Origin of the sequence: Rhizobium sp. BK538 (assembly GCF_014197575.1) — a bacterium.
Classification (GTDB): domain Bacteria; phylum Pseudomonadota; class Alphaproteobacteria; order Rhizobiales; family Rhizobiaceae; genus Rhizobium.
The window spans coordinates 1-224967 of the sequence record NZ_JACIFT010000002.1 but is presented as its reverse complement, the minus strand read 5'-3'; the positions used below and the strand labels follow the sequence as shown (position 1 = coordinate 224967).

At 60.5% G+C, this 224967-nt stretch carries 227 protein-coding genes, 3 tRNA genes, 1 other RNA gene and 4 pseudogenes; 117 read left to right on the top strand and 118 right to left on the bottom strand.

The annotated features are described in order from the left end of the window. Positions 1-58: 58 nt before the first annotated feature. On the bottom strand, positions 59-1648 hold the full coding sequence (gene xseA, locus FHX09_RS03420) for an exodeoxyribonuclease VII large subunit (protein WP_132594118.1): 1590 nt from the start codon (positions 1646-1648) through the stop codon (positions 59-61). Positions 1649-2253: 605 nt separating this feature from the next. Between xseA and FHX09_RS03415 the strand changes: the two genes are divergently transcribed. Further along, positions 2254-2490 carry a hypothetical protein gene (locus FHX09_RS03415; protein WP_007790867.1) on the top strand — a complete coding sequence of 79 codons (237 nt, stop codon included), beginning with the start codon at positions 2254-2256 and terminating at the stop codon, positions 2488-2490. Between the two features lie 2 nt (positions 2491-2492). Here the strand turns inward: FHX09_RS03415 and FHX09_RS03410 are convergent, their stop codons facing one another. Further along, positions 2493-4334: a hypothetical protein gene (locus FHX09_RS03410; protein WP_132594116.1), complete on the bottom strand. Its 1842-nt coding sequence runs from the start codon at positions 4332-4334 to the stop codon at positions 2493-2495. A gap of 154 nt (positions 4335-4488) precedes the next feature. Between FHX09_RS03410 and FHX09_RS03405 the strand changes: the two genes are divergently transcribed. From FHX09_RS03405 to FHX09_RS03390, 4 genes are read left to right on the top strand one after another with little or no spacing between them, the layout of a single operon-like run. Beyond that, positions 4489-5487, top strand: a complete 999-nt coding sequence (locus tag FHX09_RS03405; RefSeq protein WP_081499035.1) for a glycosyltransferase — start codon at positions 4489-4491, stop codon at positions 5485-5487. Positions 5488-5515: 28 nt separating this feature from the next. Next, positions 5516-6220, top strand: coding sequence for a class I SAM-dependent methyltransferase (locus tag FHX09_RS03400; RefSeq protein WP_007790875.1), 705 nt, complete (start codon positions 5516-5518; stop codon positions 6218-6220). A gap of 11 nt (positions 6221-6231) precedes the next feature. Then, complete coding sequence (locus FHX09_RS03395) at positions 6232-6594, top strand: transporter (protein WP_132594114.1); 363 nt, start codon at positions 6232-6234, stop codon at positions 6592-6594. Further along, entirely contained in the window at positions 6587-6973 is a 387-nt protein-coding gene (locus FHX09_RS03390; protein WP_132594112.1) for a GtrA family protein, read from the top strand. Before FHX09_RS03395 ends, FHX09_RS03390 begins: the two co-directional genes overlap by 8 nt. 3 nt (positions 6974-6976) lie before the next feature. Here the strand turns inward: FHX09_RS03390 and FHX09_RS03385 are convergent, their stop codons facing one another. Continuing rightward, positions 6977-7963 carry a Gfo/Idh/MocA family oxidoreductase gene (locus FHX09_RS03385; protein ID WP_132594110.1) on the bottom strand — a complete coding sequence of 329 codons (987 nt, stop codon included), beginning with the start codon at positions 7961-7963 and terminating at the stop codon, positions 6977-6979. 178 nt (positions 7964-8141) lie between these two features. On the opposite strand from FHX09_RS03385, the gene FHX09_RS03380 reads away from it, so the two are divergent. Next, the gene (locus tag FHX09_RS03380; protein WP_132594108.1) at positions 8142-9089 is read left to right on the top strand and encodes an aldo/keto reductase; all 948 of its coding nucleotides are present in this window, start codon (positions 8142-8144) and stop codon (positions 9087-9089) included. Between the two features lie 12 nt (positions 9090-9101). After that, positions 9102-9545 (top strand): GNAT family N-acetyltransferase, encoded by a 444-nt coding sequence (locus tag FHX09_RS03375; protein ID WP_007790890.1) that lies wholly within the window; start codon positions 9102-9104, stop codon positions 9543-9545. Here FHX09_RS03375 and FHX09_RS03370 read toward each other — a convergent pair. After that, a complete protein-coding gene (locus tag FHX09_RS03370) occupies positions 9535-10152 on the bottom strand; it encodes a hypothetical protein (RefSeq protein ID WP_132594106.1) in 618 nt (205 codons plus the stop codon). The genes FHX09_RS03375 and FHX09_RS03370 overlap by 11 nt on opposite strands. A 61-nt stretch (positions 10153-10213) precedes the next feature. Next, positions 10214-11110, bottom strand: coding sequence for a LysR family transcriptional regulator (locus FHX09_RS03365; protein ID WP_037082257.1), 897 nt, complete (start codon positions 11108-11110; stop codon positions 10214-10216). Between the two features lie 128 nt (positions 11111-11238). Between FHX09_RS03365 and FHX09_RS03360 the strand changes: the two genes are divergently transcribed. Beyond that, the gene (locus FHX09_RS03360) at positions 11239-12234 is read left to right on the top strand and encodes an aldo/keto reductase (protein ID WP_132594104.1); all 996 of its coding nucleotides are present in this window, start codon (positions 11239-11241) and stop codon (positions 12232-12234) included. A gap of 94 nt (positions 12235-12328) precedes the next feature. After that, positions 12329-12688: a nuclear transport factor 2 family protein gene (locus tag FHX09_RS03355; RefSeq protein ID WP_007790898.1), complete on the top strand. Its 360-nt coding sequence runs from the start codon at positions 12329-12331 to the stop codon at positions 12686-12688. A 51-nt stretch (positions 12689-12739) separates the two neighbouring features. On the opposite strand, the gene pheT is transcribed toward FHX09_RS03355, so the two are convergent. From pheT to FHX09_RS03315, 8 genes are all read right to left on the bottom strand, one after another. Beyond that, the gene (gene pheT, locus FHX09_RS03350) at positions 12740-15163 is read right to left on the bottom strand and encodes a phenylalanine--tRNA ligase subunit beta (protein WP_132594102.1); all 2424 of its coding nucleotides are present in this window, start codon (positions 15161-15163) and stop codon (positions 12740-12742) included. Between the two features lie 144 nt (positions 15164-15307). Next, the gene (locus FHX09_RS03345; protein ID WP_132594100.1) at positions 15308-15682 is read right to left on the bottom strand and encodes a DUF4160 domain-containing protein; all 375 of its coding nucleotides are present in this window, start codon (positions 15680-15682) and stop codon (positions 15308-15310) included. Between the two features lie 4 nt (positions 15683-15686). Beyond that, positions 15687-16769, bottom strand: a complete 1083-nt coding sequence (pheS, locus tag FHX09_RS03340; RefSeq protein ID WP_132594098.1) for a phenylalanine--tRNA ligase subunit alpha — start codon at positions 16767-16769, stop codon at positions 15687-15689. Positions 16770-17041: 272 nt separating this feature from the next. After that, positions 17042-17446 (bottom strand): 50S ribosomal protein L20, encoded by a 405-nt coding sequence (rplT, locus tag FHX09_RS03335; RefSeq protein ID WP_007798644.1) that lies wholly within the window; start codon positions 17444-17446, stop codon positions 17042-17044. Between the two features lie 39 nt (positions 17447-17485). Then, positions 17486-17689, bottom strand: a complete 204-nt coding sequence (rpmI, locus tag FHX09_RS03330; protein WP_004108077.1) for a 50S ribosomal protein L35 — start codon at positions 17687-17689, stop codon at positions 17486-17488. Between the two features lie 232 nt (positions 17690-17921). Continuing rightward, a complete protein-coding gene (locus FHX09_RS03325) occupies positions 17922-19274 on the bottom strand; it encodes a HAMP domain-containing sensor histidine kinase (protein ID WP_132594096.1) in 1353 nt (450 codons plus the stop codon). Further along, positions 19271-19936 (bottom strand): response regulator transcription factor, encoded by a 666-nt coding sequence (locus FHX09_RS03320; RefSeq protein WP_132594094.1) that lies wholly within the window; start codon positions 19934-19936, stop codon positions 19271-19273. The genes FHX09_RS03325 and FHX09_RS03320 overlap by 4 nt, the downstream gene beginning before the upstream one ends. A 4-nt stretch (positions 19937-19940) precedes the next feature. Beyond that, the gene (locus FHX09_RS03315) at positions 19941-20480 is read right to left on the bottom strand and encodes a hypothetical protein (protein ID WP_165933191.1); all 540 of its coding nucleotides are present in this window, start codon (positions 20478-20480) and stop codon (positions 19941-19943) included. Between the two features lie 223 nt (positions 20481-20703). Here FHX09_RS03315 and FHX09_RS03310 point away from each other — a divergent pair, with 223 nt between their 5' ends. After that, positions 20704-21156, top strand: a complete 453-nt coding sequence (locus FHX09_RS03310; protein WP_165933192.1) for a hypothetical protein — start codon at positions 20704-20706, stop codon at positions 21154-21156. Between the two features lie 221 nt (positions 21157-21377). On the opposite strand, the gene infC is transcribed toward FHX09_RS03310, so the two are convergent. Then, the gene (gene infC, locus FHX09_RS03305) at positions 21378-21914 is read right to left on the bottom strand and encodes a translation initiation factor IF-3 (RefSeq protein WP_025658610.1); all 537 of its coding nucleotides are present in this window, start codon (positions 21912-21914) and stop codon (positions 21378-21380) included. Positions 21915-22093: 179 nt separating this feature from the next. Between infC and FHX09_RS03300 the strand changes: the two genes are divergently transcribed. Both FHX09_RS03300 and FHX09_RS03295 read left to right on the top strand, forming a co-directional pair. Then, entirely contained in the window at positions 22094-22894 is an 801-nt protein-coding gene (locus FHX09_RS03300; protein WP_132594088.1) for an alpha/beta hydrolase, read from the top strand. Between the two features lie 151 nt (positions 22895-23045). Continuing rightward, positions 23046-23645, top strand: coding sequence for a transglutaminase-like cysteine peptidase (locus FHX09_RS03295; RefSeq protein WP_007798618.1), 600 nt, complete (start codon positions 23046-23048; stop codon positions 23643-23645). Between the two features lie 87 nt (positions 23646-23732). Here FHX09_RS03295 and mbfA read toward each other — a convergent pair whose 3' ends face one another. Continuing rightward, complete coding sequence (gene mbfA, locus FHX09_RS03290; protein WP_132594086.1) at positions 23733-24716, bottom strand: iron exporter MbfA; 984 nt, start codon at positions 24714-24716, stop codon at positions 23733-23735. 314 nt (positions 24717-25030) lie between these two features. On the opposite strand from mbfA, the gene FHX09_RS03285 reads away from it, so the two are divergent. Then, positions 25031-25399, top strand: a complete 369-nt coding sequence (locus FHX09_RS03285) for a helix-turn-helix transcriptional regulator (protein ID WP_007798609.1) — start codon at positions 25031-25033, stop codon at positions 25397-25399. A gap of 15 nt (positions 25400-25414) precedes the next feature. Here the strand turns inward: FHX09_RS03285 and FHX09_RS03280 are convergent, their stop codons facing one another. From FHX09_RS03280 to FHX09_RS03260, 5 genes are all read right to left on the bottom strand, one after another. Beyond that, positions 25415-25624, bottom strand: a complete 210-nt coding sequence (locus tag FHX09_RS03280; RefSeq protein WP_132594084.1) for a hypothetical protein — start codon at positions 25622-25624, stop codon at positions 25415-25417. A gap of 148 nt (positions 25625-25772) precedes the next feature. Next, the gene (locus FHX09_RS03275) at positions 25773-27665 is read right to left on the bottom strand and encodes a tetratricopeptide repeat protein (protein ID WP_132594082.1); all 1893 of its coding nucleotides are present in this window, start codon (positions 27663-27665) and stop codon (positions 25773-25775) included. Between the two features lie 220 nt (positions 27666-27885). Continuing rightward, positions 27886-29013 carry a molecular chaperone DnaJ gene (gene dnaJ / locus FHX09_RS03270; protein WP_007798598.1) on the bottom strand — a complete coding sequence of 376 codons (1128 nt, stop codon included), beginning with the start codon at positions 29011-29013 and terminating at the stop codon, positions 27886-27888. An 84-nt stretch (positions 29014-29097) separates the two neighbouring features. Continuing rightward, positions 29098-31014 carry a molecular chaperone DnaK gene (gene dnaK, locus FHX09_RS03265; protein ID WP_132594080.1) on the bottom strand — a complete coding sequence of 639 codons (1917 nt, stop codon included), beginning with the start codon at positions 31012-31014 and terminating at the stop codon, positions 29098-29100. 235 nt (positions 31015-31249) lie between these two features. Then, the gene (locus tag FHX09_RS03260; RefSeq protein ID WP_132594078.1) at positions 31250-33598 is read right to left on the bottom strand and encodes a transglycosylase domain-containing protein; all 2349 of its coding nucleotides are present in this window, start codon (positions 33596-33598) and stop codon (positions 31250-31252) included. Positions 33599-33895: 297 nt separating this feature from the next. Between FHX09_RS03260 and FHX09_RS03255 the strand changes: the two genes are divergently transcribed. Together FHX09_RS03255 and FHX09_RS03250 are read left to right on the top strand one after the other, a co-directional pair. Continuing rightward, positions 33896-34156 (top strand): hypothetical protein, encoded by a 261-nt coding sequence (locus FHX09_RS03255; protein ID WP_244423788.1) that lies wholly within the window; start codon positions 33896-33898, stop codon positions 34154-34156. A 171-nt stretch (positions 34157-34327) separates the two neighbouring features. Next, complete coding sequence (locus FHX09_RS03250) at positions 34328-34510, top strand: hypothetical protein (protein ID WP_007798587.1); 183 nt, start codon at positions 34328-34330, stop codon at positions 34508-34510. Positions 34511-35022: 512 nt separating this feature from the next. Here the strand turns inward: FHX09_RS03250 and FHX09_RS03245 are convergent. Further along, a complete protein-coding gene (locus tag FHX09_RS03245; RefSeq protein ID WP_132594076.1) occupies positions 35023-36411 on the bottom strand; it encodes a M20/M25/M40 family metallo-hydrolase in 1389 nt (462 codons plus the stop codon). A 189-nt stretch (positions 36412-36600) separates the two neighbouring features. Here FHX09_RS03245 and FHX09_RS03240 point away from each other — a divergent pair, with 189 nt between their 5' ends. Further along, entirely contained in the window at positions 36601-38988 is a 2388-nt protein-coding gene (locus tag FHX09_RS03240; protein WP_132594074.1) for an EAL domain-containing protein, read from the top strand. 2 nt (positions 38989-38990) lie between these two features. Here the strand turns inward: FHX09_RS03240 and FHX09_RS03235 are convergent, their stop codons facing one another. Further along, the gene (locus FHX09_RS03235) at positions 38991-39407 is read right to left on the bottom strand and encodes a MarR family transcriptional regulator (protein WP_007798574.1); all 417 of its coding nucleotides are present in this window, start codon (positions 39405-39407) and stop codon (positions 38991-38993) included. A 423-nt stretch (positions 39408-39830) separates the two neighbouring features. Between FHX09_RS03235 and polA the strand changes: the two genes are divergently transcribed. Then, positions 39831-42830, top strand: coding sequence for a DNA polymerase I (polA, locus tag FHX09_RS03230; RefSeq protein WP_132594072.1), 3000 nt, complete (start codon positions 39831-39833; stop codon positions 42828-42830). 172 nt (positions 42831-43002) lie between these two features. Continuing rightward, positions 43003-45333 carry a DNA translocase FtsK gene (locus FHX09_RS03225; RefSeq protein ID WP_132594070.1) on the top strand — a complete coding sequence of 777 codons (2331 nt, stop codon included), beginning with the start codon at positions 43003-43005 and terminating at the stop codon, positions 45331-45333. A gap of 404 nt (positions 45334-45737) precedes the next feature. On the opposite strand, the gene FHX09_RS03220 is transcribed toward FHX09_RS03225, so the two are convergent. Genes FHX09_RS03220 through FHX09_RS03205 form a run of 4 tightly spaced genes read right to left on the bottom strand, consistent with a single transcriptional unit; the run spans position 45738 to position 48750 of the window. Continuing rightward, positions 45738-46283, bottom strand: a complete 546-nt coding sequence (locus tag FHX09_RS03220; RefSeq protein WP_132589487.1) for a GrpB family protein — start codon at positions 46281-46283, stop codon at positions 45738-45740. 22 nt (positions 46284-46305) lie between these two features. After that, a complete protein-coding gene (gene phnN, locus FHX09_RS03215) occupies positions 46306-46905 on the bottom strand; it encodes a phosphonate metabolism protein/1,5-bisphosphokinase (PRPP-forming) PhnN (protein WP_132589485.1) in 600 nt (199 codons plus the stop codon). Continuing rightward, a complete protein-coding gene (locus tag FHX09_RS03210; RefSeq protein ID WP_132589483.1) occupies positions 46902-48041 on the bottom strand; it encodes an alpha-D-ribose 1-methylphosphonate 5-triphosphate diphosphatase in 1140 nt (379 codons plus the stop codon). Before FHX09_RS03210 ends, phnN begins: the two co-directional genes overlap by 4 nt. 13 nt (positions 48042-48054) lie before the next feature. Then, on the bottom strand, positions 48055-48750 hold the full coding sequence (locus FHX09_RS03205) for a DUF1045 domain-containing protein (RefSeq protein WP_132589481.1): 696 nt from the start codon (positions 48748-48750) through the stop codon (positions 48055-48057). A gap of 215 nt (positions 48751-48965) precedes the next feature. On the opposite strand from FHX09_RS03205, the gene FHX09_RS03200 reads away from it, so the two are divergent. Further along, a complete protein-coding gene (locus FHX09_RS03200) occupies positions 48966-49415 on the top strand; it encodes a hypothetical protein (RefSeq protein WP_132589479.1) in 450 nt (149 codons plus the stop codon). Here the strand turns inward: FHX09_RS03200 and FHX09_RS03195 are convergent, their stop codons facing one another. Beyond that, positions 49416-50192: an IS1595 family transposase gene (locus FHX09_RS03195; RefSeq protein ID WP_132589477.1), complete on the bottom strand. Its 777-nt coding sequence runs from the start codon at positions 50190-50192 to the stop codon at positions 49416-49418. A gap of 338 nt (positions 50193-50530) precedes the next feature. Between FHX09_RS03195 and FHX09_RS03185 the strand changes: the two genes are divergently transcribed. From FHX09_RS03185 to FHX09_RS03175, 3 genes are all read left to right on the top strand, one after another. Continuing rightward, on the top strand, positions 50531-50776 hold the full coding sequence (locus FHX09_RS03185) for a hypothetical protein (protein ID WP_132589475.1): 246 nt from the start codon (positions 50531-50533) through the stop codon (positions 50774-50776). 86 nt (positions 50777-50862) lie between these two features. Continuing rightward, the gene (locus FHX09_RS03180) at positions 50863-51246 is read left to right on the top strand and encodes a type II toxin-antitoxin system RelE/ParE family toxin (RefSeq protein WP_281040952.1); all 384 of its coding nucleotides are present in this window, start codon (positions 50863-50865) and stop codon (positions 51244-51246) included. Beyond that, complete coding sequence (locus FHX09_RS03175; RefSeq protein WP_112507876.1) at positions 51230-51532, top strand: DNA-binding transcriptional regulator; 303 nt, start codon at positions 51230-51232, stop codon at positions 51530-51532. Before FHX09_RS03180 ends, FHX09_RS03175 begins: the two co-directional genes overlap by 17 nt. A 117-nt stretch (positions 51533-51649) precedes the next feature. On the opposite strand, the gene phnE (FHX09_RS03170) is transcribed toward FHX09_RS03175, so the two are convergent. The 4 genes from phnE (FHX09_RS03170) to phnC all read right to left on the bottom strand — a co-directional run bounded on the left by phnE (FHX09_RS03170) (position 51650) and on the right by phnC (position 55881). Beyond that, positions 51650-52990: a phosphonate ABC transporter, permease protein PhnE gene (gene phnE / locus FHX09_RS03170; RefSeq protein WP_132589471.1), complete on the bottom strand. Its 1341-nt coding sequence runs from the start codon at positions 52988-52990 to the stop codon at positions 51650-51652. Positions 52991-52998: 8 nt separating this feature from the next. Further along, positions 52999-53970, bottom strand: a complete 972-nt coding sequence (gene phnE, locus FHX09_RS03165; protein WP_132589469.1) for a phosphonate ABC transporter, permease protein PhnE — start codon at positions 53968-53970, stop codon at positions 52999-53001. A gap of 69 nt (positions 53971-54039) precedes the next feature. Beyond that, complete coding sequence (gene phnD / locus FHX09_RS03160) at positions 54040-54945, bottom strand: phosphonate ABC transporter substrate-binding protein (protein WP_007798548.1); 906 nt, start codon at positions 54943-54945, stop codon at positions 54040-54042. Positions 54946-55035: 90 nt separating this feature from the next. Further along, positions 55036-55881 (bottom strand): phosphonate ABC transporter ATP-binding protein, encoded by an 846-nt coding sequence (gene phnC, locus FHX09_RS03155; RefSeq protein ID WP_183722367.1) that lies wholly within the window; start codon positions 55879-55881, stop codon positions 55036-55038. 276 nt (positions 55882-56157) lie between these two features. Between phnC and FHX09_RS03150 the strand changes: the two genes are divergently transcribed. Continuing rightward, positions 56158-56370 (top strand): hypothetical protein, encoded by a 213-nt coding sequence (locus FHX09_RS03150; protein WP_132589465.1) that lies wholly within the window; start codon positions 56158-56160, stop codon positions 56368-56370. An 88-nt stretch (positions 56371-56458) separates the two neighbouring features. Here FHX09_RS03150 and FHX09_RS03145 read toward each other — a convergent pair whose 3' ends face one another. From FHX09_RS03145 to phnG, 7 genes are all read right to left on the bottom strand, one after another. Continuing rightward, positions 56459-57073: a DapH/DapD/GlmU-related protein gene (locus tag FHX09_RS03145; RefSeq protein WP_007798538.1), complete on the bottom strand. Its 615-nt coding sequence runs from the start codon at positions 57071-57073 to the stop codon at positions 56459-56461. Continuing rightward, positions 57070-57780 carry a phosphonate C-P lyase system protein PhnL gene (gene phnL / locus FHX09_RS03140; protein WP_132589463.1) on the bottom strand — a complete coding sequence of 237 codons (711 nt, stop codon included), beginning with the start codon at positions 57778-57780 and terminating at the stop codon, positions 57070-57072. Before phnL ends, FHX09_RS03145 begins: the two co-directional genes overlap by 4 nt. A gap of 64 nt (positions 57781-57844) precedes the next feature. Then, positions 57845-58621 carry a phosphonate C-P lyase system protein PhnK gene (gene phnK / locus FHX09_RS03135; protein ID WP_132589461.1) on the bottom strand — a complete coding sequence of 259 codons (777 nt, stop codon included), beginning with the start codon at positions 58619-58621 and terminating at the stop codon, positions 57845-57847. After that, positions 58618-59499, bottom strand: a complete 882-nt coding sequence (locus tag FHX09_RS03130; RefSeq protein WP_132589460.1) for an alpha-D-ribose 1-methylphosphonate 5-phosphate C-P-lyase PhnJ — start codon at positions 59497-59499, stop codon at positions 58618-58620. Before FHX09_RS03130 ends, phnK begins: the two co-directional genes overlap by 4 nt. Continuing rightward, positions 59496-60602, bottom strand: a complete 1107-nt coding sequence (locus FHX09_RS03125; RefSeq protein WP_132589458.1) for a carbon-phosphorus lyase complex subunit PhnI — start codon at positions 60600-60602, stop codon at positions 59496-59498. Before FHX09_RS03125 ends, FHX09_RS03130 begins: the two co-directional genes overlap by 4 nt. A 3-nt stretch (positions 60603-60605) precedes the next feature. Next, positions 60606-61229, bottom strand: a complete 624-nt coding sequence (phnH, locus tag FHX09_RS03120) for a phosphonate C-P lyase system protein PhnH (RefSeq protein ID WP_007798525.1) — start codon at positions 61227-61229, stop codon at positions 60606-60608. Further along, the gene (phnG, locus tag FHX09_RS03115; protein WP_132589456.1) at positions 61229-61696 is read right to left on the bottom strand and encodes a phosphonate C-P lyase system protein PhnG; all 468 of its coding nucleotides are present in this window, start codon (positions 61694-61696) and stop codon (positions 61229-61231) included. Before phnG ends, phnH begins: the two co-directional genes overlap by 1 nt. 98 nt (positions 61697-61794) lie before the next feature. Here phnG and phnF point away from each other — a divergent pair, with 98 nt between their 5' ends. After that, the gene (gene phnF / locus FHX09_RS03110) at positions 61795-62526 is read left to right on the top strand and encodes a phosphonate metabolism transcriptional regulator PhnF (RefSeq protein WP_132589454.1); all 732 of its coding nucleotides are present in this window, start codon (positions 61795-61797) and stop codon (positions 62524-62526) included. Positions 62527-62619: 93 nt separating this feature from the next. Here phnF and FHX09_RS03105 read toward each other — a convergent pair whose 3' ends face one another. Beyond that, complete coding sequence (locus FHX09_RS03105) at positions 62620-63126, bottom strand: DUF6428 family protein (RefSeq protein ID WP_132589452.1); 507 nt, start codon at positions 63124-63126, stop codon at positions 62620-62622. A gap of 42 nt (positions 63127-63168) precedes the next feature. On the opposite strand from FHX09_RS03105, the gene FHX09_RS03100 reads away from it, so the two are divergent. From FHX09_RS03100 to FHX09_RS03075, 6 genes and pseudogenes are all read left to right on the top strand, one after another. Continuing rightward, the gene (locus tag FHX09_RS03100; RefSeq protein WP_132589450.1) at positions 63169-63525 is read left to right on the top strand and encodes a metalloregulator ArsR/SmtB family transcription factor; all 357 of its coding nucleotides are present in this window, start codon (positions 63169-63171) and stop codon (positions 63523-63525) included. Next, on the top strand, positions 63522-64055 hold the full coding sequence (locus FHX09_RS03095) for an arsenate reductase ArsC (protein ID WP_132589448.1): 534 nt from the start codon (positions 63522-63524) through the stop codon (positions 64053-64055). The genes FHX09_RS03100 and FHX09_RS03095 overlap by 4 nt, the downstream gene beginning before the upstream one ends. Next, positions 64052-64747, top strand: coding sequence for an MIP/aquaporin family protein (locus tag FHX09_RS03090; RefSeq protein ID WP_007798503.1), 696 nt, complete (start codon positions 64052-64054; stop codon positions 64745-64747). The genes FHX09_RS03095 and FHX09_RS03090 overlap by 4 nt, the downstream gene beginning before the upstream one ends. Beyond that, entirely contained in the window at positions 64744-65166 is a 423-nt protein-coding gene (arsC, locus tag FHX09_RS03085) for an arsenate reductase (glutaredoxin) (protein ID WP_132589446.1), read from the top strand. The genes FHX09_RS03090 and arsC overlap by 4 nt, the downstream gene beginning before the upstream one ends. Beyond that, positions 65123-65867, top strand: a pseudogene (arsH, locus tag FHX09_RS03080) (arsenical resistance protein ArsH). The gene arsC and the pseudogene arsH overlap by 44 nt, the downstream one beginning before the upstream one ends. Then, positions 65864-67094, top strand: a pseudogene (locus tag FHX09_RS03075) (MFS transporter). The pseudogenes arsH and FHX09_RS03075 overlap by 4 nt, the downstream one beginning before the upstream one ends. A gap of 30 nt (positions 67095-67124) precedes the next feature. On the opposite strand, the gene FHX09_RS03070 reads toward FHX09_RS03075, so the two are convergent. Then, entirely contained in the window at positions 67125-67961 is an 837-nt protein-coding gene (locus FHX09_RS03070; protein WP_132589442.1) for an oxidoreductase, read from the bottom strand. A gap of 87 nt (positions 67962-68048) precedes the next feature. Between FHX09_RS03070 and FHX09_RS03065 the strand changes: the two genes are divergently transcribed. Continuing rightward, a complete protein-coding gene (locus tag FHX09_RS03065; RefSeq protein ID WP_132589440.1) occupies positions 68049-68462 on the top strand; it encodes a helix-turn-helix domain-containing protein in 414 nt (137 codons plus the stop codon). A gap of 43 nt (positions 68463-68505) precedes the next feature. Here the strand turns inward: FHX09_RS03065 and FHX09_RS03060 are convergent, their stop codons facing one another. From FHX09_RS03060 to mepA, 6 genes are all read right to left on the bottom strand, one after another. Continuing rightward, positions 68506-69141 carry a 2,3-bisphosphoglycerate-dependent phosphoglycerate mutase gene (locus FHX09_RS03060; protein ID WP_132589438.1) on the bottom strand — a complete coding sequence of 212 codons (636 nt, stop codon included), beginning with the start codon at positions 69139-69141 and terminating at the stop codon, positions 68506-68508. A gap of 21 nt (positions 69142-69162) precedes the next feature. After that, the gene (gene dapB / locus FHX09_RS03055) at positions 69163-69987 is read right to left on the bottom strand and encodes a 4-hydroxy-tetrahydrodipicolinate reductase (RefSeq protein WP_132589436.1); all 825 of its coding nucleotides are present in this window, start codon (positions 69985-69987) and stop codon (positions 69163-69165) included. A gap of 21 nt (positions 69988-70008) precedes the next feature. Continuing rightward, the gene (locus FHX09_RS03050; RefSeq protein ID WP_132589434.1) at positions 70009-71796 is read right to left on the bottom strand and encodes an ABC transporter ATP-binding protein; all 1788 of its coding nucleotides are present in this window, start codon (positions 71794-71796) and stop codon (positions 70009-70011) included. A gap of 96 nt (positions 71797-71892) precedes the next feature. Continuing rightward, entirely contained in the window at positions 71893-72918 is a 1026-nt protein-coding gene (locus FHX09_RS03045; protein WP_132589432.1) for a glucokinase, read from the bottom strand. Positions 72919-72955: 37 nt separating this feature from the next. Beyond that, positions 72956-73336: a methylglyoxal synthase gene (locus FHX09_RS03040; protein ID WP_007798474.1), complete on the bottom strand. Its 381-nt coding sequence runs from the start codon at positions 73334-73336 to the stop codon at positions 72956-72958. A gap of 88 nt (positions 73337-73424) precedes the next feature. After that, a complete protein-coding gene (mepA, locus tag FHX09_RS03035) occupies positions 73425-74495 on the bottom strand; it encodes a penicillin-insensitive murein endopeptidase (RefSeq protein WP_132589430.1) in 1071 nt (356 codons plus the stop codon). A 228-nt stretch (positions 74496-74723) separates the two neighbouring features. On the opposite strand from mepA, the gene FHX09_RS03030 reads away from it, so the two are divergent. The 8 genes from FHX09_RS03030 (at position 74724) to msrA (ending at position 84141) form a co-directional block, all read left to right on the top strand. Next, on the top strand, positions 74724-76562 hold the full coding sequence (locus tag FHX09_RS03030; RefSeq protein WP_132589428.1) for an extracellular solute-binding protein: 1839 nt from the start codon (positions 74724-74726) through the stop codon (positions 76560-76562). A gap of 157 nt (positions 76563-76719) precedes the next feature. Then, positions 76720-77814, top strand: a complete 1095-nt coding sequence (locus tag FHX09_RS03025) for a microcin C ABC transporter permease YejB (RefSeq protein WP_132589426.1) — start codon at positions 76720-76722, stop codon at positions 77812-77814. Continuing rightward, a complete protein-coding gene (locus FHX09_RS03020; RefSeq protein ID WP_132589424.1) occupies positions 77814-78962 on the top strand; it encodes an ABC transporter permease in 1149 nt (382 codons plus the stop codon). Before FHX09_RS03025 ends, FHX09_RS03020 begins: the two co-directional genes overlap by 1 nt. Then, entirely contained in the window at positions 78959-80596 is a 1638-nt protein-coding gene (locus FHX09_RS03015; protein ID WP_132589422.1) for an ABC transporter ATP-binding protein, read from the top strand. The genes FHX09_RS03020 and FHX09_RS03015 overlap by 4 nt, the downstream gene beginning before the upstream one ends. An 8-nt stretch (positions 80597-80604) precedes the next feature. Further along, entirely contained in the window at positions 80605-81564 is a 960-nt protein-coding gene (locus FHX09_RS03010; RefSeq protein ID WP_132589420.1) for a glyoxylate/hydroxypyruvate reductase A, read from the top strand. Positions 81565-81654: 90 nt separating this feature from the next. Beyond that, positions 81655-82005: a hypothetical protein gene (locus FHX09_RS03005; protein ID WP_132589418.1), complete on the top strand. Its 351-nt coding sequence runs from the start codon at positions 81655-81657 to the stop codon at positions 82003-82005. Between the two features lie 172 nt (positions 82006-82177). Continuing rightward, on the top strand, positions 82178-83482 hold the full coding sequence (gene pncB, locus FHX09_RS03000; RefSeq protein ID WP_132589416.1) for a nicotinate phosphoribosyltransferase: 1305 nt from the start codon (positions 82178-82180) through the stop codon (positions 83480-83482). Between the two features lie 137 nt (positions 83483-83619). Further along, a complete protein-coding gene (gene msrA / locus FHX09_RS02995; protein WP_132589414.1) occupies positions 83620-84141 on the top strand; it encodes a peptide-methionine (S)-S-oxide reductase MsrA in 522 nt (173 codons plus the stop codon). Positions 84142-84358: 217 nt separating this feature from the next. Here msrA and FHX09_RS02990 read toward each other — a convergent pair. Further along, positions 84359-84448 (bottom strand) — tRNA-Ser (locus tag FHX09_RS02990). A gap of 228 nt (positions 84449-84676) precedes the next feature. On the opposite strand from FHX09_RS02990, the gene FHX09_RS02985 reads away from it, so the two are divergent. The 12 genes from FHX09_RS02985 (at position 84677) to FHX09_RS02930 (ending at position 97809) form a co-directional block, all read left to right on the top strand. Next, positions 84677-84994 carry a hypothetical protein gene (locus FHX09_RS02985; protein ID WP_132589412.1) on the top strand — a complete coding sequence of 106 codons (318 nt, stop codon included), beginning with the start codon at positions 84677-84679 and terminating at the stop codon, positions 84992-84994. A 305-nt stretch (positions 84995-85299) separates the two neighbouring features. Next, a complete protein-coding gene (locus tag FHX09_RS02980; protein WP_007798443.1) occupies positions 85300-86292 on the top strand; it encodes a BMP family ABC transporter substrate-binding protein in 993 nt (330 codons plus the stop codon). Positions 86293-86360: 68 nt separating this feature from the next. Further along, complete coding sequence (locus tag FHX09_RS02975) at positions 86361-87872, top strand: ABC transporter ATP-binding protein (protein ID WP_183720782.1); 1512 nt, start codon at positions 86361-86363, stop codon at positions 87870-87872. A gap of 7 nt (positions 87873-87879) precedes the next feature. Further along, a complete protein-coding gene (locus FHX09_RS02970) occupies positions 87880-88983 on the top strand; it encodes an ABC transporter permease (RefSeq protein ID WP_132589408.1) in 1104 nt (367 codons plus the stop codon). A gap of 12 nt (positions 88984-88995) precedes the next feature. After that, a complete protein-coding gene (locus FHX09_RS02965) occupies positions 88996-89967 on the top strand; it encodes an ABC transporter permease (RefSeq protein ID WP_132589406.1) in 972 nt (323 codons plus the stop codon). A gap of 4 nt (positions 89968-89971) precedes the next feature. Next, a complete protein-coding gene (locus tag FHX09_RS02960) occupies positions 89972-90361 on the top strand; it encodes a cytidine deaminase (protein WP_007798431.1) in 390 nt (129 codons plus the stop codon). Further along, the gene (locus tag FHX09_RS02955) at positions 90358-91161 is read left to right on the top strand and encodes a purine-nucleoside phosphorylase (protein ID WP_007798429.1); all 804 of its coding nucleotides are present in this window, start codon (positions 90358-90360) and stop codon (positions 91159-91161) included. Before FHX09_RS02960 ends, FHX09_RS02955 begins: the two co-directional genes overlap by 4 nt. Further along, a complete protein-coding gene (gene deoC, locus FHX09_RS02950; RefSeq protein ID WP_132589404.1) occupies positions 91158-91934 on the top strand; it encodes a deoxyribose-phosphate aldolase in 777 nt (258 codons plus the stop codon). Before FHX09_RS02955 ends, deoC begins: the two co-directional genes overlap by 4 nt. A gap of 1 nt (position 91935) precedes the next feature. Next, on the top strand, positions 91936-93255 hold the full coding sequence (deoA, locus tag FHX09_RS02945) for a thymidine phosphorylase (RefSeq protein ID WP_132589402.1): 1320 nt from the start codon (positions 91936-91938) through the stop codon (positions 93253-93255). A 356-nt stretch (positions 93256-93611) separates the two neighbouring features. Further along, complete coding sequence (locus tag FHX09_RS02940) at positions 93612-94694, top strand: substrate-binding domain-containing protein (RefSeq protein WP_132589401.1); 1083 nt, start codon at positions 93612-93614, stop codon at positions 94692-94694. Between the two features lie 78 nt (positions 94695-94772). Beyond that, positions 94773-97025, top strand: coding sequence for an ABC transporter permease (locus FHX09_RS02935; RefSeq protein WP_132589399.1), 2253 nt, complete (start codon positions 94773-94775; stop codon positions 97023-97025). Beyond that, positions 97018-97809 carry an ATP-binding cassette domain-containing protein gene (locus FHX09_RS02930; protein WP_007798413.1) on the top strand — a complete coding sequence of 264 codons (792 nt, stop codon included), beginning with the start codon at positions 97018-97020 and terminating at the stop codon, positions 97807-97809. The genes FHX09_RS02935 and FHX09_RS02930 overlap by 8 nt, the downstream gene beginning before the upstream one ends. A 37-nt stretch (positions 97810-97846) precedes the next feature. Here FHX09_RS02930 and FHX09_RS02925 read toward each other — a convergent pair whose 3' ends face one another. The 7 genes from FHX09_RS02925 to FHX09_RS02895 form a co-directional block, all read right to left on the bottom strand. Further along, complete coding sequence (locus tag FHX09_RS02925; RefSeq protein ID WP_132589397.1) at positions 97847-98368, bottom strand: TIGR02281 family clan AA aspartic protease; 522 nt, start codon at positions 98366-98368, stop codon at positions 97847-97849. Positions 98369-98517: 149 nt separating this feature from the next. Next, positions 98518-99147 carry a uracil phosphoribosyltransferase gene (gene upp / locus FHX09_RS02920; RefSeq protein WP_024313419.1) on the bottom strand — a complete coding sequence of 210 codons (630 nt, stop codon included), beginning with the start codon at positions 99145-99147 and terminating at the stop codon, positions 98518-98520. A gap of 106 nt (positions 99148-99253) precedes the next feature. Next, entirely contained in the window at positions 99254-100222 is a 969-nt protein-coding gene (locus FHX09_RS02915) for an adenosine deaminase (protein WP_132589395.1), read from the bottom strand. Beyond that, positions 100219-101439 carry a phosphopentomutase gene (locus FHX09_RS02910; protein WP_132589393.1) on the bottom strand — a complete coding sequence of 407 codons (1221 nt, stop codon included), beginning with the start codon at positions 101437-101439 and terminating at the stop codon, positions 100219-100221. The genes FHX09_RS02915 and FHX09_RS02910 overlap by 4 nt, the downstream gene beginning before the upstream one ends. Positions 101440-101536: 97 nt before the next feature. Beyond that, the gene (locus FHX09_RS02905) at positions 101537-102112 is read right to left on the bottom strand and encodes a TadE/TadG family type IV pilus assembly protein (RefSeq protein WP_132589391.1); all 576 of its coding nucleotides are present in this window, start codon (positions 102110-102112) and stop codon (positions 101537-101539) included. Beyond that, positions 102112-102729: a TadE/TadG family type IV pilus assembly protein gene (locus FHX09_RS02900; RefSeq protein ID WP_132589389.1), complete on the bottom strand. Its 618-nt coding sequence runs from the start codon at positions 102727-102729 to the stop codon at positions 102112-102114. Before FHX09_RS02900 ends, FHX09_RS02905 begins: the two co-directional genes overlap by 1 nt. Positions 102730-102843: 114 nt before the next feature. Beyond that, positions 102844-103254 (bottom strand): pilus assembly protein N-terminal domain-containing protein, encoded by a 411-nt coding sequence (locus FHX09_RS02895; RefSeq protein ID WP_132589387.1) that lies wholly within the window; start codon positions 103252-103254, stop codon positions 102844-102846. 403 nt (positions 103255-103657) lie between these two features. Between FHX09_RS02895 and FHX09_RS02890 the strand changes: the two genes are divergently transcribed. The 10 genes from FHX09_RS02890 to FHX09_RS02845 all read left to right on the top strand — a co-directional run bounded on the left by FHX09_RS02890 (position 103658) and on the right by FHX09_RS02845 (position 113159). Next, a complete protein-coding gene (locus tag FHX09_RS02890; RefSeq protein ID WP_007798388.1) occupies positions 103658-103852 on the top strand; it encodes a Flp family type IVb pilin in 195 nt (64 codons plus the stop codon). Between the two features lie 84 nt (positions 103853-103936). Then, complete coding sequence (locus FHX09_RS02885; RefSeq protein WP_132589385.1) at positions 103937-104449, top strand: prepilin peptidase; 513 nt, start codon at positions 103937-103939, stop codon at positions 104447-104449. A gap of 110 nt (positions 104450-104559) precedes the next feature. Further along, positions 104560-105375 carry a Flp pilus assembly protein CpaB gene (gene cpaB / locus FHX09_RS02880; protein WP_132589383.1) on the top strand — a complete coding sequence of 272 codons (816 nt, stop codon included), beginning with the start codon at positions 104560-104562 and terminating at the stop codon, positions 105373-105375. 11 nt (positions 105376-105386) lie between these two features. Further along, complete coding sequence (locus FHX09_RS02875) at positions 105387-106892, top strand: type II and III secretion system protein family protein (RefSeq protein ID WP_132589381.1); 1506 nt, start codon at positions 105387-105389, stop codon at positions 106890-106892. Between the two features lie 17 nt (positions 106893-106909). After that, positions 106910-107641: a CpaD family pilus assembly protein gene (locus FHX09_RS02870; RefSeq protein ID WP_132589379.1), complete on the top strand. Its 732-nt coding sequence runs from the start codon at positions 106910-106912 to the stop codon at positions 107639-107641. 17 nt (positions 107642-107658) lie between these two features. Next, complete coding sequence (locus tag FHX09_RS02865; protein WP_132589377.1) at positions 107659-108936, top strand: CtpF protein; 1278 nt, start codon at positions 107659-107661, stop codon at positions 108934-108936. A 29-nt stretch (positions 108937-108965) separates the two neighbouring features. Further along, a complete protein-coding gene (locus FHX09_RS02860) occupies positions 108966-110435 on the top strand; it encodes a CpaF family protein (protein WP_132589375.1) in 1470 nt (489 codons plus the stop codon). 4 nt (positions 110436-110439) lie between these two features. Further along, positions 110440-111447 carry a type II secretion system F family protein gene (locus tag FHX09_RS02855; protein WP_007798366.1) on the top strand — a complete coding sequence of 336 codons (1008 nt, stop codon included), beginning with the start codon at positions 110440-110442 and terminating at the stop codon, positions 111445-111447. Positions 111448-111460: 13 nt separating this feature from the next. Continuing rightward, positions 111461-112444 (top strand): type II secretion system F family protein, encoded by a 984-nt coding sequence (locus tag FHX09_RS02850; RefSeq protein WP_007798363.1) that lies wholly within the window; start codon positions 111461-111463, stop codon positions 112442-112444. 82 nt (positions 112445-112526) lie between these two features. Then, on the top strand, positions 112527-113159 hold the full coding sequence (locus FHX09_RS02845) for a LysE family translocator (protein ID WP_007798360.1): 633 nt from the start codon (positions 112527-112529) through the stop codon (positions 113157-113159). 2 nt (positions 113160-113161) lie between these two features. Here the strand turns inward: FHX09_RS02845 and FHX09_RS02840 are convergent, their stop codons facing one another. Next, positions 113162-113992 carry a tetratricopeptide repeat protein gene (locus FHX09_RS02840; RefSeq protein WP_132589373.1) on the bottom strand — a complete coding sequence of 277 codons (831 nt, stop codon included), beginning with the start codon at positions 113990-113992 and terminating at the stop codon, positions 113162-113164. 141 nt (positions 113993-114133) lie between these two features. On the opposite strand from FHX09_RS02840, the gene FHX09_RS02835 reads away from it, so the two are divergent. The 3 genes from FHX09_RS02835 to FHX09_RS02825 all read left to right on the top strand — a co-directional run bounded on the left by FHX09_RS02835 (position 114134) and on the right by FHX09_RS02825 (position 116858). Beyond that, entirely contained in the window at positions 114134-115522 is a 1389-nt protein-coding gene (locus FHX09_RS02835) for a M17 family metallopeptidase (protein WP_132589372.1), read from the top strand. 117 nt (positions 115523-115639) lie between these two features. Further along, entirely contained in the window at positions 115640-115990 is a 351-nt protein-coding gene (locus FHX09_RS02830; RefSeq protein WP_132589370.1) for a MarR family winged helix-turn-helix transcriptional regulator, read from the top strand. A gap of 10 nt (positions 115991-116000) precedes the next feature. Then, the gene (locus FHX09_RS02825; RefSeq protein WP_132589368.1) at positions 116001-116858 is read left to right on the top strand and encodes an NlpC/P60 family protein; all 858 of its coding nucleotides are present in this window, start codon (positions 116001-116003) and stop codon (positions 116856-116858) included. Here the strand turns inward: FHX09_RS02825 and FHX09_RS02820 are convergent. The 9 genes from FHX09_RS02820 to purU form a co-directional block, all read right to left on the bottom strand. Further along, positions 116851-118242: an amidase gene (locus tag FHX09_RS02820; protein WP_132589366.1), complete on the bottom strand. Its 1392-nt coding sequence runs from the start codon at positions 118240-118242 to the stop codon at positions 116851-116853. The genes FHX09_RS02825 and FHX09_RS02820 overlap by 8 nt on opposite strands. A 32-nt stretch (positions 118243-118274) precedes the next feature. After that, positions 118275-119141, bottom strand: a complete 867-nt coding sequence (locus FHX09_RS02815; RefSeq protein ID WP_037083579.1) for an ABC transporter permease — start codon at positions 119139-119141, stop codon at positions 118275-118277. Position 119142: 1 nt separating this feature from the next. Next, positions 119143-120090 carry an ABC transporter permease gene (locus tag FHX09_RS02810; RefSeq protein WP_132589364.1) on the bottom strand — a complete coding sequence of 316 codons (948 nt, stop codon included), beginning with the start codon at positions 120088-120090 and terminating at the stop codon, positions 119143-119145. Between the two features lie 47 nt (positions 120091-120137). Further along, entirely contained in the window at positions 120138-121667 is a 1530-nt protein-coding gene (locus tag FHX09_RS02805) for an ABC transporter substrate-binding protein (protein WP_184449278.1), read from the bottom strand. Positions 121668-121816: 149 nt separating this feature from the next. After that, the gene (locus FHX09_RS02800; protein WP_132589362.1) at positions 121817-122737 is read right to left on the bottom strand and encodes a LysR family transcriptional regulator; all 921 of its coding nucleotides are present in this window, start codon (positions 122735-122737) and stop codon (positions 121817-121819) included. A gap of 18 nt (positions 122738-122755) precedes the next feature. Beyond that, positions 122756-123787, bottom strand: a complete 1032-nt coding sequence (locus FHX09_RS02795) for a P1 family peptidase (protein WP_132589360.1) — start codon at positions 123785-123787, stop codon at positions 122756-122758. Positions 123788-123907: 120 nt separating this feature from the next. Next, a complete protein-coding gene (locus FHX09_RS02790) occupies positions 123908-124102 on the bottom strand; it encodes a hypothetical protein (protein WP_007529092.1) in 195 nt (64 codons plus the stop codon). A gap of 519 nt (positions 124103-124621) precedes the next feature. After that, positions 124622-127549, bottom strand: a complete 2928-nt coding sequence (locus FHX09_RS02785) for an aminotransferase (protein ID WP_184449276.1) — start codon at positions 127547-127549, stop codon at positions 124622-124624. Between the two features lie 108 nt (positions 127550-127657). Beyond that, entirely contained in the window at positions 127658-128542 is an 885-nt protein-coding gene (purU, locus tag FHX09_RS02780) for a formyltetrahydrofolate deformylase (protein ID WP_007798326.1), read from the bottom strand. A gap of 354 nt (positions 128543-128896) precedes the next feature. Between purU and FHX09_RS02775 the strand changes: the two genes are divergently transcribed. Beyond that, complete coding sequence (locus tag FHX09_RS02775; RefSeq protein ID WP_132589356.1) at positions 128897-129229, top strand: hypothetical protein; 333 nt, start codon at positions 128897-128899, stop codon at positions 129227-129229. A gap of 1 nt (position 129230) precedes the next feature. On the opposite strand, the pseudogene FHX09_RS29610 reads toward FHX09_RS02775, so the two are convergent. Next, positions 129231-129566 (bottom strand): annotated as a pseudogene (locus FHX09_RS29610) (DoxX family protein); the annotation flags it as partial. A 50-nt stretch (positions 129567-129616) separates the two neighbouring features. On the opposite strand from FHX09_RS29610, the gene FHX09_RS02765 reads away from it, so the two are divergent. Together FHX09_RS02765 and FHX09_RS30270 are read left to right on the top strand one after the other, a co-directional pair. Further along, a complete protein-coding gene (locus tag FHX09_RS02765) occupies positions 129617-129793 on the top strand; it encodes a hypothetical protein (RefSeq protein WP_007798318.1) in 177 nt (58 codons plus the stop codon). A 21-nt stretch (positions 129794-129814) separates the two neighbouring features. Next, on the top strand, positions 129815-129943 hold the full coding sequence (locus FHX09_RS30270; RefSeq protein WP_281040951.1) for a hypothetical protein: 129 nt from the start codon (positions 129815-129817) through the stop codon (positions 129941-129943). Between the two features lie 264 nt (positions 129944-130207). On the opposite strand, the gene FHX09_RS02760 is transcribed toward FHX09_RS30270, so the two are convergent. After that, complete coding sequence (locus tag FHX09_RS02760) at positions 130208-131125, bottom strand: HEPN domain-containing protein (RefSeq protein WP_132589354.1); 918 nt, start codon at positions 131123-131125, stop codon at positions 130208-130210. A 1117-nt stretch (positions 131126-132242) separates the two neighbouring features. Next, positions 132243-132327, bottom strand: a tRNA-Leu gene (locus FHX09_RS02755). A gap of 242 nt (positions 132328-132569) precedes the next feature. Between FHX09_RS02755 and FHX09_RS02750 the strand changes: the two genes are divergently transcribed. Continuing rightward, a complete protein-coding gene (locus FHX09_RS02750; protein WP_244423786.1) occupies positions 132570-132932 on the top strand; it encodes a BA14K family protein in 363 nt (120 codons plus the stop codon). A 2-nt stretch (positions 132933-132934) separates the two neighbouring features. Here the strand turns inward: FHX09_RS02750 and FHX09_RS02745 are convergent, their stop codons facing one another. Then, entirely contained in the window at positions 132935-133231 is a 297-nt protein-coding gene (locus FHX09_RS02745; protein ID WP_132589350.1) for a SelT/SelW/SelH family protein, read from the bottom strand. 117 nt (positions 133232-133348) lie between these two features. Between FHX09_RS02745 and FHX09_RS02740 the strand changes: the two genes are divergently transcribed. Continuing rightward, the gene (locus tag FHX09_RS02740) at positions 133349-134089 is read left to right on the top strand and encodes a type 1 glutamine amidotransferase (protein WP_132589493.1); all 741 of its coding nucleotides are present in this window, start codon (positions 133349-133351) and stop codon (positions 134087-134089) included. 34 nt (positions 134090-134123) lie between these two features. Here FHX09_RS02740 and FHX09_RS02735 read toward each other — a convergent pair whose 3' ends face one another. The 6 genes from FHX09_RS02735 to FHX09_RS02710 all read right to left on the bottom strand — a co-directional run bounded on the left by FHX09_RS02735 (position 134124) and on the right by FHX09_RS02710 (position 141692). After that, positions 134124-136046, bottom strand: coding sequence for a glycoside hydrolase family 127 protein (locus FHX09_RS02735; RefSeq protein WP_132589348.1), 1923 nt, complete (start codon positions 136044-136046; stop codon positions 134124-134126). 24 nt (positions 136047-136070) lie between these two features. Further along, complete coding sequence (locus tag FHX09_RS02730; protein ID WP_132589346.1) at positions 136071-136934, bottom strand: carbohydrate ABC transporter permease; 864 nt, start codon at positions 136932-136934, stop codon at positions 136071-136073. Beyond that, a complete protein-coding gene (locus FHX09_RS02725; protein ID WP_132589344.1) occupies positions 136934-137848 on the bottom strand; it encodes a sugar ABC transporter permease in 915 nt (304 codons plus the stop codon). Before FHX09_RS02725 ends, FHX09_RS02730 begins: the two co-directional genes overlap by 1 nt. A gap of 75 nt (positions 137849-137923) precedes the next feature. Next, positions 137924-139162, bottom strand: a complete 1239-nt coding sequence (locus FHX09_RS02720; RefSeq protein WP_132589342.1) for a sugar ABC transporter substrate-binding protein — start codon at positions 139160-139162, stop codon at positions 137924-137926. A gap of 43 nt (positions 139163-139205) precedes the next feature. Beyond that, entirely contained in the window at positions 139206-140228 is a 1023-nt protein-coding gene (locus FHX09_RS02715) for a LacI family DNA-binding transcriptional regulator (protein WP_007798284.1), read from the bottom strand. A gap of 174 nt (positions 140229-140402) precedes the next feature. Continuing rightward, positions 140403-141692, bottom strand: coding sequence for an ABC transporter substrate-binding protein (locus FHX09_RS02710; protein ID WP_132589340.1), 1290 nt, complete (start codon positions 141690-141692; stop codon positions 140403-140405). A 139-nt stretch (positions 141693-141831) separates the two neighbouring features. Between FHX09_RS02710 and FHX09_RS02705 the strand changes: the two genes are divergently transcribed. Genes FHX09_RS02705 through FHX09_RS02695 form a run of 3 tightly spaced genes read left to right on the top strand, consistent with a single transcriptional unit; the run spans position 141832 to position 145728 of the window. Then, complete coding sequence (locus FHX09_RS02705; RefSeq protein WP_132589338.1) at positions 141832-142875, top strand: LacI family DNA-binding transcriptional regulator; 1044 nt, start codon at positions 141832-141834, stop codon at positions 142873-142875. Then, the gene (locus FHX09_RS02700) at positions 142865-144721 is read left to right on the top strand and encodes a DUF2264 domain-containing protein (RefSeq protein ID WP_132589336.1); all 1857 of its coding nucleotides are present in this window, start codon (positions 142865-142867) and stop codon (positions 144719-144721) included. Before FHX09_RS02705 ends, FHX09_RS02700 begins: the two co-directional genes overlap by 11 nt. Next, positions 144718-145728, top strand: coding sequence for a hydroxyacid dehydrogenase (locus FHX09_RS02695; protein WP_132589334.1), 1011 nt, complete (start codon positions 144718-144720; stop codon positions 145726-145728). The genes FHX09_RS02700 and FHX09_RS02695 overlap by 4 nt, the downstream gene beginning before the upstream one ends. Here the strand turns inward: FHX09_RS02695 and FHX09_RS02690 are convergent. After that, complete coding sequence (locus FHX09_RS02690; protein ID WP_007798271.1) at positions 145725-146999, bottom strand: Gfo/Idh/MocA family oxidoreductase; 1275 nt, start codon at positions 146997-146999, stop codon at positions 145725-145727. The genes FHX09_RS02695 and FHX09_RS02690 overlap by 4 nt on opposite strands. A 155-nt stretch (positions 147000-147154) precedes the next feature. Further along, positions 147155-147832, bottom strand: a complete 678-nt coding sequence (locus FHX09_RS02685; RefSeq protein WP_132589332.1) for a TetR/AcrR family transcriptional regulator — start codon at positions 147830-147832, stop codon at positions 147155-147157. A gap of 201 nt (positions 147833-148033) precedes the next feature. Here FHX09_RS02685 and FHX09_RS02680 point away from each other — a divergent pair, with 201 nt between their 5' ends. The 7 genes from FHX09_RS02680 (at position 148034) to FHX09_RS02650 (ending at position 156752) form a co-directional block, all read left to right on the top strand. Next, the gene (locus tag FHX09_RS02680) at positions 148034-149320 is read left to right on the top strand and encodes an ABC transporter substrate-binding protein (RefSeq protein WP_007798265.1); all 1287 of its coding nucleotides are present in this window, start codon (positions 148034-148036) and stop codon (positions 149318-149320) included. A gap of 5 nt (positions 149321-149325) precedes the next feature. Next, complete coding sequence (locus tag FHX09_RS02675; protein ID WP_007798261.1) at positions 149326-150282, top strand: sugar ABC transporter permease; 957 nt, start codon at positions 149326-149328, stop codon at positions 150280-150282. Then, positions 150275-151159 (top strand): carbohydrate ABC transporter permease, encoded by an 885-nt coding sequence (locus FHX09_RS02670; protein ID WP_132589330.1) that lies wholly within the window; start codon positions 150275-150277, stop codon positions 151157-151159. The genes FHX09_RS02675 and FHX09_RS02670 overlap by 8 nt, the downstream gene beginning before the upstream one ends. 21 nt (positions 151160-151180) lie before the next feature. Then, positions 151181-152254 (top strand): Gfo/Idh/MocA family oxidoreductase, encoded by a 1074-nt coding sequence (locus FHX09_RS02665; RefSeq protein WP_132589328.1) that lies wholly within the window; start codon positions 151181-151183, stop codon positions 152252-152254. Positions 152255-152278: 24 nt separating this feature from the next. Continuing rightward, positions 152279-153358 carry a sn-glycerol-3-phosphate ABC transporter ATP-binding protein UgpC gene (gene ugpC, locus FHX09_RS02660; protein WP_132589326.1) on the top strand — a complete coding sequence of 360 codons (1080 nt, stop codon included), beginning with the start codon at positions 152279-152281 and terminating at the stop codon, positions 153356-153358. A gap of 66 nt (positions 153359-153424) precedes the next feature. Continuing rightward, on the top strand, positions 153425-154300 hold the full coding sequence (locus FHX09_RS02655; protein ID WP_132589324.1) for a phosphotransferase: 876 nt from the start codon (positions 153425-153427) through the stop codon (positions 154298-154300). Between the two features lies 1 nt (position 154301). After that, a complete protein-coding gene (locus FHX09_RS02650; protein ID WP_184449272.1) occupies positions 154302-156752 on the top strand; it encodes an FAD-dependent oxidoreductase in 2451 nt (816 codons plus the stop codon). Positions 156753-157006: 254 nt separating this feature from the next. On the opposite strand, the gene FHX09_RS02645 is transcribed toward FHX09_RS02650, so the two are convergent. Both FHX09_RS02645 and uxaC read right to left on the bottom strand, forming a co-directional pair. After that, positions 157007-158461 carry a mannitol dehydrogenase family protein gene (locus tag FHX09_RS02645; RefSeq protein WP_132589320.1) on the bottom strand — a complete coding sequence of 485 codons (1455 nt, stop codon included), beginning with the start codon at positions 158459-158461 and terminating at the stop codon, positions 157007-157009. Beyond that, on the bottom strand, positions 158458-159873 hold the full coding sequence (gene uxaC, locus FHX09_RS02640) for a glucuronate isomerase (protein ID WP_184449270.1): 1416 nt from the start codon (positions 159871-159873) through the stop codon (positions 158458-158460). The genes FHX09_RS02645 and uxaC overlap by 4 nt, the downstream gene beginning before the upstream one ends. A gap of 183 nt (positions 159874-160056) precedes the next feature. Here uxaC and FHX09_RS02635 point away from each other — a divergent pair, with 183 nt between their 5' ends. Both FHX09_RS02635 and FHX09_RS02630 read left to right on the top strand, forming a co-directional pair. Continuing rightward, on the top strand, positions 160057-160266 hold the full coding sequence (locus tag FHX09_RS02635) for a SlyX family protein (protein ID WP_132589316.1): 210 nt from the start codon (positions 160057-160059) through the stop codon (positions 160264-160266). Between the two features lie 118 nt (positions 160267-160384). Then, positions 160385-160828 carry a PACE efflux transporter gene (locus FHX09_RS02630; RefSeq protein WP_132589314.1) on the top strand — a complete coding sequence of 148 codons (444 nt, stop codon included), beginning with the start codon at positions 160385-160387 and terminating at the stop codon, positions 160826-160828. A gap of 83 nt (positions 160829-160911) precedes the next feature. Here the strand turns inward: FHX09_RS02630 and FHX09_RS02625 are convergent, their stop codons facing one another. Both FHX09_RS02625 and FHX09_RS02620 read right to left on the bottom strand, forming a co-directional pair. Further along, on the bottom strand, positions 160912-162393 hold the full coding sequence (locus FHX09_RS02625; protein WP_183720867.1) for an NAD-dependent succinate-semialdehyde dehydrogenase: 1482 nt from the start codon (positions 162391-162393) through the stop codon (positions 160912-160914). A 32-nt stretch (positions 162394-162425) separates the two neighbouring features. Further along, entirely contained in the window at positions 162426-163703 is a 1278-nt protein-coding gene (locus FHX09_RS02620) for a 4-aminobutyrate--2-oxoglutarate transaminase (protein ID WP_007798927.1), read from the bottom strand. Between the two features lie 201 nt (positions 163704-163904). Between FHX09_RS02620 and FHX09_RS02615 the strand changes: the two genes are divergently transcribed. The 3 genes from FHX09_RS02615 to FHX09_RS02605 all read left to right on the top strand — a co-directional run bounded on the left by FHX09_RS02615 (position 163905) and on the right by FHX09_RS02605 (position 167191). Further along, complete coding sequence (locus FHX09_RS02615) at positions 163905-164711, top strand: MerR family transcriptional regulator (protein WP_132589310.1); 807 nt, start codon at positions 163905-163907, stop codon at positions 164709-164711. A gap of 74 nt (positions 164712-164785) precedes the next feature. Further along, the gene (locus FHX09_RS02610; protein ID WP_007798932.1) at positions 164786-165412 is read left to right on the top strand and encodes a ribonuclease D; all 627 of its coding nucleotides are present in this window, start codon (positions 164786-164788) and stop codon (positions 165410-165412) included. Between the two features lie 231 nt (positions 165413-165643). After that, positions 165644-167191, top strand: coding sequence for a hypothetical protein (locus FHX09_RS02605; RefSeq protein ID WP_184449268.1), 1548 nt, complete (start codon positions 165644-165646; stop codon positions 167189-167191). An 89-nt stretch (positions 167192-167280) separates the two neighbouring features. Here the strand turns inward: FHX09_RS02605 and rpsA are convergent, their stop codons facing one another. The 3 genes from rpsA to FHX09_RS02590 form a co-directional block, all read right to left on the bottom strand. After that, positions 167281-168984, bottom strand: a complete 1704-nt coding sequence (rpsA, locus tag FHX09_RS02600) for a 30S ribosomal protein S1 (protein ID WP_007798943.1) — start codon at positions 168982-168984, stop codon at positions 167281-167283. Positions 168985-169151: 167 nt separating this feature from the next. Then, positions 169152-169799 (bottom strand): (d)CMP kinase, encoded by a 648-nt coding sequence (gene cmk, locus FHX09_RS02595; RefSeq protein ID WP_132589306.1) that lies wholly within the window; start codon positions 169797-169799, stop codon positions 169152-169154. Between the two features lie 8 nt (positions 169800-169807). Further along, positions 169808-170449, bottom strand: coding sequence for an FMN-binding negative transcriptional regulator (locus FHX09_RS02590; protein ID WP_132589304.1), 642 nt, complete (start codon positions 170447-170449; stop codon positions 169808-169810). Between the two features lie 239 nt (positions 170450-170688). Between FHX09_RS02590 and FHX09_RS02585 the strand changes: the two genes are divergently transcribed. The 4 genes from FHX09_RS02585 (at position 170689) to FHX09_RS02570 (ending at position 172411) form a co-directional block, all read left to right on the top strand. Then, positions 170689-171075: a TIGR02300 family protein gene (locus FHX09_RS02585; protein WP_007798949.1), complete on the top strand. Its 387-nt coding sequence runs from the start codon at positions 170689-170691 to the stop codon at positions 171073-171075. Between the two features lie 148 nt (positions 171076-171223). Further along, a tRNA-Ala gene (locus FHX09_RS02580) sits at positions 171224-171299 on the top strand. Positions 171300-171619: 320 nt separating this feature from the next. Beyond that, on the top strand, positions 171620-171895 hold the full coding sequence (locus FHX09_RS02575; protein ID WP_183720875.1) for a DUF1778 domain-containing protein: 276 nt from the start codon (positions 171620-171622) through the stop codon (positions 171893-171895). 75 nt (positions 171896-171970) lie between these two features. Beyond that, positions 171971-172411, top strand: coding sequence for a GNAT family N-acetyltransferase (locus FHX09_RS02570; protein ID WP_245505432.1), 441 nt, complete (start codon positions 171971-171973; stop codon positions 172409-172411). Between the two features lie 78 nt (positions 172412-172489). Here FHX09_RS02570 and FHX09_RS02565 read toward each other — a convergent pair whose 3' ends face one another. The 3 genes from FHX09_RS02565 to FHX09_RS02555 form a co-directional block, all read right to left on the bottom strand. Next, positions 172490-173383 carry a hypothetical protein gene (locus tag FHX09_RS02565; RefSeq protein ID WP_132589300.1) on the bottom strand — a complete coding sequence of 298 codons (894 nt, stop codon included), beginning with the start codon at positions 173381-173383 and terminating at the stop codon, positions 172490-172492. Between the two features lie 105 nt (positions 173384-173488). After that, positions 173489-174460, bottom strand: coding sequence for a hypothetical protein (locus tag FHX09_RS02560; RefSeq protein ID WP_132589298.1), 972 nt, complete (start codon positions 174458-174460; stop codon positions 173489-173491). Positions 174461-174517: 57 nt separating this feature from the next. Continuing rightward, complete coding sequence (locus FHX09_RS02555) at positions 174518-175015, bottom strand: hypothetical protein (protein ID WP_183720884.1); 498 nt, start codon at positions 175013-175015, stop codon at positions 174518-174520. A 237-nt stretch (positions 175016-175252) separates the two neighbouring features. Between FHX09_RS02555 and FHX09_RS02550 the strand changes: the two genes are divergently transcribed. The 3 genes from FHX09_RS02550 to FHX09_RS02540 all read left to right on the top strand — a co-directional run bounded on the left by FHX09_RS02550 (position 175253) and on the right by FHX09_RS02540 (position 177214). After that, complete coding sequence (locus tag FHX09_RS02550; RefSeq protein ID WP_007798952.1) at positions 175253-175546, top strand: hypothetical protein; 294 nt, start codon at positions 175253-175255, stop codon at positions 175544-175546. Between the two features lie 106 nt (positions 175547-175652). After that, positions 175653-176375: a YoaK family protein gene (locus FHX09_RS02545; RefSeq protein WP_007798955.1), complete on the top strand. Its 723-nt coding sequence runs from the start codon at positions 175653-175655 to the stop codon at positions 176373-176375. 53 nt (positions 176376-176428) lie between these two features. Continuing rightward, the gene (locus tag FHX09_RS02540) at positions 176429-177214 is read left to right on the top strand and encodes a YdcF family protein (RefSeq protein ID WP_007798957.1); all 786 of its coding nucleotides are present in this window, start codon (positions 176429-176431) and stop codon (positions 177212-177214) included. A gap of 4 nt (positions 177215-177218) precedes the next feature. Here the strand turns inward: FHX09_RS02540 and FHX09_RS02535 are convergent, their stop codons facing one another. Next, entirely contained in the window at positions 177219-177701 is a 483-nt protein-coding gene (locus FHX09_RS02535; RefSeq protein ID WP_132589294.1) for a hypothetical protein, read from the bottom strand. Positions 177702-177824: 123 nt separating this feature from the next. Here FHX09_RS02535 and FHX09_RS02530 point away from each other — a divergent pair, with 123 nt between their 5' ends. Beyond that, the gene (locus tag FHX09_RS02530; RefSeq protein WP_132589292.1) at positions 177825-178460 is read left to right on the top strand and encodes a trimeric intracellular cation channel family protein; all 636 of its coding nucleotides are present in this window, start codon (positions 177825-177827) and stop codon (positions 178458-178460) included. A 1-nt stretch (position 178461) separates the two neighbouring features. On the opposite strand, the gene irrA is transcribed toward FHX09_RS02530, so the two are convergent. After that, on the bottom strand, positions 178462-178881 hold the full coding sequence (gene irrA / locus FHX09_RS02525) for an iron response transcriptional regulator IrrA (RefSeq protein ID WP_132589290.1): 420 nt from the start codon (positions 178879-178881) through the stop codon (positions 178462-178464). A gap of 303 nt (positions 178882-179184) precedes the next feature. On the opposite strand from irrA, the gene fabA reads away from it, so the two are divergent. Genes fabA through fabI form a run of 3 tightly spaced genes read left to right on the top strand, consistent with a single transcriptional unit; the run spans position 179185 to position 181793 of the window. Beyond that, positions 179185-179700 (top strand): 3-hydroxyacyl-[acyl-carrier-protein] dehydratase FabA, encoded by a 516-nt coding sequence (fabA, locus tag FHX09_RS02520; protein ID WP_007798967.1) that lies wholly within the window; start codon positions 179185-179187, stop codon positions 179698-179700. 58 nt (positions 179701-179758) lie between these two features. Then, entirely contained in the window at positions 179759-180982 is a 1224-nt protein-coding gene (gene fabB, locus FHX09_RS02515; protein WP_007798970.1) for a beta-ketoacyl-ACP synthase I, read from the top strand. A 4-nt stretch (positions 180983-180986) separates the two neighbouring features. Continuing rightward, entirely contained in the window at positions 180987-181793 is an 807-nt protein-coding gene (fabI, locus tag FHX09_RS02510) for an enoyl-ACP reductase FabI (RefSeq protein WP_132589288.1), read from the top strand. Between the two features lie 53 nt (positions 181794-181846). Here fabI and FHX09_RS29605 read toward each other — a convergent pair whose 3' ends face one another. The 12 genes from FHX09_RS29605 to rimP all read right to left on the bottom strand — a co-directional run bounded on the left by FHX09_RS29605 (position 181847) and on the right by rimP (position 194512). Continuing rightward, positions 181847-181939 (bottom strand): hypothetical protein, encoded by a 93-nt coding sequence (locus FHX09_RS29605; RefSeq protein ID WP_245505431.1) that lies wholly within the window; start codon positions 181937-181939, stop codon positions 181847-181849. 31 nt (positions 181940-181970) lie between these two features. Next, positions 181971-182249 (bottom strand): nuclear transport factor 2 family protein, encoded by a 279-nt coding sequence (locus FHX09_RS02505; RefSeq protein WP_245505430.1) that lies wholly within the window; start codon positions 182247-182249, stop codon positions 181971-181973. A 70-nt stretch (positions 182250-182319) separates the two neighbouring features. Next, positions 182320-183336: a class I SAM-dependent methyltransferase gene (locus FHX09_RS02500; RefSeq protein ID WP_132589286.1), complete on the bottom strand. Its 1017-nt coding sequence runs from the start codon at positions 183334-183336 to the stop codon at positions 182320-182322. Between the two features lie 75 nt (positions 183337-183411). After that, complete coding sequence (pnp, locus tag FHX09_RS02495; protein WP_132589284.1) at positions 183412-185553, bottom strand: polyribonucleotide nucleotidyltransferase; 2142 nt, start codon at positions 185551-185553, stop codon at positions 183412-183414. Positions 185554-185869: 316 nt separating this feature from the next. Continuing rightward, positions 185870-186139 carry a 30S ribosomal protein S15 gene (gene rpsO, locus FHX09_RS02490; RefSeq protein WP_007528962.1) on the bottom strand — a complete coding sequence of 90 codons (270 nt, stop codon included), beginning with the start codon at positions 186137-186139 and terminating at the stop codon, positions 185870-185872. 157 nt (positions 186140-186296) lie between these two features. Then, positions 186297-187148: an alpha/beta hydrolase gene (locus FHX09_RS02485; protein WP_184449266.1), complete on the bottom strand. Its 852-nt coding sequence runs from the start codon at positions 187146-187148 to the stop codon at positions 186297-186299. A 137-nt stretch (positions 187149-187285) separates the two neighbouring features. Then, positions 187286-188218, bottom strand: coding sequence for a tRNA pseudouridine(55) synthase TruB (gene truB, locus FHX09_RS02480; RefSeq protein WP_007798982.1), 933 nt, complete (start codon positions 188216-188218; stop codon positions 187286-187288). Between the two features lie 12 nt (positions 188219-188230). Beyond that, positions 188231-188638 (bottom strand): 30S ribosome-binding factor RbfA, encoded by a 408-nt coding sequence (gene rbfA, locus FHX09_RS02475; RefSeq protein WP_007798984.1) that lies wholly within the window; start codon positions 188636-188638, stop codon positions 188231-188233. A 75-nt stretch (positions 188639-188713) separates the two neighbouring features. Then, positions 188714-191449, bottom strand: coding sequence for a translation initiation factor IF-2 (gene infB / locus FHX09_RS02470; RefSeq protein ID WP_183720889.1), 2736 nt, complete (start codon positions 191447-191449; stop codon positions 188714-188716). Positions 191450-191551: 102 nt separating this feature from the next. Further along, complete coding sequence (locus tag FHX09_RS02465) at positions 191552-192241, bottom strand: RNA-binding protein (protein ID WP_007798986.1); 690 nt, start codon at positions 192239-192241, stop codon at positions 191552-191554. Then, positions 192241-193845 (bottom strand): transcription termination factor NusA, encoded by a 1605-nt coding sequence (gene nusA / locus FHX09_RS02460; RefSeq protein WP_007798988.1) that lies wholly within the window; start codon positions 193843-193845, stop codon positions 192241-192243. Before nusA ends, FHX09_RS02465 begins: the two co-directional genes overlap by 1 nt. 61 nt (positions 193846-193906) lie before the next feature. Further along, entirely contained in the window at positions 193907-194512 is a 606-nt protein-coding gene (gene rimP, locus FHX09_RS02455; RefSeq protein ID WP_132589278.1) for a ribosome maturation factor RimP, read from the bottom strand. Positions 194513-194738: 226 nt separating this feature from the next. Between rimP and FHX09_RS02450 the strand changes: the two genes are divergently transcribed. Beyond that, positions 194739-196370, top strand: coding sequence for an MFS transporter (locus FHX09_RS02450; RefSeq protein ID WP_132589276.1), 1632 nt, complete (start codon positions 194739-194741; stop codon positions 196368-196370). A gap of 8 nt (positions 196371-196378) precedes the next feature. After that, positions 196379-196834, top strand: a complete 456-nt coding sequence (locus tag FHX09_RS02445; RefSeq protein WP_132589274.1) for a GNAT family N-acetyltransferase — start codon at positions 196379-196381, stop codon at positions 196832-196834. A gap of 2 nt (positions 196835-196836) precedes the next feature. On the opposite strand, the gene FHX09_RS02440 is transcribed toward FHX09_RS02445, so the two are convergent. Together FHX09_RS02440 and recR are read right to left on the bottom strand one after the other, a co-directional pair. Beyond that, positions 196837-198090: a lytic murein transglycosylase gene (locus FHX09_RS02440; RefSeq protein WP_132589272.1), complete on the bottom strand. Its 1254-nt coding sequence runs from the start codon at positions 198088-198090 to the stop codon at positions 196837-196839. Positions 198091-198098: 8 nt separating this feature from the next. Beyond that, the gene (gene recR / locus FHX09_RS02435) at positions 198099-198704 is read right to left on the bottom strand and encodes a recombination mediator RecR (protein WP_007798999.1); all 606 of its coding nucleotides are present in this window, start codon (positions 198702-198704) and stop codon (positions 198099-198101) included. A gap of 56 nt (positions 198705-198760) precedes the next feature. Here recR and FHX09_RS02430 point away from each other — a divergent pair, with 56 nt between their 5' ends. Continuing rightward, the gene (locus FHX09_RS02430; protein ID WP_184449264.1) at positions 198761-199384 is read left to right on the top strand and encodes an MOSC domain-containing protein; all 624 of its coding nucleotides are present in this window, start codon (positions 198761-198763) and stop codon (positions 199382-199384) included. On the opposite strand, the gene FHX09_RS02425 is transcribed toward FHX09_RS02430, so the two are convergent. Next, complete coding sequence (locus FHX09_RS02425) at positions 199381-199917, bottom strand: alpha/beta hydrolase (RefSeq protein ID WP_184449262.1); 537 nt, start codon at positions 199915-199917, stop codon at positions 199381-199383. The genes FHX09_RS02430 and FHX09_RS02425 overlap by 4 nt on opposite strands. Positions 199918-200026: 109 nt before the next feature. On the opposite strand from FHX09_RS02425, the gene FHX09_RS02420 reads away from it, so the two are divergent. Both FHX09_RS02420 and FHX09_RS02415 read left to right on the top strand, forming a co-directional pair. Then, the gene (locus tag FHX09_RS02420; protein WP_132589267.1) at positions 200027-200509 is read left to right on the top strand and encodes an Lrp/AsnC family transcriptional regulator; all 483 of its coding nucleotides are present in this window, start codon (positions 200027-200029) and stop codon (positions 200507-200509) included. 83 nt (positions 200510-200592) lie between these two features. Next, entirely contained in the window at positions 200593-201120 is a 528-nt protein-coding gene (locus FHX09_RS02415) for a DUF992 domain-containing protein (RefSeq protein ID WP_132589266.1), read from the top strand. Position 201121: 1 nt separating this feature from the next. Here FHX09_RS02415 and FHX09_RS02410 read toward each other — a convergent pair whose 3' ends face one another. The 4 genes from FHX09_RS02410 to ffs all read right to left on the bottom strand — a co-directional run bounded on the left by FHX09_RS02410 (position 201122) and on the right by ffs (position 204167). Beyond that, positions 201122-201733, bottom strand: a complete 612-nt coding sequence (locus FHX09_RS02410; protein WP_132589265.1) for a LysE family translocator — start codon at positions 201731-201733, stop codon at positions 201122-201124. Positions 201734-201808: 75 nt separating this feature from the next. Further along, positions 201809-202132: a YbaB/EbfC family nucleoid-associated protein gene (locus FHX09_RS02405; RefSeq protein WP_132589264.1), complete on the bottom strand. Its 324-nt coding sequence runs from the start codon at positions 202130-202132 to the stop codon at positions 201809-201811. Between the two features lie 22 nt (positions 202133-202154). Next, positions 202155-204023 carry a DNA polymerase III subunit gamma/tau gene (locus FHX09_RS02400; RefSeq protein WP_132589263.1) on the bottom strand — a complete coding sequence of 623 codons (1869 nt, stop codon included), beginning with the start codon at positions 204021-204023 and terminating at the stop codon, positions 202155-202157. A 47-nt stretch (positions 204024-204070) separates the two neighbouring features. Further along, an RNA gene (gene ffs / locus FHX09_RS02395) (signal recognition particle sRNA small type) lies at positions 204071-204167 on the bottom strand. An 88-nt stretch (positions 204168-204255) separates the two neighbouring features. On the opposite strand from ffs, the gene FHX09_RS02390 reads away from it, so the two are divergent. The 5 genes from FHX09_RS02390 (at position 204256) to FHX09_RS02370 (ending at position 207103) form a co-directional block, all read left to right on the top strand. Next, positions 204256-204666 carry an HIT family protein gene (locus FHX09_RS02390; protein ID WP_007799015.1) on the top strand — a complete coding sequence of 137 codons (411 nt, stop codon included), beginning with the start codon at positions 204256-204258 and terminating at the stop codon, positions 204664-204666. Continuing rightward, positions 204663-205625, top strand: coding sequence for an NAD(+) diphosphatase (gene nudC / locus FHX09_RS02385; protein WP_132589262.1), 963 nt, complete (start codon positions 204663-204665; stop codon positions 205623-205625). Before FHX09_RS02390 ends, nudC begins: the two co-directional genes overlap by 4 nt. Positions 205626-205650: 25 nt before the next feature. After that, positions 205651-206334: a YafY family protein gene (locus FHX09_RS02380; protein WP_132589261.1), complete on the top strand. Its 684-nt coding sequence runs from the start codon at positions 205651-205653 to the stop codon at positions 206332-206334. Between the two features lie 72 nt (positions 206335-206406). After that, a complete protein-coding gene (locus FHX09_RS02375) occupies positions 206407-206631 on the top strand; it encodes a hypothetical protein (protein ID WP_244423796.1) in 225 nt (74 codons plus the stop codon). Positions 206632-206734: 103 nt separating this feature from the next. Next, positions 206735-207103 (top strand): VOC family protein, encoded by a 369-nt coding sequence (locus tag FHX09_RS02370; RefSeq protein WP_007799021.1) that lies wholly within the window; start codon positions 206735-206737, stop codon positions 207101-207103. 28 nt (positions 207104-207131) lie between these two features. Here FHX09_RS02370 and FHX09_RS02365 read toward each other — a convergent pair whose 3' ends face one another. Both FHX09_RS02365 and FHX09_RS02360 read right to left on the bottom strand, forming a co-directional pair. After that, entirely contained in the window at positions 207132-207992 is an 861-nt protein-coding gene (locus FHX09_RS02365; protein ID WP_007799024.1) for a prephenate dehydratase, read from the bottom strand. A 10-nt stretch (positions 207993-208002) separates the two neighbouring features. Then, positions 208003-208758 carry a 3-deoxy-manno-octulosonate cytidylyltransferase gene (locus tag FHX09_RS02360; RefSeq protein WP_132589260.1) on the bottom strand — a complete coding sequence of 252 codons (756 nt, stop codon included), beginning with the start codon at positions 208756-208758 and terminating at the stop codon, positions 208003-208005. 154 nt (positions 208759-208912) lie between these two features. On the opposite strand from FHX09_RS02360, the gene FHX09_RS02355 reads away from it, so the two are divergent. Further along, complete coding sequence (locus tag FHX09_RS02355; RefSeq protein WP_132589259.1) at positions 208913-209488, top strand: cytochrome c family protein; 576 nt, start codon at positions 208913-208915, stop codon at positions 209486-209488. 61 nt (positions 209489-209549) lie between these two features. On the opposite strand, the gene FHX09_RS02350 is transcribed toward FHX09_RS02355, so the two are convergent. Beyond that, complete coding sequence (locus tag FHX09_RS02350; protein WP_132589258.1) at positions 209550-210497, bottom strand: AEC family transporter; 948 nt, start codon at positions 210495-210497, stop codon at positions 209550-209552. Between the two features lie 474 nt (positions 210498-210971). On the opposite strand from FHX09_RS02350, the gene FHX09_RS02345 reads away from it, so the two are divergent. From FHX09_RS02345 to FHX09_RS02330, 4 genes are all read left to right on the top strand, one after another. Continuing rightward, positions 210972-211181 (top strand): cold-shock protein, encoded by a 210-nt coding sequence (locus FHX09_RS02345; protein WP_037083657.1) that lies wholly within the window; start codon positions 210972-210974, stop codon positions 211179-211181. A gap of 51 nt (positions 211182-211232) precedes the next feature. Further along, positions 211233-211772 carry a hypothetical protein gene (locus tag FHX09_RS02340; RefSeq protein WP_184449260.1) on the top strand — a complete coding sequence of 180 codons (540 nt, stop codon included), beginning with the start codon at positions 211233-211235 and terminating at the stop codon, positions 211770-211772. Positions 211773-212125: 353 nt separating this feature from the next. Further along, on the top strand, positions 212126-212365 hold the full coding sequence (locus FHX09_RS02335; protein ID WP_132589256.1) for a hypothetical protein: 240 nt from the start codon (positions 212126-212128) through the stop codon (positions 212363-212365). A 166-nt stretch (positions 212366-212531) separates the two neighbouring features. Further along, complete coding sequence (locus FHX09_RS02330) at positions 212532-213524, top strand: adenosine kinase (protein WP_007799030.1); 993 nt, start codon at positions 212532-212534, stop codon at positions 213522-213524. Here the strand turns inward: FHX09_RS02330 and FHX09_RS02325 are convergent. Further along, a complete protein-coding gene (locus FHX09_RS02325) occupies positions 213517-214056 on the bottom strand; it encodes an SH3 domain-containing protein (protein WP_007799031.1) in 540 nt (179 codons plus the stop codon). The genes FHX09_RS02330 and FHX09_RS02325 overlap by 8 nt on opposite strands. 181 nt (positions 214057-214237) lie before the next feature. On the opposite strand from FHX09_RS02325, the gene FHX09_RS02320 reads away from it, so the two are divergent. Then, entirely contained in the window at positions 214238-215239 is a 1002-nt protein-coding gene (locus tag FHX09_RS02320) for a D-glycerate dehydrogenase (RefSeq protein WP_132589255.1), read from the top strand. 96 nt (positions 215240-215335) lie between these two features. On the opposite strand, the gene FHX09_RS02315 is transcribed toward FHX09_RS02320, so the two are convergent. From FHX09_RS02315 to recF, 3 genes are read right to left on the bottom strand one after another with little or no spacing between them, the layout of a single operon-like run. Further along, positions 215336-215809, bottom strand: coding sequence for a GNAT family N-acetyltransferase (locus FHX09_RS02315; RefSeq protein ID WP_183720898.1), 474 nt, complete (start codon positions 215807-215809; stop codon positions 215336-215338). Then, complete coding sequence (locus FHX09_RS02310) at positions 215806-216630, bottom strand: molybdopterin-synthase adenylyltransferase MoeB (RefSeq protein ID WP_132589253.1); 825 nt, start codon at positions 216628-216630, stop codon at positions 215806-215808. The genes FHX09_RS02315 and FHX09_RS02310 overlap by 4 nt, the downstream gene beginning before the upstream one ends. After that, positions 216627-217751 (bottom strand): DNA replication/repair protein RecF, encoded by a 1125-nt coding sequence (gene recF, locus FHX09_RS02305; RefSeq protein ID WP_132589252.1) that lies wholly within the window; start codon positions 217749-217751, stop codon positions 216627-216629. Before recF ends, FHX09_RS02310 begins: the two co-directional genes overlap by 4 nt. Before the next feature lie 167 nt (positions 217752-217918). Between recF and FHX09_RS02300 the strand changes: the two genes are divergently transcribed. The 4 genes and pseudogenes from FHX09_RS02300 (at position 217919) to FHX09_RS02290 (ending at position 220090) form a co-directional block, all read left to right on the top strand. After that, the gene (locus FHX09_RS02300) at positions 217919-218632 is read left to right on the top strand and encodes an LssY C-terminal domain-containing protein (RefSeq protein WP_007799045.1); all 714 of its coding nucleotides are present in this window, start codon (positions 217919-217921) and stop codon (positions 218630-218632) included. A gap of 412 nt (positions 218633-219044) precedes the next feature. Next, positions 219045-219215, top strand: a pseudogene (locus FHX09_RS29600) (carbon-nitrogen hydrolase family protein); the annotation flags it as partial. Between the two features lie 128 nt (positions 219216-219343). After that, positions 219344-219529: a hypothetical protein gene (locus tag FHX09_RS29595; protein ID WP_245505429.1), complete on the top strand. Its 186-nt coding sequence runs from the start codon at positions 219344-219346 to the stop codon at positions 219527-219529. Between the two features lie 93 nt (positions 219530-219622). Then, complete coding sequence (locus FHX09_RS02290) at positions 219623-220090, top strand: truncated hemoglobin (protein WP_183720904.1); 468 nt, start codon at positions 219623-219625, stop codon at positions 220088-220090. 6 nt (positions 220091-220096) lie between these two features. Here FHX09_RS02290 and FHX09_RS02285 read toward each other — a convergent pair whose 3' ends face one another. Together FHX09_RS02285 and FHX09_RS02280 are read right to left on the bottom strand one after the other, a co-directional pair. Beyond that, positions 220097-220618: a GNAT family N-acetyltransferase gene (locus FHX09_RS02285; protein WP_132589489.1), complete on the bottom strand. Its 522-nt coding sequence runs from the start codon at positions 220616-220618 to the stop codon at positions 220097-220099. Positions 220619-220639: 21 nt separating this feature from the next. Next, positions 220640-221206 (bottom strand): XRE family transcriptional regulator, encoded by a 567-nt coding sequence (locus FHX09_RS02280; RefSeq protein ID WP_132589251.1) that lies wholly within the window; start codon positions 221204-221206, stop codon positions 220640-220642. Positions 221207-221347: 141 nt separating this feature from the next. Here FHX09_RS02280 and lepA point away from each other — a divergent pair, with 141 nt between their 5' ends. Beyond that, positions 221348-223180 carry a translation elongation factor 4 gene (gene lepA, locus FHX09_RS02275; protein WP_132589250.1) on the top strand — a complete coding sequence of 611 codons (1833 nt, stop codon included), beginning with the start codon at positions 221348-221350 and terminating at the stop codon, positions 223178-223180. A 63-nt stretch (positions 223181-223243) separates the two neighbouring features. On the opposite strand, the gene FHX09_RS02270 is transcribed toward lepA, so the two are convergent. Further along, entirely contained in the window at positions 223244-223699 is a 456-nt protein-coding gene (locus FHX09_RS02270; protein ID WP_132589249.1) for a GFA family protein, read from the bottom strand. Positions 223700-223796: 97 nt separating this feature from the next. Then, positions 223797-224327, bottom strand: coding sequence for a dTDP-4-dehydrorhamnose 3,5-epimerase (gene rfbC, locus FHX09_RS02265; protein ID WP_132589248.1), 531 nt, complete (start codon positions 224325-224327; stop codon positions 223797-223799). A 192-nt stretch (positions 224328-224519) separates the two neighbouring features. Between rfbC and FHX09_RS02260 the strand changes: the two genes are divergently transcribed. Continuing rightward, the gene (locus FHX09_RS02260) at positions 224520-224897 is read left to right on the top strand and encodes a DapH/DapD/GlmU-related protein (RefSeq protein WP_246699384.1); all 378 of its coding nucleotides are present in this window, start codon (positions 224520-224522) and stop codon (positions 224895-224897) included. Positions 224898-224967 lie beyond the last annotated feature (70 nt).

Below are 224967 nucleotides of genomic sequence, written 5' to 3'. Positions count from 1 at the left end.
GACACGTATATGTTGCATTTCAATGATGTCGGCGCTGCAATTGAGCCGACGACGTTACCTAGAATAGGCTTCCTTGCTTCGGCGGCGCCTGTTCATCCTGCGGCTTTGCGGCGCGCTTCTTCTGCGTGGCGGACGGCGGGCCTCCGTCGGTGGTTACCGCGCCGACGCGGCCGTCGGCGAACTCGATCGAGATGCCTGCGCCCGATGACAGCATTGCGGCTTGCGACACCGGCCTGTTCTCGTTGTCACGAATAACGGCATAGCCGCGCTTCAAGACATTCTTGTAAGACAAGGATTGCAGCACGCGATCCTGCGCCGTGAGCTCGCCGCGTGCCCGTGTCAGCTGATGCCTGACAGCCGTATCGGCGTGACGTGACAGATTGGCAAGGTGATCATGCAGCCGAGCGGTCTGCGTTTTCAGGCGCGCCGGGAGGATCGCGAAGATCGCATCTGCGCGGCCAACCCGCGATTTCGAGCGATCGATAAGGCGCTCGACCGTCCGCTCGGCGCGCGTCATCCGTTCGTTCAGGTATTGGCGACGCTCGGTGATACGGTTCGACAGGACATCGGGACGCAAATGCGCAGCAGTGCGCTCGAAGCTGCGGCGCTTGTTGATCGTATTCAGTTCAAGGCCGCGACCGAGACCGGCGGCGGCCTCATCGAACCGGCGTCGCGGCAGGGCCAGCAGTTGATCCAGCGACGGCAGCGCGCGGATCAACGCCCGCACCGACTGGCGATGATGATCCATGCGGCGGCTCATGCAGCCCTGCAGACGCGCAGCAAGCGCCGCCGTCTGCGCCTCCAGTTCCGCCTTCACGGGAATCGCCATCTCGGCCGCACCGGTCGGCGTCGGCGCACGCACGTCGGCAGCGTAGTCAATCAGCGTCCAGTCGGTTTCGTGGCCGACCGCAGAGATCAACGGGATCTGGCTCTCGGCGGCGGCGCGCACAACGATTTCGTCGTTGAAGCTCCAGAGATCCTCGAGGCTACCGCCGCCACGTGCAACGATCAGAACATCCGGGCGCGGCATCCCCCCGTGCGGCTCGAAGTTGTTGAAGCCTCTGATAGCGTTGGCGACTTCCTCGCCGGAGCCGTCACCCTGCACTTTTACCGGCCAGACAATGACGTGAACCGGGAAACGATCGGAGATACGGTGGAGAATATCGCGAATGACGGCGCCGGTCGGCGAGGTCACGACACCGATCACCCTTGGCATGAACGGCAGCCGCCGCTTCCGGGACGGGTCGAACAGGCCTTCGGCGCCAAGCCTGCGCTTGCGCTCCTCGATCAGCGCCATCAGCGCGCCAGCGCCGGCAGGCTCCAGCGTTTCGATGACAATCTGATACTTCGATGAGCCGGGAAATGTCGTCACCTTGCCGGTGGCGATCACCTCCATCCCCTCTTCGGGGCGGAATTTCAACCTGGAGAAGGTGCCCTTCCAGACGACAGCGTCGATGCGGGCGCGATCGTCCTTCAAGGCAAAATAGGCGTGCCCGGACGAGTGCGGGCCTCTGTATCCGGAAATTTCGCCGCGCACGCGCACCTGGTCGAAGGCAGTCTCGACCGTGCGCTTGATCGAGCCGGAAAGTTCCGAGACCGAGTACTCGGTAAGATTGCTCGGCGAATCATTCTCGAAGACGTTGCTCATAGTCCTGTTCTAGCCGATCGGGCAGCAAAGAGCAGCCGCCAAAAGGGGATGATTTTTATGTGCGGCTCAATGACGGTAACTGTTGGCGCAGTTCTTTTTTTAATTATGTCAAAGGCTTAGACCGAGCGAGCAGGAAAGTCGGCGATCGATTACCTCTCGGTTTCCCCGGCAATCCCTGTAAAGCGATGATCGGACAAACCACAACAGCAGTTTCCATGTCTGACCGCTTCGCCTCCCATGCGCCCTCGCTCAACTGGTCCTGCGAGCGCCGGCTTCGCCGTCCTCCCCAATGATAATCTCAACCTCGCCGAAATCACGAGGGCACTTTATGTCGGCATTGGAGGAGACCTGGTCGTCACCATGGCATCCGGGCAGACCCTTACCTTTGCCTGGTGTCCGACCGTTCGATACTGCCGCTGCGAATTTCTCGGGTCCATGCCACCGACACGTCAGCAGAGAGCATTCTCGGGCTGACTTACGTCGTCCGTTATGCCGTACATCGTCACTGTGCCGATTGGAAACACTGGGGAAAGCGGTAACAAACTGCTCGATTAATTGTTCGACAAGACAAAGCCGGCTATACTGAAGCGAAGCAGGAGACGCTGATGATCGCCCTGACGGCCACAGCACTGGGTTTCGTTACCGCACCAATGCGCTCGATCTTTTCGATGGTGTTGGTCGGCTTCCTTGTGTGCGCCGTCTATGCCTGCGCGGCCTGGGTCTCAACCACCTCGATTCTTGACCTTGCCGTCGCCATTGTCTGCTACGACAGCGGCCTTCTGATCTGCCTTCTCGGCCTCTACGCTCTCGATCGCATGCGGGATCGCCGGCGCTTCGTCTGAACCTACGAGCCGGCAGGCACGTAGCGAAAGAACCGAATAGGCGTGCCATCACGCGTCGGCATGGGCTTCAGATAAGCCGGAACGACGCCTTTCGCCAGTTGTGCGTATAGGCCATCCGGCTTCATTTCCGCAAGCTCCCTGGTCTGCGGATTATCGGCGCAAAAGGCGAGAACCGTGGCGCCTGCACCTTTCAGGAACGCCTCGGCTTCCCGTGGCTCTGCCAAGCCGATATGCAGTTCCGTGAGCATGCCACCCTGGTTTCGATGGTACGGCGCTGCCAATATCCGATTCTCGGTAAAGCGGAGAATCGAGACGCCCACGTCGGACGGCGCGACTACCAGGCCGATCGGCACTTCGGTCAATGGCGCCAGAGACGACTTCGATGAGCAGGATGGCTTTGCGGCCGCAGCCTGGAGGATGCTTTCGCCATTGCCCACCTGCATGCCGATAAGCCCGCCTGCCAGCCCCCAAACCGCCGCCACGCTCATGAGAACCGTGGAAAGGTAGCAGAAGGCGGCCGCGACATCGTCGCTGTCGCTGGCCGATATCCGGCGCATGTCGATGATCAACAATGTCAGCGGCAGGATTGCGAGCAGATTGGAAAACATCGTGCCGCGTACCTGAAAGGCGGCGATTGCCCAACTCACGCCGAGGAGAAAAAGCAAGACCAGATGCACCCGCACACGATCCCCGTAAACGAGGCGGAACACACAGACGGCAAGTGCGAAGACCCCGGTCGAGTAGTAGAAGCCCAACGTAAAAGGATCCTGCCTATCGAGTGCAAGCATCGATTGCGCCTCCTGCACGCGGTCCAGCCAGAGCTTGACAAGAAGCGGATCGAGATCAGCCAGCGGATTGCGGAGGCATTGTGGAGCTATCGTGATCGCAGAGGTGAGGACGACCGCGCCGATCCCGCCCAAAGCGACAAATCGCAGCAACCGGATTCCTCTACTTGCGAAAGTGGCGGCAATGAGCAACAGCCCGCCGCCGATCGTCGAAAGGCTGTAGTAGCTGAGCGACAGGTTATCGCAGGTGACCGCCGAATAGAGACGCGGCGGAACGGTACCGAAGAAAAACAGGCTGATGGACAGAGCCAATGTGAGCCCGAAAGCCTTGGCGGCGCGCGCAAACGGCTCGCCTTCCCACGCCCACGAAACGGCGACAACCACGCATACCGCCGCTACGAAGGGCGTCGTTTCGGCTCCGATCGCGATAGCTGTCGCGGCCGCCAATCCGGCGATGGCATAACTGAGCGGTCGATGGTCTTCGTCGAGCAGCATCGCGGTCATAATCGCGACAAGTGCGAACTGGACATTGTGATGATCGATGGCGCCCGGCAGGAAGCGGTTGCTAGGGACCAGCAGAAATGCCGTCAGTCCCAACGCAATGTGCATTCCAAACGTGCCGCCGATACGGCGCCCGGCAAGTCCCACGGCCCACAGACTGGGGATGGTCAGGGAAAGCGGCCAGACGGCGAGCGCAAGCGCTTCCGCGCGCTCCTGCGGGAAAAAGAAACCGAAAAGCCTGATCAGCGTAGCGATTGGAAGATCGATCAGCCGGGACCAGTGCATCAAGGTGCCCGCGCCCAGTCCCATGCGATATTGCATCACGTCGAACCAGCCCTGCCCGTTCAGGAAATCGCGTACTTCGACAAGCCGCATGCCGTCATCGTTATCGGCGCCGACATAGTCGGTTGCGCCAGGCAGCTTCAGAGCGAGGATCGCAGCAATCAGCAGTGCGCTGTAAAGAAGAACGCACGGCAGTAGCCCGCACATCAGGGCACGCAGCTTGGCGATCAACGACGCCGACGCGGTATCATCGATCATCTGGGCAACATTCGTCATGAGCGGATCTCACCGTTTGAGTGCCGAGATCCTACCCCTCGCCTATCAAGAAACCGTAAAAGTCCTGCTGACAAACGGTTTTCGCGGACTTCATAGCTACTTGTTAACGGCCGCCCTTTATTCTTGTGCGGATTTCTTCGCCACGGGTGTGATCATGAGTGGATCGCGTATCGACAATCTGAATATTGCCGTGCTCTTACCCTGCTACAACGAGGGCGCGACCATCGGCGCCGTTGTCCGGGGGTTCAAGGCCGCGCTGCCTGGTGCGCCAATCCACGTCTACGACAATAACTCAACGGATGGCACTGCGCTCCACGCAATGCTTGCCGGCGCTAACGTCGTGCGCGAACGGCGGCAGGGCAAGGGCCATGTTGTCCGGCGCATGTTCGCCGACATCGACGCCGACATCTATATCATGGCGGATGGCGACGGAACGTACTCGCCTGACGATTCCGAGGAACTGATCCGCACCCTGCTGACCGAGCGCGCCGACATGGTGGTGGGCACGCGGCGCGGCGTGCATGCCGACGCCGGCAGACAGGGGCATGCCTTCGGCAACAAGATCTTCAACATGCTGTACCGAACCATCTTCGGGACCGATTTTACCGACATCTTCTCGGGCTACCGCGTCTTCTCTCGGCGCTTCGTCAAGAGTTTCCCGGCCGTCTCGGCAGGCTTCGAGATCGAGACGGAAATGTCCGTTCATGCGTCGCGCCTGAAACTGCCCGTCAGCGAGCTGGAACTCGATTACGGCCGCCGGCCGGAAGGCTCTCACTCTAAGCTTTCGACCTTCAAGGATGGTGCCAAGATCCTCTGGATGTTCGCGATGCTGATGAAAGAGACACGTCCCTTCGCCTTCTTTGGCATCATCAGCGGTTTCTTCATGCTGGCAAGCATGGCTTTCATGGCACCCGTCCTGATGGAATATTTCGAAACCGGCCTGGTCAATCGAATGCCGACCTGGGTCTTGTCCATGGCGCTGATGATGATCTCGTTCATGGTCTTCACCGCAGGTCTCATTCTCGATTCCGTCGCGCGCTCGCGCTCCGAGCAGCTGCGCATTTTCTATTTGAACGTCGCGGCCAGAAGTAACGGATCGACGACGGCCGAGCGTACGACTGCCCCACCCAAAAAGACGACTCGCATCGCATGATTGCTCAGCGTGACACGGTACAATTTTCATGAACAGAGAAACCACGAACCGAATTCGCTTCGTTCTCGAAGACGTTCTGCCGCCATTTCTGCGGGACTCCGGCGTCTTTCGCTGGGCGGCGAAGCGCGTCTGGGGTGACCATATCAGTCAGCTTGCGAAGTTCCGCGAACGGGCGCCGTTCCTTTCCGCGGAGGAGTATGCCGAGCTCTACCGCAATCATCCGCGTGTCCATGAAGGTACCGACAACTCCGCAGCCTGCATCGCCCGGATTGTCGGATCGATCGAAGGCGGAAGCGTATGCGACGTCGGCTGCGGCACCGGCGCCTTGCTGAGCCGCATCCAGTCGGCCCATCCAAACCTTGCCCGCCTCGTCGGCGTGGATTTCGTGATTGATGACGCCTCGTCGCTTCCCCGCATCGAGTACGTAGCCGCCAAGGTGGAGAGATTGCCCTTCGCCGATGGCGAATTCGACACCGTGATCTGCACGCACGTCATCGAACATATTCTCGACTATCGGCAAGCCATCGCGGAACTGCGCCGCATCGCCAAGCGACAGCTCATCATCGTCGTGCCGCGGGAGCGCGAATATCGCTACACGTTCAATCCGCATTTCAACTTCTTCCCGTATACGCACTCGTTTCTGCGAGCCGTTCACCCGGTCCCCCCGACATTCGTCTGCGAAGATATCGGCCGCGACATCTTCTACATGGAAGACAGGCAAGCTGCGAATTGAAAGACGGCCTCATGCTCTCCAACCTTTCAATCAGCAACTGGGTCGGCCTTATCGGCACGCCGCTGCTCATCGCCTCTGGCCAGGTCCTGTTCAAAATGACGAGTGCGACAGCCGGCCAACTTAGCGTACGCAATCTGCTCGCGCTGTTTCTGAACCCTGTCCTGATTGCCGCGCTTCTGCTTTACGGTCTGGGCACTATCATCTGGATCTATGTCCTCAAGGCGGTGCCATTGACCATGGCCTACTCCTTCATGGGATTGACGTTCTGCTTCGTGCCCTTGCTGGCGCAGGTTTTTCTCGGCGAAGCCCTGACGCTGCGCTACGCGATAGGTGCAGTTTTTATCATCGCGGGTATGCTGGCGATCAATGGCTGAGCGCGGGCGCAATGCGTTGTTTTGGCGCTTCCTTGCACTGTCGATCGTCGGCGTGGCAGCGGATCTCCTACTCTATCTCTTGCTGCATACCGCAATGAGCCCCTTCATCGCACGCGCTCTCAGCCTGCTCGCCGCACTCATCGCAATGCGCACTCTGTTGCCTTGGAGCAAAGTGACCACCGGCGGCAAATTGGCCGTCAGCGACGCCGGTGTCGCAGCCATCCTGATGATCGCCGTCCTCTTGAACTACGGTCTGTTCGCCTCGCTGATCGCGATTTCGCCATCGCTGCAGCCGCTGGCGGCGATGGCATTTGCCTCGGTCACCTCGCTAGGCTTCGGCTGCTTCGGCTACCTGCGATTTGTGCTGCGCGGCGAATAAGCGTCAGACCGTTTCCCAGCCATCCTTCTCACTGGCGCGGTAGATCGCGTCGATGAATTTCTGGCTGAGCTTAGAGCTCTCCAGCGTCACGACCTCTTCCTTCTCGCCCTTGGCTGCACGCGCAAACGCTTCGGCTTCGCGCTTGTACTGCCGGCTATCCGGGAAGCGGAAAATCGTCGATTCATTGTGGCTGCGGTTGGTGAGCTCGATCTCCTCGGCGCCCCAGCGGTCGGCGTTGAACGGCGACTTGACCTCGATAAAGCCATCGGTGCCGTGAAACACCATGACCTGGCGATTGGCAAGCTGGGTGGCGATATAGAAGCTCAGCTCGAAGTCACCGAAGTCGGCCTTGACACTGGAATAGATGTCGGTGCCGAACTCCGGGTCGCGGCGGGTGACAGCCTGGACGCGCAGCGGCTCCTTACCCGTTGAAAAGCGCGTGCTGATCGTCGGGTAGACGCCAATATCGGGAAGCGCGCCGCCACCGAGCTCGGGAATGTTGCGCATATTGCCCGGGTCGCGGTTGAAATAGGTGAAGGCACCCTGGACGTGCTGGAGCGTGCCGATTGCACCATCGGCGATCAAAGAGCGCACCTTCCGCCAGACCGGCGTATAGGTGACCATGTAGGCTTCCGTGATGAGCACCTTGTTGCGATCGCGGGCGGCGATCAGGCTGTCGATCTCATCGGCCTTGAGCGCGATCGGCTTTTCACAGAGCACATGCTTGCCGGCATCGGCGGCCTTGATCGTCCACTCGACGTGCTGCGAGGTCGGCAGCGGGATATAGACGGCGTCGATCTTGTCGGAAGCCAGCATTTCCTCGTAGGAGCCGAAGGCGTGGAGAACGGAAAAGCGATCCGCCATCTCGCGCGCTCTCGCCAGATCGCGGCTGGCAATCGCCGTCACGACGCAGTTTTCCGCATCCTGGATGGCCGGGACGACGAGTTCGCGGCCGATCTTCGCGGTCGAGAGAATACCAAAACGCAGCATAGCCTGGGTCCTCCTGTTTGATTTTCGGGCACCTTAGTGAGGCGACGACCGCGGCGCAATGGCGCGATCACAATTCGCGGAGTTGGTTTCCATCTGGCCGTAGCCGCGCTAGGTTAATCCCCGGCGGCGTTCTGCTGCGTCAGCGATTTCAATCAATTCAGCACTTTAGGAGAGCGCCATGGATATGCGCCGTCTTGGAAAAACTGGGCTTTCGATCGCCCCGATCGTCTTCGGCGGCAACGTCTTCGGCTGGACCGCCGACGAGAAGACTTCCTTCGACATTCTCGACGCGTTCTTCGATGCGGGGTTCAACACGATCGACACGGCCGACGTCTATTCGGCCTGGGTGCCGGGCAACAAGGGCGGCGATTCCGAGGAGATCATCGGCAAGTGGCTGAAGCGCGGCAAGGTGTCGCGCGACAAGGCGGTCATCATCACCAAGGTCGGCTCCGACATGGGCCAGGGCAAGACGCTGAAGGAGAACTACATCCTGAAGGCGGTCGAGGATTCATTGCGCCGCCTGCAGACCAACTATATCGACCTATACCTCTCGCACTGGCCGGATGAGAACACGCCCTACGAGGAAACGCTCGGCGCGTTCACGAAACTGAAGCAGCAGGGCAAGATCCGCGCGATCGGCTGCTCTAACCTGGACGCTGCGCAACTCCAGGCCTCCTTCGATGCGGCCGAGAGGGCCGGCGTGCCGCGCTATGACGTCATCCAGCCGGAATACAATCTCTATGAACGCCGGAGCTTCGAGGGGCCGCTGGCCGATCTCTGTGTCAGGCAAGACATCGGCGTCATCACCTATTTCAGCCTTGCCGCCGGCTTTCTTTCCGGAAAATATCGCACGAAGGCCGACACGGAAGGCCGCGCCCGCGAAGGCCGGGTTGCGCAATATCTCGACGACAAGGGGTTGCGCATCCTCGCCGCCCTCGACAAGGTGGCTGCGGAAACGGGCGCCAAGCCGGCAGAGATCGCGCTGGCCTGGCTGCTCAGAAAGAAGGGCGTGACGGCGCCGATCGCCAGTGCCACCAGCCTGTCGCAGCTTGAGAGCCTGACCAAGTCAGCGACGCTTTCGCTCTCCGACGACGCGATGGCGCTGCTCGACAAGGCCGGCGCCTGACGGGAGGGAACGATGACCGTGACGATCCGCGATGCGAGACCCGAGGACGAAGCGCGCTGGCGCGAGCTTTGGGCCGACTATCTCGCCTTCTACGAAGTCACGGTCGACCCTGATATCACCGATGCAACGTGGCGCCGGGACTCCGATCCCGCGTCGGCGATCTTCATGCGTGTCGCCGAGGTGGACGGCAAGGTCATAGGCTTCACGCTCAGCCTGACGCATGAAGGCACCTGGATCCGTGGCAAGGACTGCTATCTCGAAGACCTCTTCGTCGATCCGGCCGCACGCGGAAAGGGTGTTGGCCGGGCCTTGATGGACGACCTCGTTTCGCTCTGCAGGAAGAACGGCTGGTCGCGGCTCTACTGGCACACCAGCGAGCAGAACAAGACGGCGCGGGCGCTCTACGACAGCTACGTCGAGAGCGACGGGCACATTCGCTACCGCATCAATTTCTGAGCGGCGGGAAGCCCTCGTAGAAGCCGGCGTGGCTGCCCCCCCAGTTTTCCATGCCTGGCTTCGTCAGGATGCCGCGTGGCCTCACATAGCTCTGGATCACGCGCCGCGGCCGCTCATGCCACTGGATGTTGAAAGCCCAGAGCTTGGGGAAGAAGCAGAGCGAGGCATAGGGCAGACAATCGTGGATCCACCAGGCAAGCCTCTGCCAGTCCTCCTCCTTGCTGTAGTTGTCGATCATCCACGGGACGACGACGCAGGCGGTTGCCCCCATGCAGCCGTCAAAATCGCGAAGGTCCCAGATGTGATCGGCTGCCGTCGCGGCGTTTGACGAGCAGTTGAGCTTGTTGCGGTTGCCGAACTGGTTGACCTCAGGCGAGCGATAGCCGGAGCGAATGTGCAGCCGGCCGAAGGTCGCCTGCAGCGGTTCCAGCAGTTCCTCGCAGAGCCGCTTCCCCGCTTCAATCGCCAGATCGGGATTTTCAGGGATGTTCGGGATGCGGTAGAAATCGGCAATTTCGGAATGCAGGAAATCGCGGAGGAAGAAATTCTTCGAAAGACGCGCGCGTCCGAGTTCCTCCAAGCCCTTCATAGAACCTGGCTTTTTCATACACCGCCTCCTGCTTCCATGCGACCCTCCCCTGTCGACGCGCTGCGGACCACCCGTTATCTTATGCCTGTGGGCTATATCTGAAGAAGTCGATGAAGGCGCGCAGGGCCGGCCGCATCTGGCGGCGGCTGGGATAGTAGATGAACGGCCCGGGATAGGGTGAGCACCAGTCCTCGAGCACGCGCACGAGCTTTCCGCTTGCCAGTTCATCCTCGACGCGCAGATCGAAGAGATAGGCAAGCCCGGCGCCGTTCAGCGCCGCCATCAGCGCCAGCCTGTCTTCGGCGACGATCAATGGCCCATCAACCGCGACGACGAGTTCCTGCCCGTCCTTCTCGAACTCCCAGCGGTAGATCGTACCGTTGGTGAAGCGCCGCTTGATGCAGCGATGGTGGACGAGATCGGAAGGATGCAGAGGTTTGGGGTGCCGCCCGAAGTATTCGGGAGAACCCGCAATCACCGTCGTCAGGCTGGGCGAGGCCCGCACTGCGATCATATCCGCCTCAAGGCTCTCCTCCAACCGGATGCCGGCGTCGAAACCTTCCCTGACAATATCGGTGAAGCCATCCTCATTGGCAATTTCGAGGGTGATGTCGGGATAGCGGTTCAGGAACTCGCCGAGCCGCGGCGCAAGCAGGATATCCGAGGCAAAGCGTGGGGCGGTGATGCGTAGATTGCCGGCCGGTCTTCCGCCGGCCTCGGTGACGGCTGCCAGCGCGATCCCGATCTCGTCCAGCGCCGGCTTCAGGCGCTGCAACAAAAGGCGGCCCTCCTCGGTCGGCGCCACGCTACGCGTTGTCCGCGCCAGAAGTCGAACGCCAAGGCTCTCCTCCAGGCTGGAGATCGCATGACTGACGGCAGAGGGCGCAATCTCCAACTCCTTGGCAGCCGCGCGAAAACTCCGCCGTTCGGAAACGGCGGCAAGAACGGCGAGTTGGGCAAGCTGTGTCCGGTTCATTGATCGAATCATTAGAACAGCCTGTTATGTATTGCACGTATTTTTTGATGATTGATCGGGCGCTACGTTACGTCGGTACCGCCGGTATCGACGGCGGTTTGAACTTCGCTCGACAAAGGAGCCTCCGCATGAAAACCCGCAAACTCGGAAACGATCTGACCGTCTCTGCCGTCGGCCTCGGCTGCATGGGCATGAGCTCCGCTTATGGCGCCGGCGATGAAAAGGAAGCAATCAAGACGCTGCACCGCGCCGTCGAACTCGGCGTCACCTTCTTCGACACCGCCGAAATGTACGGCCCCTACACCAATGAACAGCTTCTCGGCCGGGCGCTGAAGCCAGTGCGCGAGCGCGTCGTGATTGCCACCAAGTTCGGCTTCAAGCTCGATCCGGAAAAGTCAGGGCCGGCCGCAGTGACGGGTGTCGACAGCCGCCCGGAAAATGTGAAGCGGGTCGCCGAAGCCTCGCTGACGCGCCTTGGCGTCGAGACGATCGACCTCTTCTACCAGCATCGTGTCGATCCTGATGTGCCGATAGAGGAGACCGTCGGCGCCATGGCCGAGCTGGTGCGGGAAGGCAAGGTCCGCGCACTCGGGCTCTCCGAGGCCGGCAGCGCCACGATCCGCCGCGCCCATGCCGTCCATCCGATTGCGGCGCTGCAGAGCGAATATTCGCTTTGGTCCCGCGATCCCGAAGATGGCGTTCTCGATACCTGCCGCGAATTGGGCATCGGCTTTGTACCCTTCAGCCCGCTCGGACGCGGCTTTCTGACTGGGGCGATCCAGACGCTGGAAGACCTCGACGCAGATGATTACCGGCGCCAGCTGCCGCGCTTCCAGTCCGGCAATTTCGACGCGAACGCGGCACTCGTGGCCAAGCTCGAAGCGCTCGCGAAGGAACAGGGCGTGACCACCGCGCAGCTGGCCCTCGCCTGGGTCCTGCACCAGGGCGACGACATTGTGCCGATCCCTGGCGCGCGCAAGACCAACCATCTGGAGCAGAATGCCGCTGCGGCCGATATCGTGCTGAGCAAGGCGGAGTTGACCGAACTGACCGAGACCATTCGGCTCGATCAGATCGCCGGCAAGCGCTACTCGGATGCATCGCTGGCGATGACCAACCTCTAAAGGTTGAAGCTTCGAATGCATACCGCATCCTTCGGCGACCTTGCCGCAAGCAGTCCCTGCACTATGCTATGGACATGTTCTGGCGAGGTGAGACATGTCGGACCAGCAAGCAATCGAAGCAGTCGTTCATCTCTACGTCGAAGGCATGACCTTCGCGAACGAAGCTGCATTGCGGAAGGCCTTTCATCCGCGATGCGACATTATCGGGCACTACGAAAACGCCGTGGAGTGGCTGAACCGGGAAGAATTCATCGCTGCGATCGTCGCCGAGGGCTCGGCGCCGCCCACAACACAGCCCCATATGGACATCCAGATGCTTGACGTCGTCGGCGATGCGGCGTGCGTGAAGGTCAGCGACGATTTTGCTGGCATGCGCTTCACCGACTATCTGTCGATGCTGAAGATCGAGGGCCGCTGGATGATCGTCAACAAGCTCTATTATCTCCACACATAATAAGGCCGGCGAGACTATCGCCGGCCTTTGATCTCAAAAAACGCGATATCCTCAGGCCCTGAGGACGCCGCCGGTGAACTTCGTCACGCTGGCGACGATCTTCTCAGTCAGTGCCTCGAAATCCTCGTCGGTCAGGGTGCGCTCGACCGGCTGGATCTGCACCTCGATTGCCACCGACTTCTTGCCTTCGCCGAGCGACGCACCTTCAAAGATGTCGAAGACGTTGACACCGGTTACGAGTTTGCGGTCGACGCCCGATGCGGCCTTGATGATCGCGCCCGCTTCCACCGACTTGTCGACGACAAAGGCGAAGTCGCGCTTGACGGCCTGGAACGGTGAAAGCTCCAGTGCCGGCTTGGTGCGGGTCGCCTTCTTCTTCGGCTCGGCCATCGCATCGATATAGACTTCGAAGCCGCACAGCGCGCCGGACACATCCAGTGCTTCCAGCGTTAAAGGATGGAACTCGCCGAAATAGCCGAGAACGATTTTCGGCCCCATCTTGATCGTGCCGGAGCGGCCCGGGTGATACCATTCCGGTCCGCCCTGCTCGATCTGGATATTGCCCATCGGCAGACCGCAGGCTTCGATCACGGCGAGCGCATCGGCCTTGGCGTCGAAGATATCGACCGGCTTGCCGCCGCCCTTGGCATTGTTCGACCACATGCGGCCAGCGCCGGCCAGCGATGCTGTCCCGCGGCGGATGCCGCCGGCGACGCGGCGCTGGCCTTCCGGCCGGTCGTTCTCATAGGTGCCGGAGACTTCGAAAATGGCGACGTCGCCATAGCCCTTGTCGGCATTGCGCTGGGCGGCGCTGAGCAGGCCCGGCAGTAGGGACGGGCGCATGTCGGACATGTCTGATGCAATCGGATTGGCAAGCTTGAGCGCCGGCGAACCGCCGCCGAAGAGCTTCGCCTGATCTTCCGAAATGAAGGACCAGTTGACCGCTTCCAGCATGCCGCGCGAGGCCAGTGCGCGCTTGGCGATGCGGGTGCGGATCTGCAGCGTCGTCAGGATCTTGCCGTTGACGGCCGCATGGCTTTCCAGCGGCGCCGGCTTGATGTTGTCGACGCCATGGATGCGCATGACTTCCTCGACGAGATCGGCCTTGCCGTCGACATCGGGACGCCAGGAGGGAACGGCGACCGAAACCCGCTCGCCGGAGCCGAAGACTTTGAAGCCGAGGCGCGTCAGGATCTCGGTGCTTTCCGTGGTGGAGACCTCGAGACCTGTCAGACGCTTGACCTCCGAATAGGGGAAATCGACAATCTTCGGTTCATGGCCCTTGTAGCCGACGACGTCGGCCTTGGCCGCGATGCCGCCGCAGAGTTCGAGGACCAGTTCGGTGGTCCGCTCGAGGCCGGGCACCATGTATTCCGGATCGACACCACGCTCGAACCGGTAGCGGGCATCGGTGATGATACCGAGGCCGCGACCGGACTTCGCGATGTTCATCGGATCCCAGAGAGCGCTCTCGATGAGGACGTCGGTGGTGTTCTCGTCGCAGCCGGAATGCTCGCCGCCCATGATGCCGCCGATCGACTCGATGCCATCAGCGTCAGCGATCACGACATTGTTCGGGCCAAGCTTGTATTCGCGCTGATCGAGCGCAAGCACCGTCTCGCCGTCCTTGGCGCGACGGACGGTCAGGTTGCCCTTGACCTTGGCGGCGTCGAAGACGTGCATCGGGCGACCCTGGTCGAAGGTCATGTAGTTGGTGATATCGACCAGCGCGTTGATCGGACGAAGGCCGATCGCGAGCAGACGCTGCTGCATCCACTTCGGGCTCGGGCCGTTCTTGACGCCGCGCACGAGGCGCAGCGCAAAGCCGGGGCAAAGCTTCTCGTCATCGAGATCGAGCGTCACCTTGACGGTCGTTTCACCTTCGACGGCAAAGGACGGGGCGGCCCGCGCCTTCAGCGTGCCGAGGCCGGAGGCGGCCAGATCGCGGGCGATACCGTAGATCGACGTGCAATCCGGACGGTTGGGCGTCAGGTTGATCTCGATCATGGGATCGTCGAGATGAGCGTAGGCGGCGTAGCTCTGGCCGACCAGCGCATCTTCGGGAAGGTCGATGATGCCGTCGTGATTGTCGGAGATCATCAGCTCCTTCTCGGAGCACATCATGCCGTGGCTTTCGACGCCGCGGATGTTGCCGACGGCAAGTGTTACGTCAATGCCGGGAACATAGGTACCGGGCGCCGCAAAGGCGCCGATCAGCCCGGCGCGCGCATTCGGAGCACCGCAGACGACCTGGACCGGCGCGCCCTTGCCCGTGTCGACCGACAGCACCTTCAGGCGATCGGCCTGCGGGTGCTTTTCGGCCGAGAGGACCTTGGCGATGACGAAGGGCTTGAACGCCGCCTTGTCGTCGACATTCTCGACCTCGAGCCCGATCTCGGTCAGCCGCGTGCAGATTTCATCGAGGGTGGCGTCGGTCTCAAGATGATCCTTGAGCCAGGAAAGCGTGAATTTCATTGTCTTGTTCTCGTCTCAAAAATCATCAATCGGTCGGTCAGGCAGCCCTTTCCGGGGCCTTGGCGCCAGGGGCCTTTATGCCCAAGAACATGCATTTAACCGAAATACCCTCGTCGATGGCGGTCCACCAAATCCCTTCGTACATCAACTCGATGTCGTTAAGTTCGCCATCGTCGAGTTCCGACAGGAAGGGATACCACAAAGAGGCGTTGCGATGACACGCCCGTCCGCAAGCGCGGCGTAGACCTCACCACCGGCGCACCAAGCCCGAACTGGTTGCATTTCGTCGGTTTCAAAGGCCAAAGAAGTGTCATCCCAAGCGCCTATCCATTCGTCACGATGCTCGCAGGCCACCTTGAGCAGCTGATCACTATACCCTTTGTTCTGCGCGACTTCCAAACTCTTCAGCCAGACCTTCAGGGACTTTCCGTCCTTGACGATATGGACATGCGGTGGTTTGCCGACATCCAAAGCGTAGAACCTGAACTTGTACCCATGCCAGATCAGCAAGGTCGGCATTGGCTTACGCGCTCAATCCGCCGAACAGCGTCGGCATGTCGAGCGGGCGGAAGCCGTAATGGGTCATCCAGCGGACATCGGCGTTGAAGAAGTCGCGCAGGTCGGGCATGCCGTATTTCAGCATGGCGACGCGGTCGAGCCCCATGCCCCAGGCAAAGCCCTGATACTCATCCGGATCGAGGCCACCGGCGCGCAGCACGTTCGGATGCACCATGCCGCAGCCGAGGATTTCCATCCAGTCGGTGCCTTCGCCGAACTTGACGATCGGGCCTGAGCGGTCGCACTGGATGTCGACCTCGAAGGACGGTTCAGTGAAGGGGAAGAAGGACGGGCGGAAGCGCATCGTCACGCTATCAACCTCGAAGAAGGACTTGCAGAACTCTTCGAGCACCCAGCGGATGTTGGCGACGTTCGCCTTCTTGTCGACGACCAAGCCTTCGACCTGATGGAACATCGGCGAGTGCGTGGCATCCGAATCCTGGCGGTAGGTCTTGCCCGGGATGATAATGCGGATCGGCGGCTTCTGCGCTTCCATGGTGCGCACCTGCACCGGCGAGGTGTGGGTGCGCAGCACCTTGCGCTCGCCGTTCTCGTCCGGATTGAAGAAGAAGGTGTCGTGCATCTCGCGGGCCGGGTGACCTTCCGGGAAATTCAGCGCCGTGAAATTGTAGTAGTCGGTCTCGACATCGGGGCCCTCGGCGATCGAGAAGCCCATGTCACCGAAGATCGCGGTGATCTCGTCGATGATCTGGCTGATCGGATGGATGCGGCCACGCTCGACCGGAGAAGAGCGGACCGGCAGGCTGACGTCGACCGTCTCTGCCTTCAGGCGCGCATCGATCGCGGCCTTCTTGAGCTCCGCCTTGCGTTCCGTGATCGCGTCCGTGACGGCGTTCTTCAGCGCGTTGATGGCGGCGCCACGCGTCTGGCGCTCTTCCGGCGTCATCGCGCCCAGCGTCTTCAGGAGCTCGGATACCGAACCCTTCTTGCCGAGTGCGCCGACACGCACGGCTTCGATTGCCGGCTCGTCGACAGCGGCTGCCACATCAGACAGAAGTTGCTTTTCCAGGGTTTCGAGTTCGGTCATCTTTTCCTGCCTCACAGGGCGTCAGTCTTGTCGATAATTCACGAGAACATGCATCGGATAGCTGGTCGCCACGATGAAGCGTCGCAGATCACTACCCATGTGCACGCTGCCAATCAACCGGGCACACCACAAAAAGCCCGCGACGTCGAGAGAGGAGCCAGCCAATCACGGGCTGTGCCGCTCGATCGCATCGCGCCAAATGCAAAGAACCCGCGCAAGCCTGGCCAGCGCGGGTTCAAAATCATCGAAGCAAAAGTTCGAATAGCGCCGGCTTAGTTGACGGCTGCTTCAAACTCGTTCTTCGTACCGGCGTCCTTCAGGTACTCGAGAGCCTTCTTGGAGGCAGCAACGAGTGCACCGAATGCTTCCGGCTCATGGATTGCCATGTCGGAGAGAACCTTACGGTCAACTTCGATGCCAGCCTTGTTCAGGCCATCGATGAAGCGGCCGTAGGTCAGGCCGAATTCGCGGACGGCAGCGTTGATACGCTGGATCCAGAGGGCGCGGAAGTTGCGCTTGTTGATCTTGCGGTCGCGGTAAGCGTACTGCTTCGAACGATCGACAGCAGCCTTCGCGGCGCGGATGGTGTTCTTGCGACGGCCGTAGAAGCCCTTGGCGGCCTTCAGAACCTTCTTGTGCTTGGCGTGGGCGGTAACGCCTCTTTTTACACGTGCCATTTCATGATCTCCTTAATCTAAAGCGTTCGCGGAATAGTCTTAGAGACCGTTCGGCAGGTAGTTCTTCACGACCTTGCGGCCATCCGGTTCTGCGAGAACCATGGTGCCACGTGCATCGCGGATGAACTTGTTGGTACGCTTGATCATGCCATGGCGCTTGCCAGCAGCTGCAGCCTTGACCTTGCCGGTCGCGGTGATCTTGAACCGCTTCTTGGCGGAGGACTTCGTCTTCATCTTGGGCATTTTGCTACTCCGTTTCTGTACCCCCGGCTGCTTCATCAAAGAAGCCTTCTCGCGATGCCAAGTTTCCGGCCGTCGCAACAAGGTGCGGGAGCGTTTGTTGTTGATCTGCGGCTCCGGTGACGAACCGTTCCGCAAGCATTCGAAACTGCCACGGCATGCCCTGCCGGTCAGTTCGGACGCGCGCTTATAACCGCAGCGTCATAAAAGTGCAACGGGGCGGCAGATGAATCTTCTAGGCAATGGTGGAAGGCCGGCCGGCCATGGCCGGAAGCATCAATTTCACTTGAAGCCCGCCCCATCGAGAGGCGGAAAGATCGAGCCTGCCGCCGTAAGCCTCAAGGATATCGCCCGATATCGCGAGCCCGAGTCCAGTTCCTGCCGTACCATCGTCGATCCTCACCCCGCGCTTCAACATCAGATCGTAGCTGTCGGGATCCGCACCCGGGCCATCGTCGGAAACGCTGAGCACGACATCGTCCTGTGAGCGACCGGCAGAGAGCTCGATCCGAGTTCTGGCAAAGCGCACGGCATTGTCGAGCACATTGCCCAATGCCTCGGCGATGTCGGCGGGATCTGCCTGGACCGTCAGGGCCGGATCGATATCAAGATGCCAGTCGATCCCCTTCTCTTCGGTGAAAGGCGTCAAAACATTGACGAGCTTTCCCGAGATGCCGAGCAGCGATGTCGTGGCCATTTGCTCCACACCCATGCGGGCCGCCTGCAATTGACGGTCGGCGCGCTGCCGAACGAGTTCGATCTGCTGCAATGCCGTTTCGCGTTGGCCCTCGGGCAAGGCTTCAACCAGGTGCGACAACACCGTCAACGGCGTTTTCAAACCGTGGGCGAGGTCGCTCGCGCGAGCGCGCGCGCGCTCGATCGCCGTCTCCCGCTCGCTCAGCAGTAGGTTGATTTCGCGAACCAGCGGCTTGACTTCGCTGGGTCCCTCCGTGCCGATATGAGAGCTGCGCCCGGCCCTGATATCGGCGACGCGGTCGCGAAGCCGCACTAGCGGGCGCAAGCCGACCCACCCCTGCAGAAAAGCAGCCAGAAGCAGCATACCGCCGGTGGAAAGCAGCATCAGCCGCAACGGCCGATGATAGGTCTCAAGGGCTGCTTCCATCTCCGGCTTGGAGAAAGCGGCATAGACGGTAAAGTTCTTGCTTGCGGCGCCTTCGCCGAGCCTCATCGTCTTCATCGACACTAGCAGCGGCGAGCCATCGGGCCCGTCGGTTTCGCGGAACCCGCAGTACATGTCCTTGGATAGTGCATCCGCGGTGATCTCTTCGTCCCAGAGGGAGCGGGAGCGCAAAGGCTCCTCATTGCCATCAAGCGAGATTTGCCAGTAGCGGCCACCGGCCGGTATCTGGAATCGCGAGTCGGCAGGCTCGTTCTTCAATTCGAGAGCGCCATTCTCCACGGCGAGCTGCGCCGCCAGAGAGTCCATCACCGATGTCATTTCGTTGGAATACTGGTCGGCCAGATAGTCCGTGAACAGGTGGCTCAGCACCGCCCAGACGAGCGTCAACGCCAGTGCGATCGCGACGAGCGCTCCAGCAGCCAGGCGAAAATGCAGCGAGTGGATCACCGCGGCCGCTCCGGAAGCACATAGCCAAAGCCGCGCCGGGTCTCGATGGCGTCACTATCCGTCTTTTTTCGCAGCCGCGCCACCATGGCTTCCACGGCATTCTTGGCGGAATCGTCGTCGCGTCCCTGCACCTGGCTTGCCAGTTCGGTTGGGCTCAGCACTTCCCCGGGCTTGCCGATGAAAAGCGCGATCATGCGGTATTCCAGCGGGCTGAGGTCGAGTTCGCGTCCATCGAAGGTCACGCGTCTCGCGCTTTCATCCAACGTGAAGCGGTTGGCGGACTTCACGCGCGCGGCGACAGCGCCGGTGCGGCGCAGAAGCGCTCTCAGGCGAGCCAGCAGCTCCTCGGTGCGAAACGGCTTCGGCAGATAATCATCAGCTCCCGCGTCAAAACCGTCGACGCGCTCCATCCACGAGCCGCGGGCCGTGAGAACGAGAACCGGCGTGTTGATGCCTGCGCCGCGCCACCGCTTCAGGATGGAGAGACCGTCCATGCCGGGCAATCCAAGGTCGAGGATGATGGCGGAGTAATCGCCCGTTTCCCCTTCCTCCCATACATCGGGGCCGCTTGCAAACACCTCGACAAGGTAGCCTTCCCGCGCAAGCTTTTCGACCACGTGGCCGGAAATATTGGGATCGTCCTCCGCCAGCAATATTCGCATGCCCCTATCCCCCCAGCAGCACTCCGTTTCGAGCATTTACGCGCAACGTCCTGATCGCCCCTGCCCCGTCGCGCACTTTCACCTGATAGACGTCGCTGAACATGGATCGCCTGAGGTTGACGTCGATCACCCGCCCGTAGCGTTTTGCGTCAATGCGCTCCAGCACCGTCTTCAGTGGAAGAATCCGGCCTTCGCGGACGGCATCACGCGCCCGATCATAGTCCGAGGCGCGGCCACTTCGTCCGCTACCGCTGTCATCGCTGCCGCTGTGATCGTCACCATCATCATCGTTCCCGTGATCGTCGTGACCGTCGCCGCGACCGGAACCGGAACCGGAACCCGAGCCGGAACTGCCGCTGCCGGAGTTGGACCCGGAAGAACCAGAAGAGCCGGACGAGCCACTGCCACTTGAACCGCTCCCGCCGCCGCCATCATCGCTGCCGCCATCCTTGGCTTGCGCATGGGAAACGAGGATCGGACCGGCGGCGGCAAGCCCCACCGCCAGCATCAACATCGTCATCAAATCGCGACGGCTTGTGTTCATTGAACTTCTAAGTACCTCAATGCATCTGCAACCGCGGAGCCTACACTGAACGCATTGTCGCGACGAGACAAGGCTCCAAAAATCCAAGAACTCCGCCGGGGCGCGGCGGAGTTCTTTCTTCCGAAGGGGTGGCCGGAAGACCGCGCCGGGCAGATTATTGCGCCGAAGCGGGAACTATAGTGACGCTGGTGATTGCGCCAGGATTTCGGACAAAATCCCCTCTATGGGGATGCGCGACCACCACGCGCGTTCCATCTTCAAGCTCAATCTCGACCTCAAGCCGACGACCAAGCTGGTCCACGGCGGCAAGCGAGCCGTTCAACAGCCCCGCAAGGCTCGCCTCCGACACCGAGAGCGTTACTTCCGGGCGATTGTCGTTGCGGCCGCCATGGCGTTCACCGGGATTGTCGTCGTCGCGATCGTGCTCAGCGCCGTCATCACGGCCGCGGCCATGATGGTCATCCCCATCGTCATGACCGCCTCGACCGCTGTGATCGTCACCACCGCGTCCGCTACCGCTGTGGTCGTCGCTGCCGCCGCTGTGACCGGAACCACTGTTGCCGCCACCGCCGCTGCTGCCAGAACCGCTGCCGCCGCCGTCATCGCTGCCACCACGGGCAAACGCAGCCGACGAGAAATGGTCAGGGCCGAACGTCTGAATTGTTGGGAGAGATAGGGTCACTGCAAGTGCCGCGGCGGACGCCAGGAGCGTGCGTGAGATGTTCTTTTTCATGATCTTTGCTTTCTGCGCTCTTCTCTGTTGAGTGCAGAATGCCAAAGTCTCGCTGACAGACCGTTGAGCGCTTTTGTCAGCGTCCTGTCAGTTTGGGCAAACATCAGCCCAAAATACAAAAGCCGCCCTTACGGACGGCTTTGATACGAGAGTGGCGACGCGCCTCACTTCGGCGCGAGCACCATCATCATCTGGCGGCCTTCGAGCTTGGGCTCGGCTTCAACCTTGGCATATTCGGTCGTGTCGGCCTTCACCTGCTGCAGCAGCTTCATGCCAAGCTCCTGGTGCGCCATTTCGCGACCGCGGAACTTCAGCGTTACCTTCACCTTGTCGCCATCTTCAAAGAAACGGCCCATCGCCTTCATCTTCACCTCATAGTCATGGGTGTCGATGTTGGGGCGCATCTTGATTTCTTTGACTTCGACAATCTTCTGCTTCTTGCGCGCCTCGGCGGCCTTCTTCTGGTTGGCATATTTCAGCTTGCCCAGATCGAGGATCTTGCACACAGGCGGTTCGGCATTTGGGGAGATTTCCACCAGGTCGAGACCGGCTTCCTCAGCCATTTTCAAGGCCTGGTCGGTGGGCACGACGCCCAAGTTCTGTCCTTCAGCATCAATCAGCTGAACTCGGGGGATGCGAATTTCCCGGTTCGAGCGCGGCCCTTCCTTCACGGGCGCGTCGGCTTTAAAGGGTCTGCGAATGGTCGTATTCTCCTCGCGTTGTTTCGGATCGCTGCAGCCTCGGCACTCCCAATAACGGAAGCACAAACGTGGTTTCACCATTGCTGCAACGGAGTCGGTAACACTCTTTAGCGGAAAAAACACCTGCTGTCAGCCTGTCAAGAATCTGTTTTATAGGCCAAAACAACTGGAGTTCCGCGATGTTTGACGCAAATCTCATCCATGACCATCAATATCTGACCGTCGGAGAAGGCGAGGCCGCGCGCGAGATTGCCTACATCGCGCGAAGCCAATCCGGCCAGGCGGCCGGCCCAACCCTTGTCTGGTTATCCGGATACCGCTCCGACATGAGCGGCAGCAAGGCGATCGAACTGGACAGGTTTGCCACAGAAAACGGCCTTGCCTGCCTGCGCCTCGACTATTCCGGTCATGGCCTATCCGGCGGCAAGTTTACCGACGGGACGATCTCGCGCTGGCTGGAGGAAGCGCTTGCGGTTATCGTCCATACAGCACCCGAAAGCATCCTCGTCGTCGGCTCGTCGATGGGTGGATGGATAGCCTTGCGGCTCGCCCAGGAACTCGCCAAGCTGCAGGACGGGCCAAAGCTGGAGGGCATGGTTCTAATTGCGCCGGCTCCCGACTTCACCTCCGATCTCATCGAACCGAACCTCACGAAGAAAGAAAAAGCCTCCCTTGCCGAGCGCGGCTACTTCGAAGAGCGGTCGGCCTACAGCCCGGAGCCGAACATCTATACACGGGCGCTGATGGAGGATGGGCGCGACAACAGCGTGCTCAGGGGCATCATCGAGACCGGCTGCCCAGTGCATATCCTGCAAGGGATGAAGGATCCCGACGTTCCCTATCAACATGCTATGAAGCTCGTGGAACACCTCCCCGCCGACGACGTCGTTCTAACCTTCGTGCGTGACGGCGATCACCGGCTTTCGCGGCCCCAGGACATCGAGCGTATGCTTGCTGCAGTCAAAGGGCTGATCCGCTAAGCCAAACGATATCACCTGTGCCAAATCCTAACGAATTTTAACCATGTTGGTGGGTAGCAAGCCCCTCCCCAGAAGTAACGATTGACTCTTCGAGCCTCTGTCCGTTAACTTTTTGTTAACAATACATGGGCGATGCAAGGGAAAAGCGGGCGTGCGAATCAAGGGTTTCCTCGTGGCCATGATGGCCGTGTTTGCTATGTCTACAGCCGCGACGCCGGCTTCCACCAACAACCTCTCGATGGTCACCGGCGCGGCCACTTCCCAGCCGATCGGCCATTACGACTTCTGCCAGACGCATCGCAATGAGTGCGGCCCGAACCGCAATGTCTCGCCGGCTGAGATGTCGGATGCGAAATGGGGAATGGTGCGATCGGTCAACGCCACGGTCAACAACAGCATCACTCCGATGACCGACAAGGAAATCTACGGCAAGGATGAGGTCTGGGCCTATCCGACAACCGCCGGCGATTGCGAAGACTTCGCCTTGCTGAAGCGCCGTATCCTGATCCAGCGAGGCATTTCGCCGGCTAACCTTCTTCTCACCGTGGTTCGCAAGCCCGATGGCGAAGGCCACGCCGTGCTGACACTGCGCACCAGCCACGGGGACTTCGTGCTCGACAACCTGGCTTCCAACGTCAAGCCGTGGTTCGACACGCCCTATTCGTTCATCAAGCGACAGTCGAGCGCCAATGCCGGCCGCTGGGTCACCATCGAAAATGGCCGCGACGTTCTCGTCGGTGCTCTGAAGTAGACGATATCGGATGGAACAAAGAAGGCCGGCAAAAAATGCCGGCCTTCTTTGTTGGGACTGAGTTGATTACTGCTCGGGAACTGCGGCTCAGCCGTTGCCGATCAGGATGCCGGCACCGAGGACAAGACCGCCGCCGACGACCACCTGTAAAGCAGCACGTAAGAACGGCGTTTCCATAAATCTGTTCTGGATGAACGCGATTGCCCAAAGCTCGAAGATCGCAATGATCACCGCCATCGTCGTTGCCGTCCAGAAGTTTGTGATCAGATAAGGCAAGGTGTGGCCAAGACCACCAAGTGCGGTCATGACGCCGCAGGCGAGACCGCGCTTGATCGGCGAACCACGGCCCGAAATCTTGCCGTCATCGTGGGCCGCTTCCGTGAAGCCCATCGAGATGCCGGCGCCGACGGAGGCGGACATGCCAACCAGAAACGTCTGCCAAGTGTCCTGGGTCGCAAAGGCAGCGGCGAAGATCGGCGCCAGCGTTGACACCGAGCCATCCATCAGACCGGCAAGACCAGGCTGTACATAGGTCAAGACCAGTTGCCGGCGCGCAGCAAGGTCTTCCTCAGCCTTCACATTTTCAGGCGTGTGCTTGTCGCCCAACATATGGGTGATCTCTTCGTGGCCTTGCTCGGCCAGCGCCAAGTCCCCCAACAGTTGCCGGGTATTGGCATCGGTAACGCGGCCCGCCGCTTCGACATAGAAGCGATAGGCCTGCTGTTCCATGGCCACCGCTTCACCCCGGATTCTCTCCAATGAAAGGCTGCGCCGCAACCAATCGGGCTTCCGCTCATAAAACCCGCGAACATGTTCCCGACGAATGAGTGTAATGCGCTCGCCGAACCGCTGGCGATAGATTTCGATCAGGGACTTTCGATGCGTGTCCTCCACCTCAGCCATTTCCTCGAAGACCTTGGCGGATGCGGGGTACTCGCCCCGCAGCATGTCGGCGTAGGCGAGATAAATGCGCGCATCGTCCTCTTCGGAGCCGATAGCGAGCGCCAGTATTTCCTGCTCGGACAAAGAGTCAAAGGAACGCTTGGATGATCCAAAAAGCCTACGCAGCATAACAACCTCATTTTTAGAATTATTCTAAAATATGCGCTGCGCTGGCTCTGGTCAAGTTGCCCGCCACGGGCGACTGAGAATTCGGCGCGCGAGGACCACAAGTAAAATCAAGTGCCATCCAGGCTGATTTCCCGCCCTTAACTGGCATCCCAAATAATGTGCACGCCAGGGTCGGTACCTACGCCGAAAGTCTAGGCATACCACCGAAAAACCACAGAAAAAGCCGGTTGAATTTTCCAACTGAAGGGTTGAGATATTGCGAAACGCGGGCATAGTACTACGCAAATATAATTGCCTTATAAGGGAACAACACGGTGCCAGATCCGGTAGATATTATTGTCGGTAGAAATGTTCGGGCACTCAGGTCCAAAAGACGCATATCGCAGCTGGAACTGGGGGAGGCGCTCGGGCTGACTTTTCAGCAAATTCAGAAATATGAGAAGGGCACCAACCGCGTATCAGCAAGTAAACTGCACCAGATTGCGGTCTTTCTGGGTGTGGATATTTCCGAGTTGTTCGAAGGCGCCAATCCCAATGATGGCGCGGGAAAGCAGGGCCTCAGCCCCGAAGCCTATGAGTTGGCCATGCACTACGACAGGCTTCTCTCCACGGCTGGCAAGGAGGCCGTGAAGACGATTCTCTCGATTATGTCCGGTGAAACCTACGCCGAGGCCTTAGGCTAGAGCCTTCATTTCGCGTCAGTGCAACTCGCGTTCATGAAGCGCAACGAGCAGATCGTCCTGCGTATGATGACCTGCGTGATAGAGATCGATCGCGATGCTCGCTATTGAAAGTCCCTGTTGGCTGCGCATCTTGATATTGCGCTCGGCACACCACGCGTAGAGCGCACCGGCAAGCACGTCGACATCATCGGACTGCAAAGACAGAGTAGTGGCTGCTGCCGTCATGGAAGTTGCCCTTGTTCTTGGTTGATCCCCGGCAGAATACTGGCCGCTTTGCTTGTCTTTGCAAAGCGGCATTCACTGCCTGCGTTAACGCAAGACAGATGTGCATTTCCGCTTGTTTCAGAATGGAACAATTGGGCAGGCGCCGGCGCTATTCCGAAGCGACCCTAAAGTCGAGGGAGGCCGAACATGCCTCGATCGCATCCAGCATTTTCTCGAAGCGTGGATGATCGCGCACGGAATCGAGGTCCGAATCATGCTTGAACCATAGGATGTGATAACAGGATGACTGCGGCAACAGCTCCTCCAACAGGTCGAGCGCGGCGTCGCATTCGTTCAACAGCGCATAAACGCAAGCGATGTTGTATTGTGCAACGATGTCATCCGGATCGATCGTCTGCGCGCGCTTCACCCACTCTTTTGCTCGTTCCGCATCGCCCATGTGCGCCAATGCAAGCGCACCGCGATGGGCCGGCCCGGAGTTTTCCGGATGCCGCTCCAAGGCCTCTTCGGCACGCTCGATGCATACGCGCGCCCAATGTGCCCGTTCCTCCATCAGGCCGAGCGATCGACATGCACTCATCAGATGGATGGGCGAGAGATAGTCGTCGGGGCGTATCTCGGCCGCCCTTGTGAAGAAGGTGATCGCGCCCTCGAACTTGCCCTGCATGAAAAGGAAACGACCATAGTGGAAATTCGCCTCATAGAGATCGGGCTCCAGCGCAAGCGCCTTTTCGAATTCGACAAGCGCCTCCTCGTCTCGCCCGTCCTGGTGCAGCGCCAGCCCCCGCGAGGCATGCGCCTCCGCAAGATTTGGATCGAGCGCAAGCGCCTTGGCACTCAGACTGAGAATTCCCTGTAGCGTATACTCGCCCGCATGCCAGTCGCGAAGTGCCGACTCGCAATCGGCCATGCCGGCATAGGCACGCGCATATTCCGGATCCAGCGCGACAGCCGTTGCAAACATGCGCCGGGCCAAGACCAGATAAGGCCTCGTCCAGGTATGGGAAAGCTGCCGGCCGCGCAGATAGTAGGTGTAAGCCTCGACGTTGCTTGTCGGTTCCGCCTCGATTGCCCGCCGCTCCTCGGGCAGCAGCTTGATCTTGAGCTGATCAACGATCGCGTGGGTGATCTCGTCCTGGATCGCAAAAATATCGGTGAGGTCGCGGTCAAAGCGGTCCGCCCAAAGGTGCCCGCCATTCCTCGCATCAATCAGCTGCCCCGTAATGCGCACGCGCTGCGCCACCTTGCGGACGCTCCCCTCGAGAACGAAGTCGACACCGAGCTCGGCTGCGACCTGTTTCACCTGCACGGATTTGCCCTTGTAGGTGAAGGCGGTGTTGCGCGCGACAACGTAAAGGTTCGATATCTTCGAGAGATCGGTGATGATGTCTTCAGTGATACCGTCCGAAAAATACTCCTGCTCGGCGTCGCCGCTCATATTGGTGAACGGCAGCACGGCGACGAGCTGCTTGTGCTTTTCCCTGGCCGCGGTCAAAGCGGCCTTGTTGACCTTCAATGGCAGCGCCCGCCGTGGCGAGATCGCGTAGACCCTCACCGGCTCCTTGATGTTCTTGAGCCTGTGCTCGCCCCTGTCTTCAAAGGAAAGGTCGAGCCGGGTTCCGACATGGTCCCTGACGGAGGCGGAGACGGCAATGCCGCCAGGCTCGGCCAGTGTCTCAAGCCGCGCGGCAACATTCACACCATCTCCGAAGATGTCTCCATCCTCGACGATCACATCGCCCAGATGAATGCCAATCCGAAATTCAATTCGCTTGTCCTCCAGCACGGACAGATTTCGCTGAGCAGTCTCCCGCTGAATCTCATCAGCGCAGGCGACGGCGTTCACGATACTGGAGAATTCGACCAGCATGCCATCGCCGGTCAGCTTGACGATGCGGCCGCGATGCTGAGCAATCTTCGGATTGAGAAGCTCGGTGCGGCAATTTTTCACCGCACTCAGCGTCCCGGATTCGTCTGAGCCCATCAATCGGCTGTAGCCGACGATGTCTGCTGCAAGGATGGCTGCGAGACGGCGTTCCAAGTGTCCCCCGGCGCTGTAATGTTACTAGGCGCCTGCTAATTTAACCTTTTATTATCTTAATGTCCTGCCAATCATTTGGTTGATACAAGATTATAAAGCGATTTTTGAATATGAGAGTCGAGCCATTGCAGCAACCCTGCATAGGCAGAGTGGAACAACAAACAACAAAGGCCCGGTTGCAACAACAACCGGGCCTTTGTCGCATTTCATGCCTGATTGATCAGTTCTCGAAGAATTCCTTCATTCGCGCGAAGAACCCGGTCGATTCCGGATTGTTCTCCTTCGAGGAAAGCTGCTCGAACTCCTGAAGAAGTTCGCGCTGGCGCTTCGTCAGCTTCTGAGGAGTCTCGATCTGGATCTGAATGTAAAGATCGCCGGTCTGGGGCGAACGCAGCACTGGCATACCCTTGCCCTTCAGGCGGAATTGCTTGCCGGCCTGCGTGCCCTCCGGCACGGTCACGCGTGACTTCGTGCCGTCGAGCGTCGCAACGTCGAAGGTGCCGCCGAGAGCCGCCGTCGTCATCGAGATCGGGATGGTGCAGTAGAGGTCGGCGCCATCACGTTGATAGAATTCATGCGGCTTGACCGACAGGAAGATATAGAGATCGCCCGATGGACCGCCGCGCATACCGGCTTCGCCTTCGCCCTGCAGGCGAATGCGGGTGCCGTCTTCGATGCCGGCCGGAATGTTCACGGAGAGCGACCGCTCTTCGGTGACGCGACCCTGGCCATGGCACTTCGCGCAGGGATCGGGAATGATCGTGCCGCGACCATGACAGGTCGGGCAGGTACGCTCGATCGAGAAGAAGCCCTGGGCAGCGCGCACGCGGCCCGAACCCTGGCAGGTGCCGCAGGTCTTCGGCTGCGTACCGGGCTTGGCGCCCGAACCTGAGCAGACGTCGCAGGTAATCGAGGTCGGAACGCGAATTTGCGCCGTCTTGCCGGAGAAGGATTCCTCCAGCGAAATTTCCATGTTGTAACGAAGGTCGGCGCCACGCTCGCGGCCGCCGGACGAGCGCTGCCGCTGACGACCGCCGCCCATCATCTCGCCGAAGATATCCTCGAAAATGTCGGAGAATCCACCGCCGCCAAAACCGCCGCCGCCACCGCCCATGCCACCGTGTTCGAAGGCGGCGTGACCGTAACGGTCGTAAGCCGCGCGCTTCTGCGGATCCTTCAGCGTTTCGTAGGCTTCGTTGATTTCTTTGAATTTGCGCTCGGCGTCATGGTCGCCCGGATTCTTGTCCGGATGGAACTTCATGGCGAGTTTGCGGAAGGCGCTTTTCAGCTCTTTCTCGTCCGCCGTCTTGGCGACACCCAGCGTTTCGTAAAAATCGGCTTTTGCCATTAAGGATTAGACCCCGGAAATGGATTTCCGGCTGCCACGGAGGCAGCCGGAATGTCAGTTTCAAGCTTGACCGTTTCGTCCCGCTTAAGCGGACTTCTTGCGGTCGTCGTCCTTGACTTCTTCGTAGTCGGCATCGACGACATTGTCATCGCCTCCGGCTGCGGAGGCATCAGCCGTGCCGGCCTCTGCCTGCTGGGCTTCATAGATCGCCTGGCCCAGCTTCATGGAAACTTCCATGAGGGTTTGGGTCTTTGCCTTGATGTCTTCGGCATCCGGCTCACTTGCTTCGACCGCAGACTTCAGAGCAGCGATCGCATCGGAGATCGCGGTGCGGTCGGCCTCGGAGACCTTATCGCCGTAATCCTTCAGCGACTTTTCCGTGGAATGGATCAGGCTTTCGGCCTGGTTCTTGGCTTCCACGCCTTCGCGACGCTTCTTGTCGGCTTCGGCATTGGCTTCCGCGTCCTTGACCATCTTTTCGATGTCGGCGTCGGAGAGACCACCGGAGGCCTGGATGCGGATCTGCTGTTCCTTGCCGGTGCCCTTGTCCTTGGCCGAAACCTGAACGATGCCGTTGGCGTCGATATCGAAGGTGACTTCGATCTGCGGAACGCCACGCGGTGCCGGCGGCAGGCCAACGAGGTCGAACTGGCCGAGCAGCTTGTTGTCGGCAGCCATTTCGCGCTCACCCTGCGAAACGCGGATGGTGACCGCCTGCTGGTTGTCGTCAGCGGTCGAGAAGGTCTGCGACTTCTTCGTCGGGATCGTCGTGTTACGCTCGATCAGACGGGTAAAGACGCCGCCAAGGGTCTCGATGCCGAGGGACAGCGGGGTTACGTCAAGAAGCAGAACGTCCTTGACGTCGCCCTGCAGAACGCCGGCCTGGATAGCTGCGCCGAGTGCCACGACTTCATCAGGATTGACGCCCTTGTGCGGCTCCTTGCCGAACAACTGCTTGACGACTTCCTGGACCTTCGGCATGCGGCTCATGCCGCCGACGAGAACGACTTCGTCAATCTCGGCAGGCGTCACACCGGCGTCCTTAAGGGCTGCCTTGCACGGAGCGATCGTGCGCTGGACGAGATCGTCGACCAGGCTTTCGAGCTTGGCGCGCGTCAGCTTCAGCGTCAGGTGCTTCGGGCCGGTTGCATCGGCGGTGATGAACGGCAGGTTGATTTCCGTCTGCTGCGCGGACGAAAGTTCGATCTTCGCCTTTTCAGCAGCTTCCTTGAGGCGCTGCAGAGCAAGCTTGTCGCCCTTGAGGTCGATGCCGTTGTCTTTCTTGAACTCGGCAACGAGGTATTCGACGAGACGCATGTCGAAGTCTTCACCGCCGAGGAAGGTATCGCCGTTGGTGGACTTCACTTCGAAGACGCCGTCGCCGATTTCGAGGATCGAGATATCGAACGTACCGCCACCCAAGTCGTAAACGGCGATGGTCTTGCCGTCCTTCTTGTCAAGACCGTAGGCAAGTGCGGCTGCCGTCGGCTCGTTGATGATGCGGAGAACTTCGAGGCCAGCGATCTTGCCGGCATCCTTGGTTGCCTGGCGCTGTGCGTCGTTGAAGTATGCGGGAACGGTGATGACGGCCTTTTCGACCTTTTCGCCGAGATAGGACTCAGCGGTTTCCTTCATCTTCTGAAGGATCATCGCGGAGATCTGTGCCGGAGAATAGGACTTGCCCTGGGCTTCGACCCAGGCGTCGCCGTTGTCACCCTTGACGATGTGGAAGGGGACGAGGCTCTTGTCCTTCTCAACGGTCGGATCCTCGTAGCGGCGGCCAATCAGGCGCTTCACTGCGAAGAGGGTGTTCGTGGGGTTGGTGACCGCCTGGCGCTTGGCCGGCTGACCAACGAGGCGCTCGCCATCGTCAGAAAATGCCACCATGGAAGGGGTCGTACGCGCGCCTTCCGCATTCTCAATGACCTTTGCGTCTTTGCCGTCCATGACTGCGACGCAGGAATTTGTCGTTCCGAGGTCGATACCAATTACTTTTGCCATGTCATTCTCTCCTTGAAGCAAGCTGTCGGAACCCCGAGAAGGCATTTCCCTGACAGCCCCTTACGGGATGGGTCTTTAAGATTAACGCAATCGTGATTGCGGTGATGCGGCGTATATAAGGAGCGGTTTTCGGGACTGCAAGGCGAGAAATAGCCAGAAAACCAGCAAAACAGGCGCCTAGCAATTAATTTCGACAGGCGCAGGAAAATGGCATTTTTCCGGCCAAACGCTTTAGCTACTGCCCCATGATCAAGTCGAGCAAGGTCGTCCGTCTCGGCCTGCCCGTCGGCGACGGTTCAGGCTCGCCGATATCACCCGGCGGCAGCGCGTCGCCGTAGCCAACATCGCCGTCTTGAGCGATGTCGGCGGGAGGCACCGGACCGCCATTAACCGGAGCCATCGGCTGACGTCTTGGTCGCTCGGTCGCCTGTGGATAGCGCTCACGAACATCGGCCCCGCCCCCGAAGACACCGGAGAGGATGCTGCCGATTGTGGTCGGCTCCTCAAGCGGCGGCGCCATGCCAGGCTCGACAGAGGCCATCGGCTGATCGCCGAAACCGGGATTGACTGCGGGATCTGTCATAAACTGCCCATTGCCGAAGAGCGGTGCCGGCGACAGTCCCTTGTGTGCGGCGACCATGAACTCCTGCCATGCCCTGGCCGGCAGGCCGCCGCCCGTCACTTTCTTCATCGGCTTGCCGTCGTCGTTGCCGAACCAGACGCCGGTTGTAAGGTTACTGGTGAAGCCAACAAAGAGCGCGTCGCGCGAATTCTGGGTGGTGCCGGTTTTGCCAGCCGCCTGCCAACCGGAAAGCTTGGCGCTCTTGCCGGTCCCCTGGTTGATGACACCCATCATCATCGTGTTCATGTTGGCAGCAATCGCCTCCGACAGGACGCGGGGCGGATTGTCATAGGTGTTCTCGTAGAGCACCCTGCTGCCGTCGGCCGTCGTCACACGCCGAATCACGTGCGGCGTCGCCTTGTAGCCGCCATTCATGAAGGCGGCATAGGCGCCGGTGAGTTCTGTCAGCGACACTTCCGACGTGCCAAGAGCAATCGAGGCATTCGGCTGCAGTTCCGATTCGATGCCGAGGCGGTGCGCGAGCTTGATGACCTGGTCCGGTCCGTCATACATCACGAGCTGGGCGGCGACGGTGTTCAGCGACTTTGCAAGTGCCGTCGCGAGCGTCACTTCGCCATTGTACTTCTTCTCGTAGTTCTCCGGCGTCCAATCGCCGATCCGGATCGGTGCGTCATTGAATATCGAGAACGGCGTCAGACCCTTTTCCAGCGCCGCAGCGTAGACAAACGGCTTGAAGGAGGAGCCGGGCTGGCGCTTGGCGGTCACGGCGCGGTTGAACTGGCTGTCGGCATAGTCCCTGCCGCCAACGAGCGCACGGATTGCGCCCGTCCCGTCGAGCGAGACCAGTGCGGCCTGCGAGGCGTCGAGCTTGGCACCATCCTTGCTCAATACGTCGTTCAGCGACTGCTCGGCCCGCTTTTCCAGCGTCTTGTCGATCGTCGTGTCGACGACGATGTCTTCCTTGACGTCGCCGATCAGGCCGGGCAGCTGGTCCATCACCATATCCGCGACATAGTGCCCAGCGCCCGACCAGTAGCGCTTCGCCTTGGCCGGCGTCTGCGACATGGCGGTCTTTACTTCATCGTCTGTGATGTAGCCCTGATCGCGCATCGTCTGCAGAACCACCTGCGCGCGGGCATTGGCTGCCTCAGGATCGCGGGCCGGCGACAGACGCGACGGTGCCTTGACGAGACCGGCGAGAAGGGCTGCTTCACCAAGGTTCACGTCACGTGCGGACTTGTTGAAATAACGGCGCGAGGCAGCTTCGACGCCATAGGCGTTCGAGCCGAAAAACACGCGATTGAGATACATCGCAAGGATCTGGTCCTTGGTGTATTTTTGCTCCAGCCAAAGCGCAAGCAGGACTTCCTGCACCTTGCGCTCCAGCGTGCGGTCCGGCGACAGGAATAGGTTCTTTGCAAGCTGCTGCGTCAATGTCGAACCGCCCTGGACCATGTGTCCGGTCGTCAGGTTGGTGACGAAGGCACGTGTAAGGCCAAGGGGATCCACGCCGAAATGCGAGTAGAAGCGACGGTCTTCGATGGCGACGATCGCTTCCGGGATGTAGGGCGACATGTCTTCGAGCGCGAGCGCTTCGCCGCCCGTCGTGCCACGATTGGCGAGGACGCTGCCGTCAACAGCTGTGATCTTGACGTTCGGGGGGCGCTCGGGAATGGCCCAGGTGCTGGCGCTCGGCATGCGCGACCCGTAGTAGACGACGAGGCCGGCGACGCCGATGCCGGCCCAAATACCAAAAACAATGCACCAGTAGACGATACGGCGGATGAAGCCGAAGAAACTTCCGCCTTCACGCTCCCGGCGGTCGCGTTTGCGTCGCTCGGGCTGCCGTGCCCGAGACGATTTTGGAGCCACGCGCTTGCTTGAGCGTCCACGGACCACACGGTCGTCGGCATCGAGCGCGAAATCGTCATCATCGTCACGGTCATCGCGGCCGCTGAAAGTGGGTTCGATCCTGTCGCGTGATTTGCCTCTGCCCGCCATCTAGTACCCGGTACACCCCATCTTCGCTCTGAGCAACGACGCCGCAGAAGCCGTGCCTTGCCAAACGGTTCTCCGCCCGGTTGAACTTTAAATGCGGCGATTTAAGGGGTGGTTAAGAAGTGGTTAGAAGGGCCACCGCTGCCCCAATAATGTCAAATTTGGTTCAGCCCCTGTTCACCCAACCGGCTCTCTAATCCACGTGCAAGGGACTTGCATAACAGAGGTGCAGAGATGCGTATGAGAATGATTGCAGCCGCGATCGCCATTTGTGGGTTTGGCGTTTCCGCGGCTGAAGCGATGCCGATTGTGCCGGTGAACGGCGCTGCGGGCAAGAATACGGTACTTGTCGATTACGCTTGCGGCCGCGGCTATCATCTCACTCGGTGGGGAAATTGCCGACCGAATTGGAACCGCCCGCCACCGCCGCGCTACGGATGGCGCTCTGATCGTCGCTATGGATGGGGCGGCCCGCCGCCACGCTATGGCTGGCGTTATGAGCGGTCCTACGGATGGGATCGTCCGCCGCCATGGGCTCGCGATCGCTACGGCTGGCGCTGATCACGCAGTTCAAACCAGAGCCCGGCGCGCCAATCGGCCGGGCTTTGTTTCATTTACGAAGCCACGCTTTTTTGGCATGGCTGCCATTCGTTGCTACCGTCACAAATCTGACATATAGCATGCCGAATTGCGCCTAGGATTAGTGCAGCACGCGCAATATGTAGGCATTTCATGAGCATCGACATTAGCAACATCGAAGAATTCAAGCTGCGCGAAGTCTGGAGCGTGCATGAGTTTGCGCGCCGCTACCGGCTGACAAAGATGGAAGAAAGCCGCCTGAAGATGCTGCACGGCCCGTTCGCAGAGATGCGCGAGCTGCTCGTCTGTCGGCAGAACTCCGTTTCCCTCTGGTAGCAGGGAACCATCAGCGGCCTAATGAATTAAGTCCGTAGCGAAACACGCCCTATACGTTTCGCTGAAGGTCGGCCGTCTCCCCTCAAACGTGCCGATCGCGATCAGGCCCGGTGTCTCTCCCAGAGCGCCGGGCCTTCCCATGTCGCCGGTGGAAGCCTCCCCCCTCGGCAAGCGAGCAAAAGGGCGGCCGCTGCAGCGGCCTCGTCGAACTCCTGAAAGCCTCGAAACGCAGAAATGCGTTAGCCCTACTTGAAACGCGAGGCCGGCATTCCGACATAGGACCAACATATTGCAGCCGGTGGAAAGCTGTGCGCGCAAGCAAGGTTGCCGCTTCCATCGTTTTGATCGCGGCTCTCAAATTAACCATTGGTTGACCTTTCGCGATCACTCTGGCTGCAACATTCGCTTCCTCCTTGACCACGGATGTACTGGCATCGAAATGAAGCGGATGACGAAAGGCCGGCTTGTTCCGGCCTTTTTGTTTTTCAGGCTCTCAAGAGAGCAGGCTTTCCTTACTTGGCCAGCGCTTCCAGGATGCGAATCCAGGAGCGGATGCCCTTGTGATAGGAAGCAAGCTCGTACTTCTCGTTGGGCGAGTGAATGCGGTCGTCGCTGAGGCCGAAGCCGACCAGCAACGATTCCATGCCGAGCATCTTCTGGAAGTCGCCGACGATCGGGATCGATCCGCCCATGCCAATGACGACGGCAGGTTTCGGCCACTCGTCGGAAAGCGCATTCTTGGCCTTCGTCAGCACCGGCGAATCGTAAGAGAGATGGATGGCCGGCGAGCCGCCATGCGGGTGGAATTCGACAGAGCAATCCGCCGGGATTTTCGAACGGACATAACTGCGGAAGCTTTCCCGGACGGCATCGGGGTCCTGCGTCCCGACGAGGCGGAAGGAAACCTTGGCGGAGGCCTTGGCCGCGATCACTGTCTTGAAGCCTTCCCCGGTATAGCCACCCCAGATACCATTGATCTCAGCGGTCGGACGTGCCCACGTCAGTTCGAGGACCGAGCGGCCCTTTTCACCAGAGGGGATCGACAGACCAACCTCGCCCAGGAAGGTCTCCGCGGTCTTGCCGAGAGTTTCCCAGGACGCTTTGACATCGGCCGGGGTTTCCTCGACGCCATCATAGAAGCCTTCAAGGGTGATGCGGCCGGTTTCATCATGCAGGCCGGCAAGCGCAGCCGTCAGGATGTGGATCGGATTTGCGGCTGCACCGCCGAACAAGCCGGAGTGCAGATCGCGGTCGGCGGCCGTTATGACGACCTCCTCCCCGACAAGCCCCCGAAGTGCTGCGGCAATCGCCGGCGTATCGCGATCCCACATGCCGGTGTCACAGACGAGCGCGTAGTCGGCCTTCAATTCCGCGGCGTTAGCCTCAAGGAAAGGCTTCAGCGACGGTGAACCGGATTCTTCCTCGCCTTCGAAAAGAATGGTGATGCGGCAGGGCAAAGCGCCGTTCACTTCCTTGTAGGCACGGCAGGCTTCGACGAAGGTCATCAACTGGCCCTTGTCGTCGGCCGTGCCGCGACCCGTCAGGATCTTCCGACCATTGCCAACATCCTTGATCGACGGCTCGAACGGATCGTTTTCCCAAAGCTCGATGGGATCGACCGGCTGCACGTCGTAGTGGCCGTAGAAAAGGACATGCGGCGCATCGGCGCTCGCAGCGGCATGATGGGCGACAACCATGGGATGGCCGGGTGTGGAACGCACGGAAGCATCGAAACCCAGTGTCTTGAGATAGGAAACCAGCCAGTCGGCTGCCTTGCGGCACTCGGCCTTGAAGGCCGGGTCGGTAGAAATGGATTTGATCCTCAAGAGCTCAAACAGCTTGTCGAGGCTTGACGGCAAATTCTGGTCCGCGCGCGAAAGCACTGGCGTTACGTAGGTCATTTTCGACTCCTTTCGAAATTCGGCGGGACGATAGACCAAAGGTAAATCGCTTTCGAGTTGAAAAAAGATCGGAGGGGAAACGGATCGCCGGGAGACTCACCTGAAGACGAGGGCATGAAATCGCGGATACAATTTACAGTTATTTAGGGAAGGCTAAATAGCATGCCGACAATGTGTTCGAGGTGAGATATGTTCTCTGTAGTCACCTGCATTCGCGACAACCATGACTGGCGCCTAATTGTTGCTGCCGTCATCGTTTGCCTGATCGGCAACCTTGCCTCGACGCTGCTCTTGTTCCGCGCCCAGGAATGCGATCCCGGACAGCAACGAAACTGGATCATGGCATCGGCATTTGCCTGTGGCGTCGGCATCTGGGCGACGCACTTCATCTCAATGCTCGCCTATGATGGCGGCTTCACGATCACTTATGGTCTCGGCTTGACAACACTCTCCGTTGTGTTGGCGATATGCGTCTCCTGGCTGGCCATCCTGGTGTCCGCGGAAGGCACGAGCGCGTATTCCTTCGTGCCCGGTGGCATCTTGATGGCGCTCGGGATCGGTTCGATGCACCTGACGGGCATGCGGGCGATCGAAGCCCAGGTTGATATCGTCTACGATCTTTCAGCAACGCTGATCGCGCTGCTGATTGGCGCGACACTCGCGAGCATGGCCTTTCTCTCCTTCAAGAGGCTCAAGGGGGCAAAACGGCTGCTGGTGCCGGCGATCGCCATGGTGCTCGCCATCGCAGCGATGCATTTCATTTCGATGAGCAGCATAACGCTCATTCCCGAACCCGGACGAAGCGCAACCGCAACCGTTCTGGAGCCGAAAGCCCTGGCTGCGATCATCATGGCGGTGTCGACGGCCCTGATCCTCGTCGCTCTCGGCGCCGTATTTCTCGAAAGCCATCTGACCGATCTACGCGGCCTCGCAAACGCCTCGATGGAGGGGCTGCTCGTTCTGCGCGAAGGAAAGATCATCGACGCCAACGAACGCTTCCAGCAAATGTCGGGCTGGCACTTGGCCGAGCTGCTCGGGGCTGATCCGACCTCCGTTCTGATGAGCATGGATGGCAGCACGCCCGCCTCCCGCGAGGAGACGCTGTTGACCAGCAAAGACGACAACGAGATCCCGGTTGAGATCCTGTCCCGTCGCATGGTCTATCGCGGGCGCAACTGCGACGTCTTGGTGATTCGCGATCTCACCGAACGTAAGCGCGCCGAGAAAATGATCGAGCATCTGGCGCAGCACGACGTTTTGACCGGCTTGCCGAACCGCTCGCTGTTCGAGACGCGCATTCGCCACGCTCTTCAATTGGCCCAGCGCAAAGGCACGCAGATTGCCGTCTTCTGTCTGGACCTCGATCGTTTCAAGGCCGTCAACGACATTTTCGGACATGCGGAGGGCGACCGCATCCTCTGCAAGGTTTCGACAATCCTGCAGCGCGTGGCCGATGAGGGCGACACGGTCGCTCGACTTGGGGGCGATGAGTTCGCGATCATCCAGACGGGCAAGCAGCAGCCGGACGCAGCGCGCAAGCTTGCGGGGCTTATTCTTGACGGGCTCGCCGCTGAAATGGATATCGCCCGCGATCCGACCGCCGTCGGCATCAGCGTCGGCATCGCCGTCTATCCTACGGACGGACGCACGGCGGAAGAGCTGAGCGACAACGCCGACACGGCGCTTTACCGTGCCAAGCATGCCGGGCGCGGCAAGGCCTGCTTCTTCGACGCGGAAATGGACGAAACCGTGCGCGCCCGTCGCCAGATCGAGGCGGAGCTGCGCCATGCGATCACGCGCAGCCAGCTCTCCGTTAGCTACCAGCCGATCCTCGACAGCAGGACGGATACCGTCACCGGCTATGAAGCCCTGATGCGGTGGAATCGGCCCGGGCACGGCATGAGTGAACCGGAGGTCTTCATGGGCATCGCCGAGGAAAGCGGTGTGATCGTGCAGCTTGGAGAGTGGGTGATGCGCCAGGCCTGCACCGAAGCGGTGCGGTGGCCGCAGCCGCTGTCCATCGCCGTCAACGTCTCGCCGGTGCAGTTCATGCTCCCGAACCTTTGCGAGCGGGTTGCGGCGATCCTCGAAGAGACCGAGCTGGCCCCGGAGAGGCTGGAACTGGAGATTACCGAAGCTGCCTTCGTGCGTGACCGAAGCAATGTCATCGCAACGTTGATGCGTCTGCATGGACTTGGCGTGCGCATCGTCATGGACGACTTCGGAACGGGCTTCTCGTCGCTTTCGAACCTGCGCGCCTTGCCCTTCGACAAGATCAAGGTGGACCGCAGCTTCACCGGCATTCTCGAGCATGACGCAGCCGCCCGTTCCATCGTGCGCGCCATCATCGGCCTTGGCCACAGCCTGGGAATTCAGGTCGTGACCGAAGGCGTCGAAACGGAACTCCAGCGCCAGATCGTCATCGAAGAAGGCTGTGAGCAGATGCAGGGCCTGCTTCTCGGCAAGCCTGATATCGAACCGAGCGTCAAGCTGGCAGCACGTGAGAGCCTCCTTGCAACCCACGCCGACGAGTTGGATCGGCCGTATGCTCCCGCCACCATAACGGCGGCGGAATAGGCTTAAAGCTTTTTGGCGTTGTCGAGAAGACGACGGATATATTCGAGGGTCAGTTCGCGTTCGAAGCTCTTGAAGCCCCGAAAGAGCGCGAGATCCGCTTCGCGCGCCGCCTCGATCGCGTCGTCTTCCATGCCTTTGGCCTTGTCGGTCAGGAAGATCAGCTGGGCGCGCTTGTCGGACGGATGCGGACGACGATCGATCAGCCCGTCGCGCGCCATGCGTGCAAGCGTGTTTGCCATGGTCGCCTGTTCGATGTCGACGCGAGCCAGCAACTGCTTCTGGGTCAACCCGTCCTCGGCCCAGAGTTCGAGAAGAACCGGGAACTGCCCTGGCGAAAAGCCGAGCCTCGCCGCGCGCTGCTGCAGCGAACGAGCGAAGCCCTTGGCCAGCTGGCTGGCAAGATAGGCTCCCGAGTCCATACGATTAATTCCCATCTTCTCAGTTAGTCGCAAAATACTCGACAAAACGATTCAACAAAACGCCTGCGATGCACGACAAATACTTTCATCGCAGGCTGTCCTTTGAAAGATAGAGCAGAAAAACAAAGCCGCCATAGCCTGGAGGTGTGGCTATGGCGGCTCTAAAATGGGGACAAAGGCCCGGAGAGGGGATAAGGCCTTTGTCCAAGTCCGATGCGGCGGGGGACAAGCCAGCTATCAGACCCTCGACGCGATCAACACGATCAAACGTCGGTAGTAATCATTTGTGATCGGGAATGTGGCTTTTCAAGGGAAAGCCGAGGATTGACTATTACAAATTAGTAACAGTTTGGTGAGGCAGAATCTTTTCTCACTCCTAACTTTATATGGACCTTCCAAGGTGGCCGCGCTATCCATGACGCCATGAAAAAAGGCGATCATCTTTTCCTAGTCGACGGCTCCGGTTTCATCTTTCGAGCCTTTCACGCACTCCCTCCGCTAACGCGCAAATCCGATGGCCTGCCGGTGGGCGCGGTGTCCGGATTCTGCAACATGCTGTGGAAGCTCCTGACCGATGCACGCGACACGTCGGTCGGGGTGACCCCGACGCATCTTGCCGTCGTCTTCGACTATTCGGCAAAGACGTTCCGCAAGGATCTCTACGACGCCTACAAGGCGAACCGCTCGGCGCCGCCCGAGGAACTGATCCCGCAATTCGGGCTCATCCGCCATGCAACGCGGGCTTTCAATCTGCCGTGCATTGAGACGGAGGGTTTCGAGGCCGACGACATCATCGCAACTTATGCGCGTCAGGCCGAGGCGCTCGGCGCCGATGTTACGATCGTGTCCTCGGACAAGGATCTGATGCAGCTGGTGACGCCTGCTGTCCACATGTACGACAGCATGAAGGACAAGCAGATCGGCATTCCCGATGTCATCGAGAAATGGGGCGTGCCGCCCGAGAAGATGATCGATCTTCAGGCGATGACCGGCGACTCGGTCGACAACGTGCCTGGCATCCCCGGAATCGGCCCGAAGACAGCGGCGCAGCTGCTTGCCGAATACGGCGATCTCGACGCGCTCCTGGAACGCGCGACCGAGATCAAGCAGGAGAAGCGCCGGCAGACAATCATCGAGAATGCCGACAAGGCGCGCCTGTCGCGCGAACTGGTGCGGCTGCGCACCGACGTTCCGCTGGAACTCAGCGTCGAAGACCTGACCCTCGAGCCGCAGAATGGACCGAAGCTGATCGGCTTCCTGAAGGCAATGCAGTTCACGTCGCTGACGCGGCGCGTGGCCGATGCTTGCGATTGCGATGCCAGCGCGATCGATGCCGTCGATGTTCCGGTCGAGTGGGGCGCGGCGGCACGCGGCCCCGATCTCGACGTCGCCCAGCACGAGCCAGTTGCCGGTGGCATTCCCGATGTCGCCGGCGAGTCGGTGCCCGTTCCGGCGAAGGCGAACGGCGGGAATGGTCGTGAAGGCACGTTCCTGCCTGGCGATCTTGCCAAGGCGCGCGCCGAGGCGTTTGCCTCCCTGCCCTTCGACCACTCGCGCTATGTCACGATCCGCGATGTCGCGACGCTTGACAAATGGATTGCCGATGCGCGCGAGACGGGACTGATTGGCTTCGACACCGAGACGACGTCGCTCGATGCGATGCAGGCGGAGCTTGTTGGATTCTCTATGGCGATCGCCGACAACGACAAGAACGCCACCGGCACCAGCATCCGCGCCGCCTATGTTCCGATCGGCCACAAAACAGGTGTCGGCGATCTGCTCGGCGGCGGGCTCGCCGACAATCAGATTCCGATGCGCGATGCCCTGCCCCGGCTGAAGGCACTGCTGGAAGACGAGTCGATCCTGAAGGTCGCCCAGAACCTCAAATACGACTACCTGCTGATGAAGCGTTACGGCGTCGAAACGACGAACTTCGACGATACGATGCTGATCTCCTACGTTCTGGATGCCGGAACCGGCGCCCACGGCATGGATCCGCTCTCGGAGAAATTCCTCGGTCATACGCCAATTGCCTATAAGGACGTGGCCGGCAGCGGTAAGTCGAACATTACATTCGATCTCGTCGATATTGATCGCGCCACACATTATGCGGCCGAAGATGCCGACATCACATTGCGACTCTGGCTGGTCCTGAAGCCACGCCTTGCGGCTGAGAAGCTCACGACGGTTTACGAACGCCTCGAGCGACCCTTGCTTCCGGTTCTGGCGCATATGGAAGCACGCGGCATCACCGTTGACCGGCAGATCCTCTCGCGCCTGTCCGGCGATCTCGCACAGGGCGCCGCGGCGCTGGAGGATGAAATTTACAAGCTCGCCGGTGGGCGCTTTACCATCGGCTCGCCAAAGCAGCTGGGCGACATCCTGTTCGGCAAGATGGGACTTGCCGGCGGCACGAAGACGAAGACCGGGCAATGGTCGACATCGGCAAGCGTGCTCGAAGACCTCGCGGCCGCTGGCTTCGAACTGCCGCGCAAGATCGTCGACTGGCGCCAGCTGACCAAGCTGAAATCGACCTACACGGACGCGCTGCCGGGATACATCCATCCTCAGACGAAGCGGGTCCATACCTCGTATTCGCTGGCCTCGACGACGACCGGCCGCCTCTCGTCCTCGGAACCGAACCTGCAGAACATTCCGGTGCGCACGGCGGAAGGCCGCAAGATCCGCACGGCATTCATTTCGACGCCCGGCCACAAGCTGATCTCGGCCGACTACAGCCAGATCGAGCTGCGCGTGCTGGCGCATGTCGCCGAGATCCCGCAGTTGACGCAGGCGTTTGCCGATGGCGTCGACATTCATGCGATGACTGCGTCGGAGATGTTCAGCGTGCCCGTCGAGGGCATGCCGTCCGAGGTGCGGCGTCGCGCGAAGGCGATCAACTTCGGGATCATCTACGGCATTTCCGCCTTCGGTCTCGCCAATCAGCTTTCGATCGAGCGCTCGGAAGCGGGCGACTACATCAAGAAGTATTTCGAGCGTTTCCCCGGCATCCGCGACTACATGGACAGCCGCAAGCAGATGGCGCGCGACAAGGGCTACGTTGAGACGATCTTCGGGCGGCGAATCAACTACCCGGAGATTCGCTCCTCCAACCCGTCGGTTCGTGCGTTCAACGAGCGTGCGGCGATCAACGCCCCGATCCAGGGATCGGCGGCGGACATCATTCGCCGGGCAATGATCAAGATGGAACCGGCCCTTGCCGAGGCGGGGCTTGGAGATCGCGTGCGCATGCTCCTGCAGGTGCATGACGAACTGATCTTCGAGGTCGAGGACGCTGATGTCGAAAAGGCCACACCGATCATCGTTTCAGTCATGGAGAATGCCACCATGCCGGCGCTTGAAATGCGCGTGCCGCTGAAGGTCGATGCACGTTCAGCGACCAACTGGGACGAAGCGCACTAAGCGCTTCGTCGAAAATCCATTAAAATTTTCATCACCTTTCAAATTGTTGATATCAAATATTTTTCTTTAAATTTTTCGTCGAGTGACGGTGCGGATGGAAGGAACTTATTAACCTTCATTTCCTAATTCGAGAGCGGGTATTAGTTGCTAATCATGAGTGAGTAGCGGTCGTATGCGCTTTCCTAGAACCAATCTGACAGGGGCCGAGGAGATTTCCGCGGAAGTCGAAGGTGAACAGCTGCAGGAACACGCCGGCGAGAAGCCTACGGCACCGATCTGGCAGAGCAATTTTTCACTGGCTCCGAATGTGCGGTTTACCCGCACGCCCGAGAATCTGATCAATCCGAAACGCGTGCCGGCGCCACCTCTTGCGCTGCAGGAACGCGTTGCGGCAGAAATCGGCGTGAGCGTGGAGCCGCCGGCGTCTGTTGTCGCCAACGGTCCGCTCGAGGGCTATGAAGCCGAGATCCCGCCTGTGATCGAAGTGCAGCCGACCGCGGCCGTATCGCCGGTGAGTTCGGTCGAGCCTGAAACCCACACCATTGTCCGCGCATCCACTGAACTGGCGTCCATCTCGGACTTCGCGTTCTGGGAAGTCATGGCCTTCGAGGAAGCGGCCGCCGAACCGATCCTGCTGCCCCCGGTTGTTTCCCTGCCAAAGGCCGAGGTCAGCCCAGAATCGATCATCAGCCGGTTCCGTGTCATGGAGTGGCGGCCAGCTCGGCAACAGCCGGCAATTGCCGTTGCTCCCATGCCTGAGCCTGTCGCTCCGCCTCCCGTCGCACCGGCTCCTGGTTTGACGCTCACCCGCGCAACTCAAAGCCCGGCAGAGGCCGAGCAGAGTCGTATGGAAGAAGCGGTCGTCCAGCCGAAAACGCCGCCGATCGCCCCGTTGCCGGTCCGCACGCAGGCACCGCAACCGCTCGCGCCGGCACCGCGCTTTGCCGCGCCGAAGATCGTGCCCTCGAGGGTCGATGCCTCGGGCTACGAATTCCCGTCGCATTCGCTGCTGCAGGAGCCGCCGGAACGTGTTGGCGAGATCATGTCGCAGGAGACGCTGGAGCAGAATGCCGGCCTCCTCGAAAGCGTGCTCGAGGATTTTGGCATCAAGGGCGAGATCATCCATGTCCGCCCCGGCCCCGTCGTCACACTTTACGAGTTCGAACCGGCACCGGGCGTCAAGTCCTCGCGCGTCATCGGCCTGGCCGACGATATCGCCCGCTCGATGTCAGCGCTGTCGGCGCGTGTTGCCGTGGTTCCCGGCCGCAACGTCATCGGCATCGAACTGCCGAACGCGCTGCGCGAAACCGTCTACTTCCGCGAGATGATCGAAAGCCAAGACTTCGAGAAGAGCGGCTACAAGCTGGCGCTCGGCCTCGGCAAGACGATCGGCGGCGAGCCGGTCATCGCGGAGCTCGCGAAGATGCCACATTTGCTCGTCGCCGGCACCACCGGTTCGGGCAAGTCGGTTGCCATCAACACGATGATCCTGTCGCTGCTCTACCGGATGTCGCCGGAACAGTGCCGCCTGATCATGGTTGATCCCAAGATGCTGGAACTTTCCGTCTATGACGGCATTCCGCATCTTTTGACGCCCGTTGTCACCGACCCCAAGAAGGCCGTGATGGCTCTAAAGTGGGCGGTGCGCGAGATGGAGGATCGCTATCGCAAGATGTCGCGCCTCGGCGTGCGCAATATCGACGGCTACAACAACCGCGTGGCGCAGGCGCGCGACAAGGGCGAGATCATCCATGTCATGGTCCAGACCGGCTTCGACAGAAGCACCGGCGCGCCGATCGAAGAACAACAGGAAATGGACCTGACGCCGATGCCATACATCGTCGTCATCGTCGACGAGATGGCCGACCTTATGATGGTCGCCGGCAAGGACATCGAAGGGGCGATCCAGCGCCTCGCGCAAATGGCGCGTGCGGCTGGCATCCACCTGATCATGGCGACGCAGCGCCCTTCGGTCGACGTCATCACCGGGACCATCAAGGCAAACTTCCCGACCCGTATCTCCTTCCAAGTGACGTCGAAGATCGACAGCCGCACCATCCTTGGAGAGCAAGGCGCCGAACAACTGCTCGGCCAGGGCGACATGCTGCACATGCAGGGCGGCGGGCGGATCTCGCGCGTACACGGGCCGTTCGTTTCGGATGCCGAAGTGGAGAAGGTCGTCGCGCACCTGAAGACGCAGGGGCGGCCGGAATATCTCGACACCGTGACGGCCGACGAAGAGGAAGATGCCGAGGAAGAGGATAGCGCCGTCTTCGACAAGGGCGACATGGCCGCCGAGGACGGGAACGACCTCTACGACAAGGCCGTCAAGGTGGTGCTGCGCGACAAGAAGTGTTCGACCTCCTACATCCAGCGCCGTCTCGGCATCGGCTACAACCGTGCGGCTTCGCTCGTCGAGCGCATGGAGAAGGAAGGTCTCGTCGGCCCGGCAAACCATGTCGGCAAGCGCGAGATCGTGGCTGGACGCGGCGAGAGCGAATGATCGCTATATCTGCGGCGACCCGTAGACGGCTGCCGTAGACAACGCCCCTCCACGCGGAGGGGGCTTCGCGACGGAATAGCCTAGCTGGGAAATGGGCGGGCGGTGGTCTTGGTATTTGTGTATTGTCAGGCGCCACAGCCTGCCCGATCGCATCAAAGGGTTTCGAGATCTTCCAGGCCAACAGGAGCGTCTCTTGACCCTTCCGTTCCGGAGGAGCGGAGACCCTGACGGTCTCTGATCCACCTTTTGCAACCATTGCCGAACGCCGGACTTTCGACCAGTTTTGTCAGATCCGCTTCGCGACCAGGCTCCCTGTCCAATGACGCCATCCGTATACGGCGGGCCGTTGATGCGGGATCGGCGTAGAAGAACGGCTCGTTCAATTCGTTGAAAGTCCTCAGGAATTATTTCTCCGCGCACGAAAACGATCGGCGCGGAGACCGTTCAGCCTCAATGGCCGCGAGCCGTAGCGTCTCGGCGACGAAATCGCTCTTGCCGCCGGTGTAGATATCCCAATCGCCGTTGGCCTCGGCGGCAAGGTGACGCTTCAGCGCCTGATACTCGTTTGCTCTTTGCGGGTGAGCGCGCAGATAGTCGCGGAACAGGATGCGGTCGCGGTGGGCCGGATTTTCAGGTGTGCAGAGATAGAGGCGCAAGCCATAGCCGTCATGATCGCGCGTGAAAGGCCAGCGGCCTTCGCCGTAGGGATCGCCATGATCCTGAAAACCGGCGGAGGGAAGCAAGGCGCCGACGGCAGCCAACGCAGCTTCGTCCACGAGCACGGCATCAAGATCGATCTTGGGCTTAGCCGCTAGTCCGGCGACCGCCGTGCTGCCGATATGCTCGATTGCAAGAATGCGATCCGCCGCCAGCGCCAGCAGCTCACACCTTGCGGCGTCGAAGAGAGCGGGCCATGCCGGATCGTAGTCGAGAACCCTGATCGGCCGCATGCCCCCTCCGTGTCAGCCGATCCTAGGCCACTTCCGTGAGGAAGCCGTTCAGCGCATCCACGATCCTGCGCTCGCCTTCTTCCAGCGAGCCGCTGTTGTCGAGGTCGGTCACGTCGTAGTCGCCGCGCACGGTGAGTGAACCGCGAGCAAGACGCGCCATGATGTCTTCGTGCGTCTCGCGGCCGCGCGCTTCCAGACGGCTGGCCAGCACCTCGGCAGTCGCCGTTACATTGATGACCTTGAGCCGCGGGAAGACCGCCTTGAAATGGTGAAGCGCCGAACGGGAGCCATTGGCGATGACCAGATTCCCTTGTGCGAGCGAGACCGACACCTCGGCTGGAATGCCATATTTCAGGCCGTGTGCTTCCCACCAAACGGCAAAGCTTCCGGCCTGTTCCATCGACGCAAAGCCCTGGTCCGACACGGCGAGATGCTGCTCGCCGCCAGCATGGGTGTGGCGGGTGATGACGCGGCGGACGAAATGCACCTCAGGACGGCCCTGGAAGTGCTTGGCGGCCAGCGCCATCAGCGTGTCCTTGCCGGCGCCGCTCGGGCCGACGACCACGACCATGATGCCGCGTTCGGTGCCCGGAACGATGTGCGGTTCGTGCGACGGGTTCATGCGACACGGCGCCCTTCGCGCCAAACAGAGCGGCTAACCGGCACGCCGTGGTCGCGGAACACGCGGACGAGATCGGCGCGCAGGCCGGGAGCGATGCGACCGCGGTCATCGAGGCTGACGGTGCGGGCAGGCGTCGCGGTGACCATGGCGATCGCTTTCGGCAGCGAGATACTCTCGACTTCGTCGGCAATCAGGAAGGGAGCGTAGAGGAGGCTGAGCGGGACGTAATCGGAGGACAGTACATCGAGAACGCCGCGTTCGGCGAGATCGCGGGCAGCAATGTTGCCGGAATGCGACTTGCCGCGCACGATGTTCGGGGCGCCCATCAGCACGCTCATGCCATGCTCGTGCGACGCCTTGGCTGCGTCGAAGCTGGTCGGGAATTCGGCCAGGCGAACGCCATTTTCGATGGCTTCGTCGACATGGGCGAGCGTTGCGTCGTCATGACTGGCGACGGTAATGCCGCGCTCAGCGCAGACCTTGGAAATGGCCACGCGGTGCGGCGTCGAGTTGCGCTCGGATTCCGACACGCGGCGATCGATGAACTCGGCAAACTCGGCATCGGTCAGGCCGCGCTTCTTCTGGTAATAGAAGATGTACTGATCCATCGTCTGGAACTGGCGCTGGCCGGGAGCGTGATCCATCAGCGAGACGAGACGGACATAGGGATCGTTCTCGAAATCGGCGAAATGCTGCAGAACGTTGTCAGCAGAGACCTCGCAGCGCAGGTGTAGCAGGTGTTCGGCACGCAGGCGGCCTTCCTGCTCGGCCTTCTGGATGGCGTCGGCCATCTCGCGCATCTCGCCATGCTCGAAGCCGCCGTCTTCGTCGGCGCCCATACGGAGGCAATCGAAGACCGTGGTGATGCCTGATGTGACGATCTGTGCGTCATGCGCCTGGATCGCCGCCGTCTTGTGCCAGCGCAGGCCCGGGCGCGGCGAATAGTGGCCTTCGAGATGGTCGGTGTGGAGTTCGACGAGACCCGGGATCAAATAGTCGCCTTCGAAATCCTCGCCGACATGGGAGCTGCCTGTCGAGATATCGGCGATCTTGCCGTCGCGGACGAGGACCGATCCTTCGATGATTTCATCCTCGAGGACAATGCGGGCGTTGGAGAAGACGGTTTCTGTGGTCATCGACTATGGTCTCTCAGTTTTTCGCGCCGGCAAGCGGCCACCAGGAATGGGCTGTAAACGGCGCACCACGCGCCTCCTCAACGAAAACGGCAAGGCCGCCAATTGGGAGCGGCCGGCCGGTAAAAGCGGCGAAACGCTCCGCCAGAATGGCCTTCATTATGCCAGCACGCTCCTGCGGCACCTGGCCGGTCAGCGTCATGTGGAACTCGAAGTCATCCATCACATAGGGATAACCCCAGCGCAACAGATTGGCCCTCTGGCTCTCGCTCAGTTTCTCCGGATTTCGGCGTGCGATATCGGCATCCGACAACGCGGCGCGAAACGGTTCGAAGGATTTTACCACCGTGGCTGCGAAATCCTGAAGCGGCGGATGCAGAAAGGCGGGTACCAGCGCAAAGAATTTGCCCAGTTGTCCAAGCACCAGCTCGGGAATCTCGAAGGCGGGCGTACGGGCGGCGAAATCCTCGACAACCTGGAGGAGGTCCTTCTCAGTGACGGAGGCGGCCAGATGGAACGGTGCCTTGATCGTCGCGTGGAAGGCATAGCGGCGAGGCTCGGCGGTCAGCTCAAACTGCTCGGCGGCCGGCAGGTTCGGATGATCGGGAGCCAGATAGGTTTCGCCGGTGAAGGCATCGCGGCCGAGCCAGAGCGCGGCCGTGCCGTTCAAAGGGTCATCCTTCGGCGGCGTAAAATAGAGTGCGTAGCGCAAGGCTCGTATCCTGGGAATCGTTCGGAATGCGGATTGCAGTCTTCAGTGATTTGACCGCCGCCGCAAGCTGGCTTCCGGCTAAAAGATTTCCGTGACAGAATGATGATGATCCCGAACGATCCTGCGCTTTTTTGCGCAATTATGTAGGACTTGCCACCAGACTCTCATTCCATGACCAGATAGTCTGAAAGCGTAGCTTTTAGAGGGTGTTACGGATGCAGGTGGTAGAGGAGCTGAAGACGAAGCGGGAAGAGCTGGAGGCCAAGATCGATACCCTTCGCGGCGAGATCGCGGTCCTTGAGCAGCGAGCCGCGTTCGACACCGTGCTGAAGGTTTACGACGAGCGCTATCGTCCCGACGGCGCTGCTCGCATCCGTTCGAGAAAGCCTGCGAAGGTGCCTGCAAGCGCAGTGACACCATTGCTCAAGGATCTCGACAAGCGCGGAGCCCTTCTGCGCATCCTGAGGGATGCAGAGGCTCCGGTTTCGATGGCAGACTGCGCAAAGCAGGTGGCGCTGCAGATCGGCCTGACCGAAGATGATCCGCGGCTCGGCCAGATTGGCAACGTCCTGTCGCGAGACCTCGACAAGCTCGTCAAGGACGGCCGGGCGCGGTATGCGGGCGTCGCCGACGGCCAGCGTCGCCTTTGGGAGTGCGCCGCCTGATCATGCCCTGTCCGGACTGACACCGTGCTCCCAGACGAGATCGGGCGGTTTGTTGCCCTCCCAGTAGCCACACAGATTGCGCGATGTCTTCCTCGACAATGCGAAATGCCCCATGCTCCACATCTGCGTGCCGTTATCGACCCGGCGATTGTCCTCGCGCCAGGCGATTTCCGCCGCATACCAGTCGAGATACTTCACCGAGAAGCGGTGGTGGATGCCGACATAGGCCCGCTGGATGCGGGAGAAGAAGCTTTCGACGTGATTGGTGTTCACGCCGTCCTTGGTCTCGTATTCCCTGCTGTGGTTTACGCGCTTGAGTTCCTGCAGCCCCTGGAGGTCGTCATAGCTGAAGTGCTCGTCGGCATGGATCGTCGACCCCTTGCGGACGTGCTTCCTCGCGAACTCCCACGCCTCGTTGCTGTCCTCGGTTCGAATGACGCGAGTGAGGGTGCGTTCTCGCCCGAAGAGCGTCTTCTCGCGCATGGCAAGAATCGTCATCCGTTTGAGATTCTGATACTTTTTCCTTCGCCGATCGATCCGGTCCTCCTTCCGGTTTTTCTGCTTGATGTGCCCCCCAGCATACTTTCCGTCGATGTGGATCTCGCCTTCGAGAACGATGTCTTCGCGCCTGGTGGCGATCGCCTCGCGCATCTTCATCAGGAACACCCAGGCGGTCTTGTACTGGCAACCGAGTTCGCGGGAGAGCTGGAGGGCGCTCTTGCCCTTCACGCTGTTCACGGACAGCCACAGTCCCGTCAGAATGTCGCGAAAGGACATCTTCCGGAAGGCGAAGACTGTCTTCGAGGTGACCGAAAATTCGCGGCGGCACTTCTGGCATTTGAAGCACTGGCGACGGATCGGATAGCAGCGCTCGTGTCCGCAGTTGATGCAGATCGGACGGCCACCAGTCTCCGGCCAGCGGATCAGGCAGAACGTCTTGAAGGCGTCTTCCTCGGTGACGTTGCGGAGGGTCTTAAGCGTGAAGGTCCGGCAGTGTGGCGAAAGGAGGAAGTGCTGGTTGCCCCAATATTTCTACCCTCCGGAGGACCTCCAGGTCATCGGAGCTGAAGGAAATTCCGGATACGGCAGGCACGTTGATATTGTTGGGATCTTCCATGTTCAGAGCCTTCATCAAGGACAATACGAGAACGTTCGCCGATCAGGCGCTGGGTTGTCGCAGCTCTATTCGTATCAATCTGAACATGGCGCGTTCGTACCATATCGCGTTGTCAGAGTCGATCGGCTTCGGAGAGGGGGCGCGCGAGAACGACCCTGCTGTAATGGCCGTAATGCTTCAACCGTCGGCATGGATTGAAAATGTTCAAGGAATATTTATGTTTGGCGACAAATATCAACCATAGGTTGCGGTTGTCGATGCCGTTCCGGGTTCGAGATTTTTCAAAATCTCGCTTGCTCTCTGTATCACGGAGTAATATATAAATTGCCAGTGAGAGTTTTGAAGGATTTGGAGTTCGAGGACTGGGCCGGAGAGTACAACGTGACGGATGCCATGTTGTGTGATGCCGCGAAGGAGATCGAAGCTGGATTGGTCGATGCCAGATTGGGCGGCTTTCTTCTCAAGAAGCGAGTGGCAGCACCAGGGCGTGGCAAGCGTGGAAGCTATCGGACTATCGTTGGCCATCGTCAGGGCGACAGGCTTATTTTCGTCCACGGCTTCGCCAAGAACGAGACTGACAATATCACGAAGAAGGAAAAGGAAGCCCTTCGAAAGCTATGTGATGTCTACATGCTCGCTGACGACAAAAAGCTCGCTGAGATGATTGAAATGAAACAGATACTGGAGATTCAGTGCCATGAGCAGAATTCTTAAGAACGTTCATAAGTCTGCTGCGCGACTGCACGAAGCCGGCTTTGTGGATGATGTGACGATGCGGGAGTTCGACGCTCTCTGCCTTCCTCCTCTTCGTGACTATACGCCCGAGGAGATCAAGAAAATCCGGAACTCAAACAAGGTCAGCCAGGCCGTGTTTGCTCAGTTCATCAACGTTAAGAAGATCACGGTTGCCGCATGGGAGCAGGGAACGAAGAAACCCAGCAGCACGGCCATCAAGATCCTTGATATTGTTGAACGAAAGGGGCTGGAAGTGCTGCGATAGCAGCTTGCTTCCAGTAAGGAAGGATTTGCCCGCCCTGCGCGGGCATTTTCATTTCAAGCGACCTGATCTCAATGCCGCATTTGGCTTGGTGGTTGTTCCTACATAATTGCGCTTTTTTCAGTGTGCCTTGGTGCCCATCAACCGATGGCGCAGCGCGTTCGAGGCCATGTCGAACAGGAAAACGACGATGAGGATCAACAGCACCATATAGGCGACATTTTCCCAGTTGGCGTTGGTACGCATCGCCTCCCAAAGCTTGAGGCCGATACCGCCGGCGCCGACCGCGCCGATGATGGTGGCGCCACGGACGTTCGATTCCCACTGGTAGAGCGTCTGGCTGACGAAAACCGGAACGATCTGTGGGATGATGCCGTAGCGATGCGTGAGCACGGTGGAAGCACCGGTCGATTTGATGCCTTCGCGCGGCTTGTTGTCGACGTTCTCCAGGCCTTCGGAATACAGCTTGCCGAGCGTGCCGGTTTCCGTGAGGAAAATCGCGCCGGAGCCGGCCAGGGGACCCGGGCCGAAGGCGCGGGTCAGGAAGAGCGCCCAGATCAGCATGTCGACCGACCGCAGGAAGTCAAAGAAGCGCTTCAGGACCTGGTTCAGTACCTTGTTCGGGGTGATATTGCGCGCAGCCAGAAACGCTAGCGGGAAAGCGAGCAACGCGCCGAGCAGCGTTCCCAGGAAGGCCATCACGATGGTCTGGAACAGCTTGGTCCAGACGTCGCCGTGCTGCCAGGCGCTGTTATGCCAGATATTGTCGAAGGCAAGCGACAGGTTGGACTGGCCGGGCTTCAGTTCCGGTCCCGAAACGATCAGGCTCAGCACCTCGCCCACCGGCTTGTCAAAGAAGGGGGACTGGGTGTCGAAGACGAAATTCGCCCAGCCGAGGAATCGCTTGCGGACCTTCACGCGATCGACCGAGATACTGACGTCACCGGCAAAGCCGAGATCGGCCAGGACGTTGTCGTCATAGACCGTCATCCAGCTCGGCACAGGGCCGATGACCTTCGGCGCGCCGCTGGAGACTTCCACCGGGACGCTGATGCCGCGGGCGGTGACGACCGTCTCCGTCTTGGAGACCGTGACCGTGCGGCCCCTGTCACTGACCGACACGGTGACGCTGCCATCCGGATTGTTGATGACCCAGTCTGGATGCGGGTTGTCGCCAAGCGGCGAGAAGCGCGGATATTTGATCGTGATGCCGTCATCGCCGACGCGCAATTCGGGCTGTACATCATAGCTTACCCACTGGCTGAGATAGAGGCCGACGCGCTCCCAATGGGCATCGGCCAGCAGCTTCGGCAAGTCGAAGAACCAGGTTGCGTAAAGCGCATAGACAAGCGTCGCGATCACGATCATCAGGCCGCCGAAGCGCTGCTGGAAGGAACGTTTGAAATATTCCGGGTAGCGCTGCTCGATCTCGTGCATCCGGTTGGCGTCGATCACCGTCATGGCGGACCTCAATGCTGCAGAAGGAAGGCGTGCTCGCCGACGAGGCGGCGGCGCAGCCATGCGGAGAACTGGTCGACCGCAACGATGGTGATGAAAAGCAGGAGAACGAGCGCCATCGTCTTGGCGCCGAAACCGCGCGAGATGGAGAGCTTCAGCTCCTCGCCGATGCCGCCGCCGCCGACCGCACCGATGATGGTGGAGGCACGAACGTTGATCTCAAGGCGCAGCAGTGCGTAGGAGACGAAGTTCGGCATGACCTGCGGCATGGCGGCGAAACGCACGCGCTCCGACCAGCTGGCGCCCACGGCCTTCATGCCCTCGTCGGGCTTCATGTCGATGTTTTCGACGACTTCGTAGAAGAGTTTGCCGAGCGCACCGATGGTGTGCAGGCTGACGGCGATGATGGCGGCAACTGGACCGATCGACAGGATGGCTGAAAACAGGCCGGCGATGACGATCTCGGGGAAGGCGCGGAGGAGTTCGGTCAGACGCTTGGCGACGATGCGCGGCGGATTGGACGGCGCCAGATTGCGGGCCACGAGAAAGCTCAGCGGCACGGCGAAGATGAAGCCGATGATCGTCGAAACGAGCGCGACGTTGATCGTGATGATCATCAGCTCGAAATATTCGGGGATATAGAAGCCGGCCCAGACATAGACGCGACCCTCGGCGAAATTATACTCCTCACCGGTCTTCTGGGTCGGGTTTGCGATGTCGAACAGGGCGCGCCAGACGTCATTCCAATCCTTTGGAATGAGCCAGCTCAAAAAATCGAAGAGATGCGGCAGGCGCTCGAAGAAATGGCCGGCATTACTTTCATCGGCAAAACGCACCGAGGCAACGAAGGCGGCAAACAGGATCACCAGGCCGAGGCCGGTATAGAAGCGGCGGCGGGCCACCATCTTGCTCCAGGCGTCACCGATTTCACGGGCGCTTTGCGGCGTGGCCGGCGCGTGGGCGGTGGGATCGGCAAGAGTCATGAAGGTGTCCGCTTTCTTCGCAGGAAAAAGGGCGGCCTGCAACGGCCGCCCTCCAGCTATCAGGATCGATCAACCGCCGATGGCAGCCTTACGAGCGTCGATAATGGCGTTGTAGAAGTCAGGCTGAACCTTGGTGTAGCCCTGGTAGTCGCCGCCTTCGATGGCTGCAAAGCACTTGGCATCCTTTGCCGGGAGCTTCATGAAGAAGTCGGTGAGCTTTGCCTGCCAGTCAGCACCGAGTTCGTTGCGAACAACGAGCGGACCGTTCGGGATCAGCGGCGAACGCCAGACTTCGACGAGCTTGTTCGGGTCTACCGTGCCCTTGTCGACAGCCTTGCGGAAGGTGCCGGAGGTGTAGCCGTCCTTGAAATCGCCGATGCCGGAAGAGTCGTCAACAGCGATGTCGACCTTGCCGTCGTAGGCAGCGAGAAGGTTGTTCTCGTGACCGCCGTTGAACTGCGTGGACGCGAAGTACTGGTCATTCGGCATGCCAGTGTCCTTCGGGATCTGTGTCAGCGGAATGAGATAGCCCGAGGTGGAGTCCGGATCGGCGTAGCCGAGCTTCTTGCCCTTGGCGTCCTTGATGTCCTTGATGCCCGCGGACTTCAGAGCCAGGCCGATCGAGTGGTAGCCGGTCGAGCCGTCCTTCTGGACCGTCGTGAGGATCGGGGTAACAGCCTTGTCGTTCTTGATGGCAATTGCAGCGTAACCCGAAGCGCCGAGTTCTGCAAAGTCGAGCGTGCCGCCGAGCAGACCCTGGATAACGCCGTCATAATCAGCAGCCGGGAAGAGCGAAACCTTCTCGAAGCCGAACTCGGTCTTCAGGTGATCGGCCAGGCAAGCGTAGTTGCGCAGGCGGTCGGTTTCGTTCTCGCCACCGAGAATGCCCACGCGGAATTCCTTGAGGTCTGCAGCATGCGAGATGCCGGCAAGCGCAAACAGCGCCGTCGCGGCAAAGAGTGCTTTCTTCAACATGGTACTCTCCTGATTGACCGGCGTCCCCGGCGATCTCTGGTTAAGAAGAAATGTGCCCATAACGCGGGCTTACGATCGAGGCCGCCCCTCTCAGAGACCGGCCAGCGCCAGCGATTGCAAACCGGCGGATTGTTGGGCGGCTGCAGCCGCGGGAATGTTGATCGACGTCGAGGTCATCGTCTCGTCGATGCCGGCACCATCCTTGTCGGTGCCGTAGATCTGCTTGACGGCATCGGCCGTCAGCTCGGACGGCTTGCCGTCGAATACGACGCGGCCAGCGGCCATGCCGACGATACGTTCGCAGTAGTTGCGGGCGGTATCCAGCGTATGAAGGTTGGTGACGACGGTGATGCCTTCGCGCTCGTTGATGTCGCGTAGCGCGTCCATGACGATCTTGGCATTCAGCGGATCGAGCGAGGCGATCGGCTCGTCGGCAAGCACCATCTTCGGGTTCTGCATCAGGGCACGGGCAATCGCGACGCGCTGCTGCTGGCCGCCGGAAAGGGTGCCAGCCATTTGCAGTGCCGTCTGCTCGATACCGAGGCGCTCAAGAGCTGCGATCGCATGAATGCGCTCTTCGCGGGTGAAGATGCCAAGCAGGCTCATTGCGGTCGAGCGATGGTTCAGACGGCCGAGCATGACGTTGGTCAACACGTCGAGACGCGAAACGAGATTGAACTGCTGGAAGATCATGGCGCAATCACGCTGCCAGTTGCGCAGGGCCTGACCACGGAGGCTCGAGACCTCAACGCCGGCAAAATGGATCGAGCCTGACGTCGGTTCCTGCAGGCGGTTGATCATGCGCAGAAGCGTGGACTTGCCGGCGCCGGAACGGCCGATGATGCCGACCATCTGGCCCTGAGGAATGTCGAGCGTCACGGAATCGACGGCGGTCTTGTTTCCGAAACGGCGGGTGACATTCTTCAGCTCGAACATCATGCTCTTCCTCATAGTCCAAACGCGATATGAGGGAGTGCATTAGTCCCGGTTGATGAAGCTCCAATGTCAGTTTTGTGTAAGGACTGTCATAATCGAGGCTTTGGCGGCCCGCCGAAATCCGGCCAGGTCGTGTGCCGCGTAAACAACATGCAGAGAGGTCCTGCCAATCGCAGCCGGCTGGCGATTGCACACGAAGTCGGTCGTTGACAGTTGACCCGATCACCGGTCGATGGCAGGCAACTCAAGGGACATCGAGGATGCTGGAGTAAAGCGATGGATCAGACTCTCTTCAAAAGCCTGTGCAACGCCGGGAAGTTTAAGGAGGCACTCGGCCTCGCCATCCGAGGACACGAGGACGAAAAGTTCACGCCCAGCCGCTTCTCCATGGATAAAAAGACCGGATTGCCGATCTTCTACCGCGGCAACAAGCGTGTAGAGCCGGACGAGACCGGCGAATGGCAATTGGCGAAGAACCCAAATCCATAGGGTAAGGCGTGGCCTGCCGTAGGAGACCGGCCTTCGCTGACCAAAACGTCGAGGAATGGTCCCTGAGCAAACTCAGGGGCTTTTGTCACTATTCGTAGCGCGCGAGAAAATCTTCCGCGCTCAGGTTCCGGAAGTCCTGCAGGGCGATCCGCAGGCGGTCATGCTCCCAATCCCACCAGGCTAGCTTGTCCATTCGTTCGCCGACCTCTTTGGGAAAGCGTTCGCGGATCAGCTTGGTGGGGACGCCGCCGACGATTGTGTAGGGGGCGACATCCTTGGAGACGACCGCGCCGGCGCCGATGACGGCGCCGTTACCGACCTTGACGCCGGGTAGAATGGTGGCGCCGTGACCGATCCAGACGTCATGGCCGATAACGACGCGGTTGGAGCGGCGCCATTCGAAGAAATCGGTCTCCATATCGGCATCCGACCAATAGTCGGCGGCGCGATAGGTGAAGTGATGCAGCGTCGCGCGCCAGGTCGGGTGGTTGGTGGCATTGATGCGCACCGAAGCGGCGATGTTGACGAACTTGCCGATCGTCGCGCACCAGATCGCGCCATCCTGCATGACATAGGAGTAGTCGCCGAACTCGACCTCTTCGATGCGGCAGCGCTCCGAGACTTCCGTGAAGCGGCCAAAGGTGGCATTCTTCACGGAAGCGGTTTCATGAAAATAGGGCTCTAGGCCAATCTTGCGGCTCATGCGGCGATTGTCTTTCGCGGCGAGAATTTCTGGACGTCGAGAATGCGGTCGGCGACGGCCTCGCGCACTTCCTCATCGTGGAAGATGCCGAGGAGCGCGACACCCGCCTTCTTCTTTTCCTCGATCATGCCGACAACCACGGCGCGGTTTTTGGCATCGAGGGAGGCCGTCGGCTCGTCGAGCAGCAGCACCGTATGCTCGGTGATGAAGCCACGGGCGATGTTGACGCGCTGCTGCTCGCCGCCGGAGAAGGTGGCGGGCGGCAGCTGCCAGAGCGCTTCGGGCAAGTTCAGCTTCGAGAGAAGGGTTGCGGCCTTCTTCCGCGCCGTTTCCGCCTTCTCGCCGCGGGCGACCAGCGGCTCGGCGACCACGTCGATTGCCGCGACACGCGGGACGGTGCGCAGGAACTGGCTGACATAGCCGAGCGTGTGGCGGCGCACATCGATGATCGTGCGCGGGTCGGCCGTTGCCAGATCGACGATCTTGTCGTGATGCTTGATGAGGATCTGGCCGCTGTCGACGACATAGTTGCCGTAGATCATCTTGAGCAGCGAGCTCTTGCCGATGCCCGACGGGCCGCCAAGGACGACGCATTCGCCTGACGCAACGGAGAAGGACACGTCCGAAACGACCGGCAGCTTGATGCCGTCGCGCAGGTGCATGGTAAAGCTCTTGGCGACTTCAGAAACAACGAGTGGCGTTGCCATGATTTCTTTCCTTAGTTTCGCATGCCAAGGACCCCTGTAGCCGGAGTCCGAACGGCTCTCGCGATCAGACCTGCAGGATGGAGGAAACAAGGAGCTGTGTGTACGGCTCGCGCGGATCGTCCAGGACGCGATCGGTCAGCCCGTGCTCGATGACATGGCCATCCTTCATCACCACCATGCGGTGCGACAGCAGGCGTGCGACGGCGAGATCGTGGGTGACGATGATCGCCGCAAGGCCGAGATCGTTGACGAGTCCGCGGACGAGATCGAGTAGGCGGGCCTGCACCGACACGTCGAGGCCGCCCGTCGGCTCATCCATGAAGACCAGACGCGGGCCGGTGACCAGATTGCGGGCGATCTGCAGACGCTGGCGCATGCCGCCCGAAAAAGCACGCGGCTGATCGTCGATACGGCCTTCGTCGATCTCGACGCGCTGCAGCCAGTCGACGGCCGTGGAGCGAATGTTGCCGTAGTGGCGGTCGCCGATCGCCATCAGGCGCTCACCGACATTGGCACCGGCAGAGACCGTCATGCGCAGGCCGTCAGCCGGATTCTGATGCACGAAACCCCAGTCGGTGCGCATCAGGAAGCGGCGCTCGGCCTCGCTCATGCGGTAGAGATCGCGATAGGCGCCGTCACGCATATGGTACTCGACGCTGCCGGTCGTCGGCATCAGACGGGTCGAGATGCAGTTGAGCAACGTGGTCTTGCCCGAGCCAGATTCACCGACAATGGCGAGCACTTCGCCGGGCCAGAGCTCGAAGGAGACGTTCCGGCAGCCGATGCGGTTGCCGTAGAACTTCGAGACGTCATTGACTTTGAGAAGCGGGGTGTCGCTCATTGGGCAGCCTCCTGATTGGGTGCCAACATCTCGCCGACATGCCCGTGGGCGCGCCGGTCGTCGCAATGGTCGGTGTCGGAGCAGACGAACATGCGCCCGCCCTTGTCGTCGAGGATCACTTCGTCGAGATAAACCTCTTCAGCGCCGCAGAGTGCACAAGGCTTGCCGAAGCGCTGGATCTCGAAGGGGTAGTCCTCGAAATCGAGGCTGACGACTTCGGTGTAAGGCGGGACGGCGTAGATGCGCTTCTCGCGCCCTGCCCCGAAAAGCTGCAGCGCGTCCGACATGTGCATTTTCGGATTGTCGAACTTCGGCGTCGGGGACGGATCCATGACGTAGCGGCCGGCGACCTTGACCGGATAGGCGTAGGTTTTGGAAATGCGACCGTTGTGCGCGATGTCCTCGTAAAGCTTCACATGCATGAGGCCGTATTCCTCAAGCGCGTGCATCTTGCGTGTTTCGGTCTCGCGCGGCTCGAGGAAGCGCAGCGGCTCGGGGATCGGCACCTGGTAGACCAGCACCTGATTGGGGCCGAGCTTTTCTTCCGGGATGCGATGGCGCGTCTGAATGATCGTCGCATCCTTCGTGTGGGTCGTCACCGCGACGTTTGCGACCTTCTGGAAGAAGGCGCGGATCGAGACGGCATTGGTGGTGTCGTCGGCGCCCTGGTCGATGACCTTCAGTACGTCGTCCGGCCCTATGATCGAGGCCGTCACCTGCACGCCGCCGGTTCCCCAACCGTAGGGCATCGGCATTTCGCGCGAGGCAAAGGGCACCTGATAGCCGGGTATGGCGATCGCCTTCAGGATCGCGCGGCGGATCATGCGCTTCGTCTGTTCATCCAGATAGGCGAAGTTGTAGGTAGCTAGATCGGTCATTCGGCCTCCTTGATGGTGCCGTCGCCGCCGATGCGGCCGGCTTCGAATTCGCTGCGCATGCGGCGGACCAGATCGAGTTCCGCCTGGAAGTCGACATAGTGCGGCAGCTTCAGATGCTCGACGAAGCCAGTCGACTGAACGTTGTCTGAATGCGAGATAACGAATTCCTCGTCCTGCGCCGGAGCGGTGATGTCCTCGCCGAGCTCTTCGGCGCGTAGTGCGCGATCAACAAGCGACATGGACATTGCCTTACGCTCGCTCTGGCCGAACACAAGGCCATAGCCGCGGGTGAACTGCGGCGGTGCCTTGGACGAACCCTTGAACTGGTTGACCATCTGGCACTCCGTAACCTGGATCGTGCCGAACGAGACCGCGAAGCCGAGTTCAGGAACATCGAACTCCACTTCGACTTCACCGATGCGGATTTCGCCGGTGAAGGGATGGTTGCGGCCGTAGCCGCGCTGGGTCGAATAGCCGAGCGCCAGGAGGAAGCCTTCATCGCCGCGAGCCAGCGCCTGCAGGCGCAGATCGCGGGTCATTGGGAATTCCATCGGCTCGCGCGTCAGGTCGCCGATCTCGTGATCCTCGGGCATCTCGCCGTCGCCCTCGATCAGGCCTTCCTCACCGAGGATTTCCGAAACGCGCACGACACGGCCGGTTTCGGCATCGCGGAGTGTCGGCTCCCCGACGTCTTCGTCGGTCAACAGCGATGGGTCGAGAAGGCGATGCGTATAGTCGAAGGTCGGGCCGAGCAGCTGGCCGCCCGGAAGATCCTTGTAGGTGGCGGAGACACGGCGCTCGATCTTCATGCGGGCGGTGTCGATCGGCTTGCTATAGCCGAAGCGCGGCAGCGTCGTGCGGTAGGCGCGGAGAAGGAAGATCGCTTCGATCATATCACCCCGCGACTGGCGAACGGCGAGAGCCGCGAGCGTGCGATCGTAGAGCGAGGCTTCGGCCATAACGCGGTCGACGGCCAGCGCCAGCTGCGCGACGATCTGATCGATACCGATAGCCGGCAACGAACGGTCGCCGCGACGGCGATCCGCCAGCAGGCGATGGGCATTGGCAATGGCGGCCTCGCCCCCTTTGACAGCAACATACATGAGTCACATCTCCGTTGCGGTGATCTTGGTGGTGCGCGGCAGGCAGAGGAACCGGCTGCCGGAGGTCAGCACGATATCGATGCCGCGCGGGAACAGTGCGCGGTTCTCCGTCCAGAGCCGCAGGAAGGTATCGGGCAGACCGATGGGCGCGATATCGGTCACCGTCTTGATGCCCGGTCCCATCAACGCCAGCCTTCTGCCGCTTTCGAGATCCGCCAGTTCGATGACAAGGGTCGTGGAGCGGTCGGGATATTCCTGCGTGCCGGCGGCAAAGAGCCCGAAGGAGGACAGCGTCACACCGGCTTCGACGAAGGCAAAGCGGGCTTCGGCCTTCTCTGATGTGACCGGCGCGCCGGTGTGGAAGCCGAGCCATTGCGGCACGGCGGACCTTGCGAGCCCGGCAGACAGCCAGACCGGGGTGTCGTGATCGCAGAGGGTCAGCGCGATTGCGCCAGCCGCAACGCCGAGCGGCGCCGGAGGCGCGGCGCGGGGAGCGACCGTCTGGATCAGGCCCGGACGCGCCATCGCATCCATCATCAGCTTGAAGACGCTCTGTGCGTGGAAGACCGGCTCAGCAAAGCCGCCGGCCAACGCATCATTCTTTGGGGCTTCCGTCTTGAGGCTCATCAGTCGTCTCCGCGAACCATGGTGAAGAAATCGACACGGGTCGCGGCCGTCTCGTCGGCCCTGCGGCCCTCGGCCGCGGCCACGCGCGCTGCGATCGGCGCGAGAAGTGTCTGCTCGACGAAGTGCTGGGTGGCCGGCTGCTGCCAGAGCGCGTCGAAAATGGCGGAAAGCCGTGCCTTCTCGCGATCTGTGCCGAGTGCCTGTGCGTGGCCAACAGTGTCGGATGCAAGGCGCACGGTGGCACGCGTCACCGTCACCTCACCGAGATTGAAAGGTGCACCACCGCCGCCCATGCGGCCGCGGACCATGACGAGGCCCGTTTCCGGTCCGCGCACCGGCTGGACCGCAGGCTTTTCCGCCAGCTTGTCCCACGCCTCGAGCAGTTCCTGCCGTTCCGCACGCGCAAGCAGGTCGACGACGCGCTTGCGCCTACCTGCCGCCGGCTCATTCTTTTCCGCTAAGGTCATCGCCACATCCTTTAAATGTCTATTGATATAGACAACTATACAAGATATAGTTACGCTTAGATCGCCGACGTGACAAGCGTGTGACATCAAGGGGCAAGATGGCTGGGCAGGTACAAAGACAGACGGGCGTGGCGCTCTGGCGCCAGATCGCCGATCGCATTCGCCAGGCGATCAGCGCCGGCGCCTATGACGAGACCGGCATGGTGCCGCCGGAGACGGTGCTGGCCCTGCAGTTCGGCGTCAACAGACATACGGTGCGAAGCGCGATTGCCGCTCTTGCCCAGGAAGGCATTGTGCGCGCCGTGCAGGGACGCGGCACGCTGATCGAGCGCAAGGAACGGCTGAACTTTCCGATCACCAAGCGTACCCGGTTCACGGCCGGGATCGGCGGGCAGGCGCGCGAAATGCGCGGGCTGCTGCTTGGGCATAGCGAAGAGAGAGCGGACGAAGAGGTGGCCCGCTGGTTGAAACTGCGGCCGGGCGCGCCGGTGATCCGCATGGAGACGGTGCGCAAGGCCGACAATCGGCCGGTCTCCTGCGCAACGACCTGGTTTCCCGCAGACCGCTTTGCCGGCATGCCGGCGGCCTACGAGAAGACGGAATCGATCACCCGGGCCTTTGCCGAACTCGGCCTGTCCGACTACGTGCGCGCGACGACGGAGGTCACCGCCGCCCATGCCGACGCCGCCGATCTTGCCGCACTCGAGCTGACGCCGGGGGCGATCGTCTTGATCACCAAGGCGATGAACACGGATCTAGAGGGTGTGCCAGTGCAATATGCGATCAGTCGGTTTTCGGCGGATCGAGTGCAATTCACGATCGAGAACTGAGAAAGGCCAGGCGCGCCGGAGCACCCGGCCTTCCAAAACCAGCATTGGATTTATGCGCCTTGTCTGACAGTCATGCGAAATTGCTCTGCGGCGTCAGGCGCAACAGGCGTTCGTTCCCGCTGTAGATTGTGCCTGTTGTTCCGCAAGCCAGCGATCACGCGGCTTGCAGCTTGCGGGCCGCGGCGATAGCTCGACGTGCACAGTGCCGGCGCGCAGCGTTGGCATCGCGGCGCGGTAGAGCCGCATCGGTTGATGGCCGTCGCTGACTTCGAAGGTCAGTTTGGCTGAATCATCAAGCTTCACGTGCTCCGTGACCTTGCGGATGATCGCGTAGAATTTGCCGGCAGGCATATGGGTGCGGTCGCCCTCCTCGATATCCCAGAGCTGAATGAAAATCTCCGTCCATGCTTCCGGGTTGGCGCCGCAGTCCAGCGCCGAAAACTGACCGGCCTTGACCTCGGTAACGTGGTACCCAGGCTTCACCGGTCGCCCGTCGTAATAGAATATCAGCGGAGAATCCTTGGCACCGGCAAGTGTGCCGAGCAACAGGCCGAGGCTGATATCGTCTTCCTGAACTTTGCTATTGTCGATCGCGTTCATCTGCGTTATTCCTCATTTCAATCATTCAAGGATTGTTGAAATATGGATCAACGTCAAGCCCTCGTCGCGTTTGGCGCGCTGTCTCAGGAAACCCGTCTGCGCATCATCCGCATGCTTGTGGTCGCCGGCCCAAACGGCATGGCGGCAGGCGCGATCGCGGAAGAGGCAGATGTATCGCCGTCCAACGTCTCCTTCCATCTGAAGGAACTGGAACGCTCTGGCCTGATCGCGCAGCAACGCGAATCGCGATCGATCATCTACACCGCGAACTATGAGGCGCTCGGCGGCCTGGTTCGCTTCCTGATGGAAGACTGCTGCTCCGGACACCCGGAGATTTGCGCGCCCGCCGCAGAGGTCGCGGCCTGTTGCGCCCCTAAAATGGAGGAAAAATTACAATGACCGTTGACCGCGTCTACAACGTGCTCTTTCTCTGCACGGGCAATTCCGCTCGCTCGATCTTGGCAGAATCCATCCTCAACGCGGAAGGCAAAGGCCGGTTTAAGGCTTATTCGGCCGGCAGCCAGCCGAAGGGAGAGGTCAACCCGTACGCATTGAAGGAGCTGCAAGCGCAGGGCTATCCGTCGACCGGCTTCCGCTCGAAGGGCTGGGACGAGTTCGCCGAGCCGGGCGCGCCGGAGATGGACTTCATCTTCACGGTCTGCGACAGCGCCGCCGGCGAGGCCTGCCCGGTCTGGATCGGCCATCCGATGACCGCCCATTGGGGCGTCGAGGATCCCGCTGCCGTCGAAGGCAGCGAAGTCGACAAGGGCCGCGCCTTCGCGCAAGCCGCCCGCTTCCTGAAGAATCGCATCACGGCCTTTCTGAGCCTGCCGCTATCCTCGATCGACAAGCTTGCGCTGGAAACGCACCTGCATCAGATCGGTGCCATGGAAGGCGCGACCTTACAACCATCCAAGGCAAGCCGATGACTGGGTTCGATCTGCCGCGACGGCTTGTTGCCGAGGGGCTTGGGACAGCCATGCTTGTCGCAACGGTGGTCGGATCCGGCGTCATGGCGGCATCGCTGACCCGGGATGTCGGGCTTGCATTGTTAGGCAACACGCTGGCGACGGGCGCGATCCTTGTGGTGCTGATCACCATCCTCGGCCCGATCTCCGGAGCCCAATTCAATCCTGCGGTCTCGCTGATTTTTGCGATCTCACGCAAGTTGCCGAAGCGTGACTTTGGGGGATACATCCTGGCTCAGATCGCCGGCGGCGTGGCCGGCACAATCGCCGCTCACCTTATGTTCGGCCTGCCGTTGGTCGAAATGTCGAGCAAGGCTCGTACCGGCGGCGCGCAGTGGTTCTCCGAAGGCGTCGCGACATTCGGGCTGGTGGCGGTGATCCTCGCCGGCATCAAGTTCGAACAGAGGGCGGTGCCTTGGCTGGTCGGGCTCTACATCACGGCCGCCTACTGGTTCACCGCCTCGACCTCGTTCGCCAATCCCGCCGTCGCTTTGGCACGGTCGTTGACCGACACCTTCTCCGGGATCCGCCCGGTCGATTTACCGGGCTTCTGGGTTGCTGAGATCGCCGGCGCGGTCGTAGCTCTTCTCCTGTTTACCTGGCTCCTGCAGCCAGGTGCTTCGTCAACCGTATCGTCAAAGGCAACGCTATGAACGTCACCATCTATCACAACCCGCAATGTGGCACGTCGCGCAACACGCTGGCGATGATCCGCAGCGCTGGTATCGAACCCGATATCATCGAATACCTGAAGGACCCGCCGTCGCGTGCGCTGCTCGTGAAAATGATCGCCGACGCGGGATTGACCGTGCGCCAGGCGATCCGGGACAAGGGCACGCCCTATGCGAAGCTCGGTCTCGACAACCCTACCCTGACCGACGATCAACTGCTCGACGCGATGCTGAAAGACCCGATCCTGATCAACCGGCCGTTTGTCGTCACGCCGCTCGGCAGCAGGCTTGCGCGCCCGTCCGAAGTCGTTCTGGATATTCTGCCCGACACCCACAAAGGCGCCTTCACCAAAGAGGATGGTGAACAGGTGCTCGACGCCGAGGGCAAGCGCATTGTCTGATCTGCCTGCCGCATCCCCCGACATCTCTGCGCCAAGTGGATCTGGCGGCGCTGCGACCGCCCTTCTCGACCCACAAGCCGCGCATCCTGATCCTCTATGGCTCGCTGAGGACTGTATCCTACAGTCTCCTGCTTGCGCAGGAGACAGCACAGTTGCTCGAGGACTTTGGCTGCGATGTTAGGATCTTCAATCCGGAAGGCCTGCCGCTTCCCGACGGCACTCCGGTGACGCATCCCAAGGTGCAGGAGCTGCGCGCGCTGTCTGAATGGGCTGAAGGCCAGGTGTGGGTCAGCCCCGAACGCCATGGCGCGATGACCGGAATCATGAAGGCGCTGATCGACTGGATCCCGCTGTCGGTCGGATCGGTCCGGCCGACGCAGGGCAAGACGCTCGCCGTCATGCAGGTCTCCGGCGGCTCGCAATCCTTCAACGCGGTCGGGCAGATGCGCATCCTCGGCCGCTGGATGCGGATGATCACCATCCCCAACCAGTCCTCGGTGCCCAAAGCCTTCCAGGAGTTCGACGCCGACGGCCGCATGAAACCGTCATCCTATTACGACCGCGTGGTCGATGTGTGCGAGGAGCTCGTGAAGTTCACCTGGCTGACGCGCGATGCTTCTGCCTACCTCACCGATCGCTACAGCGAGCGGAAGGAGGAGGCCGAAACACTCAAACAGCGCGTGAGCCTCAAATCCCAATGACGACGACCGGCACCGAACGCTCCCCTGTCGCGGCAATCCTCGCCCTCGGTCTGACGCAGATCATCGGCTACGGAACGCTCTATTACAGCTTCAGCATCCTTGCGCCTGACATGGCGCGGGATCTCGATTGGTCGTCGGAATGGATTTTTGGTGCGCTGTCCGTAGCTCTCCTGATCGGCGGCCTGGCGGCGCCGACGATGGGCAGTTGGATTGACCGCTTTAGCGCCGGCCGAGTCATGACCGCGGGCTCGGCGATCGCCGCCGCAGCGCTTGCCGCCTGCGCGTTCGCTCCCGGCAAGGCTGCCTTCGTCGCCGCACTGATCGCGATCGAGACGGCGTCCAATCTGGTGCAATATGGGGCCGCCTTTGCTTTGTTCGTCCAGATCAGGCCGAAGGTTGCCCAGCGCAGCATCACCTATCTGACGCTGATCGCCGGCTTTGCTTCAACGATTTTCTGGCCGATCACCACGGCGCTCAACGCGCACATGCCCTGGCAGGACGTCTATCTGATCTTCGCGGCTATCAATCTTCTGGTTTGCCTATCCATTCATGCATGGTTGTTGCGCAGCGTCAGCGAAACGCGCAAACGGGAAAAGAACGAAGCGGCAAAGCACGTCGAACCGAGCCTTCCGCCATCCGTGCGAACGCCGGCCTTCATCCTGATGGTCATGGGGTTTGCAGGTGCTGAGCCGCTTCATCAACATGGTCTTCGGGAGCGGACTATCGCAGCTGACGCTCGCGTTCATCTCCGCCGTGTTGCTGCCGGCGGCCCTGATCATTCTGATCGTCACCGCCCCGTCGGTACCAGGCGCATTGGTCTTTGCCGTCGTCTTCGGCCTTGGCTCGGGGCTGAGCAGCATCGTGCAGGGAACCTTGCCGCTCGCACTGTTTGGCAGCGAAGGCTACGGGCGACGACAGGGGCAGGTGTTGTCCATCCGCCTGATGATCTCGTCGACTGCCCCATTTATCCTCGCGTTCATGATGGAGAACATCGGCGCATCGTGGTCGCTCGCGATTACCGCCGTCGTCGGTGCTATCGCCGTCCTGGCATTTGCCGCGATCGGCCGATTGGGGCAACTGCCTTACCGATCGCATCTTACGACGCTACCTGGCGACGAGCTTCCGGCGGAAGTCGTGACGCTCCGGCAGCGGATCGCCAATCGCCTGCCGGATATCGAGGCCACCCGCGCAAAAACCTCTCGCGTAACGGACGCGGCAGAGCGCTAGAAGAAACGCGCCCTCCCCGCTGACTGTTCGTCAGCCGCCGGGCTCGAAATCGGTGGAGACACTGAGGTCCCGCCAAGCCGCTTGCTCCTTGGCTCGTACGGCGTCGTTCTGCTCGACGCCACGCACAGCATCGCTGCCAAGCAGCAAGCGCAGCGGCGGTTCGGCAAGGCTGGCGAGATGGATGACGGCGGCGGCTGCCTTTGCCGGATCGCCCGGCTGGTTGCCGGTATAGTCGCGCTGATAGCGCGCCATCTTGCCGACAGTGTCGTCGTATTCCGGCCGGCCTTCCCGAAGTGTGGTCGACGAGCCGGCGAAATCGGTCCTGAAGCCGCCGGGCTCGATGATCGTCACCTTGACGCCAAGCGGGTCGACCTCCCGGGCGAGCACTTCCGAGAAACCCTCGACGCCCCATTTGGCCGCGGCATAGGGCGCGCGACCGGCTGGGCCGATGCGGCCGCCCACGGAGGAAAACTGGATGATGTGACCGGAGCCCTGCTCGCGCATCAGCGGCAGCGCCGCCTTGGTGACGATGATCGTTCCGAAGAGGTTGGTTTCGATCTGGGCGCGGAAGTCGGCTAGGCTTGTATCTTCAATCGAGCCGACATCGCCGTAACCCGCATTGTTGACGAGTACGTCCAGCCGGCCAAACCGATCGACCGCCGCCTTCACGGCCGCTGCGGCAGCCCGCTCATCGGTTACATCGAGGGCGGTTGTCAGGATGCTGGCGCCGAAGCGTTGCTTGAGATCGTCAAGCTGCGACGGATCGCGCGCCGTTGCGACCAATCTGTGCCCTGCCGCCAGCACCGCTTCAGCGAGCGCCCTGCCGAGCCCACGGGAACTGCCGGTAATCAACCAAATCTGCGACATCCGAAATCTCCTTGATCCGTCGGAAGGCCATATAGGCAAATCGGTTTCATCTTGAAAGAAGGCACCCACAGGAGCTATACATACCTAGTGGTAACTAAGATAAACGATGGTACATTCGATTTCTGCGAAACGCTGACGGACGCGCAGGACATGCTTGCTCGCGAGATGCTGGAACGCGCCAGCGCCAAATGGCCGCTGCGGGTCATGCACATATTGGCGGAGGCCAACGGGCCCTTACGCTTCTCGCGCGTTCTGGAACGGGTGGAGGGGATCAGCCAGAAGGTGCTGACGCAGACACTGCGGACGCTCGAGAGCGACGGGCTGGTGACGCGCACACTCTACCCGCAGGTGCCGCCACGCGTGGAATACGAACTGACGCCGCTTGGCGGCGAGCTTCTGGTGGAGGTCGTGACGCTCTGGCAGTGGATCGCCAATCGCCTGCCGGATTTCGAGGCCGCCCGCGCGAAGGCGTCACGGGCAACGGACACGGCAGAGCGCTAGAAGAACGCGCCGCGCCTCTCAAATGAAGCGCGGCGCTTTGATATCAATGCGCGCCGGACATGTCGCCGAGCACTTCCTTGGAAGCGACGGTGGAATCGGCGTTGAGCTTGTAGACCATGGGAACGCCGGTCGCGAGGTTGAGCGCCAGGATCTGTTCCTTGGTCAGGCGATCGAGCACCATCACCAGCGAGCGCAGCGAATTGCCGTGGGCGGCAACGAGCACCTTCTCGCCGCGCAGCACGCAGGGCAGGATTTCCGTCAGGTAATAAGGCCAGACGCGGGCGCCGGTGTCGCGCAGGCTTTCGCCGCCCGGAGGCGGAACGTCGTAAGAGCGGCGCCAGATGTGGACCTGCTCTTCGCCCCACTTGGCACGGGCGTCATCCTTGTTGAGGCCCGAGAGATCGCCGTAATCGCGTTCGTTGAGTGCCTGATCCTTGAACGTCTTGAGGTCCGGCTGGCCGACATTGTCGAGGATGATCTTCAGCGTGTCCTGAGCGCGCTTCAGGTCGGACGTGAAGGCGACATCGAACTTGATGCCGTAATCGACCAGCGCCTTGCCGCCGGTGTTGGCTTCCTGAATGCCGAGCTCGGTCAGATCAGGGTCCTTCCAGCCGGTGAAAAGGTTCTTGAGGTTCCAGTCGCTCTGGCCGTGGCGAACGAGGACGAGAGTGCCGCTCATGAAAAATGCCTCCGAAAAAGATTACTTTGAAGAAAGCCCGAGCACGTCGAGCATGGAATAGAGACCGGGCTTCTTGTCGCGCGCCCAGAGCGCTGCCTTGACGGCGCCGCGGCCGAAGATCGAGCGATCGGTGGCGCTGTGCGACATGGTCACGGTTTCGCCCTCGCCGGCAAAGATCACCGAATGCTCGCCGACAACCGAGCCGCCGCGCAGGGTTGCAAAGCCGATCGTGCCTTGCTCGCGTGGTCCGGTGTGGCCGTCGCGCACGCGCACCGACTTCGACGCGAGATCGATGCCCCTGCCCTTGGCCGCCGCTTCGCCAAGAAGCAGCGCCGTGCCCGAGGGCGCGTCGACCTTGCGCTTGTGATGCATTTCGAGGACTTCGATATCCCAGTCGGCCGGATCGAGCGCACGAGCGGCCTGCTCGACAAGGACGCTGAGCAGGTTGACGCCGAGGCCCATGTTGCCCGACTTCACCACCCGGGCGTGACGGGCGGCGGCCGCAATCTTCGCGTCGTCCTCCACCGAGCAGCCGGTTGTCCCGATCACATGGACAATGCGTGCCTGAGCGGCCAGAGCGGCGAACTCGACGGTGCCGGCAGGGGATGTGAAATCGAGAACGCCTTCGGCGTGGAGAAAGGCCGCCAGCGGATCATCACTGATGATGACGCCATTCGTCCCAAGGCCGGCAATTTCGCCGGCGTCCTTGCCGACGAAGGGAGAGCCGGCGCGTTCGACCGCGGCATGCAGTGTCACGCCGTCGAGCGCGTGAATGAGACGGATGAGCGTCTGCCCCATGCGCCCTGCCGCGCCAACCACTACCAGTTTCATCGCAGCATCGCTCATGTCAGTCGATCATCCTATTTGTCAGCGGGCATCGGAGGCTGCTGGCCTCTGCAGATTGTTGAGGCGAGCGTAGAGACCGTCGCTGCGCCGCGCAAGGCTCTCGTGATTGCCTTCCTCCATGATCCGGCCCTGCTGCATGACGACGATTTTGTCGGCGCGGACGACGGTCGAAAGGCGGTGGGCAATGACGACCACCGTGCGGCCGACCATGGCCTCATCGAGCGCCTTCTGAACGGCCGCTTCCGACTCCGTGTCGAGCGCCGAGGTCGCTTCGTCGAGGAGCAGGATCGGGGCGTTGCGCACCAGAGCACGGGCGATCGAAAGGCGTTGACGCTGACCGCCCGAGAGCGTCACGCCATTCTCGCCAACCGGCGTGTCGTAGCCTTGGGACTGCGCCAGGATGAAGTCGTGCGCATAGGCAAGGCGGGCGGCGCGTTCCACTTCCTCGTCGGTAGCCTCTTGGCGGCCATAGCGGATGTTGTCGCGGATCGTACCTTCGAAGAGATACGGCTGCTGGGAAACATAGGCCAGCTGCTCGCGTAGCGATTGTTTCGTCACATGCGCAATATCCTGGCCGTCGATGAGGATCTGCCCGGCCTTCGGATCGTAGAAGCGCGGAATGAGCGTGATGATCGTCGATTTGCCGGCGCCGGATGGCCCGACAAGCGCCGTTGTCTTTCCGCCGTCGGCGACAAGGCTGACATCCCGAAGGACTTCATCCTCACCATAAGCGAAAGAGACGTTGCGGAACTCTATGTTGGCTTCCGTAACGACGAGCGCCTTTGCACCGGGCACATCGCGCTGATGCGGCACCGTATCGAGGAATTCATAGATCATGCGGGCGTTGACGACGGCACGCTCCATCTGCACCTGAAGACGTGCGAGGCGGCGCGCGGGATCATAGGCCAGCAGCAACGCCGTTACGAAGGAGAAGAAAGCGCCTGGCGGAATATTGTTATAGATCGTGCCGTAGGCGGCATAGGCAAGGACGCTGGCCACCGCCAGGCCGGCGAAGCTTTCCGTCAGCGGCGCTGTCCGCTCAGACAGGCGGGCGATACGGTTTGCGCGCCGTTCGGCGCTTTCCACCAGCCTGTCAACCTTCTGCCCCAGCTGGCGCTCCATGGTGAAGGCCTTGACGATAGCGATGCCCTGGATGGTTTCCTGCATCGCACCGGCGACATGGCTGTTGACGTGGATTGCATCCTTGGTTGCCACACGAAGCCGCTTCGACACGTATCGCAACGCGTAAAGAAGCGGTGGTGCCAGAATGAAAACCGCAAGGCTGAGCAGCGGATCCTGGATGATCATCACGGCAAGCAGAGAGATAAACGTCAGGAGATCGCGCACTGTCGACGTGATCGTCAGGTTCATCACATCGCGGATGCCGCTGATGTTTTGATTGAGCTGTGCAACGACGTGGGCCGAGCGCGTCTGGTTGAAGTAGCCGAGCGACAGCTTCATCAGATGCGCATAGGCACGCTGCTGGTACCGCGCCACAATGTTGTTGCCGATTTTGGAAAGGACCACCGCCTGGCCGTAGCTCGCAAAACCGCGCAATACGAAGGCAATGAAGATGGTAAAGCAGATCACCCAGACAATGTCCGCGCGCCGGTGTTCGAATGCCTCGTTGATGACCGACTTCATGATCCAGGCGGTATATGCCGTCGACAAGGCAACGATGACGAGGCAGCTGATGGCAAAAACATAGCCCCAAAGATGATCACGGCCGTTTTCTGCGATGATGCGCTTCAAGATGCCGGTGATGCTATCGCTGTTTACAGGCGTCTGCTTGGTGTCCGGTGCTTGCAAAAATCAGTCTTCCTGTGTGTCAGGACACGCATGTCCTCATGACTGCGTGCGCTCGCGCGGCTCTATAAAGAGTTGGCAGCCTTTTGACCAGAGCCGTTACGCCCGCCAGCGGCGGCCGTCGGTCGAGACGCCGAAGCTCTCTGGCTTGCGGGCATAGGACGAAAGCCCTGCAAGAGCCGCAAGCGGGTGCGTGACGACATAGGTCGGGATCGTCGCAAGCAGCGCCGAGTGCGGCGCCTTGTCCTCGAACGCAGCCCGGAATTCTGGGTTCTTCAGCGCGGGTAGTATCTTCTGCGAGATACCGCCGGACAGAAAGACACCGCCGCGCGCCATGAAAATCATCGCCATGTCGCCGGCGACGCGGCCGAGATAGGTCGAGAACAGGCTGATCGTCTCGACGGCAACCTTGTCGGAATCAGCGAGCGCGTTCGAGGTGATGTCTGCCGGGTCGGAGTGGACGGGGGCAATGCCATCCGCAGTGCAGATTGCCCGGTAGAGATTGACGATGCCGCGGCCACAAAGAATCTGCTCTGCCGAAATCCGGCCTTCGATCGTCTCCACATGCGCGAAGATCTGCAGATCGCGTGCAGTACGCGGCCCGAGATCGACGTGACCACCCTCGCCCGGCACGGGAATCCAGGAGCCTCGCGCGTAAACGAGCCCGCCGACGCCGAGACCGGTGCCTGGGCCGAGAACGACGCGGGATGCGATCATGTCACCCGCTGCATCGCCAAGGCGCTCGCGGTTGTCATCAGAAAGATTGGCAATTGCCAGTGCTTGCGCTTCGAAGTCGTTGACGACGAGAACGTCTTCCATGCCGAGGCCATCGATCATGGTTCGCGGGCGGACGACCCAGTCGCAATTGGTCAGCGGTATTTCGTCCCGGCTGATCGGGCCGGCCACCGCCAGGATCGCCGAGCGCGGCCGCAAGCTGCTCTTTTCGAGAATGCAGCTACGGATCGCGTCATCGATCGTCTCGAAGTCGGCGGTGCGGACATTGGGAAAATGGATCTGCTCTGCCGCAGCGTCCGGGATGATCGCAAAACGCGCATTTGTGCCGCCGATGTCGCCGATCAGGATCGGAAAGGGCATGGCGGTTTCGCTGGTATCGAGCTGTGGCATGGCAGGTTCCGTGCGTGCGCGCTATTCAAGCGCCGGTTTACGCGTGAAGGGTGGCAATAAGCTTGTCGGCGGTCGCTTCGTTGAGCGCCATCGGGATATCGTAGACGATTGCAAGCCGCATCAAAGCCTTGACATCGACGTCATGCGGCATTGGCGTCAGAGGATCGACAAAAAAGATCAACGCATCGACTTCGCCGGTGGCAATAAGAGCGCCGATCTGCTGGTCCCCGCCGAGCGGGCCGCTTTTCAAGCGGGTCACGTCGAGATCAGGAGCAGCCTCCAACACCCGGCCGCCGGTCGTGCCCGTGGCGACGATTCTCCAGTTCGCGAATGTCTCGCGATTGCGGCGTGCAAACTCCGCCATGTCATCCTTCTTCTGGTCATGCGCAATCAATGCAAGGCACTTGCCGCCGGCCATGAAAAGGACCTCCACCTGAAATTCAATCGATTTGGCTGCTTCTATACGAAGCGCCCGTCTTTTGAAAGACCACCGCGCTGCCAGCGCTTCACTCGATGGACGGCTTGTCGTCCGGTACCGGTCCGATTGCAGGCAGCGCCTCGTCGGACGCCGCGGCAGGCATCACCGCCATCGGCGCGACAGCCGGGGCAGCAGCAGCGCCGCCAAAGGTGGCCGTCTGCACCGAGTCGACGGACGGCGCAGTGAGAACCGACGAGCAGGCGTTCGGAAGATCGGAGACCATCACTTCGCGCGGCTTGACCGGCTTCGCATCGGGCTTCGGCGGCTTCGGCGGCGCCCATGGTTCCTTCGTGAACCACCATGCCAGCGACTTGCCGCATCCATCGTCAGCAGGCACCGGCGCCTGCGGCTTGCAAGAGGCTGCGCCCGGTGGGCACTTCATGCGGATGTGGAAGTGGGAATCGTGACCGTAAATCGGGCGAAGCTTGCCGAGATTGGTACGATCGCCCGTCCAGGTGTCGCACATCTTCTTCTTGATGGCCGGATTGACGAAAATCCGTTCGACCTGAGGATAGCTCGCCGCGCGCATCAGCAGCCGGGCGTGCGACTTGGTCCAGACATTCGGATTGATTGTCAGGAAGGCACCCTTCTGCAGCATTGTCGTGAAAGGCAGGATTTCGCGTTCCTCGATGCTCATCGGGTGAGCAGGCATCGGCGTCAGCCATATGTCGGCATCAAGCCCTATCTGGTGCGAGGCATGGCCGTTGAACATTGGTCCGCCGCGCGGCTGTGAAATGTCGCCGACCAGCAAGCCCGGCCATCCGTCGTATTTTGCCGCGTCACGGGACAACTGTTCCAACAGTGAAATCATCGCGGGATTGCCCCAGCGACGATTGCGCGAAAGCCGCATGGTCTGCCAGGTCGGACCGTCGGTCGGCAGCGCCACGGCGCCGGACATGCAGCCTTTCGCGTAGAAACCGAAGGCCTGCGCCGCCCCTTGATTTGGCAGTGCGACGGCGCCGAAGAGGGCCTTGGCGCTCCCGGGACTTGGCTGCTTCTGCTCGGCGTTGGCATCGCCGGCGACAAGGCTTGCTCCGAGCACGCCGGCGAATGCCAATTTCAAAAATGTCTGGAAAGTCCTGGTGGTATGGAGAGCCATGCCATGTCCTGAGCGTCTGTGGCCCGCGGCCGAGTGATTTGCAATCGAATCTACCGTGAAAAGCAATTTTGGTGAATCGATGTTTTGCATAAGCAGGGAATGAGCCGAGCTTACCCGGGCAACAAATGCTCACGATCCTGCGAACCGGACAAAAACGGTCGCCTCACCTGTTTTTCGCCTGCTTTTCGCCTATTGTCGGCGAAAGCAGACAATAATCGGGGTTGGCGAATGGCGCTTACGTGGTCGAAACTTGGTGTGGTCTTTTCTCTTCTCGGCACATTGGCGTTGCCCTTGCAGGCCGTTGCCCAGGAGCCAAATTTCCAGATCGGCAGTTCCGTCATCAGCGAGCTGAAATACAAGCCGGGATTCAAGCATTTCGACTACGTCAATCCGGATGCGCCGAAGGGCGGCAATCTGCGGCTTTCCGCCTCCGGCACCTACGACACCTTCAATCCGCTGCTTTCGAAGGGGGAAACGGCAGTCGGCCTGACCCTGCCTTTCGAAACGCTGATGAAATCGGCCGACGACGAGCTGCTCGCCTCCTACGGCTTGCTGGCGGAAGGCCTTTCCTATCCCGACGACGTCTCGAACGCGACGTTCCGGCTCAGGGCCGAGGCAAAGTGGGCGGATGGGAAGCCGGTGACGCCCGAGGACGTGATCTTCAGCTTCGACAAGACAAAGGAGCTCAATCCCCTCGCCTCCAACTATTACAAGCACGTGGTCAAGGCCGAAAAGACCGGCGAACGCGACGTGACCTTCACGTTCGACGAGAAGAACAACAAGGAGCTTCCCAATATCCTCGGTCAGTTGACTGTGGTGCCGAAGCACTGGTGGGAGGGCACGGGGCCTGACGGTAAGCCGCGTGACATTACCAAGACGACGCTCGAGCCGGTGATGGGATCCGGCCCCTACAAGATCGCTGCCTTCGCGCCGGGCGCAACGATCCGCTACGAGTTGCGCGACGACTATTGGGGCAAGGACCTCAACGTGAATGTCGGCCAGAACAATTTCGGCTCGATCACCTACACCTATTTCGGCGACCGGGACGTGGAGTTCGAGGCCTTCCGAGCCGGCAACAGCGACTATTGGCAGGAGACGCAGGCGGCACGCTGGGCGACCGGCTATGATTTCCCCGCCGTCAAGGACGGGCGCGTGAAGAAAGAGGACGTCGCCAACGCACTGCGCGCCACCGGCATCATGCAGGCCCTGGTACCGAACACGCGCCGCGATATCTTCAAGGACGAAAAGGTTCGCGAGGCGCTGAATTACGGCTTCGACTTCGAGGAACTGAACCGCACCGTCGCCTTCAACACCTACAAGCGCATCGACAGCTATTTCTGGAACACCGAGCTCGCCTCCTCGGGGCTACCGCAGGGCCGCGAACTGGAGATCCTGAACGGCCTCAAGGATAAGCTGTCGCCCGCGGTCTTCACCACCCCCTATACCAATCCGGTCGGCGGCGATCCGCAGAAGAGCCGCGACAACCTGCGCAAGGCAATCGGGCTGTTCAAGGAAGCGGGCTGGGAGATCAAGGGCAACCGCATGGTCAACACCAGGACCGGCAAGCCGATGAGCTTCGAGATCCTCCTGTCGAGCCCGATGCTGGAACGCTGGGCGGTGCCCTATACCAACAATCTGAAGAAGATCGGCATCGATGCGCGCGTCCGGACCGTGGATGCCTCGCAATACACCAACCGGGTGCGCAGCTTCGACTACGACATGATCTGGAACGTGTGGGCCGAGACGATGAACCCCGGCAACGAGCAGGCCGACTATTGGGGCTCGGGATCGGCCAACCAGCAGGGCTCACGCAACTATGCGGGCATTGCCGATCCGGCGATCGATGCGCTGATCCGCATGGTGATCTTCGCCCCCAACCGCGACGAGCAGGTGGCGGCGATTAAGGCGCTCGACCGCGTGCTTTTGGCGGGGCACTATGTCGTGCCACTGTTTTATCGCGGTACGCAATCGATCGCCTATTGGAACACTATCACCCGGCCGGCCGAGTATCCGACCTACGCGACCGGCTTCCCCGATGCCTGGTGGTCATCCGCCGCGTCAAAATGAGCAGGCTTGCATTGGCCTGACGGCTGGGCTCCAAATGAACGATGCGAATCAGGACAAGGCGTAGCGCGCTTGGCCACACCACAAGGAGACCGCACGGATTGAACGGCGATAGACTGGACAGCGCTCGACGCAAGCTTTCCCGGAAGGGCCTTCACTGATGGGCGCCTATATCCTTCGCCGCCTGCTTTTGATGATCCCGACGATCATCGGCATCATGGCCATTTCCTTTACCGTCATCCAGTTCGCGCCCGGCGGCCCAGTCGAGCAGGTGATTGCGCAGCTGACCGGCGATGCGCAGGGCGCGGACTCGCGGCTTTCCGGCGGCGGCGGTGATCTTCTCGGCGGCGGAGGCCTTGACGAAGGCGGCTCGAAATACCGCGGTGCCCAGGGGCTTGATCCGGAATTGATCGCCAAGCTTGAAAAGCAGTTCGGTTTCGACAAGCCGCCGCTGACGCGCTTCGGCCAAATGATGTGGAACTACATCCGCCTCGACTTCGGCGAGAGCTTCTTTCGCAACACTACTGTGCTTAACCTGATCAAAGAAAAGCTGCCGGTCTCGGCCTCGCTCGGCGTCTGGATCATGATCTTCTCGTACGGCATCTCGATCCCGCTCGGAATCCGCAAGGCCGTCAAGGACGGTTCCACGTTCGACGTCTGGACGTCGGGTGTCATCATCATCGGCTATGCGGTTCCAAGCTTCCTGTTCGGTATTTTGCTGATCGTGCTCTTTGCCGGCGGATCCTTCTATGACTGGTTCCCGTTGCGCGGCCTTGTCTCCGACAATTTCGACCAGCTTGCCTGGTGGCAGAAGCCGCTCGACTACTTCTGGCATCTGACGCTGCCGCTGATCTCGCTCTCGCTGGCGGCCTTCGCCACGACGACGCTCTTGACCAAGAACTCGTTCATCGAGGAGATCAAGAAGCAATATGTCGTGACCGCTCGCGCGAAGGGATTGAACCAGCGCCAAGTGCTCTACGGACATGTCTTCCGCAACGCCATGCTGATCATCATCGCCGGCTTCCCCGGCGCTTTCATTTCCGCCTTCTTCACCGGCTCGCTGCTGATCGAGAACATCTTCTCGCTCGATGGGCTGGGGCGGCTTGGCTATCTCTCGGTGGTCAACCGCGACTATCCGATCGTGTTTGCGACGCTCTACATCTTCTCGCTGCTGGGCCTGTTCGTCAGCCTGGTTTCCGACCTGATCTACACGTGGATCGATCCGCGTATCGACTTCGAGCGGAGGGACGTCTGATGGACACCGCCGCCAATCCGACGACCGCAACGCCGGTCAAGCCGCCGCGCAAAGGCCTGCTGTCCCCGACCAACGTCCGCCGCTGGAAGAATTTCAAGGCCAACAGGCGCGGCCACTGGTCCTTGTGGCTGTTCCTTGCCCTGTTCGTGCTCAGCCTGTTTGCCGAGTTCATCGCCAACGACCGGCCGATCATCGCCTCCTACAGGGGTGAGATCCTCTTCCCAGTTCTGGTCAACTATCCCGAAGAGAAGTTCGGCGGATTCCTGGCTGAAACCGACTACCGCTCCGACGTCATATCGGACGAGATCAACGCCAACGGCTGGATGATCTGGCCGCCGATCCACTACTCCTATCGCTCTGTCAATTCGAACATCCCGCATTCGGCGCCGACCCCACCCTTCTGGCTGATGAGCAAGGAGGAGCGCTGCTCCGGATATCCGAAAGGAGCGGCCGACCCCGGCTGCAACTTCGGCAATCTCAACTGGCTCGGCACAGACGATCAGGCGCGTGACGTGCTTGCCCGCGTCATCTACGGCTTCCGCATCTCCGTGCTGTTCGGGCTGGTGTTGACGATCTGCTCGGCCATCATCGGCGTCAGCGCCGGCGCGATCCAGGGCTATTTCGGCGGCTGGACAGACCTACTGCTGCAGCGTTTCATCGAGATCTGGTCGTCGATGCCGGTGCTCTATATCCTGCTGATCATCGCAGCCATCCTGCCGCCCGGCTTCTTCGTGCTGCTTGGGATCATGCTGCTCTTCTCATGGGTCGGCTTCGTCGGCGTCGTGCGCGCGGAATTCCTGCGGGCCCGCAATTTCGAATATGTGCGTGCCGCCCGTGCGCTCGGGGTGAACAACCGGACAATCATGTGGCGCCACCTGCTGCCGAACGCGATGGTGGCGACGCTCACATTCCTGCCATTCATCTTGTCGGGCTCGATCACGACGCTGACCTCGCTCGACTTCCTCGGTTTTGGCATGCCGCCGGGCTCTCCTTCGCTCGGCGAGATGATCGCGCAGGGCAAGGCCAACCTGCAGGCGCCATGGCTCGGGCTGACGGCGTTCTTCACCATGTCGATCATGCTGTCGCTGTTGATCTTCATCGGCGAAGCGGTTCGTGATGCATTCGATCCCAGGAAGACGTTTCAATGAGTGACGCTGCCGAAACACTGCTGTCCGTTCGCGAGCTTTCGGTGGCGTTCCACCAGGGCGGCGATACATCGCTGGCCGTCGATCACATCTCCTTCGATATTCGCAAGGGCGAGGTCGTGGCGCTCGTCGGCGAGTCCGGCTCGGGCAAATCGGTCTCCGCCAATTCGATCCTGCGTCTGCTCCCCTACCCCTCAGCCAGCCATCCCTCCGGCGAAATCCTGTTCAAGGGCAAGGACCTCTTGAAGGCATCCGACAAGGCGTTGCGCGCGGTGCGCGGCAATGACATCACGATGATCTTCCAGGAGCCGATGACCTCGCTCAACCCGCTGCACACGATCGAGAAGCAGATCGCCGAGATCCTCGAACTGCACCAGGGCGTGACCGGTCAGGGCGCGCGCAAGCGGATACTCGAACTGCTGAACCAGGTCGGCATCCGTGACCCGGAAAAGCGGCTGAAAGCCTATCCGCACGAACTTTCCGGCGGCCAGCGGCAACGCGTGATGATCGCCATGGCGCTCGCCAACCGACCGGAACTGCTGATCGCCGACGAGCCGACGACCGCGCTTGACGTGACCGTGCAGGCACAGATCCTCGAGCTGCTGCGGCAGCTGAAGGGCCGGCATGGCATGTCGATGCTCTTCATCACCCACGACCTCGGCATTGTTCGCAAGTTCGCCGACCGTGTCTGCGTGATGACCAAGGGCAAGATCGTCGAGACCGGTACGGTGGAAGAGGTCTTTCGCAATCCGAAGCACGATTATACCCGGCATCTGCTGGCCTCCGAGCCGCGCGGCGAGCCGCCGCTTGCCGATCCCTCAAAGCCCGTCGTGATGCAGGGAGCGGACATTCGCGTCTGGTTTCCGATCAAGGCCGGGCTCATGCGCAAGGTCGTCGATCATGTGAAGGCCGTGGACGGAATCGATCTTCAGCTGCGCGCGGGACAGACGCTCGGCGTCGTCGGCGAATCCGGATCGGGCAAGACGACGCTCGGTCTCGCGCTGACGCGGCTGATTTCGTCGCAGGGCCGGATCAGCTTCGTCGGCAAGGATATAGCCAGCTATTCATTTACGGAAATGCGGCCGCTTCGCAATCAGCTGCAGGTCGTGTTTCAGGATCCCTACGGCTCGCTCAGCCCCCGCATGTCGGTTGGCGACATCATCGCGGAAGGCCTCAAGGTGCACGAGCGGTCGCTCTCCTACGAGGAGCGCGATCAACGCGTCTGCTGGGCGCTGGAGGAAGTCGGCCTGGACCCGCTGACCCGCTGGCGCTATCCGCATGAATTCTCCGGCGGACAACGCCAACGCATCGCCATTGCCCGCGCCATGGTCCTTAAACCGCGCTTCGTGATGCTGGATGAGCCGACATCGGCGCTCGACATGAGCGTCCAGGCGCAGGTCGTCGACCTCCTGCGCGACCTGCAGAAGAAGCATGATCTCGCCTACCTCTTCATCAGCCACGACCTGAAGGTGGTGAAGGCGCTGGCAAACGACGTCATCGTCATGCGCTTCGGCAAGGTCGTCGAGCAAGGCCCGTCCGCTGCGATCTTCGGTGCGCCGAAGGACGACTACACCAAAGCGCTGATGGCTGCCGCCTTCAACATCGAGGCGGTGCCGACGCCCGCCATCCAACAGTAAAGACGATCATGCCCACAAGACCGCCCATTCTCGTCGATCTCAAGTTCGACCCCGACACCGTTGCCCGCATCCTCAAGAGCGCTTTTCCGGATCGCGGCAGCATCAATCTCGCCGACCCCGCAAACAAGGATCGCGATCTGACCGGCATCGACCATGCGCTGCTCTGGAAGCCGGACGCGGATCTTTTCACTCGCGCTCCCAATCTCAAGGTCATCTTCTCGGGTGGCGCCGGCGTCGACAGCTTCATGAACCTGCCGGGCTTGCCTGATGTGCCGATCGTTCGCTTCTCCGACCGCAGCCTGACGACCCGGATGAGCGAATGGGTGGTGATGCAGTGCCTCATGCACCTCCGACAGCAGCATCAGCACGACAAGGACCAGCGGGCGCGCATCTGGGGCAAGCTGGTTCCGCCTGAAGCGTCCGAGATCACCGTCGGCATCATGGGCCTTGGCGTGCTCGGACAGGACGCGGCGTACAAGCTGAAGGTCATGGGGTTCAACGTCATCGGCTGGTCGCGCAGCCGCAAGGATATCAAGGGTATCGAGACGTTCGATTCCGGTCAGCTCGATGAATTCCTCTCCAGAACGGATTTTCTCGTCGGTCTGCTGCCGCTGACGCCCGAGACGACCGGCTTCTACAATGCGGCGCTGTTTTCAAAGCTGCGCCAGGGCGGCGCGCTCGGCAAGCCGGTGTTCATCAATGCTGGACGGGGAAAGAGCCAGGTGCAGGCCGACATCGTCGCCGCAATTCAGGGCGGTGTGCTCGGGGGCGCCTCGATCGACGTATTCGCGGTCGAGCCGCTGCCGTCCGATGATCCGCTCTGGGAGCTGGAGAACGTTTTCATCACGCCGCACGATGCGGCCGTATCCGATGAAACCGCGCTCTTCCGGCACGTCGAGCGCCAGATCGCCCGCTATGAGAGCGGCGAGCCGCTGCAATTCGTTGTCGACAGACAGGTGGGCTATTGAGCGCAGGAACCATGCTGCGCGCCATTCGTTTTTCTCCCAGATGAAGTGCTGGGCCGACAATGGCTCGCGCGACTCCGGAAGGAGAAAGACATGGCTCACCAGACGGAAACGCGCTGGGAAAAGTCCGACGGCAAGTTCCACGCCGAAGAAACGATCTCGTCAGTCAAGGCGAAGCAGGGCCGAATGGGCACTCGTATTCTTATGGTCCTGATCGTCGCGCTGGCGCTTGCCTTCATCGTATGGATCCCCGTTGAAATCTGGGGCAAGAAGGAGGCGGCGGACATCGCTCCGCAGCAACCTGGACAGCAAATTCAATCGCAACAGCCGGCACCGGCAGCACCACCGTCATTGCAGAACGGCAATGCGGTGCCGACCGAGACGCCGTCTCAGCCGCCGGCATCGAATCCGGCATCGGCAGCCCCGAAGGCCCCGGCGCAATAAGAAAGGCGCGGGTCAGGCGGTCACAAGGAAGCATCCTGTCGCACAGCCGGCAGGGTGCTTTTCTGTTTGCGCTGGACTTTACCGGCTGATTTTTCGATAAGAAGGCGCACGAGCCGGTCTTCGTGCGTCGGCTTATGACGCGATTTGTCCGGTTTGGGAATGGGCGGAGTTCATGGCCAAGACCGATATCGCAAGGCGCGTTTACAATCACACCTGGAAGCTCGATCCGATTGTTCGCAGCCTGATCGATACAGACTTCTACAAGCTGTTGATGCTGCAGATGATCTGGAAGCTCTATCCTGATGTAAACGCCACATTCACGCTCATCAACCGCACCAAACGCGTGCTGCTGGCCGAAGAGATCGACGAGGGCGAATTGCGCGAGCAGCTCGATCATGCCCGTTCGCTCCACCTCTCCAAGAAGGAGATGATCTGGCTCGCAGGTAACAGTTTTTATGGGCGCGCGCAGATTTTCGAGCCTGAGTTCCTAGCCTGGCTCTCGCATTTCCAGCTGCCCGAATACGAGCTGTCGAAGCGCGATGGCCAATATGTGCTGGACTTCCACGGATCGTGGAAGGACACGACCATGTGGGAAATTCCGGCGCTCGCCATCATCAACGAGCTTCGGTCGCGCTCGGCCATGAAGGCGCTCGGGCCGTTTACGCTCGATGTACTCTATGCCCGCGCCAAGGCGCGGATGTGGGAAAAGGTGGAGCGACTGCGCGAATTGCCCGGTCTGCGCATCTCCGATTTCGGCACGCGCCGCCGCCACAGCTTCCTGTGGCAGCGCTGGTGCGTCGAGGCGCTGAAGGAAGGCATTGGTCCCGCCTTCACCGGTACCAGCAACGTCCTGCTCGCCATGGATTCCGATCTCGAAGCGGTGGGCACGAACGCCCACGAACTGCCGATGGTGGCCGCAGCACTGGCGAAGAACGACGCCGAGTTGCACAACGCGCCCTACAAAGTTCTGCGCGATTGGAACAAGCTCTACGGCGGCAACCTGCTGATCGTCCTTCCGGATGCCTTCGGCACCGCCGCCTTCCTGCGCGACGCGCCCGAGTGGGTCGCTGATTGGACTGGTTTCCGTCCGGACAGCGCACCACCGATCGAGGGCGGCGAGAAGATCATCGAGTGGTGGAAAAAGATGGGCCGCGATCCGCGCCAGAAGCTGCTCATCTTCTCGGACGGGCTCGATGTCGATGCCATCATCGACACCTACAAGCACTTCGAGGGGAAGGTGCGCATGAGCTTCGGCTGGGGCACCAACCTCACCAACGATTTCGCCGGCTGTGCACCGACCGAGATCTCCGGGCTCAACCCGATCTCCATCGTCTGCAAGGTCATCGACGCCAACGGCCGCCCTGCCGTGAAACTATCGGACAATCCGCAGAAGGCGACTGGCGATCCGGCGGAGGTTCAGCGCTATCTGAAATTCTTCGGGACGGAAGACCGCGTCGACCAGGCGGTGCTTGTCTGAGAGATTTCCGTGACGCCGGACGGAGCCGCGATAGCCGCGCCGAACCTGGCAAAACCGGGACGCGGTCCCCATTTAGGCAAGTGCGGGCGCGGGCTGCCGAAGTTTGACGCCCATCTTTGACCTGAAAGGACGATCCAATGACTGTAGAGCGTGCGGTACTGGCGGGCGGTTGCTTTTGGGGTATGCAGGATCTCATCAGACGCTATCCGGGCGTCGTGTCCACGCGCGTGGGCTACACCGGTGGCGAGGTGGCGAACGCGACCTACCGGAATCACGGCAATCACGCCGAGGCGATCGAGATCATGTTCGACCCCGCGAAGATCAGCTACCGTGACATCCTCGAGTTCTTTTTTCAGATCCATGATCCGACGACACTCAACCGGCAAGGCAATGATCTCGGCGCCAGTTACAGGTCGGCGATATTCTACACGAGCGACAAACAGCAGTTGACCGCCGAAAACACCATTGCTGACGTGGACGCATCGGGTCTATGGCCCGGGAAAGTCGTTACCGAAGTCGCTCCCGCAAGCGATTTCTGGGAAGCGGAACCTGAGCACCAGGATTATCTGGAACGCATTCCGAACGGATACACATGCCACTTTGTCCGACCCGGGTGGAAGTTGCCGAAACGGCAGCAAGACACCGCCGCCGTTGGATGACCGGAACGTGTGCAAAACGAAGGAGGCCCTGCCGTCAAGCAGGGCCTTTTGCATTTCGGGATGGATGTCGGGAGGTAACGCACATCAGGAAGCAAGCTTTTGCCCTCGATCGCTATTCAAACGGCCATCATGCCCATGCAGACGGTCGGTCGAGACGCGCAACCGTTGCCACGTGATCTCCCAAGCAGTTGTAAACAAATCACTTCTTTGAAAGAAATGGCGGACAGAGAGGGATTCGAACCCTCGGTACGCTTTCACGTACACACGCGTTCCAGGCGTGCGCCTTCAACCACTCGGCCACCTGTCCTTTGGCGATCTGCATCGGCGAAGATGCAAATCGTCGGAACGGCCGCGATATATACCGATGAATTTTCGCCGATCAACCCAAATCTAACAGTTTTTTGACTTCTTCCGGTAAAAGTGCGGCTAAGCCCTCCATTGCAGTTCCATCAGCCCGTAGCTATCTTTTATTGCAGGTGGAAAATGGCGCGGCTGGCCGGGCAAGAGCCCGGTGCGTTGATGGCCGGAGAGTTCGATGCGTTTCCTTTTGCGTTTGGCGAGTCTTGTTGCGCTGGCTGTTGCCGTGATTGCCGGAACGATCGATTCAATTCAGTCCGTTGCCGCCTCCTCCGTGGTCATAACGCCGATGGGCGACGCGTGGCAGGATCTCAGCCCGTCGTCGCTGGAAAGCCTGCAAGCAACGATCGCCTACTATATCCACCCGCGGTTCTATGCCCTCGCCTTCCAGTGGCTGATGCTCCAGCCGGCCTTCGCCGTGTTTCTGGTGCTATCGCTGCTGTTGTGGATGGCGGGCTACAAGAAACCGCCGATCGCCGGCCGCTTTGCCGCATAAGAAGCAGCATTGTCCTGGACATCCAGCCCGACATCAGACGATGATATCGAAACGGTCGTCACGCCTGGATTGGCTAGAAAAATCGCAACCCGACGATGATTTTGAGCAAAAATCAGCCCGTCTGAGCTGATTTTTGGCAATTGCGGCAAATTTTTACCAGTCGAAAAATTTCTCGTGAATTTTTTTTTGAGCCATGCAAGGATGCGCCCAGCCAGGCCTCCGGGGGGAGGTCGGTGGTTCCGCAGACATGCCTGAACGGGCTTGCGGGAGGACCCAAACAAATAGAAACAATAGGGCTGCAACTCATGAAAAAATCCCTTCTGACTCTCCTGGCCGTGGCTGCCATGTCCACGACGGCGCTCGCCGCTGACGTCAAGCCGGCACTCGTTTACGGCACCGGCGGGAAGTTCGATAAGTCTTTTAACGAAGCAGCCTTTAATGGCGCTGAGAAATTCAAGAAAGAAACCGGGATCGCTTATCGCGACTTCGAGCCGACCGGCGACACCCAGGGCGAGCAGGCGATCCGCAACTTCGCAAGCCGTGGCTTCAACCCGGTTATCGCCGTCTCCTTTGCGTGGACCTCGGCCATCGAGAAGGTCGCGGCTGAGTTTCCCGACACAAAGTTCGTCATCGTTGACGCCGTCGTCGACAAGCCGAACGTCCGTTCCGTCGTCTACAAGGAAGAAGAAGGTTCCTTCCTCGTTGGCACTCTCGCAGGCCTTGCTTCCAAGACCGGCAAGGTGGGCTTCGTCGGTGGCATGGACATTCCGCTGATCCGCAAGTTCGAATGCGGCTACGAGCAGGGCGCACGCTCCGTCAAGGCCGATATCGAGGTGTTCCAGAACATGACCGGCACGACAGGCGCTGCCTGGAATGACCCGGTCCGTGGTGGCGAACTCACCAAGAACCAGATCGATCAGGGCGCGGACGTCGTCTACGCGGCAGCGGGCGCAACCGGCCTCGGCGTCTTGCAGACGGCCGCCGACAACAAGAAGCTCTCGATCGGCGTCGACAGCAACCAGAACCACCTTCACCCGGGCTCCGTCCTGACCTCGATGGTCAAGCGCGTTGACCTCGCCGTCTACAACGGCTTCAGCGACGTCAAGGGCGACAAATTCACGGCCGGCGTGCTGGCGCTCGGCGTCAAGGAGGACGGCGTTGGCGCCGCCATCGACGACAACAACAAGGCCCTGATCACGCCGGAAATGCAGGCCGCGCTCGACAAGGCCAAGGAAGGCATCATCGCGGGAACCATCAAGGTTCACGACTACACGACGGACAACGCTTGCCCGAAGTGATCCGTGACTGAGACGGGCGTATGGCGGAGTTGCTCCGTCATACGCCCTTTTCGTATTTGGAGCCTGCTGTGACAGACACGCCCGCTATCGAACTTGTGGGCATCGACAAGAAATTCGGTGCCGTTCACGCCAACAAGGACATCAATCTTACCGTCGCCAAGGGCACGATTCATGGCATCATCGGGGAAAACGGTGCCGGCAAATCGACCTTGATGTCGATCCTCTACGGTTTCTACCATGCCGATAGCGGTGAGATTCGCGTCAACGGCAATCCCGTGACCATCAAGGACAGCCAGGCCGCGATCGCTACCGGGATCGGCATGGTGCACCAGCACTTCATGCTGGTCGACAATTTTACGGTGCTCGAGAACATCATGCTTGGGGCCGAGGGCGGCGCCTTGCTGGCGAGGGGCGTCTCTTCCGCACGTGCCGAACTGCGGCGTCTGGAGAAGGACTACGGCCTCGAGGTCAATCCCGATGCGTTGATCGAAGAGCTTCCGGTCGGGTTGCAGCAGCGCGTCGAGATCCTCAAGGCCATGTACCGCGGCGCCGAGATCCTCATTCTCGACGAGCCGACAGGCGTGCTAACTCCGGCCGAAGCTGACCATCTTTTCAAGATCCTTCGTGTCCTGCGCGACCAAGGCAAGACCATCATTCTGATCACTCACAAGCTGCGCGAGATCATGGCGATCACCGACACCGTGTCCGTCATGCGCCGTGGCGAGATGGTCGCGACGCGCAAGACCTCCGAAACGACGGTCGAGGAACTTGCCGAACTGATGGTTGGCCGCCGGGTCCTGCTGCGGGTGCAGAAAGGCGAGGCCAATCCGGGCAAGGTGATCCTGTCGGTCCGCAACCTCACGGTTAAGGACAATCGCGGTGTCATCATGGTCGACAACGTGTCCTTCGATGTCCGCGCCGGCGAGATCGTCGGCATTGCCGGTGTCGCCGGCAATGGGCAGTCCGAATTGCTGGAGGCGATCGCGGGCATCCGCAAGCCGCATTCCGGGGAGATTTTCCTCGACGGGCAAACGATCGACAAGGCCGATCCTGCGCGCTTGCGCGAGCTTGGTCTCGCCCATATTCCGGAAGACCGGCATCACATGGGACTGGTGCTGAAATTCGAGGAATACGAGAACTCGGTCCTCGGCTACCACCGCAATCCCGGCTACAGCAAGGGCCCGCTGCTCGATCTCGACGCGATCCGCAAGGACGCCATGGAGAAAATCGAGAAATACGACATCCGCCCGCCGAACCCGCGGCTGAAGACCGCGAACTTCTCCGGCGGCAACCAGCAGAAGATCGTCGTGGCGCGCGAGATCGAGCGCGATCCGACAGCGCTGATCATCGGCCAGCCGACCCGCGGCGTCGATATCGGCGCCATCGAATTCATTCACCGCCGGATCATCGAGATGCGCGACGCGGGCAAGGCAATCCTGCTCGTCTCCGTCGAACTCGACGAAATCCGCGCCCTTTCAGACCGTATCCTTGTCATGTTTGCCGGCCATGTCGTCGGTGAGAAGACGCCCGATGCCGGTGAACAGACCCTCGGCCTGATGATGGCCGGCATTGCCGCGTGAGGCCTTGATGAGCACTGCTTCAGTTCCACTTCCCAATTGGATCAATTACGGCCTCATCCCGCTGTTGAACCTGTTGGTCGCCTTCCTGATCTCCGGTTTCGTCGTCTGGCTGATCGGGGAGAGCCCGCTTGCCGCCCTGTCGTTGCTGATCGAAGGCGCGCTCGGCAGCGGCGAAGGCATCGGCTTTACGCTCTATTATGCGACGAGCTTCATCTTTACCGGTCTTTCCGTAGCGGTGGCCATTCATGCGGGCCTGTTCAACATCGGTTCGGAAGGCCAGGCCTACCTCGGCGGCCTCGGTTGCGCGCTGGTGGCATTGGCGCTCGACCACTATGTTCCGTGGTATGTGACAATGCCGGTGGCGGTCGTCGGCGCAGGTCTCTTTGGCGCCGCCTGGGCGTTCATCCCCGCGTTCCTGCAGGCAAAGCGCGGCAGCCATATCGTCATCACCACCATTATGTTCAACTACATCGGCGCGGCGTTGATGGTGTACCTGCTGGTGCATGTGCTTATCGTGCCCGGCAAGATGGCTCCGGAAACCCGGACCTTCCTTGAAGGCGGTCAATTGCCGAAGCTCGGCTGGCTGATGAACCTTTTCGGCGCCAAGCTTGGCGCCGCACCGTTCAACGTCTCCTTCCTTATCGCGCTCGTTGCCGCCTATTTCGTCTGGCTGCTGATCTGGCGCACCAAGCTCGGCTTCGAGATGCGGACGCTTGGCGTCAGCCAGAGTGCGGCGGCCTATGCGGGCATTCCCTATGCTCGTATCGTCATGATTGCGATGCTGCTGTCCGGCGCGCTTGCCGGCATGATGGCGCTGAACCCGGTGATGGGATCGTCGGCCCGCCTGCAGGTGGAGTTCGTGGGCGGCGCCGGTTTCGTTGGCATCGCCGTGTCGTTGATGGGGAGAAATCATCCCGTCGGGATCATCTTCTCGGCGATCCTCTTCGGCATCCTCTATCAGGGTGGCGACTGGATCTCCTTCGAGATGCCGACTATCACGCGCGAAATGATCCTGGTCATCCAGGGTCTCGTCATCCTATTCGCCGGCGCCCTGGAATACATGTTCCGGCCTGCGATGGTTCGCGTCTACCAACAGTTCAAGGCCGCATGAGGGGAACGGACGATGGATTATTATGACATCTTCATCAGCGTCCTGAGTTCCACGATCCGCTTGTCGATCCCGCTGATCTTCACGGCGCTGGCAGGTCTGTTTTCCGAACGTGCCGGCATCTTCGATATCGGCCTCGAAGGCAAGATGCTTGGTTCGGCGTTTGCGGCAGCCTGCGTCGCGTATCTGACTGGCTCGGCTTGGCTTGGTCTTGGCGCCGGCATTATTTGCTCGGTGGCGCTCAGCCTCGTCCACGGCTTTGCTTCGATCACCAATCGCGGCAACCAGATCATCTCGGGCGTGGCGATCAACTTCTTCGTCGCCGGTATCACGATCGTCCTCGGCGGTGCGTGGTTCGGCCAGGGTGGTCGTACGCCGCAACTGCTTCCCGAAGCCCGCTTCTCGCCGATCGTGCTGCCCGGTGCCGAGGCAATGCGCGGCGTCCCGATTATCGGCCCGCTCTACGCCAATGTGATCTCGGGCAACAACATCCTGACCTATCTCGCCTTCCTCGCGGTTCCGCTTTCCTGGTGGATTCTCTATCGCACCCGCTTCGGCCTGCGGCTGCGCGCCGTCGGCGAAAATCCGGGCGCTGTCGATACGGCCGGCATTTCTGTGAGCTGGCTACGCTATCGCGCGGTCATGTGCGCCGGAATCCTCTGCGGCTTCTCCGGAACCTACCTGGCGATCGCGCAGTCAGCGGCCTTCATCAAGGACATGTCGGCCGGCAAGGGCTACATTGCGCTTGCAGCGCTGGTCTTTGCGAAGTGGAAGCCGGTGCCCGTCATGTTCGCCTGCCTGCTCTTCGGCTTTCTCGATGCGCTGGCAAACTTCATGCAGGGCAAGCAGGTACCACTGATCGGCGAAGTGCCAGTGCAGATCTTCCAGGCGCTGCCCTATATCCTCACCTGCATCCTGCTTGCCGGCTTCATCGGCGTGGCAATCCCGCCGAAGGCGGGTGGTGTCCCCTATACGAAGGAACGTTGAGAACATGTCCCACGATCTTTTCGAAGCCGCTCGCGGGGCTATGGCCTTCGCTCACGCCCCCTACTCGAAGTTTCCCGTCGGCGCGGCGATCCGTGCCGATGACGGCAAGGTCTACACTGGCGCCAATATCGAGAACCTGTCCTTCCCGCAGGGTTGGTGCGCGGAGCCGACGGCTATCAGCGCCATGATCATGGGCGGTGCCAAGAAGATCGTCGAAATGGCGGTGATCGCAGAGAAGCTGCCGCTCTGCCCGCCCTGTGGCGGTTGCCGTCAGAAGATCTCGGAGTTCGCTTCGAAGGATACGAAGATCTATCTCTGCGACGAAGCCGGCGTGAAGAAGACGATGACCATGGACGAGCTCCTGCCGTTCAGCTTCGAGACCGAACTCGGATGAGTGCGGCGCTGGACGTGCTTGCCGGCAGGCTCGGCGGCCTTTCGCCGCGTGTTGGCATCGTGCTTGGCTCCGGCCTTGGTTCGCTAGTCGGTGAAATGACGGACGCGCAGCGCATTCCATATCATGATTTGCCAGGCTTCCCGGTCAGCGCCGTCTCGGGCCATGCCGGCGAGGTGGTTGCCGGTTCGCTTGGCGGCGTTCCTGTTATCATGCTGTCCGGTCGGGTCCATTTCTACGAGAAGGGCGACGCGGGCGCGATGCGGCTGCCGATCGAAGTACTCAAGGGTCTTGGCATCGAGACGCTGATCCTTACCAACTCCGCCGGCTCCTTGCGGGACGACATGCCGCCTGGCTCTGTAATGCAGATCACCGATCACATCAATTATTCCGGCATGAATCCGCTCATTGGCGAGGAAAGCGACCGCCGCTTCGTTGGCATGACCAGCGCCTACGATGCAGGCCTCGCCGACGAGATGCGCAAGGCTGCAGAAAAGATCGGCATCGCCTTGTCGCAAGGCGTCTATATGTGGTTCTCCGGTCCGAGCTTCGAGACGCCCGCCGAAATCCGGCTGGCCCGCATTCTCGGCGCAGATGCCGTTGGCATGTCGACCGTGCCGGAGGTCATTATCGCGCGAATGCTGGGCTTAAGGGTTGCGGCAGCGTCCGTTATCACCAACTATGGAGCCGGTATGACCGGCGGCGAACTGAGCCATGACGAAACCAAGGACATGGCTCCGATCGGCGGGGCACGCCTCGCCGCCATACTGAAAGAAATGATTGCAGGAGAACGCGAACAATGACCAGTCATTCCAGCAAGGAGACGGCCGCCGTCGCACTCTCGCTTCTCGACCTGACCAACCTCAAGGACGACTGCACCGAGGCGCAGATCGACGCGCTGTGCGCGCGGGCTCAGACACCCTACGGCAACACCGCAGCGATCTGCATCTGGCCGCGCTTCGTCGCCCATGCCCGCGCCATTCTCGGTACAGGTCATCCGGTACGCATTGCGACTGTCGTCAATTTCCCTTTGGGCGAAATGGAAGTTGCCGACGTCGCCGCCGAGACCCGCGAGGCGATCGCCGATGGCGCCGATGAAATCGACCTCGTCATCCCTTATCGCAAATTCATGACGGGCAGCGGCAAGGCCGTCACCGATATGGTCGCGGCCGTCCGCGCCGAATGCAAGGATCCGATCCTCCTGAAGGTCATTCTCGAGACCGGCGAGATCAAGGATGCGGCGCTGATCCGTCGTGCCTCCGAACTTGCGATCGAGGCCGGTGCCGATTTCATCAAGACATCGACCGGCAAGGTCTCCGTCAATGCGACGTTGGAAGCGGCCGATATCATGTTGCGGGTCATCCGCCAGAGCGGCCACAAGGTCGGCTTCAAACCGGCGGGCGGTATCGGCTCGGTCGCGGACGCGGCCCTCTATCTGAGCCTTGCGGAAACGATCATGGCGCCCGACTGGCCGATGCCATCCACCTTCCGTTTCGGCGCGTCCGGATTGCTCGATGACATCCTTGCCGTTCTCAGCGGCACGCAGTCTGCTCCCGCTGCCGCATCGAGCTATTGAAATGATCCCGCAGGAGATCATCCGCCAAAAACGAAACGGCGGAACGCTTTCCGAAGAGGACATCCAATCGTTCATCGCCGCACTGGCGTCCGGTCAGCTTTCGGAAGGGCAGATTGGCGCCTTCGCCATGGCAGTTTGGTTCAAGGGCATGTCGCGGGACGAGGTTGTTGCGCTGACACGCGCAATGGCGCGTTCGGGCGACACGCTCAGCTGGGCAGACATAGACCGGCCGATCGCCGACAAGCATTCGACAGGCGGCGTCGGCGATAATGTCTCCCTGATGCTTGCACCAATCGCGGCAGCGTGCGGCTTGGCGGTTCCGATGATTTCCGGGCGCGGTCTTGGCCATACCGGGGGGACACTGGACAAGCTCGAGGCCATTCCCGGCTACACCATCACCCCTGACGCAACGCTTTTCCGCAGGGTCGTGAAGGATGTCGGGTGCGCCATCATCGGCCAGACCGGAGCCCTTGCGCCTGCGGATGGCAAGCTCTACGCCGTGCGAGATGTCACCGCGACCGTCGACTCGATCCCCCTCATCACCGCCTCCATCCTGTCGAAGAAACTCGCGGCCGGGTTGCAGACACTGGTGCTCGATGTCAAGGTCGGTAGCGGCGCGTTCATGGCCGAGCCGAAGGACGCCGAGACACTGGCACGCGCGCTTGTCGATGTCGCCAATAGCGCTGGCGTCAGGACGTCGGCGCTGATCACCGACATGAACCAGCCGCTCGCGGATGCTGCAGGAAACGCCGTCGAGATCCGTAATTGCCTGGAATTTCTGGCCGGCAGGAAGAAGAATACGCGCCTCGAGGCGGCCGTATTGGCCTTTGCGGCCGAGATGCTGATGAAATCAGGTATGGCTTCGTCACTGCAGGACGGTGAAACGAAGGCCGCGGACGCCCTTTCCGCAGGCAAAGCAGCCGAAAACTTCGGCCGTATGGTCCACCTGCTCGGCGGTCCGTCGGATCTCCTGGAAAAGCCAGACAAATACCTCGTCAAAGCGCCAGTAACCAAAGCGGTTCCCGCTCCTCAGTCCGGTTGGCTTTCGGGCTGCGACGTACGGGAGATCGGTATGACCGTCGTCGATCTCGGGGGGGGACGACGGCATCCGGACGACAGGATCGATCACCGCGTTGGGATATCCGACATCCTGCCGGTTGGCACCCGTGTCGAGCGAGGCGATCCGATTGCATTGGTGCATGCCGCCAGCGAGGTTTCGGCCGATGCGGCAATCGCTGCCCTAGCTGCCAACTACAGGATCGGCGAACGCCAACCTGCAATCCCTGATGTCGTTTGCGAGCGCATCGTGGCTATTGCCTGAGGCTGAGGAACTCCTCAGAAACGGAATTGAAGGCAATCTTCCTGAGAAAACTCATACCGGACCCGCGTGGATGAAAAGGGCATCATCCTTTAAGGAGAAGGCGGGACGACAGCGCTAGAATTACGCGGCCCATGCCTTCTTGGAGGCACCAAACACGACTTCGGCGGCTATTTGCCAGCAAAAGCAACCACGAGATGCTTACGAGGCGAAGAAATTCGCCCCTACGATGAGTTCGCCGTTTACTTGCATTGGAATTGCGCAGAATATTAGCGCATGGGAGGAAGCCTTCGGGCCTTCGCTCTCTATAAATTGCGCCCGAACGGCTTTCCTCCCTTTGGCTCAAGGGAGGACTAATCATGAGGCGGACTTTGCTGTACGCGGCGTCGGCTGCGGTACTGTCGCTCGGCGTTACGCATGCATTTGCGCAGTCGGGTGGGGTTGAGAAAGCGGTTGGCGGCTATGATTTTGCCGAAGCTGCCAAGGAAGCGCCCGAGACGAAAAACTTCCATTCGGCTGATGGTCATTTGACCTTCGCGATTGTGACGCATACGGCAGGCAATGGTTTTTTTGACCCCGTCTATGTCGGTGCAACCGTTGCCGGCAACATGATCGGTGCCAAGATCCTGCTGCTCGGCTCGGAATCACCGGTTGACGATCCGGCGCGTGAGATCGAGATCCTGAACCAGATTGTCCAGGACCCGACAATCGACGGCATCATCATGACAACGCCGCAGGTCGGCGCCTACAATGACATCGTCAAGGCAGCCAAGGCGGCAGGCATACCAGTCGCCACAACCAACTCGTTCGATGCAACGATCCTGAACCGCAACGGCATAAGTCACACCGGCCAGGATGCATCGGCTGCGGCAATCGGCGGCGAGGCGCTTGCCAAGTGCGTGCTTGACAGCGGCGCGACCAGCGGCTCGATCCTGCTGCCGTCGTCTACCGCGATGGGCAACATCGAGGTCAATAATCGCGTGACCGCCGCCTTCAACGCCATCGTCAAGACGCTGAAGGATGCCGGCAAGCTTGACGCCTTTAAGGTTGATGCCGGACCGGAGAATGTCGGCATAGACACGAACCCGAATGATCCCGTCAACGCGCTTGTTTCGCTCTTCGAGTCCCGTGGCGACGCAGTCGGCGCGTTTACAGCCAACAACGTCTTTACGCCGCCGCTCGTGAAGGCGGTCGCACAGATGGGGAAGACCGGCAAGTTCTGCGCCTTTGGGTTCGATCTCGGCCCGGCACAGCAAGAGGGGATCGCCGCTGAAAACCTGACCGGCTCCCTGGGGCAGCAACCCTTCCTGCAGGGCTTCTGGCCTGTCATGCAGCTTTACCTCCAGATCGATCGCGGTATTTCTGCCGCCAACCTGGACACGCGTGCCCAATTGGTGACGAAGGAGAACGTCGCAAAAGTTGGCAAGCGCTTCGAGAACTAACGGTTCGAAACGCCTGAGATCGATGCGGGATAACGCAAGCCTCCCGCATCGCGACGGCAAGATTGATCGGCGGAAACCATGGCGTCCACGACGACATCGCTAGGCCGTGCGCCGCCTCAGCTCGTCGGCGGCTGGGAGGCTGGGCTGCTGATATTCCTCGCCCTGCTCTACCTCGGCGGCGCCGTCGTTAATCCGGCCTTTTTTGGCTCTACGGAAGCCCTTCTGGCGCTACTTCGCGATACATCCCGTGTCGGAATCATCGCGGTCGGCATGACCTTTGTCATCGCCAACAAGGATCTCGATCTCTCGGTCGGCTCCACCTACGGCCTGATCGCCGTGGTTTTCGCCAGGCTTTTTGCGTCAAACATCCTCGACTTCGGCGTCATCGAGTCCGCAATCTTCTGTTTGCTGCTCGGCACAGTGATTGGCCTCATCAACGGCGTCCTCGTGACGATCCTGAGAGTGCCCGCCTTCATTGCAACGCTGACGATGCTTTTTATCGGTCGCGGCTTCGTTCTCGCGCTTACGCACGGTCAGGCGATCTATTATTCCGGCAAAGCCAAAGACTATCCGCTCTTCTTCCATCTCGGAGAGATCAACGTTTTCGGTTTCAATAACCAGATCGTAATCTTCCTCCTCGTCGCCATCGTCGGTGCCTATGTACTCGCCAAGACCCGGTGGGGCTATGAGACCTTCGCGACCGGGGGAAACGAGCAAGCTGCTGCCTATGCCGGCATCAACACGCGGTGGGTACGCATTCGCGCTTATCTGCTATCATCGCTTTGCGCGACGCTTTCCGCGCTCCTGTCAGCTGCGCAGGACAAGGGTGTCACCCCTCTCTACGGCGTCAGCTGGGAACTTACTGCTATCGCATCTGTCGTCATTGGCGGCGCATCGATTCTCGGCGGGCGCGGGCGCGTCATCGGATCTTGCCTAGGCGCCGCAGTCGTCGTGCTGATCGACAAGGTGTTGCGCGAAGGCTGGCCGATCACGCGCACCGTCGTTATCGATGGGGAGAGCATTGCCGTCGGCGCCAGGTTTACCCTGCCCGCCGGTGCCGTATTAGTTTTCTTGGGCCTGCTTCTTGTCACAGCCGTGCTCATCGAACCCTTCCTCATTCGACGTCAGATTGCTGCCCGGTTCTGGGCCTGGCTCCGCAGTCGACCACCGCCGCCAGCCTATGAGACCAGCGGCGTGGCGCTGGAAGGTGTCCAGACTAAAGGGGCGATGGCGACCGATATTGCACTCTCAGCCACGGGGCTCGGCAAGTTCTTTGCGCGGCGCGACGCGTTGGCCATCATCCTGACTGCGGTGCTCTGGTTGGCCGGTCTGGCGCTGAGGCCGGACTACTGGTGGAACTTGCCCAACACCTTTGCGATCTTGCTCAACTACACAGAACTGGCGCTCATTACCGTCGGGCTCACCTACGTCATTGCAGCCGGCGATATCGATCTCTCCGTTGGGGCCGTGCTTGCGCTTGCCGGGAGCACCGCCGCCTATTTCCTGAAGGTGCTGGGCGCCGATCCATTTACCGCCGTGGCGATGGGTCTGCTTGCCGGGACGGCTGCCGGTTTCGTCAATGCCGTCGTCACAGTCGGCTTCAAGCTGCCGGCCTTCGTCGCCACGCTCGGTATGTTCTACATTGCTCGAGGTCTCGCCGCCTGGTTTGTCGCCGGCCAGCAATTGACCGGCTGGCCCGAAGGCTACAACCTGCTTGGCCGTAAGGTGAATGACGTTCTCCTGCATTTCGGCCTTTCGCTATCATCGGGAATCATTCGCACCGTGGCCGAGGTCGTCAGCATCCAGACGATCTTTATGTTTTTCGTCGCCCTCCTCGCCGGCATCGTGCTTGCCTACACACCGTTCGGACTGAAGGTCTGCGCTGCGGGTGGCAACGTCCGCGCGGCCGCTTATGCCGGCATCAACACCAACCGCGTGCGTTTCATCTCACTGATGCTGGCCGCTCTCTGCGCGACCATGGCCGGGATCATCAACGTCGCTTACTTCCGCAGCTTCAACCCGGTTGCCGGCCAGTTCCGAGAGCTTGACGCCATCGCCTCCGTCATCATCGGCGGCGGATCGATCTTCGGCGGTTACGGAACGATGATCGGCTCCCTTGCAGGTGCAGCCGTAATCACGCTCGTCCGTGCACTCCTGCAGCTCAACGTCCAGGGCTTCAGCATGCCGCAGCACTGGATCAATGTCTTCATTGGGGTCATCCTCATCGTGGCAGTGCTGATCGACATCTGGGTGCGACAGGCCAATCTCTTCGGCCGACTGCGAACCCGTTTCGCGGCAGCCGCGCCAACGGGAGAGCGCATCCATGGCTGACATACAGCCCTTACAGCCGATTGTGGAAATGCGGGGCATCGAAAAAGCCTTCGGAGCAGTGCAGGCGCTCCGCAAAGTCGATCTCATCCTTTATCCTGGCGAGATTCTTGGCTTGGTCGGGGACAATTCGGCCGGCAAGTCGACGCTCATGAAGATCCTCACCGGCGCCTATCAGCGCGATTCCGGCGAAATCCTGGTTGCCGGGCAACCGGTGTATTTCAAGAGCCCGCACGAGAGCCGTGGCGCCGGAATAGAGATGATCTATCAGGACTTCGCACTTTGCGGGAACATGGATGTCGGCCAGAACATCTTCCTTGGCCGCTGGCCCCTCAAAGGCCCCTTCGTCGATCGACGGAAAATGTATGCCGAAGCGGACAGCGTTCTGAAACGGCTCAAAGTCGACGTGAATTCCGTCTATCAGAAGGTCGAGAGCCTATCGGGTGGCCGCCAGCAATCCGTGGCCATTGCCCGCGCGATCTCCTTCGAACCGCGCGTCGTGATCCTCGATGAGCCGACCGCCAACCTTTCCGTCATGGCCACCGAGCGGCTGCTCGAAACCATGCTGGAGCTGAAGAAACAAGGCGTTGCCCAAATCATTATCTCGCATCGTCTGGTCGACATTTTTGCGGTGGGCGATCGCGTCATGGTTCTCAAGCGCGGCGAGTATGTCGGCGACCGCTATGTCAGGAACACGGACGAGCATGAGGTCCTGGAGATCATTGTCTCCGGCACCCGGGAGAGTGCACTGACGGCCGACGAAGCGAGAAGCGTTGATCGGTCATGATGCCGCACGCGCAAGAAGGATCCCGATACCGGATCTTCTATTGCTTCAAACTGAGCGATCCGTCTGCAACGGAATAGGAGGCAAGTTTGCGCAGGAAGCTCATGCCGACGAGCGTGAAGGAAAGGGCATCATCCTTCAGCACGAAAGCCTCCACGTCGCGCACGCGGATGCCACCGATTTCCACCCGATCTAATATGACGTGCGCCGCCTTCGTGGTGCCGTTGGCAGTGTTTACCGAATAGCGGAAATCGAGCTGGTTGCCGGTATAGCCAAGGCGTCGGGCGAAGCTCTCGTTCAGCGCGACATAGGTCGCGCCTGTGTCGATCAGGCCCTGGACCTGTCGACCGTTGATCCTGAAGTCTCCTGAGTAATGTCCCTGGGCATCGGCCTGCAGGCGCATCGTGCCACCATTAACCGCCACGGCAGGCACCTGCTCGGCGCTGCCTGTTACGAAGTTGGCCGAGACGACCGCTTCGCTTCCGGGTTTTCCCATGAGGGACGGTATTTGTGTGGCAAGCGCAGCAGCGACGCTTGCAAAAATTACGGTACGCAGGAGCATCGGGACAGAAATCCTTCCTGTATAAACCCCGCGTCATGCGTGGCCATGCTTCTACCTGCTACGCAATAATTGCTGACAAGTTGCTAATGCCGGCAAGCAAATGGCCCGGCAAGCGTGTCCGGGCCATCAACTGGTAAACGGTTTGCGAATTATTTCGTGCCGTACATGCGATCCCCGGCGTCTCCGAGGCCGGGCATGATGTAGCCCTTCTCGTTCAGATGGCTGTCGATGGAGGCGGTGAAGACGGGAACATCGGGATGCGCATCGCGGAAATTCCTGATGCCCTCCGGCGCGGCCAGAAGGCAGAGGAAGCGAATGTTGTGGGCTCCGCGTTCCTTGAGCTTGTCGATCGCGGCGATCGACGAGTTGCCGGTCGCAAGCATCGGGTCGACGACGATGATCAAGCGCTCGGAGATGTCTTCGGGAGCCTTGAAGTAATATTCGACCGGCTGCAGCGTCTCGTGATCGCGGTAGACGCCGATATGCGACACGCGCGCCGACGGCACAAGGTCGAGCATGCCTTCGAGAAGGCCGTTGCCGGCCCGCAGGATCGAGGCGAAGACAAGCTTCTTACCCTCAAGGATCGGCGACTCCATCGTCTGCAGGGGAGTCTCGATGGTCTCCATCGTGAGCTCCAGATCGCGGGTCACTTCGTAGCAGAGCAGCGTGGAGATTTCGCGCAGGAGCCGACGGAAACTTCCGGTCGATGTCTCCTTGCGCCGCATGATCGTGAGTTTGTGCTGCACAAGCGGGTGATCGATGACCGTTACGCCGTCCATGGCCGGGCCCTTTCTGTCGTTGTTCTTATCGGATGTTTCTTCCATGGAAATTGCCTCCACCGCAAGAGCGGATGCCATTTTGCAACCCGATCCCAAGGCGAGCCGATCACATCCGGGCAAAAAGCGCCCGGCGCGTCGGTTCATCAACGAAGGCTGCCTCGATACCAGTTCGCGTCATCTCATCGATTGCGGCATCGCTGAAGCCAAAGGCATCGGCGGCCAACTCGTACTCGCGCTTCAGCGACGTGTGGAAGAACGGCGGGTCGTCCGAACTGATCGTCACGCGTATACCGGCGTCCTTGAGTTTTCGCAGCGGGTGCGATGCGAAATCCGGAAAGACCTTCAGCGCGATATTGGAGCCGGGACACACTTCCAGCACCGTTCCGAGATCGGCGAGCCGCTTCACGAGATCCTGGTCCTCGACCGCGCGCACGCCATGCCCAACGCGCGAGGGCCTGACAACGTCAAGCGCATCGGCAACGCTAAAGGCACCGCACACTTCACCAGCGTGAATCGTGAGGCCAAGCCCCGCATCACGCGCAATATCGAAGGCACGCGCATAATCGGCGACCCGACCCATCCGCTCCTCACCGGCAAGATTGAAACCAGTGATGAGCGGATTCTTTGCCTTGGCAGCATATTCCGCGGCGCCAATGACACTCTCAGGACCGAAATGACGCTCCCCCGTGACAATCAGACGTGCCTCGATACCGCTTCTCGCCTTCGCACGGCGAATTCCCTCGCACACGCCCTCGATGTAAGCGTCCGCGCCAAGCCCGATCCGCTTGCCATGATCGGGAGACACGATCAGCTCGCTGTAGATCGTGCCTATAGCGGCGAGTTCCTCAAGATAGGTTTCGGTCAGCAGCGCGTAGTCTTCCTCGGTCTTGTAGACCTCGGAGACCTTATCGTAGCATTGCAGAAAGCTTGCGAAGTCATGCCAGACATAGGCGCCATCGGCCAGGTAGCTGCTGATGTCGATGTTGTACTTGCGGGCCTGCGCCAAGGTAAGCGTTGGCGGTGCTGCACCTTCCAGATGGCAGTGCAGCTCGACCTTCTTCAAATGCGATGTCATAGAAAACTTCTCCCCTGCGCGCCAGGCGGAATGCGCAGATGCCGGGCGATCGTCTCGCCGATATCAGCATAGGTGGCGCGTATGCCGATATCGCGAGAACGAAGCCCCGGTCCATAGGCAATGATCGGCACCCGTTCGCGCGTGTGATCCGTGCCACGCCACGTCGGATCGCAGCCGTGATCGGCGGTCAGGATGACGAGATCGCCGGGCTTCAGCTTGCCACCCACTTCGGGTAGCCTGGAATCAAAGGCTTCAAGGGCGGCGGCATAGCCCGCTACATCCCTGCGATGGCCATAGACCATGTCGAAATCGACAAAGTTAGTGAAAACCAGGTCGCCATCCTCGGCGGTGTCCATGGCTGCGAGGCTCGCATCCATCAGCGCCTCATTGCCATTCGCCTTGACCACCCGGGACACTCCCTTATGCGCAAAGATGTCGCCGATCTTGCCAATGGCATGGACCTTGCGACCTTCCTTGACCAACCGATCGAGAAGTGTCGGCTCGGGCGGCGGCACCGAGAAGTCGCGCCGGTTTCCGGTACGCTGAAACTTGGAGGCGGTTTCCCCAACGAACGGACGCGCGATGACGCGGCCGATGTTATGGTGGTCCAGCAGCGCCCGCGCGATCGTGCAGAAGGTCATGAGCCTGTCGAGGCCGAAATGCGTCTCGTGCGCGGCAACCTGGAAGACGGAGTCGGACGAGGTGTAGCAGATCGGCTTTCCGGTCCGGATATGCTCTTCGCCATGCCGGGCAATGATGTCGGTGCCGGAGGCATGACAATTACCGAGAATCCCCGGAACGTCCGCGGCCCTGCAGAGCGCCTCGACGAGTTGCGGTGGGAAGGCTTCGCCCTCAGTCGGAAAGTAGCCCCAGTCGAATGTTACCGGCGTCCCGGCGATTTCCCAGTGGCCGGATGGGGTATCCTTGCCACGCGAAACTTCGGTGGCCGAACCGAACATCGCATAGACCTTTTCCGGCACTGGCATACCGGCCGGGAAGCCTCCCGACGCGGCCTTGGCGAGATGGACCAGACCAAGAGCCGACATATTCGGAAGCTGGAGGGGGCCCGAGCGCAATCCCTCGCGATCGGCAGCGCCTGCCGCACAGAATTCCGCGATGTGTCCGAGCGTGTCGGCGCCCTCGTCGCCGTAGGCAGCCGCATCCGGCGCCCCGCCGACACCAAATGAATCCAGAACGAAAAGAAAGGCTCGCGCCATGCTCCACCTAGCGACAGAAAATTGACGGCCCGCGCATCACGGACCACTCCTGAAGCCTTATAACGGCAGAGCGGACTTGGCAAACGAGCTTGGGGCGTCAGCAATCGCCGCAGGTGACGGTATCGCTTGCGCGGGGCAGGTAATAATAACTGCGGCTGATCGTGATCGTGCTGTTGTTCGGTACCAAGTTCGGCGCAAACAGGAACAGCTTGTACGGAATGCTCAGTTCGGTACGAACCAGAAAGATATTCGCTTTCTTCATATCGGCGGGCACCGTCGTGGCGGAATTCGTCACGTATGGACGGCTGCCATCCTGCGCCCACGACCATGCGACCGTCGGGTTTGCGCTACCATCGAGGGCGATGCCCGTGATCTTGATGGTAAGGCCGGTCGAACCATAGGGAACGAACACCGCGGAGGCGACCGAGGGCATATCGGCAAGCCAGGACTTGGTTACGCTCTTTTGTTGCGTCACGACATCCGTGATCATCCCGGCTGCACGGCTTGCACGCTTGCTCATGCTGAGACCAATCGTGATCTCGAATGCGCCGACATAAAGCATCACCAGGATCGGGAACAGGATGGCGAACTCGATCGCACCCACGCCCTGCCGGTCGCCGACGAAGCGTCTTGCGAGCCGATGAAGCCGGATCAGTACACCACGGCCTGCCATTACGGGTACTGCTCATTCTGGAACGCCGTCGTGGCGACCATCAGAAAGTATGACGACGACCCATCGGCCGGGCGGACGTTTGTAATATAAGGCCTGATCAGGTCGGTTATGACTTGCCAGCGATAGTAGGCCCGAACCATGTTGATCGTGCCCGAGCCACCGGGAAGATATTTAAAATCAGAGGTTTTGATGTCGGCGTAGGCGCTGGTGGACGTCTTCGGTATCGTCGTGGGAATGGCGGCAAAGGTGGCGAAGTTCTGTACGTCGATGAACAGCTTGCTCGGGGTGGCCACTTCCGTTGTAGAGCACTTTATCAGAATCGAAATCTCGTTGCAGAGCGCCGTCCGAAAAGCTGCCGCATCCGTATTCGCGGGCGTGATTTGTCCCGTTCGCATCTTGCGGCTCATCGTATCCACCGCATTGGACAGGAGTTCCTCGCCGGCAAAGGCAATGAATGTCTCGATGATTGCAAAGACCACCATGAAATAGGGTATGGCGAGGAGTGCAAATTCGATCGCGGCCGACCCGTCGCGAGAGTGCGCAAATGCGGCTAACCGCGACCGCGTCCGCCGATGGGGGCGGGAGGCCGCGTCCGCCGCTTGATCCGTTTCCTTCATGGCATGCATCCGGGACAGCTTCGACCACACGGTTTTAAAGGGTGATCGTTGATTTTCCGTTTCAAGCCGGATCAGAAGTTTAACGGAGGTTCACCAACGAGATCTGGCGTCTAACTATTGGGTCGCCGCTGCAGCCTCGGTTCCTTGCTGGCTATGCTGTTCGCAATTGGGGGTACAGGAAAGGACCGAGCGCTCCGTCTGACGAAAGACACGGACGGTGTTTGCCTCGTCGATAGAGACTAGGATGCTTTCGTCCAAGATCGCATTGCCATCCGCGTCGAGCAGCACAAGGTTGGTGGTTCCAAAACTACGTCCGGTCAGCACGATCGTTTTCGCATCGGCGACTGTAGCATCCGCAACCTTGGCATTGCCGACGATGACCTTGCTCACCGGGCGATCAAGCTTCAAAACGCGCGCCTGGTCCATATAGACCCGCAGAACATCCTGCTGCGCAAACACGGGCTCGCTAAAGCCGGCGGCGGCAAGAAAGCTGGCTAGGATGATCCTCTTGCCACTCGGCGACATTTTGATTCTCTCTCAAGAGTTACGGCGATTTTACGAAACAGCATGAGAAAAATTGGTGAACGAAGCTTTAATTCCATTTTTGATCTGTCCGCAATCCCGACTTGACGCGCCATTTGGAGACACCTTACGTGGATGGAAGCCTATTTGAGCGCCATTTTGAATATCGGCGGAACATCCCCAGGTCTTCGGAGGCTCAACTACTAAAGGGCACGCAGACCTTTCCCTAAAATTCTAAACAATGACGCAAGCCGATACTTACCGTTCTCAAGTGTTGGTTGGCGTTTACGAAGTGGTAACCTAACTCTTTAAGTTGATAGAAACAGCGGCTCGCTAGATTGTGGCAATCCGATCAACGGCAACAGTTGGCGGACGTGCTGAACATCAACTGGAGTTAGGAGTTACCATGACCAAGCTTGTTAGCCGTTTTCTGAAGGACGAATCCGGCGCGACCGCAATTGAATACGGCCTGATCGCAGCGCTTATCTCTGTCGCGCTCATCACCGGCGCAACCGCACTGGGCGGCAAACTGAACAACCTCTTCAATGGCCTGTCCAACAAGATGAACAGCGCCTGCGGCACCGGCAACATGACCTGCTGATGCCAAGCCGCCGTTGAGGAAAGAGGCCGTCCTGACCCTCAGGACGGCTTTGCATTTTGTCCGGCTTTCGAGGTAAATCGGGTCATGACTTCAAGCGTCATCATTACCATCTTTCCGATGTGCCTGGCATTCGCGGCGGTGATGGACACATTGACGATGACCATCCCGAACCGCATCTCAGCAATTCTTTTGCTGTCTTTCCTTGCGCTGGCCCCCTTCATTGGGATGGATTGGCAGACGTTCGGCTACCATTTACTCGGTGGCGCCGTCGTGTTTGCTTCCTGCTTTGTCTTCTTCGCCCTCAACATTATGGGCGGGGGGGATGCCAAGCTGCTGACTGCCGCAGCCGTCTGGTTCGGTTTCGGAGAACCGCTGGTGGAATTCATTGGCTATGTCGGCATCATGGGTGGCCTCCTGACCGCAGCCATCCTCATGGTACGAATGCAGAGCGACGTGATCACGACAATCGGGTTGCGAGTACCGGATTCGCTTCTCGTCGCCAAGAAGATCCCCTATGGCATTGCTATCGCTGCGGGCGGTTTTATTGCTTTCCCGTCCTCACCGCTTTTCATTGCAGCGTTGCAAAACTTGAAGTAGAAGCGCTTAAGCTTCTGTTAACTTAAAATCGAAGCCTTTCATTAACTATAATTACACCAATTGCAGGCCATTCTTCGGGGCGAATATCGCGAATCCCCGAGGAATGATCGATGAAACCCGCCCGCCTTATGATACTTGGAGTGGCTGTCGTTGCGGCCGGCCTTGCCGGCGTGCTGGCGATGAGCCTCGCGGGCCGCGGTTCCGTCGTCACCCAGGTTCAGTCGGTCGTCGAGAAGGAGCCGACTGTCAACGTGCTCGTCTCCAGCGCCAATCTGCCGGTCGGCGCACGATTGGATGACAAGGCGGTTCACTGGATGGGGTGGCCGCAGAGTGGCGTCGTCCAGGGCTTTATCACCGAAGCCGACAAGCCCGACGCGCTGAAAGACATGCAGGGCGCCGTCGTTCGCCTTCCTATCTTCGAGGGCGAGCCGATCCGCGCGGAAAAGATCGCCGATTCGAACAGCCGCATCATGTCCTCGCTCCTGCCCTCCGGGAAACGTGCCGTCGCAACCGAAATTTCGGTTTCCACGGGTGCCGGCGGCTTCATCCTGCCGAACGACCGCGTCGACGTCATCATGGTCCGCAAGTCCAAGGAAGCCGACAAGTATCTGACCGAGACGGTGCTCAGCAATGTGCGCGTGCTCGCGATCGACCAGCAGATCCAGGAAAAAGAGGACGGCTCCAAAGCGGTCGTCGGAACGACCGCAACCCTGGAGCTTACTCCTGACCAAACCAAAGTGCTGGCCGTTGCCCAGCAGATGGCCAACCGGCTGTCGCTGGCATTGCGCTCCGTCGCCGACGCCCAGGAGCAGGATACCAGCGCTGCGGACTACCTCCTCAGCGGCGACAACGGCAGCGCCATGGTCCAAGTCATCAAATCAGGCTCAATCGTTACAGACAGCAGCAGCGCGCCGAAGGCCGAGTAAAGGAAATGGGAATGGGCAATTTGAAGCGCCATATGAAGCCCTTGATGGCGGGGTGCTTGTCCTTTGCGATCGGGTTCTCCGGCATGGCGCCGGGCTTTCTTGCTCTCGTCCTCGGCGCAAGGGCCGCCTGGGCCAATTCCGACGGGATGGTCACGATAACCCAGACGGGTCCCGGTGCTCATCGCAGCCTGAAACTCGGTCTGAAGAAGGCGATCGTCGTCGATCTGCCCGCCGATGCCCACGATATCCTCGTCTCGGACCCTTCCATGGCCGACGCAGTCACCCGCAGCTCGCGTCGCATCTATCTTTTCGGCAAGACGGTCGGGCAGACGAACATCTTCATTTTCGGCGCTGACGGCCAGCAGATCGTCAGCCTCGATATCGCGATCGAGCGCGATGTCGCTGGCCTCGAAGCCAATCTCCGGCGCTTCATCCCGGACTCCTGCATCAAAGTCGAGATCGTGTCAGACAACATCGTGCTGACCGGTACGGTACGCACGCCACAGGACGCTGCCCAGGCGGCCGACCTTGCACAGGTCTTCCTGAAAGGTGGCGAAGCGACAACGCGTACGGAAACAGCCAGTGGCTCGGGCGGTGAAGGGTCAGTGGCACTGTTTGCTGAAGGTCGCCAAGTCTCGCAGGTGGTCAATCTCCTGCAGATCCAGGGCGAGGATCAAGTGACGCTGAAGGTCACCATCGCCGAGGTGCGTCGAGAGGTGTTAAAGCAGCTCGGCTTCGACAATCTGGTTTCGAATTCGGGGGGGCTGACTGTCGCGCAACTGGGTTCTCCGAGCGTTAATGGCGCAACGGCGACAATTGGCGGCGGTCTGGCAGCACTCTTCAAAAGCTCGATTGGAAAGTACGATATCTCGACATACTTGAGCGCGCTTGAGCAGGCCAAGGTGGTCAAGACGCTGGCGGAGCCGACCCTGACCGCGATTTCCGGGCAGGCCGCGACGTTCAATTCGGGCGGCCAGGTACTCTATTCCACAACCGACAACGACGGCAACACGACGATTGTCCCCTACAACTACGGCATCAATCTCGCCTTCAAGCCGGTGGTTCTTTCCTCCGGTCGCATCAGCCTGGAGATCAAGACGAACGTATCGGAGCCTGCACCTTCGGTGTCCGGCTCGACGCCAACCTATCAACGCCGCTCTGCCGAGACTTCCATCGAGCTTCCCTCCGGCGGCTCGATCGCGCTTGCTGGCCTGATCCGCGATAACGTTGCCCAGACCTCGAACGGTACGCCCGGCGTCAACAAGATCCCGCTGCTTGGCACACTGTTCCGGCAGCGCACGGTCGAGCGTGACGAAACCGAGCTTGTTATCATCGCAACGCCCTATCTCGTCCGCCCGGTCGCCCGCAATCAGCTCAACCGTCCGGATGACAACTTCAGCCCTGAGAACGACGCTGCGGCTTTCCTGCTCAATCGCGTCAACAAGGTTTACGGCGGCCGCGAAACGCCCGTCGCCGACGCTCAATTCCATGGCTCCATCGGGTTCATCTACAAATGAGCGCGGCAGGATCAGCAATGGCACAACACAGAGATCAGCCGATGGCCCGCAAGCAGAACACTGTGCATGAATCCCGCCTTTCGAAATCGCTGCTGACCATGGTCGCGGTGGCGGCCGCCCTGCTTTCCGGCTGCGCCTCCCACGACGAACTGACGACCGGCGGCATCCCCGACGACTATCGCCAGCGCCACCCGATCGTGGTGGCCGAAGCCGAGCAATCGGTCGATATCCCGGTCGCTTCAACCGATCGCCGCCTCAACATCGCCCAGCGCGACATGATCCGCGGCTTCGCGCAGAACTACACGTCGCGGGCGACCGGACCGGTCTATCTGCTGACGCCCGAGGGATCGCCAAATGCGGCAGCCGCCCGTCAGTTGCGCGGCCAGGTGCGCGCCGAACTCTCGGCCCGCGGCGTCGCGAGCTCCAAGATCGTCAACAGCTCTTATGCCGCCACCGGTGCGGGCGACGCAGCGCCCATCCGCCTGACCTTCGTGGGGACGACAGCGATGACCTCGCAGTGCGGTCAATGGCCGAGGGACATGATCAACGATTTCAGCAACCAGAACTACTACAACTTCGGCTGCGCGACGCAGAACAACCTGGCTGCACAAATAGCGAACCCGGAAGACCTAATCGCGCCTCGCGGCATGACTCCGATCGATGCGACCCGCCGCAACGCCGCGATCAAGGAATATCGCGAACGGACGAGCAATATCGAGGAAGTCAGCGGCAGCGCCAACAGCTTCTGATCGGGGTAGGACCGAAAATGAGTACCGTCGAATACGAGATCAAGAATACCACCGAGCTACGCAACGCCGAGGACGCCATTCGCATGGCCGAACTCGAGAACATGCGCCCACTCCCTCGCATATCGGTGCACGCCTTCTGCGAGAGCGAAGAATTGCAGCGAGTTGTGGAACGCTGCAGCCATGATCGGCGCATGTCCAAGGTCGGCTTGCGGATCACCAGCGGCGGCATCGCAGCCGCGGCGAACATGTTCGCGACAGCGCCGACACCAAATCTGATCATTCTCGAAACCAAGGCGGGAGCCGCGAACCTGCTGAGCGAGCTGGCGCCGCTTGCCGCCGTTTGCGACCCTTCCACCAAGGTCATCATCGTCGGTTACTACAACGACATCGCGCTTTACCGCGAACTCGTGCGCAACGGCATTTCCGAATACATGGTCCAGCCAGTCGCCATGCCCGACATCATGGCGGCGATGGCGACGATCTTCGTAGACCCGGATGCCGAGCCGCTTGGCCGCAGCATCGCCTTCATCGGCGCCAAGGGCGGTGTCGGCTCATCGACGATCGCCCACAATTGCGCTTTCGGCATTTCCAACCTGTTTTCGACCGAAACGATCCTGGCCGATCTCGATCTGCCCTATGGCACGGCCAACATCGACTTTGACCAAGACCCAACCCAGGGCATTGCCGAGGCCGTCTACGCGCCTGACCGGCTGGATGAGGTATTTCTCGACCGTCTGCTGACGAAATGTTCGGAGCATCTATCGCTGCTCGCTGCCCCCTCGCTTCTCGACCGCGCCTATGATTTCGAAGGACAGGCGTTCCAGCCTGTTCTCGATGTCCTTCAGCGCAACGCGCCTGTCACCGTACTCGACGTGCCTCACGCCTGGTCGGAATGGACGCGCTCCGTGCTGGCTAGCGTCGACGAGGTTGTCATCTGCGCGTCGCCCGATCTCGCCAACCTGCGTAACGCCAAGAACATGATGGACGCGTTGAAAAAGATGCGGCCCAACGACAAGATGCCGCATCTGATCCTCAATCAGGTCGGCATGCCGAAGCGGCCGGAGATCAGCCCCTCCGACTTCTGCGAGCCACTGGAAACCGATCCGATCGCGATCATCCCCTTCGATGCCAACCTCTTCGGTAACGCGGCCAACAGCGGCCGGATGATTTCGGAGATGGATGCAAAGTCGCCAACCGCGGAAACATTCTCGCAGATATCGCACGTCGTAACCGGGCGGATTGCTATCAAAAAGGCACGGAAGGGCGGTTTGCTCGGCCTGCTGAAACGCAAATGACGCCCGCCAAGAGTGGATTGGAATAAGGCATGTTCGGAAAGCGCGGAAACGAGGGTTTTGGCAAGGCGGGTGGCGCGTTCGCACCGCCTCCGCCGGCGCAACAATCCTCCCCGTCAGCACCCGCGGTTCTGGTCGAACCGCAGCGCGAGCCTCCGCGTCAACAGGTTTCACCACCACCGATGCAGACGCCGCAGCGAAAGCGTCCTACCCGTACAGACGAATATTACGATACCAAAGCGCAGGTCTTCTCCGCGCTGATCGATACGATCGATCTTTCGCAGCTTGCCAAGCTCGACGGTGAAAGCGCACGCGAAGAAATCCGCGATATCGTCAACGACATCATCACGATCAAGAACTTCGCGATGTCGATCTCCGAGCAGGAAGAACTGCTCGAGGACATCTGCAACGACGTTCTCGGCTATGGTCCGCTCGAACCGTTGCTTGCACGAGACGACATCGCCGACATCATGGTCAACGGTGCTGGCCAGACCTTCATCGAAGTCGGCGGCAAGACGATCGAGTCCGAAATCCGCTTCCGCGACAATTCGCAACTGCTGTCGATCTGCCAGCGCATCGTTAGCCAGGTTGGCCGTCGCGTCGATGAATCAAGCCCGATCTGCGACGCCCGTCTGCCCGACGGCTCCCGCGTCAACGTCATTGCGCCGCCGCTCGCCATCGACGGACCGGCACTCACGATCCGTAAGTTCAAAAAGGACAAGCTGAACCTCGAGCAGCTCGTTCGCTTCGGCGCCATCACGCCGGAAGGCGCGACGCTGCTCCAGATCATCGGCCGCGTTCGCTGCAACATCGTCATTTCGGGTGGTACCGGCTCGGGCAAAACGACGCTGCTCAACTGCCTCACGCGCTACATCGACGCCGATGAGCGCGTCATCACCTGCGAAGACACGGCCGAACTGCAGCTGCAGCAACCGCATGTGGTGCGCCTGGAAACCCGCCCACCAAACATCGAAGGCGAAGGTGAGATCACCATGCGCGATCTCGTCAAGAACTGCCTGCGTATGCGTCCGGAACGGATCATCGTCGGTGAAGTGCGCGGACCTGAGGTCTTTGACCTGCTGCAGGCAATGAATACCGGTCACGACGGCTCCATGGGCACGATCCACTCAAACTCGCCGCGCGAATGCCTCAGCCGTATCGAGTCGATGATCGCAATGGGTGGTTTCACACTGCCGGCGAAAACGGTGCGCGAGATCATCTCCGGCTCGATCGATATCATTGTCCAGGCGGCGCGCCTGCGCGATGGCTCGCGTCGCATCACGCAGATCACCGAAGTAATCGGCATGGAAGGCGACGTCATCATCACCCAGGATTTGATGCGCTACGAAGTTGAAGGCGAAGACGCCTCCGGCCGTCTGATCGGAAGGCACAAATCGACCGGTATCGGCAAGCCGCATTTCTGGGACCGCGCACGCTACTTCAACGAAGAAAAGCGCCTTGCCGCCGCCCTCGACGAAATGGAAGCCAAGTCCAAGGATTAGTAAGATGTTCGGGTTCGATCCTGTCGTGTTGGCCATTATCGTGCTTGCCGCCGTCGCGGCCGGTGCCGTTTGCTATGGCCTTCTCTTCGCGCGGATCGAGACCGAGAAGAAGTCGGCAAACCGCGTCAACCGTGTCGTTTCGGCTGAGGCTGACAAGGCCAGCGTCAAGGCGGCTCGTGACCGCGTCCAGGAAATGTCGAAGCGCCGCAAATCGGTGCAGGACAATTTGAAGGATCTCGAGAAGCGCCAACAGGAAAACACCAAGAAGAAGCTGTCGTTGAAGTCGCGGCTGACGCAGGCCGGTCTCCGGATCACACCCGGGCGCTTCTATATGTTCAGCGCTATTTTTGGCCTTGTCCTGATGTTCGTCGCGTTCCTGGCCGATGCACCTGTTATGGTCGTGCTCGGCCTGCCCATCATTGCCGGGCTTGGGCTGCCGCGCTGGGTGCTTGGCTTTCTGATCAAGCGGCGTCAGAACAAGTTCCTCGCGGAGTTTCCCAATGCGCTCGACGTCATCGTGCGCTCGATCAAGTCTGGCTTGCCATTGAACGACGCCATCCGGCTCATTGCCAACGAGGGCAAGGACCCCGTGAAGAGCGAGTTTCGTCGCGTTGTGGAATCGCAGCAGGTAGGTCTCAGTGTGCCGGATGCCTGCGCGCGTATGAGTAACTACATGCCGCTGCAGGAAGTGAGCTTCTTTGCGATCGTCATCGCGATCCAGTCACAGGCAGGCGGCAACCTCTCGGAGGCCATCGGCAACCTCGCCAAAGTGCTGCGCGACAGAAAGAAAATGAAGGCGAAGGTTAAGGCACTGTCGATGGAAGCCAAGGCCTCGGCCGTCATCATCGGTGCGCTGCCGTTCATCGTCGCAACGCTCGTCTATCTGACATCGCCCCAATACATGCTGATCCTGTTCACTGACCCTCGCGGCCATCTGATCATGGGCGTTTCGGCGGTCTGGATGTCGATCGGCATTTTCGTCATGCGCAACATGGTCAATTTCGACATCTGATGGAGGACGGGCCGTGTCATCTGATCTCGCTAGTAAACTGACAGATCCCGCCATGCTGATCGCGGTGCTGGTCGCGATCGCGGTTTTCGCCAGCCTCTACACCGTCGCCATTCCGTTCTTCGAACGTGGTGACCTCAACAAGCGCATGAAGGCTGTTTCCACAGAACGCGAACAGATCCGCGCCCGGGAACGCGCGCGCATGAACGCCGATACGAGCGGAAAGACCTCGCTTCGTACCCAGAACAACCGTTCGGTTCGGCAGATCGTAGAGAAGTTCAACCTCCGCGAGGCGCTGGTCGACGAAAACACCATGAACAAACTCCGCGCCGCCGGGTTCCGCTCGGAAAATGCGCTGAATATGTTCCTTGTCGCGCGTTTCCTGCTGCCATTCCTGTTCTTCGGCCTTGCAGTCTTCTGGGTCTTCGGTCTCGATCATCTGGCCGACAAGCCGACGCCGATGCGCTTTCTCGTGACACTTGGCGTAGCCTATGTCGGCTTCTATGCGCCGAATATCTTCATCTCCAATCGGATGTCGAAGCGCCAGCACTCCATCAAGCGTGCCTGGCCCGACGCGCTCGACCTGATGCTGATCTGCGTCGAGTCGGGTATTTCGATCGAGGCAGCCATGCGCCGTGTCTCGGAAGAGCTGGGCGAGGCCTCCCCGCCGCTGGCGGAAGAAATGATCCTGACGACGGCCGAGCTCTCCTTCCTTCCCGACCGACGCGTTGCGCTGGAAAACCTCGGCCTGCGGACGCAGATCCCATTGGTGCAGTCCGTCACCCAGGCGCTGATCCAGGCGGATCGCTACGGCACACCGGTTTCGCAGGCACTGCGCGTTCTGGCGCAGGAAGGTCGCGACGAACGCATGAACGAGGCTGAGAAAAAGGCTGCCGCCCTGCCGCCGAAGCTCACGGTGCCGATGATCCTGTTCTTCCTGCCGGTTCTCGTCGCCGTCATTCTCGGCCCGGCTGGCATCCAGGTCGCCGACCGCTTCTAGCCAGCCATTTCCGCCGGGCTGGTCATCTCAAAGCATTGCGCATAGGTTGGACGACATCTCCGTAAGCCGGCAGGAGCCGTTGATGTCGTCCCTAAGCATCTTCCTGAGCATCATCGCTGCTCTCTCTATCGGGGCGATAAGCCCCGGCCCGAGTTTTGTTCTCGTTTCACGCATTGCAATGTCGCGTTCACGTCTCGACGGGCTTGCGGCGGCGCTCGGCATGGGGATTGGTGGCGTTGCGTTCAGCATCTTGGCGCTCGCGGGACTGACCGCGCTGCTTTCGCAATTCGAATGGCTCTATCTGGTTCTGAAGGTGGCTGGCGGAGCCTATCTCGTCTACATGGCCTTCAAAATCTGGCGCGGGGCACGCGAGCCGATCCATGTCGGTGATGCGGGAAGCGATCGTCGGGCACTCGCCCGAAGCTTTACCACCGCCTTGCTCACGCAGGTTAGCAACCCCAAGACGATCGTCGTCTACGCAAGCATCTTTGCAGCTTTGCTGCCGAAGACGGTTCCACTCGGGCTTATCTTGGCGCTGCCGATCGGCGTCTTTGCGGTTGAAGCCGGCTGGTACACGGTCGTGGCGCTCGCATTCTCGGCCAGACATCCGAGACGGCTCTATCTGGCTGCAAAGACGTGGATCGATCGCCTGGCCGGGACGGTCATGGCCGGCCTCGGCGTACAGCTCGTCACCTCGGGGCTGGCCGGCCGCTGAGGTCAGTTGGTGCTGGTGGGAGCGCTACTGGCGCTATCCTTGGCCGCAAGCTTCTGCCAGGAATTCTGCTGCGACAGCATCGAGCGCAGATAGGCGACGTTGGCATCGGCCTGCAGCTGCGAAAGCTCTCCGCGCGCAATCTTCTCTGCCTCAGGGAACCGGCCCTGAAGACCAATGACCAGTGCGAGATTCTGGCGGACCCGGCTGTCGGCCGTGGGCTGCTCTGCCGCCTGGCGCAAATAGGTCTCGGCTGTCCGCAGGTCGCCGGTCAGCACATAGGACATGCCGAGATTGGACAGGATCGATGCCTCGCCTGGTTGGATGTCGAGCGCTTCACGGTAGCGCTGGCGGGCTTCGGCGGAGCGGCCGAGCTGATCGAGGATGGCACCTTCGGCCGATGTCAATTTCCAATCGGGACGGTCGGGCGTTTGGGCGCGACCGATCGTATCGAGCGCCTGCTGCAGTTGACCGGCTGCGGCCTGAGCTTTTCCGTAGGCGGCCAGAACGTTTCGGTCGTTCGGGTTGGCGATCGCAACCTGTTGCATGACGGCCAGTGCCTGGGCATCGCGGCCCTGCATGCGCAGCAGGTTGGCGTAGTTCACGCCATTGGCGGCATCACGAGGATTCTTCTCGTATGCTTGTCCGACGCGCTCGGTCGAGCTGCGCAGCTCGACTTCATTCATCGTTTCGACCGGCTTGGTGAGCGTCGGCACGGATCCGGTCGTCATGCGGTCCTTCGTCGTCGTGCAACCGGCAAGCGCCAGTACGACGAGCGCAGTCGCGACGCCCTGAAAAACACGGGTTTCAAGCAGAGTATTGGCCGAAGCAGGCATCGTGCGTCCCTGAGATCCGAATCGGCGTCTGACCTCAAAACGGAACAGGGAAAGGTTTTGACGCAATCTTCACTCCAGCAATAATCTGTTAACCCTAACAGACCGTTAAGACGCGATTCCCGGACGCCCCAAAGGATACTCATGGCACCCTATCAGTTCATCGAGAGACCGACACCGTTCAACAGCAAGGGCGGCTCGACGCTGCCGATCTTTGCCGTCACCCCGGCGCATATCGAAACGGGCACGATCGACCCGATCGCACTCGATTGGGCCAAGAAGGCGGGCTACAAGGCCGAGAGCGGCTCGCTGCTGCTCATTCCGACGGACGAAGGTCATCTCGGTGGCGCGCTGTTCGGGCTCGGCACCAATCCGTCCGAACAACCCTACATCACCGGCAAGCTTGCGCGCGCGCTGCCGGCCGGCGACTGGCACATCGAAACGGCGCCGCTCACGGCAAACCGCCTTTCACTTGGCTTCGGCCTCGGCAGCTATCGCTATGACCGGTACAAATCGGAGAAGACCTCGGCGCCCACGCTAACGATCCCGCGCGATGCCGATGGAGCTGACATCAAGCGGCAGCTGGCCGGCGTCTTCCTGGCACGCGACCTAATCAATACGCCGACCAACGACATGGGGCCGAACGAATTGGAAGCAGCCTTCCGCGGCCTGGCGGCCCACTACAAGGCCGAGATCAATGTCGTCAGCGGCGACGACCTCCGACAGAACTTTCCGCTCGTCCATACCGTCGGCCGCGCCAGCGCCGATGCGCCGCGCCTGCTCGAATTGCGTTGGGGCAAGAAGGGGCACCGCAAGATCACGCTCGTCGGCAAGGGCGTCTGCTTCGATACCGGCGGTCTCGATATCAAGCCGGCGTCTTCGATGCTGCTGATGAAGAAGGACATGGGTGGCGCGGCAAACGTCATGGGCCTCGCCTTGATGATCATGGACGCCAAGCTCAAGGTCGATCTCAGGGTGATCATTCCTGTCGTCGAAAACTCGATCTCGTCCAATGCCTTTCGCCCGGGTGACATCTACCGGAGCCGCAAGGGGCTGACGGTGCAGATCGACAATACGGACGCCGAAGGCCGTTTGATCCTCGCAGATGCGCTTGCCTATGCAGATGAGGACGCGCCGGACCTCTTGATCGACATGGCGACGCTGACGGGTGCTGCCCGCGTGGCGCTCGGTCCCGACCTGCCACCCTTCTTTACCGATGATGCCGAACTCGCTCAGGACCTGACTGAAGCAAGCCTCGAGACGGACGATCCCCTTTGGCGGCTGCCGCTCTACGCCGGCTATGAAAAGGACATTCGCGCCAAGTTTGCCGACATCACCAATGCGCCGGCGGGCGGCATGGCGGGTGCGATCACTGCCGCCCTGTTCCTCAAGCGCTTCGTCTCCAACACTACGCGCTGGGCGCATTTCGATATCTACGGCTGGGCGCCGTCCGAACGACCGCACTCTCCTGGCGGCGGCGAGGCGCAGGCAATTCGCGCGCTCTACCATCACATCCGGCAGAGCGTGCGCTAGGCGACGATCGTTAAAATTTTATTTACCTTGACGGGCGGCAACGTTTGCCGCCCCATTGCTTCGGACGGTGCACTGCCGGAAAATGGAACGCGAGCGTAACGAGTTTCCGGAGGACCCATGCCGATCGAACTGACGGCTTCGCAGGCGTTGGGCCTGTGGCATGGTGTGACGCTCGATCAAGTGAGGCTCGACGATCGCGATTTGACGTTGCGCCAGATGGCGATCCTGCTGCATATCTATCTCGTGCCGCCGCCGCATACCGTGCGCGGCCTGGCGTCGACGCTCAACGTGACCAAGCCTGTCATTACACGGGCACTGGATACGATGGGAGATATGGGTCTGGTCGACCGTGTGCGCGACGAACGCGACCGGCGAAACGTCGTGATAAAGCGCACCGTCGGCGGGGCGCTTTATCTGGAAAAGCTTGGTGATCTCGTGCGCGACAAGGGTCGCCGCCTGACACCGTGAAAGGGATACGATGACGATGCTCGATCGCCGCCTTCATGCCTATCGACCGGACCTCGCCGAGGCTGGACTGGAAGGACGTGTGGAAGCCTTGCGCTTCGTTCCTGGCACACGGGCCCGTGTAGGCGTGCCGGTCGTTGGGCTCAGACCCGCGCCGGATCTCGCCAAGGGAATCGATACCGAACTGCTCCTCGGCGAGGACGTCACCGTGTTCGACCGTGCAGAGGGCTGGTGCTGGGTCAAGGCCGCCTCCGATGGCTATGTCGGTTATCTGCCGGAAGCCGCCCTTTCGGGTGCGCTGGTCGAGCCCACGCATATCGTCACGGTTCAGCGGACGTTTCTCTATCTGGAAGCCGAGCTGCGCAAGCCCCACAAGAGCATCTTGTCCATGGGCAGCCGGGTTCGGATTGTCGGCGAGGCCGAAACGCGCGGCAACCGCTATGCGATGCTGGAAGACGGCACGGCGATCTTTGCCAAGCATCTGCAGCCGATCGGCGCAGGCGAAGGGGGCGACTATGTCGACGTGGCAAGCCGATTCATCGAGACGCCTTACCTGTGGGGCGGTCGCTCCGGGCTTGGCATCGACTGCTCAGGCCTCGTCCAGCTTTCGATGCTGATGACCGGACGAAGCGCGCCGCGCGACACCGACATGCAGTCGGCAAACCTTGGGGAGCCGATCGGTCGGTCGGAACTGCGCCGAGGCGACCTGGTTTTCTGGAAGGGTCATGTTGCCGTTCTGGAAGATTCGGAAACGATTATTCATGCCAACGGACATACGATGACGGTTGCTCGCGAAAACCTCGAGGAGGCGATCAAGCGCATCGGCTGGCTTTACCAGCAGCCGACGGGCTATCGCCGCCCGGTCACCTGACCGGCGGCTTCGGCCATGACCTAACACCGCCTGTCCAGCTCTCGAAAGCCTTCGACAGCCTCAGCACCAGCATATCGTCGAAGCGCGGACCGACGATCTGCAGGCCGATCGGCATTCCGGATCGCGAGAAACCGCAGTTGATCGACGCGGCGGGCTGCTCGGACATGTTCCACGGCACGGTGAAGCAGATGTGCTCGAAGGGACGCGTCGGATCGTTCGTCGGCGAAGCCCAGTCTGCCGGATAGGAGACAATGGGGTTGGTTGGCGAAATCACGGCGTCGACCTTCGTGAACAGCAGGCCGCAGCTTTTGCGCATCTCGATCGTCCGATTGAAGCCCCTGACGGCCTCGGCACCGCTGATGGAGGCGCCGCCTTCGGCCCAAGTGTAGATGTAAGGCAGAATTCTGGTTCGACGCTCCGGGCTCAGATTCTCGATATCGCCCCAGAAGCGGGAACGCCAGAATGTGTCCAGTCCGTCGAGCATCACCCGCGTCAGAACAGGCTGAACCGGAGTGACAATTGCGCCCGCATCTTCAAACCGCTGACCGGCCACCTCGACCGCCGCACGTACCTCGTCGTCGACCGCAAGGCCACATCCCGCATCGAGCATCAACCCGATCCTTAGGCCGCGGAGATCCGTGTTGAGGTCCATCCAGTCGATATCGTTCGGGGGCAGGCTGGTGCCATCACGCCAGTCAGGGCGCGAGAGCGTGGCCATTGCGTAGGCGGCATCCTCGACGGTGCGTGTCATTGGCCCGGCGCAGCGGCCGACATAGAACGGATCGACAGGTATGCGGCCGTGGCTCGGCTTGAAGCCGAAGATGCCTGTCCAGCCAGCCGGCAAGCGCACCGAGCCACCGATATCGGTACCGACGTGCAGAGGTCCGTAACCCGCGGCGGCCGCGGCAGAGGCCCCGGCGCTCGATCCTCCAGGATTGCGCGTCGTATCCCAGGGATTTCGGCTCAGAGGATGGAAGCTCGAGAGGCCTGAGGAGAGCATCCCATAGTCCGGGCAGGTTGTCTTCGCAAAGATCACGGCGCCGTCCTCGCGCAGCCTCGCGGCGGCGGGGGCATCCTCGGTCGCAGGCACCAAGTCGACGGCTCTGGTCCCGAGCGGCACCGGTTGCCCCTTGGTGGCGATTAACTCCTTCAGCGTCGCCGGGATGCCGTCGAGCGGGCCGAGTGTCCCGCCTTTCATCCATCGGTCGGTCGAAGCCTGCGCCTGCTTGCGCGCCGCCTCTGGATCGTAGGCGTAAAGGGCGCAGATGGCGGGCTCCCACGCTTCGATGTGTCGCTCCAACGCCAACCAATATTCGAGCGGCGACAGGCTGCGATCGGCAAAACGCTGCCTCAAGTCACGGATCGTTAAGTCGGTTTCGGACATGGCATGGTCACCCGAGGCTGTGGTTTCGAAAACTAACGGCGATTCGCCTCGCGAGGGTCGAGCATGTCGCGCAGCCCATCGCCAAGCATGTTGAAGCCGAAGACGCAGAGCGCGATGGCAAGCCCAGGCAGGATTGCCAGCCACGGCGCGAGCGCAAGGTAAGTTTGTGCGTCAGCAAGCATACGGCCCCAGGTAGGAGCCGGTGGCGCGATACCGAGGCCAAGGAAGCTGAGGCCCGCTTCCGTCAGCACTGCCAGCCCCAATTGGATCGTCGCCTGGACGATGATCTGGCTGATGATATTGGGCAGCACGTGTCGGACGGAGATCGTGAAGCGGCTGTTCCCGATTGCGCGAGCGGCGAGCACATAGTCGCGGCTCCACGCCTGCAGGGCTGTGGCAAGCGTGACCCGCGCAAACACGGGAATCATAAATGTCGCGATTGCAGTGATCGCCGTCAGTCGACCCGGACCGAGAAAGGCTCCCAGCATCATTGCCGAGAGGATCGGCGGCAATGCGAAGACGACATCGCAGGCGCGCATCAGCAATGTTTCGAATGTGCCCCGCACGGCGGCGGCCGCGATACCGGCGATTGATCCGAGCGTCCCGCCGATCAACACGGCGGCGATGGCGATCGAAAGAGAATTCCAGCAGCCGACCATCATCATCGAAAGGACGTCCCGGCCAAACTGGTCGGTGCCGAGAACGCCGAACGCCAAGGGCGGCTGCAGCTTGTGAACGATCTGCATCTTTGCCGGCGGCAGCGGTGTCCAGACAAGCGACAGCAACGCGACGACAACAAGAACAGCAATGATCCCGCCGCCCACCACCAGACCCGTTCTCCGGCTAATTTCAAATCGCCGGCGCCGAGCGTTCATTTGATTGGATACGATAGGCGCCATATCAGACGCCTTTCCGCAAGCGCGGGTCGATCGCCAAATAGGAGAGATCGACGATGAAGTTCATGACAACAACGAGCGCGGCAAAGAACAGCACGACATCCTGCATGACGATGATATCGCGTTGCGACAACGCCTGATAGGCAAGCCGACCGAGGCCTGGGAGGTTGAAAACGTTTTCGACAAGAACCGCGCCCGCGACCAGGAAAGTGAACTGTAAGCCCAGGATCGTCAAAACGGGAACGAGGGCATTCGGCACCGAATGGCGCCACAGGACCCGGCGCTTCGACAGTCCCTTGGCAAGCGCTGTTCGCGTGAAATCCTCATGCATGGTCTCCAGAACGGCGGAACGCGTGACGCGCGTCAGGACGGCTGCCTGCGGCAAGGCGAGCGCTATTGCGGGCATAACAAGTGCCTTGAAAGCGGGCAAGATGCCGACACCCCACCCCGGGAAACCTCCAGCCGGCATCCAGCCGAGCGCAGTCGAGAAGAGCATGATCAGCAACAGGGCCACCCAGAAACCGGGAACGGCGATGCCGATCTGCGAAAATACCGAAGCCACTGCATCCGGCAGCCCACCGCGATGCGCGGCCGCCAGGACACCCAGAGGCATGGCGATGGCGACGGAGAGCGCAATTGCCATCAGCGCCAAGGGGAGCGTCACCGCCAATCTCTCAAGGATCAGCCCGGCCACCGGCACGCCGTAGGTATAGGATTGGCCGAGATTGCCGCGGAATACGCCGGCGAGCCATTCACCATAGCGCCACAAGAGCGGCTGATCGAGACCAAGTTCATGACGGAGAGTTGCCAGCGTTTCCGGCGAAGCCGACGTACCGAGCATGATGGAGGCCGGATCGCCCGGCAGAAGATCCATCACAGCAAAGATCAACAGGGAAACGACGGCGAGCGTTGCGATCAGACCAACAAGACGACGGGACAGAAGGGCTATCATTTCACGTCCGGTACTGTTTGCCGCCCCGCCATACCACCCATCCGCAATCAGTCTTCCCAGGAGACCTTCGTGAGGACGTTCGAGGGAATGGGCTCATTTTCCCAGAGACCTTTCAGCTTCTTGTCCCAGACGCCGAGCTTGGGCATGACGAAGAGATAGAGCGCCGGCACATCCTCGGCCAGAATCTTCTGAGCCTCTCCGTAGATCTTCGCTTGCGCTGCAGGATCCGAGGTTTCCTGCACCTCCGTCATCAGGTCGTTGAAAGCCGGATTCTTGTAGTTGAAGTAGTATGGATCACGAGCGTAGATGTCGATGTCGAGCGGTTCTGCGTGGGCGACGATCGTCATCTCGTAGGCGCGGTCCTTCATGACATCCTGCACCCACTTGGCCGGAAACTCGGTCGGCTCGATGTTCACCGTCACGCCGATTTCAGCCAGCATTGCCTGCATGACCTGTGCGCTTCGTGGCGCATAGGCCATTTGCGGCGATTTGATCGTGAAGGTGAAACCATTGGGATAGCCGGCTTCGGCAAGCAGTGCCTTGGCCTTTTCGGGATCGTAGGGCAGAACGCCGGTGAGATCGATATAACCCGGATCATTCGGTGTGTAGTGGCTGCCGATCGGCGTGCCGAGGCCGGACCAAGCACCGTCGACAACCGTCTTGCGGTCAATCGCCATCATCAGGGCCTGACGCACGCGCTTGTCGTCGAATGGCTTTTTGGCGTTGTTCATGCCGGCCACGACCTTGAGCTCGGTATTGCCGATCTTAGTCACCAGCTTGGCATCGCCATCGAACGAACTCATCAGCTCGGGCGCCGCGAATTCCGGAATGGCGTCGACATCGCCCGACTTCAACGCCGCGGCCTGGGCCTGCGGATCGGCGATGAAGCGGAAGGTCACTTTGTCGAGCTTTGCCGCATCATCTTTGTTCCAATAGTCGGCGTTCCTTTCGAGCTCGACCTTGTCGCCCTTTGCCCAGTTCACGAACTTGAACGGGCCGGTGCCGACAGGCGTCGTTTTGTCTGCGGCGGCAGACTTCGGCCCCACCATGACGGAGGCTGGCCAACCGAGCCAATAGAGGACGCTGCCCGTTGGAGCCGAGAGATGCAGGACGAGCGTTTCCGGGTCGGGCGTCTCGATGGAAGCAATCGAAGCGAAGAAGCGCTTCTGCGGATTTACCGAATCGGCACCGCGAGCACGATCAAGCGCGAACCTCGCCGCGGCAGAATCGAAAGCCTCGCCATCGTGAAATTTGACGCCGGTTTGTAGCTTGAAGGTATAGACGAGGCCGTCCGGGGAGACTTCCCAGCTCTTGGCGAGTTGCGGTTGCACCTTGCCGTCCTCATCAATTGCGACAAGGCCTTCGAAGATGTTCTGCCATGTCACTTGGCCAATTGCGACAGGGGCCGCAATCGTTGGATCCAGGCCAGTCGGCTCTACTGTCATACCGAGGGTCAGCGTGGTCTTGGCGGCTTCCGCCGGGGTAAGCCCCAGCAGAGCGACGCCGACCGAAGCGGCCACGCCGAGATAGAGCCGCCGAGCCAGCCGCGCCGACGGCGCAAGCGAAACCTTCATCATTATATTCCCCTGTCTGGCCGCCGCCGTGGCGATGACCTTTACGCGCGCTAAGGTGTCATTCTCGGAGTGCACACACAATGGCGATTATGTGTGCTCACTGTAGCCGAAAGTGCTACACTCGAAGATGTGTTCCGAGCAAGTCCATGAGGCTAATCCTTTGGCTGCAAACTTGTTTCCGCGCGCTCACGCATGAACCGTTCAATAAAATCCACCAACTTTGTTGCCGCAAAGGAAAGCTGGCGGTCAGGAGCGACGCAGAGATCGACATAAGTGCGTATCGCATTCTTGCCGGCCAAGGGAATGGCGCGAAGCTGGCCTGCCTCGATCTCGCGACGGACAGTCAACGCCGGCAACAGAGTTACGGCTGCGCCGCTCAAAACCAGCTCCTTGAGCATTTCGAGCGAACTGGTGACGAAGACGGGCTCAACATCAAGGCCATCCTTCTCGATGCGCGCATCGAAAGCCTGGCGGAAACCGAAAGACTGGTCGGGAAGCGCCAAGGAGTACTCGGCGATATCCTTCAGCTGGATCTCGGGCCGTTCCGCGACGGCATGTGTTGGAGCAACGATCAGATCATAGGCGATTTCCGAGCGCAGTCGTACTTTCGTGCCCGACAACGGAGGCGCGAACAACGTCACGGCAATATCGGCTTCCGCGCCGTTGACCGCTTCGATCGCCTGCCGCGCGCTGGTGATCGCGACCTCGAAGCGCAGCTTTGGATATTTCAGGCTGAATTCCGCCAGCGCCGGAGCGAGCAGATTGGCGACGGTGGCGCCGTTGGCATAAATGCTGACCTTGCCGCGCTGCAACCCCTTCAGGTCTTCGATAAGCTCGCCGACGTGATCGAGTTCGCGCAGCGTCCGCCCTGCGCGCGCCGCAAGCAACTCGCCGGCAGCGGTCAGTTTGACGCCGCGGGCGCTGCGCTCCACAAGCGGCGCGCCAAAGTGATACTCCAGGTTCTCGATCTGCCGGCTGATCGCCGTCGGCGCGACGTTCAGATTCTCCGCGGCCTGGCGCATGGAGTTCGTGCGCACCAGCTCGTCGAAATACATCAGGGCACGGATCTGCATGTCGTGGTCTCCGCCGCTTCAGGCAATGTCGCCCTGTTTAGGCGATCTTGCGCGATCCGGGTAGCGGTCTCGCCAAGCCTCTTGCGCGCCGGCCACCGGAAGAACGGTGGCCTCGTAGACGCCACGCGCGATGGCGCGCGCCATGACCGTTGCAGCAAAGTGGCAGAGCTCCAGAAAAGCGGAAAGATCCAGCCGCGGCTTCCTGCCCGTCGAGGCCGCAAAGACGGTATCGCCATCAAGCGGCAGATGAGCCGGCAGCATGGCGCGCGCGAAACCATTGTGAGCCATGATCGCCAGGCGATGGGCCTCCTGCTTGGTCAATTCGGCATCGGTGACAATGGCGCCGATTGTTGTCGCCGTGGTACTCATGCCCTTCAGCCGCATGCGGGTGTCAGCTTCAGAGATCGGCGAGGGCAAGCCAAGGCCGCCAAATTCTCCGTTCTGCTCGAAGGGCGCCGACCAGAAATGCGGTCCCTCCCCCACCGTCGCCGAGCCAAGCGCGTTGACGGCAACGATCGCCGCGATCTTCAGGCCGGCGCCGGTTTCGGCACTTGCCGAACCGAGCCCCCCTTTGAAAGTCGCGGTCGTTGCACCCGCGCCAGCGCCGACGGTACCGAGAGCGAACGGCCCTTTCGCCGCCGCCTTGAAAGCCTCATAGCCCATGTCGCGATAGGGCGACTGCAGACCCCAGTTCTTGTCACCGCCGTTCAGCAGGTCCATCAGGATCGCCTGGGGAACGATCGGCACCTTCACATCGCCGACCGGAAAGCCTCGGCCGACTTCCCGCAAACCCGCCTGAACGCCGCCTGCTGCGTCAAGGCCGAATGCGGAACCACCGGAAAGCACGAAGGCGTCGACTGCGCCGACCGTCATCGACGGATCGAGAAGAGCTGTGTCGCGGCCGCCGGGAGCACCACCTAGTACCACGCCGGAGGCCGTCGCAGGTTCGTCGAAGACGATTGCGGTTACACCTGAGCCGAGCTTCAGATCCGTCGCGTTCCCGACGGAGACCCCTTCAATGTCGGTGATCAGATTGAGCACGCGCGTCATCCTTGTTTAAGCAAGAGCGCGCGATAGGACCGCAACGGCGATCAAAAGACAAGACCGGCCTCACCTTTGGCAAGACCGGTCTGAAATCCGTCAAGGCTGGTTAGGCCGTGCTTCATGCTCTCAGGCATGGATGGGCTTCGGGTGACGGCGGGTCATCAGATCATGGATAGCGAGCTTCACTTCCGCCGGCGAGCTGAAATGCTGCTCGTCCAGATCGTGAACGTGAAACTTCACTGCGATGAACTTCAACCGGTTCTCATCCGGGATGACGATCCCGACGGGAACACCTGCGTACTCGATTACTTCCTTTTTCATGCGTAGAACTCCTGCCGCGCGGTATGCGCTGGCGATGGCGAATTGACTTGTCTGATTCCGTAAAGGTGGACGAAGGTCACATTCGACAGTTCGGGCGGGAGAGGGCGCCCGGACGGTCATTGCCAAGCACGGATCGCCCAAGGAAATTGGCGAGAGTATCGATGTCAGTCATGTCTCGTTCCTTTCTCTGGCGTTGCGCTTGCTTGAGGCCCTGGTGTTCCGGGGCCGGCGACGACTGCGCTATTAATCTACTTCATTGGTAGACTATACATCGCAGTCTGTCAGAAACATATTCCGAAACATGTCAAAAAATCGACCATTCGGAAAATTTCATTCCATCATGCTCGAATTGACTGCAAGAACCCTATCAAGTCTTTGTGCAATTCGCGTGACGGTCCGAAGCTCTCTTTCGATCACGGAGCAGACATAGGAAGTGCTGCTGATTCCGGCAATGGGGCATTTGATTAAAAGACGGAAAACCTCGAAATGACCGAAATGGTTAACGCTGCCACAAACGGCCTACCACCCCTGCGAGAGCACCTTTTCCAGCATGTCGACGAAGAAATCGGCACTCTCGACTGTCAGGCAGAGAGGCGGCTTAATCTTCAACACATTCAGGTGATCGCCAGTCGGCTGCATCAAGACGCCAAGATCGAGGAGTCGGGTGCAGATTGCCGCGGTCTCTTCGGTCGCCGGCTCCAGCGTCGTTCTGTCGCGGACCAGTTCGAGGCCAAGATAAAGTCCCATGCCATGCACGGCACCGACGAGCGGATAGCGTTCGATCAACGCCACAAGACGACCCTTGAGGTGATCGCCGACATCGCGCGCGTTCTCCTGCAGACCTTCATCGGCCATGATATCGAGCACCGTCATACCGGCCACACAACTGACCGGGCTGCCGCCCGTGGACGAAAAGAAATAGCCTTCCTTCTCCAGTGAACCGGCGATGGCCCTAGTCGTGATCACAGCGCCGAGTGGATGCCCGTCTCCCATACCCTTCGCGACAGTGATGATGTCGGGGACGACGCCCTGCTGCTCGAAACCCCAGAAATGGTGCCCAAGCCGTCCGTAACCCACCTGCACTTCGTCGGCGATGCAGACGCCGCCACGAGCCCGGACCTGCCCATAAACCGCCGCAAGGTAACCGTCCGGAAGCGAAATTCCGCCGGCATTTCCAAAGACCGGCTCGGCGATGAAGCCGGCCAGCCCCTCGCCTTTTGCGTCGATGGCCTCAAGGACCTCAACGACCGCTTCCAGGTAGTGGATCGTTGATTCCGACCCACGGAAGGCACCCCGATATGTATTTGGCGAGAGAACGGCATGCACCCAGTCGGGCCGCGTCGTCATAGCCTGTGGGTTGTCGGCGATTGACGTGGAGACTGCGTCACTGGCAACCGACCAGCCGTGATAGGCCTCGAGAAGGCTGAGCATGTGTTTGGCGCCGGTGTGAGCCCAAGCAAGCCGTAGCGCGAGGTCGTTTGCCTCCGATCCGCTGTTGACGAGGAACACCGTGTCCAGCCCCTCCGGGGCAAGTGACGCGAGGCGCTCCGAAAATTCGGCAATGGCGGCATAGTGGAATCGCGAATTGGTGTTCAGCCGCAGCAACTGTTCGCTGATCGCTTCGGCCAGGCGCGGGTGGCCATGGCCGAGGATCGTGACGTTGTTGAGCATGTCGAGATAGGCGCGGCCTTCGACATCGAACATATGCTCTTTCCAACCGCGCTCCATCTGCGGCGGCATCTCGTAGTAGTTCTTCTGCGGCTTTGCGAGATGGGCCTGCCTGAGCGCAAACAGTTCCGCCGACACCGGCTTCCGCGCATTCACATCGGGGCCGAGAAGGCCGGCTGGCGACGGACACAGTTCAGACCAGGCGACCGCTTCCTGCGGGGCGCAAAACAGCGGGGGCTCCGCGCCTTGCAGGGTGGAGAGCTGCACGCGCAGTCCACCGAGAGAGCCGTCTTCGCCAGAGACGGTCCCGATCGACTGCCCGGCTTTGACCTCTGCTTCATCCTCAAGCGACGGCTCAATTCCGTCGAGATGAAGGCTGATGCCCTCGCCTGCCAGAACGAAATGGTGGTTCTTCCAACTCACCTTCCCGGCGAATGGAGCAGCAACCGTGGTGCCGCCTGCGAGGCAGATGTCGGAATGCAGTGTGAAGGTTGAAGACGGGGCGGCGCTCCGAAGCTTCGAGCGCGACAATCGGTATTCACCGTAGCGCGTCGCCGCGGTACCGGTCTCCGTGGCCGCGCGGGCAAGCAGCCGCCAATCCATGTCGGCCTGCGACCAGTTGCCCGCGGCAAAATGCGGACTCTGGACACCGAGATCGACGAAGGAAATGGTCGCTGGATCGACATCGGGTAACAGCGGATGCCAGTTCTCCGACGACAGCGCGGCCGTTTCGATACCGACTGCCTTGAGGACAGCGATCTCCATGAGTTCGAACGGAACGGATACCGCCGTATCGAATATGCGGCGCTCAAGTTCGAGATTGCCGCGAACATAGTCGTTCTCGGGGTCGATCGAGATCTGCTGCTCGCTGCTGGCGACAAGAATGACGGCGCGGGCAACGACCAGTGGCCAGAGCGCCCGCAGCTCTTCTTCCGTGAGCGGATAGACCTCGTGATATGCCTTTACCGCAGGAAGAATGTAGAGCGGATCGCCATCTGCCTGATGCAGCAGTGAGGCGCAGGTGACCGCCAGATCCCCGATCAGCCAGCCGCGGATGATATCGCCGAAATCGATGACGCCGTCTGGAACCAGGTGGCCGCGATCGTCGCGACGGCTGACGACGTTGTCGCCGGTCACATCGTGGTGCACGGCCTGCAGACGCAAGGATGGCGCCAAGGGTTGGATTCGCCGCACGGCTGATACCATCGTCTTGGCGATGCGATCGCGCGCAGCGCTGTCGGTGATCGCCGACAGCAGCTGGACGGCGACTGGACCGGCACGGCGCAAATCCCATTGCAGGCTGCGATCGAGACCGGGATGCGTGAAATCGGCCAGCGACTGCGCCAGGCGTGCGCAGAGCCCCCCAAGTGCCGCGACCGACTCCTTCGGCAGATGCTTCCGATGCGTCAGCCCCTCACCTTCCAGATATTCCAGAAGGCGAACCTGATAGGTCTGATCGCGGACGGTGACAGCAACGATGTCCTGGGCGTCGGTCGACGGGATCACCCGCGGGACGCGCGGTGCACCCTCCTTCGTACTGATGTGGTGGATGGCCGCGTTCTGCGCCTCGAGCTCCAGCGTCGCGTACGCCACGTGGCAGATCTTCAGCACGTAGCGCCGCTCGTCCGTATCCAGACGATAGTTGCGGTCCTGTTGGCTGCCGAGCTCAGTGATCGTACCCGACAAGCCATAGCGCGACTGAAGAATGTCGCCAGCTTCCGCGGCGCTCACGTCAGGGCGTGGCAACGTCGCGCGATCGGCAAGCGTCTCGTCAGTCATGGCATCCCCCGCGGCATGATTCGATTTTGCAGACTAAGCAGATAATCGAATCCTTGCCACCGGCAAGCGAGGAGATCTCACTCACTCAACGGCAACCCGCCGCAGCGATCATCCCATGCGCTCGGAGGCATAGCTGCCCGGGCTTGCGGGAAATACGATCGTGCGGTTGCCGTTCAGGAAAACGCGGCGATGGATATGGGCATGGATGGCACGCGCCAGCACCTGGCTCTCGACGTCCCGGCCGATAGAGACATAGTCGTCCGCACTCTGAGCGTGCGTGATGCGGGCCGTATCCTGCTCGATGATTGGGCCCTCATCGAGATCCGCCGTCACATAGTGCGCCGTGGCACCAATGAGCTTCACGCCGCGCTCATAGGCCTGCTTGTATGGGTTGGCGCCCTTGAAGCTTGGCAGGAAGGAGTGATGGATGTTGATGATCCTGCCCGACATCTTGCGGCACATGGCGTCGGAAAGGACCTGCATGTAGCGCGCGAGCACGATCAGTTCGGTGCCGGTCTGATCCACGAGGTCGAGGAGCTGAGCCTCGGCCTGCGGCTTGTTTTCCTTCGTCACCTTGATGTGGTGGAACGGGATATCGTGGTTCACCACAACCTTCTGATAGTCGAAATGATTGGAGACCACGCCGACGATATCGATCGGCAGAGCACCGATCTTCCAGCGGTAGAGCAAGTCGTTCAAACAGTGGCCGAAACGGGACACCATCAGAAGCACCTTCATGCGGCTGTCGCCAGCATGGATTTCAGCATCCATTTCGAATTTCTCGGCGACCGGCTTGAAGCCTTCTTTCAGTGCCGCAAGGCCCACACCTTCTTCTGAAATGAAGCTAACACGGGTGAAGAACTTGCCGGTATCGAGGTCGTCGAACTGCGACGAATCGACAATGTTGCAGCCTTGATCCGCCAGGTAGTTCGCAATCGCCGCAACGATCCCGCGCGTCGACTTGCACGTCACCGTCAATACATAGCTCGTCATCTGTTCCGTCCTCTCGCGCCGCCTATCGGCCGGCTGCTTAGATCAAAGCGAAAGTCACGGATAGAGCACCGCGCCTTCATTCGTGCAACTATTTGCAAGAGAAACCGTCAGAACCTTGCAGGCCCTTGCGTCCCCCCGTCGCGACCAACTTACGGCAGAGCACGCAAAACTCCGTTCCGCTTGCGTCGTCAAGACGCGTATCCCCGCCGTACGCAGCACCGCAGGCAACTCACCTCGACGAAGTCACGTTTTCGAGATGACGGCCGACAGAGTGATCCGCTTGCTTGATGCGGATCGCTGTTGCGCCTACATCCACGAAGAAAATGAAGTCCGATATCCGGCGAGGCGGCAAATATGCGGTTCGCAAGAGCGTTGTTGATAGCCATGGCCGCCAGCGCAAGCCTGGCGCCGGGAGCAAGCTTTGCCACGGACTGGCGGCGCGCCGGCGAAGCACAGGCCCAATCGGTCTATCCCTACGCGAACCTGCCGGGCGTCAAGGCACAGCCGGAGCCGAAGGACGAAGAACAGTATGACTGCCGGACGGAGACGCGGCCGCTTCGCCGCGGATACGATAAGATTTTCCGTACCGGCGGGCTGCCGACCCTCGTCTATGTCTGCGATCGTGACGGCGTGGAGAGCGTCGGGACGCAGGTGCCGCGGCGCGGACACTATCAGCCGGTCCGCTGAGCTATCGGGCGGCGTCGCCAAAGTGGCGCGCGATCAGGTGGTCGATCGATGGTCGCCCTGGCCCCCCCGGCCATGATCACGAGGAAGCAGACGGCCCAGGTGCCATGCGTCGGCCAAGCATCGGGATAGACGAATAACTCGATCACCACTGCCATGCCAGGAAGGGCAAGGGCGGAGAGACGGCTTGCCAGACCGATCACCAGCAGCGTGGGAAGACGTGTTCGGCAACTGCCGCCAGATGAGCGCCGATCCAAGCATCGACGAACGGCAACTTGTATTCATTCTCGAACAGGCAGACTGCGTTGTCGGCGACGTGCCAGCCATCGATCTGAACTCGGACCGGTTGTCGACTGGTGCGGCCAAGATGCGCTGATCGTCCGAGCTCATATGAGCGTCGAGGTTCATCGCCTGCCGGCCGGTGGTGCCGCCTATATCGAAGCACTGGCAGCAGGCATGTCGCTTGCCGGTTCGGTCGCGGCGGCTGTTGCGGAGACTCCTGCGTTCTACCTCTCGGCTAATCTCGCCGGTGCCTTACGGACGGACGCATTTTGTTCCGTTCGCTAACTCATGTGTAGAGACACGCCCATGCACGATGAAATCGCGATGGACCATATGCAGGGGCTGACGATCCCGCAGAAACTCTACCGTATGCTGCGGCTGCTCGATCATACCCCACACGACTGCATCGCTCTTATCTGCCGATCGCGGCCTTGACTGCAATCGGCAGCCTGATCGGACGTCGTTACCTGCGTTGGTGATGTCTTTTCGCGGAAGAAACAGGAAGCCGTTGTAGCGGCTTTCTTGCAACTCTGGGCCATGCAGCATAATCCTGGCTTACGGCATATGACCGCTCGACAGCGGCTCCGGATAGACTGGATCGTAGCGACGGTGAAGGGGGAGCCGGCGTAGCTTACCTTGCTATCCGGTGGCGCGCGGGCCATCTGCCGGCAACACCTGCCGTCGGGCCTTCGACCGGCCTTAACTGCGCAGGCGCTGTTCACAGACATCCTTGACGAGAGACTGCAGCACCTTGATCCGCCCGACCAGCCAGGCAAGCTCCTCGGTCGTGATCTCGTAATGCGGCGAATAACGGGCATCGACGTAAGCGCGGTCAAGCCGGGTAAAGCAGCGCCTGGCAAACTTGCTGTCGCGAGGCCATGCCTCGATCAGCCGCGGCTCGACCCGTTCGGCATGCGTTCGAAGCACGCTGAGCCGGTGCGATTTCGGGGAGTAGAGCGTGACCACGAGGAGGGCACAATGGTAAAGACCCTCGCTCGTTTGATGCAATAAGAATGCAGAATTGGTTTGCCAATCGTCCGCGCCGGTGGAGCGCTCAAGTTGATAGATTGCCGTTTCAAGCCAAACGCCCGACTTAGAAAACCAATGGTCGAAATGCCGCTGCGCTTCCGCTCGAGCAGCCTCCGGTCTCAGCGGTTTCGGCGCGGCCAGCGGATGGCCGGGCGTTTCATAGAGCACGATCCCGTCACGGGCGATGTCCATGAAGAACGGCAGTCCCCGCGCCAGCTTGTCGTTGACGTCGGCCAGGCTATGGGCAATCACCTTGGCCGGTGTCTTAAGATGGCCGGTGACGGCGAACTCCCGTGTCAGCCGATCGTCGATCGTCTGCCAGACGTCGTTCTCCTCGGCGAAGCTCTCGACGTTGACGACGGCCAGCAGGTCGTAATCGGAACGATAGCCGCTGTCGCGATCCTCGACCCAATCGCCACGTGCGAAACTGCCAAACAGGATCAGTTTCAGGATTCGGCCGGCGCGGGCTTTGTCCGACAACTTGTTCTTCTGGGCGTCCTCGAACTCCTCGAAGATGATCTGCACGACGCGGCTCAGCTCACGGCGCTTCTTGTCGGGGAGATGATCGAGCTGTTCGAGAATGATCAAGGCAATCTGCCCTTTTAAGTTCTGCAATTACCAATACCGCAATGCGTGAGATTCTCTACTGCCGATGGCGAAAGTGCAAGAGGTGGCAGTCCTTTCCGGGGCGGTGACGACCTTCGGTCGAGCCACGCGAGCGCTTCTTGCACAGAAGCGCAAGCAAGAGATGCACCGCTTCCGTCTCCAGGCAAAGACGGTACTGTCTGTCGGCAATGCGTCCCGGTCCGCCGCCCGTTGCGAATGAGCGCTGCCTGGCTATACAGGATCTGCCATCGTCTTTCCGGGAAGGGATTCGCGACGGTAGGGCCTGATGGGCCGCAAGGCACTGTTGATGAATCCGCGCCAGATGGCGGAACTCTCTGGGCCAGATGATCGTCCCCGAACCAGGCCCCTGCTAGATATTAAGCCCTGCGGTAATCACGGGAGAGGCTTGGCCGGAGCCACCGCGACGCCGGCCGTTCCTCGTCTTAAATTGGGGGAGCCGGGGAGGGTGCAGTTCTCAAAGGGGTCTTCATGTGCGCAGAAATATGCATATATTGTGCCTAGGATTGAGCCGAGATTTATATGGCACAGGCTCAGGTAACACCACGCCTCAACAACAGCCGGTTCACCAACGGCCCTAGCGACGGCCTCTTCCTCCAAGTCAACGCCGTATCCCACGACGCTTCTGCCTCGACCTGAAACGTGATCCGCCGGGATGTCTCAAGGTCGGCCAGCCAAGACCGATACAATTCGCCGGACAGCGCCACGCATTGTTTATGGTCGGCGAGATCCGCGCGTAGCCCGAAGGTTGCGGTAGAGGCCTTCAAGATAGGCAATGATTGCTGCCTGCCTTCGCTTCGCCAGCATCTGCCGTGCGTAGGGACAACCGTATGGCCTGCATCTTGTCGGTGATGGTGATGGGAACAGCGTCAGTACCAAGCGGCATTTCGACCGTCATGCCGACCATACTGGCCTTCAAGTCGCTGGAATACGCTGGATAAATGCGGATTGGCCGAATCTTTTCGGCTGCGTCGGCGCCACCAGTTGCAGCCTCATGTTACTCACCTTTGTTACACGGTGTGGTGAGCGCAACTTATTGGAAAGGCCTAAGTATTTGATCTGGATAACGATCAAAATGGAATGGTGCCCAGAAGAGGACTCGAACCTCCACGCCTCGCGGCACAGGTACCTGAAACCTGCGCGTCTACCAATTCCGCCATCTGGGCGACGGAGAGCCATGTACGGGCGTGGCCTCTTGCTGTCAACAGGGTTTTTAAAGTTTTCCTGACAGGCAGCAAAAAACTCGTTGATGCCGGTCTCTGTTGACGAGGGCCCAATCTGAGGCAGCGGTAGCGATCGACATAATCGGCCCTATATAAATGCAGCAAGAAAGGATCGCCCGATGCCCGGCCTTCACAAACTCTGCCTGATTGCGCTCTTCTCGCTGCTGCCCAATGCGGTCTTTGCGATGCCGCTTGGCGCCTTTTCGCCCGTCGCCGGCCAGTCGGACATCGTCCCTGTGGGGTCGACCATGTGCGATGCGCGCGGCTGCTTTACCTTCGGGCCGGTACAATCGTTCCGACCGTCCTACGTCCAGCCTAACTATCGACCGCCGACGGCCACCGGCCCGACCTACTATCGGCCAGGCGCGCGGGGACCGGCACCGCTTTATTACGATCCGCCGCCAGTGCGCACGGTGCAGCCTAAGACGCAAGGACGACAATTTCACGTCGATTGGTGCCGCAATCAGTATCGGACCTACAATCCGAAGACCGACCGATTCGTGACTTACGAAGGCATCTACAAGACCTGCAATTCACCTTACGACTAGGCTCAGCTTTCCAGCGAGGCGCGGTCGACGTGACCGAGGTCCCGGCCGGGCTCGATGATGTCGCGGACGCGCTGCTTTAACTCCTTCGGACCGGGAAAGCCGCCATCACGCTTACGCTCCCAGATCAGCACGTCATCGACCCGTATTTCGAAGTTGCCGCCAGTCCCAGGAATGAGCGCCACCTCGCCGAGGCTGTCGGCAAAGGTCTGCAGAAGCTCCTGCGCCATCCAGCCGGCCCGCAGCAGCCAGTTGCATTGGGTGCAGTAGAGGATAGTCACGCGGGCCTTCTCGTCACTCATGTCAGGTTTCCTTTCGTCATGCCGATTTAAGAACTGCCGAGGCGTGGCGCAATCGATATTGCAATCGTAGAGCGCTTGGTGTTCCTGTCCGAGTCGAAGATCGTATTGGAGATGCTGATGCGGGTCGCCGTCATCGAGAACATGAAGAGCACGCCGCTTGGCTCGCTGGGCGTGGCGCTGGCGGAGGCCAATGCAGAAATTGAGCGCTTCCGTCCCTGGATCGACGGCAAGCTGCCTGCGGGCAGTGCCGGTCATGACGCTCTGGTGGTGCTCGGCGGCGAGCAGAATGCGATCGATGATCAGAACTATCCGTATCTGCCGACGCTTGCGCAATTGATGCGCGACTTCGTCGAGGCCGACAAGGCAGTGCTCGGCATCTGCCTCGGCGCACAGATTCTCGCGCGTGCTTACGGCGCGGAGAACCATCTGAACGCCGGACTGGAGTTCGGCTGGCACGCAGTCAGCAAGTCCAAGGAGGGCCAGACGGATGGACTGCTCTCCGACCTCCCGGACGATTTCACAACCTTCCAGTGGCACAGTGACACGTTTACGCTACCGGAGGGCGCGACGCGTCTCGCCACAAGCGGCCTGACGGAGAACCAGGCGTTTCGCGTTGGACGCGCGGCGTATGGCACGCAGTTCCACTTCGAGGCCAGCGCATCGGTGATCGACAGCTGGAAGGCCGAATTTGCCGCTTGGATCGAGCAGATGGAGCCGGGCTGGCATGAAGGCTATGCGGGGCTTGCTGCCAAGCATGCGAGCGAATCAGATGCAAGCGGTCTTGCGATCGGGCGCAATTGGGTATGCATGATCAAAGCGCAGGCGCGGCGGCAACCCAAGGCAGTCGCCGGCAGATAAAGCCGGCGACGACAGTAGGCGAACTAACGCTGCATCACTCACGCTGGGTCGCGGAACGGACCCAGACGAGCATTTCACCGGGCGCACGATTGTCCCAGAGATGGTAGGGCACGAAACGGGCTGTCGCCTTCTCGGCCGCAGGAGGCCTGGTGCGATAGAGCGTCGCGCCCCAATCCGCCTCATCCTTCGTCACAGGAATATCGAGGGCAATCGCACCACCGAGCTCGGCGATCTCCGCCGTCTTTGCCGCAATGTCTTCGCCAAGCCGGATGCCGTTCAGGCCCGCCCCATTATCCGTTGCCTCCACACAATAGACGAGCGGGCCCCGCATCAGGGCGGCGCGTCCGGCGTCCTGGCGCACCAACGGGTTTGCCCAGAGGGAGCGCGCTTCCAGCGGGATGTCCAGATCGATCTTGTCGCCATCGCGCCATTCGCGTTCGATGCGGGCGTAACCGTCGACGTCGACCGAACCGATGTTGATTGCCTCGCCGTTGACGGCAAGCGTGGCGCCGTTTGCCCATCCCGGGATGCGCAGCGAAACCGCAAACTGCGCCGGTTTGCTCGTCTTGACGTCGAAATGAACAGCACCATGCCAGGGGTAGCGGGTCTTCTGGGTCAGTGCGACATCGGCGCCCGCCATCTTGAATCGCGCCCTGCCTTCGCCATAGAGATGGACGGCGATCTCATCTTCCGCGACCCCGTACATATAGGAGCCGATCGAGGCGAGCAGCCGGGCAATGTTCGGCGGGCAGCAGGGGCAATGGTGCCAAATCCAGCGATGGTGCTTGCCGGCGCTTTCCAGCGGGTTCTCGTAGAAGAACGTCTTGCCGTCGAGCGACAGGCCGGCCATGGCGCCATTGTAGAGCGCCTGCTCCATGATATCGGCATAGCGCCGGTTCGGGCCGCGTCCGAGCATGCGGTTCGCCCAGAAAACCAGGCCGACTGATGCGCAGGTCTCGGCATAGGCGCTTTCGTTCGGCAGATCGTAGTAGTCGGTGAAGCCTTCGTTGGCGGCCGCCGGCCCGATGCCGCCGGTGACGTACATCTGCTTGGTCGTCAGGTCGTCCCAGAGCGTCTCGAGCGCCCCGGTCAGGCTGTCGTCATTATACTCCGTCGCGATGTCGGCCATGCCGGAATAGAGATACATGGCGCGCACGGCATGACCGACGACCTTCTTCTGTTCGCGAACCGGTTGATGGGCCTGGCCATATTCATAGGTCTTCTGATGGAAGTCGGCGGCATCGCGGCCGTCACGAATTGCTTCTTCGGTGAAGAAGTTCGGTTCGGTTCCGCGCTCGTCTATGAAGAACTTGGCAAGGTCCAGATACTTCTTCTCGCCCGTCACACGGGCAAGCTTGACCAGCGCCAGTTCGACTTCCTCGTGGCCGCAATAGCCGGGGATCTTGCCCGGGCCGTGACCAAAGACGGTAATCATGTAGTCGGCAAAGCGGCACATGATATCGAGCAGCTTGCGCTTGCCGGTGGCCTGATAATAGGCGACCGCCCCTTCCATCAGGTGGCCGGCGCAATAGAGTTCGTGATGGTCGCGCAGGTTGGTCCAGCGGCGGTCGGGCTGAACCCGCTGAAACCACGCATTCAGATAGCCATCCTTGTCCTGCAGCTTCTCATACATGTCGACGATGGCATCGACGCGGGCTTCCAGAGCGGGATTGGCGCGGCGATAGAGCGAGTAGGCAACGGTCTCGATCGACTTGCCGAAATCGCTATCCCAGAACATTTGCGTAGAACCACCCCATGGGCCGATCGGGATCACGATCCCGGGGCTCGGCTGGTCGATATCGATCGCACGCAACATCCCCGCCTCGACGCAACGGTCGAGCAGCGTTTCAGCGGTGGAATCGCAGATCGCGTCCTGGCGCTCCCCGAAGAGGCCGTGCACATCGACATCAGGCACGGGAAGCGGACGAAACTGGCGGTCTCTTTTCAACTTGTTCATGGCTTGATCCATCTCTTTTAGAAGTCATTTCACCGCGCCGGCCATGAGCCCGCGCATGTAGTAGCGTTGCAGAAGCAGGAAGACGATGAGGCAAGGGATGGTCATGACTGCGACACCCGCTTGCACGGCACCCCAGTTGATCGCCCCGAGGCGACCGGCGCGCACCGCCATCATAAGGACAGGCAGCGTGTATTTCTCGTTGCTGGAAAGCAGCACAAGCGCGGCCAGGAATTCGTTCCAGGCATTGAGGAAGGCGAAGATCGCCACCGTCGCGACACCCGGCAGTACGAGCGGCAGCAGAACCAGCACGAGCATCTTCAGATCGTGGGCGCCGTCGATGCGCGCTGCTTCCTCGATCTCCTTCGGCACCGCATCGAAGGCGTTGCGCATCATGAACACCGAAAACGGCAGCTGCAGCGTCACGTAAACCAACGTCAGGCCAAAGAGCGAATTGTTGAGCCCGAGCCTGGCGAGGATGATGAAGAGCGGCGTGAGGATCGACTGGAACGGGATCATCAGCGTCGCGATGATCAGGATGAAGAAGACATTCTTCAGCGGGAAGCGATAACGCGAAAAGCCGTAGCCGGCGAGCAGGCTGATCACCACGGTCAGCACAACGGTCGCAAGCGACACGATGAGCGAATTGAGGGTGTGCTGCAAAATGCCGGCGCCGAAACTGTCGAGCGAACGGTAGGAATCGAAACTGATGCCGTTTGTCGGCCATGGCGGCAGCGGCGGCAGCCGCGCCTCCGTTCCATGCCGGAACGAGGCCAGCAGCGTAATGACAAACGGAGCGAGAAAGAAAATGGCAACGGCTATGCCGGTGCCGTGGTAGGCGGCCTGCCCACGGATTTCGCGGCTTCTCTTGCGACCGGTGACGAGGCTCATCAGCCCTCCTCCCCAACACGCAGCAGCCAGAGCTGCGCGACGCTGATGACCACGAGAATGGCGAGAAGCGCAATCGACAAGGCCGCGCCATATCCGAGATTGAAGGACACGAAAGACTGGTTGAAGATGTAGTAGACGACGGAGATCATACGGTTTTGCGGTCCGCCAGAGGTCATGATGTAAAACTGATCAAAGGCGAGGATCGACCCTGTCACGGAAATGATGAGCGCCAGCGCGATCGTCCTGCGCATCAGCGGCAGCGTCAGAAAACGGAACCGCTGCCACCAGCTTGCCCCATCGACGACGGCGGCCTCCGTCAGATCGGCCGGGATCGCCTGCAGTCCTGTCAGCAGGATGATCATTGTAAAGCCGGCTATCTTCCACACCACCATGACGCAGATCGTCAGGAATGCACTGTCGAAGGTGGCAAGCAGATTGGGGCTCTTCTCGGCAAGTCCGAGCGCCCTCAAGGCGGGTCCGATGAACCCGCTGTCGACATTGGCAAGCCATACCCACAGCAGCGACGCCGACGCTAAACCGACGACGACGGGCAGGAAGATGACGGTGCGATAGGTACTGACGAAGGCCCGCTGCCGCTCGACGAAAAGAGCAAGCGGAAAGGCGACCGCGAAGATGAGGATCGTCACGATGACCGTGTAATAGGCAGTGAAGTTCAGCGCCGCGACGAAACGGCCGTCATTGAACATGCGGAAGTAGTTGTTGAAGCCGATCCAGCGCGAGGCCCCCATCAGCGGCCAGTTGTGAAGGCTCATCCAGGCGGTGAAGGCGACCGGCAACACGAAGAACATGATCACCAAAAGCATCGCCGGAGCGATATAAAGGAGACCGGTCCATTCCGGTCTCGGGGCGCGTCTGCGCACGCATGCTGTCTGCTTTCGACCCGTCACGGTCATCGAAACACTCCGCATCATTCCTGATAAAATCGGCCGGAGGACTGCCACCACCCTCCGGCCACGGCCGTTGGGAGATTATTGGCCGCTGTCGATGATCGACTGCATCTCCGACTGTGCGTTCTTCAAGGCACCGTCGACGTCGTCACCGAAGATGGCGGCGTTCGTAAAGGTTGCCCACGGACCGTTGGCGCTGTTGATCAGATCGTTGAACTGCAGCGTGTACGGTGTCTTTGCGACCGAGATGGCTTTCAGGCCGACCTGCATCCTTGGATCGAGACCGGCGAGCACCTTGTCGGCGATATCGCCGCGGGTCGGCAGGCTACCGTACTTCGCCATGACTTTCTGGCCGTCCATCGAATAAATGTATTCGAGGAATTCCTTCACGGCATCGATCTTCTTGGTGCCCTTGGTGATGACGAAGTTGTCACCGCCGGCGAAGGAGGACGGCTTGCCGTCAACGCCCGGGATGAGGGTCACGCCAAAGTTGATGTCGGGATGCTCGGTGACGAGCGTGCCGATCGCGAATGCGCCGAGGCTCTGTTGACCGATCTTGCCGTTGGTAAAGGTCAGGAAGTTGGCACCATTGTCGCTGGCAGCACTTGCCGGGACAAGGTCCTTCTTCACCATGTCGCGATAGTAGTCGACGGCCTTGCGCATCTGCGGGGTGTCAAGCGTCGCCGTCTTGCCATCGGCCGACAGGATATCAGCACCTGCACCCCAGGTGAGCGGCGTGAACGTAAAGATCATGCAGCCGCCGCAACCACCGCCGGAGAAATAGAAGCCGTAGGTATCGTCACCGAGCTTGCGGATCTTCTCGGCGTTGGTTGTGATTTCCTCCCAGGTCGCGGGCGCCTTTTCAGGGTCGAGACCAGCCTTCTTGTAAAGGTCTTTGTTCCAGGCGAAGACCGACGTTTCGACAGAAAGCGGCAGGCCGTAGACGCGATCCTGATAGGTGCCGAGGCGAACATGCGATGGCGATAGCGAATTGAAATAGGGCAATTTCTTTGCCCAATCCGTCAAGTCTTCCAGCTGTCCCGCAGCGGCAAAGGCCGGGTTGTAGATAAGGTCCATCGACAAGGCGTCCGGCGCCTGGCCGCCGGCGATCGCCGTTGCGTATTTCTGGACAAGTTCCGAGAACGGAACCTCCGTCGCAACAACCTGGTTCTCGTGGCTGGAGTTGTAGGCTTCGACGACCTTCTTGAAGGACTCGCCGATACCCGTGCGGACCCACATTTCGACCTTTTCGGCGGCCGATGCTCCGGACACCAGGCATAGGGTGGCAACGCTTGTCGCAGCCAGCAGACGCTTAATCATGGCACTTCCTCCCAAATTGGCGCATCTCCTCCGCGCCGGCTCTTCATCTCCTGGGGTTTTGGGCCCCGCATGACTGCCGCACCACGAGACGGCACGGCAATTTCCTGACGCCTGGTTCCACCGGGCGTCCCTCCGCCAGCGCCAGAACCGTCAATCCGGCCTGGCGCCCCAGCTCCTTCAACTCCATATCGACGGAGGTAAGCGGGGGTCGCGTCTGGCCGGCGACAATCTCCCAATTGTCGAAGCCGACCACGGAAACATCCTCCGGCACGCGAACACCGCGCTCGCGGAGCGCATCCACAGCGCCACGGGCGATCTGATCGTTGCCGCAGAAGATGGCGTCCGGTTTTTCGCTCTCTCCGTTCCAGATCTCTGCAACGGCTTCGTGCCCCCAGGCCTCCGCCCAATGGCCGAACATGACGAGGCCCTCACCGCCAATGACATCGCGATAGGCATCCGCGCGTTCGCGGACGGAAAAAAAGCTCTCCGGCCCAGTCACATGGGCAATCCGCCGACGGCCCATTTTGACCAACCACTCCACCGCCAATTGCGCACCCTGCGCGTCGTCGGAGCGGAAGGTGACGCTTGCCGGCGTCCCCTCTGTGAACGCGTAGACGACAGGGACATGCAGGTTCGACAGATCGACCGGAAGCTGCCGATCCAATCGCTTGCCGGTGGCAATGATGCCATCGACCTGCTTTTCGAGCATTGCGTCGACATGAATCTGGCCAAGCGCCGGATCATCTTCGATCGCACAGAGAAAAACCGATACGCCGTGATCGACGAGCGCCTCTGAAATGCCGGCCATCACAGGCAGCGTGAAGCGCCCGTAGGTATCATTGGTCAGCAGGCCGATCGTGAAACTGCGCTTGCTCAAGAGGCCCCGGGCGAGCGCATTCGGGCGGAAACCAACTTCGCCGGCAATGCGCTTTACGCGCTCGCGGGTTTCCGCACTCATGCGACCGGTCTCGTTCAGAGCCTTCGAGGCGGTCGAAATGCTGACCCCCGCCGCCGCCGCGACGTCGTGGATGGTGATCCGGCCTCTTTTTCCTCCCGCGATGTTCACCGCGCTTTCTCCTCATTTAAGCATGAGAAAAGCTTTTCCCACCTTTTGCGTCAAGTGAGAAAAGGTTTTCTCAGGCAAAAATCATACGATTGTCATCAAAGCATTTGGAGACACAGAAAAACGCGGCAGACCAATGGCCGCCGCGATCCAAAGCTTAGCCGATGTGGCGTGCGATCAGCCCTTGATCGTCGCCTTACCTTCTTCCAGGAGGCGTGCCGCCGCTTCGGCAGGTTTCGTCCGCTCGAACGCGAGCTCGTCGGCGATCGGGCGGAAGACGCGTTGATCGAATTGGGTCGAACCGAGCGGCGCAGGCGCCGGATATTCGCCGACCTGATCTTTCAGCAGGTTGATATACTTCACGGTGGCCTGCTCGGTCGGATTAAGGTTGGGCAGGATCGCCTCGCGCACGGAAGGCGATAGGGGCACGCCACGCTCCACGCCAAGGATCTTGCCAGCCTCGACATCATTGACGAAGAAATCGATGAACTTGGCCGCAGCCTCGCCGTTCTTCGTGGTTCCGCCAACGCTCCAGATCAACGCCGGGCGATAGTAGTGGCCGGACGGACCACCCTTCTTTTCACGCGGCAGGAGCGTGATCGCGAGCTTGTTCTTGGAAATCAGCTGATAGCCGACAAGCTGGTTGGAATAGGCCATACCCATCGCCGACTTGCCGAGCGCCAGGCAGTTGGTGTCGATCGTATTCTGATCGAGCGTCTGCACGTCGGCCGCAACCGTGCCACCCTTCTTGCGTAGATCTTCCCAATAGGTGAACCAGGCCGTTGCGTCATCAACATTGAAGCCGAGCTTGCCGTCGGCATAGAGGCTCTTGCCGCGCTGGCGCAGCCAAGCATCGAAGACGTAGGCGTAGCGCGCGCCATAAGGGCCGCCCCAGTAGTTATCCTTGCCGCCGGCTTTCGTGAGTTCGACCGCGAGCTTGGCGTACTCATCCCAGGTCAGATCCGCCGTCGGCACCGGAATGCCTGCCTTTTCAAAGGCTGTCTGGTCAAAGAACAGTGCGAAGGAGTTGAGACCGAGACCGATGCCGTAGAGCTTGTCGTCCACCGTCGTCAGCTTCAGTATATCCTTGCCGAAGGAATCGACTTTCAATGTCGAGGGGACGAATTCGTCCAGCGGCAGGCATGCGCCGCGCTTGGAATAGTCCGAGATTGTTCCCGGCTCTAGCTGGAAGACGTCGGCGATGGCGCGGCCGGCCATCTGCGTGGAGAGCTTCGTCCAGTAGCCGTCGCCGCTCAGCGATTCGCCGACGATCGAGACGCCGGGATTCTTGCTTTCGTAGAGCTTGGCGACATCGAGCGTGCGCTTGGCACGATCGTTCGATCCCCACCACATGGCACGCAATTTGGCGTCGTCCGCAAAGGCCGGAATTGCGCTTCCGGCCCCGAAGGCCAGCCCGGCAGCGACACCTGCCGAGCCCATCAGAAATGAACGGCGATTGACCTGCATGTTTCATCCTCCTCTTTCATCGCCCCGCCATCCTCCAACAGCTGAACGGGCCATGCAGCGTAGATTACGCAAAAAAATCTCCTATGCAACAAATTATCTTTTTCTTGCAAATTTGCATTATTTGCATAATTTCGTTGTCATGAACGAGATCAAGACCAAGCGACTGAGGCAGGCCGATATCGCCGCAATGGCGGGCGTGTCCGTATCCACCGTGTCCCGCGTGCTCGCCAACGAGCCCGGCATCAGCGAGAGCGTGCGCCAGCATATTCTCAAAGTGGCGGCCGAAAACGGCTATTCGGCCCGCGCCGTGACCGGGCCGCTGCGCGGCGGCCTGGCGCTGATTGCAAGCGACGGCGTAACCGGCGGGCTGAGCGTCTTTTACGAAGGGATCGTCGAGGGATTGCGCGCCGGCGCACTTGACGCCGGCATACCCTTCGAGGTGCGGCTGATCCGCGAGAACCGGGCGACGCCCGATGTCGTTCACGAATACATGCGGACGGCAAGCGCCGGTGGGCTGTTCCTGGTCGGGATCGATCCGAGCGCCGAGTTGCGCGCCTGGTTGGAGGACGCGGCAATTCCGACAGTGCTTGTCAACGGCACCGATCCGCGGCTGCGGCTCGATGGCGTTTCACCATCGAATTTCTTCGGCGCATATGAAGCGACGGCGCGCCTGCTGAACGCCGGCCACCGCCGGATCCTACATCTGACCGGCTCGCATCGTCACACCATTCGCGAACGCGTGCGGGGTTTCAAGGCTGCGATCGCCGAGGTCGAAGGCGCCGAAGGGCGTCTCGTGTCGATGACCTTCCAGGGGAGCGCCAGCCATGAGGCGCATGAACTGACGGCCGCCGTGCTCGGCGAGAATGCTGGTTTCACCGCCGCCTTCTGCATGAACGACTTCATCGCCGTCGGCGTTCTCGAGGCCGTAACCGAGGCCGGGCTACGCGTGCCTGATGACTTCGCCATTGTCGGCTTCGACGACCTTCCCTGCGCGCTGATGACCAACCCGCCGCTGTCGACCATGCGTGTGGATCGCGTGACGCTAGGCAGGGAGGCGGCCGGTCTCATGGTTGCGCGCTTCAAGGACCGCACCGCCCCCGCCCGCCAGATTTGCCATGCCGTCGTGCCGATTGCCGGCGGCACCGTCCCGCACTCCTCAAAGAGCAATGCCGATGACCTATGACCCTGCCAGTGCAAATCCGCTCGCCAACAACCCGCTGAAAACGCGCGAAGATATGTCGCGCGCACTTCGCGACCTCTTCGATCCGCTGCTGTCCTATTTCTCGGCAGGCAATGCGCGCGTGCGGCTCGACGGAGCGGCTGCGCATTTCGACCGCGCTGCAGCGGATCTCGAAGGCTTTGCGCGACCGCTCTGGGGATTGGCGCCGCTAGGAGCCGGCGGCGGCGAATTTACGGAGTGGCATCGCTTTACCGAAGGTATCGCCAATGGCACCGACCCGAAACACCCCGAATATTGGGGAACCGTCAACGGCCGCGACCAGCGCATGGTCGAGCTTGCGGCGCTGGGTTTTGCCTTGGCGCTCGTGCCGGAGAAGGTCTGGGAGCCGCTTGGCGGCCGGGCACGCGACAACGTCGTCGCCTACCTCAAGCACGCGCGGCAGTTCGATTATGCCGACAACAACTGGAAATTCTTTCGCATTTTCGTCGACATCGCACTCGACCGCGTGGGCGCCAATTTCGACCGCACCTTGACCAAGCAATATCTCGAGGAGCTGGAGGGCTTCTACATCGGCGACGGATGGTACCGTGACGGCAATGTGCGCCGCATCGACCACTACATCCCGTTCGCCATGCATTTCTACGGCCTGATCTATTCCAAGCTCATCGATGACGATTACGCAAAGCGCTATCGCGAGCGCGCTCTCCTCTTCGCAAACGACTTCAAGCACTGGTTCGGATCGGATGGGGCGACGATTCCGTTCGGCCGCAGCCTGACCTACCGTTTCGCGTGTGCAGGCTTCTGGTCAGCCCTTGCCTTTGCCGATCTTGAAGCGCTGCCTTGGGGCGAGATCAAGAGCCTGTGCCTTCAGCATCTGCGCTGGTGGAAGGACAAGCCAATGACGAACCGTAACGGCATTCTGTCGATCGGTTTCGGTTATCCCAACCTGCTGATGTCGGAGAACTACAATTCCGCCGGTTCGCCCTACTGGGCCTTCAAGGCGTTTCTGCCGCTTGCCCTCGCAGAAGATCATCCCTTCTGGACGATCGAGGAAACGCCGCCTCAGCAGACGGCGAGTGTCCTGCCGCAACGCCATCCCGGCATGGTGATGATGCGCAATGCCGGCGACGTGGTGGCGCTCTCCTCCGGCCAGGAGAACCTGCAGATGCGGTTCGGCACGGAGAAATACGCGAAATTCGCCTATTCCAGCCGCTACGGCTTCAGTGTGGAATCCGACGAGCGCAACTTCGCTGGCGCGGCCCTCGATTCGACCCTCGCCTTCAGCGATGACGGCTTGCACTACCGGGTTCGGGAGAACAATCAGGAAGCCAAGCTTGCGGGCAACGTTCTCTACTCAAAGTGGTCACCATTCCGGGACGTGGAGGTCGAAACCTGGCTGGTGCCGGCAGCGCCCTGGCACATCCGCGTTCACCGCATCAACACGCCACGGCCGCTGCAGACGGCGGAAGGAGGCTTTGCGATCGCGCGCCGCGATTTCGAGCTCGATACGCTGGTCGCGGAGGGCTCGAGCGCCTACGCGATCGGCGAAGAGGATTTCAGCGGCATTCTCGACATCGGTTCTGAGGTGCCACGCACGGGCCTGACGCAGAAGGCGCCTCCGAATACCAACTTGATCGTCGCCAAGACGCTGGTGCCGCAGTTGCGCGGAGAAGTACCGGCTGGCCGGACGATCCTGATGACAGCCGTTCTTGCCGCAAACGACACAGGTACCGTGACCGGTGCCTGGACCACCCCACCGAAGGTCCCTGATATTGCCGAACTCGAAGCGCTTGTCGCGAAAGAGGGCATCAGGGTCAGTGCCATCGAGGCGCCGGGGCAGATGCCATGAAGCACCCCTCCATCGCGCTTGCGATGCAGCCTTCGCGGACGGAGCATGTCCTGCCCGCTGCGACACTGCGCCGGCTCAGCGAGCTTGGCGACCTGCTTGATACCCAACCCCTGCAGCGCTTTGATGATGATCGCGCCCGGCGCGTTCTCGCAGAGACCGAGATTCTTATCACGGGTTGGGGGTCCCCTTACGTCGGGCGCGAGGTGCTTGCGGCTGCTCCACGGCTGCGGCTGATCGCGCATGCGGCCGGAACTGTGAAGGGGATTGTCGACGAGCAGGTCTTCGATGCCGGTATAGCCGTGACGCACGCCGCGGAAGCAAATTCCATCCCCGTCGCGGAGTTTACGCTTGCGGCGATCATCTTTGCCGGCAAGCACGTGTTTCGCTTCCGCGACCTCTACGTCACTGAACGCAATCGCGACCGGACGCATGCGATGCAACGGTTGGCAATCGGCAACTATCGTCGCACGGTCGGCATTGTCGGCGCCTCCCGCATCGGTCGAAGGGTTATCGAGCTGCTGCGACCATTCGAGTACCGCGCGCTTCTCTTCGACCCGACCCTCGATGCCACCGAGGCAAAAAGCCTCGGAACCGAGAAGGTGGATCTGCCGACGCTCCTGCAGCAGTCCGACATCGTCTCCCTGCACGCACCCTCGCTGCCATCGACGCGTCATATGATCGGAAGCCGAGAACTGTCGCTGATGAAAGACGGCGCCACGCTGATCAACACGGCGCGCGGCGCCTTGATCGATGAAGCCGCACTGCTGGCGACGCTTCACACCGGCCGGATCGACGCCATCATCGACGTGACCGATCCTGAGATACCGGAGAAGGCATCCGGCTTCTATGACCTGCCGAATGTCTTCTTGACGCCACACATCGCCGGCGCCGTGGGGCTGGAACGCGGACGCCTCGGTGACATGGCCGCTGATGAAATAGAGCGGTTCGTCAAAGGCGAACCGCTCCGCTATCAGATCCAGCGCCGTGATCTGGCACTGATTGCTTAGCCAGCTTTCAGATTGCCCGGCACACCGGCCGCGACTATGTCCGGCATCAGGTCGGAGATCTTTACGACCTTGCCGGTGCGCGAGCTGCTCAGAGCGGCAATGCCGCAGAGCACCGACATGGCGCCGGCGCGCGTCCCGGCGCGCTGACCGAGCTTGTCGTCCATGCCCTGCTTGAAGATCATGTTGCGCATCCGGTCGTCGCCGCCGTAATGGCCGCCAGGAGAGTGCGGCACGACGATTCGCTCGACGGCATCCTTGCCCTTCGGAAAGTTGCGCACGAGCAGGATGGTGTCCTCATCGGGTGTTTCCCACGGCTGCTTCTCGTATTGCCTCAACTCAATGCGCCCTTGCGTGCCGTTGAAAGCGATGTGATGGCCTTCGATCGGCTGGAAGGTGTTCAGTGAATAGGAGACGTGGACATTGTTCTTGTAGCGGATGCTGACGACCATCGTGTCGGGGATGTCGATATCCTCGCGATAGACGCAGCCGTCGCGGAAGTAGCCGTCGATCTTCGACGGATCCTCGTACAGAGAATCGAGGAAGGGATCGGCCTCGAGATCGAGATAGTAGTCGCACTCGCCGGTATGCGGACAGAGCTTGCAGCGCGGGCCGCGGAACGGCCCCTTGCGGCCATAATTCTGCAAATCGGCAAAAGACGTGACTGCATCCGGGTCGCTGTCCAGGTACCAATTCAAGAGATCGAAGTGGTGCGTCGCCTTGTGGACGAAAAGGCTGCCGGAATTTTCCGTATAGGCGTGCCAGCGACGGAAATAGTCTGCGCCATGCTTGGTGTCGAGATACCAGTGGAAGTCGACCGAGGTCACGCGGCCGATCTCGCCGGCGTTCAGCAGTTCCTTGATCTTGGCGGCTGTCGGCGCATAGCGATAGTTGAAGGAGACGTCGACGCGCTTGCCTGTGCGCTTTTCGGCATCGAGGATACGGCGGATCTTGTCGACAGCGGTGGTCATCGGTTTTTCTGTGATGACGTCGATGCCGGCTTCCAGCGCACGGACGACGATATCGTCATGCGTATAGTCGGGCGTGCAGACGATCACGAGGTCGACCTGCTGTTCGGCGAGCATGGCGTCGATGTTCTCATAGATCGGCGCATTGCTGCCGATCATCGTGCGGGCCCGCTCGGCACGCAGCGAATTGGTGTCGACGATCGCGACGAGATCCACATGCTCGCGCCAGCCGGCAAGCAGTTCCTTGCCCCACATGGTGGTGCCGCGGTTTCCCGTTCCAATCAAGGCAAAGCGACGTTTCTCCATCCTATGATCCTCCTTCATTTGTCATGAAACGAAAATTGGTCTGGTGCCCAACAAGTCGCGGCTCCCCAATCTGCGGACCATATCAGGCTGTAACTAACTAGTTACCTGATGACAGACGCCGTCCACTGTCAATAGGCGATTGCGAATTTCGCGGATCAGGCGGAAATCGACGCGAGCGTCACATGGACGATGTGCCGTTCCCAGGCGTCGAGATTGCCCGGTTCGACCAGGTCACGACCGAAGATCGTCGAAAGCGTATACTGGTTGGAGAGGTAGAAGTACCCGAGCGAGGCGATCGTCAGGTAGACATTCAGCGGATCAGCGCTGGCAGCAAAGACGCCAGCCTTCTTGCCGCGCTCCAGCACCTCGGCAAGTTCTCCGATTAGATGCGAATGCAGTTCCTTGAGCCGAACGGATTGGCGCAGCCAGCGCGCGCGATGAAGGTTTTCGGTGCCGAGCAGGCTGAGGAATTCGGGGTGTTTCAGGAAATAGCGCCAGGTGAACAGCGCCAGTTCGCCAATCCCTTCCTGCGGCGTGCGATCGCCGATGTGAAGCTCGCGCTCCGCCGTACGGATGCCGACATAGGCCTCCTCAAGCACCCGCAGATAGAGTTGCTCCTTGTCGCCGAAATAGTGGTAGAGCATGCGCTTATTGGTGCCGGCTCGCTCGGCGATCGCATCTACGCGCGCCCCGCCCATGCCGTTTTCGGCGAATTCCTTTGTCGCTGCTTCGAGGATTGCCGCGCGCGTCCGCTCCGGGTCTCTTTGCAAGACCCGCTCGGATGACCGACGCCTTGCTGTCTTCTTTTCCCTATTTCCGCTGGCGCTGTCCATCGACCCACCTTTCTTAATTCCCCAACGCGCTCATAGTACGTTGTGAGCAAATTGTAAAAAACGAGAACCGCGAAGAGCACTATCACATCAGCGCTTGACAGGCTCGAAGCTTGTCCATAGCTTGTAACCAATTGGTTATTTGTTGCAAGAGAAACCAGCAAGGAACGTGTGGAGGCGTTCCCCAAGGGAGGAGGAGAACAGATGACACTACGCGTAAGCAGACGTAATTTTATGGCGGGGGGAGCAACGCTTCTTTCGTTGTCCGCACTGGGATCGAAGGCATTTGCCGCAGATACCCGCCTGCGGCTTCTGTGGTGGGGTTCGCAGCCGCGCGCCGACCGCACCAACAAGGTTTCGCAGCTCTATCAGACGAAGAATGCGGGAACGTCGATCACCGGCGAATTTCTCGGATGGGGGGACTATTGGCCACGCCTGGCGACGCAGGTCGCCGGCCGCAATGCGCCCGATGTCATCCAGATGGACTACCGCTATATCGTCGAATATGCGCGGCGCGGCGCGCTCGCCCCGCTCGAATCCTACATGCCGGCCAAGCTCAATCTTGGCGATTTCGACCCGGCGCAGATCGAGGGCGGCAGTGTTGACGGACACTTCTACGGCGTCAGCCTCGGCGCAAACGCCGCATCAACGGTCTTGAATACCACCGCGTTCCAGGAAGCCGGTGTCGACCTGCCGACACAGGCAACCACCTGGGAGGAATTCGGCAAGATCGGCGCCGAAATCACCAAGGCCGGCAAGCGCAAAGGCTTCTACGGCTTTGCCGACGGTAGCGGCAACGAACCGCTACTGGAAAACTATCTCCGCCAGCGCGGCAAAGCACTCTACACGGCCGATTCCAAGATCGCTTTCGGCGCCGAAGAGGCTTCCGAATGGTTCGACATGTGGAGCAAATTCCGCGAGGCGAGCGCCTGCGTACCGCCCGACGTTCAGGCGCTCTACAAGGACACGATCGACACCAGCCCGCTCACCCTTGGCAAGGCTGCGGCCGATTACGCGCACAGCAACCAGTTCGTCGGCTTCCAGGCCATCAGCAAAGACAAGCTGGCGCTGACCAACTACATGCGCATCAAGCCGGATTCGAAGGGCGGCCACTATCGCAAGCCATCGATGTTCTTCTCCGTATCCTCGCAGTCGAAGGTGATTGACCAGGCGGTCGACTACGTCAATTTCTTCGTCACCAATCCCGATGCTGCTCTCGCGCTCGACGTCGAACGTGGCATTCCGGAATCGAAGGCGATGCGCGACGTCGTGGCCGCCAAGCTCGACGAAACGGGCAAGGTCCCGCTCAACTACGTCAGCGGTCTCGGCGACCTCGCAGGCAAGCTGCCGCCGCCACCGCCCTCAGGCGCCGGCGAAGGCCAGGTGGTGCTGCGCACCATCGCCGAGCAAGTCGCTTTCGGCCAGCTTTCGCCGAGCGACGGTGGCAAGCAACTGGTCGATGAGATCAGCCGCCTGCTCGCCAAAGGCTGACGCGGATGAGTGATGTGATGCGCACGACCGCCCCGGACGCCATCAAGAGTGAATATGGGGCGGCGGCCCAGGGGCGTTTCAAGCGCCTCTGGACTGCCAATGCTCCAGGCTATCTCTTTCTCCTGCCGTGGCTGATCGGCTTTTTCGGGCTGACGCTCGGACCGGCGGTCATCTCGCTCTACCTCTCGTTCACGGATTTCGACATGATCCGGTCTGCTGAGTGGGTTGGAGCGGCGAACTATGTGCGCATCGCAACCGCCGACCCGAAATTTGCCGCGGCAATGACGGTCACGCTGACCTATGTCGTGCTGTCGGTGCCGTTCAAGCTGACCTTCGCACTCCTGGTCGCGATGGCGCTCAACAAGGGCGTTCGCGGCCTGCCGCTCTACCGCGCAATCTTCTACCTGCCGTCACTGCTCGGCGGCAGCGTGGCGATCGCCGTCCTCTGGCGACAGCTCTTTGCCGGCGATGGTCTGGTCAATGCGGCGCTCGCCCATTTCGGGATCGAAGGCCCGAGCTGGATCTCGCACCCGAGCTATTCCATCTATACGCTGGTGGCGCTGAGCGTCTGGCAGTTCGGTTCGCCGATGATCATCTTCCTCGCCGGCTTGCGTCAGATTCCGACCGATATGTACGAGGCCGCCAGCCTCGACGGCGCATCCAAGTTCCGGCAGTTCTACAAGATCACACTGCCCCTGTTGACGCCGGTCATCTTCTTCAATGCCGTCGTGCAGACGATCGACGCCTTCAAGGCCTTCACGCCGGCTTTTATTATCTCAGGCGGGACGGGCGGGCCGATCAACTCGACGCTGTTCTACACGCTCTATCTCTATCAGGAGGCTTTCGGAAACTTCCGCATGGGCTACGCCTCGGCGCTCGCCTGGATCCTCGTGCTGATCATCGCGATCTTCACGGCCTTCTCCTTCCTGACCTCGCGTTACTGGGTGCACTACGATGACTAACGGGATCACCACCGCGGTTGCGGCACCGCCATCCGACATCACCAAGCGCAGCCTTCCGGCGTCTGTTGCGATCCACACGCTGCTGATCCTTGGCTCGCTGCTGATGCTCTATCCGCTGCTGTGGATGGTCTCGGCCTCGGTCCGCCCGGAAAACGAGATCTTCTCGTCGACCTCGCTCATTCCGTCGTCGATCGACTTTTCATCTTATCTTCGCGGCTGGACCGGGCTCGACATCACCTTCGGTCGCTTCTTCTGGAACTCGCTCGTCATCTCGGTGCTGACCGTCATCGGCAATGTCGTTGCCTGTTCGCTGGCAGCCTATGCCTTTGCGCGCCTGCACTTTGCTGGCCGGAACTTCTGGTTCGCGATCATGCTCGGCACGCTGATGATCCCATACCACGTGACGCTCATTCCGCAGTATGTGCTGTTCCTCAATCTCGGCTGGGTCAACACCATCCTGCCACTCGTCGTGCCGAAGTTCCTGGCAAGCGATGCCTTCTTCATCTTCCTGATGGTGCAGTTCTTCCGCGGAATCCCACGCGAACTCGATGAAGCCGCCATGATGGACGGCTGCAGCCCCTGGCGGATCTACTGGAAGATCATGCTGCCGCTGTCGCTGCCAGTGCTGGCGACCGCCGCGATCTTCTCCTTTATCTGGACCTGGGACGACTTCTTCGGCCCGCTGATTTACCTCAACGACATGAACACCTACACGATCCAGCTCGGTCTGCGCACCTTCGTCGACTCGACCAGCGCCTCGGACTGGGGCGGTCTGTTTGCCATGTCCACGCTGACGCTGGTGCCGGTGTTCTTCTTCTTCCTGTTCTTCCAGCGATTGCTGATCGAAGGCATCGCCACGACAGGCATGAAGCGCTGATGCAGTTACGGATTTAGGTCAATGAGTATCAAGAATGTTGCCATCGTTGGCTGCGGCATCGGCCGTTCCCACATCGTTGAAGGCTACCTGCCGCATCCCGACAAGTTCAAGGTCGTGGCGATCTGCGACCTGAATGAAGAGCGGCTGCGCGAGATCGGCGACGAGTTCGACATCGCCAAGCGCACGACCTCGTTTGCCGATGTGCTGGCCGACGGGAGCGTCGACATCGTCGATATCTGCACGCCGCCCGGCACTCATCTTGAGCAGGTGGTGGCGGCGCTGGCTGCGGGCAAGCACGTCATCTGCGAAAAGCCGCTGACTGGCTCGCTCTCGGGCGTCGACACGATCATGGAGGCGGAAAAGGCGGCCAAAGGCACGTTGATGCCGATTTTCCAGTATCGCTACGGCGACGGCATCGAGAAGGCGAAGCGGATCATCGAGGCCGGCATCGCCGGCAAGCCTTACATAGGCTCGGTGGAGACCTTCTGGCTGCGGACGCCCGAATATTATTCCGTGCCGTGGCGCGGCAAATGGGCGACCGAGCTTGGCGGCGTGCTCGTGACCCACGCACTGCATCTGCACGACATGCTGCTGCACCTGATGGGCCCAGTTTCAAAGGTATTCGGCCGTGTTGCGACCCACGTCAACGACATCGAGGTCGAAGACTGCGCCTCGGCAAGCCTGCTGATGCAGAATGGCGCCTTCGTGTCGCTCTCCTGCACTCTTGGTTCGCAAGAGCAAATCAGCCGCCTGCGGCTGCACTTCGAGAACGTCACCTTCGAGAGCAATCACGAACCTTATTCGCCGGGCAAGGACCCTTGGAAGATCATCGCCGCGAATGACGACGTGCAGGCGCGCATCGATGCCGTCATCGGCGACTGGCAGCCGGTCGCACCGCGCTTCACCACACAGATGGAACACTTCCACGCCTATCTCAGCGGCAACGGGCCGCTGCCGGTGACGACCCAGGATGCCCGCCGTGCACTGGAGCTCGTCACCGCCATCTATCAATCGTCCGATACCGGCAGCGAAGTCGTCTTGCCGATCGGATCGGACAGCCCGAAGTACGCCGACTGGCGTGCTCACACGAAATAACGGACCAGGGAGGATCCTGAGATCATGGCAACAAGCGTCGTTCTCCAGAAGGTCGAGAAGCGTTACGGCGCCCTGGACGTCATCCACGGCATCGACCTGAAGATTGATCCCGGCGAGTTCGCGGTCTTCGTCGGCCCCTCCGGGTGCGGAAAGTCCACGCTGCTTCGCATGATAGCCGGACTTGAGGAAATTACCGGCGGCGCGCTTCTGCTCGACAACGAGCGAATGAACGAAGTGGCGCCGGCCAAGCGCGGCATCGCGATGGTGTTCCAGTCCTATGCGCTCTATCCGCATATGTCGGTCTACAAGAACCTTGCCTTCGGGCTTGAGACGGCCGGCTACAAGAAGACCGAGATCCAGCCGAAGGTGAAACGCGCTGCCGAGATCCTGCAGATCGAGAAACTGCTGGAACGCAAGCCGAAGGCGCTTTCCGGTGGCCAGCGCCAGCGCGTGGCGATCGGTCGCGCGATCGTGCGCGAGCCGCGCATCTTCCTGTTTGACGAACCGCTCTCCAACCTCGACGCGGAATTGCGCGTGCAGATGCGCGTGGAGATTTCCCGCCTGCACCGCAGCCTTGGCAATACGATGATCTACGTCACCCACGACCAGGTCGAAGCCATGACCATGGCCGACAAGATCGTCGTGCTGAACGCCGGCCGCATCGAGCAGATCGGCGCGCCGCTCGATCTCTACAACAATCCGACCAACCGCTTCGTAGCAGGCTTCATCGGTAGCCCGAAGATGAACTTCCTGCAGGCGCGCGTTGAGCAGGTTGGAGAGGCCGAGACGACCATCAACGTCTGCGGCAACTCTGTTCGCCTGCCGCGGCGACTGAAGGCAGAAGCCGGCCAGACTGTGACCTTCGGCATCCGTCCAGAGCATCTTTCGGTTCTTGGGAACAGCGGCATCACGCTTGCGACGGTGAACATTGACCTCGTTGAAAACCTGGGCGGTGCGACCATGCTCTACGCGACGACGGCGGATGGGCAGCAGATGACGATCGCGCTCGACGGACAACAGAAAGTGGAACGCGGAACGAACGTGAAGGCCTCCTTTGACCCAGCGCGCTGCCACGTCTTCGACGCATCAGGCGCCGCAATCTAGCCGCGCTTGACAGCCGATCCCGCTCTGGCCATGATTTCAATAGGATAGGCCACGAAAGGGAAAAGCGTGACGCCTGAAGATCGGATTCATGCGCTTGGCATCTGGCAGGGTCCGATTGAAATTGTGCCGATCCCCGGCGGCATCACCAACCGGAACTATCTGGTGCGGGATCGCGTCGTTCGCCGCGTGGTTCGACTGGGAGAAGACATTCCGGTTCACCATATCAGCCGGCAGAACGAGCTTGCCGCTAGCCAAGCTGCACACGCAGCCGGGCTTTCGCCGGCGGTCATCTATCATGCGCCAGGCGTGCTGGTTCTCGACTACATCGAGTCGAGGGCGCTTTCACCTGATGATCTGCGACGCTCCGAGACATTGGCGCGAGTCATCCCGCTGGTACGGGCCTGCCACCATGACATCGCCCGTGAATTTCGCGGCGCGGCGGCGATCTTCTGGGTCTTCCACGTCATCCGCGATTACATCGCCAATCTGGAGGCCGCCAGCAGCCCCTATCGCGGGCTTTTCCCGGATTTTCTCGCGAAGGCCGAAAAGCTGGAGGCGGCGGGTGGCCCCTTCGAGATCGCCTTCGGCCATAACGACATGCTGGCCGCCAACTTTCTCGATGATGGCAAGCGCCTATGGCTGATCGACTGGGACTACGCGGGGTTCAACACGCCGCTTTTCGATCTGGGCGGCCTCGCCTCCAACAGCGAGTTCTCCGAGGCGACCGAGCGATCGATGCTCGAGACCTACTATCAGCTGCCGCTGACTGCGGATCTCGGGCGGCGCTATCACGCCATGAAATGCGCCTCGCTGCTGCGCGAGACACTGTGGAGTATGGTGTCCGAAATCCACTCCACCATCGATTTCGACTATGCCGGCTATACGGCCGAGAATCTTGCGCGCTTCGAGCGCGCCTACGACGCATTCGAACAGGATCGATAATATGACGAAGGAATTGCCAAAGACCGCCAAGGCGGTTGTCATCGGCGGCGGGATCATCGGCTGCTCGACGGCCTATCATCTCGGCAAGCTCGGCTGGACGGATACGGTGCTGCTCGAGCGCAGGAAGCTGACCTCGGGTACGACCTTCCACGCCGCTGGGCTCGTTGGCCAATTGCGCACCAGTGCCAACATCACCCAGTTGCTCGGCTATTCCGTCGATCTCTACAAGAAACTGGAGGCCGAAACGGGGCTCGGGACGGGCTGGAAGATGAATGGCGGCCTGCGCCTCGCCTGCAACGAAGAACGCTGGACCGAGGTCAAGCGGCAGGCGACGACCGCGCAATCCTTCGGACTCGAAATGCAGTTGCTGACACCACAGGAGGCGTTCGATCTCTGGCCGTTGATGACCATAGACGATCTCGTCGGCGCGGCCTTTCTGCCGACTGACGGCCAGGCCAACCCCTCCGATATTACCCAAGCGCTGGCCAAAGGCGCCCGCATGTCCGGCGTCTCGATCTTCGAGGATACCGAGGTTATCGACCTCGAAATTGACAAGGGCCGAATTCGCGCGGTCATCACCGAGCATGGACGCATCGAGTGTGAACGCGTCGTCGTCTGCGCCGGGCAATGGACGCGGGCCTTTGCGGCGCGCTTCGGCGTCAATGTGCCGCTGGTTTCCGTCGAGCACCAGTACATCATCACCGAATCCTTCGGTGTTCCCTCGAACCTGCCGACACTGCGCGATCCAGACCGGCTGACCTACTACAAGGAGGAGGTCGGCGGCATCGTCATGGGCGGCTACGAGCCGAACCCGATCCCCTGGGCAAAGAATGGCATCCCCGAGGGTTTCCACTTAACGCTGCTCGACAGCAACTTCGATCATTTCGAGCAGATCATGGAGCAGGCCCTCGGCCGCGTCCCGGCGCTGGAAAATGTCGGCGTCAAGCAGCTGCTGAACGGACCGGAGAGCTTCACGCCTGACGGCAACTTCATTCTCGGGGAAGCGCCGGAGCTGAAGAACTTCTTCGTTGGCGCCGGCTTCAACGCCTTCGGCATCGCCTCCGGCGGCGGCGCCGGCATGGCACTCGCCGAATGGGTCGCCAAGGGCGAACCACCCTATGACCTCTGGCCGGTAGATATCCGCCGCTTCGGGCGCCCGCATTTCGATACGGATTGGGTGCGTACCCGCACCCTTGAAGCTTACGGAAAGCACTACACACTGGCCTTCCCCTTCGAAGAGTATTCAAGCGGACGGCCATGCCGCAAATCGCCGCTCTACGACCGGCTGAAAGCACAGGGCGCTTGCTTCGGCGAAAAGCTCGGATGGGAGCGGCCCAACTGGTTCGCCGATCTCTTCGCCAACGAGGAGCCGAAGGATATCTACACCTACGGCCGCCAGAACTGGTTCGAAGCCGTTGGTCGCGAGCACAAGGCTGTGCGCGAGGCCGCCGTGATCTTCGATCAGACGTCCTTCGCCAAATTCGTGCTGAAAGGGCGCGATGTCGAGGCGGCGTTGTCGTGGATCGCCTCCAACGACGTGGCAAAGCCGGTTGGCTCGCTTGTTTACACACAGATGCTGAATGACAAGGGCGGCATCGAGTGCGATCTCACCTGCGCCCGCGTGGCTGAAGACGAGTATTACATCGTGACCGGCACCGGCTTCGCGACGCATGATTTCGACTGGATTGCACGCAATATTCCCGATGGAATGCATGCCGAACTCGTCGATGTCACTTCCGCTTATTCCGTCCTGTCCCTGATGGGACCGAATGCCCGCGCCGTGCTCGAGAAGGTCACGACGAGCGATGTTTCCAACGCCGCGTTCCCCTTCGGCCGCGTCAAGACAATCGGCGTTGCCGGTTGCCCGGTTCGGGCTTTACGCATCACCTATGTCGGGGAACTCGGCTACGAGTTGCATGTACCGGTCGAATACGCAACGACGGTCTATGACGCGCTGATGGCGGCGGGCGGTCCGCTGCAGCTTACCAATGCCGGTTATCGCGCGATCGAAAGCTGCCGCCTCGAAAGGGGTTATCGCGCCTGGGGCTCTGATATCGGTCCGGATCACACACCTGTTGAAGCCGGGCTTGGCTGGGCGGTGAAGACTCGAAAGACCACGCCGTTTCGCGGCCGAGAGGTGATCGAACGGCAACTGACTTCGGGCGTCAAGAAGATGCTTGCCTGCTTTGTGCCAGAGGATCCCGATGTCGTGCTGCTTGGCCGCGAGACGATCTATCGCAACGGCAAGCGTGTCGGCTGGCTCTCCAGCGGCGGCTTCGGCTACACGATCGGCAAGCCGATCGGCTACGGCTATGTCCGCAACCCGGAAGGTGTGAGCGAAGACTTCGTACTGTCCGGCTACTACGAGCTTGACGTGGCGCGCGAGCGCGTGCCCTGCCGGGTCGCGCTGAAGCCGCTCTACGATCCAGAGATGGTGCGCGTGAAAGGATGATCGGCGCTGAGCCCTTAGGCCTTCATTCCTGTGCTTGTCACAGGAACCCAGCCATCGCGCGTCGGCGCGATGAATGACTTATGGAAAAGAGTCTTCCGCGCCCAAGGACTTGGGCGTGCTGGATCCCTGTGACAAGCACAGGGATGACGGGCTGAACGCGGGCAGCCGCCCATCGATCACCCCGGTTGCGCAGTCGCCAATAACCTGCCCGGAAAAACCATGCTGCGACGAGCGCGCCCATCGCCGCGCCTTTCTCAAAACAGCGGCAGCTTGTTGTCCTGGATCAGGATCTCCAGCTTGTTCGCCACATCCTCCGTCCACGCGAGATTGCCGGACAGCGCCGCCGGGAAGAGACCCGGCAGCCCGAACAGCGCTTTCGACACCGCGCCGCCGTTGCGCGGCACGTCGGCCAACAGCGCAGCAATTTCCGCCGCGCGGGGATCGCGCAATTCGTAACTTTTACCGTTCCTGTCAACGCCAAGGGCATAGCGCATCCAGGCTGCCACGGCGATCGCGTAGGTCTCAGCCTTGGCGCCATGCGCCAAAGCCTCGGTCGCGGGCTCCAGAAGACGCTGCGGCAGTTTCTGCGTGCCATCCATGGCGATCTGATAGGTGCGGTGGGCAATCGCCTTGTTTGCAAAGCGTGCGATCAACTCGTCGGCATAGGCTTCGAGATCGATGCCGGGAACGGGATCGAGCGTAGCGGCTGCCGCGTTCATGTGGCGACGCGCAAGGGCTGCCAGACCGGTATCATCCATGACGTCGCGAATGAGTTCATAGCCGGCGATATAACCGAGATAGGCGAGCAGCGAATGCGCGCCGTTCAGCATGCGCAGCTTCATCTTTTCGTAAGCGGAGACTTCCTCGACCATCAGGGCACCGGCCTGTTCCCATTCCGGGCGGCCGTTGGCGAAGTGATCCTCGATCACCCATTGCGTGAAGGGTTCCGTCTCGATCGCCGCCAGATCCAGCCTGCCGGTGAGCCTTTCGGCATCGCGATAGGTGGCATCCGTGCTTGCCGGCGTGATGCGATCGACCATGGTCGATGGGAAGGGTACGTTGACTTCGATCCACTGTCGAAGGTCCGGATCGATGCGACCGGCAAACTCGAGCACGAGCCGCTTCAGCACGGCGCCGTTGCTCGGCAGATTATCGCAGCTGAGTGGAGTAAACGGCGCAATACCTTTGGTGCGGCGGCGCGCAAGACCTTCCACGAGATAGCCGATGACGCCGCGGGGTGCATGCCGGTTGGCAAGGTCGGCGTCAATGTCGGGATGCTTCAGGTCGAGCCCGCCCGTGGCGGGGTCGAAGCCATAAGCCTTCTCCGTCACCGTCAGGCTGACAATGCGGATGGCAGGATCCTCGAGCCTGGCGAACAGATCGCCGGGGTTGCGGGTCGCGACATGGGCGCGCAGGATCGGGCCGACGACATGCGCCGTCGTGCCCGACGTGTCGCGCACGAGCATGGTATAGAGACCGTTCTGCTCGTTCAGGTGATCGGCGACATCGGCCGTGCGCAGGCTCGCGACCTCGATGCCCCAGTCGCCGCCGGCGACCGCAATCGCGGCATCGGTGAACGGAGCGAAGTGGGCGCGAAAGAATGCGCCCGGACCGAGATGCAGGATACCCGGCTTCAGCGCCTTGCGATCATAGCCGGGAAGCTTTGCTGTCGGCGCGAGGCCGGAAAGGCTCGTCAGACGTTCGATCACAGCTTGTATGCCTTCTTCGCGTTTCCGTAGGAGAGTTCGCCGGCGACAATCTCGGCTTCCTTGCGGGACATTCGGTGTTCCGTCACGAACTGCGCCAAGAAGCGGCAAACCTCGCGGCGCCAGACATCATGGCGAGCCGGGATCGACAGAAGAGCACGCGTATCGTCGTTAAAGCCTGCCAGATTGGCGAAACCGGCCGTTTCCACCACCTGATCGAGATAGCGGCGAATGCCGTTCGGGCTGTCGTGGAACCACCAGGGCGGGCCGATCATCAGGCACGGCCAATGGCCGGCCATCGGCGCCAGCTCGCGGGCATAGGTTGTCTCGTCGAGGGTGAATAGGAGGACGCGAAGACCCGGCGCATGGCCGTACTTTGCGAGCATGGCAGAGAGACCGCCGACCCAATCGGTCGGCGTTGGGATGTCCGCCCCCATGTTCGGACCACGGGTCTGGAACAGTTCACGATCGGTGTTGCGGCGCGAGCCGGCATGGATCTGCATCGTCATGCCGTCTTCGGCCGAAAGTCCGGCCATCTCGGTCAGCATCTGTCCCCGGAAAAGCTCAGCGTCCTCGGCGCTCAGCGTACCCTTATGCGCCTTGTCGAGCAGGCGTTGCTTGTCGGCAAGCGGCAGGTCCGCCGTGAAGGCCGACGGCACGCCATGGTCGGTAGCGGTCGCGCCGTATTTGCGGAAATAGGCGCGGCGCTTGCGATGGGCATCGATCAGCCCATCCCACTTCGTCACGTCGCAATCGGTCAGTTCACCAAGCCGAACGAGATTTTCGCGGAAGCCGACGGCATCCGGGTCGGTGACACTATCCGGCCGGTAGGTGGTGCGGACGCGGCCGATCCAGCCGTCTTCCGCCATCTTCTGGTGATGCACCAGCGGGTCAAGCGCGCCTTCGGTCGTGGCGATCGTCTCGATACCGAAACGTTTGTGCAGGGCGCGCGGGCGAAACGCGGGAAGCGCCAGCTGCGCATTGATATGGTCGTAGAGCGCATCCGCATTTTCAGGCGTCAGCGGTTCCTCACAGCCGAGGACGGCCGACATTGCGTGATCGACCCACAGGCTGGAGGGCGTCCCGCGGAAGAGATGGTACTGCGTGGCGAAAGCGCGCCAGATGTCGCGGCCCTTGGCGACCGGCTTGCCGTCGAGGCGCGGTACGCCGAGATCGTCAAGCTTGACGCCGACGCTATGCAACATGCGGAAGAGATAATGATCTGGGATGACAAGGAGCGAAGACGCATCCTCGAATGGCTTGTCTTCGGCAAACCACGACGGTTCCGTATGCCCGTGCGGGCTTACGATCGGTAACGTGCGAACCGTCTCGTAAAGGTCCCGCGCGATCGTTCGTGTTGTCGGATCGGCCGGAAAGAGCCGGTCCGGATGAAGAAAGCCGTTTCCAACATCCATGAGAATTCCTCCCTGAAGGGCTACCGGCCTACCCCACAAGTCGGAATGCGGCAAGGGCTTTTAGTAACCAGACAGTTCGCTTTCGCAAATCGCGCTGCCCAACCCTCGAAATGATTGACCGCACGGACTATTTCCGCTTTTCAGATGCGGATGAGAATTGGCCGCTTGCGGCAAGGAGGTTCCATGTCCGAAGAGACGAGCCGCGTGACGAAGCTCGAGGAAACCGTCGCCCATCAGGCGAAGACGATCGAAGAGTTGTCCGATCAACTGGCCGAACAGTGGAAGGTGATGGAGCAGACACGCGCCAAGCTCGACAGGCTGACGGAGCGGTTTCTGTCGCTCGAGGAGCAATCACTGGAAGCCCCCGCCATTACGCGACCACCGCACTACTGAACAAAGCCCCGACCCTTGTTTTCGGCGGCCGGAATACCTATTAAAGGGTCGTGAGGACGACCTCCCCCAGTACGGGCATTAACTCGGGACGACCCGAGCATTCCCGTTGGGGGTAACTATGCGTAAAACCGCAGACCGTATCCGTCACGCCATCAGCTTCGAACTCATTGGATTAGCGCTCGTCACGCCGCTCGGTGCGCTGACCTTCGGCATGCCCATGGCCGATATCGGCGTGGTCGGCGTTGCCGGCGCAACGCTGGCGACGATGTGGAACTATATCTATAATCTCGGCTTCGACCACCTGATGCAGCGCCTGACCGGCGGCACGCAGAAGAGTGTCGCGACCCGCGTGCTGCATGCTGTCATGTTCGAGGTGGGATTGCTGTTGGCGCTGCTGCCGATGATTGCGTGGTACCTCGGCATCAGTGTCGTTCAAGCGCTGATGATGGACGTATCCTTCGCGCTTTTCTACATGGTCTACGCCTTCGTCTTCAACTGGGCCTATGACCGTGTCTTCCCACTGCCGGATTGGCAGCCTGCCACGCAAGCATCGCAAACCTAGGCATCACGCAGCCAAAGAGAAAGGGATCGCCGCTGCCGGCGATCCCTTTCTTGTTGTCTCAACGCATCTGAGCCAGATGTCGCTCAGATATTGCCCATGCAGAGATACTTCATCTCGAGATAATCCTCGGCGCCGTGACGCGAGCCTTCGCGACCGAGGCCGGATTGCTTGATGCCGCCAAAGGGCGCCGTTTCCGTCGACATGAGGCCGGTGTTGATACCGACCATGCCGTATTCCAGCGCCTCGGCGACGCGCCAGACCTTTTTCAGATCGCCAGCAAAGAAATAGGCAGCAAGACCAAATTCGGTGTCGTTCGCCTGAGCAATCACATCCGCGACGGTATCGAAGCGGAACAGCGGGGCAACGGGACCGAACGTCTCTTCACGCGCGACTTTCATTTCGCGGGTGACGCCGGTGAGCACGGTCGGGGTGAAGAAGGTGCCGGCACCTTCGACGCGCTTACCGCCCGTCAGGATCCTGGCCCCTTTCGACACCGCATCCGCGACGTGGCTTTCGACCTTCGCCAGCCCCTGCTCGTCGATCAGCGGGCCGATGCTTACGCCTGCCTTGAAACCGTCCCCGACCGCCATCGTCTCGACCTTGGCGGCAAGCTTGGCGGCAAAGGCGTCATAGACGCCCGACTGCACGTAGAGGCGGTTGGCGCAGACGCAGGTCTGACCGGCATTGCGGTACTTCGACGCCAAAGCGCCCTCGACGGCTGCATCGAGATCCGCGTCGTCGAAGACGATGAAGGGTGCATTGCCGCCGAGCTCGAGGCTGATCTTCTTGATCTGATCGGCACACTGACGCATCAGAATGCGGCCAACCTCGGTCGAGCCGGTGAAGCTGATCTTGCGCACCTTGTCGTTGCCGCAGAGTTCCTTGCCGATCGCCGGGCCGTCTTCGCCGACGATGACGTTGAAGACGCCGGCCGGGATGCCGGCCTGCTCGGCAAGAACCGCGAGCGCCAGCGCCGACAGCGGCGTCTGCTCGGCCGGCTTGGAAACGACGGTGCAGCCGACGGCGAGCGCCGGTGCGATCTTGCGGGTGATCATAGCGGCTGGGAAATTCCAGGGCGTGATCGTGCCGACGACGCCGACGGGCTGCTTGATGACGATCATGCGCTTATCGTTCGACGGCGCGGGGATCGTCTCGCCATAGATGCGCTTAGCTTCTTCTGCGTACCATTCAACATAGGCGGCGGCGTAAAGGATTTCGCCACGGGCCTCCGCGAAGGGCTTGCCCATTTCAGCGGTAAGGATGGCGGCCAGCTCATCGGCATGGGCGACCATAAGGTCGAACCACTTGCGCAGGATACCGGCGCGTTCCTTGGCAGGACGCGCGGCCCAGGCCGGCTGCGCGGCATAGGCGGCATCGATCGCTTCTCGCGTTTCGGCGCCGCCCATGTCGGGCAGCGAGGCGAGAACCTCGCCCGTGGCAGGGTTGAGAACGTCGAAGGTCTTCGTCGCGCCACCGGCTGTCCAGACACCGTTGATGTAACCGGCGTCGCGCAGGAAGGGCGAGGAAAACGGAACGTATTTTGTCAGTGCAGTCGTGAATGCCATGTCATGTAACTCCGGGCAAAGAAGCTATCGCCTTACTTGCCGCTTGCTTCGAGGATCGAGGCTTCCAGAATGTCGAGCGCTTCACCGAAAACGTTGTCCTGGATGGTGATCGGGGCGAGGAAGCGGATGACGTTTCCGTGGACGCCGCAGGTCAAAAGGATCAGGCCCTTATCGAGCGCGATCAGACGCACCTTGTTGGCGAATTCCGCGCTCGGCAGCTTTGTCGTCTTGTCGTTGAACTCGACCGCGTTCATGAAGCCCGGGCCACGGATATCGACAATCTCCGGCGCCCTTTCGCGCAACGATTCCAGACGCTGCTTCAACCGGCTGCCGAGCTGATTGGCGCGGTTGCAGAGATCTTCGTCCTTGATGACGTCAAGAACTGCGTGAGCAGCCGCGATACCGAGCGGATTGCCGCCATATGTGCCACCAAGGCCGCCGGGTCCAGGCGCATCCATGATCTCGGCACGGCCGGTGACGGCCGCCAGCGGGAAGCCGCCGGCGAGGCTCTTGGCCATGGTCATCAGGTCGGGCGCGACTTCGTGCTGATCCATAGCGAACATCGTGCCAGTCCGGGCAAAGCCGGTCTGGACCTCATCGGCAATCAACAGGATACCATGTTGATCGCAGAGTTCGCGCAGTGCCTTCATGAACGAAACCGGCGCCGCGTAGAAGCCGCCCTCGCCCTGCACCGGCTCGATGATGATTGCGGCAACGCGCTGCGGATCGACATCGGCGGCAAACAGCTTCTTCAGCGCGGCCAGCGACTGATCCGGTGTCACGCCATGGAGCTCGACCGGGAACGGGACGTGGAAGACATCGCCCGGCATCGCGCCGAAACCGACCTTGTAGGGCACGACCTTGCCTGTGAGCGCCATGCCCATAAAGGTGCGGCCGTGGAAGCCGCCACCGAAGGCAATGACGGCCGAGCGACCGGTTGCGGCACGCGCGATCTTCACGGCATTCTCGACGGCTTCGGCCCCTGTCGTGACGAAGATCGTCTTCTTGGTGAAATTACCCGGCGTCAGCGCATTCAGGCGCTCAGCAAGATGCACATAGTTTTCGTAGGGCACGACCTGATGGCAGGTATGGGTGAAGTGATCGAGTTGATCCTTGACGGCGGCGATCACGCGCGGATGGCGATGGCCGGTATTGAGAACGGCGATGCCGGCCGCGAAGTCGATATAGCGGCGACCTTCCTTGTCCCAGATTTCGGCATTCTCTGCGCGGTCGGCATAGATCTGCGTGGTCATGCCAACGCCGCGCGAAATGGCGGCATTCTTCCGGTCTGTGAGGGTGGTCGCGGTCATCGGTGCGTTCCTGCGCTCTGGAATGGATGAACTATCTTGCATAACTTCGGCAAGACGTGTAGAAAATTCCTACATTTTTCCTGCAAGAAAGCAAGTGGCATTTTCCGCTTCAAACCGTTGCTGTTTTCGGCGATGGTCGCCAAGAAAAGAAGGGCCGGGAGACGGCCTCCAGAAGACAAACGAACCGGGAATATTTGGCTTATGAGCAATGGGACGGCCGTGCGCTACAAAGTGGCGGAGGCGGCGAAATCAGCGGGCGTTTCCGCATCCACCTTGCGCCTTTGGGAAAGCCAGGGCCTCGTCGTGCCGGACCGTTCAGAGACCGGACACCGGCAATACAGCGCCGAAGACGTGGCCAGGTTGAAAAAGATAGCCTGGTATCGAACCGAGCGTGGCCTCAATCCGGCGGCCATTCGCGAGGCGCTGGAAGGCGAGGAACCGTCGGAAAACTCAGACACAGCGGACTCGTCGGATCTCGGGCGGCGGCTGCGCAGCCTTCGCCATGGCACGGGAAAGACGTTGGATCATGTCGCAGGTGATATCGGTATTGCCGCCTCGACGCTGTCGACGCTTGAGCGGACCTCGCAAGGCGTGAGCTTCAAGACGCTGCACGACCTTGCCGAATATTACGGCACAACGGTTTCCCGCTTGTCCGGCGAAGAACGCGACGACGTGCCTGTGGTCGTCCGCGCCGGCGCCTGGCGCACATGGCCGGAGACGACGCCTGGTGTCTCGGTCCAGCTTCTGGCCGAGGGCCGAACCATGATGGATTGCCACCGGTTCGTGCTCGCGCCCGGCGCGACAAGCGAGGGCGCCTACCGGCACGAAGGGGAAGAGTTCATGCACGTGCTGTCGGGACGGCTCGAAATCGTGCTCGATTCCGACCAGTTTTTCGACCTCGGGCCTGGCGATTCGCTTTACTTCGAGAGCCGCCGCTACCATTCCTGGCGCAACCGTCACGACGGCGAAACCATTCTCATCTGGATCAATACACCGCCGACATTCTGAGCCTTGGCGGTATCGCCCGCCATGGCTTTGCGCTATAGCGCCACAAGTGACAGTTTGAGTGAGAGACGAGATCAATGGCAGCCACCATACGTTACCATGAAGGTGATATTTCCGCGGCGGATGCTGCGCGCTACACCGGAGCCATTGCCATCGACACTGAAACGCTCGGGCTTGTGCCGCGCCGCGACCGGTTGTGCGTCGTGCAGCTTTCGTCGGGCGACGGTTCAGCCGATGTAATCCGCATCGCTGCGGGCCAAAAGGACGCGCCGAACCTCGTTGCAATGTTGGCCGACCCTTCCCGTCAGAAGATCTTCCACTATGGCCGCTTCGATATTGCCGTCCTGTTTCATACCTTCGGCGTCACCGCCCAACCGGTCTTCTGCACGAAGATCGCCTCACGCCTCATCCGCACCTACACCGATCGGCACGGCCTCAAGGACAACCTCAAGGAAATGTTGGACGTCGATATTTCCAAGACGCAACAGTCGTCCGACTGGGCAGCCGCGACGCTATCTCAGGCACAATTGGAATACGCCGCCTCTGATGTGCTCTATCTGCATGCGCTGCGCGACAAGCTGACGGAACGGCTGGTGCGCGACGGCCGCATGGATCACGCCAATGCCTGCTTCGAATTCCTTCCGACACGCGCCAAGCTCGATCTGCTCGGCTGGGAAGAAGCCGACATCTTCGCGCATAGCTGAGACATTTCTGGATTTTGCAAAGATAGAACCGGGCGTGGCCATCCGCGCACCGGCCATTAGCAATTCGTTAACCGTCGCTTCGTTAAATTCTTTGCCAATTTTTATGCATTCGACGGCGCGATGGAGCGTCACGTCGCGCAGGAAGGAACTGCCGGGGAATGCGACGGGCCGGATGAGCGCGGCCTTCTTGTAACCTGCTTTCATCGCACTTTACGAAAGAAGGAGCATGGCATGTTGACTCCGGTTCGTTCAGCGTCAAATGCGAGTTTATCCACCCAGAACCAGACGACCGTCGTCAGCACCGACGGCCTGGTGCGCGCTGCCAGCGCCGTTGCTCCGGTCAGCCAGATCCAGGGCGCGGATCTCAACTCCTCGGTTGCCGGCAAACTCAACATCCTCCTGCTGGCCGTGCGTGCACGCATGGTCGATGCCCTTCTTGATGTGCTCAATGCGACCAGCGAGGCGCTTTCAATCCCGCGGGAGGACGACGAAACAGATCTTGCCTTTGCCTCCCGCCTTGCGACCGCGATACAGAAGTTGCCGCCGGCGAAAATCGAGCAGGTAGAGCGTCAGCTTGCAATGCAGGGCCATGCCGTCCCGCTTCGCCAGCTCGCTGAGGCGCTCCGAAACCCGGCCGGACCGGAGGCCGCCCGCATTGCCACCTATCTCGAAACCATTCGCTACAAGGATCGCGATCTCGCGGCGCGCGCCGTGGTTCGCTCCTACGGCCAGAATGATGCCTCGCCGCTGCGCCAGGAGCAGCGGACCGAAATCAGCATCCATCGGGACAATCTGGCTGGCGCTGCGCGAACGCCTGTCGCAACGAGGCAGGAGCCGGAAGCTCTGCGGCCGCAGACGGCGCTCGTTGCCGCCGCCTATCTCGATGCAGACGGCGAACAGGTCCAACTCATCAAAGGATCTGTCCCTGCCGACGAGCCTCTCGCCAAGTCGGCTGTCGAGGCAGCCGGCGAAGAAGTGTTCCCTGAGCTCGGCGAAGACTTACAAGAGAGTGTAGCGTTGGAGGAAGAGGTCGAGCTGGCGCACGTAGCAGTGCAAGCGAACACGCACGGGCCAGCATCCAAGGTCGATCCCATTATTCCAAAGAGTTGGCCGGCGATACCTGCATCCCTCTCGGACGATACGACGAAGCTGATCGTAACAATCATTCAGGACCAGGAAACAGAAATATTGCTCGAGGCAGCCGAACCGGATCCGGCAGTCGAAATCGACATCATCCTCGATGAGACTATCCTGACCGATCTACCAGAGGAGTTGACTGCACTGCCTGATCGCGCCTCCCTGCCGGAAAGCGTGGCGCGCCAATCGCCGCTTCTCGCGGAACAGCCGGCAGGCGAAGCCGCTATCGCAACAGCGAAGAAACATCCGGCTCCGGAAATCCCAATACCCCTGATCGTACAGCAGGCCATCGACGAAACCTATGTGCCGGTGCTGATGAAGATCGTCGAGGGCGTTCCCTACGCGACGCAGCCCTACGAATTCTCAAAGGACGAGGCCGACGATAGCGGCGCCCGTGAGATGTACCGCGAAGATCACAACGGCGGCGAGCCGTCGGAGGGGGATGCGGACCAGCAAGGCGAGCCGCCGAACGAGGACGAGACGGGTGTCGCAGTCGACGACGAAGCCGCCGCTGCCGTGGCCGCCCGGGAAAGCCAGATCAAGGCTGGGACGCCGCCTCAGCGTCCGGCACCGGCCCTGCCAATGGCTGCGAGCGCAGACGAAGCCTATACGCGCTATCGGCGCAAGGTCGACTGGGAATAGCCCGCGACCCTACATCAGCAGCGGAAATGCAAAGAACCCACCGGATCGCTCCGGCGGGTTCTTTTATTCTTCAAGCCTGAGGCTGGCGATTATTCGCCGCCGCGGTTCTTCAGAGCCGCGCCGAGGATGTCGCCGAGCGAAGCGCCGGAATCGGACGAACCGAACTGAGCGACAGCTTCCTTCTCTTCCGCGATTTCCAGAGCCTTGATGGACAGCATGATCTTGCGGTCCTTCTTGGAGAAGTTGGTGACGCGGGCGTCAACAACCTGGCCAACCGAGAAGCGTTCCGGACGCTGCTCGTCGCGGTCGCGCGACAGGTCTGCGCGGCGGATGAACGAGGTGATGTCTTCGTGGTCGACGAGCTTCACTTCGATGCCGCCGTCGTTGACTGCGATAACTTCGCAGGAAACGACTGCATTCTTGCGCAGGTCGCCCGAAGCTGCTGCTTCGCCGACAGCATCCTTGCCGAGCTGCTTGATGCCGAGCGAGATGCGCTCCTTTTCGACATCAACATCGAGAACGACAGCCTTGACGACGTCACCCTTGTTGAACTCTTCGATGACCTGCTCGCCCGGACGGTTCCAGTCGAGGTCGGAGAGGTGCACCATGCCGTCAACATCGCCGTCGAGGCCGATGAACAGGCCGAATTCGGTCTTGTTCTTGACTTCGCCTTCGACTTCAGTGCCGGCTGGATGGTTGCGAGCGAATGCCGCCCACGGATTTTCCAGCGTCTGCTTGAGGCCGAGCGAAATACGGCGCTTGGACGGATCGACTTCGAGAACGACGACTTCGACTTCCTGGCTCGTGGACAGGATCTTGCCGGGGTGTACGTTCTTCTTGGTCCAGGACATTTCCGAGATGTGGATCAGGCCTTCGATGCCCGGCTCCAGCTCGACGAACGCACCGTAGTCGGTGATGTTCGTGACGGTACCGGAAATCTTCTTGCCTTCCGGATACTTGGCCTGGATGCCATCCCACGGATCCGACTCGAGCTGCTTCATGCCGAGCGAGATGCGGTGGGTTTCCTGGTTGATGCGGATGATCTGAACCTTGACCTGCTGGCCAATGGACAGGATTTCCGACGGATGGTTCACACGCCGCCATGCCATGTCGGTGACGTGCAGCAGGCCGTCGATGCCACCGAGGTCAACGAACGCACCGTAGTCGGTGATGTTCTTGACGACGCCGTCAACAACCTGGCCTTCTTCGAGGTTCTGAACGATTTCAGAACGCTGCTCGGCACGGGATTCTTCCAGAACCGTACGACGCGATACGACGATGTTGCCGCGGCGCTTGTCCATCTTGAGGATTTCGAAGGGCTGCGGATTGTGCATCAGCGGGGTGACGTCGCGGATCGGACGGATGTCGACCTGCGAACGCGGCAGGAAGGCGATCGCGCCGTCGAGATCGACCGTGAAGCCGCCCTTGACCTGGTTGAAGATGACGCCTTCAACGCGCTCGCCAGCTTCGAACTTGGCTTCGAGCTTGATCCAGCTTTCTTCGCGGCGAGCCTTCTCGCGCGACAGAACAGCTTCGCCGAGAGCGTTTTCGATGCGCTCAACGTAAACTTCGACTTCGTCGCCGACCTTGAGCGAGCCGTCCTTGGCCTTGGCGCCGAATTCCTTGAGTAGGATGCGACCTTCGACCTTCAGGCCGACGTCGACAACGGCAGAGTCCTTCTCGATTGCCGTTACGATGCCCTTGGTGACATAGCCTTCAGCCAGGTCGTGCTTGGCAAAGGACTCTTCGAGAAGGGCCGCGAAATCTTCGCGAGAGGGAGTAGCTACTGACATGTAATCTCCTGCATATCCGAATCCGGATACGTATGCGCCGGTTGGTTCGTGTTGAACGGGCCTGAACCCAGTCCGCCTCCTGTCGGGAAGCAATCCGGCGCTTGGACGGAATTTCAGGCTTAGTCTTCAAAAGCGACCCAGGCAAAGCTTGGGCAAATCGCTCGAATTCAGGTACTTCGGCTCAAAGCTGCATCGATGATCGATTTCGCAGCTTGAAACGCGGCCTCTATACTCATTTCCGACGTATCAAGCAAGTGCGCGTCTTCGGCTGGTTTCAAAGGGCTGTCGGCCCGTCCCATGTCGCGTTCGTCGCGGCGCTTGACGTCGTCGAAAATGGCATCGAAATCGGCAATTCCTCCCTTGCCTCTTATTTCGTCGTAGCGGCGCCTCGCCCGAACCTCGGGACTTGCCGTCACATAGAGCTTCACCGGCGCTGCCGGGCAAACGACGGTGCCGATATCACGGCCGTCGAGCACCGTTCCGGGCGCCTTTTCCGAAAACCGCCGCTGTGCCTCTACCAGTGCACGCCGCACCGCGGGCATGATGGCGATCTTCGAGGCCGCCTCGCCGATCTCGTGCTTCGAGAGTATATCGCGATCGAGTCCGGCCAGTTCAACCTCGCGCGCCATCTTTTCCGCCACGGCCTCGTCGTCGAGCGTCAGGCCAGCATCCAGCAAAGCCTTGGCAGTCGCACGGTAGGTCAGTCCCGTGTCGAGATGATGAAATCCGTAGGTCTCCGCGATGCGGCGCGAGAGTGTTCCCTTGCCGGCCGCGGCAGGTCCATCGATGGCAATCGTAAACTGTTTGGAGCTCATCTATCCGTTCATTTCTGTGCCAGTCCGCCGTAACGACGGACGAGATCGACCATGTCTGCCTGACCGGCCTCTTCGCCGAGACCGGCAGCAACGCCTTGGCGATCGGCAACGGGTCGGTTCTGGCTTACCTTCCATTTGCCTTCGATCGCGGCAATCTCGATCTCGACGCCGATAATGCCTTTCAACTGCGCGCGAATGAAATCATCCGGCGCGTCGCCGACCGCCCAGGGCCTGTCACGTGGCCCTTCCTGTTGCGTGGTGATCGCGTTGATCTGCTGAAGCAACCAGGCCGCATCGTCGATGACACGCGCCCTGCCCCTCACCTGCACGATGGCATAGTTCCAGGTCGGCACGACTTTGCCGGTCTCCTGCTTCGTCTGGTACCAGGACGGGGTGATGTAGGCATCGGCACCCTGGAACACTGCAAGCACGTCGGCGCCCGCCCCGATATCGCGCCACTGCGGATTGGCCTTGGCGAGGTGAAGGCGCAGCGTGCCCTTCTCGCAAGCTGCCGCATCGAGATGAAAGGGAACCGAATTCGCCATGAGACCCGCAGCACCCGCGGTGATCAGCAAGCCGAGCGGATGCGCCCGGATCAAGGCGTGCTGGACGCTTAGGTCTTCCTCACGAAAATGCGGCGGCTGGTACATTGCCTTACACCCATTCCGGCAGTCGGTGACACGCCGATCTGCCTTGCAAACGAACAATCGCCGGCTCACTACCACAAATGGCGGCGCCGGTCATCCGGCGGGCATGAGCGATGCATGAAGTTTGGCTTTGACATGCCGTGCTGCAACGATTATGGGGACCGGCTTATAAATTCCGAATAGAACGCCGGTTTTCACGGCATTTGTCGAATCTTGATTCGGCCATTCTCATGAGGCTTACAGTGGCGAAAGCTGAACTTGGAACGAAGCGTACCGATCCGGAAACCGGCAAGAAGTTCTACGACCTGAACCGGGATCCGATTGTTTCTCCTTACACCGGCAAGTCCTATCCCCTTTCCTTCTTCGAGGAAACCTCTGCTGCTGCAGCGGCTGAAGCCCAGGATGAAGAGGAAGTGGCGGAAGTCGATACCGAAAGCACGGAAGTCGAACTCGTTTCGCTCGAGGACGCCGATGAAGGCGCATCCGGCGACGACATTCCAGATATGGGCGATGACGATGTCGAAATCGAAGGCGATGACGACGACACCTTCCTTGAAGCCGACGAAGATGATGATGACGACGACATGAGCGACATCATCGGCGTCACCGGCGACGAAGACGAAGTCTGATCCGATTAAGTGTCGGCCCGGACGAGAAAATTTCGCCGGGCCGATTTTTTTGGCTTGCTATCTCCAAAAACCGGAAGTAAGAAGCCGCCACTCCGCGAGGCAAGCCTTCGCGAAGCATCCCAGGACCGGCTCGCCGGACCGCCTTGATGGGGCTATAGCTCAGCTGGGAGAGCGCTTGCATGGCATGCAAGAGGTCAGCGGTTCGATCCCGCTTAGCTCCACCAAATTTCTCCTGCAAAAACAACCGCATAGGGCGCCACCTTGGCCCTAACCCAGATTGACCTCGTCCCAGGGGAAGCACCAGGGAAGTACGAACGCTTATTTTTGAAATCAGTTATCCTCCTCTGCGTTCATAAGGTCGGCACCAACCTACGCAATGATAAAAATCCAGAAATGGTTTCAGCGCATTAGCGGAAATGGAACTTTTTCGGTAATTGAAAATTATAGAAACGTATTTACATTGACCACACATGGTCGTATTCGAACGTTCATCGAGTACGTCGCACAAATCAAAAATCAACTGTGCGATTGATGGAGAAGTATGATGTCCGCTCTTAGGAAAACCAAAACCGTCAATCTTCGGATTGAACCGGAAACGCATGATCTAATTGCACGTGCTGCTGAGGTTTGTGGAAAGAGCATAACTGCGTTCATGACCGAGGCCTCAGTATATACCGCGCAAGAAGAGCTGCTAGATCAACGATTCATAGGCGTATCCGCTGACGTGTTTGAAGCTGTAAGCGACCAGCTTGCCGCTCCGGGCGTGGCCAGAGACAACTTGGTCAAGCTTTTTCAGACCAAATTAGATTGGATGGACTGACGTTTGTCGTATCGGAAGCCTTGCCCTATTACCAATCAGCACATCATTGAGGGCTTCTCATCGGGGAAGCCCTCATTGGATTCATGGCTAAAGGAAATGGCCTTATATAATCAGGAGCAGGGGTATGCCCGCACATTTGTAATTGCGGATGAAAACTTCAGAGTGGTGGGGTACCATTCGGTTTGCGCTGGCATGATACACCGAAACGATGTTTCTCGATCGGTGAAAGGGTCTAAATCTCCAACCGAGATTCCGATTGCGGTTCTAGCCCGACTTGCCGTTGATGCCGACCATCAAGGTAACGGCCTTGGCAAAGCACTCCTCAAAAACGCGCTCATGAGTGTGGTGTCCGCCGCGCAAGTAGTCGCTTTTCGCGCCGTGATAATTCACGCTCTCGATGATGATGCCGTGAGTTTCTATAAAAAATTCGGCTTCCAAGAAACGAAGAACATGGAACGGCGTCTCATTCTGCCGACTAAGGACATTGCAGCTTCCTTGAACGAGGCCCCGGGCTGATCTGGACACGTTTTTGACTTCCGAAAACCTACATTATCGGAACTTACAGCGTCCATCCGGTGAGCTGACAGCGGCGTCCTAGTCCAGGTACGCCATCACTTCCCATTCCAGATCGGTCATCACGCTCGCTTCCAGATCCGTGTAGTCGTTGAACAGCTCCGCGTGCCGAACGAGTAGTTTTCGTGTGGCGACAACCGCGGCGTCTCGTCCATCACATCGCTCATGGTAGACTTGTGTAGTTTCCGAAAACCCTTCCGGGCGCGTCATGATGACCTCCAGGACAGCGTACCAGATGCCCTTCCCAGTCTTCTGCCTCTTCAGCAATTCCAAACGGTCGACGGCCGCCTCGGCAAGAGCATTATAGAGGTGCCGATGTTCCAGATCCTCGCTTGCGCGTTTCCTCGCCTCGAACGCGAAGCCTCTTAGGCTCGGTTCCTTCAATGCCTCAATCGCGTGGGATATCTCCCAGAAGCCGGCGGAAATCTTGTCCAGTGTATGTTTTGCTTCAAAGGTCAGAGCTGGCTTCCGTTGAGAGACACCTTTCGCCTCCTTCAAGCGATCTGCCTTCTGTTTCGGCCATAAGTCCTGGATGACCCGATTAATATCCGCGGCCGAAGGCTCCCATCGGAATTTCTCGGCAAAGCGCTTTTTGCTGAGTTGTGGACGGATCGAGACCACAGTATCCGATGGCGATTGGACCGCGACTGAATTCATCGCCTCGAACACCGCCTCTTGGAGACCCTCCCTAATCTCGCCGTCCTCGTTGAAAGTCCACATCGTTCCATAGGTGCGATCGAGATGGGTAGGTTTCCCATCCTCATTCTGAACGACAACACCCATGACGCGTTGCCTGGTGTCCGCATATTGCGGCATGGGGTCTTTGCCATGCGTGAGTCCTTCGACGAGGCGCTGCGAGAGACGCAACGGATCAGAGCCCTCCGGGAACAGATAGTACCTGACTGACAATGCCATTGATGAAGGCCCCCCTGGAGATGTTCTGACATCAAAGCGGATCGCACTTCATCAGGCAAGGCCGCCCAGAAAGGACGGCCCGCGCGGTTGAGCATCGACAATTGATTACAGAAGGTCTCTGAGAAGCTTGGTCGCTTCCTCTTCGTCCATCGCCTCACCCATCTCGTCGAGGTGATCTGCGATATAGGACACCTTTGCGCGAGCCTCTTCTAGGGTCGCCGGCCTTTCGGAGATCAGCTTCGAAAAGATATCGCGATGCGCGGCATCCAATTCTCGGCCAGTCGCTTCTAAGGCGTTCAAGCCGGCGCCTTCCTTGATCTCGTTTTCCTTCTGTTGGAGGTCGCGGATCTCGGTGAGGAACTTGTCACGCAAGGCCATGAAACCCGTGCGCTGGAATTCGTTGAGGGCTGCGCGAATATGACGTTCGGTTTTTTCTAACACGTCGTTTTCACTATACGCCCAGATATCCTCTTTACCCCCTGAAGCGTGAAGCGTCCCAACACGAACGCGCACGTTGGGTAACAACTCCTCGATGCCGTCTTGGACCTCGTAGCACTTCTGCCAATGCTCATTTCCGGCAGCGAAAGCTGAACGATGCTCGGAGAGTAACGTCGGTACCGCAGATCCAGGTGTTGCGCCTGCTAAAGTTACCTCTCCCGAGCCGATTGAGACGGCGGTTGCCTTTTCGAGATACGCAAGCGCTGCACCCACCATGGCAACGACGGTGGGATTGGATTCAAAATTTCGATTCTCTTCATTTGCAAAGCGAAGAGCATCTACAGCCCCTTTCAGCGACAACGCGGGCTGGTCCCAATTTTCAAGGACTTCCAGCGGCCGACCATAGGTATTGGCGATTACTGCTTCTTCGCCGCCATGAGCAGGCCAGTCCTCCTCCTTGGTCGCGCAAAACGCTGCATTGCCAGCGCGGAATGCTTCGATAGCGGTTGAGATCGGATCATCGCTCGTCTCCACCTTGTGATTGGCGAGCGCCTCTAGCTGGACTCTCGCCAGCGTCGCCACGCTCGCCACCACAGTTGCCTCGGTCTGAGCTTGAGAAGTCTGCCTGTTGCTCTTCATAACATCGCTCCTAACACAATGAATTTCTGGTTCTGTCTGCTAGTGATCTGCTGGCGCCTAAGCGGCAGCGGCCACGGGAGATGCGACGCTAATGACCGACTGAACGAAGCTGGCTATGTCGGCCATAATCCCGCTTGAAGCCTTGAACGCGTCGAAGATGCCGCTTGCTTTGATCGCCTCGGCCTTGATGCGAAGCCCCTCCGTGGTGAACGCTTCAGCCTCGGAGATGTACCTGCACGCATCAGTAACCGCGGCCTCAGCCTTGCTGACACGCCGCTTCGCCTGATCGACGCCTGCAGCAATCCGTAGGCGGGTCGTCTCGGCACGATATTCGCGGGCGAGAGCAAGTTGACGTTCGCTTTCGGCGATGTTCCGCTCCTTCTGTGCTCGATTGGCGGCTAAGGCCTTTTCCGTCCGTCCCTTCGGAACATAGGTTTTCGCCCATTCAAGCTTCTCTTGGGCATACTCCGGCGAGATGACGACAAAGCAGGCTGTAGGGTTGCCCTGCCGAAACTTCGCGGCAAGCCGTTTAGTGAGAGGGCTTGTATCCCTCATCATAAAGCGGCCGATGATGTCCCGCTCTGCGTCGCTGCCCGAGCAGCTTTCCGATGATCTGCAGGCTTAGGTTTCCCTGTACTCAGGATCCTATCCGAATGGATAGGCTGCCTATACGCGCGTGCGATTCATTTCGCGGAGCAATCATGGTCTTCTTACCGGGTGTTCAAAGGTTCTGCGCCACCACCCAATTCTGCGCGGAAGCCTGGCGATAGTGGAAAGCCGGAGGATTTTCCCATGGAAGCCCAGAGATACAGCCTGCACAAGAACCTCAACATCTATTGGACAGTGTTTGACGACGTCACCGGCCAGAAGGCCGTGCTCGACGGGTTTGTCATGGATATGGTGACCGCTGAAGAAGGCGGCGAATTGGTAGGCATGCTGAATCGCAAGGAGACCGAAGACAAGTTCCTTCTGGACACCTACCTCCCAGCCCTCACGGGTTTGGCTTGGCCGACGAGCCACCGTGACCCGATAGAGCAGCACTACATGTTAAGTGCGCCGAATTCGGGCAGAGTCACGATCAACTGAAGAAACAGCTTGCCGCGGCGCTTCGCACGCCGATGCTTTGCCAAATTTTTAGCAACGGCGGCTATGGTTTCCATGCCGACTTCCGGCGGACTGGAGCCTTGGTTCAATGACACGAGAAAGACGACGGCGGCTTATCCATACACGCAGAACGGCAACGGGCCTGACTCTTGCCGGCGCGATCTCCTTTCTGGCCGGTATGACCGATGCGACCGGCCTTGCACTGACGGGAGACTTCGTGTCGTTCATGACGGGAAACACGACCCGTGCTGCCCTGTCGCTCGGAAATGGGGATTTGCGTCATGCAGCCATTCTTCTCTCGGCGATCATGGTCTTCGTGCTTGGCAATGCCGTTGGCATCGTGATCGCACATTTCTCGGACCGGCGCACCTTCGCCGTGCTTTCATGCGTCAGCATCGCGCTGGCAACGGCCTCCCTCATGGCGGGCGCGAACCTGGCGATGCCGCGCTTTTATCTCATCGTTGCCTCCATGGGGATGGTGAACGCGGCCGTGGAGCAGATCGAAGGGCTGCCGATCGGGCTGACCTATGTGACAGGGGCACTTTCGCGTTTCGGACGCGGTCTCGGACGCTGGATCGTTGGCGACAGGCGATCGGATTGGACGATCCAGATCGTACCTTGGGTCGGCATGCTGGGTGGGGCTATCGTTGGGGCGCTGCTGACACATATCGCCGGGGCAGCGGCGCTCTGGCTGATTGCCGTTTTTGCGATGCTGGTTGCGCTCGCCACCCTTTTAATTCCGAAACGCACGCAACGCCGGTTCAACGCCGCGCCACGTTCGCCAGTGCATATGAAGTCACGGTCGCAATAAAACCCCATCGAATCAGATAGAGGGCACGCGGAAACCGCTAGAGGAAGGCATCCTTGTTTCTCTTTTCAAAGCTCGTCTGGGTGTTCGGGCAACCTTTGTCGCTCGCTTTTCTTTTCGTCGTGTTTGCCCTGGTAGGGGGTCTTTTCCGCTGGCGCGCGACAAGCCTCGTTTCCTCCGCGATTGCGGGCCTCATCCTGTTCGTCACGCTCTACACGACCGCCGGCAACTACCTTCTGCAGGGTCTGGAGGATCGGTTTGTTAAACCGCAGGATCCGGCAAATCTGCAGTGCATGATCGTGCTCGGCGGCGCTTTCGAGAACGAGGTGAACACCGCCCGCCACGGCATCGAGCTCAATGCCGGTGGCGATCGCTTCGTCGAGGCGCTGCGTCTGGCACAGAAATATCCGCAGGCGCGAATCTTGATTTCGGGCGGCGATGGATCGATCTCCGGAATCTATGAAGGCGACGCGGTGATTTCGGCGCGCTTCTTCCCGATGTTTGGTATCGGCGGGGAACGCCTGGTCGAAGAAACGACGTCGCGGACGACGTTCGAAAACGCCATGAACACCAAGGAACTCCTGGCGAGCCAAGGCCTTTCGAATTGCCTGCTGATCACCTCAGGCTATCATATGCCGCGGTCGGTCGGCATTTTCCGCAAGCTTGGCATCGACGTCGTGCCCTGGCCGACCGACTACCGGACCGACGGGCGGGAGAGCCTTAGCCTCGATTTCACACAGCCGAGCCGAAACGCTCAGAACCTGGCGACAGCAATCCGCGAATGGTTCGGGCTTGTCGGCTACTATCTTGCCGGCCGGACCTCAGAATTCTATCCCGGCTGAACCGCTATTTCTTGGAGATCGTCACGAACTTGGTGCCGCGCACACGGGCCGTGACGATACAGGGCTCCTTCTCCTTGTCGACATCCGGGCGATCGCAGAAGCGCGGGTGCATTTTCATCGCCAGCACCATGTTGCCGAAGCGCTTCACAAAATCATAGCCGTAGATCTGGGCGGTCGCGATCATGAAATAGCCGCCCTCGGCGACCTGCAGATAGAAATTGTAGGTGCAGCCGTCGTCATTGCACTGCGGCCCCTTCTCTCCGTCGCAAGTCAGCTCGCCCTCGTTGACGACGGCGTCTATCAGGCCGTCGTTGTTGATATCCTGGCGGATGACGTAGCCATCCGAAAACTCGGCCTTGGTGCACTGCTCCCGAAAGTGCTTCTTCTCATAGATCTCCGGGTCCGAGATAAGCGACTGTTGGGCGAAGGCCGCAACCGGGGCGGCGAGCAACGCGGCAATGTTCAGAGCGATCAGGAGCGTTTTCACGAAGGGCTTCTCTTTTGGTCGGATAAGGACGCTGTTGGCCGCGCAGTTTGCTTGATCCGCCTTGCGCCGCCCTTGCCGCCGTGATTCATTTCGCAAAGATACACGTCGGTTCTGGAGGACTGCATGCCGCTGTTCGTCTACGTGGATTATGCCGGCGTTGCGCTCTTTGCGGCAACAGGCGCGCTCGCGGCTTCGCGCAAGCAGCTCGACCTGATCGGCTTTCTCTTCTTTGCGATCGTTACCGGCACTGGCGGCGGCACGGTGCGCGACATTGTCCTTGGCCGCGTGCCGGTATTCTGGGTTCTGAACCCGACCTATGTCATCGTCTGCTGCGCCGTCGGCATCCTGGTGTTCTTTACCGCCCACCTGGTCGAGTCGCGCTATCGCTTGCTGATCTGGTTGGATGCCATCGGGCTCTCCGCCTATTGTGTGATGGGTGCGGCAAAGGGCCTCGCGGCCACCGGCTCGCCAACGATCGGCATCGTCACCGGAACACTGACGGCAACCTTCGGCGGGATCTTGCGCGATCTTCTGGCCAATGAGCCGTCAGTATTATTGCGGCCGGAAATCTATATCACGGCAGCACTCGTCGGCGCCGGCCTGTTTACAGCTGCGAACGCGCTCGACCTACCGCTTTATGCAGCCTCCGCGGTCGGTGTCATCGCAGCCTTCTCCGTGCGCGGCGGCGCGCTGTATTTCGGCTGGACCTTCCCAACCTACAAAGCCAAGCCCGGCCGGCACCCTGATGATGTGATGTGAATCAGCGCCGCTTCTGGCGCAGGCGGATCACCACGTCGACATGCGCGATTTCGAGGCCTTCCGGCGGCTCCGGCAGATTGCCGATGGTCAGGTTGCTGACCGGAATATCGAGCACATCGTTTTCGCCTTCGATGAAGAAGTGGTGATGGTCGGAGATGTTGGTATCGAAGTAGGTCTTGGCGCTTTCGACCGCAAGAACCCGGATCATGCCGGCCTCGGTGAACTGGTGCAGCGTGTTGTAGACGGTCGCCAGCGACACCGGCACGCCCGCCTGCACAGCCTCCTCATGGAGTTCTTCAACCGTCAAATGCCGATCGCCCTTAGCAAAGAGCAGGTCGCCGAGCGCGACGCGCTGGCGCGTCGGACGTAGGCCGGCGTGCCTCAGCCGTGCCTCAATGGTAAGCGGGGCCTCTGCCACCATCCAACGAACTCCGGTTAATCTAGCGTCAAGCAATCAGGTTTCATTAGCCATATAACTTTTGCGCAAAAGCGTTTCAATAGTTTCAATGGGGACAAAGAGTGCTAAAGCGCCGTAAAATCGGGCTTTTGACGCAATTAGTGCTGGCCGGGGGCTTGGCCTTCCTGTATGCGACCACCAAATAAGGCGCGCAGCCGGTCCTCCCAAGGTGGGTGAAGCTCAGTCATGCTTATGCTTCATTTTCCGCTGAAGTTGGACTAAACGTTCACATCCATCGGCATAGTTGCGGGGGGAATTAGAGTTTTCATGGCGACGAAACAATCCAGCTTCAACTACGAGGAAATTCTGGCCTGCGGCCGCGGCGAACTGTTCGGTCCGGGCAACGCGCAGCTTCCCCTCCCCCCGATGTTGATGGTTCATCGCATTACCGACATTTCCGAAACCGGCGGCACCTTCGACAAGGGCTACATTCGCGCTGAATACGACGTGAAGCCTGACGACTGGTATTTTCCCTGCCACTTCCAGGGCAACCCGATCATGCCGGGCTGCCTTGGCCTTGACGGCATGTGGCAGCTGACCGGCTTCTTCCTGGGCTGGCTGGGTGAGCCCGGGCGCGGCATGGCGCTTTCAACAGGCGAAGTGAAGTTCAAGGGCATGATCCGCCCGACAACGAAGCTCCTTGAGTACGGCATCGATTTCAAGCGCGTCATGCGCGGCCGCCTGGTTCTCGGCACCGCCGATGGCTGGCTGAAGGCCGACGGCGAAACCATCTACCAGGCCACCGACCTGCGCGTCGGCCTGTCCAAGGACAAAGAAGCCTGATTGCACCGGGCATACATGCCCGGTTTCCAAGTTAGAAAAAACGAAAAGGTCGAAACACATGAGACGGGTAGTTGTCACGGGTCTGGGCGTTGTTTCCTCGATCGGCAATGATGCTGCCGAGGTCACTGCCTCGCTGCGCGATGCCAAGTCCGGCATTTCCTTCTCCAACGATTTTGCTGAACACGGCTTCAAATGCCAGGTATGGGGTCGCCCGACGCTGGATCCGACCGATCTGGTCGATCGCCGCGCCATGCGATTCCTGTCGCAGGGCGGCGCCTGGAACCATGTCGCCATGAAGCAGGCGATCGCGGATTCCGGTCTGGAAGAAGGCGATATCAGCAACAACGAACGCACTGGCATCATCATGGGCTCCGGCGGCCCGTCGACGCGCACGCTGATCGAAGCGGCCGACATCACCATCAAAAACAACAGCCCGAAGCGCATCGGTCCGTTTGCCGTGCCGAAGGCGATGTCCTCGACGGCATCGGCGACGCTTGCCACCTGGTTCAAGATCCATGGCGTCAACTACTCGATCTCGTCGGCCTGCTCGACCTCGGCGCACTGCATCGGCAACGCCGCGGAAATGATCCAGTGGGGCAAGCAGGACGTCATGTTCGCTGGCGGCCACGAAGACCTCGACTGGACGATGTCGAATCTCTTCGACGCCATGGGCGCCATGTCTTCCAAGTACAACGACACGCCTGATACGGCTTCGCGCGCCTATGATGTGAGCCGCGACGGCTTTGTCATTGCCGGCGGCGCGGGCGTCCTCGTCCTGGAAGAGCTAGAGCGTGCCAAGGCGCGTGGGGCGAAGATCTACGCCGAAATCGTCGGCTACGGCGCGACCTCCGACGGCTACGATATGGTCGCTCCGTCGGGTGAAGGCGCGATCCGCTGCATGCGCCAGGCGCTCGCGACCGTTAAGGGCGATGTCGACTATATCAATACGCACGGCACCTCGACCCCTGTTGGTGACAGCAAGGAGATCGGCGCGATCCGCGAAGTCTTCGGCGACAAGATTCCTCACATCCAGTCGACCAAGTCGCTGACGGGCCACTCGCTGGGCGCAGCGGGCGTGCAGGAATCGATCTACTCCTTGCTGATGATGCAGGCCGGCTTTATCGGCGAAAGCGCGCATATCACCGAGCTCGACCCGGAATTCGACGGCGTTCCGATTGTTCGCAAGCGCATCGACGATGCCAAGATCGACATCGCCCTTTCCAACTCTTTCGGCTTTGGCGGCACTAACGCCACGCTCGTCTTCCAGCGCTACAACGGATAATAGTATGACGGGAATTATGCAGGGTAAGCGCGGCCTCATCATGGGCGTCGCGAACAACCATTCCATCGCGTGGGGAATTTCGAAGGCTCTGGCAGCGCAGGGCGCCGAACTCGCCTTCACCTATCAAGGTGACGCTCTCGGCAAGCGGGTCAAGCCGCTGGCCGCTGAAGTCGGATCCGAATTCGTTCTGCCTTGCGACGTCGAGGACATCGCCTCTGTCGATGCCACCGTCGATGCTATCAAGGAGCGCTGGGGCAGCCTCGATTTCATCGTTCATGCCATCGGTTTCTCCGACAAAAACGAGTTGAAGGGACTTTACGCGGACACGACACGCAACAACTTCAGCCGCACGATGGTGATATCCTGTTTCTCCTTCACGGAAATCGCCAAGCGCTGCGCACCGCTGATGAATGAGGGCGGTTCTATGTTGACGCTGACCTACAACGGCTCGACGCGCGTCATCCCGAACTACAATGTCATGGGCGTTGCGAAGGCCGCTCTCGAGGCGTCGGTACGCTATCTGGCTGCGGACTACGGCCCGAGCGGCATCCGTGTCAACGCGATCTCCGCCGGCCCGATCCGGACGCTTGCCGGCGCCGGCATTTCCGATGCACGCGCGATCCTTTCGTGGAACCAGCGCAACTCGCCGCTGCGCAAGACGGTGACGATTGATCAGGTCGGCAATTCCGCCCTCTACCTGCTGTCAGACCTTTCCGCTGGTGTGACCGGCGAAATCCATTTCGTCGACGCCGGGTTCAACATCACCTCGATGCCGACGCTCGACGCGCTGCGCAGGGCAGACGTGGAATAAAGACGGAAAGCCGGGCTTGAGGACGAGCCCGGCTTTCCTTCAAAACCCATCCTCTAGGGATGCGTGACCTGCCGCAAGATAGCCGCAGAATCCCTGGCGCCCCAGCGGGTCGTAATCTTTCCGTTTTCGACGACGAACCATTCCATCGCAGCGACCTCGTAGCTTTTGCCGGTCGGGTCATGACCAACGAGACCACGAAAGAAGCCGGAATAGCGCCCGCTTTAAGCGGACCACGACATTCCTTCCCTCGGCGGCGATATCGAGGATCTCGAGATCTGTATTCATACCCTCATGGAGCTCACGCCAGATGGGTTCGACGTCATCCAGGCCCCCATATCCCAAGACACCGTAAACCCGCGCATCGGCGGCAAACAGCTCTCGCCGTGCCGCCATGTCGAAGCGATTGAATGCCTCAACATACGCCCTCACGAGCGTCTTGTTGGCTTCCGTCTCCATGCCTCTTGCCCGTTGTCTCTCCATCTGCAGCAAGTCTGGCAGATCTCCCAAGGCTGCCTATGCGGACAGCTTACTTCTTCGCCCAAAGTACCTTGAAGCGGGCATTGCGGCACGTCTCGCCGCTTTCCTTAAAGTTCGCAGCCAGCACGGGCTCATAGGGCAAGCCACGATTGGCAACCAGCAGCAGGCGGCCGCCGCCGCGCAGTGCAGACGCAGCCGTCTTTATCATCGCCTGACCGAGCGACGGCTCCGCCGCATGGCCCTCATGGAAGGGCGGGTTCATGATGATGAGGTCGTACTTGTCCTTGACCAGTTCGCCCGCCAGATCAAGCCAGAAGAAGCGTGCAGGCACCTCGGGGCAGTTCTCCGCCAGATTTGCCTTGGCGGCCTCCAGAGCGGCGTGATTGGCTTCGTAGAGGTCGAGACGGCTGACACCGGGCGAGCGCTGCGCCAGTTCGACCGAGAGATAACCCCAACCGGCGCCGAAATCGGCGACATCGCCGGTGAAATCAGAAGGCAGGCGCGAGGCGAGCAGCTCGGATCCGTCATCGATGCGGTCGTGCGAGAACATGCCCGCCGCGGCCACGAAGCGACCGTCGACACGAACCGGCGGTTTGGCAAACTTGCCGACGATCTCACTGATATCGGCCGGCCGCGCGAACCACAGTGCGACGCCGTGATACTTCGGCATATGCTCGATCTCGAGGCCGAGGCTTTCCATCCGCTTGCGCAGCGACTGGATGCCATCCTCCTTGCCGCCGGCAATCACGATGAGGCCGTCGACCTTAACACGCTGAAGGGCAGCCGCGATATTCGCCTCGTTCTCGCCCTTATGCTTGTTGCACAGCACCAGAACGGCGTCGTAGCCCTCGCCTTCGATCTCAGGTGCGGTTTCGATGCGCTGGGCGAGCAACTGCCGGTAAAGTGGCCGGAGGCCCTGTACCGCGCTCAGCGAGGCGGCAAAGGCTTCCGGCAGCGCGAAGCCCGCCTCGGCACCGAGGAAAAGCACGTGCTCGCCCTCGCCAGGCGCCTCGACGGTACCGCTTACAAAGGGGTGGAACAGTGTCTTCAGCGTCTCGCTGCTCATGGATCTATCTCGTCCTCGAATACAAAAAGGGCGCGGAAATTACCCCGCGCCCATGACGTCTTGGGAAGGCGCAGCTTACTCGGCTGCAGCTTCTTCCTTCTTCTTGTCGGCAGGGATTTCCTGGCCGGTCGCCTGATCGACAATCTTCATCGACAGGCGGACCTTGCCCCGTTCGTCGAAGCCGAGAAGCTTGACCCAGACCTTCTGACCTTCCTTGACGACGTCCTGCGTCTTGGCAACACGCTCGGAAGCAAGCTGCGAGATGTGGACGAGGCCGTCGCGGGCGCCGAAGAAGTTGACGAACGCGCCGAAGTCGGCGGTCTTGACGACCGTGCCTTCGTAGATCTGGCCGACTTCCGGTTCTGCAACGATCGAGTGGATCCACTTGCGGGCCGCTTCGATTTCCTTGCCGGAAGAAGAGGCGATCTTGACCGTGCCGTCGTCTTCGATGTTGATCTTTGCGCCCGTCTTTTCAACGATTTCGCGGATGACCTTGCCGCCGGAGCCGATGACTTCGCGGATCTTGTCGACCGGGATGTTCATGACTTCGATGCGCGGAGCGAATTCGCCGAGCTGGCCGCGGCTCTCGGTGATGGCCTTTGCCATTTCACCGAGGATGTGGGCGCGACCGCCCTGAGCTTGGCCGAGAGCGACCTTCATGATCTCTTCGGTGATGCCGGCGATCTTGATGTCCATCTGCAGCGAAGTGATGCCGTCGGCCGTACCAGCGACCTTGAAGTCCATGTCGCCGAGGTGGTCTTCGTCACCGAGGATGTCGGAGAGGACCGCAAAGCGGTCGCCTTCGAGGATCAGGCCCATGGCAATACCGGCAACCGGCTTAGCGAGCGGAACGCCGGCGTCCATCAGAGCAAGCGAGGTGCCGCAGACGGTTGCCATCGAGGACGAGCCGTTCGACTCGGTGATCTCGGAAACGACACGCAGCGTGTAGGGGAATTGCTCAGCAGTCGGCAGCATCGGACGGATAGCGCGCCATGCGAGCTTGCCGTGGCCGATTTCGCGGCGGCCCGGGGAGCCCATGCGGCCGGTTTCGCCAACCGAGTAGGGAGGGAAGTTGTAATGGAGCAGGAAGCGCTCCTTGTACATGCCCGTGAGCGAGTCGACATACTGCTCGTCTTCGCCAGTGCCAAGCGTCGCAACGACGATCGCCTGTGTTTCACCGCGCGTGAAGAGCGCCGAGCCGTGGGTGCGCGGCAGGAGGCCGACTTCGGAGACGATCGGGCGAACGGTTTCGAGATCGCGACCGTCGATGCGGCTCTTGGTGTCGAGGATGTTCCAACGAACGATCTTTGCCTGCAGGTGCTTGAAGATCGCGCCGACTTCTTCGGCCGTGTACTTGGCTTCGCCTTCTTCCGGCAGGAAGTGCGCCTTGACCTTCGCCTTGACCGCGTCGACGGCAGCGTAGCGCTCAGCCTTCTGCGTGTTCTTGTAGGCGATGCGAAGCTCGGCTTCGAAATGCTTCAGCATTTCGCCTTCGAGTTCGGAATAGTCTTCCGGCTGGAAGTCGCGCGGCTCCTTGGCGGCCACTTCGGCGAGCTTGATGATCGCGTCGAGAACCGGCTGGAAGCCGCGGTGGCCGAACATGACGGCGCCGAGCATGACTTCTTCGTTGAGTTCCTTGGCTTCGGATTCAACCATCAGAACAGCATCGTGCGTGCCAGCAACGACGAGGTCGAGGATCGACTCGTCCATCTCGTCGAGATGCGGGTTGAGGACGTATTCACCGTTGATGTAGCCGACGCGAGCGCCGCCGACCGGGCCCATGAAGGGGACTCCGGAGAGGGTCAAAGCTGCCGAGGCAGCAACCATCGACAGGATGTCCGGGTTGTTTTCCAGGTCATGCTGGATGACGGTGACGACGACCTGCGTGTCGTTCTTGTAGCCTTCCGGGAAGAGCGGGCGGATCGGGCGGTCGATGAGGCGGGAAACGAGGGTTTCGTTTTCGCTCGGACGGCCTTCGCGCTTGAAATAGCCGCCGGGGATCTTGCCGGCTGCGTAGGTCTTTTCCTGGTAGTTGACGGTCAGCGGGAAGAAGTCCTGGCCCGGCTTCGGCGCCTTGGCGGAGACAACGGTGGCGAGAACCACGGTTTCGCCGTAGGTCGCGAGAACGGCGCCATCAGCCTGGCGGGCGATCTTGCCGGTTTCGAGCTTCAGCGGGCGGCCTGCCCACTCGATTTCCACACTATGAGTATCGAACATATGTCTTGTCCTTCAATGCAGGAACATGCACGTCGCCTTCCAAGGCACGGCGCACGGTCAACTGCAATCGGTGTGACGCATCATGGGCAAGACAACGGGAGGCTTTGCATCATCGATCTCCGAAGAGACCGGGCCAAAGCTTGTGAAGCTCTGGCCAAAAGCATCCGGCAATCCTGCCCCATGACAGGTCAACGGTTGGTTTGGCAGAACCGGCCCATCCGGGTCTGCCGGGCAGTCCGCCACGCGTGGCGGGATGGGGAAGTCTCCCCGAAAAAATCCGGCGGGCGTCCGAAAGAGGAGCGCCCGCCGGGAAGCCTTAGCGGCGGATACCCAGGCTGCCGATCAGCTTGGTATAGCGGCCTTCGTCCTTCTTCTTGAGATAGTCAAGAAGCGAGCGGCGGCTCGAAACCATCGTCAGCAGGCCACGGCGGGAATGGTTATCCTTCTTGTGACCCTTGAAGTGTTCCGTGAGGTTGTTGATACGCTCGGTCAGGATGGCAACCTGAACTTCCGGAGAACCGGTGTCGCCTTCGAACGTTGCGTATTCCTTGATGAGAGCCGTCTTGCGCTCAGCAGTAATCGACATCGGATGTTCCTTTCTATGAGAGGAGATTAGGTCGCCAAAAGCCGGGATGTCGTCCAGCTTCGGCCGCGAATGCATCCGGGCAGAGCCCGATTGCTGGCGCTGCGTATAAACCAAATGCGCTGCAATGGAAAGAGGCATGCCGCAGATGGCCGATTCGTCACCGGCCGGCCATCGCCTCGCGTATCATTGCGTTGTACCCCTCGGGATCCTGCAGCATGGCGAAGTGGCTCGCGTCTTTGAGGATGACCAGATTCGACCCTGGAATCTGTTTGGCCATCATCTCGGTGTGGTCAAGCTTGACAGCCTCGTCATGATCCCCAATCGCCAGAGTGACGGGTACTTTGATCTTGCCGAGGTCATCGGCAGTCCACGACGGCTGGCTCGCCCACATCGCCGAGATCTGGGTGACGAAAGCATCGTAATCGTTCGGCGTCGGCGAGAGCTTCTTGTAAGCCTCGCCGGCCGTATTGATGTAGTCGCTGAAGGTCTTATTGGTCATAACGTCGGGCTTCACGCCATCGGTCGTCACGTTCGCAGCCTGCGCAATCACGCGCGTCAACTTCTCCGGATTCTTCATCGCCATATCGATGCCGATGATGCCGCCATCCGACCATCCGACCAGTGTCACCTTGTCGAGCTTCAGGTATTCGAGCAAAGCGACATAATCTGAGGTCATCAGATCATAGTCGAACGGCTGCCCGTTGCGCGTCGAACGACCGTGTCCGCGACTGTCGGCCACGATCACGCGATGATCCTTCGCAAACTCAGCCACCTGATAGCCCCAGACATCGGCGCTACCGAGCCCGCCGTGAATGAACAGGATCGGATCACCCTCGCCGTATTCGGCATAATACATCTTGATGTCGTTGACGGGGGCCATGCCACTAGTCTTTGCAGTGGGCATTGCCGGAAAGGTTGGCAACGTCGCCCAGCGCTCCACAGCGTAAGCGTTGGCGGCCATCAAAACCGCTGCGAAGAACATCAGGATGCCGGCTGCAAGTCTGCGCATGACTGTCTCCAATGAAAGAACACAAGGGGCAAGGCGCCTCGAACTGGCGGCTTTTCCTTGGGTTCGGTTGGTTTTTGACCGGCGTTCTCGCCGATTGGTCGGCCTGCAGCGGGCCGAAACCGGAGGTTTATCAAACCTCAGCCGAAGACGCGCTTCGGACGGAACTCGCCCTGGCCGATCTCGCCGATCGCGATCAGCTTGCCACGGGACGTGGCGTAGGCTTCGCTTTCGGCAACCGGCGCGTCGCGACCACGCACGAGGATCGGATTACCCATCTTCAACCGATGCGCTTGGTCGTCATTGACAACGAGATGCGGCAGCGAGGAAAGCGCTTCGCTGGTATCGATCAGCAGAGCATCCAGGGCAGCAAGCCGCTCATCCGTGTCTTCGATCGCCTCAAGCGCGACGAGATCGGCGAGCGGTACCATGGTCTCTTCGGCAAAGGGCGCAACGAAGCTGCGGCGCAGACCTGATATATGACCATAACAGCCGAGTTCACGACCAAAATCGCGCGCCAGCGCGCGTACATAGGTACCCTTGCCGCATTCGACTTCGAAATGCGCGGTATTGGCATCCTGGCAGGACAACAGCGTCAGACGGAAAACCTCGACCTCGCGCGAGGGGATCTCCACGGCTTCACCATCGCGCGCCAGATCGTAGGCACGCTCGCCGGCAATCTTGATGGCAGAAAACTGCGGCGGAACCTGGCTGATGACGCCGGTATACTTGGGCAGGAGGTCGCGGATCTGCTGTTCGCTCGGGCGCTTGTCGGAACTCTCCGTCACATCGCCCTCGAGATCGTCGGTTGCGCGCTCCTCGCCCCAGGTCACGGTGAACTCATAGATCTTGCGACCGTCCATCACGTAGGGAACAGTCTTCGTCGCATCGCCAAGGGCGATCGGCAGCATGCCCGAGGCCAGCGGATCGAGCGTACCGGCGTGACCGCACTTCTGCGCCTTGAACAGCCACTTGATCTTGGAAACGGCTTCAGTTGAGCCGAAATCGACCGGCTTATCAAGGATCAGCCAACCCGAGACCGGGCGGCCTTTCGGTTTACGTGGTTTGGACATCAGTCTCTTCTACTATTCGTCTTCAGTATCGTGATCGAGGTCGCGGCTCACCTCTGGCGAGCGCAACAACTCGTCGATCTTCTTGTAATTGTCGAAGCTCGTATCGTCACGGAAGCGAACTTCCGGCATGTATTTCATCTGCCGCAGCTGCGGGCCGAGCCGGCCGCGGATGAACTTCGCATTGCGGTTCAGCGCGCCAATTACCGCATCATGATCCGTCACGCCGAGCGGCGTCACATAGGCCGTCGCGATCTTCAGGTCGGGCGACATGCGGACTTCCGAGATTGAAATGACGGTCTTCTCGATCACGTCATCGCGCACTTCGCCGCGCTGCAGAACCTGCGTGATAGCGGCGCGAACCTGCTCGCCGACGCGCAGCATGCGCTGCGAAGGTGCGGAGGTTGTTGGTCTTGTTGCCATTTTTCTTTGCCTCAAAAGGTTCGGGCGCCGGCCTCACATGATCCGGCGCCCGTCCAAATTTCCGATATCACACGATCAGAGCGTACGAGTGATGTGCTCGACGCGGAAGCACTCGATCGTGTCACCGGCGCGGATGTCTTCGTAGTTCTCGAAAGCCATACCGCATTCCTGGCCGGAATGCACTTCCGAGACTTCGTCCTTGAAGCGCTTGAGCGTCTTGAGCTTGCCTTCGTGGATGACGACGTTGTCGCGGATGAGGCGGACGCCGACGCCACGCTCGACCTTGCCTTCGGTAACGCGGCAACCCGCGACCTTGCCGACCTTCGTGATGTTGAACACCTCGAGGATCTCGGCATTGCCGAGGAAGGTTTCGCGGCGCTCCGGCGAAAGCAGACCCGACATCGCCGCCTTCACGTCATCAACGAGGTCGTAGATGATGTTGTAGTAGCGGATTTCGATGCCCTGGCGCTCTGCCAGCGTGCGAGCCTGCACGTTTGCGCGGACGTTGAAGCCGATGATCGCGGCGCCTGATGCCTCGGCAAGCGAAATATCCGATTCCGTGACCCCGCCGACGGCGGAGTGAACGATGCGGGCGCGAACTTCGTCCGTGCCCAGCTTTTCGAGAGCACCGGCGATCGCCTCGATCGAACCCTGCACGTCGCCCTTGATGACCAGCGGGAACTCCTTGACGCCGGCGGACTGCAGCTGCGTCATCATCTGTTCCAGCGAGCCACGCTGGCCCGAATGGCGGGCCGCGGCCTTGTCGCGGGCGAGACGTTGGCGGTATTCCGAGATCTCGCGGGCGCGGCCTTCGTTTTCGACGACGGCGAACTTGTCACCGGCCTGCGGCGTACCGGAAAGGCCGAGCACCTCGACCGGCATGGCCGGCGGGGCTTCCTTGACGTGTTCGCCCTTGTCGGTGACGAGCGCGCGAACACGGCCCCAGACATCGCCAGCGACGATGATCTGGCCGGGCCTCAACGTACCGTTCTGGACAAGAACCGTGGCGACCGAACCGCGGCCGCGGTCGAGCTGGGCTTCGATGACCGTACCTTCCGCCGTGCGGTTCGGATTGGCCTTGAGATCGAGGATTTCGGACTGCAGCAGGATGGCTTCCAGCAGCTTGTCGAGGTTCAAGCCCGTCTTGGCCGAAACTTCGACATCGAGAACTTCACCGCCCATCGATTCCACGAAGACTTCGTGCTGTAGGAGCTGCGTACGCACCTTCTGCGGATCGGCGCTCGGCTTGTCGACCTTGTTGATCGCCACGATGATCGGAACACCGGCCGCCTTGGCGTGGTTGATCGATTCAATCGTCTGCGGCATGACACTGTCGTCAGCTGCAACGACCAGGATCGCAATGTCGGTCGCCTGCGCACCGCGGGCACGCATTGCCGTGAAGGCGGCGTGGCCGGGGGTGTCGATGAAGGTAATCTTCTGACCGTTCTGTTCGACCTGATAGGCGCCGATATGCTGCGTGATACCACCGGCTTCGCCGGCAACCACGTTGGCATGACGGATAGCGTCGAGCAGCGAGGTCTTGCCGTGGTCGACGTGGCCCATGATGGTGACGACCGGCGGACGCGAAACGCGATCGCCTTCCTGGTCGGCAACATTGAAGATGCCGAGTTCGACGTCGGATTCGGAGACGCGCTTGACGGTGTGGCCGAATTCGCCGGCAATGAGTTCAGCAAGGTCGGCGTCGATGACGTCGCCCGGCTTCATCATCTGGCCTTCCTTCATCAGGTACTTGATGACGTCGACGGCACGTTCGGACATGCGCTGCGACAGTTCCTGAATGGTGATTGTCTCCGGCAGGATGACTTCGCGAACAACCTTTTCGCGGGTTTCCTGCATCTGGCTGCGGCGGAATTTTTCCTGGCGGCGGCGCATGGCCGAGAGCGAACGGCCGCGTGCGCTGCCGTCATCGTCAACACCCGCGGTGCTGATCGTCAGCTTGCCGCGACGACGCTCCTCGTCGGTCTTCGGACGGGTCGTTACGGGCTTGGCCGGTTCGGGACGAACGACGCGGCCACGAGCCGGGGCACCACGTGGTGCACCGCGGTCATCATCTTCGCTTTCGCGACGACCACGAGCGGCGGCCGGTGCAGGGGCTCCGGCCGGAGAAGGCCTTGCCGGAGCCGCGGCTGGCGCAGCATCAGGCCGGCGCGCGACCGGGACCGATGGCTGAACGCGCGGCGTTTCCGTACGTGCTTCGACCGCAGCCGCAGCCGGAGCAGGAGCAGGAGCAGGAGCAATAGCCGCTTCGGCAGCGCGCAGAGCCTCTTCGGCAGCGCGGCGCTTGGCCTCTTCCGCTTCCGCGGCCTGGCGTGCAGCATCTTCGGCGGCGCGACGTTTTTCTTCCTCGGCGCGGCGGACCGCATCCTCGGCATCGCGAACCTGCGCCATGGCAAGTGCGCGACGGCGTGCATCCATTTCTTCCGGCGAAAGATGATTCAATACCACCGGACGCGGACGATCCTGCTGGCGCGGCGGCTGCGAAGACGGCGGCTGCGGACGTGACTGCTGGCCACCCGGCGGATGAATACGCGGCTGCGGCGCCTGCGGTGCGCGCGGCTGGTGCGTGCTCGGAGCAGCTTCGGTGCGAGCCGGGGCGGAGCCTACGGGCGTGATCGGGCGTTCGTCTTCCGGACGCATCGGACGCCGCTTGCGGGTCTCGACAACGACCGCCTTGGTGCGACCGCGGCCCATGTCCTGGCGCACGGTGCCCTGGCTCATTCCCGACGGCTTCAGGGTCAGAGTTTTCTTGCCCGGTCCGTTCAGTGTCTTGTCGTCATTGCTATCGGTCATTCGTTCCCGTTCCTTCGGACAGGGAGCGATGACGTCATCAGACCCTGTCGTTCAAATACTGTCGATCAATGATGTAGCAGCCGGCCGATGCCGGTGACCGTATCATTGTTTTTGCCGGCCAGCGCCGCCCGGTGCCCGGGACTGACCGCCACTACGGTACTGTTCGAGCATCTTTGCGCGCTTCACTACACCCTCACCCGCCTGCCCTGCAAGCACTGCAGCATGGATAAAAGTGTTCTGGCCCATCACCCCTTCCATTTCGTCCTCCGAGAAGAGACGGAAGGAAGGTATTTCTTCCTCGGTTTCCATTCCGAGATGCCAAGCCTTGCGAGCCTGGTCTATTTTTCTCACGCCATCCTCGGCGGCATTCGTTGCGTGGAACACGGCGATCGCGGCTCCACTCCTGACTGCGGCATCCACTTTCGCGGAGCCTGTGACGAACTGGCCCGCCTTGCGAGCCATGTTCATCATCTGCATCAATTGCTGCCCGAGCAGCGTCTCGACGGTTTCGCCGAGATCGGCTGCCGCCTTCACATCCGCCTTTAAAGCGCGGGCGAAGAGCTTCTTCGCCACCGCCTTGTCGACCAGCGAACGGTCGACTTTGACCCAACAGCCGCGTCCCGGAAGCTGGCGCTTCAGGTCGGCGACGACAGTCCCATCGGGAGCTGCGACGAAGCGGATCAGCTCATCCGGCGATCCGCTTTCGCGCGTCACGATGCACATGCGACCATTCACGTCATATCCTGCAAGATCGTCGTCCTCAGGAGAAACGGTCGGCTCACGCGCGGACATTATACTTCCTGCTCGGCCTCGGGAGCTTCTTCAGCTTCCGCGTCCTTGGCGAGGTCTTCTTCGGTGATCCAGCCTGCCGCAAGGCGAGCCTGAACGACCATCTGTTCGGCCTCGACGCGCGAAACATCGAATTTGGAGAACAGGCCTTCGAACTTCTTGGTCTCACCGTTTTTGCGTTCGCTCCAGCCGACGAGATCATCAGCGGCGCAGCCGGCAAAGTCCTCGATCGTCTTGATGCCGTCTTCGCCCAGCGCGACCATCATCTGGGCGGTCATGCCGTCGATCTGGCGCAGCTCGTCGGAAACGCCGAGCGCCTTGCGCTTTTCGTCCATTTCGGCTTCCAGGCGCTCAAGGTATTCGCGGGCGCGCGTCTGGATTTCCTGTGCCGTGTCTTCGTCGAAACCGTCGATCGAAGCAATTTCGTCAAGGTCGACGTAGGCAAGCTCTTCGACGGCCGCAAAGCCTTCCGACGCCAGAACCTGGCCGACCATTTCGTCAACGTCGAGCGAATCCATGAACAGGTTGGTGCGCTCGTTGAATTCCTTCTGACGGCGCTCGGACTCTTCGGCTTCCGTCATGATGTCGATGTCCCAGCCGGTCAACTGCGAGGCCAGGCGAACGTTCTGGCCGCGGCGGCCGATGGCCAGCGACAGCTGTTCGTCCGGAACCACGACTTCGATGCGCTCTGCATCTTCGTCGAGAACGACCTTGGCGACTTCGGCCGGCTGCAGGGCATTGACGACGAAGGTTGCCGGATCCTGCGACCACGGAATAATGTCGATCTTTTCGCCCTGAAGCTCGCCAACGACGGCCTGAACGCGCGAGCCGCGCATACCGACGCAGGCGCCAACCGGATCGATCGACGAGTCGTTGGAGATCACAGCGATCTTGGCGCGCGAACCCGGATCGCGGGCGACTGATTTCACCTGGATGATGCCATCGTAGATTTCCGGCACTTCCATGGTGAAGAGCTTGACCATGAACTGCGGATGCGTGCGCGACAGGAAGATCTGCGGGCCGCGCTGCTCTCTGCGAACATCATATACATACGCACGGACGCGATCGCCATAGCGGACGTTTTCGCGCGGGATCATTTCGTCGCGGCGGATGATGCCTTCGCCACGGCCGAGGTCGACAATGACGTTGCCGTACTCGACGCGCTTGACCGTGCCGTTGACGATCTCGCCGACGCGATCCTTGAATTCGTCGAACTGGCGATCACGCTCGGCTTCGCGAACCTTCTGGACGATCACCTGCTTGGCGGACTGGGCAGCGATCCGGCCGAAATCCATCGGCGGCAGCGGATCGGCAATGAAATCGCCAAGGGCAGCATCCGGGTTGCGGTCGCGGGCCAGCTCGAGCGGGATCTGGGTCGAATAGTCCTCGGCCTTGTCGACAACTTCCAGCAGACGCTGAAGGCGGATTTCACCGGTCTTCGGGTTGATGTCGGCGCGGATGTTGGACTCGGTGCCATAGCGGGAGCGCGCTGCCTTCTGGATCGCGTCTGCCATTGCGGCAAGCACGATCTCGCGGTCGATGACCTTTTCGCGCGCCACTGCATCTGCGATCTGCAGGAGTTCGAGCCGGTTCGCACTGACTGCCATTGTCTTTTCTCTCCGTCTAGGCGTCCCGGGTTCCCGTCCCTGGAGCCACAAGTTGATCGGTTTATTCTTCGTCTTCCGCTTCGTTCTGGTTCGCGGCCTCTGCCTTCGCCAGCTTGTCGGCGCGCAGTGAATCACGGATCAGATCGTCGGTCAGAATGAGCTTCGCATCGCTGAGCGCGGTGAAGGGGATAACAACCTTCTGCTCTTCGCCATAGGCAACCTGGTCACGCTCGAGCGTGAAACTATCCGCATCGCTCTCCACGATCTTGCCGCGGAAGCGCTTGCGGTTGGCGATCATGATCGACGTTTCGCACTTCAAAAGGTGTCCCTGCCAGCGGGTGAAATCCGATTTCCGCACCAGCGGACGATCGATACCCGGCGAAGACACCTCGAGATGATACTCCCGATCGATCGGATCTTCCACATCCAGCACCGGAGAAATGGCCATCGAGACCGCCTCGCAGTCCTCCACAGTCATCGTTCCGTCGTTGCGCTCGGCCATGATCTGTAGCGTGGCGCCGTTCTGGTTGAGCATCCGCACGCGGGTCAGGCGAAACCCGATATCCACCAATACGGGCTCTATAATGTCGGCAAGACGCTGGTCGAGACCGGTCTCGGTGATCAACCGCGGCTCAAATTCATTGTCTGCTTTCGTCGGATCCGACAAGCGATGCGCTCCTCGCAATTTCATGCATTGTGGATGATCGCACTAATAAAAAAGAGCGGGTCCTTGCGGCCCACTCTTCATCAAAACGATCAAGATTTGAGAGCCATATAGGCCGATTTTTCTAGAATTGCAAGCTCCGTCGCCAACCTTCCGGATGCGCCCCGGCGCTAGCCAGAGGCATCTTTCGCCATATATTGGCTTTGAGGAACCGGCATCGGGAGGGATCGTGCCTTACACTTCGTCAACACTGGCGCCGTTGCGGCACGAAACCTACCGGACGATCTGGTTTGCAAGCCTTGCCTCGAATTTCGGGGGATTGATACAGGCGGTCGGCGCCGCCTGGATGATGACGACCATCACGGCATCCGAGAATATGGTCGCGCTGGTTCAGACGTCGACAGCGCTGCCGATCATGCTCTTCTCTCTCGTGTCGGGTGCCCTTGCCGACAGCTTCGACCGGCGCCGCGTCATGCTGACGGCGCAATACTTCATGCTCGCGGTTTCTGCGCTACTCACCGTCTTAGCCTATCTCGGCTGGCTTTCGCCGTGGCTGCTCCTTTTCTTCACGTTTCTGATCGGATGCGGTACGGCGCTGAACAATCCGTCGTGGCAAGCGTCCGTCGGCGACATGGTGCCGCGCGCCGACCTGCCGGGCGCAGTCACGTTGAACAGCGTCGGCTTCAACATCACTCGCAGCGTCGGCCCCGCGATCGGCGGCGTCATCGTCGCCGCAGCCGGCGCGGCAGCGGCTTTTGCCGTCAACACCCTGAGCTACTTCGCGCTGATTTACGCGCTGATGGGCTGGAAGCCGAGCCTGCCGGCCTCCACCCTCCCGAGGGAGACGCTGGGCAGCGCGGTGTTTGCGGGCCTTCGCTATGTGGCGATGTCACCCAACCTGCAAAAGGTGCTCCTGCGTGGCCTGATCTTCGGGATCAGCGCCAGCTCGATTCTCGCCCTGCTGCCGATCGTGGCGATCAACCTCGTTGTCGGCGGGCCGCTGACCTACGGTCTCATGCTCGGCTCTTTCGGCATCGGCGCAATCGGCGGCGCGATGCTGAATGATCGGCTGCGCGAACGCTTTTCGAGCGAGACGATCGTGCGGATTTCCTTCGCAGGCTTTGCGCTGAGCGCCGCGATCGCCGCCTTCAGTGCGATTGCCGTCCTGACCTGTGCCGGACTGATGATATCGGGCGCGTGCTGGGTATTGGCGCTGTCGCTGTTCAATACGATTGTGCAGCTGTCGACGCCGCGCTGGGTCGTCGGTCGCGCCTTGTCGCTTTATCAGACGGTGACCTTTGGCGGCATTGCCGGCGGCAGCTGGCTCTGGGGCGTGGCCGCCGACCGCTATGGTGTCTCCGACGCCTTGCTGGCCTCCGCCGTTGTCATGCTCTTCGGCATCGTAGTCGGGCTGCGCTTTGCCATGCCGGCCTTCGCCTCGCTCAATCTCGATCCGCTGAACCGCTTCACGGAGCCGGCGCTCGGCCTTGATATTACGCCGCGCAGCGGCCCGATCGTCGTCCAGATCGATTATGAAATCGCGGATGCGGATGTTCGCGAATTTCTGGCGCTAATGGGCGAGCGGCGGCGCATACGCATTCGCGATGGCGCCCGCAACTGGGCGCTGATGCGCGATCTCGAAAAGCCGGGCCGATGGACGGAGACCTATCACACGCCGACCTGGGTCGAATACATCAGGCACAATCAGCGCCGCACGCAGGCTGATGCGGAAAACATCGAAGGGCTGCGGGCGCTCCACCGCGGCGAGCAACTGCCGCAGGTGCACCGGCTGATCGAGCGCCAAGCCATTCCACCCAATGATGACGTCTTCTACAAGGCGCCGATCGATCTGCACCATTGAGGCAAGACATGTATTCCTTCCGCCCTGCCCGTCATTCCGATCTGACTGATATCATCGGCCTGCTTTCAGATGACGATCTCGGAGCCACGCGCGAAATTGTCTCGGATCCACCAGATGCCAGGTATGCTGCCGCACTCAAGGCAATCGAATCCGATGCCAACCAACTGCTCGCCGTCGCGGCGGATCAGCATGATCGCGTGATCGGCTGCTTGCAGTTGACGTTCATTCCCGGCCTGTCGCGGACAGGTATGTGGCGCGGGCAGATCGAAAGCGTGCGCATTGCCAGAGATGCACGCGGCTTAGGCCTCGGCTCCGATTTCATCGAATGGGCTATGGCGCGCTGCGCCGAGCGCGGCTGCGGTCTAGTACAATTGACCTCCGACAAATCACGGACGGATTCGATCCGGTTCTATGAGAAGCTGGGGTTTGTCGCGAGCCACGAAGGCCTGAAGCGCAACCTATAGACTTACTTCAACTTGCCGATCATCGACGCCTCCGGATAGCAGGTCGGCTTCATGCCGTTCTTTTCCTGCCACTGGCCGATGGACCGACGCGTCTTGTAGCCGGGCAGCCCGTCAGAGCCGCCGACATCGTACCCCTTTTTCTCCAACGCCTTCTGCATGGCTGCGACGTCGGAGCGCAGCATCCTGCCGACATCACCCCACGGCCCCTGAAAGGCGCCGGAACCGTACGCAATCCGATCCGCGAGGTTGCCTATATAGAGCGCGTAGAGGTCGGAGTTGTTGTATTCCTTGATCACGTAGAAGTTCGGCGTAACGACGAATTCCGGCCCGTCGCGGCCGGCCGGAACGAGCATCATGCCGGACGCCTTGCCTTCGTCGGAAGGGAAGGCATTGCCTGATATGCGCTCGATACCGAGCAAGGCCCAGTGCGAGACGGGCTTGGCGAGATCCGGCCCCTCCTGCGCGCAGGAAACCTGAGCGGGAATCGTTACTTCATAGCCCCAGCCACGGCCGCGATGCCACCCCTTCTGGACGAGGAAATTGGCGATCGAGGCAAGCGTGTCGGGCACCGAGGTCCAGATATTGGGATGGCCGTCGCCGTCGAAATCGACGGCATACTTCAGATAGCTGGTCGGCATGAACTGCGGTTGGCCGAGCGCGCCGGCCGATGATCCTTTGAATTCAGCTGGCGTCGCATCACCGCGATCGATGATGTGCAGGGCGGCGAGCAGTTCGGTGCGGAACATTTCCTTGCGCGTCGACATGAAGGCCTTCGTCGCCAGCACCTCAATCGCAGAGTTCGGGATCTTGGCGGCCCCGAAGCCTGTTTCACGCCCCCAGACGGCCAACACGATCGAACCGGGAACTCCGTAGGTTCTTTCGATCTTCTTCAGCGTCGAGGCATATTGCGAAGCAAAACTACGACCGGTAGCGGCCAGCCGCTTCAGCCGATCCTCGTTGAAATACGGTGCCGGGGAAGAAAATTCGGCCTGCGTCTGCTTCTGCTGCTTCGGCGGCGGGAAGCCAGGAGGAGCGAGATCGGTGAGGCCCCAATTCAGTTCGACGCCCGCAAAGGCTGCGCGAAACGCCTTCTCGGAAATTCCATTCTTCTGCGCCTCCGGCCAAAGATCGGTCTGCACCCATCTTTCAAACTGCGCCTCGACATCGGCTTTGGATGCAGAGAGCGCCGGCGAGCACAGCAGCGGCAGCAGCGCCGCCGTTGCGATCAAAAGGCGCCCGAAAATGCGCTTGTTCATGCTTCCCCCTAGATTGCCGTGCGTGCCCTGAGCGCCGCCTGGAGCGTCCCTTCATCGAGATAGTCGAGTTCGCCGCCGACCGGGACGCCGTGGGCGAGGCGCGTGATCTTCACGTCCAGGCCGCTCAGCTGGTCGGTTATATAGTGTGCTGTTGTCTGTCCCTCGACGGTCGCATTGACGGCAATGATCAGCTCTCGGATGCCGCCGGCGCTGACGCGCTCGATCAGGCCGCGGATGTTGAGGTCGTCGGGCCCAACGCCATCCAATGGCGACAGGGTGCCGCCGAGGACATGATAGGCCGCGTTCAAGGCGCCCGCGCGCTCCAGCGCCCAGAGATCGGAGACATCTTCAACGACGATGATGACGGACTGGTCGCGCCGGTCGTCCGTGCAGACCGTGCAGGGATCAACCGTATCTACATTGCCACAATGGGAGCAGATCTTGACCTTGTCATAGGCCTCACCCATCGCATTCGACAAAGGGCCGAGGAGTTGGTCCTTCTTCTTGATGAGGTGAAGCGCAGCCCTGCGCGCGGAGCGCGGCCCGAGGCCGGGCACCTTTGCCAGAAGCTGGATCAGTTTTTCGATTTCGGGGCCGGTGACTCGCTTTGCCATGAGCGGTTATTAGCCCATATGCTGCAAAAACGGAAACATGTTGGGAGCGCCGCTCGATGAAAATCCTCGCCGTCTGCATCGGCAATGCCGAGCGGCTGCCCGGCAAGAGCTACAAGACGGGCATCTGCAAGCATCGGGTCGGCGGCAGAGTGCTTGTCGACGCCGAGGGGCTTGTGGGCGACGCCATCTGTAATCGGAAGCACCATGGCGGTGTCGACCAGGCCGTCTATCTCGAGGGATCGCTGACCCTTGACTGGTGGACGAAGGAGCTTGGGCGACCGATCGAGCCGGGCACTTTCGGCGAGAACATGGTGATCGACGGTCTCGATAACCGCATCGTGTCTGTCGGCGATCGATTCATAGCCGGCGATCTTGTTCTGGAGGTCACCAGCGCGCGCATTCCTTGCTCTACATTTGCCACTCGCATGGGCGACCCCCGGTTCATCAAGCGCTATACGCAGGCAGCGCGGCCAGGCGTCTATTGCCGCGTTCTTCACGGTGGCCCGGTCGCGGCCGGAATGACGGTCGATTATCTGCCCTATAACGGCGAGAAGGTCACGATGCCGGAGATGATCGCCACCTTTGGTAGGATGCTCACAGCGCAAGATCGCAGCCGCTATCTTTCGGCTCCGATTCACTACAAGCTGCGCAATATTCTGGAGGCACAGTCTGGCGCCTAGCGCAAGTGTGTCTCAAACTCCGCCAAAGCTGCCCTCCCCTCGGGCCAATCGCCCAGCCCACTCGCCCCGTTGATGTGACCGCGGGCGCCGATATCGACGAATTGGCTGCCCCAATCATCAGCCTTTGCTCGCGCGTAGTCGATCGAGCCGAAAGGATCGTTGCTGCTGGCGATGACAAGCGACGGGAATGGAAGGGCCGCGACAGGAGGATCGGCAAAGCCGGCAGCCTCCGGGGGGAAAGCCGCCGAGCGCGGGTCCGGCGGCGCAACCAGCAAGGCACCGCCGGCGCCATGCGTGGTACGCTGTGCCCAGTGCGCAACCAGCAGGCAGGAAAGACTATGGGCGACGAGAAGCGGTTCGGCCTTCGATCGGCCGACAGCCCGGTCCAGCGCAGCAATCCAATCGTCAAGATCCGGCAGATCCCAACTCGAGGGCGAAAAACGACGCATGCGCGGGTCGGTCGCCTCCCATCGCGACTGCCAATGTGTTTCGCCAGATCCGCCAATGCCAGGCACCATGATGATATCTTTCATCGCTTCCTTCCTGTTGCTCCGCGCATAAGCTGCGTGAGATAGTCGGCAAACGACATAGGAAATCATCGGAGAAACCATCGTTCAACCGATGAATTAAAGGCGAATAAAGATGGCCGATTTCGTGAACCGACAACTCGACCCGACTGACATGCTGATCATCGAGATCATGCAGGCAGACGGGCGCATTTCCGTTTCCGAACTGGGGCGCAAGGTCGGTCTTTCGCAGCCGGCCGCGTCCGAGCGGCTGAAGCGTCTGGAAGAACGGGGAATCATCGAGGGTTATGGCGCCCGCGTCAATGCTGCGGCACTCGGGCTGGGCATGATGGCAGTCATTCGGCTGCGTACCACCCACGAACATATCCGCGCCTGTCTTAAGCAATTCTCGGAAATGCCACAGATTGTCGAGGTTCTCAGACTGACAGGCGAGGATTGCTTCGTGCTCAAGGCTCTGGTCCCTTCACCATCCGAGCTTGAAATCATCGTCGACAGCATCGCGCGTTATGGCGCGGTCACGACCTCCCTCGTATTGCGCGGCGAACCGATGAAGCCGATCGGCCGCGAACTGGTGAAACTGGCGCGACACTACCTCTAACGTGATTTCGACCACTGCCACTTGTTGACGAGGCCGAGGGTCCTAGATTTTCACGCACGGGGTGTAAATCGAAGGAGGCTCGCATGTCCATCGCACGATTTATCGCGGCTGCAGTTATCGCCGCAACAGCCACGACCTTCCTATCAGCAACGCCGGCGGCAGCCCGCGTCAAGGTCGGCTCGCTGGGCTGTGACATTTCTCCTGGATTCGGCGTCATCATCGGTTCGAAACGGACGCTCAACTGCATCTTCACTCCATCTTCACCGGGACGGCCGAGCGAACGCTATACTGGTACCATCACCAAACTCGGCATCGATATTGGCACTCTCGCCGGCGGAGGAATGATTTGGCTCGTCTATGCACCGACCAACCGGATCGACGGGGCTCTGCAGGGCAGTTACTCCGGCGTTGCGGCCAACGCGACGGTCGGCCTCGGTGTCGGAGCCAATGTCCTTATCGGCGGCTTCGAAGGCTCGATCGCTCTGCAACCGGTCTCGGCGGAGGGTACATCCGGGCTCAATATTGCGGCCGGCGTTGCCAATATGATCCTGACCTGGGTACCGCCGGCACCACCGCCACCGGCCCCCAAGCGGCACATCTCACAGAGATAGCCTAGCGCATCGCGATTGCCATTGCAGCGCCGGCCATCGTGCCGGCGCTGGCGCGATTGGCCATACGCACGGCGCGGCGGCTCTTCAGGAACCCCCTCGCCTTGGCTGCAAGCAGTGCCCAGCTGATATCGATGACGATCAGCACCAGAAACATCGTCACCACGAGTTCGGCCCAGCCGACAATGGTCACAGCGCGGATATCGATGATCGACGGCAGCAGCGCCATGTAGAACATCATGATCTTCGGGTTGCCGAGCGTCACCGTCATGCCGGCAAGGAAAAGCTTCAAGGGTGATTGCGCATCAGGCAGCGTTTCACCGTCACTATCCGGCGAGGCGAACCACATCTTCCAGGCGAGATAAAGCAGATAGCAGACGCCGAGCCACTTGATGGCCACAAAAGCATAATGGAAGGTTTCGGCAATTGCGGCGAGACCGGCGACGGCGCAGGTCAACCAGATCGCCTCGCCAAGCCACATGGCCGCCAAGAAGGGAAGAACGTCGCGCGCGCCCTTGGAGATGACACGGGCAACGAGCGCAGCGACGCTCGGGCCCGGAGAGCCGGCCGCCACGAACAACGCGCAGGCAAAGACAAACAGACTGGTCAACGTCATCTGCAATCCTCCTTATTGCGTGATGGAAGCGATGCCAGCGCAACCGACGCCGCCCTTTTTGATCCACTGGCGGGGTCAGAACGGCATCTTGAAGCCGGGAGGAATCGGCAGGCCGGCGGTCAGCGCCTTGGTCTTTTCAGCAGCAGCAGCTTCCGCCTTGTCCTTGGCATCCTTGTGCGCGGCAACAATCAGGTCTTCGAGAATCTCGACATCGTCTTCCTTGAACAGCGACGGGTCGATCTTCAGGCTCTGCATCTCGCCCTTGCCGTTGAGAATCACGGTGACGAGACCGCCACCCGATTTGCCTTCCGCATGGAGTGCGGCGATCTCCGCCTGCATCTTCTCCATCTTGGCCTGCATTTCCTTGACTTTGCCCATCATTCCCATGATGTCGCGCATCGTCTCGCTCCTTCTCGATACTTTAGAAAATTATGTCGTCGCCTGGTAGGATATCGCCCTCGTCGGATTCGGCAGCGGCGGGCGCTTTAACCTCCTCTTCCTCATCGGGCTCCGGCGCCCGCACGCGAACGTCGATGATCTTGGCGCCCGGAAACTGTGCGAGGATCGCCGCCACATCCGGATCCTGGCGGGCGTCGCTGACCTGCTGCGCCTTGGCGCTGGCTTCGGCCTCGACAATCGTCGGCTGCCCCGCCTCGCGGCTGAGGCTGACAATCCAATGGATGCCAGTCCACTCCTTGAGCTTGACCGCCAGTTCATTCAACAGCGTACCAGGGGCGCCTTCCGTCAAATTGACGTCGAGGCGGCCGGGCTCAATGCGAACAGGGCGAACGAAGTTGCGCACCAGTGCCTTGATCTTGGCGTCGCGCTTTTCGCCGGCCAGATTGGCGATATCAGAGATGGAATTGACCGGCACCGATGGCTTCGGCGCCTCGGTGGGCTTTGTCTCAACGCGACCGACCGGCATGCTCTGGGGATCCGGATTGGGCACCGCACGCAGCATGGCGGTCGGGCCGGCGGGCTGCGGACGCGGGATCGACTCCGTCGATCGTGCCGCCAGATTGCCCTGATAGTTCACCGTTGCGCCGCCACCGCCATTGCCCGATGGGGCGGACGGACGCCGGTCACCGTTCGTCTCGGAAAACTCGGCGAGACGACGAGCAGCATCCTCAGGCGCCGGCAGATGCGCGGCGTGCGCCAGTCGGATCAGTACCATCTCAGCGGCTCCGGCCGGGCGCGAGGAGCCTTCGGCCTCCGGAATGCCTTTCAGCAGCATCTGCCAGATGCGCGACAACGCGGTCACTGCCACGCCCTGTGCGAATTCCGCAGCCTTGGTGCGTTCGATTTCACTCAGCGAAGGATCGTTCGCCGCATCCGGCACATATTTCAGCCGGGTGACCAGATGCGTGAAATCGGCAAGGTCGGTCAGCACCGCAACCGGGTTGGCGCCGGCTTCGTACTGGCTCTCGAATTCGCTGAGCGCTGCTGCGACATCGCCTTTGACGATGTGATGAAAGAGATCGACGATGCGGGCGCGGTCGGCAAGGCCGAGCATGCCACGCACCGTTTCAGCCAACACCGCGCCACTACCATGGGCGATTGCCTGATCGAGCAGCGATAGGCCATCACGCGCCGAGCCCTCGGCGGCACGGGCAATCATCGCCAGCGCATCGGGCTCAGCCTCGATGCCTTCCTTCAATGCGATCGTGGTGAAAAGGCCGACGAGATCAGAGGCGCTGATGCGGCGCAGGTCGAAGCGCTGACAGCGCGACAGGACCGTGATCGGAACCTTGCGGATCTCGGTGGTGGCGAAGATGAACTTCACATGCTCCGGCGGCTCTTCGAGCGTCTTCAGCAGGCCGTTAAAGGCCTGCGTCGAGAGCATATGCACTTCGTCGATGATGTAGACCTTGTAGCGCGCCGAAACCGGGCGGTAACGCACCTGCTCAATGATCTCGCGGATGTCATCGATACCGGTATGAGAGGCGGCGTCCATCTCGATGACGTCGACATGCCGGCCTTCCATGATCGCCTGGCAATGCTCGCCGGGGATGCGCAGATCGATCGTCGGCTTGTCGATCTCGCCCGTCTTGTAGTTCAGGGCGCGAGCAAGGATGCGGGCAGTCGTCGTCTTACCGACCCCGCGAACGCCGGTCAGCATGTAGGCCTGCGCGATACGGCCGGTCTCGAAGGCGTTGGTCAGGGTCTGGACCATCGGCTCCTGGCCGACCATCAGATCCGTGAAATCCTTGGGGCGGTATTTGCGTGCCAGCACCCGGTATCCGGTGCCCGTCGAGGCGGCATCTTTTGACTGTCGCTCGGTGTCGCTCATCGCCCTGCTTAGCGCCCGGACTAATCGGGCAAAGGATGGAGAGAAGGGTGGGAGGCTGGCACGATGACCCGTGCCGGGCTCGTTAGGGCTGCTTCCTTCCGGACCTGACCCGGTTGGCGAGTGGCTCGTCCACCACCAACCTCCCGGATGCACATATCGGCAATATCGCCATCAAAAGCAAGCCAAGCTCAAAAAAAACTGCTAGCCTCAAGAAAACATGGAGGAATGCCTGTTGGATGATTTCAAGCTCGACCGTCGGTTGGAAAGCGACAGCGACAGCGTCATGCAGACGGGGCTGTGCGATCTCCGGCTGTCGAAGGATGCCCGCTGGCCGTGGCTGATCCTCGTGCCGCGGAGGTCCGAGGTCACCGAAGTGTTCGAGTTGACCCCACTCGATCAGGTGTTGCTGACGTTCGAGACCGAGATGGTCGCCGCCGCGCTGAAGAAGACGACCGGCGCCACAAAAATCAATATCGGGGCTCTTGGCAACATCGTCCGCCAGCTTCATGTTCATGTCATTGCCCGCTTCGAAGGCGATGCCAATTGGCCAAATCCGGTTTGGGGCTTTGGCAAGGCGGAACCTTATGCGGCGGATAAGAGAGATGACCTTATAGAGAAGTTGCGGGAAGCCCTTTCATCATGAGCCGTTCGCTTTTCGATTCGGATGTTCCACATCCGGAACCCAGCAGCCTGACTGCCTTTGCTGCCAACGACCTGATCCGCGATTCCGAACATCGCGACGAGACGTCAGTCGACAAGGCCCTGGCCAAGGAAGGGACGCATATCTTCGCCTTCGCCGGCGACAAGCTGGTCCTCAAACATGACGGGCAGGTGCTCGATCCGCTGTTTGCACGCTATGAACTGAAGGACCTGCAGCCGAACTGGGACGAAACAGTGCTGCTCGGCTATCGCAAGACCGGGGAGCCGCGTCTCGCCGTGCCGGTGGGTGTGCCGGAAGAGGAACTCGCCAGCCATTACAAGCCCTCAGATGGGCGTTCGCTGTTCCGCGAAATGCTGATCGACGAAGTCCTGCTCGGGGAGTTCGCCCAGGGAGCAAGCCTCATCCGCTGGAATCGGGACAACAAGTTCTGCGGGCGCTGCGGCTCGACCATGGAGATCCATATCGGCGGCTACAAGCGCGTGTGCGCTGCCTGCGGACACGAAATCTTCCCGCGCACCGATCCCGTCGTGATCATGCTTGTCATCGACGAGGAGCGCGATCTCTGCCTTCTTGGCCGCAGCCCTCATTTTGCGCCGGGCATGTATTCCTGTCTCGCCGGTTTCGTGGAGCCGGGAGAGACGATCGAGAACGCCGTGCGACGCGAGACACTGGAAGAATCCGGAATTCATACGGGAAGAATCCGCTATCACGCCTCGCAGCCTTGGCCGATGCCGCATACACTGATGATCGGCTGCTACGCCGAAGCCAAGTCCAAGGACGTCAAGTTCGACAGCCAGGAGCTGGAAGACTGCCGTTGGTTCACGTGCGAGGAAACGCTGGAGATGCTCGAGCGCCCGAGCGCAACCGGCAAGGCACCGCCTCCCAAGGGGGCAATCGCCCATCGGCTGATGCGTGATTGGGTAGAGTGGAAAAGGCAATAAGGCCAGATAGAATAAGGCCAATGACATGGCGCGCTCCGAACGCCTTTTGACGCTGCTGCAAACCCTGCGACGCTATCGCCGCCCGGTCAGTGGTGCCGTGCTCGCAACGGAGACCGGCGTCAGCATCCGCACACTTTACCGGGACATTTCGAGCCTGCAGGCGCAGGGCGCTTTGATCGAAGGAGAGCCGGGCCTCGGCTATGTACTTAAGCCGGGCTTCATGCTGCCGCCGATGATGTTTTCACAAGACGAGATCGAGGCGCTCGTTCTCGGTTCGCGATGGGTCGCGCGTGCCGCAGATCCGCGGCTTGCCGCTGCCGGTGCAGACGCGCTGGCCAAGATCGGGGATGTGCTACCGCAAGAGATGCGCGACGAAATCGAAACATCGACGCTGCTCGTCCACCTAAAGCCGCCCGTCGCCGACAAGGCCGACCTCGGCGCCATTCGCAAGGCAATCCGCAGTGAACGCATCCTCACGCTGACTTATTCCGACGAGAGCGGCACCGTCTCCGTCCGCAATATCTGGCCTTTCGCGCTGAGCTATTTCGAACAGGTGCGCGTTGTTGTCGCCTGGTGCGAATTGCGTCAGGATTACCGTCACTTCCGCACCGACCGAATCGTCGAGATGATCCCGCAGGACGGGCGTTATCCGCGCCGACGCGCGGTGCTTCTGAAGGAATGGCGGGACCAGCAGGAAATTGCGCACTGATCTCGATGCTACTGCCATAAACTGACAGTGGTCAGCGCTACTATCGGTACCAATCCAACAGGAGGACCGATGATGACGAGCTTGAAACTCTCCCGATCGACGCGTGGAATTGATCCGGTCGAGGACAGCCCCGACCATGCAGGATACCCGCAATCCACGCTCCTTCGCATGATGCTGAACGCGTCGCGCCAGATGGCACGGAGCAAGTATCCACGGCTCGATCCGGAAGCGTTGTCCGAGACGATGAAACGCGATCTCGGCTTTGTGGACTGGGGTCGCCCCTGCCACGAAGGATAGACTGCAAGAACGAACTCCCAAGACGCATAACCGACCGCCGCCGCTGCCGATGAGTGCAGCGGCATTTCTTCGCCTGCCATCATCTCACGACGAGGATCACCCGATGAATAGCCCGAACCTTATCATTCTCTACGTCAAGGACCCCGCCGAAAGCGCTAGTTTCTACAAGTCCCTGCTCAACCGCGAGCCGGTGGCCGAAGCCCCGAACTTCGTCGCTTTCGCACTCGACGGCGGCTTTACGCTCGGCCTCTGGCGCCTGAGCAAGGTTACGCCGCAGCCGTCCGCCACCGGCAGCCGCGCCGAGATCGCCTTCATGGTTCCCGGAGAGAACGGCGTGTCAACGCTTTACGAGGACTGGCGCAAACGCCAGCTGCCCATCGCGCAGGATCTAACAGACATGGATTTCGGTCCGACCTTCGTCGTTCTCGACCCGGACGGCCATCGCTTGCGTGTGTGTGAGCCAGATAAGTAAACAAAAAAGGGCGCCCGGAGGCGCCCTTTCATTTTTGTAGCTGGCCCCGCATCGGATGGCCCCTGTAGACGCCCAGGATGCGGACCTTCTCGGAGAAAAAGCGCAGTTCCTCCAGTGCGCGCCGGACGTTTGGATCGTTCGGATGTCCTTCGATGTCGGCATAGAACTGCGTCGCGACAAACTTGCCACCGAGCTGATAGCTCTCCAGTTTGGTCATGTTGATGTTGTTCGTCGCAAAGCCGCCGAGCGCCTTGTAGAGCGCGGCCGGGATGTTGCGGACGTTGAAGACGAACGTGGTGACAAGCTTCTCTTCGTCCGAGTTGCGATGCGCCCATTCCTCGTCGCGCGAGAGGACGACGAAGCGGGTGACATTGTTTTCGGTGTCCTCGACGTTCTCGGCCACGATGTCGAGGCCATAGAGATCCGCAGCAAGACGCGGCGCAAGCGCCGCCATCGAGCGGTCTCCGGTCTCCTGGACGAGCTTTGCGGCGCCCGCGGTGTCGCCGGCGATCACTGGCTTCCAGCCGTGCGAGCGAACGATCTTGCGGCACTGGCCGAGCGCATGGATATGACTGTGAACCGTGCGGATCTCATCCTTGGTGACGCCGGGAAGCACCATCAGCTGGAAGCGGATCGGCATGAAATACTCGCCGATGATGTGCAGGCGGGACTCCGGCAGAAGGTGATGGATGTCGGCAACGCGACCAGCGATCGTGTTCTCGATCGGGATCATCCCGATATCGGCATCGCCATTCTCAACCGCCACGAATGCATCCTCGAACGTCTGGCATGGCAGCGGTTCCATGGTCGGAAACATGTCGCGGCACGCCATGTCCGAGTTCGCGCCGAATTCACCCTGAAAGGCGATCCTGTTGGTCTTGATATTCATGGAAAATCCGTCACTTCGATCTTGCGGAGAGAATGCGCCGCGCCTTTTCAAGGTCGGCGGGAGTATCGACACCGAGCGGAACCGTGTCAACGATCTCGACATCGATGCGCATTCCAGCCTCCAGAGCACGCAGCTGTTCGAGCGACTCGCGCTTTTCCAGCGCCGATGGTCCAAGCGTGACGAAACGCTCCAGGGCCGACCGGCGGTAAGCATAGAGGCCGATATGGTGATAGAGTGGTCCGTCGCCGTAGGGTGCTGTCGCGCGCGTGAAGTAGAGAGCCTTCAGACGGCTTTCGGAGAGCGGTGAACCGACGACCTTGACGATATGCGGCGCGGTCTTGTCCGCCTCGTTATCGATCGCGATCGTGAGTGTTGCGATGTCGACGCTCGGGTCCTCCAGCGGGCGCAGTGCGGCACGAACGGTTTCCGATTCGATAGTCGGCAAGTCGCCCTGCACGTTGACGACGAACTTGGCCTTCCCTTCCGGATCCACCTTTATGAGAGCCTCATAGATACGATCCGAACCGGACTGATGATCCTTGCTTGTCATGATGACTTCGAAGCCCGCCTCGGCGACGACATTGTAGACCTGCTGATCATCAACCGCGACGACAACACGACCGATCGCAGACTCCCTGGCACGCAGGGCCACCTGAACAATCATCGGTAGGCCGCAAATATCGGCAAGCGGTTTGCCCGGAAGACGGGTCGACGCCATGCGGGCCGGGATCAGCACGAGCACGTCATCTAAATTTGGACTGGTCATTGTTCAGGCCTTCTAATCCGGGCGGAAAGGTGTCAAAAAGTCTCACGCAGCAGCCCATTTAGACTGTTGCAACGAATAGCCAAAAGACATAGGTTCCGCGCGATTTCAAGATGGTCCGGTTTTATGTCTGCCGGCTGCAAGGGGAGCATTGCAGATGAATTCATACGTGAATACGGCGGTGGGGGCACTGCTCGGGACGGTTTTCGTCCTGATGTCTATCTCCATCGCGTCGGAGGGGATCTTTCATTCGGAGACGCCCGAGAAGGAAGGTTTCGCGATCGTCGCCGAAGAGGTCCCCGCCTCTGGTGGCGGCGAGGCCGCACCGGCTGCAGCCGTTCCGATCGCGCAGCTGCTTGCAAAGGCGGACGCCAAGGCCGGTGAGACTGTATTCAAGAAGTGTCAGGCCTGTCATGACGCGACCAAGGGGGGGCCAAACAAAGTTGGCCCGGGCCTCTATGGTCTCGTCGATCGTCCAATCGGCACACACGAGGGCTTTGCCTATTCGTCAGCTATGAAGGACTTCTCCAAGGGCGGCAGCGAGAAGTGGACTTTCGACCGTCTGAACCACTTCCTCACAGCGCCGAAGAAGTATGTTGCCGGCACGGCAATGGGCTTTGCGGGGCTTCCGAAGGACACGGATCGCGCCAACGTCATCCTCTACCTTCACACTCTGGCCGATTCGCCGGTTCCGCTTCCCGATGCAAACGCACCGGATAGCGCGACGCAGTAAGTGCTACTCGGTTCCAGAAGGAACATTGCAGCCCGGCCCCAAGCCGGGCTTTTTCTTTGCGCTAGGCGCCGAGCAAGAGCGCCCAGAACGATACGGAGATGGCACCAAGCGCCGTCGTCAGCGTGATCGTCGATGCCGCTAGGCTGTGGCCGACGCCGAAACGATTGGCGATCAGCCATGCGTTGACGCCCGTCGGAACGGACGAGATCAGTACAAGGGCGGCCGTCCAGTCGCTGGCGAGCCCGACCAGATGGCTGGTCGTCCAGACGCAGGCGGGCAACAGCAGCAGCTTGAAGGCAGAGGTGACGCTGGCGATGCCCGCGTTGCCGGATAGTCCGTATTTTTCGAGCGCCATGCCGAGTGAGATCAGCGCAACCGGCCCGGCGACGCCGGCAATCTGATCAACGATGGATTCCACGGGCCCCGGCATGGTGAGGCCTACAAGATGCATCGCAGCACCCCCGGCTAGGCCGATCACCAGCGGGTTTCTGAGGAGATTCTGAGCGATCTGGCGCACCACTTTGGCGATGCTGCGCTCCTGTTTGCCGGCGATCTTGTGTTCGGCGCGCTCCATCATGATGGTCCCGATGATCATCATCACAGGCAGATGGACCGCGATCAAGATGGAGAGCGGCACGAGGCCCTTGTCGCCTACCGTTCGCTGGACAAGCGGTAGGCCGATGAAGATTGTGTTGGCGAAGGCTGACGACACGCCGGCGAGCACGCCAATGCGGTCATCGCGCCCGAAGAAACGCGTCGCGGCGATATGGGCCGCGACCCATGTCACTGCAACACCGGCGAAGTAGGCGATCCAGAGGCGGAACGGCGAAGCACCGTGAAAATCGGCCTCGGCGATCGTGCGGAACAACAATAGCGGCACGGCGATCTTGAAGACGAATTCGCTCAGCGCATCGCCGATCTCCGCTTTCATCAGCCGCAATTTCACGGTCAACCAACCGATAAGGATCATGATGAAGATGGGAAGGACGTCGAAGATGATGGCTGTCATTCAATGCGGCTGCCTTGCGAGAGATGATTATGCGTAGCAGCAAATCGGACGGGATGACAAACACGCTGGTCACAAAAACAAAAAAAGCGGGCCTCGCCCGCTTTTCGCATCCGGCCTTGCCGGACAGCCGGTTCGCGATACTGCCAGTCCATCCGTGGTCAGCGTCGCTCCGGTCTCGTCGAAGGGCATCATCCCTTCTTCATTGGCTGCGGCCCGCAAGCCGCTCATGCCAATCTCGTTGAGGATTTTATAGGGACGGAAAATGACGCGGGGATGACATCAGGACGGCATTTTTTTGCGAAGAAGTCGGCGGCGCAAAGCGACTGCTTCCCACCAAAGGCACAACGCTGATCGACGCATGAAATGTCGCCGGCGCGGCCGGCCACAACATCCCTGTTGTCAACGCTCTTGTGCCGGCCGGCAAAATCGTGCGATGTCCCATATCGGCTGGGGAGACCAACATGGGGGTAAGTTTTGCCAACAGGTAAAGTCAAGTGGTTCAACCAGGACAAGGGCTTTGGGTTCATCACGCCGGATGACGGAGGCACCGATATTTTCTTGCACATCACGGCCGCTCAAAGAGGCGGAATCGACGCCGTGAAGGAAGGCATGAACATAGCGTTCGAAGTGGCGCAGGATCGTCGGACCGGCAGAACCTCTGCCGATAATATCCGGCAGCTTTGAAATGATCAGTGCGGCCGAAAGGCCGCACTGGCTTTGACGTGCGGAGACAATATGAAGCGTAGCTTTACTGTCGGCCTCTTCATGCTTGCGGCTACCGGACCGTCATTTGCCGATGATGCGAGCTCCAAACTTGCGTTTTTCTACGACAGCTGCGTTTCCTCCGGTCCAGATTTCGAGCGCACGTCCGAGCGCGCGAAGGCAGAGGAATGGCCTTCAATGGCACAGGACCTGGCGCTGACTTTCACGCCGATGGAAAACCCGAAGACGCTGGAAGGATGGATCGTCAGTGGTGGCGAAGCTGAGAGCTTTCGAGCGCTCGTGATCTCACGGGCGGAGGTCGGCGGCAAGATCGTCGAAGGCTGCACGGTCGCATTGGGCGACGTCGACGCAGCCGTCTTCGAGGCGGCCTTGGTCGAGAAGGCGAACGCTATCTCGGCAGGTCAAGAGCAAGGACAGGATCGCGTCTATAAGCGTTATACCGCCACCATCAACGGGCGCAGCGAAGCGATCACCTTGACACTTCCGCTCTATGCAAAGGGCTCCGATCAGATTATCGCCAGCGCTGTGGCAGAGCAGCAGATCGAGCACTAGATCGCCCGCCACAGGCCATGCGGCCGTTTCAGGTTATATGAGATTTTAATTCCGGGTGCCCGGCGTCCGAATGGCATGACTATGGCTTTGTCCCCATCCTTATGACGAGACGTGGCGAACGTCGGTCAACGGTCGACGGCATCTTCACATCGCCGTTTGCCAACCGGCAGGAACCGTACATGCGTCGCCAAAGGAAGCCATTTGTCGTGGAGATCAAGAAAACACGCCGGCTTTTTCCCAGGCCGCCATCAAAAAGCGACGTTCCTTTGGAGAAGGCCAACCTCGACGATGTGAAGCGCGTCCCCCAACGAGTTTGTACCGGGCGCGCGACCAAACGACGAAAGGCAATTAGGATGGTAAGCAGGAGCCTCCCTCATGAGTATTTTTTCCTCGACGGCTTGCGGTCCGACGGACCGGTTATCGGCCATATCGACGGCAAGCCGATCCCCGCTCGCGTGATCGACATTCGAGGCAGCCGCTATCGCTTCGTCGGCGTTGTCCGCCGCGATCGACGTGGCAGGCTCGATGTGTCCGCCTTGCGCAAGAACGAGTGGCTTGTGGTCCCCGACCTCATCTATGCAGCGGTCGCCTGAATAGCCTCTCGCCGGACCACTACAATGCCACGGAGGGCTCGTTGCATCGGCAGGAGCGGATTTTTGTGACAGGATGGACGCTCGAAGCGGCATTTCCGCTTCCCATGCGGCAAAAATTCGCTAAGACCGGTCACCGGCTATCACCAAAACCGGGACCTTCCCTTTCATGACCAAATTCGATGTTCTGACTGTCGGCAACGCCATCGTCGATATCATCGCGCGTTGCGACGACCAGTTCCTCATTAACAACGAGATCACCAAGGCGGCAATGAATCTCATCGACGCCGAGCGCGCCGAACTTCTCTATGCGCGCATGGGACCGGCAGTGGAAGCCTCCGGCGGCAGCGCTGGCAACACGGCAGCAGGCGTCGCGAGCTTCGGTGGCAAAGCGGCCTATTTCGGCAAGGTCGCGGAAGACCAGCTCGGCGAGATCTTCGCCCACGATATCCGCGCACAGGGCGTTCACTATCAGACGCAGCCGAAGGGGACGTTCCCGCCGACCGCGCGCTCGATGATCTTCGTCACCGACGACGGCGAGCGCTCGATGAACACCTACCTCGGCGCCTGCGTCGAACTCGGGCCTGAGGACGTCGAGGCCGAGGTGGTTGCCCAGTCCAAGGTCACCTATTTCGAAGGATACCTCTGGGATCCGCCGCGCGCCAAGGAAGCGATCCGTGAATGCGCTCGCATCGCTCATGAGAACGGCCGCGAGATGTCGATGACGCTCTCCGACAGCTTCTGCGTTGATCGCTATCGCGGCGAATTCCTCGACCTGATGCGCTCCGGCACCATCGATATCGTCTTCGCCAATCGCCAGGAAGCGCTGGCGCTCTACGAAACCGACGACTTCGAAGAAGCGCTGAACAGCATCGCCAAGGACTGCAAGATCGCAGCCGTGACGATGAGCGAGAACGGCGCGGTGATCCTGAAGGGCAACGATCGCTTCTATGTGGATGCGATCAAGATCAAGGAATTGGTGGATACGACCGGCGCGGGCGATTTGTTCGCCGCCGGCTTCCTCTATGGCTACACGCAGGGCCGGACGCTGGAAGAGTGCGGCAAGCTCGGCTGCCTTGCGGCCGGCATCGTGATCCAGCAGATCGGCCCGCGTCCGATGAAGTCGCTAGCCGAGGCCGGCAAGCAGGCGAACCTTATTTAAAGGCTTCGCCCGGATAAGCGCCCCAGATTTCCGACTGCGCCACCCAGCCTTCGGCGCCGTCGGTTTTGGCGAAGCACCAGTCGCCATTGCATTCACCGATGTTCATCATGACGCCGGGCTCCAGCTTGGCAACGACGCTTGCCGACGGCAGGGCGTCGCGGCGCATGTTGACGTAAACGGACTTGCCCTTACCTTTCATCCACGGGGCAGCGATCGCCGCACGCGAACCCGACAGCAACGATTGGTTGACCCAACCCTCGGTGCCGTCCGCATCGCGGATCTGACGCCAGTTATCGTATTCCTGGATAATCTCGACGGGCAGGCCGGCCTTCAGATACATCCACGAGGCGGCATAGTCCGTGCCGGGGCCAATGCGCAGGTTGACGCGCTTGGACTTGAGCGTGACGAAACGCGGCAGCGGCAGGCCGCTCGGTCCCTTTGCCGCCTGTGCGGTGGCCATTTCAGCAGTTCCCGCCGAAAGTACGAAACCGATCGCAAGGGCGAGGCAAGATTTCAGGACTTTGCTATGCATGGGGCTTCCGTTTGCTCAGAGGAGGGCAGGACTGCTGCCTGATTCCGGGAATTCGACATTCCTACGCACGCTGGACGAGTTTTGTTTGTCTTCGCGCGCGGGTCTGGTAGAAATTGCCCGGAACGGGAAAATTATCCCGCGTCTTGGTTAAGGACCTCTGAACAAGTTAGCGCCAGCGCACATGACGACGAAGAAAAAACCGAAGGTCTACATCACGCGGAAGCTGCCCGATGCGGTCGAAACGCGTATGCGCGAACTCTTCGACGCGGAACTCAATATCGACGATGCGCCGCGCTCCAAAGCCGAGCTGATTGCCGCCGTCAGAAGCGCCGATGTACTGGTTCCGACGGTCACAGACCGAATCGACGCGGCCCTGATCGAGGAGGCCGGACCACAGCTGAAGCTGATTGCCAGCTTCTCGAACGGCACCGACCACATCGACGTGGAGGCGGCAGCTCGCAAGGGTATCACGGTTACCAACACGCCGAACGTGCTGACCGAGGACACGGCCGACATGACCATGGCGCTCATCCTCGCCGTGCCGCGCCGGCTGGGGGAAGGTGCGCGCGTGCTGACCGATCGGCCGGGTGAATGGGCTGGATGGTCACCGACATGGATGCTCGGGCGGCGCATCCACGGCAAACGCATTGGCATCGTCGGCATGGGCCGGATCGGCACCGCCGTCGCCCGCCGCGCCAAGGCTTTCGGACTCTCAATCCACTACCACAACCGCAAGCGGGTCAACCCGGCAACGGAAGACGAGTTGGAGGCAACCTATTGGGAGAGCCTCGACCAGATGCTGGCACGTGTCGACATCGTCTCGGTCAACTGCCCGTCGACACCGGCGACCTTTCATCTGCTGTCGGCGCGTCGTCTGGCGCTGCTGCAGCCGACGGCCTATCTTGTCAACACCGCCCGTGGCGACGTGATCGATGAGGCGGCGCTGATCAAGAGCCTGCGGGAGGGCAAGCTGGCAGGCGCTGGTCTCGACGTGTTCGAGAACGAGCCGGCGGTCAATCCGAAGCTGATCAAGCTGGCCAATGAAGGCAAGGTCGTACTTCTGCCGCACATGAGTTCGGCGACGATCGAAGGCCGCATCGACATGGGCGACAAGGTGATCATCAATATCCGCACTTTCATCGACGGCCATCGTCCGCCGAACCGCGTGCTGCCAGGCCGCTAAAGCAGTTCAGTGCTTCGCGGAATCCCTGATCTGCTTATCCTATTGTTTTTACGCAATTCCGGACAGAAACCGCACCGCACTTTTCCTGGAATTGCTTTAGGCCGAGACCCGCTTGCGCATCTCGATCGAGGTGGTCCTGGTGAAGCCGGGATGTGCGTTTTCGGCGACTTTCTCAAATCCCCAGCGCGAGAAGACGTCGTGATTTTCGACGAGCTCGATGCGTGTCTCGAGCCGCAGCGACGCGAGACCGCGGTCCTGCGCCGCCTGTTCTGCCACCGCCAGCAGCCGACGGCCGACGCCCCGGCCTTGCGACTCCGGCGCGATCGCCAGCTTACCGATGTAAAGGCAATCCTCCTCCGGCCGCAGGAAGATACAACCGCTCAAGGTGTCGCCTTGCATCGCCGCATAGGCGATTTCGGCGCACGCCTTGTCGGCAAGCGTCGCCGGCGTGAGCTTCAAGGCAGAGGATGGCGGATCGATGCGATCGTTCATATAGGCGAACGACGACAGGATCAGTGCCAGCAGCTCGTCCCATCGCTGAAAGCCTTCGTCGATGCGGACGATCTTCATGACGCTTGGCTCTGCCTCGGGCGCCGCCGCTTATAGCGGATCGTGTCGAAGCGCGCAGCAAGCGCGTCGTAGAGCAGTAGCCGGCCGATTAGCGGTTCACCGGTGCCGGTAATCAATTTGATTGCCTCCATCGCCATCAGCGTGCCAATCACGCCGGTCAGCGCGCCGATGATGCCGGTTTCCGCACAGGCCGGGATCAGACCAGCCGGTGGCTTCTCCGGAAAGAGATCGCGATAGGTCGGGTTCGGCGTGCCATCCTCCGCCGTCTCATAGGGTTTGAGCACTGTAACGGAGCCGTCGAAGCGTCCGACGGCACCCGTCACCAACGGGATTTGTGCCGTCTCGGCGGCGTCGGCTGCAGTATAGCGGGTATCGAAATTGTCCGAGCCATCGATCAGGAGGTCGAAACCCGAGAGATGGCGGCGGGCAGAGTCCGGTGAAAAGCGCTCCTCGAAGCGGATCACATTGACGTGCGGGTTCAATCGGGCGATCGCGAAGGCCGCACTTTCCGTCTTCAGCTCACCGATCGTGCCGGAATCGTGGATCACCTGCCGTTGCAGGTTGGAAAGCGAAACCCGATCGTCATCGGCAATGCCGAGCGTGCCGATACCGGCGGCGGCGAGATATTGCAGGACCGGCGCTCCCAGCCCACCGGCGCCGACGACCAGCACACGGGCGGCTTTCAGTTTCTGCTGGCCTGCGCCACCGATCTCGGGAAGCAGGATATGACGCTGATATCGCGCGATTTCTTCCGGGCTGAGGGGTTCCATAAGCGCGATGCTAACACGGCCTTTGGCTGAGGGGGAAGCGACATCGGTCATTCGAAAACCTTTCCGTCGGCAACGGTGAAGAATTGCGCACGCTCACCGAGGGCGGAAAACATCGCGCGGTCTGTACCCGTCATGAAGGCCTGACCGCCCAGTGCGTCGATGAGGTCGAAAAGGGCAGCACGCCTGCCTTCGTCAAGATGCGCGGCGATCTCGTCGAGCAGCAAGATCGGCGCGTGGCCGGTGAGATTGGCAACCAGCCGGGCATGGGCGAGAATCAACCCCACCAATAGCGCCTTTTGCTCGCCGGTCGAACAGCGCGCCGCTTCCATCTGCTTTTGCCGGTGGCGGACGATGAGATCGCCGCGATGCGGGCCGTCGAGCGTGCGGCCGGCGCCGCTATCGCGATAACGGCTTTCGGCAAGCATGGCGGCGTACTCGTCCTCGAGATCGACAGCGGGCCGCGAGAACTGGCCGTCCATAAAGCCAGCGAGTTCGAGCGCCGCAGCCGGAAATGGGGAGGTATCGTGCGTTTCCTCTATGAGGCGGGCGAGAAGGCCGAGCATCTCCTGGCGCGCCATCGCCATGGCAATACCAAGGCTCGCCATTTGCTGTTCGATGCCGGAAAGCCAAGCGGGATCGAAGCGGCGCTCGTCGAGCAGCTTGTTGCGGCTGCGCATGGCGCGCTCGAAATCGCTGGCGCGACGGCCGTGAGCAGGATCAAGCGAGAGCACCAAGCGATCGAGAAAACGGCGGCGCTCGGACGAGCCGCCGGTGAAGAGGCCATCCATCGAGGGCGTCAGCCACAGGAGGCGCAAATGGTCGGTCAGTTCGTCGGCCGACTTTGCCGGCGTGGCATTGATACGCAACCGCCGGGAGGCGCTATCGTCGGTGGTGTCGACGCCGGTACCGATCTCCACCTCGCCTTCCATGCCGTCGAGTTCAGCGAAAATCGAAAAGCCGCCATTCGCGCCGACGCGGGTAATGTCGCCATAGGTAGCACGGCGCAAACCGCGGCCCGGCGACAGGAGGGAAACGGCTTCCATCAGATTGGTTTTGCCGGCGCCATTGTCTCCTGTCAACACCACATGCCGACCGTCGAGCGACAGCGAGACCGACGCGTAGTTGCGAAAGTCGGTCAGCTTGAGACGGGACAGGGAGACCTTGCGCGGCATTCGACATCCGGATTCGTGATGCCCGAGAGCTAAGCGCAACGGGGGCGGATGGCAAGGGTGCGGGACGCAGTAGCGATGCCGATGTGCGCATGAGCGCACATGCGGACGCGATAGATGGTGCATCTCCGGAGGATCGTATGATAATGTCGAGACCGGGTGGGGGTGTGATGAGACGTTTGACGAGAACGCGGACAGCGATTGGCGGTGTAGCGGCCCTGTTGGTTGCGTATCTGGTTGTTGCCTATTTCTTCATTCCTGAAATATGGATCCATCGCGATGCCGGCCGCGTCGCGGAATTCGGTCCAATGGTGACAACCACCGAACAGGACATTCCCGGCGACCCAATCAATGTGGGGCTTGTCGGCTCGAGGGAGGAAGTGCTTCGAGCATTCGCAGCGGCAGGATGGGATCCAGCCGACAAGATCACGCTGCGAACATCGGCCGAAATCGGCTTGAGCGTCGTGCTCGATCGACCCGACCTCGACGCTCCCGTGAGCCCATTGCTGTTCGAGGGCCGCAAGCAGGATCTGGCGTTTGAAAAGGCCGTGGGCAAGAGCGCCGACGAGCGCAACCACGTCCGTTTCTGGGAAACGAAGAGTACCGGTGAAGGTGGGCGCCCACTGTGGCTCGGCTCGGCGAGCTTTGACCGCGGGGTCGGTTTCAGCCACGACACCGGCCAGATCACCCATCACATTGCACCCGATGTCGACGCCGAACGGGATCTGACCATCGGTGATCTTCAGACAGCCGGGCAATTGTCGTCGACCTACGAGATCGCGGGCATAGGCGCCACGAAGACCGGCCGCAACGGTGGCGGCGATCCCTATTTCACCGATGGGAAAGCGCTGGTCGGCGTGCTACGCGGCGTTGCCACACCCTAACCTCGCTTCCACGCAGCGTGAAATCGGCGAAAGATGCGGAGCGAATCACGAGAGGTGCGCCGTTGAAGATCGCCGCAGCACAGACCTCGGTTTCTCCCGACATCACGGCGAATGGCAGCGCAGTCCGAAGCATGATAGCAGCCGCGCCCGCCAGCGGCGTGCGTGTCATCAACTTCTGTGAAGGCTCGCTTGCGGGATATTCGAAGTTCCAGATGCTGGATCCCGACGACTGGAGGAGCTTCGATTGGCACAAGCAAGAGGCGGAACTGAGAGCGGTCGCGGATCTGTGCAGCGATCTTCGCATCTTTGCGGTCGTCGGTGACGCACATCGGTTGGCCGAAGCCACCCGCCGCACAATAGCCTTTATCTCTTCTCCGACACCGGGACACTTCTCACCCGCTACGACAAGAGGTTCTTGTCGAATAGCGAACTTGGCGGGTGGTATTCTCCTGGCACCGCACCGATCACCTTCGATGTTGACGGCTATCGATTCGGTTGCGCTATCTGCATCGAATCTACGTTTCCTGAGGTGTTCCAGGAATATGCGAATCTCGGTGTCGATGCCGTGCTCTTCTCCTCGTAGGGCATTGCCGAGTATTTCCGGATTGCGCTCCGCGCACATGCGGGGCTGAACTGCATCTGGACAGGCGGTGCGACGCCGGCGCAGAAGGCTGCCAAAGGGCCGGCCGGCGTCATCGGCCCGGGTGGAAAATGGGTGACGCAGTGTCCGCCGCTCCCGAACCAAGCTTGGCCATCGCCGTGCTCAATTGCGATGACCCTCTCTACGACATTCCGCTTCAGGGGGCCCAGCCATGGCGGCTGAGGGCGCGGCAGGGCGACATCTATCGCGAGAAGATGGTCGACGATCCCAGAAGCGAAAACAGAAGCGGCTATTGACGCGCAATGCTGCCTTGCGTCGCAGTGCCTTCATCTTCATGCGTCAGCCGCCTATATGAGCGAGGTCGCGGTTGCGACGTGCCGGAGTTCATGATGGGTACCGAAATACAGGGCCGTGCAGCGCATGTGGCCGCCATTCGCGAGCGCGCCGAAGCCGAAATGAAAGCGATGGGCATCGACGAAGCGTTCATTGATCGGCTGGTCGAGACGTTCTATGGCCGCGTGCTGCAGCATCCGACGCTTGGACCGGTGTTCGACGCCCGGCTTTCCGGCCGTTGGCCCGAGCATATGCAGAAGATGAAGAGCTTCTGGTCGTCTGTCGCGTTCCGCAGTGGCGCCTATGGCGGCAAGCCGGTTCAGGCGCATACCGGTGTTGCGAACATGTCACCCGATCTCTTCCCGCAATGGCTGGCGCTGTTTTCCGAGACGCTTAGCGATATCGCCCCGAGCCTGGATGCCAAAGCCTGGTTCATGGCGACCGCCGAACGGATCGCTAGGAGCCTGACGCTATCGCTGTTCTACAATCCCGCGCTCGACGACCCGCAGCGCAAGCCCGCCTAGGCGATTTCAAGCAACACGTTTGTAGAAAAGCGTCGTAGCGCAGAGGCCGCCTTCCGGCCACAGAGCATAATCCGGGATGACACCGACCCGCTGCCAGCCAAGCCGCAGATAGATCGCCTCGGCGTTACTGCCGGTTGCCGTGTCGAGCACGAGCAGCGTCTTGCCGCGCCCGGCGGCTTCGCGTTCCGCGGCATCCATCAGCAGGCGCGCCAGTCCCTTGCCGCGAGCGGAGCGATGCACCAGCAGCTTCTTCAGATCGCCACGATGCGGCTGGTTCGGCATCTGCGCCGCCCCGACCTGCACCGTGCCGACGGCCCTGCCGTCGATCTCGGCCACGAGGAGCAGCGTCGCGCCTGACGCAACGGCATCGGCGACGCCCTGCCAATAAGGTTCGGCATCGGCGTTGGTGTAGGGTTGCATGAAGCCGACCGAGGCGCCGCCATTCACGCAATCGGTCAGCACCTCGCAAAGGTCAGGAATCGCCGTTCGGGCTTCTGCCGCATCAAGCAGGCGAATTATTGCTGTCATCATTTTCTCCAATGAAATGAATTAGCGCCCGCGCCTGTCGAGCACGACGCAATAGCGGGCGGGAGTGTTGCCGGGGTTGTGAAAAACATGGCCTTCGCTGACCGGCATGAACAGGCAGTCGCCAGGCAGGAGACGGTAGACCGTTTCGCCTGTCGTCATCTCCATTTCGCCATCAAACAGCCAGATATGCTGCATCATGCCGCTGCTGGCCGCATGCGGCGGGAAACTGACGCGGGCACCGGCTGGGAATTCGACGTCGACGATATCGACGTCCGAGGCGGTTCCCGGCGGCGAGACGGAGCGTCTGACATAACCCGTCTCCGGATCCCGCCAGACCTGCTGTTCCTGCTGGCGCGACAGCGGCGAAACCTCGCCCTCCTCTGCAAAGAAGGCGGAAAGCGATAGACCGAGTGCTGCGCAGACCCGCGCCAGCAGCGACGCGGTCGGGCTCGCCTCGCCGCGCTCGATACGCGAGATCATTGCGCGGCTGACGCCCGACTCGTTGGCGAGATCATCCAGCGTCAGCTTCTTCTGCACTCGCAGCTTGCGGATGCGAACGCCGATCGCCATTTCCAATCCCTGATCCATCACCGAATCCACTTTCTCCACTATAATAGAAATGCATAGTCTGATGATGGAATCAAGCGCTGCGTTTCCGTCCGAGAAACAGTCATTTATCGTAAACGAACTCCTGCTTTTCCGCTTTGCGGCAAGGGGCGGCGCTGCTATATGGCGCGCATGAGCACCAATCCGACGACTCCGCTTTCCCATATCCGCAACTTCTCGATCGTGGCCCACATCGACCACGGCAAATCCACGCTTGCCGACCGCCTGATCCAATCGACCGGCGGCCTGGCCGAGCGCGAGATGTCCGAGCAGGTGCTTGACAACATGGATATCGAGCGCGAGCGCGGCATCACCATCAAGGCCCAGACGGTGCGCCTGCACTACAAGGCCAAGGATGGCGAAACCTATATCCTGAACCTGATCGACACGCCCGGCCACGTCGACTTCGCCTACGAAGTCTCCCGTTCACTCTCTGCCTGCGAAGGCTCGCTGCTCGTCGTCGATGCCAGCCAAGGGGTCGAGGCGCAGACGCTTGCAAACGTTTATCAGGCAATCGACAACAACCACGAGCTGGTCACTGTCCTCAACAAGATCGACCTGCCGGCGGCCGAGCCTGACCGCATCAAGGAACAGATCGAGGAAGTGATCGGCATCGATGCCTCCGAAGCAGTGCTTATTTCGGCAAAGACCGGCCTCGGCATCCCCGACGTTTTGGAAGCGATCGTGCAGAAGCTGCCGGCGCCAACGAGCCCCGGCGGCGAAAAGGCGCCGCTGAAGGCACTGCTCGTCGACAGTTGGTACGACACCTATCTCGGCGTCATGGTTCTTGTCCGTGTCATCGACGGCGTGCTGACCAAGGGTCAGACGATCCGCATGATGGGCACGGATGCCAAGTACCAGGTGGAGCGCGTCGGCGTACTGACGCCGAAGATGGTCAATGCCGACAGCCTCGGCCCCGGCGAGATCGGCTTCATCACCGCCTCGATCAAGGAAGTCGCCGATACCCGCGTCGGCGATACAATCACCGAGGACAAGCGCCCGACCGCCGAAGCCCTGCCCGGCTTCAAGCCGGCCCAGCCTGTGGTTTTCTGCGGCCTCTTCCCGGTCGATGCGGCCGATTTCGAAGACCTGCGCGCGGCCATGGGCAAGCTTCGCCTCAACGATGCGTCCTTCTCTTTCGAGATGGAATCGTCGGCTGCCCTCGGCTTCGGTTTCCGCTGCGGCTTCCTCGGCCTGCTGCACCTCGAAATCATCCAGGAACGCCTTGAACGTGAATTCAATCTCGACCTGATTGCCACCGCGCCTTCGGTCGTTTACCAGCTGACGATGACGGACGGCAGCGAGCGCGAGCTGCACAACCCGGCCGACATGCCCGATGTCGTCAAGATTGACGAGATTCGCGAACCCTGGATCAAGGCGACGATCATGACGCCCGACGACTATCTCGGCGGCATCCTCAAGCTCTGCCAGGACCGCCGCGGCATCCAGACCGAACTCACTTATGTCGGCACCCGCGCGATGGTGACCTACGAACTGCCGCTCAACGAAGTCGTCTTCGACTTCTACGACCGTCTGAAGTCGATTTCGAAGGGCTACGCGTCCTTCGACTATCACCTCGAAGGCTATCGCGCCGGCAACCTCGTAAAGATGTCGATCCTCGTCAACGGCGAGCCGGTCGACGCTCTCTCGATGCTGGTACACCGCGCCGCCGCCGAAAAGCGTGGCCGCGACATGTGCGAGCGGCTGAAGGAGCTGATCCCAAAGCACATGTTCAAGATTCCGATCCAGGCAGCGATCGGCGGCAACGTCATTGCCCGCGAGACCATCTCGGCGCTGCGCAAGGACGTGACGGCGAAGTGCTACGGCGGCGACGCCACCCGCAAGCGCAAGCTTCTGGAAAAACAGAAGGAAGGTAAGAAGCGCATGCGCCAGTTCGGCAAGGTTGAGATCCCGCAGGAAGCCTTTATCGCTGCGCTCAAGATGGGCGACGAGTAAGGAACCATTTTCAGCCCGGCCGGCGCGACGCATGGCCGGGCTGCTACATGATCCCGCCTTGCCTCAGTTGCAGGCCATGTACTCCTTCACCAATCCTTCATAGGCGTCCATCTCGGGCAGCGCCTCATAGCTGCGGACGGCGCCGGTTTCGGCAAAGGGCAACTTTTCGCGCGTCCAGGTTTCGATAAACGGTTTGAACCAGCGCGGATCGTCCAGCATCGTCGGACGAAGGTTCACGAACCAATCCATTCCCTCCGACCGTGTGAACATCCACGTCATGCAGTGGCCACAGAAATAGTGATGCGCCTCGGCACCGTGCAGACCGCCGATCACGGGCTCCCCTTCCGTGATCGCAAAACCTTCCGCCGGAATCGCGGCGCTCAGCGAATAGGCGCTCGACGACATCTTCTGGCAACCCGTGCAATGGCAGGCCATGGTCAGCAGCGGCTTGGCGCTGATCTTCAGTCGCACGCGGCCGCATCGGCAGCCGCCCTCCCAAGGCAGAATGACTTCGCTCATCACGTCCTCCATTCGTCATGCTCAATCTAGCGGCAGGCAGTCCGGCGTCAAACCTAACAGCCGCGAACGGCAAACGTACCGACAGCCGCAGCGCTTCCTAGAGCATCGGGAAGTTGCGATCCCGCTCGGACATCTGCGCGACGGGCAACGGCCAGGCTATCGCGATCCTGGGGTCGAGCGCGTTGACCCCGCCTTCGGCCCCCGGCGCGTAAGGCTTGTCGTGCAGATAGATCAGCTCGCAGTTTTCGGTCAGCGTCTGGAAGCCATGGGCAAAACCAGGCGGGATCATCATCGAACGAGCGTTCTCGCCGGAGAGAACCTCACCATGCCATTGGCGATAGGTCGGCGAACCCGGCCTCAGATCGACAGCCACATCGAACACGGCTCCGGCGAGGCAGGAGACGAATTTCGCCTCGTCGTGCGGGGCCTGCTGGAAATGCATCCCGCGAATGGCCCCCTTTGCCTGTGTCATCGTGTGATTGATCTGCGCGATGCAGCCGACGCCGAAATCGGAAAGCTCCTTAGTGCAGAAGAAACGCGAGAAGAAGCCGCGCTCATCGCCGAGGCGCTGACGCTCGATGACGACGAGGTTGCTGAGGGCAGTGGGGATGCGGGTGAAACGGGACATCTGTTCGCGACCGAGAAGCAAGCACGCTATCTAGCGTCATACTCCATAGCGCCGGCAATTCAAGACGTACACCAAGTTCGCCTCAGGCCATTGAGTTGGCTACGCACATCTGTATAAGCGAGCAGTCCCCTGCGCGAATCGAGAACGAGAAACGCTGTGATCATTATCCATCCCACGGCACGGATAAGTGCCTTGGCCGATATCGAGGATTCAACACGAGGAACTTCGATTTCCATCGGTGAAGGATCCATGATCGACAGCTTCGTCAAGATCAAGCCGGCCGGTGGAACGGGAGATCTCCAGATCGGACGTTTCTCCTACGTCAACAGCGGTTGCGTGTTCTACACCGGTAACGGCATCTCGATTTCAGACAATGTTCTTATTGCCGCTAACTGCACGTTTGCGCCCGTCAACCATGCCTATAAGGATAGCGGGAAACTGATTCGGGAGCAGGGATTTCTGCCGAGCCGGGGAGGTATCATTGTCGAGGATGATGTCTGGATTGGCGCAAACTGCGTTATCCTGGATGGAGCGATCTTGCGTCAAGGCTGTCGTCTAATCGCGCGGTAAAATGCAAGCCCTTTTTTGAACATCGAAGCTGTCGTTTGCCGGGAGCAGTGTCGTCTTCGCGGTCGATATT

Coding starts and splice junctions, on each gene's coding strand:
- FHX09_RS03400 (WP_007790875.1), top strand. CDS start 5,516: ATGAACAGAGAAACCACGAACCGAATTCGCTTCGTTCTCGAAGACGTT.
- FHX09_RS02665 (WP_132589328.1), top strand. CDS start 151,181: ATGAGTATCAAGAATGTTGCCATCGTTGGCTGCGGCATCGGCCGTTCC.
- arsC (WP_132589446.1), top strand. CDS start 64,744: ATGAACGTCACCATCTATCACAACCCGCAATGTGGCACGTCGCGCAAC.
- FHX09_RS02855 (WP_007798366.1), top strand. CDS start 110,440: ATGTTCGGGTTCGATCCTGTCGTGTTGGCCATTATCGTGCTTGCCGCC.
- dapB (WP_132589436.1), bottom strand. CDS start 69,987: ATGAGCGATGCTGCGATGAAACTGGTAGTGGTTGGCGCGGCAGGGCGC.
- dnaK (WP_132594080.1), bottom strand. CDS start 31,014: ATGGCAAAAGTAATTGGTATCGACCTCGGAACGACAAATTCCTGCGTC.
- FHX09_RS02775 (WP_132589356.1), top strand. CDS start 128,897: ATGCGGTTCGCAAGAGCGTTGTTGATAGCCATGGCCGCCAGCGCAAGC.
- FHX09_RS02695 (WP_132589334.1), top strand. CDS start 144,718: ATGAAGCACCCCTCCATCGCGCTTGCGATGCAGCCTTCGCGGACGGAG.
- FHX09_RS03150 (WP_132589465.1), top strand. CDS start 56,158: ATGGATCAGACTCTCTTCAAAAGCCTGTGCAACGCCGGGAAGTTTAAG.
- phnK (WP_132589461.1), bottom strand. CDS start 58,621: ATGAGCGACACCCCGCTTCTCAAAGTCAATGACGTCTCGAAGTTCTAC.
- FHX09_RS03355 (WP_007790898.1), top strand. CDS start 12,329: ATGTCGGACCAGCAAGCAATCGAAGCAGTCGTTCATCTCTACGTCGAA.
- FHX09_RS02805 (WP_184449278.1), bottom strand. CDS start 121,667: ATGATGAAGGTTTCGCTTGCGCCGTCGGCGCGGCTGGCTCGGCGGCTC.
- phnN (WP_132589485.1), bottom strand. CDS start 46,905: ATGAACCCGTCGCACGAACCGCACATCGTTCCGGGCACCGAACGCGGC.
- deoA (WP_132589402.1), top strand. CDS start 91,936: ATGATCCCGCAGGAGATCATCCGCCAAAAACGAAACGGCGGAACGCTT.
- FHX09_RS02835 (WP_132589372.1), top strand. CDS start 114,134: ATGGCACCCTATCAGTTCATCGAGAGACCGACACCGTTCAACAGCAAG.
- FHX09_RS03320 (WP_132594094.1), bottom strand. CDS start 19,936: ATGCGAATATTGCTGGCGGAGGACGATCCCAATATTTCCGGCCACGTG.
- rpsA (WP_007798943.1), bottom strand. CDS start 168,984: ATGTCAGTAGCTACTCCCTCTCGCGAAGATTTCGCGGCCCTTCTCGAA.
- FHX09_RS02440 (WP_132589272.1), bottom strand. CDS start 198,090: ATGAACAAGCGCATTTTCGGGCGCCTTTTGATCGCAACGGCGGCGCTG.
- FHX09_RS02825 (WP_132589368.1), top strand. CDS start 116,001: ATGACGATGCTCGATCGCCGCCTTCATGCCTATCGACCGGACCTCGCC.
- FHX09_RS02610 (WP_007798932.1), top strand. CDS start 164,786: ATGGCAGCCACCATACGTTACCATGAAGGTGATATTTCCGCGGCGGAT.
- rbfA (WP_007798984.1), bottom strand. CDS start 188,638: ATGGCAACAAGACCAACAACCTCCGCACCTTCGCAGCGCATGCTGCGC.
- FHX09_RS02290 (WP_183720904.1), top strand. CDS start 219,623: ATGGGTACCGAAATACAGGGCCGTGCAGCGCATGTGGCCGCCATTCGC.
- FHX09_RS03125 (WP_132589458.1), bottom strand. CDS start 60,602: ATGTATGTTGCTGTCAAAGGGGGCGAGGCCGCCATTGCCAATGCCCAT.
- FHX09_RS02430 (WP_184449264.1), top strand. CDS start 198,761: ATGAAAATCCTCGCCGTCTGCATCGGCAATGCCGAGCGGCTGCCCGGC.
- FHX09_RS02325 (WP_007799031.1), bottom strand. CDS start 214,056: ATGCATAGCAAAGTCCTGAAATCTTGCCTCGCCCTTGCGATCGGTTTC.
- FHX09_RS02545 (WP_007798955.1), top strand. CDS start 175,653: ATGACACGAGAAAGACGACGGCGGCTTATCCATACACGCAGAACGGCA.
- FHX09_RS03345 (WP_132594100.1), bottom strand. CDS start 15,682: ATGCCGACCTTGCTGATCTGGCATGGGTACAAGTTCAGGTTCTACGCT.
- FHX09_RS02355 (WP_132589259.1), top strand. CDS start 208,913: ATGAATTCATACGTGAATACGGCGGTGGGGGCACTGCTCGGGACGGTT.
- FHX09_RS02680 (WP_007798265.1), top strand. CDS start 148,034: ATGACACTACGCGTAAGCAGACGTAATTTTATGGCGGGGGGAGCAACG.
- FHX09_RS29605 (WP_245505431.1), bottom strand. CDS start 181,939: ATGGAATGGTTCGTCGTCGAAAACGGAAAGATTACGACCCGCTGGGGC.
- nudC (WP_132589262.1), top strand. CDS start 204,663: ATGAGCCGTTCGCTTTTCGATTCGGATGTTCCACATCCGGAACCCAGC.
- FHX09_RS02415 (WP_132589266.1), top strand. CDS start 200,593: ATGTCCATCGCACGATTTATCGCGGCTGCAGTTATCGCCGCAACAGCC.
- FHX09_RS03385 (WP_132594110.1), bottom strand. CDS start 7,963: ATGCTGCGTTTTGGTATTCTCTCGACCGCGAAGATCGGCCGCGAACTC.
- FHX09_RS02900 (WP_132589389.1), bottom strand. CDS start 102,729: ATGAAGGAAACGGATCAAGCGGCGGACGCGGCCTCCCGCCCCCATCGG.
- FHX09_RS03365 (WP_037082257.1), bottom strand. CDS start 11,110: ATGAACCGGACACAGCTTGCCCAACTCGCCGTTCTTGCCGCCGTTTCC.
- cpaB (WP_132589383.1), top strand. CDS start 104,560: ATGAAACCCGCCCGCCTTATGATACTTGGAGTGGCTGTCGTTGCGGCC.
- FHX09_RS03240 (WP_132594074.1), top strand. CDS start 36,601: ATGTTCTCTGTAGTCACCTGCATTCGCGACAACCATGACTGGCGCCTA.
- lepA (WP_132589250.1), top strand. CDS start 221,348: ATGGCGCGCATGAGCACCAATCCGACGACTCCGCTTTCCCATATCCGC.
- rpsO (WP_007528962.1), bottom strand. CDS start 186,139: ATGTCGATTACTGCTGAGCGCAAGACGGCTCTCATCAAGGAATACGCA.
- FHX09_RS02735 (WP_132589348.1), bottom strand. CDS start 136,046: ATGAACAAGTTGAAAAGAGACCGCCAGTTTCGTCCGCTTCCCGTGCCT.
- FHX09_RS02895 (WP_132589387.1), bottom strand. CDS start 103,254: ATGTCGCCGAGTGGCAAGAGGATCATCCTAGCCAGCTTTCTTGCCGCC.
- FHX09_RS02370 (WP_007799021.1), top strand. CDS start 206,735: ATGAATAGCCCGAACCTTATCATTCTCTACGTCAAGGACCCCGCCGAA.
- FHX09_RS02485 (WP_184449266.1), bottom strand. CDS start 187,148: ATGCGCAGACTTGCAGCCGGCATCCTGATGTTCTTCGCAGCGGTTTTG.
- FHX09_RS02865 (WP_132589377.1), top strand. CDS start 107,659: ATGAGTACCGTCGAATACGAGATCAAGAATACCACCGAGCTACGCAAC.
- FHX09_RS29595 (WP_245505429.1), top strand. CDS start 219,344: ATGGGTGACGCAGTGTCCGCCGCTCCCGAACCAAGCTTGGCCATCGCC.
- mbfA (WP_132594086.1), bottom strand. CDS start 24,716: ATGCTGCGTAGGCTTTTTGGATCATCCAAGCGTTCCTTTGACTCTTTG.
- FHX09_RS03415 (WP_007790867.1), top strand. CDS start 2,254: ATGATCGCCCTGACGGCCACAGCACTGGGTTTCGTTACCGCACCAATG.
- FHX09_RS03195 (WP_132589477.1), bottom strand. CDS start 50,192: ATGTCCTTTCGCGACATTCTGACGGGACTGTGGCTGTCCGTGAACAGC.
- FHX09_RS03250 (WP_007798587.1), top strand. CDS start 34,328: ATGAGCATCGACATTAGCAACATCGAAGAATTCAAGCTGCGCGAAGTC.
- FHX09_RS03090 (WP_007798503.1), top strand. CDS start 64,052: ATGACTGGGTTCGATCTGCCGCGACGGCTTGTTGCCGAGGGGCTTGGG.
- FHX09_RS03360 (WP_132594104.1), top strand. CDS start 11,239: ATGAAAACCCGCAAACTCGGAAACGATCTGACCGTCTCTGCCGTCGGC.
- FHX09_RS02730 (WP_132589346.1), bottom strand. CDS start 136,934: ATGAGCCTCGTCACCGGTCGCAAGAGAAGCCGCGAAATCCGTGGGCAG.
- FHX09_RS03395 (WP_132594114.1), top strand. CDS start 6,232: ATGCTCTCCAACCTTTCAATCAGCAACTGGGTCGGCCTTATCGGCACG.
- FHX09_RS02565 (WP_132589300.1), bottom strand. CDS start 173,383: ATGGCATTGTCAGTCAGGTACTATCTGTTCCCGGAGGGCTCTGATCCG.
- FHX09_RS02980 (WP_007798443.1), top strand. CDS start 85,300: ATGAAAAAATCCCTTCTGACTCTCCTGGCCGTGGCTGCCATGTCCACG.
- FHX09_RS02330 (WP_007799030.1), top strand. CDS start 212,532: ATGACCAAATTCGATGTTCTGACTGTCGGCAACGCCATCGTCGATATC.
- FHX09_RS02890 (WP_007798388.1), top strand. CDS start 103,658: ATGACCAAGCTTGTTAGCCGTTTTCTGAAGGACGAATCCGGCGCGACC.
- FHX09_RS02965 (WP_132589406.1), top strand. CDS start 88,996: ATGGATTATTATGACATCTTCATCAGCGTCCTGAGTTCCACGATCCGC.
- recR (WP_007798999.1), bottom strand. CDS start 198,704: ATGGCAAAGCGAGTCACCGGCCCCGAAATCGAAAAACTGATCCAGCTT.
- FHX09_RS02590 (WP_132589304.1), bottom strand. CDS start 170,449: ATGTACCAGCCGCCGCATTTTCGTGAGGAAGACCTAAGCGTCCAGCAC.
- deoC (WP_132589404.1), top strand. CDS start 91,158: ATGACCAGTCATTCCAGCAAGGAGACGGCCGCCGTCGCACTCTCGCTT.
- FHX09_RS02270 (WP_132589249.1), bottom strand. CDS start 223,699: ATGAGCGAAGTCATTCTGCCTTGGGAGGGCGGCTGCCGATGCGGCCGC.
- FHX09_RS03060 (WP_132589438.1), bottom strand. CDS start 69,141: ATGAGCGGCACTCTCGTCCTCGTTCGCCACGGCCAGAGCGACTGGAAC.
- rfbC (WP_132589248.1), bottom strand. CDS start 224,327: ATGTCCCGTTTCACCCGCATCCCCACTGCCCTCAGCAACCTCGTCGTC.
- FHX09_RS03380 (WP_132594108.1), top strand. CDS start 8,142: ATGGATATGCGCCGTCTTGGAAAAACTGGGCTTTCGATCGCCCCGATC.
- FHX09_RS03300 (WP_132594088.1), top strand. CDS start 22,094: ATGTTTGACGCAAATCTCATCCATGACCATCAATATCTGACCGTCGGA.
- uxaC (WP_184449270.1), bottom strand. CDS start 159,873: ATGGATGTTGGAAACGGCTTTCTTCATCCGGACCGGCTCTTTCCGGCC.
- fabI (WP_132589288.1), top strand. CDS start 180,987: ATGACGGGAATTATGCAGGGTAAGCGCGGCCTCATCATGGGCGTCGCG.
- FHX09_RS03030 (WP_132589428.1), top strand. CDS start 74,724: ATGGCGCTTACGTGGTCGAAACTTGGTGTGGTCTTTTCTCTTCTCGGC.
- FHX09_RS02915 (WP_132589395.1), bottom strand. CDS start 100,222: ATGACATCGCATTTGAAGAAGGTCGAGCTGCACTGCCATCTGGAAGGT.
- FHX09_RS02630 (WP_132589314.1), top strand. CDS start 160,385: ATGCGTAAAACCGCAGACCGTATCCGTCACGCCATCAGCTTCGAACTC.
- FHX09_RS02910 (WP_132589393.1), bottom strand. CDS start 101,439: ATGGCGCGAGCCTTTCTTTTCGTTCTGGATTCATTTGGTGTCGGCGGG.
- FHX09_RS02955 (WP_007798429.1), top strand. CDS start 90,358: ATGAGTGCGGCGCTGGACGTGCTTGCCGGCAGGCTCGGCGGCCTTTCG.
- FHX09_RS02560 (WP_132589298.1), bottom strand. CDS start 174,460: ATGAAGAGCAACAGGCAGACTTCTCAAGCTCAGACCGAGGCAACTGTG.
- FHX09_RS02845 (WP_007798360.1), top strand. CDS start 112,527: ATGTCGTCCCTAAGCATCTTCCTGAGCATCATCGCTGCTCTCTCTATC.
- FHX09_RS02615 (WP_132589310.1), top strand. CDS start 163,905: ATGAGCAATGGGACGGCCGTGCGCTACAAAGTGGCGGAGGCGGCGAAA.
- pheS (WP_132594098.1), bottom strand. CDS start 16,769: ATGACCGAACTCGAAACCCTGGAAAAGCAACTTCTGTCTGATGTGGCA.
- rplT (WP_007798644.1), bottom strand. CDS start 17,446: ATGGCACGTGTAAAAAGAGGCGTTACCGCCCACGCCAAGCACAAGAAG.
- FHX09_RS02575 (WP_183720875.1), top strand. CDS start 171,620: ATGTCCGCTCTTAGGAAAACCAAAACCGTCAATCTTCGGATTGAACCG.
- FHX09_RS02365 (WP_007799024.1), bottom strand. CDS start 207,992: ATGAATATCAAGACCAACAGGATCGCCTTTCAGGGTGAATTCGGCGCG.
- FHX09_RS02420 (WP_132589267.1), top strand. CDS start 200,027: ATGGCCGATTTCGTGAACCGACAACTCGACCCGACTGACATGCTGATC.
- FHX09_RS03200 (WP_132589479.1), top strand. CDS start 48,966: ATGCAGGTGGTAGAGGAGCTGAAGACGAAGCGGGAAGAGCTGGAGGCC.
- FHX09_RS02800 (WP_132589362.1), bottom strand. CDS start 122,737: ATGCAGATCCGTGCCCTGATGTATTTCGACGAGCTGGTGCGCACGAAC.
- FHX09_RS02700 (WP_132589336.1), top strand. CDS start 142,865: ATGACCTATGACCCTGCCAGTGCAAATCCGCTCGCCAACAACCCGCTG.
- FHX09_RS02350 (WP_132589258.1), bottom strand. CDS start 210,497: ATGACAGCCATCATCTTCGACGTCCTTCCCATCTTCATCATGATCCTT.
- FHX09_RS03095 (WP_132589448.1), top strand. CDS start 63,522: ATGACCGTTGACCGCGTCTACAACGTGCTCTTTCTCTGCACGGGCAAT.
- FHX09_RS02380 (WP_132589261.1), top strand. CDS start 205,651: ATGGCGCGCTCCGAACGCCTTTTGACGCTGCTGCAAACCCTGCGACGC.
- ugpC (WP_132589326.1), top strand. CDS start 152,279: ATGGCAACAAGCGTCGTTCTCCAGAAGGTCGAGAAGCGTTACGGCGCC.
- phnE (WP_132589471.1), bottom strand. CDS start 52,990: ATGACGGTGATCGACGCCAACCGGATGCACGAGATCGAGCAGCGCTAC.
- FHX09_RS02685 (WP_132589332.1), bottom strand. CDS start 147,832: ATGGACAGCGCCAGCGGAAATAGGGAAAAGAAGACAGCAAGGCGTCGG.
- FHX09_RS02505 (WP_245505430.1), bottom strand. CDS start 182,249: ATGGAGACGGAAGCCAACAAGACGCTCGTGAGGGCGTATGTTGAGGCA.
- FHX09_RS03245 (WP_132594076.1), bottom strand. CDS start 36,411: ATGACCTACGTAACGCCAGTGCTTTCGCGCGCGGACCAGAATTTGCCG.
- FHX09_RS02625 (WP_183720867.1), bottom strand. CDS start 162,393: ATGGCATTCACGACTGCACTGACAAAATACGTTCCGTTTTCCTCGCCC.
- msrA (WP_132589414.1), top strand. CDS start 83,620: ATGACTGTAGAGCGTGCGGTACTGGCGGGCGGTTGCTTTTGGGGTATG.
- FHX09_RS02905 (WP_132589391.1), bottom strand. CDS start 102,112: ATGGCAGGCCGTGGTGTACTGATCCGGCTTCATCGGCTCGCAAGACGC.
- phnH (WP_007798525.1), bottom strand. CDS start 61,229: ATGAGCCTCAAGACGGAAGCCCCAAAGAATGATGCGTTGGCCGGCGGC.
- FHX09_RS02860 (WP_132589375.1), top strand. CDS start 108,966: ATGTTCGGAAAGCGCGGAAACGAGGGTTTTGGCAAGGCGGGTGGCGCG.
- pncB (WP_132589416.1), top strand. CDS start 82,178: ATGGCCAAGACCGATATCGCAAGGCGCGTTTACAATCACACCTGGAAG.
- FHX09_RS02620 (WP_007798927.1), bottom strand. CDS start 163,703: ATGACCGCGACCACCCTCACAGACCGGAAGAATGCCGCCATTTCGCGC.
- FHX09_RS02815 (WP_037083579.1), bottom strand. CDS start 119,141: ATGGCGCCTATCGTATCCAATCAAATGAACGCTCGGCGCCGGCGATTT.
- FHX09_RS03105 (WP_132589452.1), bottom strand. CDS start 63,126: ATGAACGCGATCGACAATAGCAAAGTTCAGGAAGACGATATCAGCCTC.
- FHX09_RS03375 (WP_007790890.1), top strand. CDS start 9,102: ATGACCGTGACGATCCGCGATGCGAGACCCGAGGACGAAGCGCGCTGG.
- FHX09_RS02970 (WP_132589408.1), top strand. CDS start 87,880: ATGAGCACTGCTTCAGTTCCACTTCCCAATTGGATCAATTACGGCCTC.
- FHX09_RS03370 (WP_132594106.1), bottom strand. CDS start 10,152: ATGAAAAAGCCAGGTTCTATGAAGGGCTTGGAGGAACTCGGACGCGCG.
- FHX09_RS02875 (WP_132589381.1), top strand. CDS start 105,387: ATGGGCAATTTGAAGCGCCATATGAAGCCCTTGATGGCGGGGTGCTTG.
- FHX09_RS02940 (WP_132589401.1), top strand. CDS start 93,612: ATGAGGCGGACTTTGCTGTACGCGGCGTCGGCTGCGGTACTGTCGCTC.
- FHX09_RS03220 (WP_132589487.1), bottom strand. CDS start 46,283: ATGCGGCCGATCAGGGTTCTCGACTACGATCCGGCATGGCCCGCTCTC.
- FHX09_RS02340 (WP_184449260.1), top strand. CDS start 211,233: ATGAAGCGTAGCTTTACTGTCGGCCTCTTCATGCTTGCGGCTACCGGA.
- FHX09_RS03005 (WP_132589418.1), top strand. CDS start 81,655: ATGGCTCACCAGACGGAAACGCGCTGGGAAAAGTCCGACGGCAAGTTC.
- FHX09_RS02335 (WP_132589256.1), top strand. CDS start 212,126: ATGGTAAGCAGGAGCCTCCCTCATGAGTATTTTTTCCTCGACGGCTTG.
- FHX09_RS03100 (WP_132589450.1), top strand. CDS start 63,169: ATGGATCAACGTCAAGCCCTCGTCGCGTTTGGCGCGCTGTCTCAGGAA.
- purU (WP_007798326.1), bottom strand. CDS start 128,542: ATGACGAGCTATGTATTGACGGTGACGTGCAAGTCGACGCGCGGGATC.
- FHX09_RS02530 (WP_132589292.1), top strand. CDS start 177,825: ATGCCGCTGTTCGTCTACGTGGATTATGCCGGCGTTGCGCTCTTTGCG.
- FHX09_RS02705 (WP_132589338.1), top strand. CDS start 141,832: ATGAACGAGATCAAGACCAAGCGACTGAGGCAGGCCGATATCGCCGCA.
- FHX09_RS02870 (WP_132589379.1), top strand. CDS start 106,910: ATGGCACAACACAGAGATCAGCCGATGGCCCGCAAGCAGAACACTGTG.
- FHX09_RS02670 (WP_132589330.1), top strand. CDS start 150,275: ATGACTAACGGGATCACCACCGCGGTTGCGGCACCGCCATCCGACATC.
- FHX09_RS02925 (WP_132589397.1), bottom strand. CDS start 98,368: ATGCTCCTGCGTACCGTAATTTTTGCAAGCGTCGCTGCTGCGCTTGCC.
- FHX09_RS03130 (WP_132589460.1), bottom strand. CDS start 59,499: ATGACCGATCTAGCTACCTACAACTTCGCCTATCTGGATGAACAGACG.
- FHX09_RS02745 (WP_132589350.1), bottom strand. CDS start 133,231: ATGAGTGACGAGAAGGCCCGCGTGACTATCCTCTACTGCACCCAATGC.
- FHX09_RS03255 (WP_244423788.1), top strand. CDS start 33,896: ATGCCGATTGTGCCGGTGAACGGCGCTGCGGGCAAGAATACGGTACTT.
- FHX09_RS02285 (WP_132589489.1), bottom strand. CDS start 220,618: ATGACAGCAATAATTCGCCTGCTTGATGCGGCAGAAGCCCGAACGGCG.
- FHX09_RS02750 (WP_244423786.1), top strand. CDS start 132,570: ATGCCGCTTGGCGCCTTTTCGCCCGTCGCCGGCCAGTCGGACATCGTC.
- FHX09_RS02550 (WP_007798952.1), top strand. CDS start 175,253: ATGGAAGCCCAGAGATACAGCCTGCACAAGAACCTCAACATCTATTGG.
- FHX09_RS02315 (WP_183720898.1), bottom strand. CDS start 215,809: ATGAAGATCGTCCGCATCGACGAAGGCTTTCAGCGATGGGACGAGCTG.
- mepA (WP_132589430.1), bottom strand. CDS start 74,495: ATGGCTCTCCATACCACCAGGACTTTCCAGACATTTTTGAAATTGGCA.
- FHX09_RS02605 (WP_184449268.1), top strand. CDS start 165,644: ATGTTGACTCCGGTTCGTTCAGCGTCAAATGCGAGTTTATCCACCCAG.
- FHX09_RS02500 (WP_132589286.1), bottom strand. CDS start 183,336: ATGAGCAGCGAGACGCTGAAGACACTGTTCCACCCCTTTGTAAGCGGT.
- polA (WP_132594072.1), top strand. CDS start 39,831: ATGAAAAAAGGCGATCATCTTTTCCTAGTCGACGGCTCCGGTTTCATC.
- FHX09_RS03070 (WP_132589442.1), bottom strand. CDS start 67,961: ATGTCGCAGATTTGGTTGATTACCGGCAGTTCCCGTGGGCTCGGCAGG.
- FHX09_RS02465 (WP_007798986.1), bottom strand. CDS start 192,241: ATGTCCGCGCGTGAGCCGACCGTTTCTCCTGAGGACGACGATCTTGCA.
- dnaJ (WP_007798598.1), bottom strand. CDS start 29,013: ATGGCAAAAGCCGATTTTTACGAAACGCTGGGTGTCGCCAAGACGGCG.
- FHX09_RS02555 (WP_183720884.1), bottom strand. CDS start 175,015: ATGAGGGATACAAGCCCTCTCACTAAACGGCTTGCCGCGAAGTTTCGG.
- FHX09_RS03310 (WP_165933192.1), top strand. CDS start 20,704: ATGGGGATGCGCGACCACCACGCGCGTTCCATCTTCAAGCTCAATCTC.
- FHX09_RS02675 (WP_007798261.1), top strand. CDS start 149,326: ATGAGTGATGTGATGCGCACGACCGCCCCGGACGCCATCAAGAGTGAA.
- FHX09_RS03010 (WP_132589420.1), top strand. CDS start 80,605: ATGCCCACAAGACCGCCCATTCTCGTCGATCTCAAGTTCGACCCCGAC.
- FHX09_RS02405 (WP_132589264.1), bottom strand. CDS start 202,132: ATGCGCGACATCATGGGAATGATGGGCAAAGTCAAGGAAATGCAGGCC.
- FHX09_RS02690 (WP_007798271.1), bottom strand. CDS start 146,999: ATGGAGAAACGTCGCTTTGCCTTGATTGGAACGGGAAACCGCGGCACC.
- FHX09_RS03390 (WP_132594112.1), top strand. CDS start 6,587: ATGGCTGAGCGCGGGCGCAATGCGTTGTTTTGGCGCTTCCTTGCACTG.
- FHX09_RS03040 (WP_007798474.1), bottom strand. CDS start 73,336: ATGGCCGGCGGCAAGTGCCTTGCATTGATTGCGCATGACCAGAAGAAG.
- recF (WP_132589252.1), bottom strand. CDS start 217,751: ATGCCGCGCAAGGTCTCCCTGTCCCGTCTCAAGCTGACCGACTTTCGC.
- FHX09_RS02830 (WP_132589370.1), top strand. CDS start 115,640: ATGCCGATCGAACTGACGGCTTCGCAGGCGTTGGGCCTGTGGCATGGT.
- nusA (WP_007798988.1), bottom strand. CDS start 193,845: ATGGCAGTCAGTGCGAACCGGCTCGAACTCCTGCAGATCGCAGATGCA.
- FHX09_RS03185 (WP_132589475.1), top strand. CDS start 50,531: ATGTTCAGAGCCTTCATCAAGGACAATACGAGAACGTTCGCCGATCAG.
- pheT (WP_132594102.1), bottom strand. CDS start 15,163: ATGAAATTCACGCTTTCCTGGCTCAAGGATCATCTTGAGACCGACGCC.
- phnL (WP_132589463.1), bottom strand. CDS start 57,780: ATGGCAACGCCACTCGTTGTTTCTGAAGTCGCCAAGAGCTTTACCATG.
- FHX09_RS02765 (WP_007798318.1), top strand. CDS start 129,617: ATGAGCGTCGAGGTTCATCGCCTGCCGGCCGGTGGTGCCGCCTATATC.
- FHX09_RS03210 (WP_132589483.1), bottom strand. CDS start 48,041: ATGACCACAGAAACCGTCTTCTCCAACGCCCGCATTGTCCTCGAGGAT.
- rpmI (WP_004108077.1), bottom strand. CDS start 17,689: ATGCCCAAGATGAAGACGAAGTCCTCCGCCAAGAAGCGGTTCAAGATC.
- fabB (WP_007798970.1), top strand. CDS start 179,759: ATGAGACGGGTAGTTGTCACGGGTCTGGGCGTTGTTTCCTCGATCGGC.
- FHX09_RS02425 (WP_184449262.1), bottom strand. CDS start 199,917: ATGAAAGATATCATCATGGTGCCTGGCATTGGCGGATCTGGCGAAACA.
- FHX09_RS02710 (WP_132589340.1), bottom strand. CDS start 141,692: ATGCAGGTCAATCGCCGTTCATTTCTGATGGGCTCGGCAGGTGTCGCT.
- FHX09_RS03225 (WP_132594070.1), top strand. CDS start 43,003: ATGCGCTTTCCTAGAACCAATCTGACAGGGGCCGAGGAGATTTCCGCG.
- fabA (WP_007798967.1), top strand. CDS start 179,185: ATGGCGACGAAACAATCCAGCTTCAACTACGAGGAAATTCTGGCCTGC.
- FHX09_RS02785 (WP_184449276.1), bottom strand. CDS start 127,549: ATGACTGACGAGACGCTTGCCGATCGCGCGACGTTGCCACGCCCTGAC.
- FHX09_RS02790 (WP_007529092.1), bottom strand. CDS start 124,102: ATGAAAAAGGAAGTAATCGAGTACGCAGGTGTTCCCGTCGGGATCGTC.
- FHX09_RS02840 (WP_132589373.1), bottom strand. CDS start 113,992: ATGCCTGCTTCGGCCAATACTCTGCTTGAAACCCGTGTTTTTCAGGGC.
- FHX09_RS02310 (WP_132589253.1), bottom strand. CDS start 216,630: ATGACCGATGTCGCTTCCCCCTCAGCCAAAGGCCGTGTTAGCATCGCG.
- FHX09_RS02985 (WP_132589412.1), top strand. CDS start 84,677: ATGCGTTTCCTTTTGCGTTTGGCGAGTCTTGTTGCGCTGGCTGTTGCC.
- cmk (WP_132589306.1), bottom strand. CDS start 169,799: ATGAGCTCCAAACAGTTTACGATTGCCATCGATGGACCTGCCGCGGCC.
- FHX09_RS03025 (WP_132589426.1), top strand. CDS start 76,720: ATGGGCGCCTATATCCTTCGCCGCCTGCTTTTGATGATCCCGACGATC.
- truB (WP_007798982.1), bottom strand. CDS start 188,218: ATGTCCAAACCACGTAAACCGAAAGGCCGCCCGGTCTCGGGTTGGCTG.
- FHX09_RS02320 (WP_132589255.1), top strand. CDS start 214,238: ATGACGACGAAGAAAAAACCGAAGGTCTACATCACGCGGAAGCTGCCC.
- FHX09_RS02810 (WP_132589364.1), bottom strand. CDS start 120,090: ATGATAGCCCTTCTGTCCCGTCGTCTTGTTGGTCTGATCGCAACGCTC.
- FHX09_RS02885 (WP_132589385.1), top strand. CDS start 103,937: ATGACTTCAAGCGTCATCATTACCATCTTTCCGATGTGCCTGGCATTC.
- FHX09_RS02820 (WP_132589366.1), bottom strand. CDS start 118,242: ATGTCCGAAACCGACTTAACGATCCGTGACTTGAGGCAGCGTTTTGCC.
- phnC (WP_183722367.1), bottom strand. CDS start 55,881: ATGTTCGAGCTGAAGAATGTCACCCGCCGTTTCGGAAACAAGACCGCC.
- FHX09_RS03410 (WP_132594116.1), bottom strand. CDS start 4,334: ATGACGAATGTTGCCCAGATGATCGATGATACCGCGTCGGCGTCGTTG.
- FHX09_RS02720 (WP_132589342.1), bottom strand. CDS start 139,162: ATGATTAAGCGTCTGCTGGCTGCGACAAGCGTTGCCACCCTATGCCTG.
- FHX09_RS02635 (WP_132589316.1), top strand. CDS start 160,057: ATGTCCGAAGAGACGAGCCGCGTGACGAAGCTCGAGGAAACCGTCGCC.
- FHX09_RS03145 (WP_007798538.1), bottom strand. CDS start 57,073: ATGAGCCGCAAGATTGGCCTAGAGCCCTATTTTCATGAAACCGCTTCC.
- FHX09_RS02795 (WP_132589360.1), bottom strand. CDS start 123,787: ATGACGCGCGTGCTCAATCTGATCACCGACATTGAAGGGGTCTCCGTC.
- phnD (WP_007798548.1), bottom strand. CDS start 54,945: ATGTTGAAGAAAGCACTCTTTGCCGCGACGGCGCTGTTTGCGCTTGCC.
- pnp (WP_132589284.1), bottom strand. CDS start 185,553: ATGTTCGATACTCATAGTGTGGAAATCGAGTGGGCAGGCCGCCCGCTG.
- FHX09_RS02725 (WP_132589344.1), bottom strand. CDS start 137,848: ATGACCGTGACGGGTCGAAAGCAGACAGCATGCGTGCGCAGACGCGCC.
- FHX09_RS02300 (WP_007799045.1), top strand. CDS start 217,919: ATGAGACGTTTGACGAGAACGCGGACAGCGATTGGCGGTGTAGCGGCC.
- FHX09_RS30270 (WP_281040951.1), top strand. CDS start 129,815: ATGCACGATGAAATCGCGATGGACCATATGCAGGGGCTGACGATCCCG.
- FHX09_RS02445 (WP_132589274.1), top strand. CDS start 196,379: ATGTATTCCTTCCGCCCTGCCCGTCATTCCGATCTGACTGATATCATC.
- FHX09_RS02960 (WP_007798431.1), top strand. CDS start 89,972: ATGTCCCACGATCTTTTCGAAGCCGCTCGCGGGGCTATGGCCTTCGCT.
- FHX09_RS03175 (WP_112507876.1), top strand. CDS start 51,230: ATGAGCAGAATTCTTAAGAACGTTCATAAGTCTGCTGCGCGACTGCAC.
- FHX09_RS03280 (WP_132594084.1), bottom strand. CDS start 25,624: ATGACGGCAGCAGCCACTACTCTGTCTTTGCAGTCCGATGATGTCGAC.
- FHX09_RS02740 (WP_132589493.1), top strand. CDS start 133,349: ATGCGGGTCGCCGTCATCGAGAACATGAAGAGCACGCCGCTTGGCTCG.
- phnE (WP_132589469.1), bottom strand. CDS start 53,970: ATGACTCTTGCCGATCCCACCGCCCACGCGCCGGCCACGCCGCAAAGC.
- FHX09_RS03045 (WP_132589432.1), bottom strand. CDS start 72,918: ATGCCACAGCTCGATACCAGCGAAACCGCCATGCCCTTTCCGATCCTG.
- FHX09_RS02280 (WP_132589251.1), bottom strand. CDS start 221,206: ATGGATCAGGGATTGGAAATGGCGATCGGCGTTCGCATCCGCAAGCTG.
- phnF (WP_132589454.1), top strand. CDS start 61,795: ATGGCTGGGCAGGTACAAAGACAGACGGGCGTGGCGCTCTGGCGCCAG.
- FHX09_RS03405 (WP_081499035.1), top strand. CDS start 4,489: ATGAGTGGATCGCGTATCGACAATCTGAATATTGCCGTGCTCTTACCC.
- FHX09_RS03015 (WP_132589422.1), top strand. CDS start 78,959: ATGAGTGACGCTGCCGAAACACTGCTGTCCGTTCGCGAGCTTTCGGTG.
- FHX09_RS03260 (WP_132594078.1), bottom strand. CDS start 33,598: ATGGCGGGCAGAGGCAAATCACGCGACAGGATCGAACCCACTTTCAGC.
- upp (WP_024313419.1), bottom strand. CDS start 99,147: ATGGACGGCGTAACGGTCATCGATCACCCGCTTGTGCAGCACAAACTC.
- FHX09_RS03020 (WP_132589424.1), top strand. CDS start 77,814: ATGGACACCGCCGCCAATCCGACGACCGCAACGCCGGTCAAGCCGCCG.
- FHX09_RS02375 (WP_244423796.1), top strand. CDS start 206,407: ATGACGAGCTTGAAACTCTCCCGATCGACGCGTGGAATTGATCCGGTC.
- FHX09_RS03235 (WP_007798574.1), bottom strand. CDS start 39,407: ATGGACTCGGGAGCCTATCTTGCCAGCCAGCTGGCCAAGGGCTTCGCT.
- FHX09_RS02360 (WP_132589260.1), bottom strand. CDS start 208,758: ATGACCAGTCCAAATTTAGATGACGTGCTCGTGCTGATCCCGGCCCGC.
- irrA (WP_132589290.1), bottom strand. CDS start 178,881: ATGGTGGCAGAGGCCCCGCTTACCATTGAGGCACGGCTGAGGCACGCC.
- infB (WP_183720889.1), bottom strand. CDS start 191,449: ATGACCGATAGCAATGACGACAAGACACTGAACGGACCGGGCAAGAAA.
- FHX09_RS02400 (WP_132589263.1), bottom strand. CDS start 204,023: ATGAGCGACACCGAGCGACAGTCAAAAGATGCCGCCTCGACGGGCACC.
- FHX09_RS02650 (WP_184449272.1), top strand. CDS start 154,302: ATGACGAAGGAATTGCCAAAGACCGCCAAGGCGGTTGTCATCGGCGGC.
- FHX09_RS03315 (WP_165933191.1), bottom strand. CDS start 20,480: ATGAACACAAGCCGTCGCGATTTGATGACGATGTTGATGCTGGCGGTG.
- FHX09_RS02930 (WP_007798413.1), top strand. CDS start 97,018: ATGGCTGACATACAGCCCTTACAGCCGATTGTGGAAATGCGGGGCATC.
- FHX09_RS02935 (WP_132589399.1), top strand. CDS start 94,773: ATGGCGTCCACGACGACATCGCTAGGCCGTGCGCCGCCTCAGCTCGTC.
- phnG (WP_132589456.1), bottom strand. CDS start 61,696: ATGACCTTAGCGGAAAAGAATGAGCCGGCGGCAGGTAGGCGCAAGCGC.
- FHX09_RS02410 (WP_132589265.1), bottom strand. CDS start 201,733: ATGACGTTGACCAGTCTGTTTGTCTTTGCCTGCGCGTTGTTCGTGGCG.
- xseA (WP_132594118.1), bottom strand. CDS start 1,648: ATGAGCAACGTCTTCGAGAATGATTCGCCGAGCAATCTTACCGAGTAC.